Source organism: Vibrio kyushuensis (assembly GCF_050337325.1).
GTDB classification, from domain to species: Bacteria; Pseudomonadota; Gammaproteobacteria; order Enterobacterales; family Vibrionaceae; genus Vibrio; species Vibrio kyushuensis.
Map to the genome: position 1 here is coordinate 1,211,102 of NZ_JAKJSV010000002.1, position 230,686 is coordinate 1,441,787.

Annotated in this window: 193 protein-coding genes, 1 tRNA gene and 6 pseudogenes (1 of these 200 only partly in view); 81 read left to right on the plus strand and 119 right to left on the minus strand. The window is 42.3% G+C overall.

Going from position 1 to position 230,686, the window contains the following annotated elements:
- From L4D20_RS05330 to L4D20_RS05405, 16 genes are all read right to left on the minus strand, one after another.
- Positions 1-1,007: the 5' portion of a phage tail tape measure protein gene (locus tag L4D20_RS05330; RefSeq protein WP_428800504.1), read on the minus strand. Its footprint begins 763 nt before the window's first position; the window shows 1,007 of its 1,770 coding nt (coding positions 1-1,007); the start codon lies at positions 1,005-1,007; its stop codon lies off the left edge, out of view.
- Between the two features lie 12 nt (positions 1,008-1,019).
- Complete coding sequence (locus L4D20_RS05335) at positions 1,020-1,175, minus strand: DUF6890 family protein (RefSeq protein ID WP_428800765.1); 156 nt, start codon at positions 1,173-1,175, stop codon at positions 1,020-1,022.
- A gap of 32 nt (positions 1,176-1,207) precedes the next feature.
- Positions 1,208-1,489, minus strand: coding sequence for a putative phage tail assembly chaperone (locus tag L4D20_RS05340; protein ID WP_428800505.1), 282 nt, complete (start codon positions 1,487-1,489; stop codon positions 1,208-1,210).
- Positions 1,482-1,691 carry an Rz1-like lysis system protein LysC gene (gene lysC / locus L4D20_RS05345; RefSeq protein ID WP_428800506.1) on the minus strand — a complete coding sequence of 70 codons (210 nt, stop codon included), beginning with the start codon at positions 1,689-1,691 and terminating at the stop codon, positions 1,482-1,484. Before lysC ends, L4D20_RS05340 begins: the two co-directional genes overlap by 8 nt.
- A gap of 16 nt (positions 1,692-1,707) precedes the next feature.
- On the minus strand, positions 1,708-2,079 hold the full coding sequence (locus L4D20_RS05350; protein ID WP_428800507.1) for a hypothetical protein: 372 nt from the start codon (positions 2,077-2,079) through the stop codon (positions 1,708-1,710).
- Positions 2,054-2,638, minus strand: a complete 585-nt coding sequence (locus L4D20_RS05355) for a lysozyme (RefSeq protein WP_428800508.1) — start codon at positions 2,636-2,638, stop codon at positions 2,054-2,056. Before L4D20_RS05355 ends, L4D20_RS05350 begins: the two co-directional genes overlap by 26 nt.
- Positions 2,625-2,837, minus strand: coding sequence for a hypothetical protein (locus L4D20_RS05360; protein ID WP_428800509.1), 213 nt, complete (start codon positions 2,835-2,837; stop codon positions 2,625-2,627). Before L4D20_RS05360 ends, L4D20_RS05355 begins: the two co-directional genes overlap by 14 nt.
- Complete coding sequence (locus tag L4D20_RS05365) at positions 2,834-3,061, minus strand: TraR/DksA C4-type zinc finger protein (protein ID WP_428800510.1); 228 nt, start codon at positions 3,059-3,061, stop codon at positions 2,834-2,836. Before L4D20_RS05365 ends, L4D20_RS05360 begins: the two co-directional genes overlap by 4 nt.
- Positions 3,062-3,116: 55 nt before the next feature.
- Entirely contained in the window at positions 3,117-3,575 is a 459-nt protein-coding gene (locus L4D20_RS05370) for a phage protein (RefSeq protein WP_428800511.1), read from the minus strand.
- Positions 3,575-4,687, minus strand: a complete 1,113-nt coding sequence (locus L4D20_RS05375; RefSeq protein WP_428800512.1) for a DUF2586 domain-containing protein — start codon at positions 4,685-4,687, stop codon at positions 3,575-3,577. The genes L4D20_RS05370 and L4D20_RS05375 overlap by 1 nt, the downstream gene beginning before the upstream one ends.
- A gap of 25 nt (positions 4,688-4,712) precedes the next feature.
- On the minus strand, positions 4,713-5,369 hold the full coding sequence (locus tag L4D20_RS05380; protein WP_428800513.1) for a phage virion morphogenesis protein: 657 nt from the start codon (positions 5,367-5,369) through the stop codon (positions 4,713-4,715).
- Positions 5,356-5,889: a phage tail protein gene (locus tag L4D20_RS05385; RefSeq protein WP_428800514.1), complete on the minus strand. Its 534-nt coding sequence runs from the start codon at positions 5,887-5,889 to the stop codon at positions 5,356-5,358. Before L4D20_RS05385 ends, L4D20_RS05380 begins: the two co-directional genes overlap by 14 nt.
- Positions 5,886-6,347 carry a head completion/stabilization protein gene (locus L4D20_RS05390; RefSeq protein WP_428800515.1) on the minus strand — a complete coding sequence of 154 codons (462 nt, stop codon included), beginning with the start codon at positions 6,345-6,347 and terminating at the stop codon, positions 5,886-5,888. The genes L4D20_RS05385 and L4D20_RS05390 overlap by 4 nt, the downstream gene beginning before the upstream one ends.
- Positions 6,348-6,484: 137 nt before the next feature.
- Positions 6,485-7,222, minus strand: coding sequence for a phage terminase small subunit (gene gpM / locus L4D20_RS05395; protein WP_428800516.1), 738 nt, complete (start codon positions 7,220-7,222; stop codon positions 6,485-6,487).
- A gap of 9 nt (positions 7,223-7,231) precedes the next feature.
- Positions 7,232-8,236, minus strand: a complete 1,005-nt coding sequence (locus L4D20_RS05400) for a phage major capsid protein, P2 family (RefSeq protein ID WP_428800517.1) — start codon at positions 8,234-8,236, stop codon at positions 7,232-7,234.
- Positions 8,237-9,115, minus strand: coding sequence for a GPO family capsid scaffolding protein (locus L4D20_RS05405; protein ID WP_428800518.1), 879 nt, complete (start codon positions 9,113-9,115; stop codon positions 8,237-8,239).
- A gap of 192 nt (positions 9,116-9,307) precedes the next feature.
- Here L4D20_RS05405 and L4D20_RS05410 point away from each other — a divergent pair, with 192 nt between their 5' ends.
- The 3 genes from L4D20_RS05410 to L4D20_RS05420 all read left to right on the plus strand — a co-directional run bounded on the left by L4D20_RS05410 (position 9,308) and on the right by L4D20_RS05420 (position 14,306).
- On the plus strand, positions 9,308-11,104 hold the full coding sequence (locus L4D20_RS05410; RefSeq protein WP_428800519.1) for a terminase large subunit domain-containing protein: 1,797 nt from the start codon (positions 9,308-9,310) through the stop codon (positions 11,102-11,104).
- A gap of 37 nt (positions 11,105-11,141) precedes the next feature.
- Positions 11,142-12,200, plus strand: coding sequence for a phage portal protein (locus L4D20_RS05415; RefSeq protein ID WP_428800766.1), 1,059 nt, complete (start codon positions 11,142-11,144; stop codon positions 12,198-12,200).
- 171 nt (positions 12,201-12,371) lie between these two features.
- Positions 12,372-14,306, plus strand: coding sequence for an acyltransferase family protein (locus L4D20_RS05420; protein ID WP_428800520.1), 1,935 nt, complete (start codon positions 12,372-12,374; stop codon positions 14,304-14,306).
- A gap of 118 nt (positions 14,307-14,424) precedes the next feature.
- On the opposite strand, the gene L4D20_RS05425 is transcribed toward L4D20_RS05420, so the two are convergent.
- Positions 14,425-14,646: a hypothetical protein gene (locus L4D20_RS05425; RefSeq protein WP_428800521.1), complete on the minus strand. Its 222-nt coding sequence runs from the start codon at positions 14,644-14,646 to the stop codon at positions 14,425-14,427.
- A 219-nt stretch (positions 14,647-14,865) separates the two neighbouring features.
- Between L4D20_RS05425 and L4D20_RS05430 the strand changes: the two genes are divergently transcribed.
- The 3 genes from L4D20_RS05430 (at position 14,866) to L4D20_RS05440 (ending at position 16,177) form a co-directional block, all read left to right on the plus strand.
- A complete protein-coding gene (locus L4D20_RS05430; RefSeq protein WP_428800522.1) occupies positions 14,866-15,117 on the plus strand; it encodes an Ogr/Delta-like zinc finger protein in 252 nt (83 codons plus the stop codon).
- 414 nt (positions 15,118-15,531) lie between these two features.
- Positions 15,532-15,687 (plus strand): hypothetical protein, encoded by a 156-nt coding sequence (locus L4D20_RS05435; protein ID WP_428800523.1) that lies wholly within the window; start codon positions 15,532-15,534, stop codon positions 15,685-15,687.
- Positions 15,665-16,177, plus strand: coding sequence for a type II toxin-antitoxin system YafO family toxin (locus tag L4D20_RS05440; protein ID WP_428800524.1), 513 nt, complete (start codon positions 15,665-15,667; stop codon positions 16,175-16,177). Before L4D20_RS05435 ends, L4D20_RS05440 begins: the two co-directional genes overlap by 23 nt.
- Positions 16,178-16,236: 59 nt before the next feature.
- Here L4D20_RS05440 and L4D20_RS05445 read toward each other — a convergent pair whose 3' ends face one another.
- On the minus strand, positions 16,237-18,858 hold the full coding sequence (locus tag L4D20_RS05445; protein WP_428800525.1) for a replication endonuclease: 2,622 nt from the start codon (positions 18,856-18,858) through the stop codon (positions 16,237-16,239).
- Positions 18,859-18,891: 33 nt separating this feature from the next.
- Between L4D20_RS05445 and L4D20_RS05450 the strand changes: the two genes are divergently transcribed.
- A complete protein-coding gene (locus tag L4D20_RS05450) occupies positions 18,892-19,173 on the plus strand; it encodes a hypothetical protein (protein ID WP_428800526.1) in 282 nt (93 codons plus the stop codon).
- 213 nt (positions 19,174-19,386) lie between these two features.
- Here L4D20_RS05450 and L4D20_RS05455 read toward each other — a convergent pair whose 3' ends face one another.
- The 5 genes from L4D20_RS05455 to L4D20_RS05475 form a co-directional block, all read right to left on the minus strand.
- A complete protein-coding gene (locus tag L4D20_RS05455; RefSeq protein WP_428800527.1) occupies positions 19,387-19,611 on the minus strand; it encodes a hypothetical protein in 225 nt (74 codons plus the stop codon).
- On the minus strand, positions 19,608-19,997 hold the full coding sequence (locus L4D20_RS05460) for a hypothetical protein (protein ID WP_428800528.1): 390 nt from the start codon (positions 19,995-19,997) through the stop codon (positions 19,608-19,610). The genes L4D20_RS05455 and L4D20_RS05460 overlap by 4 nt, the downstream gene beginning before the upstream one ends.
- A 96-nt stretch (positions 19,998-20,093) precedes the next feature.
- Positions 20,094-20,360 (minus strand): hypothetical protein, encoded by a 267-nt coding sequence (locus L4D20_RS05465; protein ID WP_428800529.1) that lies wholly within the window; start codon positions 20,358-20,360, stop codon positions 20,094-20,096.
- Between the two features lie 22 nt (positions 20,361-20,382).
- Positions 20,383-20,922, minus strand: a complete 540-nt coding sequence (locus L4D20_RS05470; protein WP_428800530.1) for a phage regulatory CII family protein — start codon at positions 20,920-20,922, stop codon at positions 20,383-20,385.
- Positions 20,923-21,031: 109 nt separating this feature from the next.
- Positions 21,032-21,244: a hypothetical protein gene (locus L4D20_RS05475; protein WP_428800531.1), complete on the minus strand. Its 213-nt coding sequence runs from the start codon at positions 21,242-21,244 to the stop codon at positions 21,032-21,034.
- A gap of 146 nt (positions 21,245-21,390) precedes the next feature.
- Between L4D20_RS05475 and L4D20_RS05480 the strand changes: the two genes are divergently transcribed.
- From L4D20_RS05480 to L4D20_RS05505, 6 genes are all read left to right on the plus strand, one after another.
- The gene (locus L4D20_RS05480; protein ID WP_428800532.1) at positions 21,391-22,056 is read left to right on the plus strand and encodes a phage repressor protein CI; all 666 of its coding nucleotides are present in this window, start codon (positions 21,391-21,393) and stop codon (positions 22,054-22,056) included.
- A 9-nt stretch (positions 22,057-22,065) separates the two neighbouring features.
- Entirely contained in the window at positions 22,066-23,223 is a 1,158-nt protein-coding gene (locus L4D20_RS05485) for a hypothetical protein (RefSeq protein WP_428800533.1), read from the plus strand.
- On the plus strand, positions 23,210-23,563 hold the full coding sequence (locus L4D20_RS05490) for an STAS-like domain-containing protein (protein ID WP_428800534.1): 354 nt from the start codon (positions 23,210-23,212) through the stop codon (positions 23,561-23,563). Before L4D20_RS05485 ends, L4D20_RS05490 begins: the two co-directional genes overlap by 14 nt.
- Positions 23,556-24,104 carry a hypothetical protein gene (locus tag L4D20_RS05495; RefSeq protein ID WP_428800535.1) on the plus strand — a complete coding sequence of 183 codons (549 nt, stop codon included), beginning with the start codon at positions 23,556-23,558 and terminating at the stop codon, positions 24,102-24,104. Before L4D20_RS05490 ends, L4D20_RS05495 begins: the two co-directional genes overlap by 8 nt.
- Positions 24,105-24,314: 210 nt before the next feature.
- Positions 24,315-25,229 carry a hypothetical protein gene (locus L4D20_RS05500; protein ID WP_428800536.1) on the plus strand — a complete coding sequence of 305 codons (915 nt, stop codon included), beginning with the start codon at positions 24,315-24,317 and terminating at the stop codon, positions 25,227-25,229.
- 145 nt (positions 25,230-25,374) lie between these two features.
- Positions 25,375-26,415, plus strand: coding sequence for a phage integrase (locus L4D20_RS05505; RefSeq protein WP_428800537.1), 1,041 nt, complete (start codon positions 25,375-25,377; stop codon positions 26,413-26,415).
- A 110-nt stretch (positions 26,416-26,525) separates the two neighbouring features.
- Here the strand turns inward: L4D20_RS05505 and L4D20_RS05510 are convergent, their stop codons facing one another.
- On the minus strand, positions 26,526-26,726 hold the full coding sequence (locus L4D20_RS05510) for a restriction endonuclease subunit S (RefSeq protein WP_428800538.1): 201 nt from the start codon (positions 26,724-26,726) through the stop codon (positions 26,526-26,528).
- 367 nt (positions 26,727-27,093) lie between these two features.
- On the opposite strand from L4D20_RS05510, the gene L4D20_RS05515 reads away from it, so the two are divergent.
- Genes L4D20_RS05515 through L4D20_RS05540 form a run of 6 tightly spaced genes read left to right on the plus strand, consistent with a single transcriptional unit; the run spans position 27,094 to position 33,939 of the window.
- Positions 27,094-28,050: an AAA family ATPase gene (locus L4D20_RS05515; RefSeq protein ID WP_428800539.1), complete on the plus strand. Its 957-nt coding sequence runs from the start codon at positions 27,094-27,096 to the stop codon at positions 28,048-28,050.
- A 14-nt stretch (positions 28,051-28,064) separates the two neighbouring features.
- Entirely contained in the window at positions 28,065-29,003 is a 939-nt protein-coding gene (locus L4D20_RS05520; RefSeq protein ID WP_428800540.1) for a DUF58 domain-containing protein, read from the plus strand.
- Complete coding sequence (locus L4D20_RS05525) at positions 29,004-29,483, plus strand: DUF4381 domain-containing protein (protein WP_428800541.1); 480 nt, start codon at positions 29,004-29,006, stop codon at positions 29,481-29,483.
- Complete coding sequence (locus tag L4D20_RS05530) at positions 29,476-30,444, plus strand: vWA domain-containing protein (protein WP_428800542.1); 969 nt, start codon at positions 29,476-29,478, stop codon at positions 30,442-30,444. Before L4D20_RS05525 ends, L4D20_RS05530 begins: the two co-directional genes overlap by 8 nt.
- Positions 30,437-32,278 carry a VWA domain-containing protein gene (locus L4D20_RS05535; RefSeq protein ID WP_428800543.1) on the plus strand — a complete coding sequence of 614 codons (1,842 nt, stop codon included), beginning with the start codon at positions 30,437-30,439 and terminating at the stop codon, positions 32,276-32,278. The genes L4D20_RS05530 and L4D20_RS05535 overlap by 8 nt, the downstream gene beginning before the upstream one ends.
- Positions 32,279-32,280: 2 nt before the next feature.
- The gene (locus tag L4D20_RS05540) at positions 32,281-33,939 is read left to right on the plus strand and encodes a BatD family protein (protein ID WP_428800544.1); all 1,659 of its coding nucleotides are present in this window, start codon (positions 32,281-32,283) and stop codon (positions 33,937-33,939) included.
- 32 nt (positions 33,940-33,971) lie between these two features.
- On the opposite strand, the gene L4D20_RS05545 is transcribed toward L4D20_RS05540, so the two are convergent.
- From L4D20_RS05545 to L4D20_RS05560, 4 genes are all read right to left on the minus strand, one after another.
- Positions 33,972-34,340, minus strand: coding sequence for a DUF3465 domain-containing protein (locus L4D20_RS05545; protein WP_428800767.1), 369 nt, complete (start codon positions 34,338-34,340; stop codon positions 33,972-33,974).
- 63 nt (positions 34,341-34,403) lie between these two features.
- On the minus strand, positions 34,404-34,955 hold the full coding sequence (locus L4D20_RS05550; protein ID WP_428800545.1) for a GNAT family N-acetyltransferase: 552 nt from the start codon (positions 34,953-34,955) through the stop codon (positions 34,404-34,406).
- Between the two features lie 42 nt (positions 34,956-34,997).
- Entirely contained in the window at positions 34,998-35,471 is a 474-nt protein-coding gene (locus tag L4D20_RS05555) for a GNAT family N-acetyltransferase (RefSeq protein WP_428800546.1), read from the minus strand.
- Between the two features lie 173 nt (positions 35,472-35,644).
- The gene (locus L4D20_RS05560) at positions 35,645-37,765 is read right to left on the minus strand and encodes a diguanylate cyclase domain-containing protein (RefSeq protein WP_428800547.1); all 2,121 of its coding nucleotides are present in this window, start codon (positions 37,763-37,765) and stop codon (positions 35,645-35,647) included.
- A 297-nt stretch (positions 37,766-38,062) separates the two neighbouring features.
- Between L4D20_RS05560 and L4D20_RS05565 the strand changes: the two genes are divergently transcribed.
- Complete coding sequence (locus L4D20_RS05565) at positions 38,063-38,590, plus strand: L,D-transpeptidase family protein (protein WP_428800548.1); 528 nt, start codon at positions 38,063-38,065, stop codon at positions 38,588-38,590.
- A 61-nt stretch (positions 38,591-38,651) separates the two neighbouring features.
- On the opposite strand, the gene L4D20_RS05570 is transcribed toward L4D20_RS05565, so the two are convergent.
- The gene (locus L4D20_RS05570; protein ID WP_428800549.1) at positions 38,652-41,012 is read right to left on the minus strand and encodes a Lon protease family protein; all 2,361 of its coding nucleotides are present in this window, start codon (positions 41,010-41,012) and stop codon (positions 38,652-38,654) included.
- Between the two features lie 232 nt (positions 41,013-41,244).
- Here L4D20_RS05570 and L4D20_RS05575 point away from each other — a divergent pair, with 232 nt between their 5' ends.
- Both L4D20_RS05575 and L4D20_RS05580 read left to right on the plus strand, forming a co-directional pair.
- Positions 41,245-41,739 (plus strand): hypothetical protein, encoded by a 495-nt coding sequence (locus L4D20_RS05575; RefSeq protein WP_428800550.1) that lies wholly within the window; start codon positions 41,245-41,247, stop codon positions 41,737-41,739.
- A gap of 350 nt (positions 41,740-42,089) precedes the next feature.
- The gene (locus L4D20_RS05580; protein WP_428800551.1) at positions 42,090-43,805 is read left to right on the plus strand and encodes an RluA family pseudouridine synthase; all 1,716 of its coding nucleotides are present in this window, start codon (positions 42,090-42,092) and stop codon (positions 43,803-43,805) included.
- Positions 43,806-43,988: 183 nt separating this feature from the next.
- On the opposite strand, the gene L4D20_RS05585 is transcribed toward L4D20_RS05580, so the two are convergent.
- The 14 genes from L4D20_RS05585 to rpiB all read right to left on the minus strand — a co-directional run bounded on the left by L4D20_RS05585 (position 43,989) and on the right by rpiB (position 58,008).
- Complete coding sequence (locus L4D20_RS05585) at positions 43,989-44,666, minus strand: hypothetical protein (RefSeq protein ID WP_428800552.1); 678 nt, start codon at positions 44,664-44,666, stop codon at positions 43,989-43,991.
- Positions 44,667-44,921: 255 nt separating this feature from the next.
- A complete protein-coding gene (locus L4D20_RS05590; RefSeq protein ID WP_428800553.1) occupies positions 44,922-45,257 on the minus strand; it encodes a hypothetical protein in 336 nt (111 codons plus the stop codon).
- Between the two features lie 512 nt (positions 45,258-45,769).
- Entirely contained in the window at positions 45,770-47,032 is a 1,263-nt protein-coding gene (locus L4D20_RS05595; RefSeq protein WP_428800554.1) for a Rid family hydrolase, read from the minus strand.
- 456 nt (positions 47,033-47,488) lie between these two features.
- On the minus strand, positions 47,489-48,718 hold the full coding sequence (locus L4D20_RS05600; RefSeq protein ID WP_428800555.1) for a M20/M25/M40 family metallo-hydrolase: 1,230 nt from the start codon (positions 48,716-48,718) through the stop codon (positions 47,489-47,491).
- Positions 48,719-48,960: 242 nt separating this feature from the next.
- Positions 48,961-50,070 carry a bifunctional 3,4-dihydroxy-2-butanone-4-phosphate synthase/GTP cyclohydrolase II gene (gene ribBA / locus L4D20_RS05605; protein ID WP_428800556.1) on the minus strand — a complete coding sequence of 370 codons (1,110 nt, stop codon included), beginning with the start codon at positions 50,068-50,070 and terminating at the stop codon, positions 48,961-48,963.
- A gap of 82 nt (positions 50,071-50,152) precedes the next feature.
- On the minus strand, positions 50,153-50,998 hold the full coding sequence (locus L4D20_RS05610) for a sugar phosphate isomerase/epimerase family protein (RefSeq protein WP_428800557.1): 846 nt from the start codon (positions 50,996-50,998) through the stop codon (positions 50,153-50,155).
- Positions 50,999-51,129: 131 nt separating this feature from the next.
- Positions 51,130-51,906, minus strand: coding sequence for a triose-phosphate isomerase (locus L4D20_RS05615; RefSeq protein ID WP_428800558.1), 777 nt, complete (start codon positions 51,904-51,906; stop codon positions 51,130-51,132).
- Positions 51,903-52,535 carry a dihydroxyacetone kinase subunit DhaL gene (dhaL, locus tag L4D20_RS05620; protein WP_428800559.1) on the minus strand — a complete coding sequence of 211 codons (633 nt, stop codon included), beginning with the start codon at positions 52,533-52,535 and terminating at the stop codon, positions 51,903-51,905. The genes L4D20_RS05615 and dhaL overlap by 4 nt, the downstream gene beginning before the upstream one ends.
- Before the next feature lie 2 nt (positions 52,536-52,537).
- On the minus strand, positions 52,538-53,539 hold the full coding sequence (locus tag L4D20_RS05625; protein WP_428800560.1) for a dihydroxyacetone kinase subunit DhaK: 1,002 nt from the start codon (positions 53,537-53,539) through the stop codon (positions 52,538-52,540).
- Positions 53,540-53,574: 35 nt separating this feature from the next.
- Positions 53,575-54,582 (minus strand): 4-hydroxythreonine-4-phosphate dehydrogenase PdxA, encoded by a 1,008-nt coding sequence (locus L4D20_RS05630; RefSeq protein WP_428800561.1) that lies wholly within the window; start codon positions 54,580-54,582, stop codon positions 53,575-53,577.
- Positions 54,583-54,600: 18 nt separating this feature from the next.
- Positions 54,601-55,884, minus strand: a complete 1,284-nt coding sequence (locus L4D20_RS05635) for a TRAP transporter large permease (RefSeq protein WP_428800562.1) — start codon at positions 55,882-55,884, stop codon at positions 54,601-54,603.
- Positions 55,881-56,456, minus strand: coding sequence for a TRAP transporter small permease (locus L4D20_RS05640; RefSeq protein WP_428800563.1), 576 nt, complete (start codon positions 56,454-56,456; stop codon positions 55,881-55,883). The genes L4D20_RS05635 and L4D20_RS05640 overlap by 4 nt, the downstream gene beginning before the upstream one ends.
- 66 nt (positions 56,457-56,522) lie before the next feature.
- Complete coding sequence (locus L4D20_RS05645; RefSeq protein WP_428800564.1) at positions 56,523-57,506, minus strand: TRAP transporter substrate-binding protein; 984 nt, start codon at positions 57,504-57,506, stop codon at positions 56,523-56,525.
- 55 nt (positions 57,507-57,561) lie between these two features.
- A complete protein-coding gene (gene rpiB / locus L4D20_RS05650; protein ID WP_428800565.1) occupies positions 57,562-58,008 on the minus strand; it encodes a ribose 5-phosphate isomerase B in 447 nt (148 codons plus the stop codon).
- A 591-nt stretch (positions 58,009-58,599) separates the two neighbouring features.
- Between rpiB and L4D20_RS05655 the strand changes: the two genes are divergently transcribed.
- A complete protein-coding gene (locus L4D20_RS05655) occupies positions 58,600-59,574 on the plus strand; it encodes a sugar-binding transcriptional regulator (RefSeq protein ID WP_428800566.1) in 975 nt (324 codons plus the stop codon).
- A gap of 100 nt (positions 59,575-59,674) precedes the next feature.
- Here L4D20_RS05655 and L4D20_RS05660 read toward each other — a convergent pair whose 3' ends face one another.
- On the minus strand, positions 59,675-59,833 hold the full coding sequence (locus L4D20_RS05660; RefSeq protein WP_428800567.1) for a hypothetical protein: 159 nt from the start codon (positions 59,831-59,833) through the stop codon (positions 59,675-59,677).
- Positions 59,834-60,151: 318 nt separating this feature from the next.
- Between L4D20_RS05660 and L4D20_RS05665 the strand changes: the two genes are divergently transcribed.
- Positions 60,152-60,922 (plus strand): YMGG-like glycine zipper-containing protein, encoded by a 771-nt coding sequence (locus tag L4D20_RS05665; RefSeq protein WP_428800568.1) that lies wholly within the window; start codon positions 60,152-60,154, stop codon positions 60,920-60,922.
- A 225-nt stretch (positions 60,923-61,147) separates the two neighbouring features.
- Positions 61,148-61,783: an esterase/lipase family protein gene (locus tag L4D20_RS05670; RefSeq protein ID WP_428800569.1), complete on the plus strand. Its 636-nt coding sequence runs from the start codon at positions 61,148-61,150 to the stop codon at positions 61,781-61,783.
- A gap of 36 nt (positions 61,784-61,819) precedes the next feature.
- On the opposite strand, the gene L4D20_RS05675 is transcribed toward L4D20_RS05670, so the two are convergent.
- The 5 genes from L4D20_RS05675 to L4D20_RS05695 form a co-directional block, all read right to left on the minus strand.
- Positions 61,820-62,092 carry a hypothetical protein gene (locus L4D20_RS05675; protein ID WP_428800570.1) on the minus strand — a complete coding sequence of 91 codons (273 nt, stop codon included), beginning with the start codon at positions 62,090-62,092 and terminating at the stop codon, positions 61,820-61,822.
- A 738-nt stretch (positions 62,093-62,830) separates the two neighbouring features.
- Positions 62,831-63,715, minus strand: coding sequence for a mechanosensitive ion channel family protein (locus L4D20_RS05680; RefSeq protein ID WP_428800571.1), 885 nt, complete (start codon positions 63,713-63,715; stop codon positions 62,831-62,833).
- A gap of 90 nt (positions 63,716-63,805) precedes the next feature.
- Complete coding sequence (locus L4D20_RS05685; protein WP_428800572.1) at positions 63,806-64,708, minus strand: OmpA family protein; 903 nt, start codon at positions 64,706-64,708, stop codon at positions 63,806-63,808.
- A 12-nt stretch (positions 64,709-64,720) separates the two neighbouring features.
- The gene (locus L4D20_RS05690; protein WP_428800768.1) at positions 64,721-68,203 is read right to left on the minus strand and encodes a hypothetical protein; all 3,483 of its coding nucleotides are present in this window, start codon (positions 68,201-68,203) and stop codon (positions 64,721-64,723) included.
- Positions 68,204-68,271: 68 nt separating this feature from the next.
- Positions 68,272-78,690 carry a DUF11 domain-containing protein gene (locus tag L4D20_RS05695; RefSeq protein WP_428800769.1) on the minus strand — a complete coding sequence of 3,473 codons (10,419 nt, stop codon included), beginning with the start codon at positions 78,688-78,690 and terminating at the stop codon, positions 68,272-68,274.
- A gap of 1,300 nt (positions 78,691-79,990) precedes the next feature.
- Between L4D20_RS05695 and L4D20_RS05700 the strand changes: the two genes are divergently transcribed.
- From L4D20_RS05700 to L4D20_RS05730, 7 genes are all read left to right on the plus strand, one after another.
- Positions 79,991-80,893, plus strand: a complete 903-nt coding sequence (locus tag L4D20_RS05700) for a hypothetical protein (protein WP_428800770.1) — start codon at positions 79,991-79,993, stop codon at positions 80,891-80,893.
- Positions 80,894-81,483: 590 nt separating this feature from the next.
- Positions 81,484-82,257: a response regulator gene (locus L4D20_RS05705; RefSeq protein ID WP_428800573.1), complete on the plus strand. Its 774-nt coding sequence runs from the start codon at positions 81,484-81,486 to the stop codon at positions 82,255-82,257.
- 90 nt (positions 82,258-82,347) lie between these two features.
- Entirely contained in the window at positions 82,348-83,754 is a 1,407-nt protein-coding gene (locus tag L4D20_RS05710; protein ID WP_428800574.1) for an ATP-binding protein, read from the plus strand.
- A gap of 158 nt (positions 83,755-83,912) precedes the next feature.
- Positions 83,913-85,169, plus strand: coding sequence for an ABC transporter substrate-binding protein (locus L4D20_RS05715; protein WP_428800575.1), 1,257 nt, complete (start codon positions 83,913-83,915; stop codon positions 85,167-85,169).
- 66 nt (positions 85,170-85,235) lie between these two features.
- On the plus strand, positions 85,236-86,159 hold the full coding sequence (locus L4D20_RS05720) for a carbohydrate ABC transporter permease (protein ID WP_428800576.1): 924 nt from the start codon (positions 85,236-85,238) through the stop codon (positions 86,157-86,159).
- Complete coding sequence (locus L4D20_RS05725; protein WP_428800577.1) at positions 86,156-87,004, plus strand: carbohydrate ABC transporter permease; 849 nt, start codon at positions 86,156-86,158, stop codon at positions 87,002-87,004. The genes L4D20_RS05720 and L4D20_RS05725 overlap by 4 nt, the downstream gene beginning before the upstream one ends.
- 4 nt (positions 87,005-87,008) lie before the next feature.
- A complete protein-coding gene (locus L4D20_RS05730) occupies positions 87,009-88,112 on the plus strand; it encodes an ABC transporter ATP-binding protein (protein WP_428800578.1) in 1,104 nt (367 codons plus the stop codon).
- A gap of 234 nt (positions 88,113-88,346) precedes the next feature.
- Here the strand turns inward: L4D20_RS05730 and L4D20_RS05735 are convergent, their stop codons facing one another.
- Together L4D20_RS05735 and L4D20_RS05740 are read right to left on the minus strand one after the other, a co-directional pair.
- Entirely contained in the window at positions 88,347-91,355 is a 3,009-nt protein-coding gene (locus tag L4D20_RS05735) for an efflux RND transporter permease subunit (RefSeq protein WP_428800579.1), read from the minus strand.
- Between the two features lie 10 nt (positions 91,356-91,365).
- The gene (locus L4D20_RS05740; RefSeq protein ID WP_428800580.1) at positions 91,366-92,130 is read right to left on the minus strand and encodes an efflux RND transporter periplasmic adaptor subunit; all 765 of its coding nucleotides are present in this window, start codon (positions 92,128-92,130) and stop codon (positions 91,366-91,368) included.
- 186 nt (positions 92,131-92,316) lie between these two features.
- On the opposite strand from L4D20_RS05740, the gene L4D20_RS05745 reads away from it, so the two are divergent.
- From L4D20_RS05745 to L4D20_RS05755, 3 genes are all read left to right on the plus strand, one after another.
- Complete coding sequence (locus L4D20_RS05745; protein ID WP_428800581.1) at positions 92,317-92,997, plus strand: response regulator transcription factor; 681 nt, start codon at positions 92,317-92,319, stop codon at positions 92,995-92,997.
- Positions 92,997-94,262 carry a histidine kinase dimerization/phospho-acceptor domain-containing protein gene (locus L4D20_RS05750; RefSeq protein WP_428800582.1) on the plus strand — a complete coding sequence of 422 codons (1,266 nt, stop codon included), beginning with the start codon at positions 92,997-92,999 and terminating at the stop codon, positions 94,260-94,262. Before L4D20_RS05745 ends, L4D20_RS05750 begins: the two co-directional genes overlap by 1 nt.
- A 185-nt stretch (positions 94,263-94,447) precedes the next feature.
- Positions 94,448-95,431, plus strand: a complete 984-nt coding sequence (locus tag L4D20_RS05755) for a DUF2860 domain-containing protein (RefSeq protein ID WP_428800583.1) — start codon at positions 94,448-94,450, stop codon at positions 95,429-95,431.
- 284 nt (positions 95,432-95,715) lie between these two features.
- Here the strand turns inward: L4D20_RS05755 and L4D20_RS05760 are convergent.
- The 4 genes and pseudogenes from L4D20_RS05760 to L4D20_RS05775 form a co-directional block, all read right to left on the minus strand.
- Positions 95,716-95,850, minus strand: a pseudogene (locus L4D20_RS05760) (L-threonine 3-dehydrogenase); the annotation flags it as partial.
- 123 nt (positions 95,851-95,973) lie between these two features.
- Positions 95,974-96,135: pseudogene (tdh, locus tag L4D20_RS05765) on the minus strand (L-threonine 3-dehydrogenase); the annotation flags it as partial.
- A gap of 776 nt (positions 96,136-96,911) precedes the next feature.
- Positions 96,912-97,916: a hypothetical protein gene (locus L4D20_RS05770; protein ID WP_428800584.1), complete on the minus strand. Its 1,005-nt coding sequence runs from the start codon at positions 97,914-97,916 to the stop codon at positions 96,912-96,914.
- Between the two features lie 168 nt (positions 97,917-98,084).
- On the minus strand, positions 98,085-99,068 hold the full coding sequence (locus L4D20_RS05775) for a hypothetical protein (protein WP_428800585.1): 984 nt from the start codon (positions 99,066-99,068) through the stop codon (positions 98,085-98,087).
- 206 nt (positions 99,069-99,274) lie between these two features.
- On the opposite strand from L4D20_RS05775, the gene L4D20_RS05780 reads away from it, so the two are divergent.
- Positions 99,275-101,131, plus strand: a complete 1,857-nt coding sequence (locus L4D20_RS05780; RefSeq protein WP_428800586.1) for a hypothetical protein — start codon at positions 99,275-99,277, stop codon at positions 101,129-101,131.
- Between the two features lie 179 nt (positions 101,132-101,310).
- Here L4D20_RS05780 and L4D20_RS05785 read toward each other — a convergent pair whose 3' ends face one another.
- A complete protein-coding gene (locus L4D20_RS05785; RefSeq protein WP_428800587.1) occupies positions 101,311-102,402 on the minus strand; it encodes a hypothetical protein in 1,092 nt (363 codons plus the stop codon).
- A 1,785-nt stretch (positions 102,403-104,187) separates the two neighbouring features.
- Between L4D20_RS05785 and L4D20_RS05790 the strand changes: the two genes are divergently transcribed.
- Positions 104,188-104,532, plus strand: a complete 345-nt coding sequence (locus tag L4D20_RS05790) for a hypothetical protein (protein WP_428800588.1) — start codon at positions 104,188-104,190, stop codon at positions 104,530-104,532.
- Here L4D20_RS05790 and L4D20_RS05795 read toward each other — a convergent pair.
- Positions 104,511-105,006: pseudogene (locus tag L4D20_RS05795) on the minus strand (recombinase family protein). The gene L4D20_RS05790 and the pseudogene L4D20_RS05795 overlap by 22 nt on opposite strands.
- A 267-nt stretch (positions 105,007-105,273) precedes the next feature.
- On the opposite strand from L4D20_RS05795, the gene L4D20_RS05800 reads away from it, so the two are divergent.
- Both L4D20_RS05800 and L4D20_RS05805 read left to right on the plus strand, forming a co-directional pair.
- A complete protein-coding gene (locus L4D20_RS05800; RefSeq protein WP_428800589.1) occupies positions 105,274-105,498 on the plus strand; it encodes a hypothetical protein in 225 nt (74 codons plus the stop codon).
- Between the two features lie 147 nt (positions 105,499-105,645).
- Positions 105,646-105,750, plus strand: a pseudogene (locus L4D20_RS05805) (single-stranded DNA-binding protein); the annotation flags it as partial.
- 352 nt (positions 105,751-106,102) lie between these two features.
- Here the strand turns inward: L4D20_RS05805 and L4D20_RS05810 are convergent.
- Positions 106,103-106,379: pseudogene (locus tag L4D20_RS05810) on the minus strand (recombinase family protein); the annotation flags it as partial.
- Between the two features lie 341 nt (positions 106,380-106,720).
- Between L4D20_RS05810 and L4D20_RS05815 the strand changes: the two are divergent.
- Positions 106,721-107,641 carry an IS5 family transposase gene (locus tag L4D20_RS05815; protein WP_428800590.1) on the plus strand — a complete coding sequence of 307 codons (921 nt, stop codon included), beginning with the start codon at positions 106,721-106,723 and terminating at the stop codon, positions 107,639-107,641.
- Positions 107,642-107,744: 103 nt separating this feature from the next.
- On the opposite strand, the gene L4D20_RS05820 is transcribed toward L4D20_RS05815, so the two are convergent.
- The 6 genes and pseudogenes from L4D20_RS05820 to L4D20_RS05845 all read right to left on the minus strand — a co-directional run bounded on the left by L4D20_RS05820 (position 107,745) and on the right by L4D20_RS05845 (position 118,728).
- Positions 107,745-107,915 (minus strand): hypothetical protein, encoded by a 171-nt coding sequence (locus L4D20_RS05820; protein ID WP_428800591.1) that lies wholly within the window; start codon positions 107,913-107,915, stop codon positions 107,745-107,747.
- A gap of 74 nt (positions 107,916-107,989) precedes the next feature.
- Positions 107,990-108,199 (minus strand): hypothetical protein, encoded by a 210-nt coding sequence (locus L4D20_RS05825; protein ID WP_428800592.1) that lies wholly within the window; start codon positions 108,197-108,199, stop codon positions 107,990-107,992.
- A complete protein-coding gene (locus L4D20_RS05830) occupies positions 108,192-115,664 on the minus strand; it encodes a two-partner secretion domain-containing protein (RefSeq protein WP_428800593.1) in 7,473 nt (2,490 codons plus the stop codon). The genes L4D20_RS05825 and L4D20_RS05830 overlap by 8 nt, the downstream gene beginning before the upstream one ends.
- A 10-nt stretch (positions 115,665-115,674) precedes the next feature.
- The gene (locus L4D20_RS05835) at positions 115,675-117,363 is read right to left on the minus strand and encodes a ShlB/FhaC/HecB family hemolysin secretion/activation protein (protein ID WP_428800594.1); all 1,689 of its coding nucleotides are present in this window, start codon (positions 117,361-117,363) and stop codon (positions 115,675-115,677) included.
- Positions 117,364-117,628: 265 nt separating this feature from the next.
- A pseudogene (locus L4D20_RS05840) lies at positions 117,629-117,772 on the minus strand (integrase); the annotation flags it as partial.
- A 179-nt stretch (positions 117,773-117,951) separates the two neighbouring features.
- Positions 117,952-118,728, minus strand: coding sequence for a carbon-nitrogen hydrolase family protein (locus L4D20_RS05845; RefSeq protein ID WP_428800595.1), 777 nt, complete (start codon positions 118,726-118,728; stop codon positions 117,952-117,954).
- 487 nt (positions 118,729-119,215) lie between these two features.
- Between L4D20_RS05845 and L4D20_RS05850 the strand changes: the two genes are divergently transcribed.
- On the plus strand, positions 119,216-119,440 hold the full coding sequence (locus tag L4D20_RS05850) for a DUF3892 domain-containing protein (RefSeq protein ID WP_428800596.1): 225 nt from the start codon (positions 119,216-119,218) through the stop codon (positions 119,438-119,440).
- A 60-nt stretch (positions 119,441-119,500) separates the two neighbouring features.
- Here the strand turns inward: L4D20_RS05850 and L4D20_RS05855 are convergent, their stop codons facing one another.
- Together L4D20_RS05855 and L4D20_RS05860 are read right to left on the minus strand one after the other, a co-directional pair.
- Positions 119,501-120,325 (minus strand): DUF6602 domain-containing protein, encoded by an 825-nt coding sequence (locus L4D20_RS05855; RefSeq protein WP_428800597.1) that lies wholly within the window; start codon positions 120,323-120,325, stop codon positions 119,501-119,503.
- Positions 120,326-120,521: 196 nt separating this feature from the next.
- Positions 120,522-121,958, minus strand: coding sequence for an ATP-binding protein (locus L4D20_RS05860; protein WP_428800598.1), 1,437 nt, complete (start codon positions 121,956-121,958; stop codon positions 120,522-120,524).
- Between the two features lie 765 nt (positions 121,959-122,723).
- Between L4D20_RS05860 and L4D20_RS05865 the strand changes: the two genes are divergently transcribed.
- Complete coding sequence (locus L4D20_RS05865) at positions 122,724-123,941, plus strand: site-specific integrase (protein ID WP_428800599.1); 1,218 nt, start codon at positions 122,724-122,726, stop codon at positions 123,939-123,941.
- 297 nt (positions 123,942-124,238) lie between these two features.
- Here L4D20_RS05865 and tdh (L4D20_RS05870) read toward each other — a convergent pair whose 3' ends face one another.
- Both tdh (L4D20_RS05870) and L4D20_RS05875 read right to left on the minus strand, forming a co-directional pair.
- Positions 124,239-125,270, minus strand: coding sequence for an L-threonine 3-dehydrogenase (gene tdh, locus L4D20_RS05870; RefSeq protein WP_428800600.1), 1,032 nt, complete (start codon positions 125,268-125,270; stop codon positions 124,239-124,241).
- Positions 125,271-125,289: 19 nt separating this feature from the next.
- Positions 125,290-126,486, minus strand: a complete 1,197-nt coding sequence (locus L4D20_RS05875) for a glycine C-acetyltransferase (protein ID WP_428800601.1) — start codon at positions 126,484-126,486, stop codon at positions 125,290-125,292.
- A 361-nt stretch (positions 126,487-126,847) separates the two neighbouring features.
- Here L4D20_RS05875 and L4D20_RS05880 point away from each other — a divergent pair, with 361 nt between their 5' ends.
- Positions 126,848-128,479 carry a methyl-accepting chemotaxis protein gene (locus tag L4D20_RS05880; protein ID WP_428800602.1) on the plus strand — a complete coding sequence of 544 codons (1,632 nt, stop codon included), beginning with the start codon at positions 126,848-126,850 and terminating at the stop codon, positions 128,477-128,479.
- Between the two features lie 181 nt (positions 128,480-128,660).
- Positions 128,661-129,593, plus strand: coding sequence for a LysR family transcriptional regulator (locus L4D20_RS05885; protein ID WP_428800603.1), 933 nt, complete (start codon positions 128,661-128,663; stop codon positions 129,591-129,593).
- A 55-nt stretch (positions 129,594-129,648) separates the two neighbouring features.
- On the opposite strand, the gene L4D20_RS05890 is transcribed toward L4D20_RS05885, so the two are convergent.
- From L4D20_RS05890 to L4D20_RS05900, 3 genes are all read right to left on the minus strand, one after another.
- Entirely contained in the window at positions 129,649-130,035 is a 387-nt protein-coding gene (locus tag L4D20_RS05890) for a cytochrome b562 (RefSeq protein WP_428800604.1), read from the minus strand.
- A gap of 94 nt (positions 130,036-130,129) precedes the next feature.
- A complete protein-coding gene (locus L4D20_RS05895) occupies positions 130,130-130,873 on the minus strand; it encodes a phosphatase (RefSeq protein WP_428800605.1) in 744 nt (247 codons plus the stop codon).
- 194 nt (positions 130,874-131,067) lie between these two features.
- Positions 131,068-131,511 (minus strand): SRPBCC family protein, encoded by a 444-nt coding sequence (locus L4D20_RS05900; RefSeq protein ID WP_428800606.1) that lies wholly within the window; start codon positions 131,509-131,511, stop codon positions 131,068-131,070.
- Positions 131,512-131,736: 225 nt separating this feature from the next.
- Here L4D20_RS05900 and L4D20_RS05905 point away from each other — a divergent pair, with 225 nt between their 5' ends.
- Complete coding sequence (locus tag L4D20_RS05905; protein WP_428800607.1) at positions 131,737-134,613, plus strand: HD domain-containing phosphohydrolase; 2,877 nt, start codon at positions 131,737-131,739, stop codon at positions 134,611-134,613.
- A gap of 43 nt (positions 134,614-134,656) precedes the next feature.
- Here L4D20_RS05905 and L4D20_RS05910 read toward each other — a convergent pair whose 3' ends face one another.
- From L4D20_RS05910 to L4D20_RS05920, 3 genes are all read right to left on the minus strand, one after another.
- Positions 134,657-135,355: a hypothetical protein gene (locus tag L4D20_RS05910; protein WP_428800608.1), complete on the minus strand. Its 699-nt coding sequence runs from the start codon at positions 135,353-135,355 to the stop codon at positions 134,657-134,659.
- A gap of 547 nt (positions 135,356-135,902) precedes the next feature.
- A complete protein-coding gene (locus tag L4D20_RS05915) occupies positions 135,903-136,343 on the minus strand; it encodes a YtoQ family protein (protein WP_428800609.1) in 441 nt (146 codons plus the stop codon).
- Between the two features lie 20 nt (positions 136,344-136,363).
- Positions 136,364-136,666, minus strand: a complete 303-nt coding sequence (locus tag L4D20_RS05920; RefSeq protein ID WP_428800610.1) for a putative quinol monooxygenase — start codon at positions 136,664-136,666, stop codon at positions 136,364-136,366.
- 132 nt (positions 136,667-136,798) lie between these two features.
- Here L4D20_RS05920 and L4D20_RS05925 point away from each other — a divergent pair, with 132 nt between their 5' ends.
- Positions 136,799-137,200, plus strand: coding sequence for a VOC family protein (locus L4D20_RS05925; protein WP_428800611.1), 402 nt, complete (start codon positions 136,799-136,801; stop codon positions 137,198-137,200).
- 167 nt (positions 137,201-137,367) lie between these two features.
- The gene (locus L4D20_RS05930; protein WP_428800612.1) at positions 137,368-137,505 is read left to right on the plus strand and encodes a hypothetical protein; all 138 of its coding nucleotides are present in this window, start codon (positions 137,368-137,370) and stop codon (positions 137,503-137,505) included.
- 131 nt (positions 137,506-137,636) lie between these two features.
- On the opposite strand, the gene L4D20_RS05935 is transcribed toward L4D20_RS05930, so the two are convergent.
- From L4D20_RS05935 to L4D20_RS05965, 7 genes are all read right to left on the minus strand, one after another.
- Positions 137,637-138,665, minus strand: coding sequence for a LacI family DNA-binding transcriptional regulator (locus tag L4D20_RS05935; RefSeq protein WP_428800613.1), 1,029 nt, complete (start codon positions 138,663-138,665; stop codon positions 137,637-137,639).
- 96 nt (positions 138,666-138,761) lie between these two features.
- Entirely contained in the window at positions 138,762-139,568 is an 807-nt protein-coding gene (chbG, locus tag L4D20_RS05940; RefSeq protein WP_428800614.1) for a chitin disaccharide deacetylase, read from the minus strand.
- A 44-nt stretch (positions 139,569-139,612) separates the two neighbouring features.
- The gene (locus L4D20_RS05945; RefSeq protein WP_428800615.1) at positions 139,613-140,941 is read right to left on the minus strand and encodes a 6-phospho-beta-glucosidase; all 1,329 of its coding nucleotides are present in this window, start codon (positions 140,939-140,941) and stop codon (positions 139,613-139,615) included.
- A gap of 5 nt (positions 140,942-140,946) precedes the next feature.
- The gene (locus L4D20_RS05950) at positions 140,947-141,261 is read right to left on the minus strand and encodes a PTS lactose/cellobiose transporter subunit IIA (RefSeq protein ID WP_428800616.1); all 315 of its coding nucleotides are present in this window, start codon (positions 141,259-141,261) and stop codon (positions 140,947-140,949) included.
- A gap of 104 nt (positions 141,262-141,365) precedes the next feature.
- Complete coding sequence (locus L4D20_RS05955; protein ID WP_428800617.1) at positions 141,366-142,700, minus strand: PTS sugar transporter subunit IIC; 1,335 nt, start codon at positions 142,698-142,700, stop codon at positions 141,366-141,368.
- Positions 142,701-142,791: 91 nt separating this feature from the next.
- The gene (locus L4D20_RS05960) at positions 142,792-143,097 is read right to left on the minus strand and encodes a PTS sugar transporter subunit IIB (protein WP_428800618.1); all 306 of its coding nucleotides are present in this window, start codon (positions 143,095-143,097) and stop codon (positions 142,792-142,794) included.
- 282 nt (positions 143,098-143,379) lie between these two features.
- The gene (locus L4D20_RS05965; RefSeq protein ID WP_428800619.1) at positions 143,380-145,155 is read right to left on the minus strand and encodes a sigma-54-dependent Fis family transcriptional regulator; all 1,776 of its coding nucleotides are present in this window, start codon (positions 145,153-145,155) and stop codon (positions 143,380-143,382) included.
- A 407-nt stretch (positions 145,156-145,562) separates the two neighbouring features.
- Here L4D20_RS05965 and exaC point away from each other — a divergent pair, with 407 nt between their 5' ends.
- Positions 145,563-147,083: an acetaldehyde dehydrogenase ExaC gene (exaC, locus tag L4D20_RS05970; protein ID WP_428800620.1), complete on the plus strand. Its 1,521-nt coding sequence runs from the start codon at positions 145,563-145,565 to the stop codon at positions 147,081-147,083.
- Positions 147,084-147,189: 106 nt separating this feature from the next.
- Here the strand turns inward: exaC and L4D20_RS05975 are convergent, their stop codons facing one another.
- A complete protein-coding gene (locus tag L4D20_RS05975; RefSeq protein WP_428800621.1) occupies positions 147,190-149,226 on the minus strand; it encodes a DEAD/DEAH box helicase in 2,037 nt (678 codons plus the stop codon).
- A gap of 369 nt (positions 149,227-149,595) precedes the next feature.
- Between L4D20_RS05975 and rnb the strand changes: the two genes are divergently transcribed.
- Positions 149,596-151,608, plus strand: a complete 2,013-nt coding sequence (gene rnb / locus L4D20_RS05980; protein ID WP_428800622.1) for an exoribonuclease II — start codon at positions 149,596-149,598, stop codon at positions 151,606-151,608.
- A 99-nt stretch (positions 151,609-151,707) separates the two neighbouring features.
- Here the strand turns inward: rnb and L4D20_RS05985 are convergent, their stop codons facing one another.
- Positions 151,708-152,055, minus strand: coding sequence for a DUF3024 domain-containing protein (locus L4D20_RS05985; RefSeq protein WP_428800623.1), 348 nt, complete (start codon positions 152,053-152,055; stop codon positions 151,708-151,710).
- Between the two features lie 162 nt (positions 152,056-152,217).
- Between L4D20_RS05985 and L4D20_RS05990 the strand changes: the two genes are divergently transcribed.
- Positions 152,218-153,033: a phosphate ABC transporter substrate-binding protein gene (locus L4D20_RS05990; protein WP_428800624.1), complete on the plus strand. Its 816-nt coding sequence runs from the start codon at positions 152,218-152,220 to the stop codon at positions 153,031-153,033.
- A gap of 72 nt (positions 153,034-153,105) precedes the next feature.
- On the opposite strand, the gene L4D20_RS05995 is transcribed toward L4D20_RS05990, so the two are convergent.
- Positions 153,106-153,798: a MaoC family dehydratase gene (locus L4D20_RS05995; RefSeq protein ID WP_428800625.1), complete on the minus strand. Its 693-nt coding sequence runs from the start codon at positions 153,796-153,798 to the stop codon at positions 153,106-153,108.
- A gap of 316 nt (positions 153,799-154,114) precedes the next feature.
- Here L4D20_RS05995 and L4D20_RS06000 point away from each other — a divergent pair.
- Positions 154,115-154,205 (plus strand) — tRNA-Ser (locus tag L4D20_RS06000).
- Between the two features lie 382 nt (positions 154,206-154,587).
- Positions 154,588-155,586 carry a transporter gene (locus L4D20_RS06005; protein WP_428800626.1) on the plus strand — a complete coding sequence of 333 codons (999 nt, stop codon included), beginning with the start codon at positions 154,588-154,590 and terminating at the stop codon, positions 155,584-155,586.
- A 210-nt stretch (positions 155,587-155,796) separates the two neighbouring features.
- On the opposite strand, the gene L4D20_RS06010 is transcribed toward L4D20_RS06005, so the two are convergent.
- From L4D20_RS06010 to L4D20_RS06025, 4 genes are read right to left on the minus strand one after another with little or no spacing between them, the layout of a single operon-like run.
- Positions 155,797-156,396: a hypothetical protein gene (locus L4D20_RS06010; protein ID WP_428800627.1), complete on the minus strand. Its 600-nt coding sequence runs from the start codon at positions 156,394-156,396 to the stop codon at positions 155,797-155,799.
- A 22-nt stretch (positions 156,397-156,418) separates the two neighbouring features.
- Positions 156,419-157,096: a C39 family peptidase gene (locus L4D20_RS06015; protein WP_428800628.1), complete on the minus strand. Its 678-nt coding sequence runs from the start codon at positions 157,094-157,096 to the stop codon at positions 156,419-156,421.
- A gap of 1 nt (position 157,097) precedes the next feature.
- Positions 157,098-157,424: a carbon storage regulator gene (locus L4D20_RS06020; protein ID WP_428800629.1), complete on the minus strand. Its 327-nt coding sequence runs from the start codon at positions 157,422-157,424 to the stop codon at positions 157,098-157,100.
- 16 nt (positions 157,425-157,440) lie between these two features.
- Complete coding sequence (locus L4D20_RS06025; protein ID WP_428800630.1) at positions 157,441-158,130, minus strand: hypothetical protein; 690 nt, start codon at positions 158,128-158,130, stop codon at positions 157,441-157,443.
- A gap of 542 nt (positions 158,131-158,672) precedes the next feature.
- On the opposite strand from L4D20_RS06025, the gene L4D20_RS06030 reads away from it, so the two are divergent.
- Positions 158,673-159,338 carry a helix-turn-helix transcriptional regulator gene (locus tag L4D20_RS06030; protein ID WP_428800631.1) on the plus strand — a complete coding sequence of 222 codons (666 nt, stop codon included), beginning with the start codon at positions 158,673-158,675 and terminating at the stop codon, positions 159,336-159,338.
- A gap of 133 nt (positions 159,339-159,471) precedes the next feature.
- Positions 159,472-160,167, plus strand: a complete 696-nt coding sequence (locus L4D20_RS06035) for a ferric reductase-like transmembrane domain-containing protein (protein ID WP_428800632.1) — start codon at positions 159,472-159,474, stop codon at positions 160,165-160,167.
- A 16-nt stretch (positions 160,168-160,183) separates the two neighbouring features.
- Here the strand turns inward: L4D20_RS06035 and L4D20_RS06040 are convergent, their stop codons facing one another.
- From L4D20_RS06040 to L4D20_RS06065, 6 genes are all read right to left on the minus strand, one after another.
- Positions 160,184-161,914: an EAL domain-containing protein gene (locus L4D20_RS06040; RefSeq protein ID WP_428800633.1), complete on the minus strand. Its 1,731-nt coding sequence runs from the start codon at positions 161,912-161,914 to the stop codon at positions 160,184-160,186.
- Positions 161,901-162,377, minus strand: coding sequence for a response regulator (locus tag L4D20_RS06045; RefSeq protein WP_428800634.1), 477 nt, complete (start codon positions 162,375-162,377; stop codon positions 161,901-161,903). The genes L4D20_RS06040 and L4D20_RS06045 overlap by 14 nt, the downstream gene beginning before the upstream one ends.
- Positions 162,346-163,971, minus strand: a complete 1,626-nt coding sequence (locus L4D20_RS06050) for a sensor histidine kinase (RefSeq protein WP_428800635.1) — start codon at positions 163,969-163,971, stop codon at positions 162,346-162,348. The genes L4D20_RS06045 and L4D20_RS06050 overlap by 32 nt, the downstream gene beginning before the upstream one ends.
- A 12-nt stretch (positions 163,972-163,983) precedes the next feature.
- Complete coding sequence (locus tag L4D20_RS06055) at positions 163,984-164,973, minus strand: ABC transporter substrate-binding protein (protein ID WP_428800636.1); 990 nt, start codon at positions 164,971-164,973, stop codon at positions 163,984-163,986.
- Between the two features lie 253 nt (positions 164,974-165,226).
- Complete coding sequence (locus L4D20_RS06060) at positions 165,227-166,264, minus strand: substrate-binding domain-containing protein (RefSeq protein WP_428800637.1); 1,038 nt, start codon at positions 166,262-166,264, stop codon at positions 165,227-165,229.
- 234 nt (positions 166,265-166,498) lie between these two features.
- Positions 166,499-168,130, minus strand: coding sequence for a cellulase family glycosylhydrolase (locus L4D20_RS06065; protein ID WP_428800638.1), 1,632 nt, complete (start codon positions 168,128-168,130; stop codon positions 166,499-166,501).
- 375 nt (positions 168,131-168,505) lie between these two features.
- On the opposite strand from L4D20_RS06065, the gene yghU reads away from it, so the two are divergent.
- Entirely contained in the window at positions 168,506-169,363 is an 858-nt protein-coding gene (gene yghU / locus L4D20_RS06070) for a glutathione-dependent disulfide-bond oxidoreductase (RefSeq protein WP_428800639.1), read from the plus strand.
- Positions 169,364-169,511: 148 nt separating this feature from the next.
- Positions 169,512-169,751, plus strand: a complete 240-nt coding sequence (locus L4D20_RS06075) for an RNA recognition motif domain-containing protein (protein ID WP_428800640.1) — start codon at positions 169,512-169,514, stop codon at positions 169,749-169,751.
- Positions 169,752-169,906: 155 nt separating this feature from the next.
- On the opposite strand, the gene L4D20_RS06080 is transcribed toward L4D20_RS06075, so the two are convergent.
- Positions 169,907-171,583: an ABC transporter substrate-binding protein gene (locus L4D20_RS06080; protein ID WP_428800641.1), complete on the minus strand. Its 1,677-nt coding sequence runs from the start codon at positions 171,581-171,583 to the stop codon at positions 169,907-169,909.
- A 564-nt stretch (positions 171,584-172,147) separates the two neighbouring features.
- On the opposite strand from L4D20_RS06080, the gene L4D20_RS06085 reads away from it, so the two are divergent.
- The 3 genes from L4D20_RS06085 (at position 172,148) to L4D20_RS06095 (ending at position 175,448) form a co-directional block, all read left to right on the plus strand.
- Positions 172,148-173,137: an ABC transporter substrate-binding protein gene (locus tag L4D20_RS06085; protein ID WP_428800771.1), complete on the plus strand. Its 990-nt coding sequence runs from the start codon at positions 172,148-172,150 to the stop codon at positions 173,135-173,137.
- Positions 173,138-173,305: 168 nt separating this feature from the next.
- Positions 173,306-174,205, plus strand: a complete 900-nt coding sequence (locus tag L4D20_RS06090; protein ID WP_428800642.1) for an ABC transporter permease — start codon at positions 173,306-173,308, stop codon at positions 174,203-174,205.
- Positions 174,198-175,448 (plus strand): quaternary amine ABC transporter ATP-binding protein, encoded by a 1,251-nt coding sequence (locus L4D20_RS06095; RefSeq protein ID WP_428800643.1) that lies wholly within the window; start codon positions 174,198-174,200, stop codon positions 175,446-175,448. Before L4D20_RS06090 ends, L4D20_RS06095 begins: the two co-directional genes overlap by 8 nt.
- 40 nt (positions 175,449-175,488) lie before the next feature.
- Here the strand turns inward: L4D20_RS06095 and L4D20_RS06100 are convergent, their stop codons facing one another.
- Positions 175,489-176,262, minus strand: a complete 774-nt coding sequence (locus tag L4D20_RS06100; protein ID WP_428800644.1) for an aminoglycoside phosphotransferase family protein — start codon at positions 176,260-176,262, stop codon at positions 175,489-175,491.
- Positions 176,263-176,292: 30 nt separating this feature from the next.
- Positions 176,293-177,231 (minus strand): LysR family transcriptional regulator, encoded by a 939-nt coding sequence (locus L4D20_RS06105; protein ID WP_428800645.1) that lies wholly within the window; start codon positions 177,229-177,231, stop codon positions 176,293-176,295.
- Between the two features lie 267 nt (positions 177,232-177,498).
- Between L4D20_RS06105 and L4D20_RS06110 the strand changes: the two genes are divergently transcribed.
- The 4 genes from L4D20_RS06110 (at position 177,499) to L4D20_RS06125 (ending at position 183,833) form a co-directional block, all read left to right on the plus strand.
- Complete coding sequence (locus tag L4D20_RS06110; RefSeq protein WP_428800646.1) at positions 177,499-179,151, plus strand: MFS transporter; 1,653 nt, start codon at positions 177,499-177,501, stop codon at positions 179,149-179,151.
- A 178-nt stretch (positions 179,152-179,329) separates the two neighbouring features.
- Positions 179,330-181,003: an amidohydrolase gene (locus L4D20_RS06115; RefSeq protein ID WP_428800647.1), complete on the plus strand. Its 1,674-nt coding sequence runs from the start codon at positions 179,330-179,332 to the stop codon at positions 181,001-181,003.
- A 210-nt stretch (positions 181,004-181,213) separates the two neighbouring features.
- Positions 181,214-182,014 (plus strand): hypothetical protein, encoded by an 801-nt coding sequence (locus tag L4D20_RS06120; RefSeq protein WP_428800648.1) that lies wholly within the window; start codon positions 181,214-181,216, stop codon positions 182,012-182,014.
- 124 nt (positions 182,015-182,138) lie between these two features.
- A complete protein-coding gene (locus L4D20_RS06125) occupies positions 182,139-183,833 on the plus strand; it encodes an MFS transporter (protein WP_428800649.1) in 1,695 nt (564 codons plus the stop codon).
- Between the two features lie 121 nt (positions 183,834-183,954).
- Here the strand turns inward: L4D20_RS06125 and L4D20_RS06130 are convergent, their stop codons facing one another.
- The gene (locus tag L4D20_RS06130; RefSeq protein WP_428800650.1) at positions 183,955-184,386 is read right to left on the minus strand and encodes a VOC family protein; all 432 of its coding nucleotides are present in this window, start codon (positions 184,384-184,386) and stop codon (positions 183,955-183,957) included.
- Positions 184,387-184,476: 90 nt separating this feature from the next.
- Positions 184,477-185,139 carry an SH3 domain-containing protein gene (locus tag L4D20_RS06135; protein WP_428800651.1) on the minus strand — a complete coding sequence of 221 codons (663 nt, stop codon included), beginning with the start codon at positions 185,137-185,139 and terminating at the stop codon, positions 184,477-184,479.
- A gap of 110 nt (positions 185,140-185,249) precedes the next feature.
- Between L4D20_RS06135 and L4D20_RS06140 the strand changes: the two genes are divergently transcribed.
- Positions 185,250-185,840 (plus strand): hypothetical protein, encoded by a 591-nt coding sequence (locus L4D20_RS06140; RefSeq protein WP_428800652.1) that lies wholly within the window; start codon positions 185,250-185,252, stop codon positions 185,838-185,840.
- 78 nt (positions 185,841-185,918) lie between these two features.
- Here the strand turns inward: L4D20_RS06140 and L4D20_RS06145 are convergent, their stop codons facing one another.
- Both L4D20_RS06145 and phhA read right to left on the minus strand, forming a co-directional pair.
- Positions 185,919-186,254 carry a 4a-hydroxytetrahydrobiopterin dehydratase gene (locus L4D20_RS06145; RefSeq protein WP_428800653.1) on the minus strand — a complete coding sequence of 112 codons (336 nt, stop codon included), beginning with the start codon at positions 186,252-186,254 and terminating at the stop codon, positions 185,919-185,921.
- Complete coding sequence (phhA, locus tag L4D20_RS06150; protein ID WP_428800654.1) at positions 186,244-187,038, minus strand: phenylalanine 4-monooxygenase; 795 nt, start codon at positions 187,036-187,038, stop codon at positions 186,244-186,246. The genes L4D20_RS06145 and phhA overlap by 11 nt, the downstream gene beginning before the upstream one ends.
- 221 nt (positions 187,039-187,259) lie before the next feature.
- Between phhA and L4D20_RS06155 the strand changes: the two genes are divergently transcribed.
- Entirely contained in the window at positions 187,260-189,236 is a 1,977-nt protein-coding gene (locus L4D20_RS06155; RefSeq protein ID WP_428800655.1) for an acetoacetate--CoA ligase, read from the plus strand.
- A gap of 72 nt (positions 189,237-189,308) precedes the next feature.
- Here the strand turns inward: L4D20_RS06155 and L4D20_RS06160 are convergent, their stop codons facing one another.
- Positions 189,309-189,890: a class I SAM-dependent DNA methyltransferase gene (locus L4D20_RS06160; RefSeq protein WP_428800772.1), complete on the minus strand. Its 582-nt coding sequence runs from the start codon at positions 189,888-189,890 to the stop codon at positions 189,309-189,311.
- A gap of 137 nt (positions 189,891-190,027) precedes the next feature.
- Here L4D20_RS06160 and L4D20_RS06165 point away from each other — a divergent pair, with 137 nt between their 5' ends.
- Positions 190,028-190,906, plus strand: coding sequence for a LysR family transcriptional regulator (locus tag L4D20_RS06165; RefSeq protein ID WP_428800656.1), 879 nt, complete (start codon positions 190,028-190,030; stop codon positions 190,904-190,906).
- A 198-nt stretch (positions 190,907-191,104) separates the two neighbouring features.
- Positions 191,105-192,004 carry a cation diffusion facilitator family transporter gene (locus L4D20_RS06170; protein WP_428800657.1) on the plus strand — a complete coding sequence of 300 codons (900 nt, stop codon included), beginning with the start codon at positions 191,105-191,107 and terminating at the stop codon, positions 192,002-192,004.
- A 38-nt stretch (positions 192,005-192,042) separates the two neighbouring features.
- Here L4D20_RS06170 and yddG read toward each other — a convergent pair whose 3' ends face one another.
- Positions 192,043-192,927, minus strand: a complete 885-nt coding sequence (yddG, locus tag L4D20_RS06175; protein WP_428800658.1) for an aromatic amino acid DMT transporter YddG — start codon at positions 192,925-192,927, stop codon at positions 192,043-192,045.
- Between the two features lie 138 nt (positions 192,928-193,065).
- Between yddG and L4D20_RS06180 the strand changes: the two genes are divergently transcribed.
- Both L4D20_RS06180 and nagE read left to right on the plus strand, forming a co-directional pair.
- A complete protein-coding gene (locus L4D20_RS06180; protein WP_428800659.1) occupies positions 193,066-193,692 on the plus strand; it encodes a DUF1294 domain-containing protein in 627 nt (208 codons plus the stop codon).
- Between the two features lie 163 nt (positions 193,693-193,855).
- Positions 193,856-195,337: an N-acetylglucosamine-specific PTS transporter subunit IIBC gene (gene nagE, locus L4D20_RS06185; RefSeq protein WP_428800660.1), complete on the plus strand. Its 1,482-nt coding sequence runs from the start codon at positions 193,856-193,858 to the stop codon at positions 195,335-195,337.
- A gap of 81 nt (positions 195,338-195,418) precedes the next feature.
- Here the strand turns inward: nagE and L4D20_RS06190 are convergent, their stop codons facing one another.
- The 5 genes from L4D20_RS06190 to L4D20_RS06210 form a co-directional block, all read right to left on the minus strand.
- Positions 195,419-196,711, minus strand: coding sequence for a sensor histidine kinase (locus L4D20_RS06190; protein WP_428800661.1), 1,293 nt, complete (start codon positions 196,709-196,711; stop codon positions 195,419-195,421).
- Entirely contained in the window at positions 196,695-197,369 is a 675-nt protein-coding gene (locus L4D20_RS06195; protein ID WP_428800662.1) for a response regulator transcription factor, read from the minus strand. The genes L4D20_RS06190 and L4D20_RS06195 overlap by 17 nt, the downstream gene beginning before the upstream one ends.
- Before the next feature lie 240 nt (positions 197,370-197,609).
- Positions 197,610-198,635 carry a S1 family peptidase gene (locus tag L4D20_RS06200; RefSeq protein WP_428800663.1) on the minus strand — a complete coding sequence of 342 codons (1,026 nt, stop codon included), beginning with the start codon at positions 198,633-198,635 and terminating at the stop codon, positions 197,610-197,612.
- 121 nt (positions 198,636-198,756) lie between these two features.
- Positions 198,757-199,890 carry a glycine cleavage system aminomethyltransferase GcvT gene (gene gcvT, locus L4D20_RS06205; protein ID WP_428800664.1) on the minus strand — a complete coding sequence of 378 codons (1,134 nt, stop codon included), beginning with the start codon at positions 199,888-199,890 and terminating at the stop codon, positions 198,757-198,759.
- Positions 199,891-200,361: 471 nt separating this feature from the next.
- Positions 200,362-200,985 (minus strand): helix-turn-helix domain-containing protein, encoded by a 624-nt coding sequence (locus tag L4D20_RS06210; protein ID WP_428800665.1) that lies wholly within the window; start codon positions 200,983-200,985, stop codon positions 200,362-200,364.
- Positions 200,986-201,418: 433 nt separating this feature from the next.
- Here L4D20_RS06210 and L4D20_RS06215 point away from each other — a divergent pair, with 433 nt between their 5' ends.
- The 3 genes from L4D20_RS06215 to gcvP all read left to right on the plus strand — a co-directional run bounded on the left by L4D20_RS06215 (position 201,419) and on the right by gcvP (position 206,148).
- On the plus strand, positions 201,419-202,714 hold the full coding sequence (locus L4D20_RS06215) for a serine hydroxymethyltransferase (protein ID WP_428800666.1): 1,296 nt from the start codon (positions 201,419-201,421) through the stop codon (positions 202,712-202,714).
- A 48-nt stretch (positions 202,715-202,762) separates the two neighbouring features.
- On the plus strand, positions 202,763-203,143 hold the full coding sequence (gene gcvH, locus L4D20_RS06220; RefSeq protein ID WP_428800667.1) for a glycine cleavage system protein GcvH: 381 nt from the start codon (positions 202,763-202,765) through the stop codon (positions 203,141-203,143).
- Positions 203,144-203,271: 128 nt separating this feature from the next.
- On the plus strand, positions 203,272-206,148 hold the full coding sequence (gene gcvP, locus L4D20_RS06225; RefSeq protein WP_428800668.1) for an aminomethyl-transferring glycine dehydrogenase: 2,877 nt from the start codon (positions 203,272-203,274) through the stop codon (positions 206,146-206,148).
- A gap of 146 nt (positions 206,149-206,294) precedes the next feature.
- Here gcvP and L4D20_RS06230 read toward each other — a convergent pair whose 3' ends face one another.
- Both L4D20_RS06230 and L4D20_RS06235 read right to left on the minus strand, forming a co-directional pair.
- Complete coding sequence (locus tag L4D20_RS06230) at positions 206,295-206,654, minus strand: group I truncated hemoglobin (protein WP_428800669.1); 360 nt, start codon at positions 206,652-206,654, stop codon at positions 206,295-206,297.
- A gap of 11 nt (positions 206,655-206,665) precedes the next feature.
- Entirely contained in the window at positions 206,666-207,202 is a 537-nt protein-coding gene (locus tag L4D20_RS06235; protein ID WP_428800670.1) for a hypothetical protein, read from the minus strand.
- Between the two features lie 143 nt (positions 207,203-207,345).
- Here L4D20_RS06235 and L4D20_RS06240 point away from each other — a divergent pair, with 143 nt between their 5' ends.
- Complete coding sequence (locus L4D20_RS06240) at positions 207,346-209,262, plus strand: winged helix-turn-helix domain-containing protein (protein WP_428800671.1); 1,917 nt, start codon at positions 207,346-207,348, stop codon at positions 209,260-209,262.
- 192 nt (positions 209,263-209,454) lie between these two features.
- Here L4D20_RS06240 and L4D20_RS06245 read toward each other — a convergent pair whose 3' ends face one another.
- The 4 genes from L4D20_RS06245 to L4D20_RS06260 all read right to left on the minus strand — a co-directional run bounded on the left by L4D20_RS06245 (position 209,455) and on the right by L4D20_RS06260 (position 212,858).
- On the minus strand, positions 209,455-210,708 hold the full coding sequence (locus L4D20_RS06245; RefSeq protein ID WP_428800672.1) for a peptidoglycan DD-metalloendopeptidase family protein: 1,254 nt from the start codon (positions 210,706-210,708) through the stop codon (positions 209,455-209,457).
- Positions 210,709-210,744: 36 nt separating this feature from the next.
- Positions 210,745-211,749, minus strand: a complete 1,005-nt coding sequence (locus L4D20_RS06250) for a CobW family GTP-binding protein (protein WP_428800673.1) — start codon at positions 211,747-211,749, stop codon at positions 210,745-210,747.
- Between the two features lie 188 nt (positions 211,750-211,937).
- The gene (locus L4D20_RS06255; RefSeq protein WP_428800773.1) at positions 211,938-212,375 is read right to left on the minus strand and encodes a bifunctional diaminohydroxyphosphoribosylaminopyrimidine deaminase/5-amino-6-(5-phosphoribosylamino)uracil reductase RibD; all 438 of its coding nucleotides are present in this window, start codon (positions 212,373-212,375) and stop codon (positions 211,938-211,940) included.
- Positions 212,376-212,378: 3 nt separating this feature from the next.
- Positions 212,379-212,858, minus strand: coding sequence for a peptide-methionine (S)-S-oxide reductase (locus L4D20_RS06260; RefSeq protein ID WP_428800674.1), 480 nt, complete (start codon positions 212,856-212,858; stop codon positions 212,379-212,381).
- Between the two features lie 241 nt (positions 212,859-213,099).
- Between L4D20_RS06260 and L4D20_RS06265 the strand changes: the two genes are divergently transcribed.
- Complete coding sequence (locus L4D20_RS06265) at positions 213,100-213,723, plus strand: hypothetical protein (RefSeq protein ID WP_428800675.1); 624 nt, start codon at positions 213,100-213,102, stop codon at positions 213,721-213,723.
- A gap of 68 nt (positions 213,724-213,791) precedes the next feature.
- Here L4D20_RS06265 and L4D20_RS06270 read toward each other — a convergent pair whose 3' ends face one another.
- From L4D20_RS06270 to L4D20_RS06280, 3 genes are all read right to left on the minus strand, one after another.
- Positions 213,792-215,021: an ABC transporter substrate-binding protein gene (locus L4D20_RS06270; protein WP_428800676.1), complete on the minus strand. Its 1,230-nt coding sequence runs from the start codon at positions 215,019-215,021 to the stop codon at positions 213,792-213,794.
- Positions 215,022-215,059: 38 nt separating this feature from the next.
- Positions 215,060-217,030 carry a methyl-accepting chemotaxis protein gene (locus tag L4D20_RS06275; protein WP_428800677.1) on the minus strand — a complete coding sequence of 657 codons (1,971 nt, stop codon included), beginning with the start codon at positions 217,028-217,030 and terminating at the stop codon, positions 215,060-215,062.
- A 241-nt stretch (positions 217,031-217,271) separates the two neighbouring features.
- Positions 217,272-218,444 carry a benzoate/H(+) symporter BenE family transporter gene (locus L4D20_RS06280; RefSeq protein WP_428800678.1) on the minus strand — a complete coding sequence of 391 codons (1,173 nt, stop codon included), beginning with the start codon at positions 218,442-218,444 and terminating at the stop codon, positions 217,272-217,274.
- A 149-nt stretch (positions 218,445-218,593) separates the two neighbouring features.
- Here L4D20_RS06280 and L4D20_RS06285 point away from each other — a divergent pair, with 149 nt between their 5' ends.
- From L4D20_RS06285 to L4D20_RS06295, 3 genes are all read left to right on the plus strand, one after another.
- Positions 218,594-219,160, plus strand: coding sequence for a helix-turn-helix domain-containing protein (locus tag L4D20_RS06285; protein WP_428800679.1), 567 nt, complete (start codon positions 218,594-218,596; stop codon positions 219,158-219,160).
- A 108-nt stretch (positions 219,161-219,268) separates the two neighbouring features.
- Positions 219,269-220,162 (plus strand): PA4780 family RIO1-like protein kinase, encoded by an 894-nt coding sequence (locus L4D20_RS06290; RefSeq protein WP_428800680.1) that lies wholly within the window; start codon positions 219,269-219,271, stop codon positions 220,160-220,162.
- Between the two features lie 351 nt (positions 220,163-220,513).
- A complete protein-coding gene (locus L4D20_RS06295; protein WP_428800681.1) occupies positions 220,514-222,628 on the plus strand; it encodes a methyl-accepting chemotaxis protein in 2,115 nt (704 codons plus the stop codon).
- A 102-nt stretch (positions 222,629-222,730) separates the two neighbouring features.
- Here L4D20_RS06295 and L4D20_RS06300 read toward each other — a convergent pair whose 3' ends face one another.
- Positions 222,731-225,289 carry a DUF294 nucleotidyltransferase-like domain-containing protein gene (locus L4D20_RS06300; protein WP_428800682.1) on the minus strand — a complete coding sequence of 853 codons (2,559 nt, stop codon included), beginning with the start codon at positions 225,287-225,289 and terminating at the stop codon, positions 222,731-222,733.
- Positions 225,290-225,657: 368 nt separating this feature from the next.
- Between L4D20_RS06300 and L4D20_RS06305 the strand changes: the two genes are divergently transcribed.
- The 4 genes from L4D20_RS06305 (at position 225,658) to L4D20_RS06320 (ending at position 229,590) form a co-directional block, all read left to right on the plus strand.
- Positions 225,658-227,118: a DUF3360 family protein gene (locus L4D20_RS06305; RefSeq protein WP_428800683.1), complete on the plus strand. Its 1,461-nt coding sequence runs from the start codon at positions 225,658-225,660 to the stop codon at positions 227,116-227,118.
- Positions 227,119-227,323: 205 nt separating this feature from the next.
- A complete protein-coding gene (locus tag L4D20_RS06310) occupies positions 227,324-227,998 on the plus strand; it encodes a PEBP family protein (RefSeq protein WP_428800684.1) in 675 nt (224 codons plus the stop codon).
- A gap of 21 nt (positions 227,999-228,019) precedes the next feature.
- A complete protein-coding gene (locus tag L4D20_RS06315; protein ID WP_428800685.1) occupies positions 228,020-229,051 on the plus strand; it encodes a YHYH protein in 1,032 nt (343 codons plus the stop codon).
- Positions 229,048-229,590 carry a hypothetical protein gene (locus L4D20_RS06320; RefSeq protein WP_428800686.1) on the plus strand — a complete coding sequence of 181 codons (543 nt, stop codon included), beginning with the start codon at positions 229,048-229,050 and terminating at the stop codon, positions 229,588-229,590. The genes L4D20_RS06315 and L4D20_RS06320 overlap by 4 nt, the downstream gene beginning before the upstream one ends.
- A 47-nt stretch (positions 229,591-229,637) precedes the next feature.
- On the opposite strand, the gene L4D20_RS06325 is transcribed toward L4D20_RS06320, so the two are convergent.
- A complete protein-coding gene (locus tag L4D20_RS06325; protein WP_428800687.1) occupies positions 229,638-230,558 on the minus strand; it encodes a LysR family transcriptional regulator in 921 nt (306 codons plus the stop codon).
- Between the last annotated feature and the right edge of the window lie 128 nt (positions 230,559-230,686).

Sequence of the window (230,686 nt, forward strand, 5' to 3'; positions counted from 1 at the left end):
CAAGAAGATTCAAGTCGCTCCCATTGGTCGGTCATTTTGGCGGCCATCATTTCGGCATGCCCAATGCCTTCTATGTCTCCAAGCTGGTCAATCTGACTGCCCAACTCGCCAGTTTTATCTTTTAGGTTTTGAATTAACTTAACGGCTTCCCCTGAACCAAACGCATCTTTCAGAACTTTGAATTGTTGGTCATCACTCAAGTGACCTACTTGTTCATCTAATGTGTCGAGAATATCCACCATTGGCAGCATTTGACCTGCGCTATCAAAGAACGATACGCCTAGTTTGTCTTGTGCTTTAACCGCGCCAGATAAGAAAGCTGTATATTTCGTGGCGGCTTCTCCACCTTCCATACTTGCCCCAAGTGAGCCAAGAATTGCCATTTGTTCTTTCATGTCTACGCCAAATGCCGTAGCTGACGAACCCAGACGGCTAAACGCTTGTGACATTTTGTTGCCGTCTGTTTTGAACATTTCAACAGATTTGGCCGTCATTCCTGCCACTTGCGCAGCCCAATCAGATTTGCCCATATTGTCGGCTTGAGTCTGGAAAATGCCGTACATGGTGCCCATATAATTGGTGATGGTTGACGTATCTGCTTTTGTTGCGGCTGCTAGAATGGCTGAACTCTTAGTAATTCCCGATAAATCCTCACCAGAGAGATCACCCATAGCTGATTTAATATCGTAAGAAGCGTTAACAAAATCCGTTGCTGATTTCCCATACTTGGCTGAAAAGCCTAACGCCGTTGCAGCGAGTTGGTCTAAGTCTTCTTGAACAACCCCAAGCGAAGCCACCTCACCCAACTTTCTATCCATTTCAATGGCTGGCATTAATGCGTTTTGAACGGCAAAGCCTGCGGCAACAATACCTGCTGTACCTGTTGCCACGTTCTGCAAGCCTTGTTTGCCCAAATCGGTGGCGGCCGTCATCTCTTTGGTGATACCACGAAGCGGTTTCGTCACCTGATCAACTAGGCTCATTTGCATTAATAGCTTTTCATTCATTGAAACGCTCGCTTATTTGCTACTGAATAGATTGCCCACTGCGTTTTGCACGGCCACTTCCATTCGTTTCTGTTCTCGTTTGTCTAGCCAAACGGCTCTGGCTAGGTTTTGTAAATCATCATCTTCAAGGGGCAAGTAATATCGTCGCAGGGTGAACGCTTGCTCAATGCCGTTTTGGTCAAGTCGTTCAACCCGCTCGGTTAGTTTTTTAGCGTAATGGTGATGTCACCTTTGGCTTTATTGCTGACCGTTTGGTATAGCTCCATGATCAAACCCGGAACTGAATCTAACAGCAGAGCGAGGTTGTCTTTGTTTTCTGCATCGACACTTCGCATTAAGTAAGTTCGGGCAGGCACCACTTTGTTTTCCATCGTCATTTCGTTGATATAGTTATTGGCCGCCATCACATCAGGCGTGAAGGTGAAATCAATGCCTGCGATTTCAGCTTTTACAGGTTCGGCAGTGAACAGTGGTTTACTCATGGTCTTGTCCTTTTGTGTTTGTTGGCTTACTTGCTTCATGCTGAGCGCGCCATTGAAAATATTCTTCTGGTTGAGCTGCGCATTCACTCAGCGCGGCTTTTAATTTGGGTATGTCTTCAGTAACCACTTCGGGCCAAGTGCCAAGAACGGTGGGTTTGTCACACGGAACGATTAACCCCGCAGGCGGCAGTTTCACGATCACGTGGGTTTCCACTGCGTCAATACCGTTGCTGCAACCGCTCAGTAACATCAATGGGAATATCACATTCAATGTTTTCCATTTGTTGTTCCAGCAGCTGAATTTCATCGCGTAACACCTTCTTAGCTATTAAACTTTTCCGCTTGCGGTCTATCAGCAAACGGTTGATGTATTCGTTATCAGCGGTAAGCGCATCAATGGTGGCTTGACTGACTTGATTGGCGTTGAGTGCGTTAGCCAGTTCTTGCTTGGCTGTTTCAAGCTTCGACTCTGCACTTTCTCGCTTTGCTTCTGCGGTGATCATTAATAGCCACAAGGCGAAAAACGCGACAGCAATCAGAGCGAACGCGCCCCACTTCACCCACTTAATCGATTTGAAGGCAGCGATCATGTTCAAGCCCTCGTCTGGTGATGAGTCCGGGCAGCTTCACGCCTCCGCCATACACCCACCTTGGCAATTGGTCACACGCGCTTTGAAAGTCACCGGCTAGAATATGACGATAAATTTTGGTGCTCGTGTGGTTTGGGTTTCGTCTAAATCGGGTGCAGCCCGTATTGAAGGCGAACGAGGTGAACGCATCAAACTGCCCTTGATTCATGCTTTTACCAGAAGTTAGTTCTGCTTTGGTAATACACCGTTCTGCGCTTTGAATATTGGCAACCCAATCCATGGCAACCTGTTCTAGCGTTGCGGTTTCTTCTGGCGAAAAATGGGTGTTGCCAATGCCGTTAGTCACCAAACCTGCAGGGCAAACATAGGGGCTTAATCGGCACCCTTCTGCATTGCCAATAATCTCTAGGGCGATTGGGCTAACACGTAACGTTGTCACTACACTGTGATTGATTTCCACTTCGCCAATTGGCTGAGTGCTTTGGCTTAAGGTTGTCCCGCCAGTAACTAGGCCAATGACCGCAGCAACAGAACAAACAATTTTTTTAGTCCGTTTCATTGATGGTCACTCCTTTCTCGGCAGCAATCTTTTGCATTTGGCGTTTGTGCCAAACGTTCAGTGCAAGGGCAATCACACCGATCAGCAATGAGAGAATGAAATACCACTGCTCAAACGTGAGGTTGCTCATGGTCATGCCAAGCAAGCTCATGCAGTAGGCAATGGCGTTGGTAAGTTTGTCGAACCAATCTCTAATCATAAAAGCCCCTTATCTGCCAATACTTGGCAATCAATGCAGTATTGGCAGCCTTGGCTTGCTTCTCTTCGTGCTTTGGGGATTTGCTCGCCACACTCAAGGCAATCTTGGGCGCTCTCTTTGGCTCTCCCTTTGCCATAGGGATTTGCTTTGGCGAGCTGGGTATCCAGTGCTACTTTTGTGAACTTGGCTTCTAATCCGCTAGCGTGGTCGAGTAAATCTGGCATCGTCTTTCCTTATCTTTGCCTATCTGCTTTTTTAACGCTTAAAGCGCTAAGTCCGTTAAAGCAGATGGCGTGTATCGGTTGCACTGAGTACGGGTACACCGTTGATCTTCACAAACAGTGGGCTTGTCACTAAGCCTTTGAGTTTCACCATGGATTTGTCGGTGCTTGATGGGTCAATGTTGAGTAAGTCTTCAACCAGCCACTTCACACCAAAGAATTCGCACTTCTGCTCTTCGTCTCCTGTGTTGGCGTAACACATCAGATCATCCAGTGGTAAATCGCTGTAACTGCCTGCTTTTTTGGCGGCATCGTGAACCACACGGTTAAACGTTTTTACATCAATTTCCGCTTCCACTTCACAGCTCATCGAACCTTGCGTGTATCCATCGGGCACACCACCTGACGTTGCAACTTCACTGCTGTTAGTGATGTTTGCCGTCAGCGTTCCAACGTGTACGAAGGCACCGAGTAAATTTGTATCAAAGCTGCGGCCTGAAATTCTTCGAGTGCTCATTATGCGTACTCCCCTTGTTTAAGGCTGATGGCAATCGTGATCTTCACTGGGCATTCATAAGGCTGAACGCTCATGTAAATCTCGACTTCTTCACTGGTCACCCACTTAATGGAAATGGAATCTTCATCTGGCGGATAGATTTCACCTGGCGTGCCTGTTAGTGCCATGCGTCTAAGGTCTTGAGAAAAGAAACTTTTGGCAGCCTCGGTTGATGCAGGCGTGGAATTGAAAGTGCGATCACCAATTCGGGCGATACCGCGAACACGAACAAAGCGAGCGGCTTTCATGGCCACGCGAATATGGCGAACATCGTGATAGTCGCTCCCCGGAACTGACAATGTGTTACCTGTTGTCCAGTACTGCCCCGGATAATCTGGGTAATCCATTGGGCATGAGAATCGTGAAGCTTCGAGGGCTTTTAATTGGGATAGTTGTAGCGTATTGCCTACTTTGTCAGTCATGAATGCGCTTCTTCCAAGCACACTGCCTGATTTTACTCGTGCAGGGGAATCGGCAATGCTCACTTCACCATTGGCAAGGCGGCCTGCGTATTTGCCAAGAGTATCGAGTTCTTCATGAACGTTAGGCACCACGGTGATGTATTCACTGGCAATGTCAGTAACAATGGCAACACAGGCCGCCACGTATTCGTCCCACGTTTGCCCTGCTGATGGGTCGTTGTTGATTTTCGGTACGGCCATCATCACGAAGGTTTCGCGGCCAAGTACGTTCTTCAACTCATGACGCAGCGCAATAGCGTCTTCTAACATGGCTTTGTCAGTGGCATCGTTGTTGATCACCATGCCTTCAAAGCTTGCTACCTCGTTGGCTTTTTTCACCGCGTCTTGCCAGTTGTCGCCTTGGTCTAAAATGAGTACGCCTGCCGTCCAATTTTGTTTGGCATTTAGCTGCGCAGCTTCACACACAGCAAGGTATTGAGGGGCAGCTTTATCGAGTACTTCATCGAGCTTGGTGGTTGAATCGACTAGGTAAAGTGGGCGGTTTTCACCTGTGACCGTTCCATAACCGACAAACAGGAAGCGATTGTCTATCGTAGGAAGCGGCCCATTCATAAGGTCTTCAATTTTTATGGTAACGGTTGGCCATGCCATGGTTACTACTCCTGTTTGGGTTTACTTATTTCTTATTTCGTTTCAGTTCGCGCTTAATCATCATTGCCACTCGTTTGGGGCTAATGCCGATCAACTGTCGTTCTGGTCTTCCTACTTGCCAATCACGTGCTGGGCTTTTGTTTTCCAGCGCTTGAATCCTTTTTGCCGCTTCGCCAAGGGTCATATGTTCGGTTACCCATTTGAGCGTTGGCTTTCTGCCTCGTTTCTGTCGCCCTTCTGGCTCTAACCTAAACCCAAGATCACGCAGCTGTTTGGCTTGGTCACGGGTCGCTTTGTCATCTTTACTTGGCTCTTTGTCTCGTTTGGCTTGACGCTTTCGCTTACTCAAACCACTTTTTTCGGCAATGCCTCTGTGATGCTGAGCAGCAACAATGCCCCTTTCGCTTGGCCAACCAACGAACAAATCACGGTTGCTGTTTCGTTGAAAATGTTTGACCTTTCTGGTGAACCCTAGAAGTATTTTCTTACGACCTTTTTTTCGTTTTTTCCAAGCTGTTCCGTCTGGGTTCTTTTGCGCTCGAATGTTCTTTTTGGTCTGCTTGCTGATGGCAGCGCCTAATTTCTTCAGCAGGCGAAAACGGGTTTTCTTGTCGAGCATCAGCAAATCAATTTGCTCTTTGGATCTTAGAAAGCTGCGTTCGTCAGCGTTAACTTGGAGCATGGCCAATCACTTTGTCTTTTAAGATCACAACGTCACGCAGTTTGGTTGCTGTCCATATGTCGTATTCTTCAATTCGGTACTGTTTGCCACGCCAGTGAATTGGCCCTTGTGGGTCTTCAATCACTTTAACGGGTTCTTCAAAGACGATTTCAATCAACACTTCTGCGCTGTCGCTATCACTGATATTCACATCGGTTTCAGGATCACCCAGGTCGCTTAGCTGCTCATCGCGGTCTTGGTCGTTATCCATTAACCAAGCGGCTACATTGGCGAACAAAATTGCAGGGCTGTATTGCTGAAAGGGCAAGCGTTCTATGTAAAGTTCTGCGGTGTAGCGCTGAATCATCAACTGCATGCATTGGTTGCCCATGTTTTTGGGCGTGAGTATCAACTGCACGTTGGTCATTTCTGCCGTCAGCCGCTTAGAAATCCGCTCACCTAATCGCGCTTTCAAAAATTCAGTTAGGTCACGCAACTTGTAGCCTTCTTCGTATTGGGTGATTTCATCTTGCTGGCTCATATAAGCGCCACGCTTGAACGGCCTTTGCCGTACATGTTGCGAATAATACGAGTACATTCAGAAAGCAGTTCTTCTTTGGTTTCTGGGGCACGTTCGGCTAGGTTGTCACCCTCTTTGCGTGTGGTGACGGTTGAGAAATCTGGCAGTAAGTCGGCTTTGGCTCTGGCGAATACAGCGGCTTCGTATTGAATGACGACTTGGTTTTTCAAATCGATCATTGGATAAGCCGGTATGTCTGCGGCTTTATCATGCCCAAGGTCGATGTATTTTTGTTTGAGGTCTTCTAAATCGATGTTGCACGATGAAATGGCGTTCGCTAGGGCAATGGCAATGCGTTCTTGGTCTTGGGCAGGCGGTGTGCCGCGTCTGCGTTCGAAATCACCCGCGTTCATATCAGGCCAAAACCCATCATTGGTAATGACGGTGTCTTGATAGTCTTTGGTTCCACCTGTGAACATTGCCGTTTCCTTATGCTTGAATAAAAAGCCTCTAGCCACTGGGTCGATGGGTTAACAACTTGCTTTCTCTTAGAAAAGTTAAAAAGCGGTTGCACCCTCGCCAGCCGAGGCCGACGGCGTAGGAGTCAGTAAAACTCTTAGAGGTTTGTCCCCTCTTCCAAAGCGCGAATACGGGCTTTGATATCTTTTAATTTGGTGCCAACACCCGCTTTCGGGTTTTTGTTTTCAGCTTTAATCAGCAGGGCTTGTGCTTTTTGAAGTGTTTCTACTTCACCCACATGACTGGCTTTCACATCACCCTCTTCATTGGTGATCAGTGCGTAGCCTGCGAACTTTAGCCATTTGGCGTGCAGCTTTTCATTCACTACCCATGTGCTTTCAATCTTCTCAAGCACATCAGAGAAATACGGTTCAACGCTGTTGCCTGACGATTGGGTTTGCTCTGCCCATTCCAAAACGGCATCAGCACACACTTCTGGCCACTTGCGTTTGAAGTTGTCTGGGGTTGGTATGCCTTTTTCGATGGCGGTTACACACCAATCAATGGCAAGTCCAAGTTCTTCTACATCAAACAACCAAACAATCAGATCACTGAACATTGGGTTTTGATACGTTTCGTCGGCTTCCAAATAGGCTTCAACCATTGGCTGATACTTGGGAATAAGTACCGAGCGTTTGTGTTCTATTTTCTGAGCTCTAGAATCAAACTCTTTGAGTGCCAGTTTGTCTTGTTCAAACTCCACTAGTGCTATGTGTAAGCTGTCGGCAGAAGCCGCAAGCACAGGGCTTGCAGCATCTGATTGGTCAGCCGTGGGTTCATTGCGAGCCACTCGAAGTAAGATGGCATCACGTTGTCGTTTCAGTGGGCTTCCCATGACTTACTCCTAAGGTGTTGGCTCAATGACGGTGACCGTTTCAATGGCTGCGAACTTCTTCAAGTTCCCCACCGCATAGCCTTCCATACGAATGTGGTTTTGAACAAAACGAAGTTCGTCATCATCATTTTTTTGGCGACGTTGCTGAGTACCTTGCTGGGTCAGAATTTGCAGGTTCTTTAAGGTAGTTACCCACAATTGCGTGCCTTTGAAAAACGGTGGCGTATACGCTTTACGGCCTGCAATGGTTTTAGCCAAAGACTGAGCCGCTTTGTGCTCGGTTGGTTTGTCTGCAGATTCAAGCAAGCGATGCTGCTCAGCAGACACAAGATCATGGCCGACAAGCACAACAAGGTCAGAGTCATTGACGTGTTCAGGAGCGATGGTGGTGTTAATCAAGTCTTGAACTAACGAGTCTAAGTTCTTGTATGAGTTAGCTGTCACACCCGAAGGATCGAGATCTGCAGATGCTAATACTTGAGCTGCTGCTTTCTCTTTAACAATGGTTAACCATCCCTTGTTAACGTCTTGCCCTAATGGATTAGCAATGGGGTTTGTGGTTGCGGCGATTGATGTACCGTTAAAACCAACTCGCAGCATATCGAGAGCAAACCGACGAGAAATGGCATTTTGCATCATTTTTAGCCATTCGCCTTTGCCACCTGAGTTCGCCCACTGGGTCATGGTTTCCCATAAGATGTGCGCACCCGAATCTGTTTTGGTGAGTTCGTAAGTATTTCCACTTTGTCCCATTTCGGTACTGAAGCGCCCCGTTGCCGCTCGACCAGTGGAAAGCGCATCGTCACCCACATCGACCACTTGACCTTTGATTTGCAGAACAGGCAGCAACGAGACCATGCCAAGGAACGCATGCGAATGCATGATTGCTTGGCGCAGCTTGGTTTCCATTGGTGGCGTAATATTGAAGGCTTTAGCGCCAGCCGTTGCACCTGCTGCTTCTACAGTTGCCGTGCAAAACTCTTGAAGGTATTTGGTAGAAATTGCATTTAACATTTAAAATACCCCTTTGCTTGAGAATGTTTCGCTATTGCCCGATGCGTCTGGGCGTTGGTCTGGTGCTTCACCGTTCGCGAGGGCATTGAATTTAGTTTCAAGCTCTGCCAGTTTTTCGGTTACAGACGTTAACTGCTCGGTTAGTTCAGCAGAGAACTGTTCAACCGTTGCGCCTTCTGGTTTCACTTCTGGCGATGTCGATTCACCACGTTCTTGCTGAGAGAACTCTTGTTTAAGTTCGTCCGTCAGCTCTTGTTTTAGCTCGCCTTTGAAAACGCTAAACTGCGCTTGCAAGGCTGCCTTGAGTTGCTCTTCGGTCACATCGGTGTCCTCTGCTATTGATGGAGTTTCTGGCTCTTCATCGCCAGAAGAGAAAAAGTCGTTGAAGGCCGCGAAAAAACGGTCTTTACGGGTAAAGCATTCATCTAGGTCTAATTCTTCTAAATGACTGCATTCGAGTTTTGTGGTGTTGCCTTCTTGGCTTGAAAATTCGAGGATTGAAGTACCAGAAGAAGCTGGGGAGTCAGTCACAGCTAGGCCCTTCAAGTAACATCGCCCCTCGCCCCGATAGTCGAGAATGAGTTCAACAGAAGTGAATAACTTCTGACCGAGTTTATTTGCATCCAGTAAAAATTGGTTTGGCTGTAGCTTAGCGAGCAAGCGCTTTTTGCCATCTATATCTTCAGCTTTTAGCTCAACGACTCGCCCCCAGTTATCTCCGAAACCACCGAAACGTCGGTGTTCAGGCCAAATCATTGCGATTCGTTCCTTTTCGGAATAGTTTCCCGCTGCCTGCTCTAGCCACTCACCTTCAATCTTTCGCCCATCAATCGTTGGCCCTTCGGTAGCAATAATCTTCCAATCACTGATTTTTGGCATTGGGATACCTATCCTTTACCTTTCGCATTAAAGCTAAATTGCTATTCAAATCGTTCGTGTAAAGCAAACATACGCTTATAAATGGTGCGTTTCACTGGGTTTTGTTCGGGTCAATTCGGATATAAGTCAAAACCGAATTGGTCAGAACTTTTCCTTGTGAATGAGTGTGTTATCAGAGCGTATAGTGCGTTTATGGCATATTCAGAACTCACTATAGAGGGCGCGAAACAGCTTTATGTTCGCGGTGTTCCTCCTAAAGAAATTGCACAGCAGCTTGAGATAAACAGCGAGCGCATTATTTACACTTGGGCGAAAAAGCACGGGTGGGCGCTGTTGCTTGATGAGCTTTCGATTGAACAGATGGTTAACCGTCGATTGGCGGTGTTGATTGATAAGGATGAGAAAACCGATCAGCAGTTAAAGGAACTCGACAGGCTTGTTGATCACCATGTTCGTTTGCTTAAAGCCAATGCTGAAGCCAAAGCCAAGGTTGAACGAACTGCCCAACGCGATTTTGATGAGCCAAGCAGTCAAAACAATAGCCGTGAAGGCAATAAAGGCCGTAACCGTTCTGGCAATAAGCGCAAAAGTAATAAGAAGATAAAGAACAACATCAACGAGCTCACGGAGGAGAGCTTTGCTGATTGGCACAATTCGCTTTATGCCTTCCAAAAGGTAATGCGCGAAAACCTTCATCAGCGTATTCGTAATATTTTAAAGTCTCGCCAAATTGGTGCGACTTACTATTTTTCAGGTGAAGCATTAGAGAACGCGATCCTAACTGGTGACGATCAGCTGTTTCTTTCGGCTTCTCGCGCTCAAGCTGAGGTTTTCCGCACTTACATTATTAAGATCGCCAAAGAGTTTTGGGACATTGAATTAACAGGTAACCCAATCGTTCTTTCAAATGGCGCTCACCTTCGCTTCCTTTCTACCAATGGCAAAACGGCCCAATCGTATTCTGGCCACCTTTATACTGATGAATATTTCTGGATAGGCAATTTTGCAGAAGTTAAGAAAGTCTCTTCTGCTATTGCCACGCACAGCAAATGGCGCAGAACGTACTTTTCCACCCCATCGAGTAAAACCCACCCGGCTTACACGTTTTGGACGGGCGACGAGTGGAAGAACGGTAAAGAGACTCGTAAGAATATTGAGTTTCCAACCTTCGATGAATTTCGAGATGGCGGCAGAGTTTGCCCTGATAAGCAATGGCGTTACGTCGTCACGATGGAAGATGCGGTCAAACTTGGGTTTGATTTAGCGAATATTGAAGATCTTCGCGATGAGTACAGCGAAGCAGATTTCAAAAACTTGTTTATGTGCATCTTTGTTGATGGCGCAAATTCTATCTTCGCCTTTAACAAGGTCACCAAGTGCATGGTGGAATCGGCACATTGGCAAGATTTCAAACCGAAATCGAAACGTCCTTTTGGCAACCGTGAAGTGTGGCTGGGCTATGACCCATCACGAACCCGTGATAATGCGTGTTTGGTTGTGGTTGCTCCGCCCGCTTTACCCGGTGAAAAATTCCGTGTGCTTGAAAAGCATTATTGGAAGGGGCTGAACTTTCAGTATCAAGCCAAGCAAATTGGTGAAGTGTTCAAGCGTTACAACGTGAGTTACTTAGGCGTTGATGTCACGGGCATTGGTAAAGGTGTGTTTGATTTATTGAAGAAGCAGCACCCACGTGAAGCGGTTGATATTCATTATTCTCTGGAAAATAAAAACCGCCTGGTTATGAAGATGATTGATGTGATCGACGATGGCCGTTTGCAGTTTGATGCCGAACACAACGATATGGCCATGGCGTTTATGGCCATTAAGCGAGTAGCGACAAATTCAGGCAACAGCATGACATTCAAAGCAGACCGCAGTGAATTGGTGGGTCATGCTGATGCGTTTTGGGCGTTGTCTCATGCACTTTTGAATGAACCTTTAGATCACGCAAACCCGACGAAATCAAAATACGTTTTTGGCTCTCACTAATTGAGTGCGAATAAGCGCAATAACAATGGACAGCAAGATGACTGAATTAACGACAACAGATGAGCACAAACAGACGGAAAGCAGCGAAAGCAAATCGACGTGCTTTTCGTTTGATAACCCACAGGTGATTGATTCGTCGTCTTGGCTGACGAATTATTGTGAACTGTTTTATAACGATATGGATGATTACTGGGAACCCCCTATTTCGTTAAAGGGACTTGCTGATATTTCCAACGCGAATGGGCACCATGGTTCGCTGTTAAAAGCGCGTTCTAATTATGTGTCTGGTCGGTTTGTTCAAGGTGGCGGCATGTCACCTGATCAGGTTAACCGCGCCAGTTGGGATTATTTCGGCTTTGGTCATTTTGGTTTTCTTAAAATTCGCAACCGGCTCGGTACGGTGATTGGTTTAGCGCCCTTGCCAATGATGCACATGCGAAAGCGTAAGAACGGTGACTTTGTGCAGCTGCTTCGTGATAACGAGCAAAAGGTGTTTAAAGCGAATGATGTGATTTTTGCAGGCCAGTATGACCCGCAACAGCAAATTTATGGTTTGCCTGATTATTTGGGCAGTTTACAAAGTGCTTTGCTCAATCAAGATGCCACCTTGTTTCGTCGCGCTTATTACAAGAATGGCGCCCATATGGGTTACATCTTCTACACCACAGACCCGAACTTGAGTGATGAAGACGATGAACGCATGCAACAGGCGCTGAAAGGCGCCAAAGGCCCCGGTAATTTCCGTTCGATGTACATTAATATTCCCGGTGGTAAAGAGAAAGGCGTTCAGATCATTCCTGTGGGGGACATTGCCACCAAAGATGACTTTGAACGGGTGAAGAACATCACCACACAAGACGTGTTTGCTGGGCATCGTTTTCCTGCAGGCATGGGGGGCATGATGCCACAAGTGGGTGCTAACATGCCCGACCCCATTAAGGTCAGCACGGTTTACGATAAATATGAAGTTGTGCCCGTGTGTGAGGTTTTCATGCGAGCCGTGAACAATGACGCTGAAATACCCAAACACCTGCATTTGGAGTTTGATACGGTGGTTGGGTATGGGGGGGGTAGCGAACCTATTATGGATTACTGACTCAGATTTGGGTAAATAGATCTATAATTATTAATTAAAACAAGTTTTGGATCACAAACCCCGTACTATTTAGCATTATAGGAATAATTAATCACCTAATACCCTTACTATTATTGTCATATATCTCCTTGTAAGTACAATGTCCCCAACTCAATTGCAAATGTGAAATATATGTTGTCCTATCGTAAAGAGCTTGACGGTCTTCGAGCGCTAGCTGTAATAGCTGTAATTATCTATCATGCCAACTTGGATCTTTTTGGGGTCCAAATATTCAAGGGCGGATTTTTCGGTGTTGATGTTTTCTTCGTTATTTCGGGGTATTTGATTACAGGGATAATACGTAATCAAATGGATAACGGTAGATTCTCTTTTAGAGACTTTTACTGGAGAAGAGCAAAGAGAATCGTACCAGTTTACTTTTTTGTATTGATTGTAACCTTGTTGGGAGCTTATCTCCTTTACGACACTACTTCTTGGAACGAATTCTCTGCTAGTTTAAGAAGTTCATTATTTTTTGTGTCTAATGAATACTTTTCAAATCAAGATGGGTATTTTTCCAATAATGACCGGGAAGTTTTACTGCACACATGGAGTTTATCTGTTGAGTGGCAGTTCTACTTAATATTCCCAATAATATTTTACATAACAAATAAGATACTCCCAAAATACACATTCAGTATTATATTAGCAACATCTTTAATTAGCTTTATATTTTCATACTCAATGATATTTATTTTTGGTAACGTTGATTTCGCTTTTTATTCATTATCTACCAGGTGGTGGGAAATGTCTGTAGGGTCATTGCTAGCATATAGCAACAGAGGGGTCATTCAGGAAAAACTTGAAAACTCCAATATAGCAGAAAGTATTATGATGCTTTCAATGTGCATGTTAATGTTTGCAATGGTTTTCATAGATTCAAATATTCCCCACCCTAATTTCTATGCTTTATTGGTCGTAATTTCAACTGGATCTTATATTGTATTTTCAAAAGAGGGTGAGCTTGTTACTGACATATTTAGCTTAAAACCAATAGTATTCTTGGGAACTATATCCTATGGAATGTACCTCTGGCACCAACCTATATATGTATTTTTTCGAACATTAAAATATGATCAGATGCGTAATGAGCAATTCTTGTTACTATTGGCAATTACGATCTCACTTTCATACCTAACATTTAAATTAATAGAATCCCCATTTAGGAAAGCTCTAAATAGAAAAACCACTATAACAAGTATCTTATTAACTTTCATCTTAATTTATAGTGCTACTTACTTAAAGAAAGAAAGCCCAATTCATTATAACGATGTTTCTTTTGGTGGTCACATAGCTAAACATAAGAATGGAAGTAGTTGCCATTCTTTGATCTCTACAGGATTATATTGCCACTTTAACCAAGGGGCGAAAAACACTATAGTTACATTAGGCGATAGCCACTTAGGTGCTTTGCTTGGTAGTTTAAAAACTTATATCGATAAAAATAAAAACGTAGCTTGGATTGATTTATCATCAGGAGGATTATACCCTTTTTATGTATTCTGGCCTGAAGACCGTAACGATTATAAGAGCTATAGCTCAACATCGTCCAATATTATTAACACATTGAATGGTCTCAACTTGGATAATACAACCATCTTATATGGACAGTATATGGTTGGCCAGTTACACCTTTCAAAATCGACCGGCATGAATAAATCACAGACAAAAGAGATGATAATTGATGATTTACAGGATCTACAAAGACGCGCAGACAAGTTAATTCTTGTTTATCAAACTCCAGACTTCCCTATTTTCAGTAAAGATTTGGCAATGAGGGAAGTAAGAAAAGAATGGACACCTTGGCAAAAAGAAAATGTGTATTTAAACTTAGAAAACAAAATAAATCGTCAGGAATTCATTGAATTTGCAATGGAAAGTTATGAAGTTTTAGATAGCATTAAAGGAGAGAACGTCATTCGTATTTACCCTGAAGAGGCCCTGTGTGACAAGGATTATTGTTATGCAAAAAGAAAAGGTGACCGCATTGATGTGTATGATAGTTCTCATGCGTCCATCCACGGGGCTAAAAAGGTATTTAGTCTTATACAACCACATTTGCCATAAACTTTTTTGTATGCATTATGACAGTAATATTGGTTAACAAAAGGCTGTAATAACAGCCTTTTCTTTATCCTATAAATCTATTTTACTGAAGATCTTTGGGACAAAACACGGCTTTTTGTTAGGTCATAAATACCGTGGGTTCGGCTTCTGCGGCCATTTCGATGATGGAGTGAATGGCCTGCCGCTGTGAGGTGTTGATTTCACCTTCGTAGTTCGCGATCACCATATTCATTAGCTTCAAACCAATGGCTTTTTGCCTAGCGGTAGCTTCGCTTTGGGCCATTCCATCGATAATAATCCCTAACGCTTGCTGTAATTCATTCTCATTTTTCAACAACATAACACCCCCAAACCAAATAACCCCACAAGACTACTGTATGTGCATACAGTGATCCACAGGTATTTTACTGGGTAATGAATGCTGAGAGGTAACTCACTAACTTGTGAGATTGCTAATGAAGCGTGCCATGTTGGATACATTGCCAGTTCGATAACTGTACAAATATACAGTTATTTTGTATTCTGGAAGGGTCAGTCGTTTACAGCTAGGTTTATAATTATGCGCATAATTTGCAATGAATGTGGGGCAAAAGCCCGTATTCAAAAGACGAACCGTATCTCCCCTTCTCATTCCGATTCTTACTGCTCATGCACCGACCCAGAATGTGGCCATACTTTTGTTATGAACATCAGTTATAGCCATACTTTAAGCCCCTCGGCCAAAACAACTTCGCAAATGGCGTTGTTGTTGGTCAAAGCGTTGCCGCCAGAACAGCGAGCCGAACTGAAACAGCAGCTTTCTATGGTTTGAGTTCTCTTACTCAAAAAATGCACTCTTTGAATGGCACTGAGCGCAGAATTTGTTCACCTACTCGCTGCACTTTATTTATCGCCTTTAGGCTGAATAGAGAGGTCATAGGCGAACGTGTCGAATAGTGGGCAAGTTGAACAGTCCCAATTGGAATGATAGTAGCTGGTGTTTATGTACCTTGGAAAAAATAGGTCTCAATCCCGGCAATGGATTTTGCTGGGCACAGATAGGTTAGCTGATGTGATCTATAATAGTAAATTGACGAGAAGAGCCGATGAAAGGCGATATTTGAGGATATTTAGGTGTGTAATTAATTGACGAGGGCGTCATAATGAACGAGAATTGTACTTAACTGGTACGCAGAGCGTACAACTATATACAAAAAGAAGCAGCTTTGCTGCAAGGAAATGCCAAATGAAAACCGTAAGTAAATCGCCAAGACATATTGTCTTCACGGATGCTGAACGTATGCTGGCTTTCAACACATTAGAGCAATCTCGCGCACGCCGTGAGAAATCACCTCGAAAGAAAAGGGATGTAAAATCAAATGAAGCTCAAGGTTGTCGTTGATAAAGACTTAACACCACTAAATCAGCACCAAACACTACTTAGAGACGAATTTGAGACTTATAAGCAAATAAGCTTAGAGCGAGCTTCCAATAACTTCATTACTCCATCTGTTGGTGAACAGATGGCTATGCCTTCAGATCACCCTTCTTTTGGTCGAGACACTGAATTTGAAAGACCAGAGCAACTTATTAACGACATTCATAGATATCGTCTGACAAAAGTTCACGTTGATACGAGGAAAGCTTGGACACTGCATAAAAAGCAATGGAATTGTACAAGCAATGAAAGTATTGTTTATTCTGGCTTTATTACACCGAATAATACTTACATATTCGTTATTATCGAATTTCTCATCTCCGTCAATGCAGCTGGCCCTAACACTTATGATGCACATGAAAGTTATACAGCTCAAGATGTTGATGATTATTTAGACATTGCAGCTGAGAACGAAGAAGAAATTCTAGCAGATTCAGCATCAAAAACTGACTAATTGACCGCCAACATTGGTAAATTTTCATTATCAATACATTTTCCAATTCACACCAACGTCTAGTCATCCACATATCCAAACACCGAAAGCTCAGGCTGTTGGTAATTATCCTGTGCTAACGGCTGGTAATGACTCCCCACTACTGGAATGGGCACAATCTCCCCCAACCAACTCAAATCGGGTTTGTGTTTGGTGTGATAAACAAGGTTATCTGGCGTTCTATCGGTTTCACCTTGCCGCAGCTTGATGGATTTCTCTTTTGAAAGTGAAATCCAATGGCCTTTGAAGAGATCTTCTCTAAAGCTATCGTCTAATTCGTACTCATCAATTAACCGACTTATCTCATTTTCAATGAGCGGGCTTAACTCCCGACCTGGTACGGATTTTTCAGGCTCCGTACAGTTATTGACAGAACTCCGAGAGGCATCAGAGATGCCATGTAGATCAAGAGCACTCCCTTCGACTTCGGTACGCGGTACAAAGGTTGTCACTCTCTTCTTGAATTTCCATGTTGAAGGGCAAGAGCCTTGCTTGTCGAACTCGTAAGTCACCTGCTTTTCAGTGTCGTCTTTTTGAGGCTTCTTCTTACCAATCGTCCATGTTTTAGTTCTTGTCTTCACTAGTACGCCAGACGCGTCAAAGCCTTCTAACTTACGAACATCTTCACCATGCGGAGAGGCAAACGGCAGCACTTCATAGCTGTTTCTAATCAGCAGTTCTTCACGCGCTACAAATGGGCCACCCTGCCCCATTATGTAGCCTTGCCAATCTCCGTGATCAGCTGCTTTTAGAGTGTCGGTGATGCTGCCATCGTCTGATTTGAAACGAGCTTGGTAGTTATTACCGATCACTTCCATCAGCTCTAGGTTAGTTAGGTTCTTTGCGGGTTTAACGGGGCCAATCAGTTGGCAATGAATTATGTCATAAAGGCAGATGAGATCAGCACGCGTTTGCATGAACACGTATTCCATAAACGCTTTCTTGTTCTGGTTGGCGAACCTGCGTAGTTCACGGTAAGTCGTAACCGGTGCGCCACCAAAGAACTGAAACTGGCGAATGGCCCATCGTGACTTCCATGCACTTACGTTCTTGGCCATCTCGCTTACGGGCTTGCATGTTTCATCCGACACTTCACCGTCCATGGCGTAGCCATCAATGTTCTTTGAAATGTATTTTGCGATGTACCCTGTTGCTGTCCCTTTCTCTTTATCGATGTAACCAAAGTCACAACGGGCGCGGTAATCTAACGGGCCCACATAAGGGGCTTTACGAAATGGTTTCTGCTTCTCTTTCTCAAACTCTGGGTGCAGTTCGGCTCTGTCTTCTTTCGTGGCGTATGAGATAAAGATTTCACGCACTGCATTTACCTCTTCAGGCTTTACCCAAATCAGTAGATGCCAGTGCGGTGTGCCATCGTGATGTGGCTCGGCAACACGAACACCAAACCAACGAATACCATCACGGCCTAATTTAGAACGAATCCTTTTCCATACATCGTTGAGGTAAGCCTGCGCTTCTCTAGGGCTTGAACCATTCCAGTGATTAATGAAACCGCCCTTTTTATAGCTGTTGTGATAAGCCGCTGGCGTGGTGAGAGTGAGAAACAAACCTTGCAAGCCCAGCTCGTTTCCGATGTCTTCGCAGCCACGACAGCGAACCATTAATTCATGGCGACGAATGGCTGGGTTCGACACGCTTTTCAACACCATGTCTTGCAGTTCCGCTTCTTCTCCCGTCTCTTCATCGGTCAGCAACATATTTTGAATCGCTTCCCAGTTTCGTTTCTGCTGCTCTTTGTGTTCGCGGATGCAATCCCAACTGGCATAAGCAGACGCTTTTGAACTGACTTGCCCAACGGCAATGGCTAAATGTTCACGCATGATTTTTCGGCAACGAACCAAACGGCCAAGCCACCACTTTTCATCAATCATTCGGGATACATCCTGCGCAGAAGAAAGTGGCGTTTGCTTCTTATATTTACGTGGAGCTTTTATGCCAAAGGTGGACGTTATGAATACGGCAATATCTTCATAAGTGAGTAGCATGCTCTCGTCTATCTCATCGTCTGTCTCTGCTTGGTACTTCATTCCGCACACTTTCAAACGGTATTCATTCACCAAATCAGCGATTTTAGATGCCATGAGTTTGAGTTCATCTTGCTCTAGCTCTGCGAGTAACCGGTTCGTGACTGGCTTGCGGGTTTTCTCGGCTTGTTCGAAGTTGAACGATTGCTGCTTGTTTGGGTTAGCGTATTCAAAGTCGTTTTGGTCAGTGCCGTGCTTTTCGTCAACATAAGCTTCACTGAGCAAAGCGACCTTTTGAGTCGTGGGAAGTGTTTTGTATTTGGCGAGAACCCTGCGAACGCGATCAACGGCAGGCTGCATTTTTTCACGAAGGTAGATATTCGCTTTGGCGTAACCCTGCTTTTCACCTATGGTGATGTATCGCTTAGCAAAGTATTTACCAAGATAGATAGGCAAGTTGGCAAAGAACTTCTTTCGCCATTCGTGATCACGTGGGTTTGCATCAAGCAGATCACGTTCAAGGAAGTTAACGTTATCGGGTTCGATGCTGGCAGGCATATAACCATGAGGAATACACGCAAAATGAGAATCAATTGGCTGCGTGTATCCCCATTTTCTATTTACGGGTATATAGTAGTTATGAATCAAATTGCTCATTTATATAATTCACTATTAGAGGTTACTGTTCTTATGAAGACAAAACTAATAAACCCTGACAACAAACTACCAATTGATGACCAGATCGCCCATTGGCTGAAGTACAATGAAGATGAAATAGATGGTCCTGAATACCGTGCAGCAATTGTAGGCGCAAACAAGAAAACAGAATATAGAACTATCTCTGTTGGCGGCTTGGGACAGCTAGTTAAGCTAACTAATGCCCTTGGCAAGTTTGATTTATATGACCTACTCAAAGAGAGTGGCCCAGTGAAAGGATTTGATTCTGTTTTCGCTCTAAAAGAAAAAGCTTAAGATCGTTGTAAAACCTCTCTTCATCTCCAGTTTCAATAGATCGGACTGCAGCCTTTAAAACATAGGGTTCTATCTCGCTAGGAATCCTATGTTTTCCTATTTTAACTGTGAACTTTTGGGCCAAATTTAACACATCATTATTGAAATGTTGGGCTTCTCCTATTTCACCGATTAAGTTATACGTAACTGTTCGACTGCCTTTAATTGCTTCACTCATAACTGGGCAAACTCCTGTGCATCTACCACCATGAAACCGCCAGTGTTGTTGCCTTTTAAAATCACTCCGTTGATGGAGTGTTGGCAGTTCAATTTCTCACAAGCATTGTCTATGGCGAGCTGCTGAGTCTCGTGCTCACCAAGTTCTAGGTTCATCACTTCGCCGTTGTCGTTTTTTACTACGCCACCGCCACTGTTTAGATACGCTGCTATGAATCTCATGCGCTTGCCTCCAAATCAGTTTCAGCTGCTTCACGGGCTTCGATGATCAATTCAGTAAGTTGAGATTCAATAGCAAGAAGTTGTTCCAGTGCATCTTCGTCTTCTAGGCCTATTGTCGTTCTTGGTAGGCAACCATCTGGCCTATTAGGATCTTGATAGTTTGTTTCTACATGATCAGCGGAAAAACTGATGTTATTAACGTGACCAGAAAAATGAGTGAAGATATAAATCACATCCGTATTCGCCATCGCCAGTACATTTATCTCATTCACTATTGCTAAGACTTCACTGCTTGGGGTAACACCGCTGAGTAACTGCTGTTTTTGGGTAAGGGCTGCCGCGGGTAACGTTTGATGGTTATTGGTAGTAGTGGTTAAAACTTCCATATTTAGTTCTCCTACTGTTGGAAGAGTGAGCGAAAAAAAGCCCCTATTCGATTAGGAATACAGCAGGGGCAAACTATCGCTGGCTAAGGGATGGCGTTACGACCAACGCTCGCTAATACGAATGGCCTTGGCGTCGATGTCGTCTATCTGTTTTTGAAGCAATACGGCTTCACGTGGTGTTTGGGTAATCTTGATTTTGTTGGAAAGCGTTTGGCGCTCAGTTCGTAAGTGTTTCAGCTGAGACTCTTTCAAATTCGCTTTCACATTTGCAAGGCGTGTTAGCCCTTCGCTTTTCTGCTGTGCGTTCAAACTAAAGTGCGGTAAATCTGGGCATGGTGCGTGAATAATGGCGGCAACTGACATGGTGCGTTCCTTCTTATTAGGCTTATAAACCGGGTAGTGACATACCGCTTCCCAACACGTCGGTGCCAATTTGTATTAATGGCTGCAGTGCGGTGTTGCGGTTTTCGAGCTCTGAAACTAAAAGCACTAGGTTGCCGATCGCCAATTGAGCCAAGGCGATGGTTCTGCGCTTTTTGCTGCGTGGGGCGCGTGGTTGTTTACTCAGCTCTAAGGCTTTTTCGCTCATCTTCCCTGCGAGAATGTTGTTTTCTAGAACGCGCTCTATGGTGGTTATGTTGCAATCGCCCGTTGGTATTTGCGCAATCACTACGCCTGCATCGCCAACGAGGGTATTTAAAATGGTGTAGTCGTTTGAAGCCTTGCACAGCAGCGCCATGTCTAAGGCACTTAAAATGTGTGGCTGCTCTGGGTTGAGCTTGTTACGCAGCATCGTCCCGCTTTTTATTCCTACCTCTTTTGCTAACGCTTCCATGTTGTGGTTGATTGCGAAATCGCAACATACAGCGTTGAAAGATTGCTGTTTGCGTTCACGTAGTTCGCACATGGCGATTTGATCACCCATGTTTGATACTCCTATAGCAATGGAGGAACGATAATGACGACTAAGGCAAACAAATGTAGCCAAAGTGGGCAGTACGTTTTGGTTGGAATAAAAGAAGACAAGCGCATGATTAACCTAGAACTTCTAGCGCTTCACGAGCTGCAATTTCATTCATTGCCACCATGTTGATCATTGGCTTTTCACGAGGTTTGTCTTTCTTTTTGATGATGACTTTGCCGGAATCGACCTGATCACGAAGGGTTGTGTACTTAATGCCTGTTAGCTCCATGTACTTGTCGTACGTAACAAAAGGCGCTTCTGACGGTTGGGAATGAATTAACATAGTGGTATCCTTTCATATGTTGTGCGTACTGGCTTTGGTCGGCATCGTTCGCACTTCGTTTACTTGATAACCAGATAATAGATCGTTAATTGACTTTCGTAAATAGTCAATTAACTATTTATGTGAACTTTGCGTGGTTTTTATATATGAAAAATAAGGTCATAAAGTCATACGACTACCTTAAAGGGTCTGATTTTACTAAGAAATTAAAGGCTGTAACTGGAAGCGATGATTTTCTCGATCTCGGAAAGTTACTTGACGTCCCAAAGACCACGTTCAGTACTTGGAACACCCACGATAGAACGTCACACGAGTTGATGGTGCGCCTGCATCTGCGTTTAGGCATCCCCATTGCTGAACTGGCTTTGAGTGAAGAAGAGCGTCAAAACCTCCCCAATACACCTACGCCCCAAGCGGCTGATGTTGCGGTTAATGAGTTTTTGTCAGACCTAACGGACGAGAACCCGCAGCACCAAACGGTGATTCTGAACAGTTTCTGTTTAACCAATGGCAAGTTGATTGATACAGGTAAAGTGCCCTACGCACTTCGCCGTATGAACAGCTTCAACTTAAAGGTTGAGCACACAATAGAAGTAGAAACCAACGAAGCGGTTTACCTATTAGATAAGAGCACCACCGACGCAGTGAGTGGCGACTATTTGATTGATGTAGATGGCAGGCTTTCTATAAACCAAATTCAGCGGTTACCAGGTAGAAAACTGGCCGTGGCATTTGGCGACAGCACGCTAGAAGTAGCAGAGCACGATATCAAGGTTATTGGCCGCGTGGCCGTGACTTCAAGGAAAGGTTAGTCATACGCAATGAAAAAAATGCTGCAAGACTTCGATAGAATACATACTAAAAAGGCAGTCAAAAGATCCATAAGAAAAACAATTGTCTTTGAAGGTTCAGGTGACGCTACTTTTGGCCATAGATCATTTCAAACTCTATTTGGAAAACCAATATTAGATGTACCAATCACGCTGGATTTTGTTAAAACCAGGATGGATGACCGATTAACTGAATTTTTAGGAGATTTAGAATTCCTGTTTAGCCACTACCCTCATATCTATCTATCCTTTGAGCGGACAAAAGAAGTCAGACTACCTATGTTACTGACTATTTATGCCATTCAGGATAAGTATAATGGGAAGATATCTACAATTTGGTCTAAAGAATCTAAATTTGTAAACTGGTCCATTATCGACTCTGGTTCATTTGCTCCGGCTAAGCTTCGCACAGCAACTTTGTTTGACAATGAACATTCATTTATTCCGGTTATTAGCGGTAGTAATGAACAGTTTTTAGACTTATCAGATGATCTAGTTGATGCTATCCGTGATAAATATTACAAAGGCTGTATGCCAGCAAATATCGAATCACGTATCTCACAGGCTATTATCGAAACCTTAGAAAATGTTGGCAGACACGCATATCCAGATGAACCACTAGACGAAAATCAAAAATGGTGGCTAATTTGTTCTCTATCTGCACCAGGCAAAGATGACGAACGCTTAATGTATTTAGCAATTTATGATTCAGGAAGAGGAATCCCATTATCCTTTCCTGATAGTAAAGTTTTTCAAAATCGAGTAAAGATTAACTATCCTGAAGAATTTGATCAGCTGGTGCACGGTGAACAAGTTGATCAGTCAAAGAGTGGTACGATAACTAAGCTTGTAAGAAATATGAAAACTCTTATCACACCTTTACGTGATACTATAGGTGATTCTGGTTTAATTCATGCCTCGATGATGCACGATATGACTCGCCTCGATGACGATAATCATGGCCAAGGAAGTGTATCGATTAAAGATGTTGTAACTGATGACCCTCACAGTAACCTCATCATTTTAAGCAATAAAGGGTGCTACCAATATAATAAAGGTAGCGAGAAAGAGCATATGAGGTTTGAATTACAGAATGAACTCTCAGGCACATTAGTACAATGGAGTATTAAATTAGATGAACTCTGTTAAAACCATATTAGTCACTACTGATTTTCACCCTAGACCAAAAGGGCGATACAAGGATGACGCTCCCGGTTGTGAACTCACAGCTGGAGAAGTTTTTCGAGAAAATGTACTCGTAAAAGCACTAAATGAAAATGACACTGTTATCGTCGATTTAACAGGATATAACCGCTATGGTCGATCGTTTTTAGATGAAGCGTTTGGTGGGCTTATCTCTCGCGGAAAATTCACGAAAGCACAGTTAGACGATAAACTAACAGTCAAACATGATACGGTTCAGAACTTTGTTAACACTATCAACGAGCGTATTCTAGCTGCTGAGAAGAAGCGTACTGCCAATGGGTAATGGATTTGTTTTTGAGTGGGTATTCATCAGTTGGATTCTCACTCTTTTCATTCACCACCACAATATTAAACGAACATCCATTACCACTATTAAAGATGATTTGGTTAACTTATTAACTGAGCTTTCTGAATTCAAATGGCTAGACATCAGTGACACGCCGCACTATCAGCAAGAGCGCTATAACGCAAAATTTTCCAGAGTATCTTGGAAGCTTAAGCAATTAAACAAGTTAGCCTCGAAGGAACTACTGGATGAGGCGAAGCTGAACCCTCTTTACGACTTTGATATTGAATCATATACAGACAAACCTACCAGTAATATCAATAAGTTGACTAGCAAGAAAAACAAAGCAGCTTTAAAACATGAGCTACAGGAAAGCTGTGATCAGATTATCGATGAACTAGAACAAAACCACTTTAAGAAGATAATGTCTTCAAAGCTCTATATTTTTTGGTCAGCCCGCCACTCTATGTTTGGCATCTTCATCGGCTTTTCCGTAGTCTACATGTTTATCGAAATCATGAGCTTTTATTATAGCTAGTAACAACCTCCCCTCTAACACTTGTGATGATATGATTTCTAACGCCTATATTGGCACTCTCGCTACTCACAATATTTTCTAACCTAAGCTCTCATAAGTCGTTCACTTTACTTGAGTTACGCCTATCGCTCTAGCAGGATAGTGATGCATAGTTGAAATACTCTAGTAGTCACTATGCCAATTTTATATTTGCTACCTGAGGAGTAATGTATGAAGTTTTCTGGGAAGTCGGTTAGGTCATTAACCAAGCTTATCCAAATAGCAGGCTCTGCCGTTAAGGTTAGGCTTGCAATCAATCTATCAAATATTCCAACAGATCTCTTATGCCAGTTGGGTTTCGATGAAACCCCTAATGTTGGTGACTATTTAATCCCTTCTGTATTGGGGAAATTTACACATTTTAACGTTAATGGCGAAATTAAAATAAGAAAAGACCTACCTTTAGAACCGGAATCAATTATGTTTTACGGTTCATCAAGAGACTGGCACGGTGGCATTCATTCTGGGATTAGAACTAGAACGATGAAGAAGTACCCGCGAGAAAACATTCCAGCGCCTTCTGAAACTTTCGAGATAATTGAAATGAATGGGGAGTCATTTTTATCTACAGCTGAATTAAAATTAGACAACGGTGATGACTCACGAAGTATCCATATTACCAATATGATGCTTGAATGCTTTTCCGAGTTTGAAATATATGATGTAGATAAAGGCGAAGTAATTGGTCCAAAATTAAAACGATTACAGTGGGATATTTTACCTCCAGGCGAAAGCCCATGGGCTCAAGCTATGCCGATAATCTTAAAAAGAACTGAACATCTTGAAGAAAAAGATAGGAAAGTTATAGAGTATAGAATGAAAACTATCTCGAGAAAGAATCCCGATTTTTTAGCTACAGGTCGTGCAGGATTTAATGGTTATTTTGTATATGGATTTAAAGACCAAGATGTTTATGTTTTAGAAAGTATGGAGCTAGATAATGCTACTTACGTATTTAACAGTGAATGGGAAAAAATATCACAATTAACTAAGAGCGCTATAATTAATAGTGATTTGCCACATAAGCGAATAATTCATAATAAAAGATGGAATTTTTCAGTAGGCCAAGCAATCTCTGGAATATAAATACATTACTTGTATTAAGTATATAAACAGTTAACAAAAGCACTGAACATCGGTGCTTTTTTGTTCCCAAAACACAACTTCAAACATTGCTCGTAGTTTTCACTCAACTTATACTGTTTTTATATCCAGTATAAGTTGAATATTTATGTCTATTCGCAACCTAAAAGACGGAACTAAGAAACCATGGCTTTGTGAGTGTTACCCACAAGGCCGCGGTGGTAAGCGCGTTCGTAAACGCTTCGCCACAAAGGGGGAAGCCACCACCTACGAGAAGTTTCTGTTTAAGGAGTTAGACGACAAACCTTGGCTTGGTGAAAAATCTGATCACCGTAGGTTAAGCGAACTGATTAATTTGTGGTTCACACTGTATGGCAATTCACTCGTTAGGGGCGGAGAAATGCTTAGCCGCTTTTCACATATTGTTGACTCACTCGGCAACCCACTAGCCGTCAACTTAACTGCTAAAGATTATTCTGCTTATCGCGCCAAGCGTCTTTCAGGTGAAATCAAATACAAATCAGGAATGAACACTATTCGTGAAAAAGTGGGCCATGCTACGGTTAATTCTGAGCTTTCCCGATTAAAGGGGGTATTTAACAAACTTAAGGAGTTTGGTGAATGGCCCCACCCTAACCCGCTTGAATCTGTTAAGCCGCTAAAAACAGGCGAAAGTGAAATGGGTTTCCTGACCAGCGAACAAATGGAACAATTGCTAATCGATGTGGCTGCAAACAAAAACCCAGACATGCTAAAGATTGTGCGGTTGTGTTTGTCTACTGGCGCTCGTTGGGGTGAAGCTGAAGGCCTTCGCGGTGCAAACTTGTCTAAGTTTAAAGTGACGTTCGTGAATACGAAAACAGGCAAGAACCGTTCTGTTCCAATCACTGAGGCGCTTTATGAAGAAATCTACAAGCCTACCTCAGGCCCACTGTTTAAGCCTTGCTATAGAGCGTTTATGCGCCAAATTAAGCAACGTGCGCCAATTGAAGTTCCAAAGGGGCAAGCCTCGCATGTGCTTCGCCATACCTTCGCTAGCCACTTTATGATGAATGGCGGCAATATTCTTGTTCTACGCGACATTTTAGGCCATGCCGATATCAAGATGACAATGCGTTATGCCCACTTCACACCAGAACATTTGACCGAGGCGCTTTCAAAAAACCCTATCGCCACTTTAAAAAAGTAACGCAAGTGCCGCCACTTTGTCGCCATTCGCATTCTACAGGCAATAAAAAAGGTTGGAATAACCAACCTTAATGCATTTAATAACAATAACTTAAGTTATCAAGCAATACTTTAGTGAACTGGCGCATCACTCTTCGCGTAAAACTGGCCAAAATGAGCTTCAAGGATCTCTGGCGTTAGCTTACCTTCTTCTTCTAATTTCTTAAGCTCAGCAACCACGGCTTTTTGCTCATCAAGTGAAGGTAATGTTACTTCAGGCTCGTCTGCCGATTGCTGAGACATTTGCTCCAGCTCTTTTTCAAAATCACTCATTATATCTACCTACCAATTTTTCTTACAAAACAGTTCATACCAAAAATACGGTTTAAACCAAAATTAGAATCTCTGTTGAGGAGTGTAACGATTTCACTCATTTTATTCTAGCCTCAACAATAACTCGTGCTCAAACTGACTATTTTCTCATCAATAGCATTCATCAATCATCATTTTTGGAATATGGCGCCGATTTTTCGTTGCACAAGCTCTTGGAACGCGCTCAATCACCCCCATAATGTAATCATCTGATTGTTAACAACTTCTCATCGGTTATTTTTACGTCAAATATGGCTGATCAGAGCAATGTTAATGGAACTAATTCTATTTTTGGCTCACTAATTGAAAAATTAGGAGAAATATACCGATGACTATATTAGCCGTACAACAACTTCAAACCTACCTTGAGAGCCAAGTTATTGGTCAATCTAACCTAGTAAAACAGTTGTTAGTTGCGCTCTTAGCCGATGGACATATCTTAGTTGAAGGCCCTCCTGGTCTTGCTAAAACCCGAGCAGTTAAATCACTGGCTGATTGTATCGAAGGCGACTTTCATCGTATCCAGTTCACTCCTGATCTATTACCCGCTGATTTAACGGGCACCGATATCTTTAGGCAGGAAACCGGAGAGTTTAGCTTCCAACCGGGCCCTATTTTCAATTCATTATTATTGGCGGATGAGATTAACCGTGCCCCCGCTAAGGTCCAAGCTGCCATGCTTGAGGCAATGGCAGAGAAACAAATCACGGCCGGTAAGAACACATATAAATTACCAGATCTTTTTTTGGTGATGGCAACACAAAACCCTATCGAACAAGAGGGTACATACCCTCTACCTGAAGCTCAACTCGATCGTTTTTTACTTCACCTAGATGTTAGCTACCCTGATGCTGAAAGCGAGTTAGAAATATTAAGACTCAACCGTGGTGAAGCGAAAGGCGAGCAACCTGTTACACCACCAACTTTATCTCAGTCAGATATCTTTGCCGCTCGACAAGAAGTGCTTAATATCCACATGGCTGACAGTATTGAGCAATACATCATTCGTCTTATCATGGCGACACGTAAAGCAAGCGAATACGATCAAAAACTCGCACAATGGATTGAGTTAGGGGTTAGCCCACGAGCAACAATCGCACTAGACCGATGCGCTCGAGCACACGCTTGGCTAGCCGGTCGTGACTTTGTATCGCCTGAAGATGTCCAAGCAATGGCCTTTCCAGTACTTCGTCACCGTTTACTTCTTTCTTACCAAGCACAGGCAGAGGGCGTTCATCCTAATCAAGTCGTCAACCACCTCCTTTCTTTGGTCGGCAGCGCTTAAACGGTTAGGTGATTATGGACACTCTCTCATCATTACCACCTCATTGTAATGGGGTCACACTGTCGCTTGATGAACTGCTTTATTACAAGCAGCACAGTATTCACTGGTTACCACCAGCGAAAAGCTTATGGACTCAAATATCTGGGCAGCATCAAAGCCGTAAATTAGGCCGAGGGATGGATTTTGCCGAAGTGCGTCAATATCAAGCCGGTGATGATATTCGCAGTATCGATTGGCGCGTAACTGCACGGACAGGCAAAGCACACACCAAACTCTTTACAGAAGAGTGTGAAAAGCCAGTCGTGCTTTACATTGATCTTAGTTCTAGTATGTTTTTTGGCTCGACACTACAGCTAAAATCGGTACAAATGGCGCACATGGCGAGCCTTCTTAGTTGGCTTTGTATTGCCAATAATGATCGTATCGGCGCCATAATCGATACCGGCACAGAGCTTATCGATATTAAGCCAACAGCACGTGACCGTGGTCCGCTCATGTTGCTTCAGCAGATCATTCAGCGTCACAATACCGCGCTCAACGAGGCGACAACCACACCTAAGGAAACGAATCACTCTATGCAAAAAGGGTTTCAAGCTCTACATCGCTTGTGCCCCAAAGGGAGTGAAATAATTCTATTAAGTGATTTCGTTCGTTTAGAAGACCCAAGTGATCCATTGATTAAACGTTTACGTCAGCACAACTTAGTTCGGATGGTTCACTTTTCTGACCCATTAGAATATGGGGACACAAATTTCCGTGGAACTGAACAAGTTTCAAGTCAACACAAATCGCAGTGGGTTGACTTCTCCTCTCGTAAAACACGCGCAAGCATTGAACGAGAATACAATCACCACCTGAACGCAATAAAACAAAGCTGCCAGTCTCTAGGGATTTCATTTACTTCTATCTCTAGTAATCAACCATTATTACAACAACTATCTGGACAACACTAAATGAAGGATTCATCTAGCTCAGCCCTACTGGCTCTTAACGATTTAAAACTGCCATCACTACCTTCATGGTTTCCATTGGCGTGGGGATGGTGGGCGTCGGCTCTCGCTGTTATTTTTACATTGGTTCTGATCGTTGCACTTTTCAAGTGGAATAAAAGACGCTTAGCGCCTAAACAAACCGCCTTGAAATTACTAAAGCAAGGGCAAACAGTTGAGACGCCTTCTGCGGCTATTGAGCTTGTCCGTCAAGCGGCACTTTGTTACTTCCCTCGTGAGCATATCGCCCACCTCACTGGGCGTGATTGGTACGTGTTCTTAGACTCTCAGTTAGATAATCCGATGTTCTTACATCACTCTAAACAGTGGCAAAAAGCACTCTACCAAAAAGATGCAGTGGAAGAGCCTCATCTATTGGTCGAACAATGCTATCAATGGGTAGATGAAGCGTTGCCTCCAAAACGAGGACGCAAGCTTGGCTAATATCGAGTTTGTGTGGTGGTGGGCAGTATTCCTATTACCACTTCCTTTGATCATTTATCGATTGCTTCCACCGGTAAAGGTGGCAGCGCCGATACACTTGCCTTTTTTACCCAATTCACTAGGGAAAAACGCACCAAAGAAAACACTGCTGCGTGTACTCGCCATAATAACTTGGGTATTACTTGTCATCGCGCTAACTCGTCCAGTTTGGTATGGGGAACCTATCACTCACCAACCGGAACATCGTGACTTAATGCTGGTGGTCGATCTTTCTGGCTCCATGACGCAGAAAGACATGAAACAAGGCGATGAATATATTGACCGTTTAACTGCGGTAAAAAATGTACTGACTGAATTTATTGAAAAACGAGCGGGAGACCGCGTTGGATTGGTTGTCTACGCAGACCACGCTTATCTACAGACTCCGTTAACACTCGACAGGCACACGGTATCCGAGCAACTTAATCAAACCGTTCTTGGGCTCATTGGTTCTCAAACGGCGATTGGTGATGGGATTGCTGTGGCAACCAAAACCTTTGTCGATAGTGATGCACCTCAACGTGTCATGATATTGCTCAGTGATGGCGGAAATAATGCAGGTGTGCTTGACCCTATGGAAGCCGCTGAGATTGCAAAGAAGTTCGATACTACTATCTATACCGTGGGAGTTGGTGCGGGAGAAATGGTCGTTAAAGAATTTTTTATGACTCGTAAAGTGAACACGGCGCATGATCTTGATGAAGCAACATTGCAAAACATTGCCAATCTTACCGGTGGCGAATATTTCCGAGCGCGAGACAGCCATGACCTAGCGGCAATTTACGATACGATCAATAAACTAGAGCCGATTAGTGAAGCAGTTCAAACGTGGCGACCTCAAACGGAATGGTTTGATTTACCACTCGCGATAGCCCTATTGCTTTCCAGCATAATTATTATGCTAAGGAGAGGTTTTGTCTGATTTCACATTCCTATATCCATTTTGGCTGATAGCAATAATTCCAACCATCGGGTTGATTATATGGCTTAAAAAAAGTACTCACCAAGCTTCACTTATCGCTCCGCATTTGGCCAAAGCAATTGGCCTTGATGCAAAGCCTCGCAAGCGCAGTGTTATCTACTTCATTGGCATTGGTCAAATTTGCACGATCATTGCTTTAGCAGGGCCAAGTTTTTATTCTTCAGAGAGACCGGTTTACAGTAATTCCGGTGGTCGAATTGTCGTGATGGATATGTCTTTGTCGATGTACGCTACCGATATTAAGCCCAATCGCCTAACTCAAGCTCGTTACAAAGTGACGGATTTGCTCAATTTATGGAATGAAGGTAGCACAGGCTTAGTCGCTTATGCAGGCGATGCATATACGGTGAGTCCAATGACAACCGATAGCCAAACACTGCTTAATCTATTACCCAACTTGTCTCCTGATATTATGCCCTACCCTGGGGCCGATGCCGCCGCTGGAGTCGCGTTAGCAATTGAAATGATGCAGAACGCAGGGTTAGATCAGGGCGACATCATTCTCGTTGCCGATGATATTGATAACGATGAAAAGCAAGCAATAAGCAAGATGCTAAGAGACACTCAATGGAAGCTCAGCATCTTATCTGTCGCGACTCCCTCAGGATCACCTATACGTCTAAATGATGGTGCTCTACTAAGAGATGACAATGGTACGACCGTTATCGCTCAATCCAACTTCTCAAATATGAAAGCACTGATACGCAGTGTCGATGGGGTATTTACTTCTATTCATGCAGACAGCCGCGATATAGATGCAATTAATACGTTCACAAGCCGAGTGGAGGCAAGCTCTTCACTACAAAATCAGCAACTTGAAGAGCGTGTAAACAGTGGTTACTGGTTACTTCCGTTACTTATTGTTCCTATAAGCCTGCTATTTAGGCGTGGCGTCATCTTTAGTATCGCAGTATTAGGGCTCTCTTTGGTTCAGCCAAATGTTGTTCATGCAAGCCCATGGAAAACATCAGACCAACAAGCAATAGATCTCTATGAAGCCAAAGAGTACCAACAGGCGGCCGAAACCTTTTCCGATGGAGAATGGAAAGGCGTTGCACAGTATAAAGCAGGTGAATTTGAAGGAGCTATTAACAGCTTTAAAATGCTAGAAGGCGACCAAGCTCTGTACAATTTAGCCAATGCTCAAGCTCAAAATGGCGACTTTGAACAAGCGATTGATAACTATAATCAACTCATCAATAATGGTAAGTTCGTTGACGAAGCGCGTGAAAATATCGAAGTAGTCAAACGGGCTCAACAGCAACAAAAACAAGACCAGCAGGACCAATCAAATTCGGATGAAGATAGCCAATCAGACAAGAGCGACTCAAGCTCAAACGATGGGTCTGATTCAAGCCAACCTTCGCAGCCCAACACGGATCCTGAGAATAGCGGTGAGCAGTCTGACAATCAGCAAAACAACGATTCTGAAGGTAATAACTCAGACAGTAGCGATGGCGAAAACAACAGTGACGGTCAAGACACACCAGAGCAGAACAATGCAAAAGCGAATGATGACAACGAACAGAACGATCAATCTTCTCAAGCTAACAGCCCTGAGACATCTAAGGAAAATAACGACCAGAATGAACAACAGGCTAATCCCTCTGAAGCAACAGCTGCTCACCAAGACAATCAACAACAAGTTGACCCTGACATTCGTAAGTTAGAACAGGTTGAAAGCGCGCGCGATCCAAGCCGACTGCTTCAAGCGCAAATGATATTACAAGCTAAGCAAAAGCAACCTCCTCAAAATTCTGGTAAAAAGTGGTGAAGATGCAATCTATCCTATCTCGTTACTCATCAATATTGGCAGTGCTCTTACTGCTTTTCGTTAGCTCATACAGCTTTGCTGCAAACAATCCAGCAGGTGCTTCTGCCAGTGTCAGTAAAAATAGGGTCGCTAAAAGCGAAGTCTTCCAACTTAGGATCGTTGTTAATCAAAAAGTATCACAAGATGACATTGACCTAAGCGTCCTTGAGAAAGACTTTTTCATGAGCCGCCCTAGTTTTGGTACATCGATTAACATCATCAATGGTGATCGCAATAATCGGAGCGAATGGAACGTATCATTAGCTTCTCAAAAATTGGGTACCCTTACGATTCCCAGTTTCACTGTGGCAGGTGTAAAAACGCAACCCATCAGCATTAATGTCCGTATGGATGAAAACCAACCCAAAGCTTCAGACTTGGTTGAGTTAAGATCTCGGTTATCAACAACATCTCTCTACCCTAAAGAGAGTGCAATATTGGATTTTCGTCTTATCATCAAGGCAGATCCAAGACGCTTGCAAAATGCCCAAATCGTTCAGCCAATCATTGAAGGGATGAGCATTGAGCTCGAAGGAGAACCTAACCAATATCAAACGATTAAAGATGGTGTTGAAGTGACTATCGTTGATCAAAAGTATCGTATCGATGCGCTGAAAAGTGGAGAATTCACACTCACCGCACCTGCGTTTACTGGCACTGTTATTTATGGTGACAATCGATATGGAACAACAAGTATGATCACCGCAGACACAGCAGCTGAGCAGTTTAAACTGACGGTTCATCCTAAACCTGCAAACTACTCAGGTACTTGGCTTCCAACCAAGAACTTGGCCTTCAATCAGCAGTGGTTAAATCAAGACGGTCAGCCTGTCAGCGATGCAAATTCACATAATATGCAAGTGGGCGATGCACTCACTCGAATTGTTACATTGCAGATTGAAGGTTTAAATCCAAATCAACTCCCCAATCTTGCCATTAACTATCCTACTGCGTTTAGAGTCTATGATGAGAAGCCGCAATTTTCTCAAAACAATAATGGCGACACCATCATGACATTGAAGCAAGTTCTGATACCTCAGCAAGTCGGTGAACAAACACTATCTGAAGTGAGCATCAACTGGTGGGATAGCCGTAATAAACAACAGAAAACGTCGTTATTGAAAGGGCTAGATGTTGTTGTTACTGAAGCCACTGGAATGAACAACACTCAAATCATTTCTCCTATCGCTCCTCCAACTCAAACCGTCAATGTCGTCTATGACCGAGGTATTTGGCCTTACTTAACCGCTCTATTTGCAGCGCTATGGTTAATATCGACGATGTACATAGTACGCTCTAGGCACGCTTTGAAAAATAGAGTGCATGAGAATAGCGCCGAGCCCCAAGAAGACAGCTCTACCCTCACAAAGCTTAAGGTGGCACTCAAACAGCAAGATGTTATTAAGAGTCAGCTTTACCTGTCAATGTGGCAAACCGAGCACGCCCCTCTATCAGAACAAGAAGAGAAGCTAATTCAGCAATACAATGAGAAGCTTGGTTCTAAATACAATACAACCAGCGGGGCTACTCCCTCAAAAAGCGATGATAAAGAACTTTTAAAGCTGATGAAAAACGTAGAAAAAAGAAAGCCATCAACTGATGACATTCTAAACAAGCTGTAATCTTCAGCCACAAACCTGATTCAAATAATGATTTATTGGTATGTTCGGCCGTTATGCTTTAGCCAACCATGAGCATGACGGCCGTTCGGATCTCGGTGAGTCCAATGGATGACACCACCTTTGTTATTCCATTCATACTCGCCAAAGAACTTAACCGTATCACCACGCCTTAGATTTTTTATTTTCGGCGCTAGATCGATATTATGGGCAACCAAAATCGTTTGCCCGCTATTCAATTTCAAAATGAATTTTTGGTGCCGTGACCCTTCATTATCATCTGGTAATAATCGAATAACATCACCACTTCCCTGAACCTGTAAATCACTTTGATTTATCTCGTAAGCTTTCGCTAATAGTGCATCATCTCCTTTCGTTGGAAATGTAATAAGCAAAAGAATCATAGATAACGCTACGAATATCCTTTTCATACTTGTCCTTACCAATCTGGTTTTGAAGCACTCACGTTACTTACAGAGTTTTAGCCACTCCGCTCTGGTCATTCTATACAAACAATGGCGCTCGAGTTCATGCCCGTCAGGTAGCTTGGGGTGGTTAAAGTCAGTATTTACGTTTGTCATCCCTACTTTAGACATAACCCGTTGTGATGGCACATTGGTAAGCGTAGTAAAAGCATACACTGAAGCTTCATTTAACGTTTCAAATGCATACTCCAATGCTTGCCGTGCCGCCTCAGGTGCATAGCCTTTACCCCAATGATCCGAAGATAATCTCCAACCAATCTCAACAAAGGGTGCGTGCGGTATTCCGCTGTTTTCATCTTGACTATGTAAACCGACAAACCCAATAAATTCACCTGAAGACTTCAATTCAACTGCCCAAAAACCCCAGCCTCTTTCAGTAATCAAACCTCGTATCCGATCGGCTTGCTCATCACTCTCTTGCTTTGAGAGCACAGAAGGAAAATACTTCATGACACGTGAATCCGCATTTAATTGTGCATAATGTTGAAAGTCCTCTTCATGCCACTGACGAAGAATCAATCTTTCAGTTTCCATATAACTCCCTAATTACCGGTCAAATAATGCCTTACTCACAAGCTACAAATTTAGCTCATAACACTGTTCGGTAAGATCTACGCCCCATAATAAGTGCGTACGCTCTTGGGTCAGTTCAAATCCATGATTCAAATATAGATGCCTAGCGGAATCTAGCCCCTTTGCTGTCCACAGCACGATTTTCGTGTATTCACTCTCTCGACAAAACTGCAGCGCTAAACCTATCAATTCACGACCAAGTCCTTTTCCTTGCGCTCTTGGTTGTACCATAAACCACCGCAGCTGTGCTCGCTCTTGAGTAAGCTCGCAAATGCATATTATTCCGACAATACCTTGCTCGTCTTCCACGATCCAAATCTTCTCTCGAGAGCTATCTCTTAAACTAAATTGAGCAAGAGGCTCTGCAACATACGCTTCAAAAGTATGATCATAGCCATCTCGAACTGAATAGAATTCACTGTGCATCAGTATTATTCGGCCTAAGTCCGTTGGCTTTAGCTGATTCCTAATAATCATTCATCTGTACTCTTGAAAAGGTGTTTTTTTATCCTACATGGCCCACTAGTAATTTTCAGTACCTTTATCAATTCATTGAATAATATAGCCTCATTTCCGATCACTCTTCTTCGTCCATAAAAAATGCCAATCAAATACATTGATTGGCATAGCGGTATCTAAATCACGTCAACCTACGCTGGTGTTTGTTGATCCATCGTCCCTACGACACAGTTTCGGCCCTTCTCCTTGGCTTGATATAAGGCTTTATCTGACTCGCCATAGAGAATGTCAAAATTGAACCTATCAGAATCAAACTCCTTCACGGTATAACCAATCGAAACAGTTAACATTTCTTGAGTTGGGCTGGGTATATGGCCAATGCTTTCAGCTTCTATATCTGCTCGAATTTTCTCTGCCAAATCGCATACGTTTTTCTCACTTTTATTCGAAACCAACAGAACAAACTCCTCTCCCCCAATTCGGCAGAAAACCTCATCTTCCAATTGAGTATGGCGTTTTAATATATTGCCGACCCTCATTAGAGCGATATCACCTTCAAGGTGGCCGTAGTGATTGTTGAAAAGACCGAAGTGATCAATATCGAGCAAGATCAATCCATAAAGAGTCTTTGCCCTTTTTTCAGAGATGCATTTACTCTCTAATAAATGCTCTAACATTCGACGGTTACCCAACCGTGTTAAAGGGTCCATTTTTGAAAGAAGATCCAGTTTTTCATTGGCCTCTTCTAGCTGTTTTGTTCGGCTTTTGACTTGCTGTTCAAGACTATCATTAAGCTCATGTATTGCTTGCTGAGCGCGAGTTCTAAGTAATACCTCTGTGAGGTTTGAAGCAAACATTTTGACCACTTCACGAAGCTGTGAGGTTAATGGCGTACGTTTTAGTAAGTTATCTGCTGCTATGAAGGCTATTGGCTCGCCACTATTACTTGTCAGCATGGTCATCGCTGTCCAACCAAAACCGACAATATTAAAGTCATGATAGATGGGAACCGATTCTTCAAAGACCACTTCGTTGGGGCTTGCTTGAGCTAGATTGACGATGGATCGGTCTTGAGTCTCTGAGCGATAGTAAGACTCATCTACGATGTTTCCTTGTATATCAGTTCCCCACGTTCCTTGCATATAGCTGCAATTGGCATCGGTTAGAAACACCGCTAACCTATCAATACCTAATCTATTAATGGCAAACATGACTGCAGATTTACACACTTCACTGGTCTTCATACAACGTGATAGTTCCACCATGCTGGCGTGAAGCATACGAACGTTTTGTTCTTGGCGTTTACGAATATAGATTTGAGATAGGTGCGAGCCAAACGCCTCTAGAGCCTGTTTTTGATAAGTGGTGATGGGCATGCGATTAATATAATTATCGATGGCAATCCAACCAATCGTCTCTGTCCCATCACGTAGTACAAGCATGCCATTCCAACCCTGCCCTACTACTTTCCCTGCGGTGTATAATGGCGCATCTTGAACCAACACAACCGTACGATCCTCATCAAAAAGAACTTCAATATACTCATCTTCTAGCTGATGAAGATCATATTGAGTATGGTGCTCACTGACGGTTTCACCTTTTTCATTAGTACCGTAAGTACCACTAAAACAACGCTTCTTCATATCAAGAAGCATAAATACAGCACGGTCAAAACCCAGATCATTTCTGACGGCTTCAACGGAAAATTTGTAAAGTTCGTCTAAGGTTTCTGGCGTCGACATGTTCATTGCGACTTTCTGAACCAGTTTCATATTGTCGATGAAAGTTTCACGTTGTTTAAGCTCATCAATGTATTTGGCTTCTTTAATATCGCGCAGTTTAAACTCTTGTGAAGCGTCACGCTCTGCACGAAGACATTGCCAACGAGACGCAAGTATTACGAGACAATCAAACTGACTTTGATGATCAAGACCCGTAAATACTGAACCATCGACTCCCTCGACCACAATATAGGTGCGTGTCGAGGGATGACTATCCAGCATAAAGATATAGGATTCACCGCCCATCAGCGTGACTGGGTCCCAGTTGCATGTATTGATGGCTAAAGGTAGGAAACTATCGGAGGTATCAAACTGTGCTGCCCAAGCCCAGAAGCTGCTTGGGTATTGCGAAAAATCAAGGCCTTGATTGTGTGAATGTAACGCTTCTGCCTGTTTCCCAGGTACGGGTTCGTTAACGATGGTCATTGCTTGGGGCTGAAGAATATCATCTAAATATGTGAATAGAATATGTGCCAGATAACGGTGGTTTCTCGCCGACGAAATCTGTTTTAACTGCGCTCTCTGGAACATAATCTAAGCCTTATTTTTTATTTATGCTCCTATTTTCTCGATGTACAACTATGCAATCAATCCAGCATAACCTTCAATGTTAAGTCAGCCGCAAAACGTCAAAATCAACTTATACATTCATGAGACAAACGACATTTATATGATCCTGTTTCCAATGTTTTCATCAGCGCTATTTGCATTTCCAATTATTTTGAGAACTAAATAAATTCAGCGAATAGAAAAGCCTAATATTGAGTCAGTTAAAAGAGGTGTTTTTGGTTATAATTCACAACACGATTTTATTCATTGATGGTCATAATGCCTCTCTATCTTTCTAGAGTTTCACTATTCATTAGCTTATTGCTTCTAAGCACAGCGTCTTCGTGTTTTGCGAATCAAATAAGCGAGCTTAACGTTGAGAACAGCATTGATTTGGTTAAAGTCGATAAATCGAAGAGACGTATGTACCTAATAAAGCATGACGTTATTGTGCATGAATTTCGAATTGCGCTGGGTGCAAGGCCAAAAGGACACAAACTTTGGGAAGGCGATCAAAGAACGCCTGAAGGAACTTACCTACTCGACTTTGTTATTGATGAGTCGGCTTTTTATCGCTCTATCCACATAGATTACCCAAACCAAACGGACATAAACTGGGCTCAGCATAAAGGGATAGATCCTGGTGGCGATATTAAAATTCATGGATTGAAAAATGGTGACCAACGCAGGCCAGAGTACATTCAAAGCTTTGATTGGACCAATGGCTGCATTGCTATTACTAATGACGAAATGGATATATTGCTAAGCATAGTCAAAGCAGGCACACCAATACTAATTGAGTGGTAAAAGAAAGGCTGCCTGGAGTGGCAGCCATTCTACATGGTCCAAATAGAACAATGATTAACTGTTATTTACGTAAAGCGTTGAGCTTTGCCTGAGCAATACCATAAACGGTGTCAATCGGGTAACTCCCTTCATCACTCGCAGTACCCGCTACCTTGCCTGTAAATATCTCAATCGCTTCGGTGACATGATCGATGGCCCAGATATGGAATTCACCTTTATCGACCGCTTTCACGATGTCAGGCCTTAGCATCAAGTTATGCATATTTGAACGTGGAATAATGACCCCTTGTTCATTCGTTCGCCCTTTAATTTTACAGACATCAAAGAACCCTTCGATTTTCTCGTTAACGCCACCGATAGGTTGAGATTCACCAAACTGGTTCATCGAGCCTGTGATTGCGATATCTTGTCGGTTAGGTTGCTTTGAAAACGCTGAAACGACGGCACAAAACTCAGCCATACTCGCACTGTCTCCATCAACACCCCCATACGATTGTTCAAACGTAATGTTGGTCGTTAAGGGGACTTTGGCCGTTTTACCAAAGACCGAAGATAGATACGCAGTTAATATCATCACCCCCTTAGAGTGAATGCTGCCACCAAGGTCAACACTTCTTTCAATATCAATGACTTCGCCTTCACCGTACGCGGTCGTTGCCGTGATGCGATTTGGCGCGCCAAACATATGATCACTGGTACTCAGCACAGATAGCGCATTAACCTGCCCTACTGCTACACCATCAGTACGAATGAGGGTTGTGCCGTTGATAAAGCTTTCCATGACGCCATCTTGAAGACGACTGACCCGCATGACTTGGTTACTTAGCGCTTCTTCTACATGGCTTGCACGAATCATATTTGAGTTCGCTTGACGCGAAACATAGTTAGACTCTCGAATGAGATTGGCAATACTTGCAGAGTGAAGAGACAACTTAGTTTGATCACCCGCTAATCGAGAACTGTGTTCTATGATTCTTGCAATCGCTTTACGATCACAGTGAAGTAAGTTGTTGTCATGAATGATACTTGAAATAAACCGAGCGTAATGAAGCTCAGCATCTTCCGTTCTTGTCATTTCGTCTTCAAAATCTGCAGTTACTCGAAACAGTTCGCTAAATTCCGGATCGTAATGCTGCAGCAGTTGATACGTTCGATGATCCCCAAAAAGAATGATTTTAACATCCAATGGAATAGGCTCAGGATCAAGAGAGACAGCACCAGTGAGGGTGACCTCTTTTTCAAGCGACGTTAAGCTCAATTGTCTAGCGCGTAATGCACGTTTAAGCCCATCCCACACATAAGATTGCTCTAGAACCTTTTGCGCATCCATTAATAGCACGCCGCCATTGGCCTTGTGCAAACTCCCCGGTCTGATCAATGAAAAGTCAGTAAACACTGTGCCTTTGAATGTCGCGGTTTCAATATAGCCAAACAGCGAGTGATAGTTAGGGTTCTCTTCGACAACGATTGGAAAGTCATCATCATTGCGACTAACAAGAACGTTTACTTTGTATCGTCTAGGGAGCTTTTTATCCAAAGATGCAGTTGCAATTTCACCCTGTTCCATTGCTTCATCTAAGAATATGTCTGCATTCTCAACGATATCTTTTTGTAACTCAGTTAAATACGATTTGATCATCGAATAACTGCTGTAATCGTGTTTTAGCTGTTTAATGAAGTGGGTAATGACATCTAATGTTACGTCATCGTTCAGCTTCTTAATCTTTTCGCTGTACGATTCTTCCCATTCCGTTAACTGACGAACCATCGAGCGTAACTCAATTTCAAGTTCATCAATCGCATCTCCAAAGTCATCCTGTTCTTTCTGGCTCAACTCTTCAAATGACTCTTCGCTGTGTAGCTCTTCGCCATCCATTGCGACAAACTGATAATCACCTTGAGTGGTCAGCGTAAGGCTAATCCCTTTTTCTTTCGCCCTAGCGCCTATTTTATCAAGTTCTATCTGCTGCTTATCAGCCAGTTGATTCTTTAATTTTTCAGCTCTTGAAATGTACATTTCATTGTCAAAGGCAAGAGGCATTGCATTGACCAGTTTGGTCATTAGCTTTTCAATATCTTGCTTTAGCTTAGCGCCAACACCAGATGGCAACTTAAGTACCTTTGGCGTACGAATATCTTCAAAGTTAGCAACGTAACACCAATCAAACATGGCATCTGCATCGTGCTTATGACGATTTAGATAACGCAGTATCATTGTGCGTTTACCTAGCCCATTTTGTCCAATAGCGTAGATGTTATAACCTTTCTCCTTTATGGACATGGCAAACTCTACCGCTTTTTGTGCTCTCTTCTGACCAACGATCTCATCAATGGGAGCCAGTTCTTTGGTCGATTTACAAGGCAACTGCTCTAATAAAGCCGTGTTATAGAGTTGCTCAGAGTTCAATCTTTGAATCGCCATCACTACCTCCTTGGTTGTTATTATTCTGCTATCAAATTCAGTTTAGATGCATTTAATTGAATTTTTAGTGACTTACGCCCAAATCACGTTCAACTGAACAAATATCCATCAATCTCAGTCAATTAGGTCATCATTAAAGAAAAGTTGGAGCGAAAACTTCCGCATTGACCCTCTTGCAATTGGTAATGAATATCATTTACACTAAATCAAGAGCAATTAAAAAGGGAACGGGATGGACATTCAACACTGCTGGCGAGCCTATCAAAAAGCGGAATTGCTATTAGCCCAAGGGCATTGGCCAGAAGCGTATCATTTGTTTGATAACGTACTTCACTACATGCCGTCCCACATTAATGCCTCTATTTATCAAGATAATATGGAACCATGTCAATTTGTCGCTCTTATCTCTACACTTCGAGATTCTGCCATTGCGCAATCTAAAGTCTTAACGAAAATGGGCCGACATCAATGTGCATTTCATGTTCTTAACCAATGCTATTGCCAGTTGCAGTTCATTTCTATTGAGGAGTGCCCTTTGGTCATTAAGACGCTCAGCATCATTAATAAATATGGTGAAGACTTGGTATCTCATATCAGTCAGTTTTGCGCATCACAGCGTAATGCACAGTGGATGCTTGAACTCGACACACTACAACGATCACATCACTATTTTAGTCAGATTAAAATGGCTTCAGGCAAACAGACCATAAGTCAGTCTATTAATTAATATGCAAGATTGAACATATACTCCTACACTTAGAAAGTGTTACCGATTTTCGGTTTGGCCGCCGGAGTAAAAACGCCGCAAGGACGCGGCGTTTTTTTCTTTAATCACTGCTATTACAAACCGCTTAACTGCTCCCTCACTCTGCATGATCCAAAAGATCTTTTTTCGATCTATTTACAATGTAAACTGCTGTGCTCCTGTGCTCTGATGTCTAATTACGATACTTGTATTTCGGTTATAGAGAAATACCACGGTGCGTTAGAAATCTGTACACTCCTAGTTTCCGCAGTTAAAATGCAATTCTATGAAATAGCTGTCCATAATTTGTCTATAAATGACTAAACTCTAAGATGATGCAATCAATGAATAAGCGCTCAAAGCTAACCCCCTTCTCTGCAGATATAGATCACTTAGAACTGCCTACACGCTTTACCTTTCCATATTATTATTCACCTCACCCGCTTGCTTTGGCAGCAATTGAGGAGCTTCAACAGTACTTAGAAACACAAAATGACTGGCAACATGATTTCTCATGCGAAGGGAAAATGTTTGCAGTTCTAGTCGTACAAACGGAACAAGGCGAGCTTGGCTATCTATCATCATTTGCTGGTTATCTATCTAATGCCAAAACCGCCGCAAGTACTCCAGATTCTTTTGTTAATAACATTTGTCATCATACGAATTTAAACTCTGAGATATCACTCAAAGAAGCCGAGATAAAAGATAAAAAATTCCACATCAAAACCTTAGAAAACAAGAAGGAATTCAAAACTTTAAAGTTAAGCCTACTAACATCCAATAAGCAGGCCGATGTTGAAATTAGTCGTTTTCAAGCCCAAATAACACAAAACAAAGAAAATCGAAAACAGCTACGGAATCAAGCTGAATCCAAGCTAGCCTCTAATTTAATTTCAGAAATTGAACGCCAGGAACTAAATCAGAGAATTAAAGATCTTGGCAATCAATCTAGTCATGAAAAAAGAGCTTTTAAGTCACTAAAACAGAAATGGAAGCAAACAGTTATCGACATCTCAAACCAAGTCGATACACATTTGGCAGTGATCAGTGCTCAGAAAGTTGCTTGTGACCTTTTATCTAAATCTCTAGAAACCCATAAACAGAAGTCTTGTCGATTCTTAAATCAGCTCGGTCAGTCAAAAAGCTTACATGACCTATTTAATTCACAAGACTCTGATAAAGCACAAATACCTATAGCGCAGTCGAGCGAAGAGAACTTAACTAAGCTATTACAATCAGCGTTTCAATTTGGTTATACACCTTTAGCGCTCGGCGAATTTTGGTGGGGCGCATCACCATACGATCAAATCCGTCAGCATAAAAACCTCTACCCTGTTTGCCAAAGTAAGTGCTTTGAGATCATCGAGTACATGCTACAAGGAATAGATACAGATAAAAGTCCGCTTGAGCAAACTCCTTCATTAGATAAAGAATTAGAGTTTGTATATGAAGACGATGCTCTTGTCGTCGTGAATAAGCCCGCTGAATTCCTATCGGTCTCAGGTAAATACATCAGTGATTCTGTTCTTGCACGCATTCAAAAGCGTTACCCAAACGCAACAGGTCCATTGCTTGTGCATCGTCTAGACATGTCGACATCTGGCCTACTTGTTTTCACCTTGACCGCTGAGACGAATAAACATGTCCAACGACAGTTTATTGAACGCACTGTTGAGAAACGTTACACCGCCTTGCTTGAAGGGAATGTTGAACATGAGATGGGAGTGATAAAACTCCCTCTACAAGGTGATATGGAAGATAGACCAAGGCAAATGGTCCACCATAAAAACGGGCGATCAGCAGAAACTCGCTATCAGGTGATCTCAACAGAAAATAGCCGCACCAGAGTGCATTTATACCCTAAAACAGGCCGAACCCATCAGCTAAGGGTTCACTGTGCTCATCAAGCCGGTTTAAACACGCCAATTGTTGGCGATGATTTGTATGGTTTTAAAGACGATCGATTGCATTTACATGCGGGTTATTTGAAACTCCTCCACCCAGTGACCAATCAAGAAATAGAGTTTGAAGTGCCTGCAGAGTTTTGATTAACTGTATGGCTATAAATCTGAGCACATCAACGTGTATAAGTGCCAAGAGTGGCGTTGTGAGAAGAAGTTTCATCATACTTAATGAGACTTCTTCTGATTACTTTGTTCGTTACTTGTCTTCTTCTAGGACAAGCAATGTTGAAATACCATCAACTCATTATCAGCGAATCGCATACACTTCTATTGCGGGGTAAAACTCTCTGTCGCAGAGTTATTTACATCACGAAGCATATAAATACCAAGCAAAACAAACCATGCAATTTGTCCTAATCCAAAAATTGCACCTAAGTCAGTGAAGGCGGGAATGATAGTTAATAGACCCGCACAACCAACGACTAAACCAACGTAATTCACTGCTTTAGATAATACTGAATGCCTTATCGCAACCCAGCTAATTAGTAGAACCCAAATACCTCCAACAACTTCTACACCACCACCAATCGCATCTTGTAATATTCCTAACACTTCCCATATATAGAGCGCTTGCTTAGGGTCTGCTTCAAGAATTTGAGCTACATTACCTAGGCCAATACTCGCAATCATCCCACTAGAAATAACCATGCCTGACCAGATAAATGCAAGAACAGAGGCAATATTAATCGTAGAAGGTGAATGTGATTTCAAATGCTCATGTAACGCAGTTGCGAGAACCACGAGGACAATTCCAAAAACCACATATATAAACAAGTACCACAATTGCAGTATTAAAAGATTTTCCACCTCAAAAGTTAATCTCTCAATGCGTGACATCGTCGCCGCGTCTTCCGGAGACAAGAAGGTAATTAGCACAGCAAAACCTACAATGTAGGCCAATGCTTCGATTAACGCGGCTATTCCGCCTAATTTTTGAAGTTTCACTTGTTGCTCCTAGAGTATCTAAAAAAGAAACTAGCGCTTTGTAGCACATTTCCGTCTATTAGTTAGTCACATCGTGGAAGCTAGAAATCAGGAAATCAAGTGAAGTAAGCAAGTTATGAGGGTTTGGTGACCGAATTACATATCAATACTTAGGTCGAGGTATCGCATCTACGCCTTACAAACTAGTTTATAGACCAAAATTTCTTTCACCCGCCTTTCGCAATAGCTCATTTGTTTAGGTCCACACAACCGCAATTAACTCAGTAACGGTTTTCGATAGCAAACAACCATAATTAGAAGACAGGGAATTAATACGACCAAGCTGTAATGGAAATAGAATGCATACGCTACCGATGTGCATGCAAACACACTCGGAACAATCAGTTTATGGAATGTCGTTAACCGAACCGCCATATATAGACCAAGCGCAGAGTTCAGCCCTAACCAAGCTAAAGAAATCCACCCACTAACAGAAAGCTGAGTAAGAAATGGAACACGTATTAAAGCATGCCCGCGAATAGCTGATGCCATATCCATTGCTAAGTATATGCTTACTCCGATACACAACCCTGCCACGATGGGCTTAGTCACATTTGACTTGATGAGCAATAGCATTGTAGGAATAAGCAAACTGTGTGTGATAATTGATCGATGGCTTGATATGCCTATCCATTCTAAACTTAACTTTGGTATATGCAGACCTAGATAAGTAAAAAGCAAAAATATAGGGATAAGAAGAAAGTGACTCATAGAAGAACCCGACTAGATTATGAATAAGATAGCGTTGGTATTGTATAGAAAACTACAATGGGGAACATTTATAGTTGAAGTTAACATTCTTATGTCAAAATCAGATAAATAATTAGTTTCTCTCAGATCGTACAGATACCTAACGTCGAGGATCAATGGTGACTTAAGTCTAATGTTCACTCCTACGCTCATTAATCGAAATACATCTAGTAGACTAATTTAATGATGAAATAAAAAGAACCGCAACAAAGCGGCTCTATATTATTAATAAATTAACATTATTTACATCTTATAACATAAATAATAAATCACACTAACGTCACAGTGTCGTAGTTATTAACTTGTTATCATTTTCACTTCGGTGGCGTACCTTCAGCATTGGAAATAATAGCATCGATTTGTAACAAAGCATTCATCGGTATATCAGACACACCGATAACTGTTCTTGCTGGTAGTTTATTATTAAAATACGTCGTGTAAATATCATTTACAGCGCCAATATCTGTGATATCTCTAAGCTGAATATTTATTTTTACTGTGTCATCCATAACATGACCAACACTTTCCACAATCGCTTTAATATTTTCTAAACATTGTCTAGTTTGTTCATTTATTCCACCTTCGACAAGTTCATTAGTGGCTGGTTTTACTGGCAACTGAGCGGCGATGTGATTGTAATGGGAAAAAGCGACAGTTTGTGTGTGTAACGGATTAATTGGGGCGTTATCTGTATTATTCGCTCGGATAACAATACCATGTCTATCTTCAACCGCTTGAGGTGGTGTCCCATCACCGTGTGAAACAACAGCGTCAATTTGCACTAACGCATTCATCGGAAGATCTGACACGACAGCCGTGGTTCGAGCAGGCATATATCCTACTGTTCTAGCAATAGCTGAATCAGGGAAGAATGTAGTATAAGCTTTGTTTACAGCTTCAATATCAGTAAGATCTTTAACGTAAACATTAAGTTTAACGATATCATCAAACGGAACGTCAATACTTTCCAAAATTGCTTTGGTGTTTGTTAAGCACTGTTTCGTTTGCTTCTCGATTCCACCTTCTACAATCGCATTAGTTTTTGGGTCGATAGGCAGTTGAGCAGAAATATTGTTATAGTGAGAGAAGGCAACTGAGTGTGTTGACATTGCATTCAACGGTGCATTTTCTGTATTTTTTGATAGTTTAATTAAGTCACAAGGCGCTTGTGGTGTCGTGCCTTCGCCATTCGAAATCACTGCATCAATTTGGACTAGTGCGTCGCTCATAGGCAACGCAGCGATCGCCACGATTGTTCGCGTAGGTAAGTGATTTGGGAAGAATGATGCGTATACTTCCTCAACCGTATCTATGTCTGAGATACTCTTAAGGAAAACATTAATTTTGACCACATCGTCCATAACATGATCGACACTTTCGACAATTGCTTTAATATTGGTTAAGCACTGATCTATCTGCTTTTTTAACCCACCAACAACGATTTGGCCACTTTTCGGGTCTATAGGAAGTTGGGCCGAAATATTATTATAATGAGAAAATGCAACTGACTGTGTAGAGAGCAAGCATATTGGCGCATTCTCCGTATTTCTTGAGTTCTTAATTATAACGCTACTCATATCGACACTATCCTTTTATATTGTATAGAAATACGCACTAATTAAAGAGCATATTATATTTTAAAGAATGATTAAATCAGCGTCATAATAAGTTAATTATTTTCTATCAAGTGTGATGCGCATCGTAATATCATTTCACTAAAGACACCCTAAGAACAGGATAAATAGTCACATAGAGATTAATTATCCAACCTTTTCGGTAAATCAAAGCTTAATTTGATACTTGATTTACAAATAATTCTTTTATAGTGAATATAATCCCAACGAATAATATTGATACATAGACTAATTTATCTCTATATTGATACTCGCTTCACAATATTCTAGCGTAAAGTCTCTATGCAGCGATATTGACTCGCTATTTATGCTGATTTGAGTGCATAAATTATTTATATAGATAAAAAAGAGTGCCTATGAAGGGCACTCTTGGTGTGTAACAAATGTTTGTAAGCTAGATTACAGGTTATCTAGTCGGATATGACTATTTTTAAGATCATCTTGTGTCATTCCTGTGCCATTGTTTAGTTCGTCGAAATGACGCAACAATTCCGTAATACCTTCGATTGACGCTAATAGATCACCGGTATGCGCCGATTCAGATGAAGTATGCATATTACGAATAGGATAACCAATAGTAATAGCTGCACTATCAACCCCAGCAAGAGCTGCCGCCATCCCATCGGTTCCCATATCACGACCAGAAAAGTCGAGTTGATACGGGATATCCTTCTCTCGACACACGTTTTCTAGTGTTTGAACTAAAAACTCAGAGGCAACTGAACCGCGACCAATCGTAAAGCCGTTACCCATCTTCAAAGGGTTCATGTTACGGCTTCCAATTCCAGGGGCCGCTTCATAGTCATGATTAACGTCTGTTGCAATCAGAACATCAGGCTTTAGCTCTCCGACCAACTGTGTTGAACCAAAACGGCCAATCTCTTCATGGGTTGCAATGGTATACAACACTCGAACATTTTCTAAATTTTCGTTGGCTAACGTACGGGCTATTTCAGTTACAGAGAAACAACCTAAACCATTATCAAGATAGGCACCGTAGAAAGTATCTGCCGCTACGCCACGCTTAATTGGGCGATCCAGTAAGATAGGATCGCCAGCACGCAAGCCAAGAGCTTCAACTTGGGCTTTACGGTCATCACCATGCATGTGCAGCTCTAGATAAATAGATTCAGGTTTGATGCCCTCTTTACCCGTTCGCTGAGAAGGGCTTGAGAAATGAATGGCACCTAACGCTTCAACCGTACAGCCATCAATAACCTTATACGATCCGACTTTATTTGGGTCTTGGCAAAAGACTTTAACTTCATGCCCAATCAAAGTGGTTGGTAAAAAAGAGTCCGTGTTGATCCACACTTTTCCATCGCTATCTATTTTACGTACTTGCATGCGGATTTTATCGGCATGACCAACAATCATTACGCTGGTAAGATCGTCACGACCCGGGTGAGAATCAAATACTAGACTTGCGTTGGCTTTAAACTGGTGGATACCCCAGCTTTTTGGCATGAAAGATTCGAACTCAGGCTTTATGACTCCATAGCTCATCGCCGCTTCAAATCCGATTGGTGAAGGCGATGCCAATACCGTTGACATAAACTCAAATTGATCTTGAGGCATTGGTGAATTCCAAACCTGATCTAGCTGGCTGCTACTGCTTTCTGTGCTCATTGGCTACTCTACAATCCATTTTCAACTTCTACTGAGCTAATGACTGCGCCCAATAACTTCAGCCCGTTATCATAGAGTAATTTGAGCTACAACAATTTGATATGAAACCGTTAATTCAATCATCGTGTGAATTTATTGTGGCGTAATAAGCGTTGAATTGATCCTATTTGATTAGAACCAACCAAAATAAAAAGAGCCGCATAATGCAGCCCTTTTTGAGTTTAAACGTCATGTATTAGTTACTAGTTTTCAATATAATCGACCACTTCCAAACCAAATCCAGAAAGAGCGTGGTACTTTTTGCTAGCCGATGAAAGTAGGTTCATCTTCCTTACTCCCAAGTCAGCTAAGATCTGAGAACCAACTCCAACTTGACGAGAAGTGTGCAGCTTCTTCTTCGGTGAAGTGCTTTGGCCGTTATCTAGCGCTTCAAAATATTTCACACGATTGATAACCGAATCGCTCTTCTCTTCATGACCTAGAATCACTAGCACTCCGTTATCACTGGCGATTTTTTCCATCGCAGATTGAAGTGACCATGAGGGCGATTGCTCACGTTGAGAATGCAAAATATCAGTGAAAGTATCTTGCAAGTGAACACGGACATTCGTTGGACCTGTTGAAACATCACCTTTTTGCAGAGCATAGTGTATTTGGTTATCCACCGTATCGCGATAGGTCACCATGTTAAACTCACCAAATTCAGTCGGTAGCTTACACTGCGCAATACGTTCAATCGTTGTTTCAGTATTGTTTCTATACTCGATAAGATCAGCAATCGTACCCAGTTTAATTCCATGCTTTTCAGCAAAGACTTCCAATTGTGGACGACGCGCCATTGTGCCATCTTCATTTAGAATCTCTACGATGACCGAAGCCGGTTCAAACCCTGCAAGGCGGGCCAAATCACAACCCGCTTCCGTATGTCCTGCGCGTACTAACACCCCGCCATCTTTTGCTGCTAATGGAAATATATGTCCCGGCTGCACCAAATCTAATGGCGTCGCTTGCTTTGCGACGGCTGCTTGAACTGTCACGGCGCGATCTTCCGCTGATATACCAGTAGTGACACCTTCTGCGGCTTCAATTGAAACCGTAAATGCTGTTGCCCAAGGTTCTGTTGGATTTTGTACCATAGGGAAAAGTTGTAGATCGTTACAACGCTGCTTGGTCATGGTCAAACAAATCAACCCGCGACCGTGTGTTGCCATAAAGTTGATATCTTGCGCAGTGACATGTTCCGCTGCCATCATGATATCGCCTTCATTTTCACGATCTTCATCGTCCATCAAGATAACCATCTTACCTTGTCGGTAATCTTCAATAACTTCTTTAATATTGCTAATTGCCATGATTCTTTTACCTATTCTTTTCGGTGACTAAAGCCCAAACACCGTCTTATTTAACCGTGATTAGTACTCTTTAAACAGGCGATTAAGCGCCTTCAGCCAGTTGTTCGATGAATGCGATACTTTGAGTGAGAACCGCTGAAATGTCTTGAATGCTTTCTGGTGAACGACCACGGATCGGAAATGAATCTTTACGGCGATACATACGAAGTGGCTTCTCTATACTAAAAGAAATATCTCTTTGATTAAGTGACGAAACTATTCCTTTGAAGTTAACAATGCCCTCTCCTAGCGCTGGAAAAGTAAACTTATCGTCATGAACTTGCACATCTTTCACATGAAAGTGCTGACAAAATGGCATGGCGATTTTCGCTTCTTCGCTTGGGCTTAAATTGGGGACGAGCGACACGGAGTTACCCGGATCAAAATTGAGTGCCAAGGCTGGGTGTGCGACTTCAGACAAAATACGGATACCATCATCAGCACTCGCAAATGCGTTGAAATTGTGGTCTCCACCATTTTCAATACAGATAACACAACCATGCACTTCTGCATAAGGCGCTAATACCTTCAAATTGTTCACGATTGTTTGGCGCTCAGCAATTGAGCCTGTACACGTGTTTAGATACTTCACCCCCAACTTTTGCGCAAAACTAATACGCATTTTGAACTCTTCAAGTGCGTCAGGTGAAGCCAGGTTCATCGTGCAACCAAGGGCGTCTGAGTGTAAACCTTCTTTTTCCATCAGTGCGTAGAGATATTGCGCGTGATTGGCTGAAAACATATCACTGTCAAGCTGGCCGACGTAGCCCTGATTGAATGCAAACTCGACCTTGTTAACACCCAATGATTTGATAATTTTTAGAGACGTTTTTAATTCGTGACCGTCAAATATTGCGGTATTGATCGCCAATCTATCTAAAATACTCATCGCTAAAATCCTTAATAAGCGGTATCTATCTCGAAATACTTTTATATGTAAATAATTGAAATACAAATTGGTATCGAATAAAAAAAGCCAATCACACTCTGTTTTCACAGGTCGTGTGATTGACGACAGGACTAACTGTTAAATTTACTATTCGCTATTTCAAGTAACTGAACATAACCCGATGCGTTCCAAGCGGTTCGACCAACGAACACACCATCAATGTTGGGTTGGTCCAGCAGGTTAGATGCATTATCTAAGTTAACGCTTCCGCCATACAAAAGCGTGATAGCATCTGCCAAATCAGCACCATACAATTCTCTGAGTTCACGTCGAATCGCAAAATGCATCGATTCGGCTTCTTGGGAGGTGGCCGGAATACCATTTTCTCCAATCGCCCAGATCGGCTCATAAGCGATGATGACTTGAGGAACTTGATGGTCAGGCACTTCGTATAACGCTATCTTAACCTGCTTTAAGACCGCTTCACGAGAGACGCCCCAACGCTTCTCTTTTCCACTGTCGCCCACACACACTAAAGGCGTTAAACCGTGCCTTAATGCAGAATGAACCTTAAGATTAACGGTTTCATCGGTTTCGCCGAATTGAGCTCTACGTTCTGAGTGACCAATCTCAACAATACTCGCCCCACAGTCTTTGAGCATGAGTGGTGATATTTCTCCGGTGAAAGCCCCCTCATCTTGCCAGCACATGTTCTGTGCCCCCACTTTCATGACACTGGCATCTAAAGCACTACTCACCGCAGAGATATACGGGAATGGTGGAATAACAAATGGTTGAAGTTGGGGATGAAGCTTGTTTACTCTCGGTAAAACTGCGCTTGCCCAAGCCTGCGCAGATTCACTGTCTTTATTCATCTTCCAACTGGTGCCTACCCAGAGTTTTTTCATGCGGCTACCTGCTCAGTCGCAAATTCACACATAAACTCAAGGATAAACGCCATGGATACCGCACCTGGATCTGGGTGACCTAATGAACGCTCGCCCAACGTTTTCGCTTTACCTGTTGTTGCAATCATATCTTTGGTCGCTTCAACGCCTTGGTGCGCGGCTTTAACGATGGCAGGCAATGTATCGCTAAGATCACCAGTGTGCTTCTCAGACTCTTTAACCGCTGCAACAAGTGCATCAATCATGGTCTTGTCACCCGGTTTGGCACCACCACGCTCATAAACAGCGTGCAGACCTGCTGCTAAGAAAGTCGCCAATGTAGGTGTGTCTAGAACCGTAGCGCCTTTAATCGCCTTTGCACCAGAACGAAACAGCGTACCGAAGATAGCGCCTGAAGCACCGCCCATCGTAGCCATCATGGTTGAACCTATTTTCAGCAATAATTTACTTACGTCTTGCGGCTCATAATCACTTTCCAATAACTCGGCTACGGCCTTGAAACCACGCTCCATGCCAATGCCGTGATCGCCATCGCCAATTGTTTGGTCAAATTTGGTTAATACCGGCTCACTTGCCACCATTTTATGGGCTACATGAGTCATCATATTTTTTGCTGTTAATGCGTCCATTTCTATTTCCTTAATGCAAGTGATTCACACGGTAAGTCGTACAATTCTTTTAGCTCGTCATCAAGCTTGAGAAGCGTTAATGAGTAACCAGACATCTCTTGAGAGGTGCAGTAATTTCCGACAAGAGTGTCGTGAATTTTAATGCCTTTCTCAGCCAGTAATTTGTGAGCTTGACGCGTCGCTATTAGCAGTTCCATATACGTTGAAGCGCCAAGGTTATTCACCAGCAAACACACTTCATCATTCGCTTGATACGGTAAATCTAGACACAATTGCTCCACCAACTTCTCGACAACGGCATCAGCAGATTGCATTTTCTCTCTAGATACGCCCGGTTCGCCGTGAAGACCCATTCCGATTTCAAGTTCGTCATCAGGCAGCTCAAAGTTGAAGGTATTAGTTTGAGGTACAGACCCAGCAGAAAGGGCAACACCCATTGAGCGAGTGTAATCACGTGCACGCTCTGTCACCTCGACGATTTTGTCGAAGTCGTCGTATTTTTCTGAAGCAGCACCCGCTATTTTAAGGACATATAGGTCGCCTGCTGTACCACGTCGCTCTTGAATCTTCTCGATAGGCGCAGAAGCAACATCATCCCAAACACGAATGGTGTGCGTTTTGATATCGTCATCATCGGCAAGCTCAGCCGCAATATCGAAGTTCATGTTATCGCCAGCGTAGTTACCGTAGATATAGATAACGCCTTTATCGTTATTGACCGCTTCAGTCGTTTGTAAAATAACGTTCGGGGGCGGCGCAGCAAATATATCGCCTAACGCGGCAGCATCAGCCAAACCTTTACCGACATAACCTGCGAACAATGGTTCGTGACCACTGCCACCGCCCGTTAATATCGCTACCTTGTTACTTGGGTAATCGGTACGAATGGCAGCAGTAATGCCCGGTAGACCTTCCAGTTTTCCGCTCATTGCCGCTAGCATGCCTTCAAATTGCTCTTTCGCGACATTCATTGGATCATTAATTAACTTCTTAGGCTTTCTCATTGCGTTCACCATTAATATCTCGTCTATTCAGTTAGTTAAGCGTTCTTCTGATAGCTATTCGCCATCTTAACGGTCAGTTTCAGTGCATTTTCCATTGCCGGAATAGAAGCGATATTTTTCCCGTAGATATCAAATGCTGATCCATGGTTCGCTGTTGCGATAGGAATTGGAATACCGCCTTGCACCGTAACACCGCGGTCAAAGCCCATCATTTTTAAAGCAATGGCGCCTTGATCGTGATACATAGAAACAATCGCGTTTAAGTTCTGTTTTTCAACCGCCCACATAGTCGTGTCACCAGGGAATGGACCACACGCTTGAATCCCTTTTTGCTTAGCTTTTTCAATTGCAGGAGAAATAGTTACGATCTCTTCGTCACCAAACAAGCCGCCTTCACCGCCGTGTGGGTTAAGTGCTTGAACGGCAATTTTAGGCTCTTCAAACCCAGCAGATTTCAATGTATTGTTCATCAGCTCAATGGTTTCTAATACCGTATTAACGGTTAGATTATCGACCACGTTTTTAAATGGGATATGAGACGTTACACGCCCAGCCCAAATGTCATCAACAACGTTGATTTCACAACCGAACCCTTTAAAGCCTGTCAGTTCTGCAAACCATGAAAGCTCGTCACGGTGTTGAAGCCCAGCTATATGCATCGCTTGCTTATTCAATGGTGCAAAGCAAATACCGTGTGTTTTGTGCGCTAGAGTTAAGTCGACGGCGATCTTTAAAGTTTCAAGTACGTACGTTCCACCCTGCTCTGTTGCCACGCCATATTCGATAGGGGTCGTATGAGAGCTTGTGAACTTCAGCAGTACTGGCTTGCCTGACTCAAAATTCGCGTCTTCAAATCGCTCTACCACATCGTATTCAAACGATACCTGTGCGATGTCCATCCCTTTTCGTAGCTCGCACTCATCAGCAATGATCAGAATATTGCTAAGTTCACGACTCGACTGTTGATTTAGTACTTTTGCTGCAACCTCTGGGCCGATGCCTGAAGGGTCGCCTAATACGAGAGCAATAGTTGGTTTAGTCATTATTAAAATCCTTGTACGTTAGTTGTATACATAATCTACGAATCCAACAGACAGCGCTGGAACATATGTCGCTAGTAGAAGTACTACGAACAACACACCAATAAAGAGAACATTGACTTTGGTTACTTGCCAGATATCACGTTTCGCAATAGAACATGCCGTGATTAATACACTCGCTACTGGCGGTGTTTGTTGACCAATAGAGATGTTAAGCGCCAGCATGATGCCAAAGTGAATCGGGTCGATGCCTAGCTCATGAATAAGTGGAAGAACAATAGGTACCGTTAAGATGATTGCTGCTGCGCCGTGTAGGAAGATACCGACAATAAGTAGCATGATGTTTAGCATCATCAGTACAACGTATTTGTTTTCAGAAATACTTAAGATACCTGCTGCCATCGCCTGCGGTACTTCTTGCTCGGTAAGGAACAAACCCAGTACTGCAGAAGTCGCGACAAGTAACATAACAACCGATGTACCCGTAACACCTTCAAGTGCTGCTTTGTAGAACAGCTTCAGATCCATTTCTCGGTAAATGAAGACACTGATAACCAGCGCTAGAAGAACTGCGATACCCGCCGCTTCTGTTGCCGTCATAAAGCCAGACATGATGCCGCCAAGAATCGCAACTGGAAGTGTCAGAGCCCAAAAAGCGTCTTTAAAAGAAGACCATAATTTACGTAAGCTAAACGACTCTTCACGGGGTAGATCGTATTTCACCGCGTAGTAGTAACACACGCCAAACATACCTGCTGCGCCTAACAATCCAGACAAAATACCTGCAACAAAGAGTTGAGAAATAGAAACATCGGCCATCGCACCGTAAATAATTAGAGGCAAAGAAGGAGGAATGATGACGGCAAGGGATGCAGATGACGACGTTACCGCAGCAGAAAAGCTACCTGAATAACCACGTTTTTTCATCGCAGGAATCAAGATTGAGCCTAGCGCCGCAACATCCGCAACCGCAGAGCCTGAAATCTCAGCAAAGATCATTGAAACGCCGACGTTAACCATAGACAGGCCACCGCGTACGAAACCAACAATCGAGTTTACGAAATTGATAAGGCGAAGCGAAATACCACCCGTATTCATTAATGCACCCGCAAAAACAAACAGTGGAATCGACAATAGAGTAAATTTAGACCCGCCTTCAAACATGGCTAAGGCCGCGTTGTAGATAGCATCCATGTCTGAAGTAAGTACCATTCCGACAACGGCGACAGCACCAATAGCAACACCGATTGGTACATTGATCATCACCAATCCGATCAAACAAGCTAAAACGATTAATGCACTCATTTCACAGCCTCCATAACTTCTTTCATCTCTTCCTTGGCATCACGTATCGCTTCTTCAATCTCTTCTTCTTCACGAGTCGAACCTTTACAGACCAAAGCCCAAGCTTGAGGGAGCGAACACAACTGCGCGATCACAAATAAAACAGCACCAATCGGGAGTGCAGATTGAGCAAATGCTAATGTAATAAAATCAAGACTGGTGAGGGTTTCATCACCAAAGATTTGAAGGATGTAATAGCTAGCCCATGCAATCACAACAAAGAAACCAATAACGATGACTTCGCTGAGTATGAAAATAGATTTTCTAGCCACTGGGGTCATTTTTGCGACTAAGCCGCCAAAGCCCATATGTGCACGCTTTAACGCACACAACGCCGAACCGTAGAAGGTTAGCCAAGCCAATAGAATTGCAGAAACTTCATCATACCAATACAATGAAGCCCCGCTAAAACGGGAAAAAACCGCCACAATAATGATGGCGCTAAGAGAAAGCAGTATCGTCATAGATATAGCGATAAGGACTTTTTCTAACATATTTGAAATGGTATTTATGCCAGCAAGAAAAGACATCATAACCCCTCGCAAAATTACAGAAAAAATCACAGCTTGCTCTGTCTAGCAAGCTGTGAGGACGATGGTTTACTCAGCAGTTTCCATCGCGATGGTTAGCATGGCTAAACCATTATTTACGTTCTCTACAAAGTCATCGTAGATAGGTTGGCTTGCATCAACGAACGCTTTACGGTCAGCAACGTTCAGTTCCATACCACCTGCAACTAACTTATCTCTAAGCTCGCCTTCCAGTCTTGACGCTTCTTTGTAACCCCATTGCTGAGCATTTTTTGAAGCATCTTCAATGATTGTGCGAACTTCTTGTGGTAGTTTTCCGTAATGGCGAGAGCCGGCAGTTAGGTATGCTGGTGTGTACACGTGGTTTGTTACACTGACATAGCCTTGTACTTCATGAAGCTTCGCTGCATAGATGTTGGTGTACGGGTTTTCTTGACCGTCGATAACACCTGTTTGCAGACCAATGAAAACTTCACTAAAGCTCATTGGCGTTGGGTTAGCACCCCAGTTCTTAAACATTTTCACGCGCCATGAACTGTTTGGCGTACGAATTTTCAGGCCTTGTAGATCTTCAGGAGTATTGATTGGGCGTTTAGCATTTGTGATGTTACGGAAACCATTTTCCCAGAAACCAATGACTTGGTAGCCTTTCTTTTCAGCCGCAGGAGCAATGTATGGCCAAAATACTTTCTCTTCGATTTTAGCTACGTGCTCACGGTCAGAGACTAAGAACGGCAGTTCAAAAAGCGCCATTTCTGAAACGTGTGTCGGCAATGTCGATGTTAACAACGCCAAATCAACGGTGCCTAACTTCAGTTTCTGTTGAACGTCTTTATCTTTACCTAGTTGCGCAGCACCAAAGAATTTCATGCTGTAGTCGATACCAGCTTTCTTAAACTCTTCGTTTGCGTATTCAGTGAAGTACTGAGTAGTGTTGTATTGAAGTGATCCAAGTTGTGCGCTAGTCGCCACTTTTAAATCTTTCGCTAAAACAGCAGACGACATCAGCGAGGTTAATGCGATTGTTGTATATGTAATTGTTTTATTTTTCATTGTTTTATCCACGTTATTCCATTAATCAGTTTGTTATTGGGGGTAATAATCCACGTTATGCAATAAACTCTTTCTCTATCTCCTTGATTCTATTTACCTTCGGGGTTGATGGTCCATCGGTGAACTCGGCGTCTAACCACGTATCAAGAATGGTTTTAGCTAACTCTTGACCTATTACGCGAGATCCCATCGTAATGATTTGTGCATCATTACTTTTTCTTGCTCGTTCCGCTGAAAAGGTGTCGTGACAAAGCGCCGCGCGAATACCTGGTACCTTATTGGCCACAATCGACACACCTATTCCAGTGCCGCATAAAATAATGCCTCTAGCGTGCTTCCCTTCTGCTACCGCTACACTGACTGTTTTTGCGATGTCAGGGTAAAGCTCGGCTTTTTCTGGGTTCACGCCATAATCAACGTACTCAATTCCTTTTGCAGTTAAATGCTCTTTTAAGCACTCTTTTAAATCTACTGCTGCATCATCACATCCAATCGCTATCATATCTTCTTCCAACGTTCATTTGAGCACTACAAGTTACAAATGATATTGCACTTATTCTTTTGAACATGACATATTCTCATTACACAAATGAGATTTCGATCACTTGAATTTAGCAAAATATTAACATTTACGTGATCAGATCTGCTTTATATATAAAGTTATCAAGAAGAGCGCACAAGTAAGGTGCGAATCAAACACAAAGAGCACAACTCCAATAAAAACGCATAACAACAACGAGTTACACGACAATAACAACCACATTAACACTTGGTTACATATTTACTATGTCTTTCATTGGTAAGTGTTTCGCTAGTATGTCTAGATTATGAAATAACATATAATCAAATGGACTTGTCATAATCTGATAGAGGATTCATATAGAAACACTACGTTCAAATGTTTCAACCAGTGAACATAAGAACAGTTAGTTAAGTTTTTGCGCAGAATTATGGGAAAATCCTTAATCACTCGGTATAAATGTAATTAATGCGAAAGGCGATCTACGGAGAGAATGAAATCAATGCCTTTATCGCTTAATATACTCAACGATTTAAAACCAATACCAATGACCAATGACTCTTTAGGATATGTATGGAAGTAACGAACATAGAGCAAACGGAAGAAACCAACCTATTGACTGAGATATCAGTGGCCTACTACCAAGATGGCGCAACTCAAGAAGAGATATCTAAAAGGTTTGGTTTGTCTCGCGTAAAGATTGGTCGACTGCTAAAGCGAGCAAGAGACAAAGGCATCGTCGAAATCAAAGTGAAGTATCACCCTGTATTTGGTGCGAAACTCGAAGAGCAACTTAAAGAAAAGTTTGGTCTTAAGCGAGCGCTCATTGCCCTTGATCAACCGACAGAAGATGAACAACGTGTTCTATTGGCCGGTGTTGTGTCGACCTATCTATCCTCTACCTTAAAAGACGGGATGATCATTTCTATTGGTCAAGGACGTAACGTTTCTGCTGTTTCTGAGCATATCGGCGTGGTAAATCCAAAGAAGTGTACCTTTGTTTCCAGTATTGGCGGTATTCACCCTCGTGGAGGCATGCTTAACGCAGACCATATCTCTCGTCGTTTCGCTAAGACATTCGGTGGTGTGAGCGAAACACTCTATGCCCCTGCTCACATTCGCAACCCTGAGCTTCGTGCCGCTATTTTAGAAGATGAAACCGTTCAACAAACTATGGACATGGCCAAGAAGTCAGATGTTGCTTTAGTCGGTATCGGTGATCTTAATGAAAGTACCTATATGGTTAACTTAGGTTGGTTCTCAGTACAAGAGATGGTAGAAGCGCGTATTCAGCAAGGTGTTGTTGGAGAAGTGGGTGGTTATGATTTCTATGATATTAAAGGCGAAGTCCAAGATACTAAGATGAGTAATCGTGTCGTGGGGTTAACGATCAGTGATTATCAAAAAATCCCTCAGGTTATTGCTATAGCCTCTGAGAGCAGTAAACCACTCGCCATTCTTGGCGCACTTCGAACAGGAGCAATCGACGTTCTCGCAACCAGCGTTGCGAATGCTATTACCATTTTGAATCTAGAAGCTCAAAAGTAACGGCATTTATCGAGCATTGATGATTGGTTAAATTACAATAGATATAATAAAGGCGCTATCATCAGCGCCTTTATTTTGTCTTAATCGTTAGCGTCTTCATTTATACGGCCCAGGTTAGGCTTGTTGCTAACACGATTAGTGCAGTAACTGAGTACATTCCAACAATGGCAAGAACCTCTTTTACCTGACGACTCAGTACTTTACTAACCTGTTCTTTGCTATCAAGTACGTTTGTTTCTAATACTAGTGAGTTATTCATAAAATTCTCTCTCTGTTTATTCATCAATTCAATTAACTGGTTACATTATGCACTTAATCTCAAATGAGATCCAGATCACACTGTAATTAAATTACATTTTATGCAGATTATTTAAGCGTAAATATGCTATTCAGCCCGTCCCCTTCTGATTTTTATTCAATTTTCGTTTTAAAATTACACAAAATCGAGCGTTCACACTTTGTTACCTGATAACTGGTGATTATCAGCGATATAACTAGAACTGTTAAACCGGGGATGTATAATCCAAACCAAGTTAAAAAACACCGTTTTATTAGAAAGATTACTTGAGAGTCAACCATGAAAACTTTATTAAAAACTTCTTTAATCGCTGCTTTGTCTTTACCTCTTCTTACTGGTTGTGTAACTCCTGGTGAAGATGATCCAAATGCGGCAACTAAACAAGGCGCTGCGGGTGGAGCGCTACTCGGTTTAACTCTGGGTGCACTAACTGGCGAACCAGAACTGGCTGTTAAAGGCGCAATTGCAGGCGGTGTTGCAGGTGGGGTTGCAGGTTCAGCGGCTGATATGCAGAACAACCGTGAAAATATTCGCCATGACAGCCGTGATGAAGCAATTGCAAACATTGCTGCAGGAAACGGCAACCAAGGCACTACGCAAAACCAGAACTGGGATGAGCTAAACAACTTCGTTGGTGATTGGAATGTAGCGGTTCGTAACCATGTTACTGAAGCACAAGCTTTCGCTCCAATCTCAGCAACAGGAAAACTGGTTAAAACAACACAAGCTGATGTAGCTCTAACAAATGATGAAGGTGTCGACCTTATCGCTCAATTCTCATACTCACAAGAGCAAGGCTACCAGTTTGATTTCACAAACAATGCTAAACAAGTAACGGTTAACTTTGCAGGAGAGTTCCAACCTCAAGCAAACCGCTACCAGTTCTACCCTACTAATGTAAACGATGTGATTTACGAAGGTGTTGAGACTGGTGATATCCGCATCGAACTTGGTTTTGCAGGTACTAACGTTTGGATCATCGATACATACGCATACATCGACGGCAACGAAAAGAAGGTTCAAACTTTCCGTTTTAACAAAGTAAACTAAATCGAATTAGTTACCCACACGAATAGTTAAAAATGCGACCTTTAAATAAGGTCGCATTTTTTTCATCTAAAATCACACCCCTACTCCGTAACGATTTGAACTCAGTACACTATTTGCCCATTCAATAGCAAAATTGCTACGCACCGCATCTCGTTCTTTGATAAATTAGAATAGCTCTAAGCCTCTAATTTTTCTTAGAGGGATCATTAGCGTAAGGAGTTATCTATGAAGATTATTTTCCTGCATGGTCTCTACATGCATGGTGTTGCACTGCTCCCTTTGAGCCAGCGCCTCGATAAACTGGGTTACCACACTGACGTACTCAGCTATAACACTGTAAACATCAATTCAGAACACGTTTTCAAACAGATTGACACGCTATTAGACCCTTTCGAAACCAATGTGTTAGTTGGTCATAGCCTTGGTGGATTGATGATCAAACACTATCTTGCTAGCCGAACGCCCTGTAAAGCAAAAATATCTCATGTAATTGCGATTGGCTCTCCGATTCAAGGAGCGTCCATAGCTGAAAAGCTAACCGATCTAGGCTTTGGTGCGTTTTTGGGAAATTCAACCGAGCATGGTCTTGAGAAACATGAAGACAAATGGGAGTTTCCACAGAAACTGGGCTGCATTGCAGGAACACTTTCAATTGGTTTAAGGCCAATATTACTGGGAGGAGAGATGTTATCGGATGGAACAGTGACAGTCGAGGAGACAAAAATAGTGGGTATGGCAGATCATTTAACGATGAACAGCAACCATACCAGCTTGCTATACAGTAATTTTATACCGAATCAGATTGACCACTTTATTCAGTTCAACTGCTTTAAACAATCAGATAAAGCTAATGTAAGTTAAACTGGCAGTTATTAAAGGGGATATAAGAGCTAGTCATTACAACTTATCAATGTATTCAGCGCTATAGAAACCATCTTTCAAATCCACTTTCTTAATCGCAGAAGGTGATAGCTCATCGTTGTAGACAAACAAAACCCCTTTACTAACGACATAACAGTCACCTTTCGCATACTGGTTTGTCGAGCACTCTTCAAAGCCATAAGCAACCTTAGGAGGCGTCACTCCAAATGCCTGCTGAAGCACATGGGTAGTTTGTGCCACCGCTGAGAAAGAGACCAATAGATAAGCTGAAACAATAATTTTTTTCATTTTTCCCCTCTATTGCATATATATATGCAACAACGACAACAGTAAGGTAACGTATTTTGATAATAGATCTATATTTTCGAATCGTATTATAGATATATGCAATGCCATTACAAGCGATTGATTTCGGTTATCTTATACGTAGCACACGAATACAAAACGTTATCGGTGAACGACAGAAAGAATCTTGTGAATGAATGGGATAACCATAAAGAACGTCACTACAGATTTATCCAAGTAAGATGCTCCAAAATTAGCTGAATAAAAGCAGCAAAAACGGATGTGATCAGCGTTGTAACCAGTAACAGAGAAATGATGTTCATTTGCTTCTCACGACATAGATTAAATAGAATAGGAAAACCCGCCTTGCATGGACACAAGACGGTAAAACCCTAAGCGCCAACTTACTAACTCATCCATGAATCAGCCGGTTTTCATGAAGTACCTTGTTATCAATATAAGGTAATTCTGAAAACCCCTACCCTTAGATAGAAGGCCGCATTAAACGATTTGCTCCGACGTTGAACACATATCGTTAAGACTGTGCGCTTTGTATATCTCTCACAACCCTAGTGTATTCAATTATTTTGTATCTATTAAATTCCCACACCAATATACAGAATGGCAGACTGTATTGTTATAATGTTTGCTACACCTTTTACAAGCACCAATACGATAAAGGCTGCCTAAAGGCAGCCTTTTATATCCGTTCTGAGTTTTCAGATCGTATTTAAGTACTTATCAACTCTCTATCTTGCTCTGTGTTGGTTCTATGCCTTCGATTTTTGGTTCATCTTTAAAGCGAGCATGATATTCAATCATGAAGTCTTCACGGATCTGCTGCTCTAAATGCGAAGCTTGCTCGGTTGGGCAAAAAATCATGTAGTGCACAGACTGCTCGCCTGTTGGCAAACTGGTAATGTGGATGTGCGGCTCAGAACCAGGTAAATCCACACCAGCATGTTTTTCTATCACTATGTTGTAACGACGAGCGACTTCAATAAACTCTTCACAGTGTTTATCAATCTTCAGGATTAACCCATCGAGCATTGGGTAGAGGTTAACAAAGTCTTTCACCACGATTTCAAAGCTGTGATAAACGTAACGCTTCATGAAGTTGAGGTTCTTTACTGGATAGGTAAAGAACATGCTGTTGGGGAGTGTGGCGGTCTTTCCAGTGTAGTGGTATTGACCATGGTACAAATCAATCTCTTGAATGACCGTCGCCATTAGGTTGTGCTCTATGACTTCACCGCTGATCTTACCCACTTCAATCCAGTCGCCAATTCGAAAAGAGCGTGAACTTGCCCGTTGGATTGAACCTGTAAAACAGAGGATGATCTCTTTGGAAGCAACAACAATAGCCACCGCAATCGCCGTTACTGAAAGTGCAAACTCGGCAATCTCAGATTGCCACAGCATAAAAATGGAGATAACCAGAATGCCAAACGCTCCGTTCTTAGTGCGCGACATCCACTTTCGTTGGTCTTCTGTCAGAAATAGCTCTTCACCGCGAATGCCCGACAAGACAAGCCTTCGGATCATAATAATAGTCAAGAAGATCAAAGCACTGGTTAAGCCCTTGTGCTCTGCTAAAAATTCAATTACGAGGTACAACTGCTCCACCCACTACTCCTTATCAAGCAATTTATAAATGACAAAAAGCAGAGTATCATTACTCTGCTTTCAATTTACCTACCACTGCATAATTCTTACTTATTCGGAGGGTAGATCACCTTGTTTGAATACAACAAGTGCACGACGGTTTAATGCGTTCGCTTCTAATGTTTGTTCTTGTGTGACTAAGTTAAGCTCACCAAATGCCTTCACTTCCCAGACAAACTGGCTTGGGTCTAACTGAGTTTGGAGGTATTCTAATACAGCTTGGGCACGTTTCTCTGCTAGTTTTTCGTTATAACTCAATGAACCTTGCGCATCCGTATGCCCTGCGACCAAAATTCGACCATTCAAGTCTGTTAGGTTACCTACGAACTCATCTAAAGACGTTTTGTCTGTCTCTTTTAACTCATATTTGTCAAAGTCAAAGTGCGAGGTCATCGCGATAAAGACTTTACGCTCTGGTTCTGGAGGCGCACAGAAAGCATTTTCTTCTTGGGTTTGAGTCTGTTCAAATACAATATAAGCACGTCTATTTTGTGCATTAGCTTCCAGTGTCTGACCTTCTGCTATCGGCTTGTTTTCGCCGTAGTGTTTTAGCTCCCAATCGTAGCGCGTGCCATCCAATTTCGTTTGCATATACGACTGAACCGCTTCTGCTCGGCGCATTGAGAGCTTTTCATTGTAATCAGTACTGCCTTGATAATCGGTATGCGCGACAATAGCGATTTGCCCATGAAGGTGCTTAATGCTGCCGATCAACTGATCAATCGCTGCGTGGTCTTCTTGTTTAAACTCAGACTTATCAAAATCAAAATGCTCTGCAATCGCGATACGAATATCTCGTTCAGGGACAATACATTCACGGATCAAGAATTTCTCGACGTTCGGATCGCCAAACTTGTTCATATTCTCCTTGCTCACGTAGGTATCGCTCGAACAACCTGAAGCCAAAACAATAGCCGCAACACTTAGTCCTAGAAATATCGGTTTTATACTCATTACATTATGTCCTTATATCTTGCCGACTAAGTTTAAGAAGAAGCCTGTCGCGTCATAATCGTCATCGTTCGCTAAATTGCTATCAAAGCCTGAGAAGTTATAACCAACGCCGACTTTAAAGTTATCAGATAGGTGTTTATTGAATGATAGTAGTGCGCCGTGCTCCATCTCATCGTTCAAGGTGTCTGTTTTCCAGTGATACTCACCGGTCACATCCCACTCTTTCATGATATGATAAGACGCGCTTAGACCGTAAAGGTTGATATTGCTTTTAACCAATTCGTAAGCGCCTGACGCTCGTTCAAACGCTTCCGTTTTATCTTTATGAGCGTACTTAGCCCCGACATCCCAGTGTGCGTCAATGGAGTAAATGCCTTCAGCTTCAATGATGTGGCTCTGCTCATCAGAGTATTCAACATCACGATCCAATTGGTCATAGTCGACGATATAGGTGTAACGAGTTAATAGGTTGAGTCTGTCGTTATAGATAGGTCGATATGCCATACCGACTGACGCTTCAATAAATCTAGCCAGTGTTTCCGAAGTCTCTTTATTCTGTGATTTGGAGTAATTGTACTTACCAAACAGCGTGTACTCTTCCGTCAAATGCTGATTATAACGGTTAGTGGTAACGATTTGGTCGATACGTTTCTTATCGGTATCGACGTTTTCATTGCCTTTATCGACACGGTATTCAATTTTATGTTTTAGGCTTATATCGTCAATGTCGATGCCTGTATTAAATGATACAGATCGACGATAAGTAATCTCTTTAATTGCTGGATTTTCATCACTTGGCTGTTCTATTTCGCCCTGTTGGTAGCCGATACCGAAATCAACATCGTCGGTCATATCGTAACCAAAGCCAAACGAGTCGATGCGCCCTTTACCGTTATTCTCATCCACAAACTGATTTTCTTGATAGAAATCGACACTTGACGTTAAGTCAGCGCGTTGACCAACGATGACGTTGTTTTTGCCTTCATAGTTATCATCAAGGTACGTCACATAGGTGGAATAATCGTCTGTCACGTCATAGGTTGCTGTCGCTTCAGCAGCGGTTCCGCGATCGCCAGAGGTGTATTCCGCGCCCAGTTTGAAGTCTTCCAATACACGAACTTCACCACCGACACTTACACTGTCGTTATCATCATACTCTTGGGTTTGATCGACTGTGGTTTGCCCTTTGATGTACACATTGGTGTCATTGTCCCAGACATAATCAGCCCGCAGACCGAATAGTGAACCTTTACCTTTTTCATCTTCATTATTAAGTTCTTCAACCTGTTTACCTGCAGCTGAGAGCTTAATATTTTCAGTGAGTTTAAACTGCCCTTCCAGTTCAATTTGTTCACTATCAGTTTGCACTTCGCCATCAGTATCTTGTTCAAACATTGAGGTATAGCGCGTGGCAATACTCACTCGGTCAGTCGCTTGTAAACGTAGTTCTGTACCATACGACTCCTGCTCTAAATTGTCGCTTTGGCTTGCATAGCTATAGCCTGCATCTTTATTTTTATACCAAGCTTTTACATCGTTGCCGACAACAGAAAAGATATTTGGTGCAAGATCGTAGAGGTTCGCGACCGCTTTAACTTGAACTGAATCACCTTCCCGCTCTTCATTTGGCCCTGAACCAATTGGATCAAACGTTAAACCACCATCAAAGGAGACAAAATTGGAATCGGTTTGCTGACCTTTACTGGTCGCAAACTCGGCCTTGATGTAAGTGCCTTCGGTAGCACGAAGCGTAATGTCAGTACCATACGCTTCGTAGTCTTGATTGTCTTTCTCTTCAGTGGTGTAAGATGCACCAATACCAATGTAATCGTTCGCCCAACCTTTGACTCGTCCACCGTAAGCGAGTGCATCTCGTGCGTCTTTCCCTTGAGGGACGTATTCGTAATCTACCGCTAAAAAGTTGTCGTAGCCGTCACTTGGTGAGTCATCGATGACACTACCAAAGTTGTCTGAAATGATATTATTGAGCGGCTTGGTTAAGATAATGCGGCCTTGATAAGGATCGATCTCATAGTCACGCCCAGATTGCAGAGGTACTTCTTTTTCTACAATACCACTGTTCTTATTGCGAACGCTGATAAAGACCTTGTCACTACCGGGAACGACTTCACCATGGCGTAAGAAGTAAAGTGAACCACCTGTACCTAGAAACTCATCATGGGAATATAAGGTGTCAGCTTCTGAGGTGAATCCAACAATATTTAGACGATCTTCACCGTATTTAGTTGTTGCTCGGGTGCGGTAATCGGCTTTAAATCCGTAAAGGCTTCGGTTGTAATCGTTGTTATCTGTTCCTGTCAGCCCAGTATTGTAGTTCCCCCACAATACTTGAGACTTGTCGTATTCCAGATCGAAGTAAACTTTACCCTTGGTGTTCACCTCTTTGTGTATGTTCGCGCCATCGCCATAATCGCCATAGTAAAGCTCATCATCATCCTCGACGATATCAAATACTGTCGAACTGTCTGATGCAAATGGGTGTTTAAAGAGATCTTTTACTTGGCCCTCTTTACTATCAAAGTGAGTCGTTACTCTTAGTTTATCGCCAAATTTACCTTGCCCAAAATAAGCAATACGCCCTTGGTTATAGATATCTTCATGGTACTGATCATCAACGCCTAAAGCCCCTGTATTACCAGTGACTCGATTTTTACCCACGTAGAAATCGGCTAAGCCAGCTTGGGCATAGTAAGTGTCAGGAATTCGTACGTAAAGCTGGTAACGACGCTCATCGCCATTGTCAAAAATAACTTTGGTTGGGAAAAGGTAGGCATCCGCAGGTAAGAACTGTTCGGCGTACAACTCGCCATCTTCGATATCGAACTCATCTTCACCAATAATAACTTTATCGACGCCTTTAAGCCCAGTTCCCATGAACTTTGCCAGACCCGAATCGGTCGGAATATTATGACGCATTAACTGGGCGCGACCTAGGTGTCTGCCCTGTTCTTCTTCACCAACGTTTTTATCAATGCTCACTTCAGAATCAGCTCGCACAAGGTCCATAACACCAACCGTTGTGACGTCTAGGTTTCCATCTTTGTCCCAAACCTTTAAGCGAAACTGCAATTGCTGACCAACATTAAATTCATAATTCACATTGGTTTCACCATCCCAACTGACATCGAAATCATTTGCCAGCTCTTCACCCTCTAATACAGCAAGTGGCTCTGAGAGGCTTCGATCTTGACCTCGGAAAACTTCAATCTGGTATTTCGAAATGTAATAGCTGTAGTTGGTAGTGATGGTAAAGCTTACTTCATCAAGCAGCTTTCCTTCTTCCACTTCCAGTTCGTCACCAATGCTGACATCGAGCACTGGATTAAAACGAGTGATATCACGGCTTGCCCAAATAGCACCCTCTTCAAGATAGATACGTGAGCTATCTTCTTGCTCGTGAGCCACGACCTCTATCTCCATAGAGTCTGAGTCGATGACTTCTAAACCACTGGTGTCCTTAGCCGTAACAAGCATAGGAATCGCACTAAGAATACACAGAGCGATGTGACTCTTTTTAATCGACGTCTTCTTAGTTAGAATCATCATTGCTCCTCATCCTTGTGCTCAGTGTGAATACTGAAATTAAACTTAGTCAGTGCATTTGGTGAAACACGTTTAACTAATGGATTTTCACTGATGACCTTCATGCCTGTTGGCAACGAATCCGTGTCGACTTTCACTAAGAATTGCTTCCCTTTTTTATTCAATACCCACTGATCCGGAACATGATAACGACCATATTGATCGGTTTCGATGATAATACCTTCAACGGTTAATAATCGAACGCCCGGAATACCATCTTCATAGAGACCTTTATTCTCAATCAAGATTTCCCATAGATATGCATCGCCATCTTTAAAGAGATTTCTTGTGACATCCAAGTTCTCAGCAGACAGACCCTTAGCTTTATCTGATGTATTGTGCGTAACGATATTGCCTTCAGTGTCAAACTCAATGAACGTCCCTTCATCGGTTTCGACCGTGAAAGAAATACCTGCTTTAGTCTTAGTCTGGAATTGGATAGAAACGGTATTGCCTTCTGGTAACGTTCGGTTGTTTGAAACACCAAACAATTTCGATATTTCAATACCTTCGGTCAATTTCGACGCTTTAACATCGGTTGGTTTTCTTGATATTTTGCTCGTTCGCGAATCTTTACTCTTATCGCCAATTCCCGGCATGTACTGATAGTTATCTTTGTCTTGGTCATAATGCCCATAAACAGCTACCTCTACATGATGAGTAACATCAGATACCGACTTTTCTTCTTTTTGGGTAACCGTTGTTGTACCCGCAATATAGTTATCGTCATCAATATTAGCGATTACTTTTATGTCATAAGCCGTAGCGTCTGCTTGGAAACCATCTTCATTGTGATCTTCAAAAACCTTACCGATGATAGAAGCTGTATCGAAGACTTTATCTGGTGTTATTTCAACAATGGCACTCGCCGTTGCCGAGCGTACTTGTAGTACTCCGGTGCTTTCCCCTTCTGGAGGAGACTTAGCCACGGCGGTATTCACATACTTGCCAAATGTTGCCCCCACGCTCACTCGAAGCAAGTATCGAATACGTACTTGCTCTTGGACGATCTGCTCGCCTGTAACGTCAACCAACATGTCGCCCACATTGAATACTAAGTCGTTGGTAACAGCAGGATCTTCAGTCGATACTACATCACTAGGATCGAACTCACCATCAACTCCACTTTTCGTCATTTCTGTAGAGCCTTCAACGTATTCAAAGCCTGCAGGATAACGATCGACGAGCTTGACACCTTTAAATTCGGACTCATTATTGTTTTGAATAATGACCTCGTACTCAATCACATCACCCACTTTCGCTTCTTCTTTTAACGCTTGCTTGGTGACAATCAGATCTCCTTCGTTATCAGAAAATTTCTTCACATGAATGGTGACGTCATCAGACGCTGACTGACCAGTTGTTGGATCAGTTACTGTGAAGGTATTAGTGATGTCATCATCTAGCCCTTTGTTTAGCTTACCGTTGATGGTGATTTCATAACGATTTCCTAGGTACGGTTGCAAGTCTAACGACAAGCCTGAATCAGGTAGTAAAAGATCTTTATTCGAATATTCAGCTCGAACAATGTTGCCCGGGAACTCTCTGATTTCGACCGACCACTCAGTGAATAGCATGTTTCCATTAGCACCCGTTAGCTTGGTGATTTCATCCACCATGCTGACCCCTGAAATCAGTGCTGAACCTTCGTTACCTACATTAAGTATGTACGTTAGTTCTTCATCATCGTTGGTGTATTGCGCATTCTCACCTTTGGATGTGGTCTTATCAATATTGAACATAACCGCTTCTGGGACAATCATCGCACTGACGGCTTCTACAGACGCCCCTTGTGGTGATGCACTTGAGGTTGATTTAGCTTTGTTTGTTGAAGGGCTTGCATTACTTTGTTTAGCTACTTCATCAAATTTATAGGCTGTATTAACAATCTCACCCATAGCACGGGGATCAACGACACCAGTAATGATCAGCTCTGCAGTATCATTTGGTGCGATATCAACGCCAACTTCAACATCCTGATTAGCGCCATAGCTGTGTGCGTCCATCTGAGTTCGTGGGTCGCCGCTTTTAGCTTCTACGGTCCAACTAGTAAAGGCTTGAATTACTTCACGTTCGCCAGAAATATCGTTTGGTCTAGTCGGTACTTTGATTTGCGACATGACGTCTTTCACGACGATATCATTCGCAAAGCCCTTGCTGTCGTTAAACAGTTTGATTCTAAAGGTAGCCTCTTCACCAGCGACATAGATTGGGCTATCGGCAGTTTTGGTGATCACGACGTTATCAGGTTCAGGCAATAGGCTTGCCGTTGCGGTTACGTGTTGCGAGCGAGTGTTTACCGTCATGCTGGCTTTATTATCAATTTGCCCGTTAGCGTACTCATTAACCATACCTGTAATAACAAGCTCTAGAGTGTCATTCGGAGCGAGATTTACAATCGCATCAACGTCTTTGTTTAGGCCACTTGGGTCAGGAGTCACCGTTGTTAAGCTGTTTCCCTTATTAACCTTTATCTCCCAAGCACTGAACGCCTTCTCTTGAGTACCATTCACCGTGGTGACCTTCAGCCCTGAGACAATGTCTTTTAGCGCAATACCACCAACAAACGACTCATTTTGGTTTTTCAGGACCACTCTGTAAGTAGCAGGCTTACCGGGTTCGTACATCATTTCAGTATCAGTGCCGCTCTCGCCAACAAACTTCTCTAGGGTTAATGAGACGGGCTTGTTCTTAATGATCGCATCTGCAACTAGCTCTGGTTGAGTGCCATAACCCACCGTCACTTTGTTATAAATATCGCTGCTTGCTAAAGGTTGTACTCTGCCCTCGATTAGAAATTCAACCGTACTGTGTGGCGCGAGATCCACAAGTGTATCAATATCTGGGTTTGTGCCAGATGGCAGCGTGGCTATCGAGCTTAGAGGATCGGACGGAGTAGTAGTCACTCGCCACTGTTCAAACGCTGTCACTCGTGGGCCGTCGACCAATTCTACCTGCATATCATTAAGCAGATCTTTCACCGCCATATCGTTTGCAAATCCATCGCCATCATTACTAACGGTAACAGTAAAGATTGCAACATCGCCAGCTTGATAAAAGTCTCGGTCAGCGTCTTTGGTGACACTAATGTCTGGGGCACTTGGTTTAAGTACCGCATTGCTCTCTTTGTCACGCCCATCAAAACTTACGGTAGCGATGTTCTCTATCTCACCGATAGCCAGTGGGTTGAGGCGACCTTCCACTACAAACCTCACCTTACTGTGAGGCGCTAAATCGATATTTGTATCGATGTCTTTGTTATGAGTCAGCTTCGGCGCATCAACCACCGTTAATTTATCATTAGCTTTGTAAGCAACAGACCAAGTAGAAAAAGCTTTATCGGAAGCCGCTTCTGTTGTTTCTACCATCAATGCCGAAATCGCATCTTGTAATCGAATGTTGTTAGCAAATGCGCCACTTTGGTTGCTGACTGTTATGGTATAACCCGCAGGTCTACCTAGTTTGTAATACTCTTCAATGTAGTTTTTGGTGATCTCTATTTTTGGAATAACGGCAACACTGACCGCTTCAGCTTCTATGGGTTTGCCATCAAACTCTAGCGTCGCTTTATTGATAACGTCGCCAATGATCTCTGCTTTTAACTTACCAGAGATAGTCACGGTGATGACATCCTCTGGTGCAACTTGAATCAGCGAATCTATATTATCACCAACAGAAGTTGGAAGAATCGACTTACCGGTTGAAGATGATGCCGTGATATCAATAGAGCCTGATTCAAACACTGTAATGGTTGAGCCAGAGATTGATTCTGCTTCTATTTGCGACACAAAATCTTGAACATGCACATCAGACGCCCAAGCACGTGTTGTATTGGCAATGGTCAGGGTGTACGTCAGCGTATCACCAGCATTGTACTCGGTGATATCAACCACTTTAGAAAGCGTTACATCGGCATCAATTGGATCGTATATCGCATTAGCTGTTAGCTTTTCATTATTTGTCGCTTCAACCGTGGCGGTATTAACAATTGTTCCTATCACATTAGAAGCAACAGTACCTTCAAGGTGTACCTTAACACTGCTGTTTGGTGCAATAGTGTAAGTCCCCACAAAACCATCCATTGCACCTACAGGTGTTTCCTCGATCATTACCGTTTGGCTAGAGCCGGAATCGACAATAGAAACGTTGCTATTAGCCCCATCCCAATGTTCGAATACTTGCCCTGTTCCACCTTCTATCACCTCGGCATAAATCTCTTTAGCAATATCGGAAATTGTGACGTTTTGAACGTAGCCTAACCCTTCATTTTTCACTTCAATGTCAAACCCAATCACATCACCCGGAGCATAGGTATTTGGTGATAGCGATGCTGACTTAGTAAGCGTAAGTTTTCCCTGTTCTGGGTAGATAAAATGCTCTTTAAGGTCGAACTGCTTCTTATCGACATACATGGTATTGCCAAACTTACCAACAGCATCTGAGCGCACTTTACCAACAATCAATATCTCCAATACCGTAGGCTCCGCTTCAGCGGCACCAATACCTACGATTGCATTAATATCACCCGTTGTTTGAATGGCACTAGCGTCATTATGTGTTGCACCGGCATTTCTCACAAACGTCGGCGTTGCCGTCCAGCTTTCCAACGCAGTTTGCATTGAGCCATCTGCGGTTTCTACCATGAACTTAGAGATTTCATCTTCAATCAATACATCAGCATTCGAGTCTGATTTATTGGCAATATACAGGGTATAGTGAACCTCTCCACCTGGAACATAGGTTGGCGTATCTGTTGTCTTAGCGGCCAGAATACCCGCATCACCTTGGCCTAATATAACTTCATTGGACTGCTGTTCAGTCGCGTCTTTGAGCTTCAATTTAGCAACATTAGTGATTGTTCCTGCCGCATCCCCATTGACCGTTCCGCTTAGTTGGAACAGTACTTCGTCATTGGGCATCAAATCAAAAGTCGCATCGAGCGGTTTCGTTCCTTGATAGTTACCTGATATTGAAAAACGATCTGACGGTGGCTGCTGTAAAATAGACGTGGTATTTGAGGTAAATGCACGTTCACCGTTAGACGTGTTTATACTGGTGAGTTTATCGACAATGTTTGCATCATTCGCAATGCCTTCACCGGTATTTTTTACCAAAATAGTATAAGTCACCTCTCCATTAGGATTGTACTGGCAACCATTACCATTCGATGATGGGAATCGACACTTACTACTGTCTGCTGTGGTATTAGTGACCCACTTTTCAAACACTAAGTTAGGAGCCACTGGCGGAATCGTATCCGTATCAACATTGTGGCTACCGCCCGTCGCTCGGTTTGCAGAGATTGTACCTAATGCATCTGGTCGAATTTGTCCTTTAATGGTAAAAACAATCTTCGCTTTTGGCGCGATATCAACACTGATGTTAAGGTCACCTGAAGGTCTAAAACTAGGAATATAAGTAACAAAATCAGAGCCTAAACCGCCAGAAACATCGTAGGTAATATCAGTAGAAGTAAATGCTGGCTCAGACCCACCACCAAGTACTTCTACACGAATATTTGAGAGTTTGTCAGTGATTGAGGCATTGTCATACCAAACAGGCTCAGTGTTGTTAACCGTAAGTCTATAAATAACCTCTTCACCTGGCTTGTATGTATCACCAGGTGAGTAAGCTCGCCCACCTATCGAAACAATCTCTTTGGTAACCTCTAACTTTGACGGTTCTATTTCAATCTTGGCTACCCTGTTCTGGGTAATTGACCCTTCATAATGTGCCTTAGAATTGATTTTCTCTAAGCTGTCATTACGTATTTCTGTATCAACGGTCAGCTCAATCCAACCACCAGCTGCAATAGATAACTCTGGAATATTGATATCAGTATTAATACCTCCGGTGAATCCGCCTACCAGAGTAACAAGTTCACTAGATTTAGTTACTGCTATATTCCAAGTTTTTGGCTCGTAAACAGCTGCTTTATTACTATCAGAATCGCCCAAGGCTTGCTGCGCGAGTTTCACTTTTAACTTCGATAATTCATCAGTCAACGACGCTGAATACTCTGTCCCCATACCTTTGTTATCAATGCGAATTCGATAAACAACGGGTTGTTCGCTTGGCGTATGATTATAAGACGATTTAATATCGGTTTTCAGTGCATTCGTGTATGCATGGTGTGAGAACTTTATCTCAGGTAAGAGCATACGTGAACGTTCTGACACTAAGGTATGGCGATCATTCACCAAGGCCGTATTCTTAATTTCACCAACCGCTTGCTCAGCTACTTTCGCTTTAATGATGTAGCGAACGTAGGCATTGCCATCGGTTGTGAACGATGGTGCAGATAGATCAAATTCAGTATTTATCCTCCTATTTGGCTTTACTGTACCGGCATCACTGTAGCCACTACTATCGGTCTGGGTCTCAATGGTCCACACTGAAAATGCGGTACCGACTGTGCCATCAAAGTATTCCGTTTTAATTTCATCAATCGCATCAACAATCCGTACATCTTTAAGGTGAACATTGTTCTTATTGACCAGATCAATTTGATACTCAATGTAGCCGCCCGGTGTATAGCCGCCTGTCAGTTCAGTGATTCCATCTTGGTCGAAATAGCGTGTTACGTGCTTTTCAAAAGTGAATTTTTCGGTATTTGGCTTCGACTCGGCACTGACCGTATTGCCATCAACCAGTAGTAGGTTAGTAATGTTACCTACCGCTTGCGGATTAACATTGCCCGTTACGGTATAAACAATCGTCTCTTTACCCGGTATAGAGAAGTGAGTATTGATGTCTTTATTGTCTGCGAGTGTGCCATCAAGGTCCACCACTGCCGCAGCACTTCCACCAACAACTTCCGTTGCAATCATCCAACCAGTATCAAACGCAGGACCATCAGGTCCATCGATAAGCTCTACCATTATTTTCGATAACTCATCAAAAATTGGAATATTGTAGGCGTTACCTTTAGCATCATTTTTAATGGTGAGCTTATAGGTCAATGGCTGACCCGGCTCATAGTTTTTCTGATCGACGGTTTTTGTGAACGTTAGGTGATAATCAAACGGCTTCACAACAATACCACCAATGTTAATATCGCCTACGGCATCATCTCTAACGACACCTTCAACGGCATAAAGAACGTAATCGCCGCCGGCAACATCAATGGTCGTATTGATGTTTTCATTATCTGTTACAACGCCATCTAATATGCCATCTGTTGTTCCATCACCACCATAGTCATCCTCTTTCACGACATCGACGGTAAATGTATCATCGAATGGGTTTGCAGTAGTTCCATCCATCAAAAGAACACTGATACCCTTAATGTTTTCAGATACAGCGTGGTTATTGAAATACCCGACTTGAGAGGAGACTTTAACGGTATATTTTAACGTATCGCCCGGTGCATATTTTTGTGACTCAGTACCGTTTACATACAGCTTTCTAACGACAGATGCACCAGAACCAACTCGCTCCATTTCATGATGAGAAACATGGTCTTCTTGGGTTGCCAGACCTTTATCGCGATAGACATAAGCATCGTTCGCTAAGATATGTGAAACAACATTGTCTTTGATCTTGGCTTTGATCTTAAAGGTGCGTTCTTCATTGGGCTCTAAACTAAACGAACCACCGGCCCTCGCTAACGGAAATACAAAGTCCTTACCATTGCCGTCATGCCAATTACCATCTCCATAATCGAACTGCCAACTTTCAAACGGAGATTGATCCGGGTAATCAGCAAAGTGGTTATCTTTTTGGTTAGCCAAAGTGGCGTCAATTTCATTGAGCGGATCAAATACATTCAAGCTGTCTGCTCTTACTGAACTATTGTTCAATAGAGTAATGAAATAAGTGACTTCATCGCCCGGTGTAAAACGAGTTCTGTCGGCTGTTTTTAAGATAGATACGTTTAATTTCGAACCGCTACTATCACCAATCTCAGCCGTCGAGGATTGATCAAGGTTGTTTACGGGATCATGGATCTCAACGGTATTTGAGATCTCAGATTTTTCATAGTCACTACGAACTAAACCATGAATGGTATACCCAACAAAACCCAGGCCATCACTCGTTTTAGGGTCAATATCTATTTTGGTGCTGATGTTGCCGTTATCAGGGTAATTTGATTTAGACCCCGCATAGCTACCTGTTTTATAAGTAGTATTGTTATCATCCGTTTTTGAGGTTACTTGCCAGCGTTCAAACACATTCATACCAATAATGTCATCATCAACCTTAACTTCATTGGCATAACCAGCCCCACGGTTATAAACCATAATGTCAAAGGTTACCCATTCACCCGGTACAAATTTGTCCTCTTGGGAGGTTTTCACTACGACAACATTCGGATCCTTCGGTGTAACAGTAACGCTGTCTGTCGCTGAGGTTTGGCTGTCTGAATCTGGGGTCTGTACATCTACAGTATTGGTAAATGAGTTATAGAGTATTTCATTACTCACTGAACGATCTAATTGGCCGACAATGGTATAAACAACCTTCACATTCGGAGGAATTTGAGCCGTGGTATCTAAGTCGGCATTATCACTAAACGTACCTACATCTGTAAATTTGTCGTTACCATTGAGATCTGGGTTATCCGAAACAATCTCGGCAGTTATGGTCCACGAACTGAATACACGCTTTGATTTGTTGTTTGGCTCTAACAGATCGGCTTCAATTGATGCAATTTCATCTTTAATGTGAACATTGGTTGCGTAACCATTACCCGCTCGATTAACCACATTGATTTGATACATGACGCTATCGTCTAACTTCGAGTAACGGCTGCCGTCATGATGGAAGCTACCCGAGGATCCAACTTTAACTTGTTTATCTAATTCAATATCAAAGTCATACGGGTCGGAGCCTGTGTCTGCGTACACGGTATCATCTACAGTGACGCTATTTTTGATATGCCCATTAGCAAGTGGGTTTGTTTGCGCCACTATGGTGTATATAAGGTAAGAATGCGGGGCGATGGTTGCTTTCACATCGAGAATGTCTGGGCTACTAATTGAACCGGAGATACCCGTGTTAGAAGCAGTTGAAACACTACCATCATCTTGCTTTGCTACAGCTGTTATTTCCCAGCTACTGAAGGCGTCAACTTCTTTCCCGCTCACACCTTGCGTCTTTACAGTTTTTAAATCATCTAATACTGAAACTTGATCGGCAAAACCGTCACCATCGTTATTAATTTGGATCGTATAAGTGAGGGTTTGGCCGGAAGAGTAGTAACGTGAATCAACTATCTTACTTGCTCTTAAGTTATCTTCTGGCATTTGAACGCCAGAGCCGTCTTCGCCAATATCATCATTACAAGATGGGCGGTTATCGACAATCAAGCCAACGCTGGATTCATTCACTTGTGCCGTTAATTTGTAGTGCACCTCTTTACCCGGCGCAACATCAGGTGACAACGTCACCGCTGAGGTCATCCAATTATTGTAATTAAACAGTCCTGGATCAGTACCTTGATCATCCTCACCACTAACTACTTCCAATTTCCACTGTGAAAACGCTTGCCCAAGCCCTGCTCCTGCCGCTTGCTCGGTTTGAACACAGGTTAAATCGTCAATAATCTGCAAGTTATTGGCAAAATACTTTGCTGAACTATTCTTAACTTTGATGTCATATTCAACCGTTTGACCAGGGATGAACTCAGAGGCTTTGGTTGTTTTAGTGACTTTTATATTTGGATCAGGAAAATAGAGCACTTGTTCTGCAATCAACGACTCACTGATTTGCGCGTCGACCACCACGCTTCCTGATACATCTTCTATGGCAGCATTAAAACCATTCAAACCGCCAATAGTGATAGGAGAAAATGTAGCGGTTATTTCATAGGTTATCGATTCGCCCGGATAAATTGAGACACCATCATTAACATCAACGTCAGCTTGCTCACCAAGATCTCTATATTGTGATAATGAGTTAGTTCCTATTGAACTAACTTTCACTTTCCATGTGCTAAATGGTTGCCCAGATAGATCGCTGTGATCAAAGTGAGCTTGCAAGTCATTCGCTAGGCCGTTATTTGTGATTAGCTGTGCAATGTTCTGTTTTACGTGATAATCATGGGCAATACCTTGACCACTATTACTAGCGACAACCGTAAATACGCGATCTTGATTAACAAGGTATGGGTCGCTTGAATTAATTTTGTGCGTGATCTCTAAATGCGGCTTGGCCGGAGGTGTTGTCAGCTCGGCACTGGATACATCACCCTCTTTCGTACTTGATGTTGCCTGCGTAACAATATCACCCACTAGGCCATCAGATACTTTAGCAACAATCGTATAGGTAACTGAGCCACTCTCGCCAATTGTTGCGTCGATAACTTGGAGATCCCCTGATGGCGAGTAACTACCAGCGTCACTTCCCGCGCCTAACGTACTATCAGATATCGCCACTGAACTGAATGCATTGATCGAGCTTCCAGAAATACTTTGAGCTTTTAATGAAGCAAAGGGCTGCTCAATATTTAAGTGCTGAACCTTATGGTTCCCGGTATTAGTGAGTTTTAACGTATAGGTTAGAGTTTTATTAATTAGATACTCTGATTTATCAACACTCAATTCTAAATCGTATTGATAAGGTACTGGTTTGAAGGTAGCCCCAGTTACAGGAGTGAATACTTCGTTAGTACCGTCGATTGATGCCTCAACGATCGTTTTTCCGGTCTCGATATCACCAACAATGTCGTCAGCAACCGTTGCTTCAACGTGATAGGTAAGTCTCCCTAAAGGGAATAATTTGGCATCGCTAACGACCAAATTACTGTTATTGCTTGTGTAGCTGCCAGCATTCGATCCCCACGAATGAGAATCGGTAATGCTAACTTGAGTGAACGCTTTACTCGTACCACTTAGAGTTGTACTAACCGTATCCCAAACTGCTTCTTGAATTGAAACCGCGCTAATGGTCTTTCTAGTCGTGTTTTTGACTTTGATGTCATAGGAGATCGTCTGGCCATTTTCATATTCACCTGACAGTGGCGAAACGGTAACATCGATATCATGACTAGCGGCTAGAGCTTGAAAAGAGAGAGCACTAAAAAGAAGAAAAATGAATGCCGAAAGATGATTTCTAATTGAGTTCATTAACAATATAACCTTAACTATCCAACTAAATTGAACTAAAACATGTAATAGATTCACAGTGATGGGGCGCTTTAGTTTGAAGAAACACCCGTGATCACTCGTAGAACAGAATCAAAACGCGCCATTATCCTCTCCACCCTCATTCCAATGTCACAGGTGTGTCAAAACATTTCAACATGTAAAGCAACATTAAATTATCACGCAGAACATAACTACAACCAATAGAATGCAGATAATAATTTGCAAATCATAACGCCAAATCAATTATTTAACAGCTGTATCACTTACTTTTTGCAACAAAGATAACAACAAACCCCAGTGTCAAGCGAACAGTTCCCTTAAGTGCTGTCACTTTAATCAAATCATCCGACTTTAGTGCGGTAGATTCTCATTCTTAGAACAAACCACTTATCAATTGAGCTAATTCATAATTATTACAAATACTGTTACACTTAACGATATAGGTGGTTGTTAACAGGGTTGTTACTTGCTGTCCACGAATCAAAATCTGATACTATTCATTGCTCTAATCAGCTCTCTATTTTCTTCTAGTTTACGTAGCGAAGACTCACACTCGTCTGTAAAAAATGGCGCCACACCTATTGAAGAAATCACTCAAGCCTCTGAAGCTGTTGAAACTACGGTAGAAAGCACAGTATCTTCCACATGTAATAGCAATCAAAACAGCCCCCTAATACTCGATCGAACCTTCGACTATCTCAACACAAAGTTATGCCAACCTGCTGTGTGGTTCGATAATTTCTTTGTCGATGAGCGTATAGATGGGGATGCAAGAGCAGGAACCATTGTACGTTGGTACAACGATTTCTCGTGGGTTGAAAATGAGGGTTACCAATTTAAAACTCGTTTTAAAGCACGACTACACCTGCCTCAAGTAACGCATCGATTGAAACTTGTCTTCGAAACTGACGAAGAAGGTGATGTATTTGAACTATTTCCAAATACAAAGGAAGATGCCGAAAGTACACTAGGTCTACGATACGACTGGATACAAAAGACGAGGCAGAGCTTTAATATCAAACTTACAGCAAAACCAGGAATAGAAGCCCGCTTTCGTTACACATACCCTATAACGACTGATACCACCGCAACACTAACTCAGCGGATTTATCAAAAAAAACGTATCACTGGCGAAAAAACCGAGATTGATATTGACCATTCAATAAGCAAAAAATATCTATTTCGTTGGTCAAATTTTGCTATTTATGAAGATGATATAAAAGGATGGGAGCTTGGCAGTGGCGTAACGCTATACCAATTTATCTCCGATGATCAAGCGATGAGCTATCAAGCTAGTACGACCGGAACGAACCGACCTTATCACTACATTAGCAACACTCACCTGTCAGCCACATATCGACAGAGCTTTTTGCGGCCATGGCTGTTCTACGAGTTGAAACCCGAATATAATTGGTTCAAAGAAGAAGATATTGAACGCTACGAAGAAGCAAAATTCACCCTGCGTTTAGAGGTTCTTTTTCAAAATATCTAGCTACCTATGGGCATTAAGAGTTTCTAAATATGATCTGTATCGGTAAGACAGTTATCCGTATATGAAATTGAAAATGGCGAAGAAATATTCGCCATTTTTGGAACAGGAACGATTCAGCCTTGGTTTTTAATCGAAGTTGGACAATAAATTCCCTGCAGTGATCTCGCCAACACAAAGCAAATCACTTTCGTGCCATATAGTACCGACCGCAACAGTTCTAGAGAAAACGAGTTTTAGCCGATGGATAGATTTCAGTTAACGTTTGCTACTGAGAAATAGTTAAGCTCCCTAAAAACTATGGTCCGCTATTCTAAGTCACACGACGTATTAGATAATTCCAGAGGATTTAAAAATTTTTTGATTATATCTATTGCCAATTAATACAGCAACGTGGCGAAACTTGCCTCGACTAATTCTCAAAGATGCAATTACGTTGTTTTTTAATGTACGACTAAAGTAGAAATGTGTTGTGCTTCAATGATAAGTAACGCAATGAATTTTAGACTCACTCAACATTGGAAATTGCTTTGTTAGGAATTGGACAACTCATTTCTTAAAGCATAAAAAAAGTTGTACAAGGGACAGTCGCTATGGAAAGCAAAAATCACACAATTGTTGTCGTCGATGATGATGCTGACATTCGCGGGCTATTAACTGATTATCTAGGTGATAATGGCTACAACGTTAAAACAGCGGAAGATTCGACAGAGCTTGATCAAATCCTTCAATATCAAGCAATTGACTTGGTCATCCTCGACCTAATGTTACCTGGAGAAGATGGTTTTTCGATTTGTCGCAGGTTAACGGTGAATAGTGATATTCCAATTTTGATGCTCACAGCAACAGGTGATGACATTAATCGAATCATCGGTTTAGAAATGGGGGCTGATGATTACGTATCCAAACCGTTTAACCCACGAGAACTCCTCGCAAGAATTAAAGCCATTTTGCGTCGTTACAATAAAACAGCGCAAGCAAACCATACGGAACAAAACCTACCTCTACCATCAACACTGTACGCCTTGAAATTCGGAAATTGGATACTCGATCAGGAAGCTCGAGAGTTGGTTGATGAGCTAGGCACAGTGCATCCGATGACAAGTTACGATTTCACGCTACTTTCCATGTTTCTAAAATACCCAAACGCAGAGTTATCTAGAGATGTCTTATATGATGCGACGAAAGGTCGCGAGCATTCACCTTTAGATAGAAGCCTTGATGTCCATATCTCCAGATTAAGAAATCGGATTGAGCCTAACCCTAAAAACCCTATCTACATAAAAACAATTCGAGGTGTCGGGTATATATTTACGGCAAATGTAGAGCCTGGAGCACGAGAATTTTTGCTCTCAACCATGAGTTAACATTGAATGATTCTCTTCACTCGCTTTAGGCGTATACACTTTTTTCAATCACATCAGAGCAAAATATTATTAACTCTGATCGTTGGCATTATGTTTACTCAGGCCACCAGTTATCTGGTTTGGAAATCTCAAGAAAATCAAGATCACATTCAACTCATTGATAAAGTGTCTAAAAACATTGCGTACCAGATGGTTTCGACAGCAAGGTTTTTTGTCTCCTTGCCCAAAGGGTATCGACATATTGTATTAGACCAACTGCGTGACATGGGCGGTACACGGTTCTACGTAAGTCTGAACCGAGAGTTTATTGAACAAAATATAACAGAAGAAAATGCTGATAAGCGTGTCGCAGAGGTAAACTTCAGTTCCGTATTGAATCGTGAACTACCCAATTACGACACTCAAATCCAATTTTCTAGACCTAGTGACCTAAAAGTACACACACAAGATACGTTATTATCAGACTTGCCAAAACGATGGTCTGGGCGGCTATTGATGGAGCCGCTTTCTCCCCCCGTGGTCATCGCTCAAATTCACTTAAACCAGCATGAATGGCTCTACATCGCTACGAACCTGCCTGTAGCGAACTTCATGCAAGAGCGGCCATTTCTAAGTACCCACGAGATCACTTACCTGTCTATGATGTTACTGGGCGTTATTGTCATTGGCTACTTTGTCGTTCGGCAACAAACCCTTCCGCTCAAATATCTCAAACAAGCAGCATTAGGGTTAAGCCAAGATATGCATCACTCCCCTATTCCAATCAAAGGCTCATTGGAATTTAAGGCAACCGCCACCGCTTTCAATAGTATGCAAGAAAAAATACAAGAGCATATTGATGAACGCGAGCAACTTGTAAGGGCTCTTTCACATGATCTAAAAACCCCAATTACCCGATTAAAACTACGTTCAGAAATGCTCAGTGAAGAACATCATAAGCACCGTTTATTCAAAGACATTGAAGCGATTGAACAGATGGTTCTACACTCAATCGAAGCGCTAAAAAAAGGAAACAATCACGAACCCGTCCAGTGTGTCGATTTGCAATTGTTATTGAAAGATATTTGTAGTGATTTACAACAACCGGAAGATTTCATTCAACTTAACGCCGTCAGTGTGGCCATAGATACTCGCCCTCTTACTCTCAAAAGAGCGTTATCAAACATCGTCGAAAACGCTCTTTTTTATGGGAAAAGATGTGAAATATCGATAAAGGATACTGTTGATGCGGTCATTATCAGCGTTAGAGATTTTGGCCAAGGCATACCCGATCATCAGATAGAGAGAGTTTTTACCGCATTTGTACGCTTAGAAACCTCTCGCAACAACAATACAGGTGGAACAGGTTTAGGGTTAGGGATTGCGCGAAATGCCATTAGAAGTTTGGGTGGGGAGCTAAGATTGCGAAACCATGAAGAACAAGGTTTAGTGGCCACAATCTACCTCGACAAGAAAGCCATTCAAAACCGACTGCAACCAATTGTTAAGGAAAGTTAAGAAAACGTTACTTTATTTAACATGACTATTGAGTAATTAGACACCAAAGTAGAGGTGAAACAAAAGGAACCTACACGAAGGGATACCCGCTGACAGTTGTTCTATTGTGTTGTTACACAATCTATAGTCTCAGCTTTCCCATAATAAGGAGAAAAGCCGTGTCTAAAATAAAGAAAAATGTAATAAAACTCACCCTACTCTCTACGCTTTGTTCGACTGCCTATGCCGGTAACGTCGAAGTCCTGCACTATTGGACATCTGGTGGTGAAGCCGCTGCATTAAAAGTCCTCCAAGAAATGATGGACGAAGAAGGACACTCTTGGACTGATTTTGCGGTTGCAGGTGGTGGTGGTGAAACAGCAATGACCGTACTCAAGTCTAGAGCGATTTCAGGTAACCCTCCAACGTCTTCCATGATTGCTGGTCCAGAAATTCAGCAATGGGGTGAACTTGATGTATTGGAGAATATGGACTCTGTTGCCAAAGCAGAAAATTGGGACAACTTGCTACCAAAAAATGTCGCAGACATTCATAAATACAATGGCCATTATGTTGCTGCACCAGTCAATGTTCACCGAATTAACTGGATGTGGATCAACAAGAGCATTCTAGACGAAGTCAATAAAGGCGAAGTGCCAACCAATTGGGATGATTTCATCGCATTTCTAGATAATGCTAGTAGCGCAGGATACATTGGGTTCTCGCACGGTGGCCAAGACTGGCAAGACGCAACGGTATTTGAACAAATCGCGTTAGGAACAGGAGGGGCCAAATGGTATAAGAAAGCCTTTGTCGAACTTGATGATTCTGCAATCAACTCTCCTGAAATGACCAAGACATTTGAACGTTTCCGTCAGCTAAAGTCCTACATGGACAAAGGCATGCCAGGCCGTGATTGGAATCTGGCAACAGCTCAAATAATTGAAGGAAAAGCCGCTGTTCAAATCATGGGAGACTGGGCGAAAGGCGAATTTACCGCTGCAGGAAAACAGCCGGGTAAAGATTACATTTGCGCAGCGGTGCCAGGAACTGTCGATTCTTTCACCTTTAACGTTGATGCATTTATGATGTTCAACAACCAAAATCCAAAAAACAGTGAAGCTCAAAAAACCCTCTCAAAGCTGCTTGTTTCAAAAACATTCCAAGAGGAGTTTAACCTCAAAAAAGGGTCAATCCCTGTTCGCCCTGATGTCAATATTGAACGCTTTGATAGCTGTGCAAAACTATCGATGAAGGACTTTAAAGACTCGTCAAGTTCAGGAAGCTTAGTCCCAAGTTTTGCCCACGCAATGGCGATGACCCCTGATGTTAGCGGCGCCGTTTATGATGTCGTCACGCGTTTCTTCAATGAGGATAGTATGTCTGCCAAACAGGCGACTACCAAGCTTGCAAGTGCAATTAAATCCGCACCATAGAAACACAAGCTAGATATGGGTGTAAGAGCCCATATCTAACTACCTCTCTTTAGTTCTGGAGCAAACATGGACGCTTTTTCCAATCAAGCGGTGTCGTCTCGTGAAAACTTAAAACCTTCATTTACAGACAAACTGCAGATTCTTTTACCCAAGCTGCTACTCGCACCTTCCGTTTTACTCACCGTTGTATTTGTTTATGGCTTTATCATTTGGACAGCCGTGCTGTCATTTACAAAGTCAAAGATGTTACCACGGTATGACTTTGTCGGTTTCGATAACTATGAAAAACTATTTGGGCTAGACCGGTGGCAAACGGCCTATCAAAACCTCATCATTTTTGGTGTCATGTTTATCGTAATCGCCATCGTTGTCGGCACGCTGCTGGCTATCTTTCTCGACCAAAAAATCAGAATGGAAGGGGTATTGAGAACCATCTACCTGTACCCGATGGCGTTATCTTTAATCGTGACAGGTACGGCTTGGAAGTGGATATTGAACCCAGAGGTTGGTATTGAATCGATCGTACAATCACTCGGATTCACCAGTTTTGAGTTTAGTTGGCTTACCAACCCAGATTTGGTGATTTATACCGTCGTCATTGCTGCGGTCTGGCAATCAGCAGGGTTTGTTATGGCGCTTATGCTTGCTGGGCTTAGAAGTGTCGATAGTTCCATTATCAAGGCCGCTCAAATAGATGGAGCAAATCTACCCACGATATATTGGAAGATCATTATGCCGTTAATGCGCCCAATTTTTTTTAGTAGCTTTATTATTCTTTCGCACCTAGCCATTAAGAGCTTTGATTTAGTGATGGCACTGACGTCTGGCGGCCCCGGCTATTCAAGCGACTTACCTGCCACATTCATGTACACCTACACATTCGCACGCAGCCAAATTGGTGTCGGTACGGCGAGTGCCATTATTACTCTAATGGGTTTTTTAGCTTTGTTAATTCCATATCTCTACAGTGAGCTAAGGAGTAAAAAATGAAACAATTTCATCGAGTCGTTATATATTCAGTGCTTGTTTTGTTTGCCGTCTATTTCTTACTTCCACTGATCGTCATGCTGTTTTCATCTTTCAAGGACCTTGGTGAGATACGCTCAGGTAACTTAATCATGCCACCCGAGTCACCAACGATTGAACCTTGGATAAAAGCATGGGGGGAAGCATGTACCGGATTAAACTGTGAGGGAGTAAAAAGTTATTTCATCAACTCGTTTTTAATCACCGTTCCCGCCGTGTTCTTGGCGTCGGCAATTGGTGCAATCAACGGTTATATTTTAGCGAAATGGCGATTTAGAGGCAGTGAGGTTTTCTTTGCTTTCATGCTACTGGGCTGTTTTATCCCCTTTCAGGCCGTACTATTACCGATGGCGCAAACATTGGGATTTTTAGGGCTGGCTAACTCTTTACCGGGATTAATACTAGTACACACTGTTTATGGCGTACCTTTCACCACCCTGTTCTATAGAAACTACTACGTTGGTATTCCAACAGAGCTGATCTCAGCCGCTAAGCTGGATGGCGCAGGTTTTTTTCAAACTTTTTATAGAATTGTTCTGCCTATTTCGGCTCCAATAATTATTGTCACGGTCATTTGGGAGTTCACGAATATTTGGAATGACTTTTTGTTCGGCGTTATTTATTCCGGACCCACTTCTCAACCCATCACGGTTGCATTGAACAACTTGGTAAACACGAGTACAGGAGTGAAGGAATACAATGTAGACATGGCAGCCGCCATGATCGCCGCGTTACCCACAATCATTGTCTATATCGTCTCAGGAAAATACTTTTTACGCGGCTTAGTCGCGGGCGCAGTTAAGGGATAAACACATGTCTGAATTACACATCAATGGCGTTTCAAAAAATTACGGCAGCTTTCAGGCCTTGCAAGATATCAACATTAAAATAAACAGCGGTGAGTTTCTCGTTCTAATTGGTCCATCGGGTTGTGGCAAATCGACTTTGATGAACAGTATCGCTGGGCTTGACGACATTTCTCAAGGGCATATTGAAATAGGAGGTCGGGATGTCACTAACCTACCGCCAAAAGATCGCGATATAGCCATGGTTTTCCAATCTTACGCTCTATATCCAAGCATGACGGTATATCAAAACATTGCGTTTGCCTTGGAAATTCGAAAGGTGCCAAAACAACAAATAAACAAAGAAGTCCACCGTGTATCAAACATGTTAAAAATAGAGCACCTGTTAGACAGAAAACCAGCTGCACTTTCAGGCGGTCAACGTCAACGTGTTGCGATGGGGCGTGCTTTAGCTCGTGAACCCAAAATATTTTTGTTTGACGAACCATTGAGCAACCTTGATGCCAAATTACGAGTTCAAATGAGAACTGAAATTAAAAAGCTCCATCAACGAGTCAATAGTACGATTGTTTATGTCACTCATGATCAAATTGAAGCAATGACATTGGCAGACCGAATTGCAGTGATCAAAGATGGAAAACTTCTACAATTAGGTTCTCCCGATGAAATTTACAATAATCCTGTGAATCTTTTTGTCGCCGGGTTTATGGGCTCGCCAGCCATGAACTTTCTACGTTGTACTTTAATCCGTAAAGACACATTGGAGTATGGACTGGAAGTCCAAACCAATGCTGGACAGACGTACGTATTACCAATGAAAGACGAAAGTAATCTAAGCAAATATCTCAACAAAACGGTTGTTCTGGGTTTACGTCCAGAGCAAATCACTCTGGCTGACTCCAATGACAGCTCACTCATTTTGAAATCTAGAATAGAGGTGGTTGAACCAACAGGAGCTGATACATTGATTTTAACCAATTGGAACGAAAAGGAAGTGACGGCAAGAGTTCACCCAAACAACACACTTTCTCATGGCGATGTCGTTTCATTAAGTGTTGACCTGAGTAAAGCGATTCTGTTTGACCCTGAGACGGAAGAAAGGATCATTTAGGCGCTATCTTTTGATGAATGGAACCTGCTCTGTTTGGTACATACGTGATATTTCGTGTGGTGTACCTATATGCTACTGGTTACGATGAGGTTCGGGGTGTTCACCATGATTGTTACATGGTTTAGCACCCTTTCTCAACACGTTACTGGACTGGTTTGAGTCACAAAACCCTCAGCTAACCGAGGGTTTTGGATAAGTTCTCCTAACTAAAATCAACCACTAAGATCACAAACCTCACTTTGTAGCTTTTTGACCAAAGCAAAGGATATACAGGCAAGGAATGACGATTAGCACGACAGGCAGTGAGAACAACAGTCCGTAACCTAATGTTAGAGACATTGGCCCCATGTACACGTCAGTACCGCAAACTCCATAGGCGAGCGGTAACAGCCCAACAACCGTGGTGATTGACGTTAACAGTATTGGTCTTAGTCGGCTGATGGCGGCTTTAATCACTGCGTCCATCACCTCTAAACCTTCAGCTCTAAGCTCGTTAATTCGATTTATCAATACCAAGGAGTTATTGACCACAACCCCTGTCATGCCTAGCACACCAATCAGAGCAAACAAGGATAATGGCTGCATGTGAACGAACAGTGCCATCAGCGCTGCAACCACTGCAAATGGTATTACAGCCATGATTAGAAGTGGCTGTAGTAAAGAGCTAAACATAATCGCGAGCACAAAATAGATACCAACCATCGCCGCAGGGAAAGCGACAAGAAATCCAGACATGGTATCACTTGTGTTCTCGGCTTCACCACCAATGTCTAGTTGCACACTTTTACCAACTCGCTGTGCCAATGCATCTGAAAGTTGCTGACTTAACTCACCTGAACCCATAGCTTCGTCAACTATTTGTGCACTCACCAACACTTGACGGTCACCGTTGTAGTGTAATAGTTCACGTGGAGCCTGTACCTCTTGAACTTTTGCAAGGCGGTTCAGAGGTACTTTAACCCCATTTGGTGTTGTGATCTTCGTCGTTTTCAGACGTTCAATATTGCGATATTCCTCATCTAATAAAACTCGTAAGTTCACTTCTTGATCTCCAATCCAAGTTGAAGAGACACTCTCACCATCGAAAGCAATACGCAGCGTTGTCGCAAGATCTTGAACCGTTAGATTGTAACGTGCGAGCCATTCATATTGTGGCAAGATTTGTAGTTGAGGATCAGTCAGTTGTTCATTATTCGTCACTTTATCTAAGCTTGGCTGCTCTTTCATCCAAGCCATGACGAGAGCAACTGCATGATTTCGCTCTGTTTCGTTGTTACTGATCACACGAATCTCAATAGGCTCGCCCGGAGGGGGACCACCAGCGTCGACCGTGAATTTCACAAAATTAATCGCGGGAACGTCTTTCAATTTCTCGTTTAAACTGTCGGCTATCTGATTGGCCGTTCTATCACGCTGCTCAAAGTTGGTTAGCGTTAATAAGCCGTTACTTGCAGGGCTGCCATAAGTCATACTGTAGGAAACCAGTTCACTCTCACCTAGCTGTGCAATTGTCTCTTCAAACACTGAATGCGCTTTGCGAACCTGTTTTAGCGATGCCCCCGGCGCAACCTCTGTGTATATTTCAATGTATTTAGCCGTTTCGCTTGGGAAGATATCCAGCTTAAGTGTCGTCAATAGTGCGCCACTCCCCACAAGCGCGATCACAGCGACTATCAGTACAGACTTTTCCCATGCCAAACAACGAGACAATAGAGACTGGTATTGTTTGATCACACCGCTGAAGCGCTCTTCTTTTTGCTTTTTCTTCTCACCTTTCTTTAACGAATTTGCAAGGTGTGCAGGTAACGTAAAAGTACATTCAATCAACGAGAACAGAAGAGCCGCGATAACCGTAATTGGAATCACCATGATTGCCTTCCCCATTGTTCCCGGGATAAAGAACATTGGGATGAACACCAACGCAGTGGTGGTTAAGCTCGCAATAATAGGACGAATAACGTTCTGCACACCCGATTTTGCAGCGTCTAACGGAGCTTTTCCATTTTCACGCTCTTGGTAAATACTCTCGGCGACGATGACCGAATCATCGACAATAATACCGATCACCAATAGCATTGCCGCAAGTGTAATGCTGTCTAAATTCATACCAAGCGCAGGCAGTACCGCCATTACGCCAAGTACACAAAATGGGATAGAAACAGCAACCCAAAAAGCGACCGCGCGTTTTAGAATCATGCTTAATACGATAAGAACAAGAATAAGACCTACACCACCATTGGTAGTGACGATAGAAAACTTATCACTCATATCATCCGCAAGGTTCAAAGAGATAGGAAAAGAGAATTGGCCGTTAAGGCGCTGATTTTCTTTTTCAAGCAACGCTTTTACTCTGTCGATGGTCGAGATGATATCGGCGTTAGCGCTCTTCGCCACGGTAAACACAATAGCCCTTTCGCCATTCACCATGCCTAACTCCGTCGCTTTTTCAAACGAGTCAGAAACGTACGCCACATCGCCTAAACGAACGGTTTCCCCAGTAGGAAGCACCTTAATGATGGTGTTTGATAACTCTTCAACAGAATGAATTTGAGTGAGCGTTACAATGCGTTGTTCGCTGTTCCAAGACTCGACCACACCGCCAGAGAGTGAAAGATTACGTGTGTTGATCGCTGATGTAACATCGGCCAAAGCCAGTTGATAGCGAGATATTTTGGACGGATCAACTTCAATCCAAAATTCACGCTCGGTGAAACCAGACATTGATACCGTGCCAACGCCTGCAACACTGCGGACTTTCTTCTCTAAATCACGAACGTAGTTTTGAAGCTCTGAATTATCAAGCGCTGTTGTTACACCAAACGTCATCACTTCGAACGAAGAGGTGCTCTTTTGCGCCACTAGCGGTGGATTTGATATGTCTTTAGGTAGTCCTTGCACCCTTTCAACGGCCTGTTGTATATCACGGACGGTTTGCTGAATATCGTACCCTTCGTCCAATTCAATATTGATGTAAGATTGACCGTCAAATGATTGAGAGTTGTACTTTATTAGCCCTTGTACCGACTTCAGTTCTTTTTCAATTCGATTAGTAATGTTCAACTCAATATCCTGCGCCGATGCACCAGGATATTGGGTTGTAATTTCGACTTCAGCAAAAGCTATATCAGGCAATTCTTGAAGCTTTAGTATACTCATCGAACCAACGCCAATCAGCAGCACCATGATGGTGATAATGCGAGCCAAAAAACTACGTTCTGCGAAGTAAGCAAGAAAGTTATTCATAGTTTATGCCCTATTTATCTGTCGTTGCGTGAATGGACATACCCGGTTTGAAAAGGTGTTGCTCATTGTTGATTTCGACATCAACAAAATAAGCAAAAGTTGTAGGGTCTAGTTCGACAGCAATACGATTAATTTCTGCGTGATTACGTTGAGCTGGCTGTGCCTCTGACCAAACTTGAATCGGTTGACCCACGGATAGGTCTTGAAGATCAAACTCGCTTGCGAGTAAGCGAACGTTCAGTTGATCAATATTAGTGAGTTTGTACAGCAAGTCTCCTTGATTGACCCAAGCGCCATCATCAACTGAACGCTCTACTACATATCCATCTATCGCCACATCCACCTGAGTATTGGCAAGATCTAACTGCGCTTTTTCCAACTCTATTTGGGCCAATGACAAGTTCGCTTTTGCAGCTGAGAAGTCAGCTTTTGCTATATCAAGCTCGTTCTGTGACAGACTTTTTTTCGAGCGAAGTTCTTGATAGCGAGTGTAAACCGACTGTTTAATATCCAAATCAGCTTTGACTAAAGCAAGGTTGGCTTTTTGCTTGCGCACCTCTAGTTTGAAATCTTGATCTTTAATCGTGGCGAGCTTTTCACCTTGAGTGACCATATCTCCGGTTTGCCAATTAACGTGTTCGATAACGCCACTGACTTCAGATACAACGTTTAAAGGGGCTTTACTGGTTGTTTTACCAATAAGGTCAACGGCATTGCTATAGGGTGCAAATACCATTGCGCTAATCAGATAGGGTAATAATTGTTTGTTCATCATGGCTTTCTCAATATGTAGTTCCCAAAATGTAATAGGGGTACCCTAAAGTCATGAATGTCGAGTTTTTGTGAAAGTGGGTTTTACTTAGCTAGCCAAACGCGCGCAATTTCACATAATTTCGACATAAAATAGATATGATGGTAACCCTATATTTAGACACATAATTTAGTAGCGAGAGAACACGCCATGCTTGAGAACAGTCGAATTCTAGTCGTCGAAGACAATGAAGAGCTACAAGGGATTTTAGCCGACTTCTTAGAAGTAAAAGGCGCAGAGACTGATTTCGCTGACAACGGAGAGCTTGGACTAAAACTGGCCTTAGAAAGTGAATTTGACGCCATCATTCTCGATGTCATGATGCCTAAAAAAGATGGTATGCAGGTTGCGAAGGAACTAAGAGAAAATGGATGTACGACGCCCATCCTTATGCTGACAGCATTAAATGGTCAGGAAGACCTAATTAATGGCTTCGATAATGGTGTCGATGATTTTGTGAGTAAACCTTTCCAATTTCCCGAACTAGAAGTTCGTTTGTCTGCCTTGATTAAACGGTTTCGAGGTCAGGTTGCTCCTGCGACTCTATCGTTTGGTTCATTAGAAATTGATGAGAAAACGAAGATTATTAAACGTGAAGGGCACAATCTGGCGACGACACCTGTTATGTACCAAATACTGGTTGAACTCGTTAAAGCACAAGGTGAGCTTGTAACCCGAGAGGCTCTAATCCATCAACTTTGGGGCGATGATGTTCCAGATAAAGATGTTCTTCGCAGCCATATTTATTTGCTGCGTAACACACTTGATAAGCCGTTTAAAAAAGCGATGCTAAAAACCGTGCCTAAATTTGGCTTTCGTTTGGAGAAGTGATGTTTTTTACAAAGTCGAAAACCGCTGAAAACAATATTGAGAACGTAAAAAAGCGCCTGATCCGTCGGTTTGCAATCATCGCTATTTCAACATCTTTTGTTGTTTTCTTAACTTTTTCATTAAAGCTAGTGAAGGAAGAAGACAACCAAATCGCACGCTATTTAAACTCGTTTCAGGGGTTCGCTCAGCAATATTATCAACGTGCCCCCAACAGTAGTATCGCTGTTAGTCCGAATATTACTGCGTATTACGACTCCGCGTTTTTACCCGACAATATCAAATTAGAAATGCCATACGCTAAGGATGAAGTGACAAGAGTTCGTTCTTACTCTGAGGATGGCTTCATGGTTTACCACTCTACCTTTTTGTCGAATGGGCAGGAGATACCAATGTATCTCACGATAGACACTAGATCGCTCGATTTTGGCGATGATAATTGGGATATATTATTGAGTATATCCACTTTATTGATGCTATTTCTTGTTGGGATATTAAGCGTGTCAACTAAGCGAATGTTTGATGAACTCATGTCACCGGTTGTCGAGTTGAGCCAACAGCTAAAAGACGAGAAGCGATCGAAGTTTACCGTATCGGAAAGTACGATTGATGAAATAAAGCAGCTGACCAATCATCTCAATAGCTATACACAAATGAAAGAAAGAGTGGTGAAACAAGAAATGATGTTCGCAAAATACGCGAGCCATGAATTGAAAACGCCAATAGCGATTATTTCAGGAGCGGCAAACTTACAAGCCATGAAAGAAGAAGACGTAGAATTTCAGGCTAAGCAGCGCCATAGAATTATTGATGCAGTTGATAATATGCAATCGACCGTTGAAATTTTGCTTAATATTGTGAAACAAGAAAATACAGCGACCAGCGATGAAGTATGGGCCGTCAGTGAAAAGGATATTCCTATTTCGGAGCTCAGTAAAAAGGCAAAACTCGGTGTTGAAATCGAGCTAGTTTTTGCACCGGATACAACGCTGAATTTCCCATTGCCTGTACTTAAAATGATTCTGAAAAACATCGTCAACAATTCAATTCGATTTACAGAAAAAGGCTCAATTACCATTCACGTTGCCACTGACCATATTTCCGTTCAAGACACGGGGACAGGGTTGTCCGATAAAAATGAAACCGAGCATGGTTTAGGGCTTCTAATCGTAAGGCGCTTATGTAATGTATATGGGTGGTCCTTCGAGTTGAAAGACAATATAAATACCAACGGGTGCATAGCGAGTTTGATTAAGAAAAACAGATAGCTAAAACCTCATGGTGACAATGCTCAGTCCTGAAATGTTCTAATGCAATTCAGGTCTCGCATACGCAATAAACAAGGCTCGACTACTCTTCTCACAAGAATAATTCACGATCTTATTTTAAATAGACATTTCTTCGACATCGAACCCCGTAAAGTCTGAGTCCTAATTAATCAGAGATGTTTATCATGAATAAAACCATTCTTTCACTTTCTATTCTAACCTGTTTTGTGAGCTATTCTTCAGTTGCTGAGCTAGCGCCAGAAGCCGGATTTGGTGGTGAAATCTCTCTCAATACTGGCTATATGTCTCAATCGTCTAACTTCAATACAGATGTTAAAGATCCAATATCGGACCTCAATTCTGAAGGCGACTCCAATGGGGAAATGCTTGTCGCGCCACTAGGACAAATCAACTATACGTTCGGACAGCAGTTAGACAAACAGGTATACATCGGTACTGCGCGTGAAGATATCGCCGTTGGTGATTTCGCTTTTGAGATTGGCTATAAACAAGAGCTAGAGTCGGGAATGGTGATTGACGCGTCATTTCTTCCAACCGTGGTATCAGGAGAAACATGGAGCGACCCATACGCGACTAACTCCACTAGAGAAGTCACTGACGAAACAGGTAACGCATACCGATTAAAGCTTGAATCTATCGCTGGTAGCGATTTCACACTTGATATGGCTTACGCGAACATCGATGTCAAAGATGAGGCATCAGGCTCCGAATTGAGCTCTACTGAACAAGACACATTACAACGTGATGGCAGTGTTATCTTCGTTAAAGGTGAGTATAAATACATGCTCAATCAAACGTCAGGCTTTATTCCATCTTTAAGCTATAAAGTCCGTTCTGCTGATGGTGAATCGATGGCATACAAAGCCTATGGAACGGACATTACCTACTTCAAAGTTTTAGACCGTCATCAGTTTGCGCTAACGGCTGGCTACGAAACTCGCAGCTACGATGGAACAAACCCTATGTTTAACGAGACTCGCAGCGATAATGAAATGAGCCTGTTCGGAGCATATGAGTATGACCAATTGATGGGCTGGGAAGACGTCTCGTTTATCTCGTTCGCAGGTTACAGTAGCAGTTCATCAAATATTGATTTCTACAATGAGTCAGAATACCTGCTTTCAGCTGGTGTGAATTACAAATTTTAATTTGATCACTTGGCCTGATTTCGTATCAGGCCAAGATCTGCAACAGCCTATTAATAATTTATGTATGATTAAATAGGTTGGACTTTTCAATGTTATTTCTAATGAAGTTCTTCTCACAATCATACTGAGATAGCCTGGGGACCATCCCATTAAAATCAATAAGTTACTCATCACCGCGATAGGTTAGAATGCTCTACGAAGCATAGTTCCTAGATGGGCTGAATTCAGATGAGTTATAGTAGGGAAAAACACCACAAAAAGTCCTCTAGCTTTCCCCTTTTTACCTATTCCCAATCAAGGATAACCTTGCCAGAAAGCCCGCTACGCATAGCGTCGAAGCCAGCTTGGAAGTCATCAACCTTGAAATGGTGTGTAATAATTGGCGTTAGATCTAGGCCAGATCGAATCAAACTTGCCATTGTATTCACCGACCAAAAAATCATCTTACTTTCAAATATTTAAGAAAAACCAATGGCGAAAATGGCGACAAAAAAGGCAACAGTTTTACCTGTTGCCTTCTAATAATCAAAACCGGAAGTAATCTATTCCCAGTCTAGAATTACCTTACCTGACATGCCAGATCGCATCATGTCGAAACCTTTCTGGAAATCGTCCACTTTGTAGTGGTGAGTAATAATCGGTGTAAGGTCCAAACCAGATTGAATCAGTGAAGCCATCTTGTACCACGTTTCGAACATCTCGCGCGCACTCGGTTAAACCCACTTAATATCAATGGGTTATTTACGCAGTCAGTAAACTTGGGGCTATTTTGGGGCTATAAATATCCAGCTTCATTTTTCGCAAAAATGTCTGTCTATTCACCATCACTCAACTTTAAAACTCATAGATTAAATGCGTATATTACATTCATCAGGTACTTGATATTTATTCCACTTCTCTTTGTCATCAACCGAGTAACAAGCTACGAATTAATACATAGCGCATATACTCTTGGCAAAACTTTCAACTTGCTTTTTCTCATACTAACATTTATTTATGTAGAAATTGTTCTATTCAAAACTCCAGCATTATACAATCACATCAAGTGCAATGACATTCATACTATACTTAAAGGAATCACATAAAGTGGTGACCATATGAGTATCATAGATGAGTTAATTTTCATTCTGTACATTGCTTTACTAATAGTTATGTCAGTGAACATAGTTATTTATTTAATTCGACGCTACCGGTGCTATAGGGCAGTAAAATCAACCAAAAAGAGTTTGGCTAAAGATATTTTACCTACCGAAGAAGAAATCGAAGAACTATGGAAATCAAAAAAGTAATACCCGCTAAACAGCCTGCATTAGTTGATGCTTCGGTACACTATTTCGGAACATACGATTCTGGATAATACGCCGAATAGCCAGATTAGCAGCAATTACCTCGGTACAAACCCACTCCAGCAAAATCCGGAAGCGTTGGAGCGCTTGGCTGAACAAGCTAAACATTCTGGTTACGAGCCGAGCTAACTCACTTAATTAGGCACATGAATACTACGGCTTGGATCGTACTCTTCTGGATAATGCGCCATCAAATACGCCCACACTCGCTTATTGTGGGCATCATCCACTAAAAAGCGCGCATCCAATTGATGTGCGCTTTTTAATTGACGGATCAAGCTCTCTTTCACGATCATCATCGGAGGAAGAGGATGCTCTGTTCGAAATAGCTCAAGCAACGCTTGGTGTACTTCGCTTATGGAACCGTAAATATTCTGGTTGATTTTCTTAAAATACCAGTTACTGTGATACCAAAAGACATCACGTGTTTTTACGCCTTTTAGAGCATAACTACGACGCAATGATTGATTTTCAATAAATGGGTGAATCCCACGTACTTTTGCCGCTAAATACACCCCGAGTACATCAGCCATGACCTCACTGTAATGACGCATCAATGTAAATTCTAGTAATTGTTGAATGGATGCGCTCTTTATGGCTTTATGATCGGGAAAACTTGTAGCCAAATCGTTTAGAAGTTGATTTAATTCGTGTTGGTGTTTTTCTGTAAATTCACGCATTAATACGAACAATTCGACTCTGTGGCGTGAAGCGATACAGTGGCCTAATTCATGAGACAGGGTTTTTAAACGACTTGATTGAGGGATCCCTTTATAGAGTTCAACGAAACAGACCTGTGCGAATAATTTACTATCAAATATAGAAGCAGCTGTACTACTAAGAAACTTATATTCAAAATTAAAATTATGTCGATTGTCCTTACGTTCTTTTTGAGTTACAAACAACGTTGGGTACATAACAAATGATTGTTCAGTTTCTTTATACATAAGGTCAATGAGGGATCGTTCGTCATCGCTAATAGCCAAGGTGTTAACACGTGCACGGTCTTTTTCGATGAGCGAGGCGTTTTGAAACTCACGAACTACTTCTGGACGTTTTAGTACTGCATACGTCAGGGTAAAGGTCAAAACGGGCAAGCAGAGCAAAAATGCCGTTGAACTGAATAAGCGTTTGATCATAGTAGGCCTTATTGTCGGATCCGGTATTAACTATAGCAAGGCCATCAATCCGATTTCGGTGCCAACTCTTTAAAGTCAATAAATCTTGAACACTGTCGATGTTTATATGCAACTAGCTGAAATTGCATGTGCCTAAAGATGTTTCACTTATATTGCCGATATAGCGTACTATTTTAGAACGTACTCTTCGGGATAATGCGCCATCAAATACGCCCACACTTGTTTATTGTGGGCGTCATCCACTAAAAATCGTGCATCCAATTGATGTGCGTTTTTTAATTGACGGATCAAGCTTTCTTTCACGATCATCATTGGAGGAAGGGGGTACTCCTTTCGAAACTGTCTTAGTAGCGCCAGGTGTACCTCCTTTATTGAGGAGAAAGTCTGCTGACTGATTTTCTGAAAATACCAGTTACTGTGATACCAAAACCCATCACGCTCCTTTCCACCTTTTAGTGCATAATTGCGGCGTACGAACTGATTTTGTAGAGACGGGTGAATACGTTGCACTTTGGCTGCCAAATAGACCCCAAGTACGTCTGCTAAGACTTCTTCGTAATGGCGCATCATGGTGTCTTTGATGATTTGATCGGTATTTAAGTTCTGGACGAAATCATTATTTAGAAAGGCATTTTTTAAGCTAGTTGTAAACTCTTCTATTTCGGTTGAATATTGATCATCAAATTCACGGATGAGAGCGTAAATAGTTACGTTTTGTCGAGAGGCAACACAGTGGCCTAATTCATGAGCCAAAGATTTTAATCGATTTTCATAAGGCATGCCTGAATACAACTCAATGAAACAAATTTGGGAAAACAATTTATTATAAGACTTAGCTGAGGCAACTGAAGAGTGATCTTCAAAGGGCACATTGAGTGTTCTGTGGTTTGTTATGCGATCTTTTCGCGTAACAAATAGCGTAGGGTAAATGACAAACGCTTGATCTGTTTCTTGATACACAAGATCAATCAACGCACGCTCTTGCTCAGTATAGGCCAGAGCGTCTAAACGCGCACGGTCTTTTTCGATGAGCGAGGCGTTTTGAAGCTCACGAACTGCGTCTGGCCTTTTTAGGTACCCATAAGTGAGGGTAAAGGTCAGCACGGGCAAGCAGAGTAAAAATGCCGTTGAACTGAATAAGCGTTTGATCATAGTAGGCCTTATTGTCGGATCCGGTATTAACTATAGCAAGGCCATCAATCCGATTTCGGTGCCAACTCTATAAAGTCAATAAACCTTGAACACTGTCGATGTTTATATGAACACAGTGCAATAACCATCATCGATATGGATACTATATAAATAGCGTTCTCAATTTTTTCACTTAACAATGCTAGCCTTTCATTATTGTCGCCAATATGAAATTAGTTGCTATTATTGGTTTATATTCACTGATTTCTGGCCGCGTATTAATGAATCAATCAAGAACCTGGATGAAAATACTTCTTTGCATCGATATTGCGTATTTGATTGCTGAGCTAGGCTTTAATGCCGCTTTGTTAAATGTAACAGGCTACCTTGTTACGACGGATTCTGCGTTGGACTCTATTGAAACCACCGGTCGAACACTCAGCGGGATCGGGCTCGGTTTATTGATTGTCAATTTTCTCGCTCTCAAACAACGCTCTATTTCGGCGCGCTTGCTGATCATGTTTTCCATCACCAGTGTCACGGTTCCATTTATGTTTTGGGCACAATCCACCCTTATTGATAATGTTATTATTGCCAACGCCTCCGATGAACAACGTGCTAAAGCCACCAAGTCGGTCTTCTTTCAAGAACTCTTAGCGGTGGCCGAATTGGCCGATGAAGGTCGGTTCCCATACAGCACCGCCAACCCCGATAGTCCCATGTCACTCACTTTTGTGTCAGCGTTTCCTATTTTATTTAAAGATACGCCTCAATTTGAGTCTATCCTCACCAATGAGTTGGATTACTTAGTTTCCACCTGGGCCGACGGTCAGGCGAAACTCCAAGGACGTAATGCACATCAACGTTACCTTGAATTGTATGACGACATGATGACCGGGTTTAACGAAACCAATCAAGCAGTGAAGGCGTTCAATAAAAAAACCACTGACCATGCCAATACAGCGCAACGTGAGGTGGATTCGCATTGGAGTCAAATCATCACCAACGCGAGATCGCTCCAAACGGCGTCCTTGGACCGTGCGATGACGAAAATGGATCAATACATACGCAAGGAAATTTATCCTGGTAGACAGCTGTATTCGTGGCTTCACCATTATTTCAATGAGTGCAAGGCAGATTGGTGCTTCAAGCATTACCATGACTATGTGACCAGCCACCTTATTGAGACGTTTGAGCCCATCGGCCTGGTTGATGCGCCGATCAAGCATTGGTGCCGCAAAGGCAATTGTCCTGTTGATCGCGAGACAATTAAAGGCATGATACGAGACTACGTCATCAACAATGGCAGTTTTTATAAAAAAGCTGGGTTTGGTCCGCTTGGTAAGACGCCTGATGATCAATTTATCGTCTCGGTCGCTAAAAAGGCGGTCTATGATAAAAAACGCATCTACATCGATGAGTTCGATGGAACACGTTCTGGACTGAAAAAGGCCGTGTATGATGCGGTATTTGAGCAAGCGGATCAGTATCGACCACATCAGTTACCAGAGCAACCGTTAAGTTTAAAAGCCTTTATCAACCGCCATGATGAGTTGTCGAAAAAACCGTACCTTTGGCTTAAGAAGCACTCCATCATCGAATTGGCTAAAATCGAATCTGGCTATAATGCTGGGCCCATCATGGCAAAACGAAAACGCATTCTATCCACCATGCCTGCCTCTATGGGCCCAAACGAAGAAGGCTACGAACTCGGCAATGATTCACTGAAGCGGTTGATTGTTCCACCCGTGGCTTTATTTTTGAGCCTCGCGTTTGGCTGTCTTGCTCTTATTCGTATTCCAATGAAGTTTATGGAATTACGACGAGCTACAGATAAGCCACGCCATTACTGGCACACGGCCATGCAGCGCTCCATTATCGCGGTCGCGCTGGTGTCTCCATTTTGGCTGATGCCGAACATAATGACGGCGGAAAAATCGGTTGCTTATTTTGCTACTTTAAATGCCAAACCCAGCCCATTAATGGTTTGGTACCTCAACACGCAACCCATTATTTATCCGGTGGGGCAATTCATCCTAGATATCTCAAATTATGACAACCGAGACCCGTATTGGGCTAAATAGTTCAAACGATAGTCTCACTCTTACGAAATGAAAACTAAGAGTGAATATGTTCAGCACATGACACTTTTGGCATACATGATCCAAACTTTAAACTGTAAGTATTTCCCACATAATGATTAGTTCAAATACTATGTCTATGCCAATTTGATATATATAAACAAGATTCAGATATCAAGTTACTATTTCTCTGCAAGCTTATTTTTGTACGATAAATAATTAGCTTCAACTACCAATTCATCGGCAAACTCACTACCTAATGTAATCGCATACTTACTACCATTGTAAAAAATATAATCAGGATGCAGCTTACCGTTACCATACACGCTCATTGGATCGTTATAATAGATTGAACTTAAGTCGCGCCCTATATGGGTAAAGCCCATATGCTTTACTTTACCGAAAACCTTTTCTCCGTCTTCACTCACACCTAGAATTGGCTCTCCTAATTCATCAAAATTCGCAGGCTCATAAAAATTAGCGAAGCTCGAATTATAGCCATTAGTTTGCCAATCAATTTGTTCACCCATAATCGAGTGTAGTGCCGACTCAGAATCCACTCTAACGGTTTCCTGAATCAACACATAAAGGTATAACTCCTTTGGGGTATACAAATAGCTATGTGATATACCATCCCAATTAATGTTCTTGAAGCGGATAAGCATTTTATTGGGCTTACAAGGCTCTAAACACTCATAGTCAACATTTAAAAGGTCAGCGATAGCTTCCACGCGTGATAAATGAAATTGATGAACATAATTATTGGCAGCTTCTTGAGTATCAATATTTGCTGAGGTTGGAATAAATGTTCGGGAAATGTAATCCGCCCGATCTTGGGTAAAAGCATCGATTAGAATAGTGCCAACCAAAACCGACGCGCCAACACTCTGCCCTAACGAAGATCCTACCTGTCCCACCGCAATATCTGTTGCGACCATGCTTGTACCCGTAAGATTTGCACTTGTCCATTGTGCATACTCTTCACTACTGGCTACCGCTGTTGCAATGGTATTTCGTTTTTTATTGCCAAATAGGTTTATCCCTAAATAGGATACCTTCCGGACCTCCCAGGATGTTTCATCTAAGGGTTTGAGTTCAGGTGTTCGTAGCCGCTCTTTTTGAATTGGGTCATTTGAAACCAAAGCACAGGCTGTTACCTGAAAGATATAAAAAATAATGGCTGCCAACTTCCAATAAGTTCTCATGTTAATTCCTTTTTTTATCCATTTATTTTTTATTGACGGCCCTAGAGCACCATAAGAGCCTTCATTCATATCAGTGTAGTAATCGTTAATGAGAATTACATTATAAAATCATAGAAATCCAAATTTACCCTCTATTTTATATTGAGGTACTACCTTAAGCCTACTGACAGTCAATCAATTTTCTTACCTTAGTGCCGTTCGACAATTGCGCCTCTCTATAAAGCTAAGACATTTATTAGGGCCTAATTTCCACTGTCTCATTGGGATCTTCCCCTAATTCACTGATAATACTAATCATGACAAAAAATTTTCAGCAAATGCCCAGATAAGCGGACAGAAATCGCGCCCTTAGTTTCTCTGCGGTCCACAGGCAGTGGCGCTCGCCATCGGCAATCATGGGTTCAAATTGTGTTTCAAGCCCGTCCACAGGCACGCAGAGGCACAAAAAGCGGGCTATTAGCGAGTGCTAGCAGGAGAATAAATAGAAACCATTGTGACCATGATTCGCCCACTTCATCACCGGCCACCGAACAGTGGCGTGCGCCTTGCCGCAAACTCTGCGACTGACGCTCGATTCCATTTCTTGTCGATTTAAGTTCACTTCGTCTCGGCTCAAGCTCGCCCTGACCAAGTGTGACGCCTCGATCTCGTTGCTGGTGATTTTATCTTTCCATTGGCGTAACCCGTCACAGGCTCAAGGACCGCAAGGCCAGGCACACTCTCTTTCGGTGATTGTTTCAGATTGGTGGTTTTATGCACTTTGCTCTCAAGGCCGAGAGACCATGGGAAATGTTGCTTTCGTTGGTGGGTACTATAGCTAATCCGTACCCATCTCAGTCGTAGGTGGATTCCACTTGTAGATTTTTTCGGTTTTTTTGGGGTATTTTCGTTGCCCAATACCTATAACATCTCATTCATGCTTCTCAACATCATACACAAATGCATATAACGTATTGTTTTATCAGAACATGACTTTTTACATATATTTTTAGAGCTTCTAGATTGTATTGGCGGATCCCTATAACAACCTATTCATGCTCTTCAAAATCATACACAAATGCATATAACATCTTGTTTTCTCAGAACATGACTTTCTTCTCAATTTTTAAGAGCTCACAAATTTGGATTGACGGATTCCTATAACAACTCATTCATACTCTTCAACACCACTCATAAACTCATATAACGTCTTGTTTTCTAAGAGCATGACTTTTTTCCTATTTATTTAGAGCTCATAACATGGATTGACGGATTCCTATAACAGTCGACTCAACGCCTTACCCACTTAAAGACCGCCCTGTAACTCTTTGTTGTTTCCACGTTTTTCAAAAACCCTCCGACGACCCTATTTTATGCACTGTTTATTCATTTTCCATACCAGATTAAGTGTTTATTATTTCAATTCAATAACTTAATGCATAATTTCGAGCTTTAATAACCTCAACATAATATCCATAACCACCTTAGTTCCTTGTTTCAACCCTTTTCACTCTCCATCTACTCCCTTCTCACTCCTTGCTCACTCGCTATGCACTCCCTTATCAGGTCAACTGACTAAGGCCACTTAAACTCCTCTCCCTGTTTACACACTATTCATTCCATTTTAACTCTCTATTCAATCCCTGTTTACACCCTATCCTCTCCCCCTATAGTGTTTAATGAGCGAAAACTGTCCGCTTATCTGCCACTTTAAAGTCTCAAGTTTTGCATAATCAGTGCTTATTCACTCAATTCAATGTTACGCACTAGGAGCAGTTATGTATCGCAGTTCAGAAAGCAATCCCGCCGAGGCCGTCGATGATGGCTTTGGTAAAATCCATCGAATGATGAAACGCCAGTAGTGAGGTTAGGAGTATGAAATGTGATGTTATTGATATTCATAATGTACGATTCAACAAATCTGACTTCAGTGCCACTGACTTAAAATCTCTGCGACATGAATTACGTGACGCACTTTATCACGCTGTACTATTAGAGCCAGAAGAGAGAGATAGGTTAGAAATCTTGTTTTTTGACCAGCAATTGCGCTGTGACGACAGCATACGATTAAAAATCTATCGTCATTATGAACGCCTACATTTAGAAGTTGGCATGAACACTTCTAAGACAGGATTTGTTAATCGTTTATTGCGAATTCACTGCGCTATATGTTACCGAAGAAGGGAAGGTTTGATGGTTTACGAATTTAAAACTCTATAAACCGTCGTGCGACTGCATCCTAGCTCTTTACTGATCGCATGTTTGTTCATACCTTGTTCGGCAAGTTCATTAATACGTTGGTGAAGCCTCTTATCAGGAAATCGGCCAAGGTGCCTCCCTTCGGCTTTAGCGCGCTCCCTACCCTCGTTACAACGCTGCAAAATGCGTTTTCTTTCCATCTCAGCGAAAGCTGAAATAGTAGTATAGATAACACGTCCAACATCGCTGTTATTATCCAGCTCACCAAGATCATGAAAAACCAGTCCTGCTCCTTTTTCATTGAGCTTGTCGGCGATTTGAAGTGCATCAATGGTGTTACGTGTAATACGGTCAACTTTGGTGACATGAACAATATCTCCGGAGCGTGAAAATTCTATCAACTTTGATAGCTCCTCACGATCTGCTGATTTGCTGCTGAACTTGAAAACCTAGTGTTTGATCGTTAGTGCTGACTCGAGCATAACCAATAATCATAGAAGCCCCCATTTATGAACACTAAGTTACTACTATACCAGTGCACATGTTCAGAATTGCCAATTACGACTAAAAGTACATTCAAGCCAACACTAGATGGGTGTCCAGATAGCTACACCTTTGTGAACATCGTTAGACTTTGTGAGGAGTAACCCAAAAAACTTAAAACCAGAATGGTTAATGAGTTAGTAGTGTTATTCTATTCTTGCCAATCCATCCATGGCGATTGATCTTTTGGCTAAGTCCTCATTATTGGAGAATTACATAATGAGAAGACTAACCAAACTGTTTAAACACATTCAACATGTGACTATTTTGAAAGATTTACTAAAGGACGGTGCACTAGACGACAAACAATCAAAAGCGCTGAGGTACATTCTACTTCTAGCTCGAATTCAAACCTTTCTCACTTCGACCTTGCTATTGCTATTGAACTACTCTGAGCAGGTAATTATGTATTGGGAATGGATGTCAAACTCAACATTGCTCTAGGAGATGTATTTGATTAGCTTACATTTTATATCAATCAACAATTAACAGAAATCAATCTAAGAGGATGAACCATTAGTTCTCCTTAAATGTTTAACTTCACCTAGCAGTTCGGTGAAGATGGATGGAGACAGACAGTAGTTAGATACGATGGCATCACGCGGAGTAAACAAAGTAATAATAATGGGTAACCTAGGTCAAGATCCTGAAGTACGTTATACAGCTTCAGCGATGAATTGCGCCTCTATAACAGTAATAGAACCCTATGACTATTGCTATTACCCTAATTTTTATTACGGAAAGAACATTTCAGGAACTTCAAAATTATCTGAATCAATGATTCTTTATTTAAGCCAGATAGAAAAAAAATGGCTATTTCTTACCCGTGCTAGCGTGAATAAGCAAATTGAACAACAGAACCGAAGCATCGTTCAATATGCAACAATGTCTGTTTGGTGGAAGATACTGCATACTCTTCGTAAGTTGGGACGGCAACCTCCGCGCTAATGAATTTAAATAATAACTTTCCATTATCTCTTTCTAAACTTTGATTCTTCCTTTATTAAAAACTCCCCAATGTACTCGCAAGCTCATCGATCAGTTTTTAAGTGGGCCTGATCCCAAACCCCATCGCTAGATACTTTTCAATCTGATCACATTCTACATCGATCTTAAGTGTGGTAGCCTGCTTTTGACCAACCTAGAGCGACGCCATTTTTCTTTCGATCAACTAATGCTTCTTTCGTTTTCATTGATATAAACTCGCGTTCTATTTCTTCTACTCAGCCCAGAACGGTTACTGTTATACGAGCTTGTATTGGACCATCGATATGCATGTTTTTTGAGATATAAACGTTGATGCCTTTTTCGATAGGCACTTCTAGAGCTTAAGGAATTGAACGAGCAATAGAACTGACTTCAGCACATTGGATGCATACTGTATTCAACGTTACACAGTAACCCTTAACCGCCTACCAGCACTGCTCTTCACTGGAGATTAAAGGTTACCGTCATTTTGGAGGGAATCTATTGGTGAGTTATTGGCACAGGCCTTTCTAACTAACGCATCTGTAGGTTAGAAAGACCTATCATAATACCCATGCATACATCGAGGATTGCAGTGCCTTAGCGCTCTAACTACCTACCCGGCTTTGTTTCCTAAATCAGGGAACTAACTCATTAACCGACGATCTGATCAGCTAAGTTCACTCAAATACTTAGATCAATGGCCAAGCCTCGCTACAAAACAACTAACTGGAAGCAATATAACCAAGCTTTAATCAATCGTGGTTCATTGACGTTTTGGATTGATGAAGAGACAATCCAACACTGGAAACAGGTCAAGCAAGGTAACCGTGGAAGACCTCGTTTGTTTAGTGACTTAGCCATTACGACGGCTCTTATGGTCAAACAGGTATTTTCAATGCCGTTGAGAGGCCTGCAAGGATTCATCAATTCTGTTTTCAAGCTTGCTCAACTGCCATTGTCATGCCCTCATTATTCATGCATTAGCAAGCGAGCCAAAACGATCAACGTCGCGTTCAAGCCAAAAACTAAAGGAGCTATCCAGCATTTAGCCATTGATGCGACTGGTCTGAAGGTCTACGGCGAAGGCGAATGGAAAGTCAAAAAGCATGGCACTAATGGGAAGCGTCGAGTCTGGAGAAAGCTACATTTAGCGGTCGATACAAACACGCATGAAATCATTGCCGCTGAATTAAGTTTATCGAATGTAAGCGACGGAGAAGCACTTCCAAACTTACTCAAACAGACTCGCCGAAGAATCAATGAGATATCTGGCGATGGTGCTTACGACACAAGGTTGTGCTACGAAGCTATTCGTGTCAAAAATGCTGTTCCGCTTATTCCTCCGAGGGAAGGCGCAGCCTTCTGGGAGCAAGGTCATCCCCGCAATCTAGCGGTCGGCTGTCAGAAACTATATGGTTCAAATAAGCATTGGAAAAAGAAGTACGGCTACCATAAACGTTCGCTCTCAGAGACGGCGATATTCCGTGTGAAGAAACTGCTCAGCGGTACATTAAGTTTAAGAAGTTACAATGCGCAGGTTGGTGAGACTTACGCCATGATAAAAGCGTTAAATAAGCTGACAGGGTTAGGTATGCCTAAAACAGTAGTAATAGCCTAACAACTAGTCATTTTAGGCGCGTTTTTAACTAAAACCGAGTAAGGAAACAAAGCCTTATGTAGCTCTAAGATCAGATCAGGTATTGCCCAATCAGGATCATTTATTAATTTATTTTGGTTCCATTGCTAATGAACCAGAAGTGTTCGTCTACAGATTCATCCATATTGTCAACCTCGAAACGACAATGAATAGAAGAGTACTCCGTTGGAGTACTCTTCATCATCATTCCAGCTAAACAATCCAATATTTCTATTTTTCTGGTTACATTATTCACTTTAACCTCTTTAGAAAACGGCTTGCTCAGGCTTATTATTGCTCTATGGACGTCAATTCATCTAGCTAGAACCATCAGTGAATGCTAAAAAAATAATCTTTCATTAACTTATGAAACTCTTCAGAGTCATCAATTGATGATATATGTTCACCTAGCCAAAAATACAATTCCTTTAACTGATATTTTTCAATAAAGCCTTCAAACTCTTTAACTTTATCAGGGTGCTGATTTCGTAGATATGCACGGATATTTTCTATGCATTTCTGAGCTGGAAAATTAGTCACTACGTAGCTCCGTTATATTTTCTGGACTAACCTGTATTGGTCTGTCGGTAATTGCTTGAGTACCACCACCTTTTCCCCAATCCGGAAAAGTTTCTGTAATTGGTTCAGGCACACTATTCGTATTCCATTTTCCATCAGGAATACGAAGGTCATCTAGAAGCTGTATAGTATCAAACTCTACAACATGAGTAGGTGCATGTGGCGTCTGAAGCAAATCCTGAGCTTGATTAGGAGTTAATTGAGTCACATCATCAAAGGTTATATAAGTGGGTTCTCTTGATGCAATCGTTCCGGTATTTAACTCGTCTATATTAGCATTACCACCAGTGATTCTATATCCAGAGCCTGGAATAACATCACCATCAGGTCTCACATAAAAATCTGTCTTTGATTCACTATGACTCGGAGGCCCGTTTGGTGAGTTTGCGATAGTATCAGGATTAGCTCCACTAGGGCCTGCATTATTGATTTCCGGTTTATATTCTAATAATTTCGGCTCATCTTTTAGTCCCTTTTGTGCTTGAGCTAACAAATCTTGGGCGAGCCCCACATCCCCAGCATCAAATGCTTTTCCTGCTTGTTTAACTAAATCACCTAAAGCCGGAACAAGACCTACAGTCGCAAGCAGATACTCAAAACCTGTATTTGCTTCATAGAAGCCTTTTGCATCCCCCACACCTGGCATAAAGTCAATCATTCCACTTATAACGGCGTTAACAGTCTCAGCTTGTTGCCCAGTAGGATCATTCGATATTTTATCGGCCTTATAGAAATGTTCCTGTAAATCATTCGGCATTTGATACGTTAGAATGTCGGAATCCTTTAGCAAGTCTAATGTCGCATCCACATAGGACTGACGATTATCTTTTGCTAACAGGGTTAGATTATTACATAGTGCTGAATTTCCACCATTACACGCAGTGAGTAACTCTACGTCTCTTTTGCTGTCTAGTTGTTTTAACTCACTGGCACGATCACAAGCTTCGTTACCATTTTGACATTGGCGTTCGGCTTCCATTAGCTCTTGGGCCTCATCATGATTTAAGTGATTAAACCGATGAACAATCCCCCCAGCATTTTGTCCTGTGTACGCACCTTCAGCATCGCCCGTTGCTGCAACGCCCGCAGCAGCGCCTATTAACCCTGCCACATCAACTTGTGTTTTTTCTTCAAGGCCTGAGTTTCCTAGCGTGCTTCCTGCAAGCTCGGTGGCCACACCCGCGGCGGCACCTGCTATGAATTCACCTCCGGCAAGCTCGGCGACAGCGCCTTGACTGACACCATGAAGCAGCGACTTAGTGAAACCGCCTTCGGCTAACCCATGAGTGACACCCCAATCTCCAATTTGATTGGCAGCAATCGCGCCAACGTTATTGGCCAGACCGCCACGTAGGCTATTCACAAACCCATCAGAGAAGTCAGTGCCATTAATCGCGCTGTCTACACCGGCCTGAATACCTGAGCGCCCAACTTGCTGTAAAATAGCGTCAGGACTTAAGCTCTGCCACGGCGTACTAATGTTGGGGTTCCCTGACGCTAGCTTAGTGGCATCGACACTGGAGTAATTAGGCAAACCCGTATCAACATTGATGGTACCATCGGTCACGCCAATTGCCGCATCAAACCCAGCTAATGCGCCTGCCGTGAGCATGGCCGTCGCAAGCAGCTTTACTTTATCTGAGCTACCGAGGTCTTCAAGTGTTGCCCCTAAGTCGCCCCCATTATTAATCAATGACAAAGAGGTTTGAGTTATCAGTGTCGAGGTGGCGGCTGCGCCCATAGCAGCTACAGTTGAGCCCGCTGCGGTTCCGGCAGCGCCAACTGAGCCTGCTATTGCTGCTCCAGCACCTGCAGCCGCACCAGCGGTCACCACGGTTAACGCGATGGCTATAATCGCCGCTGCAGGACCCCCTAAATTCGACTCTTCATAATCCCAACTATCAAACGCCTCGTTGACCTGATTCCAATCTACATTAGGGTTGCCTTTTAACGCTGCCATCCACGCGTATTCTTCACCCGCAGGCAATTCATTTAACGCTCTTGCAAGTTGACCGTCTGTTGAAACGTAATCCACCTGAATACCAAGCGCACCCGCTAACGAGACTTTACCCCCACTTTTTATGCGGGTGATTTTCTGCGTGCTTGAGGTTTCCCCTTCGCCTGCCATGGTCACCATAAAACCACTGTCGACCGTCTCATGGCGATAAGAGCGACTTTCTTCAGCGGCAACCAAAGCTAGGCTGCCTTGTGTGGATTCCAGAGTGACATCACCACTGGCGGCAATATCGGAGGCTTGGTGTATTTGGTCTCCTTGGCTAGTGAGGTTTATCGAGCCACCGGCTTTAAACGCCGTGCCTTTAACGGTATTGGTTTGAATTTCTGTATCACTGGATGAGTCTCCCCAAACACTGCTGGTTTCAATGAAATCTCTCGAATAAGCGGTTTCTGTTGCGGCGATAGCGGCTAACTGCCCCTCCACATCAAAGGTCAAGTCATTCGCCGCGTTAACATTGGCCGCCACAAGCGTTGCGTCACCGCCGGTTGACACGGTCAGATTGTTACCTGCGCTGAGCGTCACGCCCTCTTGACCTGTGGTGGTTCGAATGGTTTTTAATCTTGCCGCGTCGTAGCTATCATGCTGCAAAGTTTCATTGGTTAAGAAGGTTAAATCACCCGCGATGTCGAGCGCTGCGTTATCGGCTGCTTTTATCTGGCCACCTGTAGCGGTTAAATCACCGCCAGTAATTATGTTGAGTGAGCCCCCTGAGGCAATATTGGAGTCTTGATAGCCAACGGTCGACTTTTCCGTTGTCGCGCCGTTCTGTTTATAAGTCAGGTAGTCTTTGTCTTCCACACTGCTGAGATTGATGTCGTTGCTGGCGATGAGGGTTAAGGTGCTTCCTGAGGATAATTCACCTCCGATATTAGTAATGGAGTCACCTGCCTGTATGACGAGCTCATTGCTTGCTTTAATGCCTGCTGTTTGCCCTATATAGGTGTCGGTGTATTCAATCCCGGCAGCATCGGCATCTTTGATATTGCCATCTTTGTCAACGTTAAGTTGGTCTGTCAGAGTTTCATTAATCACACTACCAGATTGACTCACTAGCGCGACATTCTCACCGCTTATCTGCCCACTTCGGTTGATGATGTCACCGTCAGCTTGAACAATTAAATCGCCGCCTGCTGCAATAGTTCCTGTGTCATTCAATAAGGTGCCGTCACTTTTTAGCGTGAGTGATGAGTCTGAGCTCAATGTTCCGCTGTTGTTAATATCGCCAGCGTTAATCTCTAAGCCTCCACCGGCAATGACGGCCCCGCCTGTAAAGTCTCGCTCACTCACTTGCGCTAGGTAGAGTTTAGGGGCGAGCACTTCTTGTCCGTTCACTTCAATGGTTTCATACCACACCATATCTTGCGTGAGACTCGCTACTTGCTCAGCGGACAAGGCGATGCCCACGTCTAAATCCAGTGCTTGTTTTTGGCCCGCCGCCGCATCAATCAACTGCTTCATTTGAGTGAAGTCATTCCCCACCGATTGATTGAGATAACGTTGCCCCGTCTGCTCAAAAATCGCTTGGGTGATGGTGCGCGTGTCGTAAAACGCATCCCCTAAAAAGGTGATGTCTTGCTCTGGCGAAAACCCAACGCTGTCTTGGAAATAGTCCGAGCCTAAGAAGTTACCCAAATTGGTTAAGGCTGGATTGGTTTCAATAAGGTAACCACTGCTCGGTCCATCACTGAAGATAAACAGACCATTAGGGCTACTAGGCAGGCGAAATTCTGGAAAAGGAATGCTGTTAATCGCAGGAAAAGAGATAGAAACGTTATCGATGCTATCGACGCCTGTAACAATCACGCCTGCTGGGCCAGCAACATTTGCGCTGCCCGTTGATTTGGTGTTTTTATTACTCCCTGAAGCTGTCACCTTTGAAGCGTTGGATTGAATAGTCGAGTTATTGACCTGATTGGCCACATTAAGCGTGACACGATTGGTCGCTGTAATCGAGGAATTAAGCGCACTGCTTGAGCCTGTTTTGACGCGGCGAGTATCAACGAGGTTGTAATCAACTCCCCTATAGCCCTTAGTATTATGCCTATATACTCTATCCGGTAACTCATACTCATAATAGGTCGTGTATTCATCAAACTGATAACCCGTATTTTCAAGTGAACTGGCCAAAATCTGAACGTTTTTCCCGGCGATTTGGCTCGCATTGTTTTTTAGTGTCGTCGCTTGAATACTGATTGCGTCATTAGCAATAATTCGAGAAGCACTCGTCGCCTTTTTTAAGACTTGTTTTTCAATGATGACCGGAATAGATAGAGCACTGTCTGTCAATAATGTGTAGTGATAAACCCTGCGATTGTTATTGTCACTCGAGTTTGAAAGGTGCTCTTCCCTAATGTCATACTCTGGTGCATATTGAGTCCCTGCACCGTGCAACACTGTGCCATATTTACTCGACTCATCTTTGCTGGATGCATAGTCGATGACAAGCTCTGTTCTTTTGTTCGTTAACGCTCCTGTATAAATACTGATATCCCCACCCAGTGACTCAATAGTTGCAGAGCTATTAAGAAGGCTGGTACTTTTTTGCAGGCTCGCATTAGTTGCAATGGTCAGGTCATTGCCCACCAAGATATCACTGTAGTTATTGAGGCGGTTATTGTACAAGTTCGCGTTATTGCCTGCGTAAATTAGTCCGTTATTGGTCAGGGTGCCTGAAAGCTGTGTGGTGAGATTAGTCAGTGCGATTAACGCCCCAGAGTTACTTAACGAGCTCGCGGTTAGGTTTAAGCTTTCTAGTGCCTGAAGGGTGCCTGCATTCGATACGCTGCTTGCATTAATGTCTGTATTCAATCCTGAAATCACGCCACTGGATTGATTGGTGAGCCCTTGGGTTGTTGTTAGGGTGGTTTGGTTCCCCGCGTTAATGTCTGCGGTGTTCACCAGAGAATGAGCAGACAAAGACATATCGTTACCCGCCAGTAAGTCCCCTTGGTTGCTCAGTGCGCTATTCACCACCAGGGTTAGGTTTTGATTCGCTTCGATTGACCCTTGCTGGGTCATGGTTTGCGTGTCAATGGAGGTGGATTGACCCGATTGAATTTGCCCCTTATGAATGATGTTATTACTGGTGATGACCGTATCATTCCCACTAAGCATGGCGCCTTGATGATTTAATGTCGCAGCCTCCAGTGTTAACGCTTGCTCCGCTTCGAGTTTGCTGCCTGCTGCTGTGGTGAGTGAGTCGCTTGTATTTATGGAGAGTGACTTTGCGGTTTTTAATTCCCCGCTTAACGTGAGATTATCGGCCGTGAGTGTGGTATCACCAGCCGCCAACACTTGACCCGTCACAGCTAAAGTGGACGTCTCGATAGTGAGAGTGCCCCCAACCGATGTGTTGCCTTCTAGGGTTGTGTCGGTCGCGGTCAAAGAGAGGTCAGCGCCGCTGGTGAGCTCGCCGCTTTGATGCAGTGTTTTGGTGTTAATGGTCAACGCATCACCCGAAGCTACCTCTCCTGACAGCGTTGCCCTGTCGGTTTGAGTGAGTGTGAGCTCACCACCGGCCGCAAGCTGTCCTTCTTGCGTTAAAGTCTTGCTGCTGACGGTGACATCACCTTGCGCTTGATGTGTCCCATCTAATGTGATGTCCTGAGCGTTAACACTCGTGCTTCCATTGCTGTGACTCTCTCCAGATAGGTTAATAGACTTCGCGTTTAGGTGAATTGCCTTTCCGGCTAGCACACTGCCTTGGCCAGTTTGCGTCAATGTGTTATCAGCACCAATCGTCAGCTCTGAGCCCGCTTTTAAGGTGTCGGATAAGGTGACATCGGTAGCCTGAATGTTGAGGTTGTTGCCAGCGCTGGCCTGAGCCTCAAGCGCCACTTCACCCGTTGTAATAGAAAGGTTATTCGTGGCGGCTAGGTCGCCTTTTTGAGTGAGCGCTTGCGACTCAATAGTAATATCAGTAGCAAGCAAGCTGCCTGTCACAGTCATGCCTTCTTGTACGGTCGCCGTGACCGATTGCCCAGACTGAATCTGCCCTTCTAACACGAGGGTCTTCGCATTGAGCTGCACGTCTTTTGTTGAGGACAACGAGCCTTCATTGCTTATCGTGAGCGTATTGTCGATATCCAACGTCGCCTGAGTGCTCAACAAGGCAGTGTCTATTGAGACAGAGCTGGCGCTCATCTCTAGTTGCGCGGTTTGAAGTTTACCTTGCCCAGTTAGGCTTATACCGTCACCCGACAAAAAGGCCGATTGTGACGCGCTGATGTCCCCGTCATTAGTTAAGGTTGTCAGATGGCCCAGGTTCAATGCTTCGGTACTGATAAGGCTAGCATCATCAAGGCTAACGTTATCGATGACCGCGTTGAGTGCTTTTGCTTCAATGCTGGCACCGCTGAGCACTAACGTATCACTGCGCATTGTGACGTCCTCACCGACGACAATCTCAGACAGAACGGACGTATTATCGGCTTGTACATCCAGATGTCGCTCGGCACTGAGAGTCCCTTGTATTTCGATATCTTGGTTTGAGGCCAGTGCAATATCTTGGGTCGCGCTCGCATCACCCAAGACTATCTTTCCATCCGCACTGATGGTGATATCACCTTGTGAAGCAGCAAGACGGCCGACATTCACGCCAACGCCATTTTCGGTCGCTACCAGTGCAATTCGGCCCGCGTACATACCGCCAAGCAGCGAGGAATCAATTGCCATGTCAGATGCCGGGGTTTTAGCTGTATTTGTTTTGGTGACTTCATTACTTTGATAGGCCACTTCGTTATTGCCCGTCACTATTGTCAGCGCATTAGCATGAATATCCGCATTGATTTTCGCCGTTCGACTGATGATATCGAAGTAGGTTTGATTGGTCCCATCTAAACCCAACCCTTCAATGGTGACGCTACCCTGGCTCACATCAAAACCCTCTAGCTCGCCATTTATTATGTTTGGCGTGCCGGTTGAGAGCGTGACTCTTGGCGTATTAATAAAACCACAACCATTACAGGTAATGCCATAAGGGTTGGTTAATATCACAGGGGCAGCGCTGCCAAATACCTCGGTATACCCGTTGAGTTGACTTCGGCTTGTGCCGGTCACTTCATTGAGAATGACACTGGCTGCGCCATTGTTAAGGTTGGGGTTGTTTTGTAGATAACCGCCCAGTTGCGATTTGGCTAATTGCTCGGCCGAGTTGTTGAGTATCAGCCCGTTTTTATCCACGTTGAATTGTTGATACTTATTGTGTGATAAGCCTTTACCATTTGGCGTAGCAATGTTCACCACTTCAACACCATTACCCGCCGTGATAGTATGCGTGTTTCCGCCACTGACGACGACATTGGCCAGCACGGGCTGAACATTAATCAATGTACACACCAAGTACGTGAGATGACGCTGCCAGGATTTAACAGGCTTATCTAATGATGCTCTTTTATTAGATTGGGTCATGATGGCCTCACTATATTTTCACATTGAGTTGGTAATAAATGACGTAATCATCCGCGTTTAATCGACTGGGTGACGAGAGTGGAAGTCCCACTGTTACGCTGCTGGATCCGTATTGATGTTGCGTACGTACGGCCAAACTGGTGCCTGTTAACGTGCCTCGCTCATACAAGTCATCCCCATCTTTGGCGATGGTGCCAGTATCAAGCGCGAGTTGTGTTGAAACGTGCCCAATAAAAGGGAGGGTGGCCAGTGGGTAATTTAACTCGTTTCGCCAGTAGTACCCTTCATCGCCAGAGAGCGCGACATTTTTAAAGCCGCGAATCGAATACTCTCCGCCAATGCTCAATCGTTCACTGCCATAGAGCGTGTGATTCGTCCACTGTCCAAACAGTGTCGTGGTGTAGGTCAGCGACGGGAGAATTGAGTAGGTGTAACTGGTGGTGAGCGTACCTTTGTAAAACTGAGCTTTGGGGTCCGCGTGGCGCTTCCCATCATCGGATTCCCCGCCAAACCAGTCACTCCCGAGTGCAAAGCTCGGAGAGAATGTCCAGTACCCCTGACCCAGACGACGACTGTGATTTAGCGTCAACCCGAGGGAGGAAAGGTTACGAGAGCCACTGTCAAGCAAACTGCCCAATAGGTAATTTCGCTCTCGTCGATGAGTGATCCCCAAATCAAGGCTGGTTTTGCCGATGGCATTACGATGCGCAAGCCACTTAATATCTAAAAAATGACTGTTATTTTTGCCTGATGAATCAAAGGTGAAATCGTTACTGGTGAAGGTACTTTTGTAAGTACTGTAAGAGGTACGAAAATTAACATTCCAGTACCCATAGGGCACATCAACACTCAAGTACAGACTTTCAGAGCCTCGGCTATCAACAAACTCTGCCGAGGTACTGCCCGACAAAGACCAAGAGTCTAGCATCCCAAACACATTGCCGGCTGATGCATTCATTGAAATCAGCTCTTCACCGGTGGAAGGTTGTCCACCATTACCAAAACCGAGCCCGAAAGAGCCGGCAGAGCCCTCACCTGTTTGGATATCGACAACGCTATAACCTTGCCGCTGACTGGGTAAGAGCTTTATCTGCGAATTATAGCGGCTGAGTCTATTTATTTGGTCGAGACCTTGTTCAATGTCTCTAAGATTAAGAGCTTTCCCAACCAGATTCGGAAAAGCATGTTCAAGAAAAGGCTCTGAAACCCCATTGAGCAATACCCCTTCCAGTTTTCCTTCCATAATCACGATTTCAAGCTGCCCTAACGACAAATCTTGCGGTACTAAGAAGGCGCGAGAGGTGACGTAACCGGATTCTACATAAAGGTTGGTGATCCGCCGTAGATACTCATTAATCTCAGACAAGCCAAGGCAGCCAGGGGAAAACTCAATACTTTCTAACAGCGAAGCATCAACAAACACGGTATTCCCGCTAAAGACAATCTGAACAACGTCAAAGCACCTCTCACCTTCCTCGATAGGTAACTCAGGCAAAGGCGCAACACGCTCTATTTGCTCAACCGATTGTTTGGCTTGTTCAATTTGCTCTAATCGCAGCGCTTGCTCTTGCTCAATTTGAGTACGTGTCGCGGGAGATACGAGAGGCAGAGTCTGGCTCAATACCATAGAAGAAGGTACTGACCCCATCAAGAAAAGTGACACTATAAGGCTGATGTCCTTTCGCCTTTGGTTAATCATGACTGCACCTATTCACCTAACGCTATTTCGCAATGATGATGTAATTAATCTCATTGATAAGATACATACGATAAATACATAAATATAATTTGCAAATAATTACATATAAACTAATAGGGAAAGGCTTTCATTATTGTCAATACAATGGCGACGTCGCACTTTTGCCTGGTGATAAATCAATCAATTACATTTGATTTTGGAAGGAATATTCTCTTATCCTACCGATTAACCACCGAAACAAGCCCACTGCTTTTTCCAACCATGCATCAATGTTTTCCGACAGCTTGAGTGCATCATCCATTTCGATACCCAAATACCGAACCGTATTATCAAGCTTCGCATGCCCAAGCAATAACTGGACAGCGCGAATGTTCTTCGTTTTAGCGTAAATGAGTGTGGTTTTGGTTCGATGCGGTGGCTGGGCTATCGAGAATTGAATGGTTCAGAATAGTTATGCAAAGAGAGTAAAGATGTTGCTATTAGATTAAGTTGGTCTAAATGACAAAGAAAGAACACCACTGATTTTATGGCTGAATGATTTTGGGGCAAAGACGTGGCACAGTCATTTGTATAGTTAACAACCAATTGTTATATGCCTAGCAACTCATTTGAATATTTCCTAAGCCCTTGAGCACCAAAGCCTTCCTCTGGTTTTTCATAGTCATAGTAAGTTATCGACTTACTGTTTCGATCAGCTTGAACAATGAATTTACCGTGTTGGTCAACTACAGCAGTTGGGGCTGTTTGCTCTAAGGTCGATGAGTTTACAGAGATCAACGTAACCACATTTTCAATAGCACGAGAGACTAGATGAGACTTAATAATTGAACGTCGGTTGTCATCTGCTTCGCATTGAATGTCGCATAAACTTACGATAACAACATCAACCTTTTCCTTATACAGCTCTCGAAAATATTCAGGAAATCGAATTTCAAAACAAATTCGAATACCTATCCTAACCCCCTGAATATCAACAATCCCATTAAAATCACTATCTACAGTGAAGTTATCAGCGTCCCATCCCCACAACGCCCTTTTATCATAAAACTGCACCTCACCTGTTGGTGCAATGACAGCGATGGAGTTCGCAGCTTTCATCGCTCTCTTACGAATAAGGCCAAGAAGTAGGTAAATTTGCTTTTCCTTTACAAGTTCAATGATTTCATTGAAAACACTATCTTGTTGCGCAAAATCGATATCGGAAACAGAGTCAATTTCCACAGGTGGATAGCCAGACAAAGCACACTCTTGAGTGACCAAAACCTGAGCATCATTATTTGCAGCCTCATAAATAGCTTCCTTTATCGCTTTGTAATTACACGTCGGATCTTGGCTAATTGGAAACTGAAATAATGCAAACTTCATCGACTAATCTCCTATTTTCGACATTGGCATATAATGCTAATTAGACGGCGAATAGCCGCCTGTAACTCTCATATAATGTCATCTTTCAGTTACTGGCTCAATTAACAATCAATAGCTTATCAACGAAGCTAGGATACTAGGCTGCATCAAACGTGCATAATTCCTAGTTGAGCAGAGCTTGCATTACTTGTTGTAGTGGACACTCACATTAACACTATGCGAATGAGTATTTACTCTAAGTGGTTTTGGGGCATTTTCGTGTTTCATGCCCCGTCAGCACACCTCTGGACATAAACGATTTAGGCGTATTCCGCCAAGCCGCTTATATCAGATTAAGAAAAGTATCTTGAAACCTTAAACGCTTGTTTATGTCGCGGCCCAAATGTAATCGTTTGCTTCAATGAGTTAGATCGATTAAAATGTAACCTCTACAGGAAGTTATAATCAATCAAGGATGTAAACCTACATATAAACTGAAGGATACATCATGACTAAGAAAATTATCGACGCTAAGCAAGACAGTAAAGGCAATATCACACAAGTACGATTTGACGGCAATTCTGGTTTCACCTCGTTAGATACAGCAATGAGAATGGCAGAGCGTGGGCAAATCGAAAATGCTCACACTGTACATGCTAAAGACAAAAAGCCCCACCTCAGAACTAACCCTGACAGAAAAAAAGGCAATAACCTAGACGAAATGGCTAAATAGCTAAGCCATCAAGCTAAGACTTGAAATTTCGTTTTCTCTCTTAGCTATATTAACGCCTTGTTAGAGCTGTGGAACCTCAGCTCTTCTAAAAATATTTTCACCATTTACTTGATTAAGTTCCTGCATCGGTACGTTCCCGATACCAAACTTAAAGGCTTGATGTTGTAAGAAATAAAGTTTATCAAAATCCCCGGCGAATATAGTATTGATCGTTTCAGCAGTATGTATGCCTGCTTTGAGCTCACACTGCTTCATAATGCAAAATAGGAATTGAGTTAATATTGCTTCTTCCTTACATTCCACATCGTCATTGCACGTTGTAACATACAGTCCAAATGGCTTTGCAACAGGCTCAAGCATCAAATCAAGGATGAAACTATCAAGTGCCATTATTTTATGGGGGTAGTTTAAAAAATGGTCATCCATTTCTTGGGATTTACACCACGCTGCAAGAGTATCTAGATTTTTAGTACTACTGCGAAAACACAGTGCGAATAAGTTAAAACCATGAGGGTTTGATTTGCGGTACTGGATTGATTTCTTAACGATGTCATCAAATGAAGATTTGTTCAGTACCGTTTTGACTTCGATAGCGCTCACGACAGCGTTCGGCACAACTACAGCAAAATCCCCATCTTGGAACAGGTAAGCTGACGGTATATTTTCATCAATAATTAGAATATCTATTTGTGGACTAACCTCCTGCGTTTTAGGATTGTAGACAAAGCCAGTTTTAACCGAGTAGCGCTTAGAAAGAAAGTTGGACAGATAGTTAGCTATCAAGTTTTCATGATATGTTCCAATTGACGGAGCATGTTTCACTAGTTCATTTAAGCGACCTAGTTTGCTCATAATCTCTTTGGCATAGTTTTGATAAAGTATCATTATTTCCCTATTTCTTGAGCAGCTCTAACGCCTTACTAGAGATCCAATCTGGTTTAAAGGTAAGAGCTTCGACACTTATACCAGAGGGGAGTAGAGCAATACTAAGATAAAAAATAAGCAAATATTTAAAGAGCCGGACATATAAGAATCTGGCTCTTTAAATACGCAAGCGTTGACTAATAACTAGGCAAGTTTATTAGTCAACCTCTTCTTGACGTTTGAGTTTTCGAATCTCTTTCGCTGCGATAAGAACGTCATCGTCTTCATCTTCAAACGGGTCTAAATCATCATTTGATAGAGTAGTAGAGTCGCTACTAGAAATACTCGTTGTTCTAGGAGTATCTTGGTAAGTACCAACTAAAGAATTGAAGGTTTGATTCAATAACTGTTGGCGTTCTACATCAGACAGTTTCTTCTTAGATGAGTTCGTATCTTGACTTTCCATGATGAGAAATTGAGCGAAAGTTTTGTAGAATGGATCAGAGAAGCTGTAATTATGAGAGTCTTCATCAAACTTTAATAATTCACCGAACTCTTCTGTACAGAGTTGATCTAATGCCTTAGATAGTTGTGGTTTTTTGAGTGCATACTCGTTTAGCACAGACGCATCAACTATTTTGCTAATGTCCGAATCATAGCTCTCCATTTTCGCCATAATGTACAGAACTTCCTGTGAGTTCTTGACCTTAAATGCGTTGTCGAAAGCGCGTTTTATAGTATCGGATTCAATCTCTAGATACTCACGCTGTGCGTACTTTAAATGAGAATAATCTAAAACATAGTCATCTTGACGCCCTAGGGTGTTAGTTTCAGTTAAGTCTTCAGATTCACACATTAGTTGGCAAAGTTGATGGCAAATTGAGGCTACGCCATTCGAGTGACTCCATACTTCGTCGTATATGTCAGGCTCAACTGTTATGTTTAAGAGGTCACAGCCTTGTTCTATTATTTTATGGATCTCTTTTTCATTCATCAATGGAACTTTAAGCTCTGATACTCGGCGTCGCATTTCAGAGTCATACTGAACAACTTGTCTAGCAGTATTCACAGCCCCAACAGCTATGATCTTTAGGTCAGGGTAAACATCAGAATGGTCCATAAAAACTTTCATCAATTGAGACAATTTTTCTTTATCCGAATCTTGAATCTTATGAAAATCTTCTAATACCCAACATAGCCCAGCTTCACCGATCATTTTAGCTAGATTCGAACCAGTAAGTTGAGGTGGCAAAGTACGCTTCGTTTTAGCTTGAGTTGAAGAGCCTTTGCTACCACCAATTTGAACTTTGATTAGCTTAATATTTGCTACAATGGCACCCTTCACCGTGTTTTTATCAATCTGAACGGTTTCATCTAGATAGTATGGACAGAGTTGGTCGAAAGCATCTAACATCACATTTTCGAATGTCATACCTTTCATGCAGTTAGTTTTGATATGTGAACTATAGACTTGTTTTAGTTTGTTCTCGATTAGAGATGTCTTTCCTGAACCGGAATGGCCATAAATTACGACTTGTTTACCTTTGGTTTGCAGAGCTCTAACTATTCTAGTGTTGATTTGTTTACGTTCTATGAAGTTGACTTTTGCAGGAGAAGCAGGTGTAAAAACGTCGTTTACCTGATAATTTTTCATTATAAATAACACATACTATAAATTGATATTTTGCATCATAATGCTCAATCATATAGCTATGCAACGAGTTGGCCTTGTGAGTGTGATCTTATTCATAGTGAACCATTGATAATTAAAGGCTATGTATTCAATTGGTGGTTATTAATGTTATGAGTACAAATAACTTATAGTAGGGCAAACTCATATTAACAACGTATGAATGGGTAAAAGGTCTAACGCGAAAAGGGGCAAAAATGAGTCAGTGACTAACCGGTTTAACCTGCTAGTAACCTTTCTCGGCTCTTCAATCGAAGCTAAAGTGGGCCCTTCATATCGTTCTTTGCCTAGTGATAGACAATTTACACCTCATATAATTATTGACTTCACATCGATCAATCCTACTTTTCACCCGCATTATAATACCCATAAAATCACATCAATTTCGTAAATAAAGTTCATGTAGCGATTGTTGGTTTCTTATCTCCAATTTTCTACAAAAAAATGTCTTAGCATTATATTTATCAGCAAGTTAACGCAAGAAGTTACGATGACATATGACATTTAACTCTTCCTATGTTCAAGCTGAGTAATGTTCCTATTTAAAACTGAGACGCTAATTATGAATTATGAAGAATCAAGTGTACTCCCACTAAAAATCGCGAGTGAAATCGTTGGTTACAGACCAGATACACTAAGAAAAAAAGCTCGAGCCGGAGTTTATCCAACAAGCGTAATTTGGAAAAACAGTTGTGGTTCTTGGTTGGTAGATACTAATGAGTGGCAAAGATGGCAAAGAAGCCACCAATAATTGCGCCACCTGGCGTTGAAGTTCATGGTAACTCAATTCGTATTTCCTTCACTTATAAGGGAGTTCGTTACCGTGAGACATTAGGCCTGAAATCCAACAAACAAAACCTTATGTTTGCAACTCGCAAACGTGAGGCAATTCTCTACGAGATTAAGATCGGCACTTTTGATTACGCGACACACTTTCCTGAATCGAAACATGCTTTAGATACATCAACAAATGACCCGCTGAATAAATTAGTAACCACCTATCTAGAATCTCGAAAGAGAGATGTACGTTACGCAACCTTCATTCGATATCAACTGGCACTAATTAATTTTCTAAATGCATATGGGAAAACAAGAGGATGCAATACTCTCTCACCTAGAACATTAATAAAAATAAAAATGCAATTCATCGACGGTAGGGCTGCTCGAACTGTAAACAGAGAGCTCGTTACAGTAAATGCGTTCCTGAAATGGCTACATAAAATGGAATACATTCAAAAAGATCTTTCAGACGTTCTAACTCGCCTCAAAGAAACCGAAGTCCAAATCAACCCACTTTCGGTAGATGAAATCAATGCCGTAGTATCCCAATGTAATCACCTACAACATAAAAATGCCATTCTACTACTTGTATACACAGGGTTGAGAATTGGAGAATTATGCGCTCTAGCCTGGGAGGATGTTGATTTTGATAACGAGAGAATTCTTGTAAGAAGGTCTGCTGATAATGAACGATTGCTAAAAACAACCAAAACAGACACAGAGCGCTACATAGATTTACTACCTCCTGCACTGGAAGCGCTAAAAGCTCAAAAGCTTGTGACTGATGAGTTACCCGCTAAAAAATACGAAATTGAATTGGCTGACAAAAGCCACAGAACAGATACCATTCATTTTGTCTTCAATCCGAAAGCGGTGAGAAGAAGCAAAAATGGCTACGACTTTTGTGGAAAAAGGACATTTCCTAAAGTATGGGAGAGAGCATGCCGGGATGCGAAAATTTCATATAGAAACATTCACCAATTAAGACATACATATGCCTGTTGGCTGATTACTCATGCTAACGTTAACCTCCACTATCTAGCCAAGCAGATGGGGCACGCCAATATCAATACAATAATTAAGGTCTATGGAAAGTGGCTTGAGCAATCAAACAAAAAAGAATCACGTAGAGTATGGAATGAGTTAAGAAAAGTATTTCAAGTATGAAGTCATCGAGATAAAAGTAGCCTATGCGTCCACTTCCGTCCCTAAAAGCTAGCCCACGTCACTCAATAAACCCATTTGAAAACACATCAAACTTCCAGATAATAAATTGAAAAATATAAATAAAAAAACATTTTTGCCCCAACGTTCTTTGGGGCAATTCATAAAGCATGCTTGGGGCAAAATTGGGGCAATTTGAATACTAAACTATGACAATTTTAGCTTAAAATTACCACTTTAGGCCTGAGGGAAAATCTCGTGTACACGATATTTCACCTAGGCCTATATCGGCTAAATCACCTATTCCCAATCAAGGATAACTTTGCCAGAAAGCCCGCTACGCATAGCGTCGAAGCCTGCTTGGAAGTCATCAACCTTGAAGTGGTGAGTAATGATTGGCGTGAGATCTAGGCCAGATTGAATCAGTGAAGCCATCTTGTACCAAGTTTCGAACATCTCACGACCGTAGATACCTTTGATGACCAAACCTTTGAAGATTACTTGGTTCCAATCTACTGCCATATCTGAAGGTGGAATACCTAGCAGAGAAATCTTGCCGCCGTGGTTCATGTTCGTCAGCATGCTGTTAAACGCTGAAGGTACACCAGACATCTCTAAACCAACGTCGAAACCTTCAGTCATGCCTAGGTCGGCCATAACGTCTTCAAGTTTCTCTTCCATTACGTTTACAGCGCGTGTTACGCCCATTTTCTTAGCAAGATCCAAGCGGTATTCGTTCACATCTGTAATAACAACGTGGCGAGCGCCTACGTGTTTAGCTACTGCAGCAGCCATGATGCCGATTGGGCCAGCGCCTGTGATCAGAACATCTTCACCAACTAAGTCGAACGACAAAGCTGTATGTACTGCGTTACCAAACGGGTCGAAGATTGAAGCCAAATCATCAGAGATTTCAGCTGGGATCTTAAACGCATTAAATGCAGGAATAACTAGGTATTCAGAGAACGCACCAGTGCGGTTAACGCCAACACCAGTTGTATTACGACAAAGGTGCGTACGGCCGCCACGACAGTTGCGACAGTGGCCACATGTAATATGGCCTTCGCCAGATACGCGATCACCGATAGTGAAACCACGAACTTCTTGGCCAATACCAACAACTTCACCTACGTATTCATGACCAACAACCATTGGTACAGGAATCGTGTTTTGTGACCACTCATCCCAGTTGTAAATGTGCACGTCTGTGCCACAAATAGCGGTTTTCTTAATCTTGATGAGAAGATCGTTATGACCCATTTCCGGCTTTTCAACCTCGGTCATCCAGATGCCTTCTTCAGGCTTTAGCTTTGATAATGCTTTAATTTTCATAATTATTCCTCTCGCCTGATTAAGCGATGATCTCCATCTCTTTACCAACAGCGATGAACGCATCAATAGCACGATCTAGTTGGTCACGGCTATGCGCTGCTGACATTTGAGTACGGATACGTGCTTGACCTTTTGGTACAACAGGGAAAGAGAAAGCAACAACATAAATGCCTTTTTCTAAAGCACGCTCAGCAAACTCAGCGGCTACTTTTGCATCACCAAGCATAATTGGGATGATTGCGTGATCCGCACCACCCATTGTGAAACCTGCGTCTTCCATACGTGTACGGAAATGAGCTGCATTTTCCCAAAGATTAGTACGTAGATCACCAGACTCTTTAAGAAGATCAATAACACGGATTGAAGCAGAAACAATCGCTGGAGCCACAGAGTTTGAGAACAGGTATGGACGAGAACGCTGACGTAACCAGTCGATCACTTCTTTCTTACCTGATGTGTAACCGCCTGAAGCGCCACCCATTGCTTTACCAAGCGTACCAGTAATGAAATCAATACGGTCAATAACGTCATGATACTCATGAGTACCCGCGCCATTTTCGCCCATAAAGCCAACCGCGTGTGAATCATCAACCATCACAAGTGCTTCGTATTTATCAGCCAAGTCACAAATAGCAGGAAGATTTGCAACCACACCGTCCATTGAGAAAACACCGTCGGTTACGATAAGCGTATGACGAGCACCCGCTTCTTTTGCTTCGATAAGGCGCTGTTCTAGTTGCTCCATATCGTTGTTTGCATAGCGGTAACGCATCGCTTTACATAGACGCACACCATCAATAATTGAAGCGTGGTTTAGCGTGTCTGAAATGATTGCATCTTCTTTGCTTAGAATCGTCTCAAACAAACCCGTGTTAGCATCGAAACATGATGTGTAAAGAATCGTGTCTTCTTTGCCTAAGAATGTTGATAATTTTTGCTCTAGCTCTTTGTGTGAATCTTGAGTACCACAAATGAAGCGAACTGATGCCATACCAAAGCCATGTTCATCCATACCAGACTTCGCTGCATCAATAAGTGCAGGGTGATTTGCAAGACCTAAATAGTTGTTTGCACAGAAGTTTAGAACCTCTTCTCCAGTCGAAATAGAGACTGAAGCTTTCTGAGCTGAAGTGATAATACGCTCAGACTTATACAGCCCTTCTTCTTTTACTTCTTCAAGTTGGTTTTGGATTTGTTGGTAAAATGACGATGACATCAGCAATGTTCCTTACTAGTTATTATCGTTAAACAAACTAGCTGTTATTTTCGTTAAAATAAGCTTAGTTGTTTATTGTAGGGGTTTGACATGGAGGCCACATCAAATTCGATCTAATAGCAGTGTAAACTAACTCACCAAATAGCATTATCCCATCACATGGAAAAACATTAGTGAATTTCAGGCACGATTAGTAAGTCCCTCTCTTAACCGCGTATTTTATGACGGCCCCTTTACCGTGACGACAAAAAATAGCTATGAAAATCAACACTCTTTGATGGTGAATGTTCTCTTTTGCAACTATAATCAATTCAAATAGATTCTTATCCCCCTCAACACGCACTATTAACGGACTAAGCTCATGAATCGTCTCTCTATATCACAAAAGATCAGCATTCCTTTATTTGCCATTTTGGCAGTTTTTGTCGCTTCGACACTGCTTTCCGTCATTCAAGCCAACAAACAAGACGATCTCAATACGCTTCTCAGTCAACAGGTTCAGCCGGCAATGGTTAGCCTCGAAAACGCTTACAGAGATTTGTATCAAGTTACCGTTGCTATTCAAGGCATCGCTAGAGCTACGTCAGATGCCGAAAACAAGCATCATAGTTTTGAGTTCAAGGATAATGCCTATCTGGCAATACCAAGAATGAAGGAGGTCCAGAGTTTGATTGACATTGGTTTTTTGCCTAAGTCAAGTCAAACTGAGCTAAACAAATTGGTTAGCTCTACAGAGAAATGGTTGAAGCTAAATGAACAAGTGGCAAATCAACCGCAAAACGCTGGTGAAACACTGACAAACAATCAATCGCTTATTGATAGTGAGTTTAAAGCAATGCGTAGTAGTTTAAAGGCGCTCAGTAGTGGGATTGAGTCTAAGCAGCAGAGTTTGCAGGAAAATGTTAGTGGCTCAATTCGCGCAAACAAACTTACGGTCGAGATCGGTCTTGTTATCGCTCTTGTAACCGGTGCTATTGCGTTTTGGATGATAAAACAATTCGTGCTTAAGCCAATTAAGAACATAGAAAGTGCAATGGCGGCGATTGCGCAAGGCGACGGTGATTTATCTAAGCGTATGGAAGTCACTAGTAAAGATGAACTTGGCCGCGTAGCTGAATCTTTTAATCAGTTTGTTGGTAAAATTCACATCACCGTAGAAGAGGTCATTATCTCATCTAACGCCGTACGTGCTGATATGGAAAACATTAAGTCACTCACTCAAAGCATTGCATCATTTAGCTCTAACCAACAGCAAGAGAGTGAACTGGTTGCAACTGCAGTTCATGAAATGCAAGTCACTAGTTCAACCGTTAGTGATAATGCAAACGAAGCTGCACAAGCGAGTGGCAGCGCCAACAATGAAGCCGACCAAACGAGTGCAATTTTGGGCCAGACTGTTGAATCGATTCAGAACTTGTCTGGTGACATTGATAACGCAAGTCAGGTCATTCATGCGCTTGACAACGATGTAGGTAACATTGTTTCCATTCTCGATGTTATTCGTGGCATCGCCGATCAAACTAACTTGCTTGCTCTTAACGCCGCGATCGAAGCAGCACGAGCTGGCGAACAAGGCCGAGGTTTCGCTGTGGTTGCTGACGAGGTTCGCTCACTAGCAAGTCGCACTCAAGAAAGTACAGGCGAGATTCAAGCCATGATAGAGAAACTGCAAGAAGGCGCAAAACAAGCCGTTACGGTTATGGAAGCAAGCAAAAATAGCAGCAACGCTACAATAGACACAGCAGGTTCTGCTGCAGCATCGCTGGATAAAATTCGCAGCTCCATCGGGCAAATGAACGACATGAATACTCAGATTGCGTCTGCGGCGAGCCAACAATCTAATGTTAGCCATGAGGTAAACGTTAACGTTCAACGTATCGCTGATAACAGCTACCAAATGGTAGAGATGGTTAACAGTGCAGATAACGCCTGTATCAGTTTATCGGAGCAATGCCAAAAACTGGATGATTTAGTTGCAGAGTTCGAAGTTTAATATTCGTACCACCGTTCTAATACATCTTAAATAAATGGTTAAAGCCACATCATAACGCACAGTTAAGTTGTGGCTTTTTTATGATGAGTTGGGCACCAGTTAATGACGAGCACACTATTTTCAGCAATAATGTTACTCACAATGTCTATGATGCAGTAATTCCTAAGGCCCTATTAACCCTATGCTTAACCCTAAACTGATCTCATTGCTGCCCGATTTAGCGTCTTTTATTTTGGTCGTTAATGAAGGAAGCTTTACTGCAGCAGCAAAAACACTCAATGTCACGCCATCTGCGCTGAGTAAATTGATCACACGTTTAGAAAATGCACTGAGTGTAAAGTTATTTGAGCGAACAACCCGTAAATTGGTCATCACTCAAGCGGGACAAAAAATCTACGATCAAGCCGTTGTGATGGTTAATGCCGCCCAACAAGCAATTGAAGTCTCGACAGCGGATCACAGCGAGCCATCTGGTATTTTGACCGTCGCCGCTCCTGAAGCGTTTCTTAATTCGGTGTTGCAGCCATTCGTCATCCCTTTTCTTCAGCAATATCCACTCATCCAACTTAAATTGCGCGCCGTTGATGGTGAAATAGACGTATTTAAGCATGGCATTGATATAGCGTTTAAACTGACAGATAAACCTGATGAAAAGTTAGTTTTAAAAGAAATTGGTCAAACTGATTTAGTTTTGTGTGCGAGCCCTGGCTATATACAAACGCGTGGCATGCCAAGTCACCCAACCGAACTCATTGAGCATGACTGCCTATACCTTGCTGAAACTGAGCAAGACAACGTATGGGACTTCTTAAAAGATGATGAATTCCATACCGTCACTATTTCAGGTAGGTATGCCGTGAATCACTCTCAAATGCGATTGAATGGTGTAAAAAGTGGACTAGGGATTGGAATTTTCCATGACTTTGTAGTGAAGGATGCCATAGAGCAGCAGCAAGTCATTGCGGTGCTACCAAGCTGGACAATTAAGAGTAGCTACCACGGTGAGATTGCTATGCAATACGCTCAAACTAAGTACATGCCCGCAAGGCTGCGAGTGTTTATCGATTTTGTAATGGCGAACTTAACCAATAAGCTCTCTATTGATACCAATTAAGCATAATAAAGGGCAGTCCTAAATCGGTACTGCCCTCTTGTATCATTTTCGAAATCTAGCCGAATATGCGCTTCCAGATGCTTGGATTACGTCTATCATGGAACTCTACACGTAGATCATCAACTTCGCGCAAAGCTTCTTGAGCTAACTCTAATTCACCGTTATCAAGATGCTCTTCAACATTCTCTATAGCAATGCGTAGTTTTGTAAAGCCTTCAGCGTACAGTTCACTTTTCTCTTCAGGATGTTCCGCTTTCTTTAAATCTTGAATCAATACAGACAAATTGGTAATCGGTGTTTGCATAGACTCAATGCTTTCAGCTTTCGCTGCTTGTCTAAACTCCAGACCCATCTTCTTCATTGTTTGCGTCATATCGAAATCTGTTGCTGCTACATTAAATGAGACAGCCAAGCCTAGAGCTAAAGGTAATATTTTTTTCATTGTTTTAAAGTTTCTTTAGAAAAATTAACAAGAGTGTAATGGAAAACACCCAAAGGATTGAAGTAGAAAAATGTATCAATTTGCATGAAAGAGTTTATAAATGACTAAACTCTTCAATAGCATCGCGGCCTCTAAGCTCTAGGAAATCTAGAAACTGACGAGGCGTATGAGTAACTACTTTTAATGGATCAGCTTCAATGCTTTCTAGAAGCTTATCAACCAATTCAAGCTTACCGATGTATTGGCAAAAATGGGCGTCCGATCCAGTCGTTATGTAAGCGCCATATTGCTTTGCAAGGCGAGCGATTTCATAGCATCGTTCAACGCTCCCCACTCGGCTTTTCCCTGTAAGTGAAGTGTTGTTGATCTCAATAGCTACATTGTATTCAGCGGCACATTTAATAACCTGATCAAAATCAAAGTCAAAATTTGGGTTACCAAGGTGACCTAACGCGTCAACTCGTCCACCCTTGATTACATTGATCAACGCTTCAGTATGTGCATCTTTATCTTGAGGCTTAAAGACAGGTTCATGAAAGCTAGCTAATACCCAATCTAAATACGGATAGACAGTTGCAGGAAGATCAAGATCACCCTCAGTATTCAGAATATTTACTTCTACGCCACGCAACACTCCAACGCCTTCAAGAAAACGAGGCAAAATATGCTGATTAGAAAAGAACCAATAATGGGGCGCGCCCGGCATCGACTCGGCGTGATCAGTGGTACAAAATAGGGTTAAGCCATTTTCTTTTGCAGATTTAGCATTTTCAATTAAGGTGCTGTACGCATGACCACTCGCGTACGTATGAGTATGAGTATCGACACAAAGTTTCATCACTTGCTCTTATAGGTAAAATAATCTGCGATGAGTTTAGCAACATACCCAAGCTTAGTCTCGCTAGAATTACCGAGTATTGATATCAGGATTTATAACAATTACCCACTCATTATCACGTTGAATCAATCGGTCACTGCTCTTACTTTTTTAGAGTGGAAAGTAATAACAACCACCTTTCTTCCCAGATAAATCTAGGCCTCTTCACACAGCTCTTTGATCATAGGCAGCGCTTTTTCCCATCCATTATTAAACATAGAGATGAAATCCGGATGTGTTTTTACCGTCACTTGCAGCACAACAGTCTTCTCTAAGGGATCGATATGAAAAGACTCCGAAGAACCAATCCATTTATCCGCCACATCACTGTCAATGTCTTTAAGATGTTCTGGGAAAAAAATCGCTATGTGGTGATACTCAATCGCTTCGTTAATCGATATTTTGTCGATTCTTGCTCGTGTCCCGCCTAAACTTGGGTCGAAGAAAAGCATGTCTTCTCCCTCAATCCAATGACCTTCAAATTGAGATTGAGGTGAAAAAGCTTGTGCCCACCTCTGATAGTTATTCAGTTCGGTAAGCACTTTCCAAACCGTTTTTGGGTCCGACTTAATTTCAATTCCATAGTTAAGCGTTAACATGAGCAATCCCTAATAAAATATTCTATTTACATGTATAGAAGAGTTTGCTTTCAATTTGATTAAAAAATCATCTTTTTGCGACGTTAAACTCATGTTCTAACTGTTTTTAGACCAATTTCACAAAAATTCAAGCCACTAAATTCAAGCTTATAAATTTAAAGAAAGTTTTTGCATCATTGAGTGTTTAGACAATACTTAGGAGAGCTATTTGCAATGGAATTGTCGATGAGAAAACGCCGCTACTCCCTGAGTATCCACATTACTAGTCTATTTCTGGTTCTCACTACATTAGTAGGGGCGGTTCTGATTGCGATAAGCTATAACCACTCGCAAGCGTTATTGGCCGCTAGTGCAAAGGAGGTCAGCAGGGAAAATACACGTAAATTAGAGACGGCCTTCAAACAAAGCACAGGACCTATACTTACCACTTTAGATTTTTTGGCATACAGCCCGATCGTTGAACAAAAAGCGTCTCCAATAAAGAATGAACGATGGATAGCGTCAATTGAATTGATTTTCCAGCGCAACAAAAGCTTAATCGCCATCTATTACGCGAGTGAAGATGGTACGTTCACGTTACTAAGTCCACTTAGAACCAACCTTGAAAGAGAACGATATCAGTCCCCTGCTAAAGCGAGCCTAATGATTAATATTACAAAATTATCAGGTTCAAACGAATATATCTTTCTTGATGGTAACCATAATAAAGTGGGCTATAGAAAAACTGACGATAACGAATTTGACCCTAGAGTTCGCCCTTGGTTTACCAATGCAGATATTGATGGTGAGATCCGTTTAACAGAGCCCTATCTTTTTTATACATTACAAAAAAATGGGGTGACACTTTCACGTCGGTCGATGAATGGACAGGCTGTTATTGGAGCGGATTTCACGTTAGATTCAATGTCAGAACAGATCAGCGAAATTGGATTCTCAAGCAACTCAAAAATATTGCTATTTGATAATAACTTCCAAGTGTTAGCTCATCACCAATCAGGTATTAACCTTAATCAACCGATTGAACAACTTAACCTTTCAATCAAAGACAGTGTATTTGAATCTATTTTAAACCGAAGTAGCAGCCAAACATTGTACGAACAAGTTTCGTTCGATCAGCTCCTATGGTCAATCACCCTAACGCCAGTAACCCTCAATAATCATGTCCGATTACTGTTGGCAGAAGCAACGCCCCAAGATGACTTGATCAGTAATTTAGTCTCAATGAGAAACAAGCAAATTACTGTGGCACTTTCCATGTTAGCGGTCAGTTTTTTAATCGTTTGGATTATTGCTCGTAGACTGGCTAACCCACTACAGAATCTAGTACAACTCACCGATAATATTGCTCGCTTCGACTTTAAAAAAACACGATACCCAAAGAGTGTGATTAAAGAAGTCACGAACCTCACTCAGTCGATCGAATTAATGGAACATACGCTACATGACTTACTTCGCTTGCTAAGGGAAACAGCATCAAATCAAGACTTTAATGTACTGGCGAAGACAATAACTCATCAAAGTTACCTAGTGACACGTGCTGAGACAATCATTTTATTTGTTAATTCTGAACAAGAAGACCAATTTGTTACCGCAGCAAATCACGCCATCATCCCGTTTAAGATTGAAATAAATTCGTTCTTAAGTGAAACGCCTTGGATGCTCACTGATTTGAAAAAAGGGGAAATTATTCATCTAAACCAACATGATAATGCGTTGAGTAAGCACAAAGAGTACCTCTATAACTCTGATATATATTTCTTCCCACTGCTCAATCGAGAAAGGCAACTAGTTGGTGTGTTAACTCTTGGCTACGAACGAGAAATCACTCAGCAACAGAGCGATAAACACGCCTTCCTTCGTGAATTGCTAAGCTTCGCCGAGATAGCAAAAGATAATATTGACCAGATGGAACAACAAAAGGAGATGCTGAATGCATTTATCGAGCTCATCGCTTCAGCTATTGATACAAAATCCCCTTACACTGGAAGCCATTGTCAGCGTGTACCTGAACTCACTGAAATGCTAATTAAAGCAGTAGAAGACGATGATAAGTACTTCCCGCGCTTCGCGATAAGTCCAAAACAGAGAGAAGAGATTCACCTTGCCGCTTGGTTGCACGATTGCGGCAAAGTCACCACGCCCGAGTATGTTGTCGACAAAGCCACAAAGCTGGAAACAATCTATGACCGTATACACGAAGTTAGGATGCGCTTTGAATTGATTAAGACTCAAGCAGAAGTCGACTACTGGAAAGAAGTACATCAAGGCGGAGATGCCGTTACACTCGAAAAAGAACTCTCGCGATTGCATCTAAAATTAGATGAAGAATTTGCCTTTGTTGCTTCGGCCAACATTGGCGGTGAATCAATGACTGATGAAGATTTAGCAAAGCTTCAAACGATCAGCCAACGACAATGGCGACGAACGCTTGACGACCAATTAGGTGTATCTTGGATTGAGCAAAAAAGATCACCTGAATATGTTTCTCTTCCTGTGATGGAGTCACTACTAGCGGATAAAATCGTTCATGAAATTCACTGGGAAGAAGGCTGTAAACCACAAGATGTTTGGCAAGAAGCGTTTATATTAGAGCCCGGCGAACTTAAATATAATCGTGGTGAGCTATATAACCTGTCAATACCAAGGGGAACACTCACTAACGAAGAGCGCTATATCATTAATGACCATATCATCCAGACAATATCGATGCTTAAGCGTCTGCCATACCCTGAACACCTAAAGAATATTCCTGATATTGCCGGTGGGCATCATGAAAGAGTAGATGGGAAAGGTTACCCACGCGGCCTAAATGAAGAAGAACTCTCTATCCCAGCTAGAGTGATGGCTATTGCCGATGTACTTGAGGCACTAACATCCAGTGATCGCCCTTACAAGAGAGGCAAGAGACTCAGTGAATCTATCTCGATAATGACTGATATGGCGACATCAGGTCACATTGACCCTAAACTTTACATACTATTTTTGGAAAACAATCTGGATCAAACCTACGCTGATGCGTTTTTAGAAGAAAAACAATGTGATGAGTTTGACAGAGAGTTCCAAATTCAACAGGTGAAAGAGTATTTAAAAACGCTGTTTTAGAAGGGTAAACCAACGTCAAACAAAACATCCGCTATTTGACTGCCTATTGCGCCCAATGAGGTTCAAGCTGAGTAACCAATTGGGTGCAACTCAAGTTGACCCAAACATGGAACCGTTCCGTCGAAAGTGCGGTGTCTGAGAATTGAAGTTCTTGTAAGTCATAACCATGATCAATCGCTATAAACTGACCGCTGTACTTATCAGAAAAGACCAAATCAATTCGATTTTTGACTAATAAATCGAAGCCTTGCTCTAATGAATCAATCGCGTAAACATCCAAGGCATTGGCATACATTAAACCGCTCAGACCTTTTTTAGAATATGAACTTAACAGCCCTACAGAATGCCCTTTCAGTTCGGACAAGCTACCCCAAGTAAACTCACCATCTTGTTTTACACGGTAGAAACCGAGCTTGACCTCTTCTTTCGATATTTCCCATTTCTTAAATTGACCGCCTTTTTGATCTCTTGGTGGGTAAAAACTCATGCACCAATCACGCAACAGTAAACGTTTACCAATTCGAGTAGGCGGCGTAAATTTTGCGGTTACTTCTATTTCAGACATTGCAGGATGAGCACGAAGTTTCTCGAAAGCAATTCCATCGGTCTCGAGTTTAGATGTCGTATAGGGCGGAAACTCAATCGCAAGAACTTCTACACTGATTTTCGGTGATGTTTTAGGTGCAGCTGTAGCTGAAAATACACCTATCCCAATCAGTACTGATAAATTCAATAATTTCATCAACCATCCATTTCGTTTAAAACCCAACAAGCCATAAACTGGCCTATCAATTCATATGACTATTTCTTCTTAAAGAAGTGCTATTTGGGTTGTCTATCATTATAAATAGTAGATTGGTTATGCCTGAATGCTATCTGAAATGCGAAATTATGAGTCAATTATAGGAATCAATTAACACTATCTGATGTAAGTGCAAATGAGAGTCTTATCTATGATGTGACAATATTGCGCAGTATCCGCCTAATATTACGCAATATTGCAAAAAGGTTATTAGGGTCTGTTGATCGTTCGAGCTGACTTTTGCAGCAGTTTGTGGGTTGTTTATACAAGGCAGAGGGTTTGAGGGTTTGAGGTGTTGTGGATTACATGAGAAGCCGATAACGAGGTAGAAATAAGCCACAAACGCTGCCCGAAGGGTTCGGCTAAAATCGTTTTATGCTTTGTTAATGAGTATTTGCTTAGAATGACTAGGCTACAAACTCATTGCCGCGCCTAAAACGATTTTATCTCGAACAAAATTTAACCGCGAAAGATCAACAGACCCTAGTTAAGCTTTGGTGACGTAACTTAATATCTCAACAATCTGTGATGGTGATTCTGCCCACGCCATTGCAGCCGCATCAACTTCTTTGAGTGGGTGTATCAATGCTTCATCATGCAGTGTGATGAATGGCTTATCTAACGCGGATAGTACGCCCGCATCAAACGCTGCATTCCACTGTTTATATTGATCACCGAAGCGAACAATTCCAATATCACATTGCTTAATCAGAGTCTTAACGCGCACTGAATTCACTTTTGATGATTGATGATCGCGCCAAAACTGTTGAGAATTGTCTCTTAGATGATCACCTGCAGCATCACTGGATTCGTGATCAGTCTTGGCTGAGTAGAACTCAACGTTCAAACCAAGTTCTTTACTTCCATTGATGATTTGTTCGCGCCAATCAGTATGAATTTCGCCACTTAAATAAACGTTCCATTTCATTGCTTGTACCTCACATTTCTCTAATTATTGTCTGATTTCATCACCACATCAGCTCGGATCACCGACTGCTCTATAACCATATCACCTAATTGTTTTCGGCTATCTAAATAATGCGGTGTTTGTTTGTGTAGCTGTAATGCTTCTGTATTGCTGTATATTTCGTACAGATAAAAGGTATCTGGGGTTTCTTTATCTTGAATAATATCAAACTGATAGCAACCCTCTTCATTTCTAACTGATGCTTGCGCATTTTCCGTCATTATAGATTTATAGCGCTGTTCATTTTCAGGTTTAACTCGATTTTTAACTATGATGCAATACATATTCAAGCCTACTTCTCGTTGTTAGTAATGACGATCCACTCTTTGCTACTGGATACCCACACACTCTATTATTGCGGATCCTACACTAAATTGTATACAATAAAAACAAGGATGTAATACAAGGAATTTACAATGACAAATAGACCCGCTCCATTTTCTGGTATGAGGCATATCGCATTAAGCGTGCAGAAGTTTGAAGAGTGTGAACACTTTTACACCCATATTATGGGGATGGAAATACTTAGACGTGCAAATGATAACTTAGTGTACCTAAGCTCAGGCAGTGACAACCTATCTCTTGGGCGAGCCCAATCAAAGCGTGTAAGTTCAGGTATTAGCGTCGATCACTTTGGTTTTATCGTCGCAAGTAAACAAGACCTCCAACAATGGTTCGAATTTATGCAGGCAGAAGGCGTGACGCTATTAGATGAACCCCATGATCACAGTGATGGTGCTCGTAGTTTCCACTGCCTGGACCCCGAAGGTCACGTCGTTCAGCCTCTGTACCACCCGGCAATTTCATCAATCAGCTAAATAATTGGGGCTTATAGTCCCCTTTCAGATACGCCTAATACCCTTCGAATTTTCTATACAACTTCGCTCATACCACTTTCTACGCCTACACTTTAATTGTCATGGAGGATGTGACTTAGATCTTAATCCTTTACTTTGCCACTTAGATTTTAATTTGAGGTTTGAAGATGACTATCAACAAGTACTTTGTATTGGTTCCGCAAGATGCGAATAACGAAGCGCACAAGGAACAGAACAATCAGTCAGAAAAAGAAACTCAACGTCAGGCAATAGTGAAAGCAGCGCAGGAAGAAGGCGGATTATAATCATCGCCCTTTTATCTTTCATAATTTGGTAAGAGACCAAAATTTAAATCAGGCTTAGTTAAAAAAAGCACGCTGCTCAACTCTTGTTGTTTGACTGCGTGCTTTTTGCTGTTTTGAAGTCGAGGCTTTATTTAAGCCTTAACGTCCGTTGTTAGGGCGACAGTTATCGGGGTTGTATCAGCATTGCGCAACCTAAGCTCAGCATGAAACTGCCTGTCCTCTTCGATGGCTGTTTTGTTAACCAAACCCACTAATCTCTGAACGGCTGTTCTCGCCATTTGGCTAATAGGGAAATGTACTGCCGAGACTTTTGGATATAAAGCCTCGCAGAGGTCGACACTGTCAAAGCTCATCAAGGAGACTTGTTCAGGAACGGCGATAGAATGTTCATGAAAATACTGAAGTGCGCCGACTGTCATCTCTTCACTACACGAGAACAGTGCCGTCAGATTCTTATTTTGATTAATAAGACGTTCTGCCGCCTGGTAACCACTCTTTCGCCCATAGTTCCCTTCTTCAATAAACGAATCCATGACAGGCAAGCCTGCTTTTTGCATAGTGTCGATATAGCCCTGCTTTCGTTGCACACTGTTATAACGAGAGTTTGGACCTGAAATACAACCAACCTTTTGGTGGCCTAAATCGATCAACCGCTGTACAGCCAGTGAGCTTGCAAAGTGATGATCGAAGGTAACACACCTGTCTTCTAGACCTTCTACCTCTCTGTCTAATAGTACAAATGGAGTGGGCTGCTTGGCGAGGTCTCGAAGTTCATCGTCTGATAAATAACGGCTATGTAGGACATATCCATCGCAACGAAGATCATGAAAACGGCGAATAGCCTCTCTTTCACCCTCCGCAGTATTATGCCCTTGAGCAGTAATTAGAAATTTATTGTGCATGTCCAATTCACCTTGAACTTGCTCCATCATCTCTCCAAAGAATCCACCTGTATAATAGGTAACCAGCAATCCCATCATGTTGCTCGATGATGTTGCTAAAGAGCGTGCAATGGCACTTGGGCGATAGTTTAGCTCTGCCATCGCTTGCTCAACTTTGATTTTTGTTTCTTCGCGAAACTTCCCTTCCCCATTAATAATCCGCGACACGGTCGAGCGGTTTACACCCGCAAGCTCTGCGACATCTTTAATTCTTGCCATAGTTGGGATTCATTCTCATAACATATAAATTAAACATAAAAGTGACCACCAGTACGCGAAAGGTAAATATAGGGGGTTCGCTACTGGCAGTCGTAATCATACACAGTCTATCTTGCGCATAACATCTAACACTGAGTAATCCGTGACCTCAATACCATGAAGGTCCAATCTTTGTTTTAACCTAGGATCGGTAAGAACATTCAGCTCCGCAACCCTTTGAGTACAATAGCTACTTAGTGACTCTAAATGGGCATCAACATAAGCCGGATGGCACATAACCTCAACGATATCGTAACCACTTTTTAGGCTAACTAAGTGACTAACTAATAGCTCCAAATCTACGTTTTTATCGTAAAACTCATCAGTAAACAAATACCTGAGTGCCAAATCGCCGTTAGCATCTACACCCAATCCTCTAAGAGGGACCTGATACTGCTTAGCAACCTTCTCAACGACTGGGCCTATTTGTGGGTGTGTATGAGCGTGATGATGGCTATCAATATGACTCAGCTTAATGCCTAAGTTTAAAAAGTGTTCAACTTGAGCAACCACTTCTTCATACACGGCAAGAGGATCGTAATCTCGCTTTTCCCAAAACTCCGTTTGATTTGGAAACTGACCATTTCGTCCATGCACTTTGCCTGAATTGGTTTTGTTATTTTCCTCTGCAGGTTTAGCTTGCAAACAAGAGTGTAAAGTCAAAGGAGAACCCGTTGTGAATCTCAAGTGAAGCCCGACTTTTAAGTTAGGCAACCCCTTCGACAACATAACAGCATGCTCTTCCTTACAAGAGCCAACCATAAGCGTAGTAGAAAGCACTACCCCCTCTTTATGAGATTGAACGATTCCATTGTTCACACCTTGAGTTAAACCAAAATCATCTGCGTTAAATATGACTTTCATAGCACTCCTTAGCCCAATTCCGTTTTATTTCAGCCATCGGTAATCTACTTCATAACCGTATCATGCTTAAATTGAGGAAGATAATCTGAATTTTCACGTAAAATGTCGTTCAAAATCGCTTTTGCACGTGTGATATCAGGAACCAATGGATTCGTTGCAAGTGCCATAAGTGCGTGGTTCGTATCACCGTGCACTGCAGCTTCTATAGCCAATTGCTCATACGCTTTCACTTGATGCAATAAACCGCTAATTTTCGGGGACAAGTCGCCCACAGCTAGAGGTTTCGCGCCCCAGCTTCCCACGACAGCACTGCACTCAATGACAGCATCATTCGGCAACGCTCTAATTGCACCATTATTTAGAACGTTGACCACGTGAATACTGTTTCGATTGTTATATATTGCATCAACAAGATTCAGCGATGCATCAGAATAATACGCACCACCACGCTCCTCGAGCTGTTTTGGTTTTTCCGCTAAGTTCTCATCTTGATAGAGTTCAAATAGCGCCCGTTCGGTTTCCATCACTTGCTCAGCTCTTGTGCCTTGATCTTTAGCGCTCTCTTTTTCTTCTGCAAGCATCGCATCTGTTTGATAGAAGTAACGATGATAAGGGCATGGAATTGCGCCTAATGCAGCAAGAAATTCGGGGTCCCACGGCTCTTCAAAGATGTTATTCATACTGAAGTTTGCACCGTCACCCACTTTTTGCAGTACCTTCTCAGTGATATCTTCGCCTTGCAACCACGCTTTGTTTACCCAAACTAGATGATTTAAGCCAGAGAACTCCAGTTGAAGTTCATCAGGCTGGCAGTCCATCATTTCTGCAATCATCATTTGCATAGACACTGGAACATTACATAAGCCGATACTTTTTACTTTGCTGTATTTGGCTATGGCTTCAGTAACAAGGCCTGCAGGGTTAGTAAAATTAAGCATCCACGCGTTAGGCGCTAGTTCTTCAATATCTTTGCAAATATCCAAAATAACAGGAATAGTTCGCAATGCTTTGGCAAAACCACCCGGCCCCGTTGTCTCTTGACCAATCACATCGTATTTCAGCGGGATACGTTCATCACTCGCTCTAGCGTATAAGCCCCCTACTCGAAACTGGGTCATGACAAAATCTGCGCCTTTGATTGCTTCGCGGCGGTCAAATCCAGCCTTTACTTCAATTTCAGCATTGGCTTTCGCAATCATTCTTTTTGATAAGGCTTCAATAATTTTAAGCTTCTCTTTACCGGATTCAATATCAACAAAATGAATCTCTTTAATAGGTAAATATTCGAGCCGCTTTAATACACCTTCAACCAACTCTGGAGTGTAGCTGCTACCACCACCAATAATGGCGAGTTTCAAAGATTTTTTTGCCATGGCTTTTACCCCTTATGTGAAATTTGCTTATGCAATGCAACCATTTCAGTCGCCATCTCTTGCGCCAAAATTGTGGTCATTAGATGATCTTGAGCGTGTACCATCACTAGGGTCATGGATACCTTCCCTTCCCCCTGATCTTCTTCAATTAACTGAGTTTGGGTTAAGTGCGCTTTGTTTAAACACTCCTTAGCTTGACTCAATGTTTGCTCAGCGCCATCAAAGTCTTTTTCTCTAGATTGGCGTAGCGCTTGATAACACAGACTTCTTGCTTCACCTGCATTACAGATAATTTCCATTACAACTAATTCTTGATCCACGTCTCTCTCCTTAAAATTTATAGGGGCTGCCCGCATCAACGCATTACTGCTATGAAAAAGAGAAACTCTTCCAATGATGATGGTTAGGCAGCCAATGGCCGTTTTTACGCTGTGACGCCAGAGCCAACCGGAGCCGAAGACTCCTTACTTTCTGATGCCGTCTCTTTCTCATCTTCTAAAATCTGTTTCTCAAACATTTTGAAAAATGGCAGATAAATAAATAGATCTAGAATCAGCAATCCAATGACCAATAGTACCGGTGAGAGTGTCCAACCTGACCCCCACGACGCACCAATAATTGCAGGTGTTGTCCAAGGTGTTGTTGCTACGCCCATGCCGACAAATCCTAAATGAACAGCAAAGTACGCAATGGTTGCATTAATAATTGGAGCAAAGACAAAAGGTAGGAACAAGATAGGGTTCATCACTATTGGGCTACCGAAAATCACAGGTTCATTGATTTGGAATAATCCAGGTACCGCACTCATTCGACCTATGCTTTTCAAGTGGGCTGAGCGGCTAAATGACATCAAGAGAACAAGCGCTAGTGTTGCGCCAGAGCCACCGATAAATATATAGAAGTCCCAGAAAGGTTGTGTGAAGATGTTCTCGACCGGTTGGTCATTAACGAAGGCATCAATGTTTGCACTAATATTGGTTAGGAAGATTGGTGATAACAAACCAACCACGATCGCTGCACCGTGAATACCCGCAAACCATAACAACTGACACACTAGTAGTGCACCAATAATGGCAGGAAGAGTATTTGAAGCGCTAATCAAGGGCTTAAACATTGCCATTACTGCGTCAGGGATGAGCATGTCAAATTGCAACTGCACAAAAAGACTTAATGGATACAATGTGACAAAGATAGCCAATACCGGTAGTAAAACTTCAAATGAACGCGCTATCGCTGGTGGAACCTGTTCAGGCATGCGAATCGTAATGTTGTGCTTTTTCATAAAGCGATATAGCTCTACAGAGAAAAATGCACACATTACTGCAGTGAAAATACCCGTCCCCCCCATATGAGACATAGCTAATGCCCCATCTTTTGCAGGGGCTGCAACCAATAAGAAACTCATTAATGACAACACAGCGCTTGTGATCCCATCCATCTTATAGGCTTTAGCTAAACTGTATGCCACACCAAGGGAAACAAATATCGTCATAATGCCCATCGACATATTAAACGGCATCATAATCACATCGAAGTTCTGTGTTGCGAAGTCTAGCCAAATTCGACCAAATGTATTTTGGGTGTCTTCTCCAAAAGGAGGGAAGGCAAATATTAATATAAAGCTCCCTACTATAATAAATGGCATTGCCACAATAAACCCATCACGCATTGCTCTTACGTGTGGCTGATTTCCTACCTTAGCGGCTAATGGCGCGATATGTTTTTCAACAAAACCTATTATCGCATCGTAAAGCTTCATAGCTTACATCCTTATATTTTATTTAAGACGAACGAGTCCGAACTATATTTGTTAATATAATGTCACTGTGCACGTGTTATTTGTTTTGTATTTAGTTAATTAAGCTCAGCGCCTGATTTAATACTTCATCGCCTTTCATCATTCCATAATCCTGAGCAGATATGGCTGCAATATTTTTCCCATGTTCAGCCGCTGTTTTACTCAATTCATCTAGCTGAAATCTTACTTGCGGCCCAAGCAGACATACATCGTAATCTGCAATTACATCTTCAAAAGCATTAACCGCCATCGCCTCAATTTCGCACTCTATTCCACGTTTCTCGGCAGCTTGCTCCATTTTCTTAACTAACATACTTGTAGACATCCCTGCACTACAACATAATAAAATCTTCTTCATTTTTCGCTCCCTATTGATCACTTATCAGCTTATACAAACTGTATCAAAATAAACCAACGCACAAAAGCGCAACCGGTTGCGTTAAGCGTGAACAATCTCTCACTTCTGTAATCGAATGATGTAAAAACCTTACAAATAAAATCTATCTATTCGTTTAAATGATCTAGCTCAATATAATTTGATGGTGGCGTTTGGAAATAGAAATGAGATATTAATTATCTATTACAGAGTGGACCTAGTTCTTTAGGATGAACTAGGCGTTATATTCTTGCTCAATATTCGCTATTTATTCAATAGTCCTAACATTTTTAATTTTCGATATATTGTGTTTCGGCTAACACCCAGTAAACGAGATGTTTTACTGACGTTCCCTTGGGTCGATTGAAATGTTTCAACGAGAGTATGCTCAAGTGTGGCCTTAAGATCTTTTGTCACAACCTCATCGTTTTTATATTTACTATCAACCTGTAGCCTCTGCTCCATTTGGCCCATCAAATGAGTTGGCAAGTGCTCGATTGATAGAGTGTCTTCATCACTCGCGAGTAAAGTGGTCACTTTAAGTAGATTATCGAGTTCTCTGATATTGCCTGTCCAATGGTGATTCAAAAGCATCTTCATTAGCGGTTCTGATATCGTTTGAGGGGCTTGCGTGTACTTTTTATGTATAGACATGATCAATGCCTTTTTGTCCTGCCTGTGACGTAATGCTGGCAGTGCTAGGGTTAAACCATTAATCCGATAATAGAGATCATGGCGAAAATCACCCTGTTCGACCAGTTGCTCCATATTCTTATGAGTAGCGGCTATAACCCGAATATCGACATGATGACTTTGTGTTGAACCGACAGGCACAACCACTTTCTCTTGAAGTACGTGCAGCAAACGACATTGAGCATCTAGGGGCATGTCAGCAATTTCATCTAAAAATAATATTCCTTTATCTGCTTGTCTGATTTTTCCTACAAAACCTTTACTGTTTGCACCAGTAAACGCACCTGAAACATGGCCAAACAGCTCGGATTCAATTAGGTCTTTTGGTAAAGCACCACAATTTACCGTAACAAGCGGCCCTCGACTGCGAGAACTACGTTTATGTAAAGATTTAACAAACTCACTTTTCCCGACGCCTGTTTCACCTAAAATCAATAGGCTAATATCCTTATCGATCACTTTAGTTGCCTGTTGCCAAACTTGCTCAATGTGAGTATCCCCATGATGTAAATCGCAAGATGCAGAGACCGTTCGCGTGCGCCGTTTAGAACTATTCAAACGTTGTTTTTCAAACACTAAGCCAGGGATTGGATGAGGAGAATCAAGCAAACTATCAAGCGAGTGCCCGATGACCGATTGCTGTGCTAAAAGCTGTAAAGCGACTTGATTATTAGCCACTACCTGTCCATTTTCATCTGCAATGATGATGCCTTGCCAGCCACTATTAAGCAGTGATTTCTCACACGCGAGATCAATTTTGATCGACCCCTTCGGGATATGACTGAGTAAATAGTTTTCGACTAACTGAACCATGTTTTGAACCAGTACCTGAGTCGATACATCATGCTCTTGTTGTTCACTTGTAATGTCTAAAACGCCAACCATATTACCGGTGTGATCAAATAGTGGGCTTGCTGAACAGCTAATAAACTGATGCTGTTTAATAAAATGCTGATCTCCAATTACTGAAATCGGCTTTGATTCGATAATGGCTGTTCCAATTGCATTAGTCCCTTTTAGGCGCTCTTGCCAGCACGCTCCACTTCCTAGAGCGATTGCCGTTAGCTTTTCTTTAAACCTTTGCTGGCCCCAACTCGCAATAATTACCCCTTCAGTATCCGTCAGTATCAGTCGGCTATCAGTACGAGCAAACATTTGATTGAAAAGTGGTAAAGCACGCTTCTCTACCACTTCGATAATGGTTTTTGTTTCTCGACGGCGCTCTTTCAACATAATAGATGATAAACGCGTATCTTCTGGTAAACGACGTTGTTTTAAACCCGCGTCGCTACTTCGGCTCCAAGAGGAGCTAAGCCAGCTCGGCATTTCGTTAATTTGAAGTCGCATACCCATCTATCCTTTTTTGCCTTAAATTGAGCGTTCAACTCAAATTTACCGTTTACCCAAATAATCAATCAAATCTAGGCACATCGTTTTCGCCATAAATACATGAGTATTCAAACGTTCATAACCATCTAAAATTCTTAACGATCTTAAAAAACTGTTCCAACTTAAAACAACCAAAGTGTTCCAATACTGAACAGTTGAACAAAACCACCGTTATGTATTTTCTTTCCAGCCAGTAATCTTATTTACGATTACTTTTTTGCAATCATAGTTTTACATTTATTTAACATCAAATATTTCATTGTTGGCGTGTGATTTGCGTTGACCTAAGGGAACAGAAAACTCGTTACTCGCGTGTTTTAAACACAAACCATGAACAACTTAGCGTTTAAAAGAAGGATCGAATTATGATTTACGCACAGCCTGGAAACCAAGGATCAGTCGTCAACTTTAACTCTCACTACAACAACTATATTGGTGGAGAGTGGGTTGCCCCTGTTGAAGGGCAGTATTTTGATAATAGCTCCCCTGTCAATGGTGAGAACTTTTGTAAAGTCGCTCGCTCAGGAGAAAAAGATATCAATCTCGCTTTAGACGCTGCACACGCTGCTCGCGCTACTTGGGCTGCAACAAGTGTTACCGAACGTTCGAATATACTGCTTAAAATTGCAGACCGAATTGAAGAGAACTTGGAAGAACTAGCCGTTGCTGAAACATGGGAAAATGGGAAACCAGTACGAGAAACACTGGCGGCTGATTTACCACTCATCGTCGATCATTTTCGTTATTTTTCTGGGTGTATTCGCGCCCAAGAAGGCAGTGCCGCTGAGCTTGATGTCAACACAGCCAGCTATCACTTTCCTGAACCTATCGGCGTGGTTGGGCAAATCATTCCGTGGAACTTCCCAATGTTAATGGCTGCTTGGAAGCTTGCACCTGCGCTTGCAGCAGGCTGTTGCGTGGTACTCAAACCTGCCGAGCAAACGCCTATTTCTATTTTGGTCCTTATGGAAAAAATTGGTGACTTAATTCCAGCTGGCGTCATTAACGTAGTTAACGGTTTTGGTAGTGAAGCAGGTCAGGCGCTTGCCACCAGTGATCGTATTGCCAAACTCGCGTTTACGGGCTCTACAGCAATCGGTCACCACATTCTTAAATGTGCCGCTGAAAGCTTGATTCCATCAACTGTTGAATTAGGTGGTAAATCTCCAAACATCTACTTCTCTGACATTTTTGATCATGAGGATAGCTACCTAGATAAGTGTATTGAAGGGATTCTATTGGGTTTCTTCAACCAAGGTGAGGTATGTACTTGTCCTTCGCGTGTTCTCATCCATGAGTCTGTTTATGACAAGTTCATTGCTAAGGTCGTTGATCGTGCTCAGACGATTAAGCAAGGCAACCCACTCGACACTGATACTCAAGTGGGGGCTCAAGCTTCAAAAGAGCAATTTGATAAGATTCTAAGCTACCTAGAGATCGGTAAACAGGAAGGGGCACAAGTTCTTGTAGGTGGTGAGGTGGCTAAGCAGCAAGACGACCTAGGCAATGGCTACTACATTCAGCCAACGTTACTTAAAGGCAACAACAAGATGCGAGTGTTCCAAGAAGAGATTTTTGGTCCTGTTATCGCCATTACGACGTTCAAAGATGAAGCTGAAGCGCTAGAGATAGCCAATGACACTGAATATGGCCTTGGAGCGGGTGTATGGACTCGAGACGCCAACCTAGCGTACAGAATGGGTCGTAATATTGAAGCTGGGCGTATCTGGGTGAACTGTTACCATGCCTACCCTGCTCATGCTGCCTTTGGTGGCTATAAAAAATCTGGCATCGGACGTGAAACACATAAGATGATGCTGGACCACTACCAAAATACTAAGAACCTGCTTATTAGCTATGATACGAACCCATTAGGTTTCTTCTAACCTTAAGATAACAAAAACGATAAAAGGGTTTCTTTCCCCAAAAAACAAAAATCCCCACTATTTCTAGTGGGGATTTTTTTAATCTATTTTCACGATATTAGCGTGATTATGATTCGCTGCTTGGAGTGCGACGACCATGACCACGTTCGCCACGGTGATTGCCACGATTGTCGCCACCACGGTTGCGGTCAAAACGACGTTCGCCATCACGGTTGCCACCTTCACGGTTTCCATCACGAGCACCGTCACGGTTGCCACGGTAACCGCCGCCATTGCTGTTGCCGCCAGTACCTGAACCAGCACCATCACGGCTACCACGTTGACCACGGTGACCTTCACCACCACGACCACGGTTGCCTTCACCACCACGGCCACCTTCACGGTTTCCACGGTAGCCATTGCCGCCGCCGTTTCCACGACGTTCGCCACCACGACCGCCACGAGACTCACGGAAGTCATCAAAGTCACACACTACTGCGCCAACTTCTTTTTGACGAATGCGTAGTTTGCTTAGCTTACCAGTCGTTTCAGAGTTCATTGCTTTTGGAAGCTGAACGTAAGTTTGGCCTTGAGCTAGTTTGATAGCACCGATAGAGCCTTTAACTAGACCTAGTTCGTTCGCTAGTGCGCCAACGATGTCTTTAACTTGAACGCCTTGGTCACGACCAACTTGTAGTTGGTATGTATCCCAATCTTGAGTGTTGAAGCTACGACCGCCTTCACGACCACCTTCACGAGGATTGTCACGACGCTCTTTACGACGAGCTTTGTCACGTTCAACAGCAGCGATCATTGGGTCAGCACCAACGTAGAATAATGGACGCTTACCTTGTTGACGCTTAAGAAGGATTGCCGCTAGCGTTGCTGCGTCAATTTCTAGAGTCTCTTGAAGCTTCTCTACAAGCTCAGCAAATTTCTCTACTGCTTTATGTTCTTTCTCTTCAGCTAGCTCAGCACCAAGCTTAACTAGACGAGCTTCAGCAACTTTATCACGCTCAGGCAGTTGAATTTCTGACATGGTTGATTTAGTTACACGTTCGATAGTGCGTAGCATGCGGATTTGGTTAGGGCGAACTAATAGAATCGCTTTACCTTTACGTCCAGCACGACCAGTACGACCGATACGGTGAATGTATGATTCAACATCGAATGGGATGTCGTAGTTAAATACGTGTGTAATACGCGGAACATCAAGACCACGAGCAACAACGTCAGTCGCTACTAGAATGTCGATAACACCTTGCTTGATGTTGTCTACAGTGCGCTCACGCTGTGATTGTGGGATGTCACCGTGTAGTGCAGCAGCTTTAAAGCCACGTGCTAGCAACCAATCAGCTAGACGCTCAGTATCTTGACGAGTACGAACGAATACGATTGATGCATCAGTTTCTTCAGTTTCAAGTAGACGAGACATTGCTTCGTCTTTCTCGATACCTTTAACAACCCAGTATTGTTGCTCTACTTTGTCAACCGTGTGGTTTTTACCAGCAACGTCAACGTGCTCTGGATTACGTAGGAAACGTTGTACAATGTTTCTTAGCATTGGAGGCATAGTTGCAGAGAACAGTACGCGTTGCGCTGTTTCTGGAGACTTTTCCATGATCCAAGTTACGTCATCAACAAAACCCATGTTCAGCATTTCATCTGCTTCATCAAGAACAAAAGTTTGAACTTCGTCTAGGTGTAGACGGTCACGGTTGATAAGGTCTTGAACACGGCCTGGAGTACCAACAACAATGTGCGTACCATTTTTAAGAGCACGCATTTGATCAACGATAGATGCACCACCGTAGATTTCTAATACTTTAAGGCCCTTGATGTTTTTACCAAGGTTCTTCACTTCTGCTGCTACTTGAATCGCTAGCTCACGTGTTGGTGCAAGAATGATTGCTTGTGGCTTGCGTTGGTCAAGGTTTAACTTGCTTAGCAGAGGAAGAGAGAATGCAGCTGTTTTACCAGTACCTGTTTGCGCTTTACCTAGCAAATCTCTACCGTCTAAAAGGTGAGGAATTGCTGCAGCTTGAATAGGAGTTGGTGAAACAAAGCCCATTCCGTCTAGTGCAGAAAGGGTAGCTTCGCTCAGTTTTAAATCAGTGAATTTTACTTGAACTTCTTGGTCTTTTACTTGGTCTTGGTCTTGCATGTGGATCCCACTATATTAATTATTAAAAGGTCCCACGAGCTCTACCAATTCCAAATCCAATCCAGTTTTGAGCTGATTCCATTCAGATGCAGATAAGCTTTAAAATGCATCAAGCCGCTAGGGACGACAACTTAAGGGACGCGGATTATTCACTAAACTCACAAAAAAATCCAGAAAAAATTGAAATACATCACAATTTTCTCTCATTTTAGGTCGCCACGGTCACATAAGCGTCACTTTATTGCTTTAACGTCTTTTAATTAACCAATTTGGGTTCGCCCCACGAGTCATGAAAGCAACTCTTTCTTATAGCCATACTCTCATTCAATGATTATAGTGTGCCCAATCAAACTCCTAAGAAGTGAAAAAATGCTCCAAGATAACCCACTACTCGCTCAACTAAAGCAGCAGATTCAAGAGAACCTTCCAAAAAAAGAAGGCACAATCAAATCAACAGACAAAGGCTACGGCTTTTTAGAAGTTGATAACAAGACTCGCTTTTTTATCCCACCGCCGTATATGAAGAAATGTTTACACGGTGACAAAGTAGTTGCGATTATCCGCACAGAAAAAGAGAAAGAAGTTGCTGAACCTCAAGAGCTCGTTGAGCAAGGGTTAACTCGCTTCATTGGTCGAGTAAAACTGTATAAAGGCAAACTGAATGTTACGCCTGATCACCCACAGTTAAAAAAGCAGTCGTTTAAAGCGAAAGTTAAGAAAGGTCTTAATCCAGAACATTTTGCGGAAGGCGACTGGGTTGTGGCTCATCTGATCCGTCACCCTCTTGCTGGAGAGAATGGCTTTTTTGTTGAAATTTCCAAAAAAATCACCGATGCCGACGACAAGATCGCTCCTTGGTGGGTAACGCTGGCTAAAAATGACTTACCTAATAGTGAGCCTGCTGGTATTGAAAATTGGGAACTTAAAGACGATGCCGATCTAGAACGTATCGACATGACTCACGTTCCTTTCGTCACTATTGATGGCGCGTCAACCAAAGATATGGATGATGCACTTTTTGCTAAAAAGAAAGAAAATGGCGATTTTGAACTCACCATTGCTATCGCTGACCCAACGGCTTACATCACACCTGATGACGAAATGGACAAAGTCGCGCGTGAGCGTGGTTTCACTATCTATATGCCTGGTCGTAACATTCCAATGCTACCACGCGATCTTGCCGATGAACTTTGTTCTCTGATTGAAAATGAACAGCGCCCTGCTCTTTGCTGTACTGTTACTGTTAATAAAGATGGCGTCATTGGCGAAGATATTAAGTTTTATGCTGCTAATATTAAATCTCATGCTCGTTTGGTCTACGACCACGTATCTGATTGGCTTGAGACGGGCCATAGCGACGCTTGGCAACCAAGTGATGAAATTGCAACGATCGTCCGCGACCTGTTTGAGTTTTCACAAGCTCGTGCAAATTGGCGTGCAACAAATGCCGTTGTATTCCCAGACCGACCAGACTACCGCTTTGAACTTAGCGAAACTAATGATGTAGTAGCAATTCATGCTGATTTACGTCGTAGTGCAAACCGTCTTGTTGAAGAGTCGATGATTACTGCAAATATTTGTGCGGGTAAAACGCTGCAAGCAAGCTTTAACACTGGTGTCTTTAATACCCATGCCGGTTTTAAACCTGAAAAAGTAGCCGACGTAATTAAACTCGTTAACCCTGAAGGTGAACTCCCATATTCAGTCGAAAGTGTTGAAACTTTGGAAGGCTTCTCGGCTCTACGCCGTTGGTTAGCCGAGCAAGACACGAGTTACTTAGATAACCGGATTCGCAAATCTCAAGCGTACAGTGAGATGGGTAACCAGCCCCTACCACACTACGCAATGGGGCTCGACATATACGCAACCTGGACCTCTCCAATCCGTAAATATGGCGATATGATTAACCACCGTATGCTTAAAGCTCACGTACTTGGTAAAGATCCTGTTCAAACACCAGATGAGACGGTTGGCGAAGAGATGGCACTTCACCGTAAGTATCATAAGATGGCTGAGCGCAATGTTGCTGACTGGCTATACGCTCGAACATTGATTGATGAGCCAAAGAAGGAAACCAAGTTCATTGGTGAGATCTTTGATATTAATCGAGCTGGTATGCGTATCCGTTTACTAGAAAATGGGGCGGCTGCGTTTATTCCTGGTTCGCTTATCGTTGATAATAAAGATCGCATTGAATGCAATTCTGAAAATGGCACATTATCTGTAGATAAAAACCTTGTGTACCGATTAGGTGACACGCTAGAGGTGGTTCTCGCGGAAGTTAACTTAGAAAATCGCAATATCGTTGCTAGGCCTACTCAAGACTTTCCTTTAGAGGTTGTTGAAGCAGAAACTAAAGAAGAGAGCAAATTAGAGAAGTAATTCAACGAGTCTCTTCTACATCCTCCGTTTTAGAGCAATCATATAGACCAAAGGCGCTTTAATAGCGCCTTTTTTATTACTCAATTTTATGTGTTGGCGCTACTGCCAAATATAGGACTTAGGATCCTTCTCTACTTCACGTGTCAGTGCTGTTAAATCCGAACTTTTAAATAGATACGGATACGGAATCCACAATTCACCATCTTCATTCGGAATCGTTAGCTCCCACGTTTCGTTTCCTGAATTCCACAATATTCGAGCTACGCAACTGGAGTAATCGCAGTGACTTGAATCTAACAAGTAGTGCTGCTTAATAAATTGAACCCCATTACCCATAGGTTCATAACCTGATTTACCTAGCTCAACAGGTAGACTTCGATTTCGATTTTGACAAACAGCTTGGGCACGAGTCTCTATCTGTTTTTGTAATAGATTGATTAAGCTCATTCAACCTCCCTAACCTCTTTTTATTATTTTAGCTCATAGCCATCAACTTTCGCCAATACCATAGTAGACATAAGTTAAATTTCCATCTTGGCTGACTTTCACAAAACTGTCATCAATTCGACATAAGATACTTTAATTATCGAATTTGCTACGGAGTCCACTATGTTTCGAGTTGCGCTTGCCACTCTTTTATCGTTCACACTATTACCCAGTCATATTCTTGCCGATGAGGTGCATATTTCAGGTTCAACATCCGTTGCTCGTGTTATGGATGTTCTTGCAGAAGAGTATAACGCTCAACACCCTGATAGCTTTATTGCGGTTCAAGGCGTTGGTTCAACCGCAGGGCTTACTCTTCTTGAAAAAGGGGTTGTTGAAATAGGAATGAGTTCTCGTTATCTAACTGAACGTGAACAAGATGAACATCTCACTGTTACCCCCATTGCGTTCGATGGCCTAGCCGTGGTGGTTAACAATGCGAATGGCGTTTCAAACATTAGCCGTGACCAACTGTACGATATCTACAAAGGTAAAATTACCAACTGGAAAGAGATAGGTGGTGCAGATCAAAAGATAGCTGTTGTTACTCGTGAAGTATCATCAGGCAGCCGCTACAGCTTTGAGAGCTTGCTTGGGCTGACCAGAATAGTGAACAATCGCTTAGTGTCTGACATTAGCACTGATAACATTGTCGTGAACAGCAATAGCATGGTTAAAACGATTGTTAACCATAACAAACAAGCGATTGGATTTATCTCAAAAGGCTCAGTCGACAAATCTATTCGTGCACTAACATTTGAAGGCGTAGAAGCCACCAGTAACAATATCTCTTCTGGTAAGTATTCATTATACCGCCCATTCTTGATGGTCTATCACCAAGAAACGCTAACTGACGATGCGCAAGGTTTTCTTACTTACATCAACAGCCAGAGCGCCAAAAATCTAATTAGAGAATATGGTTACACACCTATCAAATAATTAGAACGTAGATATAAAAAAGCAAAAAGGAGAGCATTAGCTCTCCTTTTTTTAATTCTATTGGATGTCAGATTAGAAGTGAACCTGTATCACTGAAGTAACCACACAACCCGGTCGGCGGATACCTTCAATTTCCACTCTAACTTCTCGCTCAATCTCTAGACCCTTTTTAATTGGGGTCACTTTAGCAAGTCGACTTACTGCTCGTACATTATTTCCTGATTTAACCGGATAAGGGAAACGTACCTGATTTAAGCCTAGGTTTACCACTAGCTTAGCGGTTGGGAAAAGTGAGTTACTTTCATCAACGCTATCGGTTAATCGAGGTAGCAGTGCAAGAGTCAGAAAACCATGTGCGATAGTCGTCTTAAATGGAGACTCTTCTTGAGCACGCTGTGGATCAGTATGAATCCACTGCATATCTTCAGTAACTTGACCAAATTGATCAATTCTTTGCTGATCAACAAGAAGCCAGTTACCAGTATGGATGACTTCACCAATTTTTTGCTGAAGCTCTTCATAAACGTCTTTTGCTTCTGGCATTAAGACATCTTGTTTTAATACAGAAGCGTCTTCTGTTGAAGCATCTTCATTAACTGCTGGATGATGAAAGTCTTTAAACCTTGCAAAAAGCTGGCTGCTATTAGTCTTCGTCAACAGGTCTTCCCAGTACGTACGCACTGTAGGAGACATCCATTGCTTCAACTCTGCATGGTGCTTCGACATAGACTCACCACGATGCTTAAAAAGATTCGCGACTTTCATAAAAACCTCAAAGATTAATCAAGATACTCAACAACGTTGTATATTTTGAAGCACTTCACACTTACGTGCAAATACTTTTGGGCGTACATCTGTATGCCAACAACCACTAAATTATATAAAATCATAAACTTACAAATAAAACATTATTTTATTGAGCTCTTAAATACCTGTTTCATATCGCTCAAAATGACATAGATAAGTATGAGCTACATCACCATCAGAAAATAGGTATTGACGATAAGTTGACCAAACAAACTAATCTAGTGCAATTTATGCTTTACAACATTCATGCCAATACCTATTATAAGCGCCGTACGGAGAGATGGCTGAGTGGTCGAAAGCACCGGTCTTGAAAACCGGCAAGGGTTTGTAGCCCTTCTAGGGTTCAAATCCCTATCTCTCCGCCACATTCAGGAAAGCCCGCTAAGAAATTAGCGGGCTTTTTCGTTTCGGGATATATAGTGAATTCATCCCAACCCATACTTTTTACTGCATAACGTATGACAATAAAGCTAGATTCAATAACTACTATCAATCAAAAGACTTAGGTTATTGAACCTTTCGCTGGTTAATTACCCGCTACTTTCTTGATTAATTCCCCGATAAATATTAGTAAACAAATTGATTCAAGGACTTACGAACTAAACAATGTCTAGTGCTTAAACCTTTCTAATTCTATTTGTCTCATATTCGCTACTTACACTGCTATCAACTTTCGTTCATAGCACATTTACGTTCTTCCTCGTAACTTGAATAAACGTTAACTGATCAAGTTCAAGGGACCGTTTAATGACACGTATTTATCGAATTGCTTCATCCATCATCTTACTTCCCGTTGCTTTTAATCTAGTCGCCGCGGAAGATGAAAATACTCAGGCGAAGAAACCCCAGACGGTCCAAGATGTACTTGAGCAGCCAAGCGTACTAACACCGAAGGGAGCGTTCCAGGTGGAGACTTCGTTAAGTTACACACAGAACTCTTCCAATAAAGTTTCGGTCGTGGGCTATACAATTCTTCCTACGTTAATTGTAGGCCGAATTGAAGTCAGTGATTCTGACAGAACAACAATCACCGCAGGGTTAAGTGGCCGATACGGTATTTCGAACCATACAGAACTAGAAGTTCGTATGCCGTATGTTTACAGGAGCGACCAAATATCTACTCGGCCGATTCAAGATGGAGCGGCCGACGAAACCATTAATACCAATTTAGACGGAGGTGGGCTTGGTGACATAGAAGTGGCTCTGCGCCATCAGTTTAACGTCGATTCTACCCCCTATTGGGTCGGAGGTATCCGTGTAAAAACAGACACAGGGAAATCACCCTACGATGTCGATATAGACTCCGACACTAACAGCTATAGTGAAGTACCTACTGGTTCCGGGTTTTGGAGTATAGAGCCAAGTATTTCAATGATCTACCCGTCAGATCCAGCCGTTCTATTCGCTAACTTTGGTTACACTTATAACTTTAAAGACGAAGTCTCTATTGGAGACAGTCAAGTTGAAGTTGATCTAGGGGACACTCTTTCACTCGCCGCAGGGCTTGGGTTTGCGGTCAATCAAGATCTGTCATTCTCACTAGGGATTAGCCATAAGACGATTTTGAAGAGTAAGATTAATGGGATTGAAGATGATTCAGCAAAACTGCTACAACTAGATTCAATAAACTTTGGAGTCAATATCGCATTATCACCCTCAACATCCTTCAACATCAACGCACAAGCAGGGCTCACAGAGGATACTCCCGACTTCCAACTAACTATGAGAGTCCCTTTCAGCTTCTAAATACTTAACACTTTTTACTTTAATCAATCACTGCTTTGATTATTGCCCGTTATTTAGAACGACAGCACCAATACTTAATAATCAAATAGACAAAAGCCCTGTTTACAAGCTAACAGGGCTTTTAGTGTGTTCTACCTAACTCCAAGTGCCGTTTCCCTTTGTTTTCACGCTTCGTACGAGAGTCAGAGTTACGTTGTACTATTTTCTCACTCAATGTTGTATCAATGAACTCATTAATAAGGCATCTTTTAAACGAACATTGTTCTGTGCATTTTTAATCAAATGACTGACTTGAGCGTCCACATCAACAATGGTATTCATACCTATGACGCTGTTATTCAGTGAATTCTGTACAATGTTTGTCAATGCACCCACGTCTGTTTGCACTAACAGTGAACTACTGCTCTGTATTGAACTGCTTTCTTGTGTAAGTGGACTAGAAATCGTATTAGCTACATAGCTTGGTGTTATATCACCAGATGAATTTCCGTCTCCGACTTGCGTGACATTAACCACTCCGATATTAGCCTTCAAGGACTCGCTAGTGGGTAATGCTTTAATGTGTCCATTTTCAATAACTAGGTTGGCTATTTGGGTATTAAACATCTGTTGACCATTTATGGCAGTGGTTATGCTAAGCCCTATATTCACAACGTAATTATCTTTAAGCTGAAATCCTCCTCTATAGCTTGCTAATTGCTGGTATGTTAGCGGTGTAGCCTTGATCATCGGGTTACTCAACGGCTCTGCGCATGCTAGTGATGCGACAAATAGGCAACCCACGCCAAGCAATCTAAACCCTTTATCCATGACCTTACCCTTTATCTATGTTTCAGTATTCGCCAGCCTCAGGCAATGTAATTGAAAACGTGCTTAGTGAGTCCCTTACAATACCCTCTCCGACTGGTGATGAATGTCTGACAGCGTAACTGTCATCGTGAATAAATGTCGATTTTCCTATTTCTGCTTTATTCCTAATAAGCAATACAATGCCTTGATAATAATTAGAAAACTCGTCATGAGTCATTAACAATGTACCTCGTGAAGGATCACCAATAATCACCGATTTTTGGTTTATTCCTTTAAGAACAACGAAGTGCATATACCCATCGAAATTAACCAAGGTAATACCAGGGACACCAATATTTTTAAGTTTAGGCAATTCCAGCTGGAATCCATCAGAGCTGAACCCTTGCGTAGTTAAATACTGTTTCATATCTAACAATGAGAAGCCTTGTTCGTGAATAAGTTCTTTATCACCATTTTCATACATCAACTTGAATATATCTTCCTCAGAAGAAGGGGTTTGATAATGAAATTCTAATAAAGAAGCTAAAGCCGCAGAGCCACAACTAAAATCGTATTGCTGTCGTAATACCTCACCAAAAGTAATTTCCTGATAACTTTTAACCGGTACATTAAAGTGCCCTCGACTTGGAAAGAAGTCTAAGGCAAAAGGGGGAGCTGAATATATCAGCGCCACCCCTATAATTAACTGACAGATTTTCATATTACTCCAACGATAGATTAACTATTGTTGCATTTTGAATTAGTACGTTATTGCCGCTATTTTGAATCACATTGGTTATACCAGAGCTATCTAATAACGCTCCAGATGCAATAATATTGCTACCCGTGGTACTGTAGTCAGCACTATTTCCTGAACTTATTCCATGAATATCTGAAGATGCCACAACACTGTCAATATCAACGTAATATTGTCCTCCACGCGAATCACTTAATTCAGTACTCGACAGTGTTGCATCGGTTAATAAAAGTTCGTCTGCTGTGGCGGGTAGCAATGTTATCGTGCAAATGACGAAAAGTGCTAAACGCATGATCGAAACTCCCTGTTTAATCAGTAAATACAGAAGCGTTAACAGCAACAGATTGTTGTACTAATGAGTTACCACCTGAGTTTTGCGCAACCGTTGTAATACCTGCCGCACTACCAAAGCCATTCATGGTATTCATATTATCCACACTTACCTGGCCATGATTACCACCAGCGCCATAAACCACCGTTGCACCAGCTACAGAACCCAATGTCGTAGCATTGGCGATAACGGTATCTGACTCAATAGTAATCTCATAACTCTCATTATTTGAGAGTCTGTTATTACTATTATTCCAAGTACTATCGTTATCATTTTCGGTGTTAGTCAGAACGTTGCCACTGTCGTCAACATTACCGCTGTCATTTGTACTGTTGTCTGTTGCTGTTAAGGTATTTCCACTATCCTCTACATCAAGATTGCCACTGTCATTGGTACTGTTGTCTGTCGCCGTTAATGTATTGCCGCTATCCTCTACATCAAGGTTACCGCTATCATTTGTACTGTTATCTGTCGCCGTTAGAGTGTTACCGCTATCATCAAGATTACCGTTGCCACTGTCATTAACACTGTTATTTTGGTTACTGTTAAGATTGTTTCCGCTCAAAATATCATCGCTGCCATTTGAATCATTCGAGTCTGCAAATACCCCTCCTGATGCCAATAACACTGAAATAGCAATAGCCAACCCTGTTTTAGATAGATTCATAATGTTTGCTCCATTAATTTTTTATTCATACCATTTGAATTACATCATTCTGTCACCCATTTACTTGGGCAAAATGATTATAACCATTTAAACAATTACGAACGTTTCAATAATGAGAACAGTTATTCAACCCAACAAAGTTAACATATACACATCAATAATATTTTATTTTAATTCATATAAAACAATAAATTAAACAAAGATAAAACATCATTAACTAGTATTTTATTAAAGTTAGTATAGATAAGTCATTATCCTAGTATTACTGGCAATTAGTCATTAAACATTAACTATATGATTTAATCGCATATTTGATAATTAGGTAAACTATTGAGAAACACCACTAAACAAAGAGATAGAAACAACATCAATATTAAAGCACTGCTTATGGATCAGAATTAATAATAACATTCATGTAGATATTCAATTTCACTCTAATGAATTGGCATTAGATTTGTTATTCGCAGGAAAATCACAAATGGGATTAGTAAAACCATCAACTAAAATACAAAAGTTTTCCCGTTAAAATAAGGCAAGTTATTATGAGCACGACTCGTATTACACATCTAGCAGAGATCAACAGTCTAGAGTCTCAACTGCTCGAAATGAAATTGACTCAAATCCCGAATACCTCACTTAAACATTGTAGCGCAGAGCAATTTTCTGATGCCAAAAACCTAAATAAAACGGATTTAGCTATCATCGATTATCAATACATGAAAAAACTCATTGAGGCCGATACCTTACCCAATTTCGACTTATTGCAGATTCAGTTTCTCGTTCTCAACGTACCAGATCAGGTCAACGACACCCAATTTTTACAATTTAATATGCTCAGTGGGTTGCTAACTCGCTCCTGCCGTATTGAGCACCTAGCAAAAAGCATCGAATACATTTTATCTGGCGGTCTGTGGTTTCCTCGACACTTTTTAGAACTGTTGATTTTTAACAGTCGAAATCCAAATAGTAACACTCAAATCAGCTTTGATTCGCTGACACTACGAGAGCGTCAGGTGCTTAATCTTTTAACTAGAGATGTTTCTAATCTGAACATCGCCGAACAGCTTTTCCTATCAGAGTACACCGTTAAGACTCACGTATATAATTTGTTCAAGAAACTGAATGTTCATACAAGAAGTGAAGCTAAAAAAGTTGCTCGCCAAATACAGTTAAATGGTCATGACTCAAAATCAAACAACGACCGTTGATAGCTGGTGGTGATGAAGGAAATTGACCATGCAGAAGATGAATAGATCGGTTAACTCAATATGAATGGAGATTTAAGCGCTCATTAATACGTATTGTTCATAATAGTCGTTATATTCACCAAGAGAATTCATTATGAGCAAGCTATTCACCGCGACGACACTGCTATTCATTACCTTATTTGGGCTGTATACAGCGTCAATTTGGCCTGTGTCTATCAATAGTACTTTCCTAGAGCATCAAGTGACTCAACTTACAGGCATGCTCACTCTTGGCTACTTATCCATTGTTATGCTGTTATCCATCAAGCCCAAATGGTTAGTCAGCCGACTTTTTAAGGTCGGTGATATGTACAAAGCACATAAGGAGTTCGGTATAGCGAGCTGCATTTCTTTGGTTTTACACTGGTTATTGGCAAACGATGTCACCTTATCAAGCTGGCTATTTGACGGGTGGATGCAGGATTTTGGTGAGGATCTAGGTGAAGTTGTTTTATATCTACTCTTACCTTTTGTGGCACTAAGTCTTAGTCGGCTGTTTAAGCTACGATGGTTCAAGAAGGTGCATCATGTGGGGGGTATCATTTTCGTAGTCGCCGCGACTCACTCTATCTTGTTGCTTGAGAGTGGCTCAAATCAGTTCCTATTTTCGAGTAGCGTTTTGGTATTTAGCTTAATCGGTATTGTATGTGCGTATATAACCCTATCAAAACATACAAAGCCGCTAGTAAGGGCGTTACGCCAAAAAGGGGAAGAAATGATTAAACACTTAGCTAATGCTGATTGGAAGGTATTTCACTTACTCCGATTATTCCCAACAAAGAGTAAGTAAGGTTAAGCCAAGTCAGCTATTTACTTCCAACCTGATTAACTCGCTCACGTTTACTGTTGGTTAATAGACCCAAAAACTCCTGATTGGATATCGATTTGGAAAAAAGCTCACCTTGTAGCCGATTGCAACCAAAGTGAATAACTTGCTCTTTCTGTTCAGATGTTTGAACCCCCTCAGCAAGAACGCTTTTATTTAGCTCTTTTGCTAAGGCTATAATCGATCTCACCATCGTTCGGCTTTGATTATCAAATGGTAATCCTTGAATTAAAGAATAGTGGATTTTTATGGTTTCAAAAGGTAATTCTGTTAATTGATGGAGCGACATGTAGCCTTTGCCAAAAGCATCAATAGACAAGGAAACGTTCAGGTCTGATAACTTTTCAAACACTTTGTTGCCCAAGCTGCCTAATTCATACAGGCATTTTTCTGTTATTTCAAACCTTAAACACCTTGGAGGGAACTGCGTTTGTTCCAGTACTTTTTCAACAGTAGTAATGAAACTTTTGTCTTCAATTTGCTTAGCAGAAAGATTGATACAAAGAACAAATTCACTATCAACAATGCCCTCTTTATGCCATTGACTAACCACACGACAAGACTCTTCAAGTGTCCACTTTCCACAAGGTATCGTATAACCTATGTCATCAAGAAAAGGCAAAAATGACTCAGCATAGAGATCGCCAATCGCTGGAAGGTTCCATTTGGGAAATGTTTCAACCGCAACAACTTGGCCTTGATCGTTCACAATCGGTTGGAACTCCAATAGCAACTCTTCATCGAGATTTTGGCTAATTTTATCCTTCACCTGATGTCGGCACGCAAGTAGCTCTTCAAGCTGATTATCATAATAGTGAACACTATTACTTGGCTCACGCTTAGCTTTGTACATTGCGATATCAGCTTGTTTAAGTGCTTCCTCTGTTGAGATAGGCTGATCGGAAACAACAGTAATCCCAATACTCACCGATATGTATACCAAGCCTTCATCAAGCTGAAAGGGTTCTTGCATTAATCCAAACAGTTTCTGTGTTACCACCTCGGTACTTTCCATGGAGTTCATTGACTCCATTAAAATGGCAAACTCGTCCCCAGCTAATCTCGCAACGCAATCTTGTTTACGAACACTCGCTTTAAATCGACCAGTAATTTGCCGTAATAGTTCGTCTCCAGCGGAGTGACCTAACGTATCATTAACCTGTTTAAATTTGTCCATATCAATAAAGAATACGGCCATTGTGTTCATACTTCGCTTAGAACGCTCTAACGCCTCACTAACTCTAGACAAAAACGAACTGCGATTGAGTAAGCCTGTCAATGCGTCGTATTGAGCCAGATAACTTAGTCGGTCTTTGATTTTTTTTCGCTCTAATGCGTAACGAATGCTTTTGTGCAAAATGTAACTATCAAACTTGCCTTTGACGATATAATCTTGTGCACCACTTTTCAGTGCCTCTAATGCCGTCCCTTCATCATCCAATGAGCTCACTACAACAACAGCAATCGCAGGATCATGCTTGAGCACCGCATATACCGCCTCTAAACCACTAGCATCAGGAAGAGATAAATCGAGCAAAACCACATCAAACGGTTCTTCTGTTAATTTACTTAACGCACCAGATAACGTCTCAACTTGTTTAAGGTCAACATCCGACGCATTCTCTCGATAAAGATATTCATACAATAGCCGCGAATCGCCCGGGTTATCTTCTACCTGCAGTGTCCTAATGCGTTGATTAGCACTTGGCATATTGCTCTCCATTGTATGCCCCTGACGGTAATTGGACCGCTGAAAACCAAAAACAATCAATCGCTTTCACAAACTCAGTAAATTTTGAAAAATCGACCGGCTTAGTTATGTAGCAATTGGCGTAATGGCTATAAGCACGGTTAATATCTTGAGGTAAGTCGGAAGATGAAAGAACAGCGACAGGAATGCTTCTTAAGCGCTCATCAGATTTAATATAGTCGAGGAGTTCCCAGCCACTGACTTTAGGTAAATTGAGGTCCAGCAATATGAAATCAGGGTATGTGCCCTCTCCAAACTGTCCGTATTCATCCGTATGAGTAAGGTAATGAAGCGCTATCTCACCATCTTCAAGATGAATCACTTCTACATTATTTGCCATGTTTTGGTTACTCATTGCTTCAAGTGTTAATCGAGCATCGCCAAGATTATCTTCAACTAGCAATATTTTGATATATTTCTGCATCTGAGTTCTCCTTTTCTATTGCAAGCAATGATTTTTTTTCAATGGTGAAATGAAAGGTACTTCCTTGTCCAAAAATGGAATCAACCCATATTTTTCCACCTAACCTTTCCGCAATACTATGGCAGATAGACAGACCCATTCCATTCCCTTCATACTCAGTACGGCTATGTAATCGCTGAAACACTTTGAAGATTCTAGCTTGAAATTCTTCTTTAATACCTATTCCGTTATCCGTCACTGATACATGCCAATGGTCTGAATTAGATAACACTTTTACAGTGATTATTGCGGGGCTGTCCTTTTGAAACTTCAGTCCATTCGCGATTAAATTTTGGAGCAATAACATGAGTAGAGATTCATCAGTAACTACCTCTATCTCATTAATCTCTTCAGAAAACTGAATTTCACCTGAAGACTGCGCCAGTAAAAAGGTGAGATTCCTCTCAATACATTCAAGCGTTTGTCCTATATTGACAGCCGATAGATCCAGCTCTTTTCTGTTTACTCTAGAGTACTCAAGCAAATCCTTAATGAGCTTTTGCATTCGAACCGCACCCTCAACAGCAAAGCCAATAAATTCCTTGCCATCTTGGTCTAGCTTCTCAGCATATCGCTGTTCGATTAATTGAGTATAGCTCGCAACCATTCTTAATGGTTCTTGTAGGTCATGCGAAGCAACATAAGCAAACTGAGCAAGATCTCGATTACTTCGTTCAAGTTCGACCATTTTGATCTGTAGTGTTTCTTCCGCGTCTTTTCTCTGAGCAACTTCAAGCTCAAGCTCCGCAGTTCGTGTGTCCACCATACTTTCTAATTCAACATTAAAATTATGAACACTTTTAGACATTGAGTTAAAAGAGCGGAAGAGAGATCCAATCTCATCATTAGCTTTAGAAGATATGCCTATATCGTAATTACCCTCTTCCATTCTTTTCGTTGCATTTTTAAGCTCGATTAACGGTTTGGTCACAATGATTCGAGAGATAAAGTAAGCTGAGCCAATTAAAATTAGATTCATTAAAATAAAAATAGAGAACAGTGTGGTTTGACTCTTTTGTGATGATTTTAATTCGGCTAGAAAAGCGTGATTTAAATTGTACATATTACCAATCAAATCAGTGTGTAATGAATTGATATGTTGTTCTTTAATTCGCCATTGATTAAACGTATTTTCTATCAATAACTCATTTCCACCTATGACACTTGAAATGAACCGGTCAGACAAGGCTACCAAATTTCCTCGATGACTAAGGTAGGTATCAATATCATAGTTAATCAGGTATGAGTGACTAAAGGTTTTTAGCTTATCTAAGGTTCCAAGGATATTAACCCTTTCTTTCTTTATTGATTTGATGATTTCAGCGTCTTTAGAAACATAAAACTCAAATAACAACGAACGTAAATTATTCTCCCTCTGACTTAAGGTAAAACTAAGCAACTCTATATTGCTAACAGCATTAGTTTTCTCTTCGATGGACTGTTTAATCACCGACAAGTCATATAGCAAATACGAAAACTGAAGAACCGCGAGAGCCCCCATTAGAACAAGGGGTGCGGTTAATTTAACACTAACACTGTGACTTTTATTTTTCATATCGGCACTGCGCTATAAAATAGTCACAGCTTTAGGGTTCACTGACTTAATAAACTTGGTATCAATCAGAGCTCTAAAATTCGGTAATTCATTAGATAGTTTTCTTTGTTTAATAATCCACTGAGCCTCCTGCTCTAGTACAGTAACCAATACGTTATTCAATTTCACAGCTCTTTGATAGTCACCCCACGTGCCTTCAATACTTTCTCTAGAGTGGAGGTTTAAAACTGAAATAACCAGTTCCTTCGCCTCTTCAGGTGATTCCAGCAAATATTGCTCGGCGCGTATTAGCGCCCTAACAACAGCGGCTACTTGAGTATTCTTCGCGGCAACAATTTCATCTCGCCCGACCAACACTGAAAATTCGGTATAGGCGTTAGAGTAGAAGCTGGTAGAGTTTTCAGAGCCAATAGTCGTTTTAAGTTTGTATAAGTGAGGATTCCAAATCGCTGCCGCATCAGCATTATTGTTTGCGAGCGTATCTTGAAGATTTTCAGGCCTAACATCGATCATTTCGACCGAATCAATTGGGATGCCTTCACTGGCTAGATACATAGTTAAGAAAAAATCAGCGTTAGTATTCTGAGGAACGGCAATGGTTTTTCCGATTAAGTCACTGGGTTCTTCAATACCTGAAGACTTCAGCGCTAACATAGCCGTATTTTTATTTGAAAAATGTAGAGATGAGATAACTTTTAAACTCTCACCCGCAAGGGTTTGTAGTACCACTGGCGTTTCATAAGTAGTGGCTAAATCTGCATTACCTTCGACCGCATCTTGAAGTGCATCACGACCCGATGTGAACGAACGAAAAGTGACATTCAAACCTTCATCTTCAAAATAGCCTTTCTCTTTAGCAATATAGAGCAATGAGAAAACAGGTTGCGATGCTTCTGCAATGACAAAGTCTGTTAATTCTTCTTGTTCTACGTTATTCATCATAAAATAAACGACAAGTAGTAAAACAGCGATCGGTAAGCCTATCCATTTTTTTACTGACATTATTATCACCATTATTATAATTTGTGGTGTTACTAATAATTAATTCTACGCATTACTTTTACATGCATTAACGAAGTATGATACAGAACACTTATTATGCAAGGTCACTATAAATATACCGGAACAATGTCAGAAATCGTATTGAGCTTTATCCTCTTAGATAATAAGTAAATAATTCAGATACTTATTAAAGTATGAATATTATACTCATAGTTAACATATTTAATTTCCACTCAATAAGTTATTAATATTATTATACTTTAACTAATTCTATCGACTTTTCATTACAGGACTCTCTCTCAACGACGGATAAGAAGTCTTCTCCCCATAGCGAGTTCTCTTTTGAGGTACATATTCCTAGTCGTTCCGCCATTTTTTCAGCGGCCAAAACACCGTAATATCTCGACGGTTGGCTAACAGTGGTGAGCGGTGGATTAAAAGCACTTGATACTTCATGATCATCAAAACCGACCACTGATACTTGCTCTGGTACTTTAATCCCAGCATTTCTTAACGCTTTAATTGCACCAAATGCCATTTGATCGTTTGCAGTAAAAATCGCACTAAACTCGACCCCTTGTGACAAAAGCGTTTCAACTGCTTTCTCACCACTGCTCACTTCGAAATTACCGCCAACAATGAGCTCTTGCAACGTTGCTAAACCGGCTTTTTCTAGCGCTTCCATATACCCTAACATTCTCTGTTTGGCATCAGGATGGAACATTATCCCAGAAATATGGGCAATTTTTTTATGACCCAAACGCAATAAGTGATTGGTCGCTAAGTACCCCCCGACAAAATTATTCGTACAAATACTAGAGACTTGTTCATTTTCAACGTCATAACTGCCAACGGTGACTAAAGGAAGATCCAATGCTAAATCTTTCAGCTGCATGTTGGTTAAGCTTCCTCCTATAACAACTACACCATCAACGCCTTGCTTTAAGAGAACTCTAAAGCGAGAAAGCTCCGTTTCATTGATCCACTTCCCTATTGTGACTATGGGGATAAGATTAAATTCCGCCAGTTTCTCTTCAAGTCCCGACAAAATTGCGTTGGAATGCGGACACAACGCATAAGGAACAATGACACCGATTAAATGGCTGCGATCACCCTGTGTGACGATGCTTTTCGTTCGTGGATGATAGTTAAACTGTGCCATCGATTCTTGTATCCGTTTTTGCTTGTCACGACTGACATAACCTCTGCGATGAAGGTAGCGAGATAGAGTCGAAACAGATACGGATGCACTGATGGCGATATCATTCAATGTGGGCTTTTTCTGACTCATAATTGACCTATCTGCATGTGATTCTAAAAATGAATATATATCGAAAGTAAACGCTCTTCTAGACTCTAGAATTGAGCGCTAACATGGTAAATTTACTCACGTTCTTATTACAGGTGATAAAATTATATTGATCACTTTTGAAGGGAATATCAAAAAAAATCAGGCCAACGTGATACAAACGTTAGCCTGGTTCATTAAGACGTTATTGACGTATAACTATTGTCACTTATAACGTTACTGACAACTGCCAACCAACGTCCACGATGCATCACTTCCTGGAGTAGAGCTTGTGTACCAGTTTGCTTGGTATTTATTCCCTTGGTACTGCATCTCTTCACCTTCCAGTAGGTGGGTGTTTGGGCCACCTTCATAATCAGCATGTAACCAATTTGGGTATTCAGTCACACCATTACAGCCTTCAGAAGGAGGAGGTGTGATATCACCACCGTCTGATGGTGTCATTTCAAACCAATTCAGATTCCAGCCTCCTGTTTTTACAGACAGTGCGATGGTTTGAGTTCCAGCTTGAGGGATAGATACCGAATGAGTGATGTCCTGCCAATTTTGCCATCCACCCGTGCCACTAACACTGATCTCACCAAAGACTACATCACCACCCGCTTGCTCGATTTGAATCACACCCGCTTGTGCATGGTCAGAAGCAACACGGTAAGTCAAATCATAGTCACCGGCTTGAGGGGCATTGATCTCAAACGTTATCCAATCACCATCATCAGTCCAGCCGAGGCTCTGACCACCTCCGACATCTGTTGTATCCTCAAATTCAAGCCCACTAGAGTGACAAAAGCTCGATACATCTACACGGGCCGGTAGCGTATTGGTTTGACAAGGCCCCGTAAGGTCCGAATCACCACCGTTATCACCACCATTGTCACCGCCGCCGCTAGTCGGCCAATTTGAAATGATATCTTTTACAAATGAACCTGACTCTGTGTAACTACCCCAAGAAGCTCCCGGAGTAAACATTGAAGAACCTTCTGCTTTGTTATTTAATGCCCAGTTTGCGTGGCTAATATTGTTCTGTTTAAATAGCTCCATCCAAGCATTCGTTTCGCCGTAATTTACCGCACCATCACCATTGGCATTAACTGTTCCCCACTCCGTGGCCATTAAAGCAATACCGTTGTTTAATGCTACTTGAACCTTATCCCTCAACGATTGCCCATGAGTGCCAGCATAGAAGTGTATGGTATAAGCGATATTCGGGCGGTTAATCGGGTCATATGAAGCTGCATCAACATCTTGTGACCAAGATGGCGTACCCACGACAATGACACCCGTCGGATCAATTGAGCGTATCTTATCAATGATAAATTCGGCATACGGTTTAATGTCGTTTCTCCAGCTTACTTGCAATGGCTCGTTGTAAATCTCATAGATTACGTTGTCATGATGACCATATTTTGTGGCTACATGAGTAAAAAATGCTTCTGCTTTTGACCAGTCTTCATGAGCGTGATGACTGTGAAAGTCCACTATTACATACATATCTTCAGCAATAGCAGCTTCAATAACAGTTTCAAGGCGTGAAATATTTCCGTTCCAATCGTCCTCTACTCCCCCTTGTGCACTAGAACCAATTGCCGCTCGTATTAACGTCGCGCCCAATTCCGTTTTTGCCTTTCGAACATCATTAGCAGTGTAAAAGTTTTCCCCGCCCCAACCTGTATTACTCCAAAAAAGGCTTGGCCCAGCAAAGCTTTTAGCTTCACCTCCAGCCAATACTTGGTTGCCTGAAACAGTCAATGGCGCTACCGCCATTGCAAACTGTGTAGAGGCAGCAAGAAGCGTTAGTGAAAAGAGCGAGTTCTTAATGAATCGCTGTGATTTTGTTTTTTTAATCATGCTGTTATATCCCTATAATATTCATGTTATTGGAAACTAGAACAAAATTAACAGTATGAATTTGGCGTCAGCAAACGATTTTGTTATCAATATGCTGCATACCTGTTACCTTCGTGATGTACACTCCGAGTATCGTTCAACCTAAGACCAAATCGATGAACTTTTTATAGGTGTAAAGTTGAAGACGATCACATCGCCAATTCTTCACTGTTTTGCAGAAAAATGTGGTGCCATATGCAAGTTTCATGAGATTTAGACGTTGATCAAACGTATAGAAACTGGGCAATTTGTAAGAATGAGAACAGTGATCGATTTTTATGGTGAATGAACACATAATCTAACGTTCACTATGCATCAGCTAGATAGGACAACGAGATGACAAAAGAATATACCCCGCCGAAAGTTTGGCAAGAAGATACAAACGGTGGCAACAAGTGGGCAAACATCAATAGTCCAACCTCTGGGGCTAGAGTGGAGAAAGCGTTACCCGTGGGAGAGCATTCTCTTCAATTACACTCTCTTGGTACGCCCAACGGGCAGAAAGTTACAATAATGCTTGAAGAGTTGCTTGCATTGGGTGTTAAAGAAGCTGAATACGATGCCTATCTAATCAACATTGGAGAATCAGATCAATTCACTTCAGGATTCGTCGGTATTAATCCAAACTCTAAAATTCCCGCTTTAGTCGACAAGTCAGGCGAGCAGGACGTTAATGTCTTCGAGTCAGCATCGATTCTGGTCCACCTTGCCGAGAAGTTTGGACACTTCTTACCTAAAAGCGGTGCAGAACGATCTCAAACGTTTAACTGGCTATTTTGGGTTCAAGGATCAGCTCCGTTCTTAGGTGGTGGTTTTGGACACTTTTACTCATACGCCGATGAAAAGCAGGAATACCCTATCAACCGTTTTGCTATGGAAGCAAAACGTCAACTAGACGTTCTTGATAAGCAACTAGCGAACAATACTTATGTAGCAGGTGAGGAGTATTCCATTGCCGATATGGCTATATGGCCTTGGTATGGAAATTTGGTTCTTGGGAACCTCTATGACGCCGCTGAGTTCTTACAAGTTGAAACTTATACTCACGTATTACGTTGGGCAAAAATGCTTGAAAGCAGAGAGGGCGTTCAACGTGGACGAGTTATAAACCGGTCTTGGGGTGAAGAGTGGGAACAGGTAGTAGAGCGTCACAGTGCCGACGATGTTGATCAAGTACTAAAACTTAAGCCGTAGGCAGTATCGCGACCGATTCAGTTGACAGGGGCACTCGCGTCCCCGATAACATTTAAGTCCAAATGACAAACCAAGTTAGATTTACCTTGGTTTGTCTGGTTTAACCTGCGACAATCTAGCCCGTTCTTTCAATACCAAACGGTTTACTATGAAACTTTTAGTTCGCAACCTAGCGCGCACAACAACAGAACATGAACTTCGTGTTTTATTTCAAGCTCACGGCGACGTAGGCGAATGTACTCTTGTATTAGATCAGGAAACGGGTCAATCAAAAGGGTTTGCATTTGTTGAAATGTCCAATGATGCTGAAGCTAAAGCCGCTATCTCTGGTCTTAATTTATCAGAAGTTGCCAAAAGTAAGATTCGCGTAAAAAGAGCCAATAACTAAGAGGTACTTCTCTTAGCAATATTCTCTTTTTCGAAAAAAAGCCAGCCTAACTAGTGTGTCTGTTAGGGCTGGCTTTTTACTTTCTATCATGTAGTGACGGTTTGTTAATTAACCAATATGTACTTAACTTATTGGCCTAAGATCCATTTCTCGGTTTAAGATCTGCTTCTTGGCTTTAGATCTAAGACATGCAATAGACGCTCAGGTGTCCCTTCCCAAATCATTGGACGACCTTTCGGGTTTTCTGCATTCCACCAACCCGTAAAGCGCTTGGTGTTGTATTGATAGAAGTTAGGGCCAGATAAAACAGGCACTGTGATCTGATTCTCAGCAATATGCGCTTGGATCTGATGAGCAATGCTTCTCTGTTCCGTGCTGTCTGCCGTTTCATAAAAGCCATCTAGCAGTGAGTCTAACTCATCGCTTTGCCAGTGGTGCATAGCAAACCTTGGCATTCCCTCAGAAGCTTGTAGTCGTGAATGATAACCACTGTCCCAATAACGATGTGGGGTAGCCCCATGGAAGTAATTGGTGTAAGCCACATCATACTCAGCATTGGCCATCGCTTGGTTGTACACCGAAAAGTCAGGCGTTCTAGCTCTTACTTTAATTCCTATCTCATTAAGCTGCTCAACCGCTAGCATCACGGTATTGTTAAAGTCAGTCCAACCTTGAGGGGACTGAATCGCCAGTTCAAATGGTACACCTGACAGACTTTCAACATAACCATCGCCATTGGTATCTTTATATCCAGATTCCTTAAGCAACTTGCGCGCAACGTCTGGTGAATACGTCATATAAGGTTGGTACTGCTTATGTGTCTCTTCATTGGACCACGCTTCAAAGGCGTAGCCTAAGCCCGATGCAAAGTCATTTACCACTCCATTACCGTAATTAGCCACATCAATTAGTACCTGCCTATTGAGTGCCATTGAGAATGCTCTACGGAAATTAACATCATTCATCACTTCATGCTTAACCGTGTCTTTCGACTTGTAATTAAACATAAACGCTTGCGTACCTGCAGGTGGGTACCAGTAACCGTGCTCGCTAGATGCTTTTAAATAAGTTTGGTCGATATCTGGTACAAACGACCCTGCCCAGTCAATTCTTGAATTCATCAACTCACCAAGAACCTGATCATTGTGATTCATCTGAGGCACTCTCAAGCAATCTACATCTAAGTTTTTGCTATCCCAGTAATGTGGATTCTGACATTGAACAAACAGCGTAGCCGTAAATTGGGGGAGTTCAGTAAAAGGCCCTGTTCCAATAGGATTTGGATTTAAGAATGTCAATGGATCACTCTCACTCATCCACTGATGCTTCGGAACAACAGGCACTTGCACGAGTTCATAAGGAGCATTTGTGTTGACTTCATTTAAATGAAAGCGAATTTGATGGTCATTTATCTTTTCGATGGACTTAATATTGCTGCTTACACCTCGATCATCGAATGCTGGATATTTACCAATCAGCTCAAAGGTATAGAGAACATCATCAGCACTAAATACTTCACCGTCAGACCACAGAACGTCTTCTCTTAAATCAAACCTGACACTCAATAAGTCTTCACTTAATTCATAATTGGTTGCCAATCGAAATTCTGGCACATTCCCTTTTAGTTCATTAAAGATAACGAGCGGTTCAAAGATAAAATCTCTTGCTGTATGCATGCGCGAAACCGAGAATGGATTAAAATTTCGAATCAGTGACGCATTGTGATTTGGAATAATTGTTAACTGAGATTTGTCTGATAAGTCCGCCGCATTAGTCACCGGAGAAAGTGCTAATACGGTGGAAAACGTACCGAGTAACCAAGTTTTATTCATAAGTCATATCCTTGTGTTTATTTACAGGCAACGTAGCGACAAACACATCTATATACAAGTGACTAAAAAACCTAATATCCACAAAATATCTGCAACTGATAACGCTGTAAGTTACATTGGTACAACATACTGTTTTTATTACTAATAACGCCTTGATATATTGAGGTGTCACTCGAAAAAACATACTACTTTCTAGTAACTTTACTACACCGCCGTATATGTGTAACAAACTGTGATATTTTCCATTTTGCGAGCGGGGATAAACTGCGATTCTATTTCGCATTTTAGACATTTATTACCGCTAATATCCCTTGTTGAACTACACATCATTATTTACTGACTGACCAGAAATTTTCAAAAATAAAAAACAATGTTTCATAGCTAGACCATCAAAATAATTGATCGATGAAAATTAGATGCTCAGTGAATAATATGAGTAATTTCGCCAATTATAATTAATAATGTGTTAAATTATGTCTTCACTTTATGTGATTCATCATTATGAGAACAAACGGTTGTGTTTTTTTGACAACCTAATAAAAAGAGAAAGGAACCTCTATGAATATGAAACTGGCAACGCTGTTGTTATTAGCTACTTCTGCTGCTTCGACTACTGCAAATGCTGACGAGTGTGGTTCGGTCACGATCGCCGATATGAACTGGTCTTCAGCAAGCCTAATCGCAAACATTGATAAATTCATTCTTGAGCACGGTTACGATTGTGATGCCGATTTAATCCCTGGCGACACAATGCCTACCGGCACTTCCATGATCGAAAAAGGCCAACCAGATATCGCTCCGGAATTTTGGAGTAATTCAATGAAAGATGCGCTTGATAAAGGTGTTGAAGAAGGTCGTCTACGCTACGCAGGCAAATCACTTGTTAACGGTGGTGAAGAAGGTTTCTGGGTACCTAACTATTTAGTTGAGCAGTACCCTGAAATGGCAACAATTGAAGGTGTTATCAAACACGCAAAACTGTTTAAGCACCCTGAAAGCAAAGATGTTTCTGCATTCTACAGCTGCCCAGCTGGCTGGAACTGTCAAATCAGTGCTAACAATCTTTTCATCGCAATGAACCTTGAAGATGCTGGCTTTGAAATTGTTGACCCAGGCTCAAGTGCTGGTCTTTCTGGTTCTATCGCAAAAGCTTATGAGCGTGAGCAAGCATGGTTTGGTTACTACTGGGCACCAACTGCGGTACTTGGTAAATACAATATGACTAAAGTTGACTTTGGCAGTGGCGTAGACTTGGAAGAGTTCGTTAACTGTACAACTCATGAAGAGTGTGAGTCACCAAAGGCAACAATGTACCCACCATCACCTGTACATACTATGACAACAGAAGCATTTGCAGTTCGTGCTCCTGAAGCCTATGCCTACTTAGGCTCTCGTGGCTTCACGAACGCGAAAATGAATGAGCTTCTAGCATGGATGGAAGACAACCAAGCTGATGGCGAAGAAGGTTCATTCCATTTTCTAAGCGAATATCCTGAAATTTGGCACGAATGGGTTTCAGCTGACATCGCGAAGAAAGTTGAACAAGCACTATAATTAGTCAGTGCGAAGAAAAGTTTAAGATGATTACGTTAACAAGTACTGCAACGTTAAAAGTGTACTACTTGTAGTAACGACGTAGGACACGTCGTATTAAGTTGAAAACCAAGGCAAGTTTTTAGGTTCTGTTAACCTTGCTTGCCTTGGAATTAAAAGGACAAAAAAATGGCTGACAGTAATTGGCTGAACAGTTTCCCAGAAATGGATCGCTCTGATCTTCGACTCATCCGTAAAACCCTTGATGGCGCCTACCGAGACTTCTCTCGTGAATACGGCGACATGATCGAATCTTTCTTCGATCCTCTACTCTCTTTTTTAGTCTGGTTTGAAAAGCTACTTTTATCTACACCTTGGCTTATCGTACTTGTACTCACAACCGGACTCGTTTACGCCGCAAGCCGCTCATGGAAGCTGGCTCTCGGTGGATTGCTTTCATTCATAATGATCGGCTATTTCGGCATGTGGGATGACACTATGCGAACGCTCAGTATCATTACGGTCTGTACCCTACTCGCCATATTCTTGGGTATTCCTATAGGGATCTCGATGGCCCGCTCGAACAGAGTGCAGTCCATTGTCACGCCAATGCTTGATGTAATGCAAACCATGCCTGCTTTCGTCTACCTCATTCCTGTGGTTATGCTTCTGGGTATTGGTAAAATCCCAGGTCTTATTGCCGTTGTCATCTATGCAATTCCACCAGTAATTCGATTGACTAACCTAGGTATTCGATTAGTGGATAAAGAAGTCCTTGAAGCCGCGACAGCATTTGGTGCCAACAGTAAGCAGCGTTTATTCGGTGTTCAACTTCCTCTAGCAATGCCAACCATTATGGCGGGGATTAACCAGACGATAATGATGGCTCTATCTATGGTTGTTATTGCTTCAATGATTGGTGTTAAAGGTTTGGGTCAGCCCGTTCTTAAATCAATCACTAACCAGTATTTCACACTAGGCCTTCTCAATGGTTTCGCCATTGTTGCTCTTGCTATCCTATTTGACCGAGCATCTCAAGCGTACGCAAAACGCACTCAAGCACACCTTGGAGATCTGAAACATGACTAAACCACTTATTGAAATCCGTGGCTTATACAAAGTTTTCGGGCCTAAGCCGCATAGTGTGATTGATCGCGTTAAAGCAGGTGTTAGTAAAGATCAAATACTAGAAGAAACAGGACATACAGTTGGTTTGAAGGATATTAACCTTAGCATTAATAAAGGTGAAATCTTCGTCATTATGGGGCTATCTGGCTCTGGTAAATCAACGCTTATTCGTCACTTCAATCGACTTATAGACCCTACACTTGGTCAAATTGATGTTGAAGGCACTGATGTCATGACCTTAGCTCAGAAAGATCTTGAAGAGTTCCGTCGTCACAAGATGTCGATGGTTTTCCAACGCTTTGGCCTTATGCCTCACCGTAAAGTTCTCGATAACGTTGCTTATGGTCTTGAAATTCAAGGTATACCAAAAGAGCAACGCATAGCGAAAGCCAATGAGTGGATCGAAACTGTTGGATTGAAAGGTTACGGCGACCAATACCCTTCTCAACTTTCTGGTGGCCAACAGCAACGTGTTGGTTTGGCACGTGCTTTGAGTACCGATGCCGAAATTCTATTGATGGATGAAGCTTTCTCTGCGTTAGATCCTTTGATCCGTAGTGAAATGCAAGATCAGTTAATCGATCTACAGCAAAAGCTACATAAAACCATCATATTCATCACACATGATCTTGATGAAGCACTTCGATTGGGCGATCGTATAGCTATCCTAAAAGATGGTGAACTAGTTCAACAAGGTACGCCTGACGATATTCTATTGAATCCTGCTGATGAATATGTGGAAGCGTTTGTTAAAGACGTAAACCGTGCGCGAGCGTTAACGGTTGAAACGGTAATGCAGCCACCAGCGTATCGTATTACTGCAGAAACGATTGAAGAAGCGTTGACTCTAATGAAGAAGAGTAAACATGACTATGCTTACCATGTTACCGAGGATGGTTATCAAGGCGTACTTACTCAAGAAGGTTTACAAGACGCGTCTGATGACGATTCAGTGAGCGAGTTCTGTGAGGACATCTACGAGGAAGTCCCTGCTGTCTCTCCTGATGATGCGATTGAAACCGTTCTTCCTGATACGATGGCGTACGATTACTCTCTGCCAGTGGTTGATGAAGACGGTAACCTTAAAGGTGAACTAGAACGAAGCGCTGTGGCTGAGATTTTTGTCGACAATACAGCCGATCTCGATGAGAAAGCTGAAGACACTGAAAAAAAAACTGAAAGCAAAATAAAGGAAGCGGTGTAACCTCCTTGTTTAAATGCTGAAGCTACTAATTGATAACACGCTACCTTATAAGGTAGCGTGTTATTTTAGGTTTGTACTGTTTCAAAAACTCAATGTCATTACGGTATGCCAAGTGATGGCCGTCCAATATGTTTTTTTGAAAATGAACATCGCCGTTATTCGCTTGCTCTGCCATATAGTTCACTAGCGATTGAATTCGCTCTATCATCACATCCACAACTTTTTCCCTGTCACTCATTTCTAGTCCGTAACAGTCGCAAAACAGCTTGGCCCGTATAAGCTGATCATCAAATGTCCCAAGGCTATCAACTGAATCTGTTTTGAATGGTGCCCAGCAGTATATCGAAAAAGCCACATCCCAAACTCTTGGTGCTGGATGCGCAGTATCAAAATCAAATACGCCCGTAACTTCATCGCAGCTTAAAGCCACGTTATACGGAGTAAAGTCACCGTGACAAATCACCTCTACAGGTGACTTTATAGGTAACATCCAAGGCAAGTCATCGATATTATTCTGATCAACAAAGCTGAGTGAAGCGTCATGTAGTTTCTTTAATAACTGAGCCGCCGTCTGTAGAGCGGTAGTCGAAGCTATAGGTCCCATTAAAGGGTAATTATAGGTATCCCCTTCAACGTAACTCAGAACTTCACTCTCACTCGTCACTTTTATTACCGTCGGGCACTCTGTTAGCCCTTGGGAGTGAAAATGTTCAAGCAGACGATGGATGGTTGTAGTCCAAGGGTTAAAAGGTCTAATAACAGTTTCGCTATCACGAAACACGCTATTTTCTCGACCACCTTTTAACTGTTCCATAGAGACTCCATCTCAAATCAAGTTTAGGACTTACTTATGAGCAATGAATAACGGCTCGTCAGAAAAGTAACGTGTGTTCACTAACTCGTAGAGGTTGTTACGAATCCAAGTGTGAGTCGGGTCCCTATGCATTTTGGGGTGCCAATATAGGTAGATATTCACCTTGAACGATAGATCACAATCGATTGGATAAATATCGTTACCAACCGAATAAAGCTCAGGAAGAAAGGCGATCAAATCTTGGTGCTTAACCGCATCGACGATACCACTGAAACTATGAGCTTGAAAGGCGACCTTACGTTCCATTCCAATTTGACTAAATTGTTCTGTCGCGAGAATCTCACCCTGCCCATTCCCCGATAAACTAGCAAAAAAGCATTGAGCAATCTCTTCAGCAGTGTGATGTTTTTTCTCCAATACTGGGTTTTCGATGCTATCAAAAAGACGGTATTTTATTTCGCCGAGCTTTCGGCTATACAGATAACCGGGGGCATCAGGTAAGTTCCCAATAGCAAGATCAATATTCCCCTCTTCAATGTCGATATAGATATGTTCACTTCGAGGTTTAACTGATAATAAAACCCTAGGATCTTGCGCCTGTGCCCAATTAAGCAGTGCTTTTGTTGCAATACCATAAACATCATTCACTGAGAGCGTAAACTTAATGTTCTTTTCTTCGGGCTTAACTTCAGTCAAATCATGCAAAAAATCAATCGATTCAACAATCTTTTCTAAAGCGGGTAGCATCTGTTCGGCAATGGGGGTTAACAACATTTTGTTGCCTTGCCTGACCAATATATCGTTATCAAACACTGTACGTATCTTAGACAAATACTGACTCATAGCAGATTGGCTAATATCGAGTTTTTCAGCTGCACGCGTCACATGCTTCTCTTGAAGTAACGCATAAAGTGGTATTAGCAAACTCATGTCGTTACGCATACAGTTTTGCAGCCTTTTCTCATTCATAGTTAGCCCCTTGATTGATATTTTTAATAGTAACATTTAGTAATGGTTATTCAATCCAGTGATTTTCTTCAAAAATATATTTGCCGTTATCAATGTTTCTAATTTGATTTAGCTCAAGACGCAAACGTTTGCACCGCGTAAATAATGGGTTATTAGAATTGCTAATACCCGGTCATTAGCTAGCCACCATTCCTAAATACACGCCATACATTAAGATCTCCGAAACTTTATTGATCCAATAAATATTACTTCAGGAGTACACATACTATGAATCAACACACTGACACGAACACTAAGGGACTTGCCAAATGGCTAGTGTTGTTTGTGCTCTGTGCCGCTCAAGTAGGGACAAGCGGTGATAATTCAATCATCGGAATTGCAGCAGCAGAATTAGTTAACACCTTTGGCGCATCAATGAGTGATGTCCAAATGGCAAACGCGACTTATTCACTGATGACTGGCGCATTTATGATCGCTGGTGGTTTAATGGGTATGGTTTTTGGTTGGGTGAGATGTTTTCGTCTTGGTCTAATACTACTTATAACCGCTGAAATTGTGGGTGCTTTTGCTCCAACTATTGAAGTCTTTATTTGGGGAGCCCGAGTCTTAGCCGGTATTGGTGCTAGCCTGAGTATTCCAGCCGTTCTTGGTATCATCGCTGGAACCTACAAAGGTAAAGATCAAGCCATTGCTTTTGGTGGTGTCGCAGCCGCGTCAGGTATTGCTTCCGCAGTCATGCCGGTTCTTGCTGCTCTTCTTATCGATAATTTTGGCCTAAGCGCAGCAATGCTCGCAATCGCGGTCTATTTTGTTGGTGTACTTGTTGCTTCATTCAAACTAAAAGAGCTAGCTAAGCCTGAGCGCACTCCACGTATTGACGGCATTGGTATCCTGCTTTGTGCTATTGGTTTGGTCCTATTTATTGTTGGTGCACTTAAGGTTCCTGAATTGGGTGTTTGGCAACCGATTACTGATGCCAATATTCTAGGTATCAGCCCTGCTCCGCTTATGATTATCCTTGGTATTGTTGTACTTTGTGGCTTCTATGTATGGGAAGGTAAAGTCGAAGATACTTACGGTAACTGTCTGCTTCCTCGTGCAATTATTACCAATAAACAGGTCATTGCAGGCCTCATGATTGGCGGTGCATTCTGGATTGGTTTTGCTTCTCCTGCTGTTATCATCATTCCACACATGCAAATTGCAGGCAGCGCTAGTGCCCTTTCAGCTTCTGTTATTGGTATTGCTCTTGCGGTAGGAACGGTTATTACGTCAATCATCGTTCCTGCAAAGTTCAGCTCGTTAAAAGTAAGAACAGCAAGTTACTTGGGCTTAGGATTAGCTTCTGTTGCCGCACTACTATTTGCACTTTCATTTAGCACGACAGGTATCAACATGGCTATTGCTGCGCTCGCGGCAACCGTACTTGGTGTCGGCTGTGGCTTAATGGCAACACAATGTTCAATCATTGTTACTGATGCACTAGACGAAGCAAACGCACAGCAATCAGGTGGTATCCAAGCTGCGGCTCGAAACGTAGGCTACGCTATCGGTATCGCTTTCATGGGTGTTGTAATGCTGTTGACCATGTCAAGCAGCTTCAAATCAAGTGTAGAGAATTCAGCAACGATCAGTGCAACAACCAAACAAGAAATTGCTCAGTTACCTAGTATTGGTTTCTTAGGTGATACCGCATTCTTGGCATCGATGTCAGAAACATCGGTATTAAAGCAAGATATTGAAGAGCTCACTAAGGTAAACCAAGAGACTCGTTTAACCGCTAGCCAATCGGGTATGTACTCGGTCGCGTTTAGCTTTATTTTACTAGCATGGTTTATTCGCTATCTTCCTCATCGCTCTCTCATGGTTGCGAAATCAGAACCTAGTAAAGAAGATGAATTAGAGCAAGCAAAAGCGTAAAACAGAACGACAATTATACCCAATAAAATCAACCCACTAAGTCTTCTTAGTGGGTTTTTTACGTCTCTAGTTCAGGCCATTATTATCAGTAATAGTGCCTATTAGCTAGGCGCTATTTCGGTTGTTTTCATTGGTTAATAAAATATGTCCATACTAACCAAATAATAGAGAGAACATCATGAAGCTATATACCGCTAGGAAAGTATTCACAGCCGATAAAGATTTCACTGTTTCTAATGCATTCGTTGTAGACGCACATCAAATTGTTAAAGTCGGTGAGTTCGAGCATTTAAAAGAAGAATTCCCTACAGCCGAAGTGATTGCAGACTATCAAGACCAATACATCTACCCTGGGTTCATCGAACCCCACATGCACTTTATTACTTCAGCCGTTATGTTTAGCGCAGTAACACCACTTGGCTACAATGACTGGCCAATGGGCGAGACATTGTACAAAGGCGTTCGTACCTCACATGAATACCGTAATGCTTTGGTAGAGCTCATCGAAAACCAAAAAGAGTCTGAACTGATCATAGCGTGGGGTCACTATCAACCTCTACATGGCTCGCTTGATAAAGAGTACTTGGACTCAATTTGCCCAGATACTCCTTTAGTTATTTGGGGCGCTTCTTGTCACAAAATGAACTTAAACAGCGCTGCTATCAAAGCGTTTAACGTTCAAGATATCCCTGCTGACACATTCGGTATGTACGTTGATGAAAATGGCCAAGCGACCGGCATCGTTGCAGAGCAAGCCATGATGATTCTGGCTACTCAACACCTTCTTCCAAAAAAGGTAACACCTCAAGGTATCTTCAAGTCATTAAGCGACATTCTAATGATGGGTCGAACCAAAGGGGTTACAACAGCAATGGATCTGGGTCTTGGTTTAACGGGTGTTGACCGTGAGTTAGCGATGCTACAAGCGGCCGATGGTATCCCAGGAATGCCTCGCTGTCGTAAAGGTTATATGTGGCATTGGCAAAGTATCTACATGCACAGCGACAAATGTTTAGACAAGTCATTTGATTTTATCAATAGCCACTATCTCGACAACAATGGAATTTCTCTAACATTCCCGCTTAAATCGGTTAAGTTTTTCGCAGACGGTGCAATGTCTGACTACGAAGTGATCAGCAAGCACACATTTACCGATGGAAGTAGCAACAATGGTTGGATGCATACGTTTGCTGACCGTTCAATGGACACCATTCGTGAAGATATGCAGCTTTATTGGGACCACGATTACAACATCTGTATCCACACCCAAGGCGACTTAGCACACGATACTATCTTAGATACTATGTACGAGCTGCATGAGAATAAGCCAGGCCGCGACGGACAGATGTTCATTCAACACTTTGGTCTGACTGATGATAACTTCTTCAAACGTGTTATCGACGGCCCTGTAAAACCGTCAGCGAGTATCACGCCATACTACAGCTACCAATTTAACTCTTCTTGGAAAAAAGAGAACGTATTGACTGAACCGTTCTACGAGATGCTGCAGCGTGGACGCTCTGCAATCGATGCTGGAATGATGATCAGTGCAAATACTGACGTTCCATTAATGCCAACAAACCCAATGTTAGCGTCTTACATTCTGATGACTCGCGCAGATATCGACGGTGAACTTGTTCTTGAACAAGAAGCGATTTCTCGAGAAGAGGGATTACGCTCAATCACATCAGTTGCCGCTCAACAGCACTTACTAGGTGACAACATTGGTTCACTTGAAGTAGGCAAGCTAGCTGACTTTACAGTTCTAGATTTTGATTGGCTAGAAGGCGACCTTGAAGAGTTAAAAGTGCTAGACGCTACAGCTGTATTTATCGGTGGTGAGCCAGCGTAATAATTTATATTAAAACACGGATAGAGTTTCACTTATATGGATATAGGACTGTATATAGCCTTGTCAGCAAGGCTATATAAAACGTAGATATACAAATAACATCAAACCTAAATAGATTCAAATTATAAATAATCGTAAAGAAAAAGCAGTGGTTGCCTTTATTAATGATTATTTACCGTTGATTCTATCTTCTATATTAAAGAGAAAACCATGAACAAAGTAATCATCCCTTTAGCATTAACAATGATGGCCCCTTATGCACTTGCTGAAGAAGCGACTGACGCACCAGATCCAGGCGATCACACTAAAGTAAGCACGATGGTTGGCGCAACTTACGGTGTCGCAAGCCTTAGTGAAGAAAATGACAACTTCTTCCGCCTTAACGCTCAGATGTCAGGTGCAAAAAACAATGGCAACCTTTTTCTTGGGCAATTGCAATTCGATGGTCGTGAAGATCAACAATTTGATGATAGCTTTGATCTCACCCAAGTCCGTGCTCGCTACTTTGAAGTGAAGCGAACAGGCTATGAAAGTGTCTCAGTTGCCGGTGTGTCACTTGACTATATTGAATCTAGCTTTGTTGATACAAACCCAACAGACCGACTTCTAGCCGTTGGTGGGATAGTTCGTGTCGCGACTCCTTTTGCCAACTGGCTAGCATTTCCAATTCTTGCTGGTGTCTATGCACAAAATGATAAAGCATTTTCTGACGCTAGTGTTGTAGATAAAAACGCTTGGGGTGTTCAGGTTAATATGATGAACTCAGTTTACTTACACGAAAACGGGACACACCTACAATTTAACCCCCAATATTCTATGGTTGATATGGGCGGGATGCTAGGTACTGTCAATTCATTGCAGCTGGATACTGCATTACAGTTTCCTATGACAGATAACCGTAAGCACTGGGGAAAGATCACTTACATTGAACGATTCAGCGATGCTACTCAATCATTTGGCCATGTAGATACTGGTCGTGAGTTACTATTTAGCTACAACTACTACTTATAATAAATATTCTTAAAATAACACACAATATACAGTCACCCTTCCCCAGGGACTATTAAGTCGTGACTAAGAGCTAATGAAATACTTTCAGCATGGAAGAGAGTATTTCAACAAATGAAGCTTACTTATGAGTGAAACAAATAACGTACAATTTGAACGAACATCTAATGATTTAATTAACGAAAAAATTGAAACTAAAATCAATAAAAAATCAGAATCATTTATTAGTAAGTGGACTGTGTTAATTATATCAATATTAGCTCAAACGATTGTTGTTTTTGATAACGGTACGCTAATGATAGCGGCAGATTCCCTTACGGATACCTTATCAATGTCACTGTCAGAGTTACAACAAGCCAATACTATCTACCCTATGGTCGGTGCAATTTTCATGATTGCGGGGGGAATGCTAGGAATGATCATTGGTTGGCGCTTACAACTTCAGCTTGGAATCGCATTATTAGTTTTCAGCTCTATCGCAGCCGCACTTGCGCCTAATGCGAGCGTGTTCATATTCGGAGCAAGAGTGCTTGCTGGCTTAGGCGGCGGAATGATGGTCCCCGCGATTTTTGGTTATTGTACCGCGCACTACAAGGGTAAAGATCAAGCTCTCGCTTTTGGATTTCTCGCTGGCAGCGTCGGGCTAACAGGTATGCTAGCTCCTCTCTTTCTTGGCTACATCATTGATTCATTTAGCTATAGAGCCTCTTACTATTTAGTTGCAATATACTGTCTACTCGTCCTTATTTTCTCATTTACTCTAACGAATAAAAAAACCAACAACACCAACCTAAAGTTCGATTTTGGTGGCATGCTTCTTATCGGCACAGGTCTGCTTCTAATCATTGTTAGTGCTTTATATATCTCCAAGTGGGGGCTTATCTCACCTCTAACTCAATTCTCCATCGGCGGTTACGCACCAACAATCCCTATCTTTCTTTTAGGCGCTTTATTTGTCGTTCTCTTTATCAAATGGGAAGAGCGCATGGAACAGCACGAGCGAGATGTTATCTTTCCTAGAGCGTTGCGTCATAACAAACAAGTTTTGATAGGTATGTTTTACTGTGCAATGACTTACCTGCTCTATCCAACTATGATTTTTATTACGATTACCTACTTGCAACTTACAGGCATTTTTACCGCCACCGAATCGGGTCTCATTATTGGGCTAAATGCGTTTGGCATGGTTACAACGTCGATACTGACTCCAAGTAAGCTGTCACACTTTTCATCTAGAAAGCTTATTCTTCTGGCGAGTAGCTTCTGTGCGGTAGGCGTCACACTCATGTGGCTTGCTTACAACAACCAAGAGACAAGCTTCCTTATCTACGTTGCTCAATTTGTGTTTGGTTTAGGCTGCGGTATTTATGCTTCCCATGCACCCTACATTATTACGTCTTCTGTCAGTCAAAAGAACGCTGAGCAGTCGTCAGGGCTACAAACAACCTCACGTAACTTTGGGAAAGCATTAGGCGTCGCCATACTCGGTACTATTCTGGCGGTCAGTTATTCAAATTCATTCAAATCATACGCAGAGCAATCTCACGAGCTTTCATCAGATACTCATTCGTTGATTCGCAGTCAAATGGTTATTCCATTCTCAAGCGACATTGAACTAGCCAATATGATGACTTCTGCTCAAATCAGTAAAAACGAACAAACTATTATTTTGGATTTGGTCGAAGTAAGTCGATTGGAAGGACTGCGGTGTGCGTTTGGTGGGTTTTTCTTGTTACTTCTAATCAGTGTCACAGTGAGTAGAGGGCTTCGTAAGAATATACCTGACTCAAACAAGGGTGAACTAAGCTCAGTAAGCACCTAGGAAAAAACTCTCCGCTAAGTGTCATCTGACTTGATTAAATTGATTGAATAGGTGCGTTTAATTTTCGTTAAACCATTCTATTCAATCGTTAATTCTAAACCGCAACGATTCGACAATATCGCTACTCAATGACTAAGCTACCATCATCTTTAAATTGCCAGAAATCAGCGTAAGCAACTTCCCACAAATACCCATCAGGGTCAGAAAAGTAGCCGCTATAGCCACCCCAGAAGACATCCTGAGCGGGTTTCTCTAATTTTGCCCCCGCTTCAACCGCTGTTTGAAGAATTTCGTCAACTTCTTCTTTGCGTCGAGTATTGTGCGCCAGTGTGATCCCAGAAAAGCTCCCTGCATTGCGAGCAGCAAATTTGTCTGATACATCTTTTGCTAGCTCTTGCAGTGGATACAGCGCTAAGCAAACGCCTTGACTCTTAAAAAAGACAATACCCTCTTCTGGTGATTTGGAGCTTTCAAATCCCAAAGCAGTATAGAACTGATATGAACGCGCCAAATCTTGTACGCCTAATGTGATAATGCTAACTCTTGGTTCCATCTAATCATCCTTAATATAAACACTGACAGGCGCTTAATCGAAGCGAAGCCCTTAATCGTAAGCCCTATTTATAACGCTTATTTATAACACTTATTTATAGAACACAGCACCGCTATTCACATCCAAATAAATCTTGTCGGCCTGCTTCATACCACCACAGTAGACAAAATAAACGTCTCTTTCACTGTAGCGAATAGAGCGAACCCAACCACCTAGTTCTTCAAAATCAACCGGGCTGCAAGTCTCTTCTTTTAGTAACTCATCTGTTGTTTTCAAAAACTTAACTTCATGAACTTTAAAATCGTCAGACTTATCGATATAACTCATTAATGTATCGTGACGCTCTTCTTTCGTGATCACTGGTGGATCTTCAACTAGCGCTTCCATAGGGATCCATTCCGCGATCTCTTCTCCCCCCTCTTCATAGACGTAGTAAACCGAAATCCGCCCCCAACCGTCACGCTCTTCCAAAATAGTGACATCGTCACCTCTATATAAAACACTCTCGATATAAGCGGCGTGATCTGGTCGCTCTCTAACACCAAGCTTCGGTGTGTTTACGTAGAAGTCCGTCACTTTTGGCGGTATTACGATTGGTTTATCAACTGTCGGCTCTGGGGCTTCTTCTTCTTCCTCTGTCATTGGAGGCGCAGAATTAGCCTCTTGCATCGGTAGCCAGTAGAACAAGTAAAAACCTGCACCTGCGCCGCCGAGTCCAGCCACTAATAAGAGGATCATTATTATCTTTTTCATCAATCAAACTGACCTAATTAGAGAGTTCACTATTTTTCAATCGCTCATAAATTTTATATCATTAATTTGCTTCCTATAATCAATATAGGTTCAACAATTATTAAGCGTGTATGCGTCATCATTTGGTATTCATCATTATAACGGCGGTTTTGCTAATCTCTTTACCCACAAAGGTAAAAAGCCAGCATTGCGTTGAAGCACGATGGAACCAAGCTCTAAAAGAACAAACAGAAATTGAACATTGGTACAACCAAAGAGCACGCCGCTTTAACCTCCTTTATGAGGAATACCAACAACAAATATTACTCAACAAAGAGTTTAGTTTAAATGAGCTTGTACAATTTTGGCGACCGGACACAACTGACTTTCACCAAAAGATGACACAACAAATAGCCTTGTCACTTCGGTATGCAACGCTAGTCGAATATGAGAGAGAGGCATTAAATGTCGGGATACCTAGCGTAAAAACGATACAAGAAAATTGGAAAAACTTTATCAATCACTGTCAAGATATGGATCTCAATGTAAATGCGCTTTCTAGCTATCAATACTATGTTTCTAATGATGAGTTACTTCGAGAAATCGAGCTATTAAGCGCCAAGCTTAGTTATATGCAAAAGCAGTATGCCGACGAAGCACAAGCACTGTCAAAGGCTCGTGATGTAGCGAATGAGAAGTATCAATCTGAAGATATGAACTAGAAATTCCGACACCCCATGCACTACTCGAATACATTCATGTGACAGAGCTTTGAACCTAAGCTCTGTCTTGCTAATTGACTAACTTAGATTCAGATCATCGCATTTCGCTGCACAAATGAAATCATTTTTATGTAAACCACGTATAGAATGACTCCACCAAGTTACGGTCACTTTTCCCCACTCAAGTAAAATTGCAGGGTGATGACCTTCCACCTCAGCCAATTCTGAAATTCTATTTGAAAATACCCAAGCCAGTTTATAGTTCTTAAAAGAGTAGGACTTAACGAGCTGTGGAATCGTATCGTGTTGCTTTAACTTCCAGTCGATCAATTGACGTAGTAAATCTTGTTGTTCTGCTTCTGTTAATGCGATTGATTCAAGGCCACAAGCTTCACATTGCATGTTATTTAACATTTGAGACTTCCTTTGGTTCAAATAACGGAGGAAATAGGTCGAGGTTCATAGCGGAGTGAACTTCGCTAGTCAGGTCATGTTGACTTAAATGATAGAGTTGTTTTAGGTCTTTTAAAACATAGTAAATTGGCTGCATGATGTCTATTCGATAAGGCGTTCTCAACACTTTGCTAATATCAAAATCAACTCTTTTGGGCTTATTATCATCCAATGCATACTTCGTTTCCCCAGGGGATGACAAAATTCCACCACCGTAAATCTTAGTTTCCCCTTGCTCAATGACCAACCCAAATTCTACCGTAAACCAATAAAGCCTTGCTAAATAGACTCGCTGTTTATGATTCGCATGTTTGCCCAACTGACCGTATGCATGAGTAAAGTGTGCAAAGTCTAAATTAGTTAGCATGGCACAATGACCAAAGACTTCGTGGAAAAAGTCGGGTTCTTGCAGGTAATCAAACTCCTCTCTTGTTCTTAAAAAAGTCGCTACTGGAAATTGCTTGTTGGCCAGTAATTCAAAAAATCGGTCAAAACTAATAAGTGCAGCGACTGGCGCTAATTGCCATCCTGTTTGCTGTATCAAGACTTGGTTAATGTCGCTAAGTTGGGGAACATGATCAACTGGAAGGTTTAATAGAGATAACCCCTCTATATACGCATTGCACGCCCGGCTTTCGACCAAAGGAAGCTGTCTCGAATAGAGTTCACTCCAGATTTCATCTTCGGTTTTGTCCCATTCAACATATCCATTGTTGTTTACTGGCTTAGACTGATATTTAGTCATCAGACATCCCTTGATTGCCCTATTACTTTAAGCCTATTTGCGATTCTAAGGCCATGCCAATAAACCGCGACAAATCCAACAGAATTCAATGTAACAATTTATTTACATCGTCAAGTTTTGTTTTATTATTCAGTCTCATGCTAACACCAACATTTGACACATTGCCGATCGCCATCAACACTTAACTTAGTCAATATTGGACGCAAAATAACGAGAATCGAATGTCAAACAACGCCCCTATCTGGACACCAAGCCAGCAGCGGATTGAAGAGTCAAATCTTCACCAGTTTATCCAGCACATTAACATGCAGGGTGAAGCCATTGAAGACTATGCGTCGCTACACGATTGGTCAGTCAATGACACCAAACAGTTCTGGCTAGAGATATGGCAATTTTGCGATGTCATCGGTTACAAAGGGGAATGTATTTTTGGCGAAGGTATCGCTAAATGGGGCGACTTCTACGCTGCTAGAGATACGATTTGGTTCCCACAAGCGCAGCTCAACTATGCTGAAAACCTACTCTCATTTGCATTTCAACAACCAAACGAAGTCGCCATTTGGTTCGCTAATGAACAAGAGTCGGTGAAGCAGTTATCGTGGCAGGAATTGTGTGATCAAGTATCCATTGTGCAGCAGTGGCTAAAACAGAATGGGGTTGAAAAAGGAGATGTGGTCGCCGGGTACTTACCCTATATTCCAGAAGCCGTCATCGCAATGCTCGCGACAACAAGCCTAGGTGCTATATGGACATCAACGTCGCCCGATTTTGGCAGTGATAGCGTGATTGAACGCTTTGGTCAGGTAAAGCCAAAAGTACTGTTTTGCTGCGATGGCTACCAGTTCAATGGAAAAACCTACTCCCTGCATGATAAGAACAATGACATTGTAAAGGCATTAAGTAGTATTGAGAGTGTTTGTGGCATCGACTACGCACGTACACAAGATAATCACTATGAATACCACCATCACTATTCTGATTGGGATTCGGTCATAGCGAACTACCTGCCAAGAGGCCTGCGTTATCAGCGCGTCGCTTTTAATGACCCGCTCTTTATTCTTTACTCTTCAGGAACAACGGGCAAACCAAAATGCATCGTTCATTCTGTTGGTGGTACGGTACTTAACCACCAAAAAGAGCATCAATTGCACTGTGATATTCAGCCTCTTGACCGAGTATTTTATTATACGACCTGTGGGTGGATGATGTGGAATTGGCATGTCTCTACTCTTGCCAGTGGCGCAACGCTAGTCATATACGATGGTAGCCCGATGTTCCCTGCCGCTGACTCGTTATGGAAACTTGCTGAAGAGGCAAAAGTGTCACTATTTGGAACATCAGCTAAATACCTACAAGCGTTAGAAAAAAGTACATTGGTCCCTCACGAGAAGTTTGATCTTGATGCATTAAAAACACTCTGCTCAACAGGCTCGGTTTTGTACCCAACCCAATTTGATTTCGTATACCGAAGCATTAAGGCAGATCTTCATTTGGCCTCTATTTCTGGTGGAACTGATATTTGTGGCTGCTTTGTACTTGGGAGCCCTATCTCCCCTGTCTATCGTGGTGAGTGCCAAGTTAAAGGCTTAGGACTCGATGTTGCAGTATTTAACTCGCAAGGCGAATCAATAACCCAGCAACGAGGTGAGCTCGTGTGTTGTAACAGCTTTCCTAATCAACCGGCTGGTTTTTGGCAGGACGGAGGACAAAAATATCATGCAGCCTACTGGGATCGTTATCCCAATACATGGCACCACGGTGACGACGTGAGTCTTAGCGACAGTCAAGGCATGACGTTCTATGGTCGAAGCGATGCAACTTTGAATCCGGGAGGTGTACGCATTGGCACTGGCGAGATCTATCAGCAGGTAAATCAGCTCGATTACATACAAGATTCATTAGCAGTAGGGCAATCGATAGAGGATGACGAGCGCATTTTGTTGTTTGTCCAAATGACGAACAATCAAACGCTTAATGATGCGTTATGTAATGATATTAAACAGCTATTGAAATTAAAGTGTTCGCCTCGACATGTTCCATGGGCGATATTTGCCATTTCAGACATACCGAGAACAAAATCTGGAAAGTTAGTAGAATTGGCTGTCAAACAGGTAGTCAATGGACAAGAGGTGTTGAATAGAGAAGCGATCGCTAACCCAGAACGACTTGATGACATCGCACAGCTAATTCGCACCTAGCGTTAAGCCAGTTCATCGCGTAATTGCTTTGCAACGTCACCATTTGTTCTAGAGGGATATGGAAAAGTCTGGTTAACTTTTCTTACCAACTCCCATCAACACTGAACGCTTACCGTGTTTAGTGTCCATTTCAAACGCGATGGAAACACTAACAGCATCAAAACCAACACTGGTTAACACTTGCTCTACTTTGGTTTGACTTAGGCCAAAGTCAGCGTTTTCCTCAGCGAGCCAATCCCAATGGACGAAAATACCATCGTTGTCCAAAATAGAGTAAATAACATTGGCTGTTTCTGCAAAGCTAGGTAAAAAACCACAAACTGATGAAGCAACAACAACATCAAACTGATTTCTAAAAGCAGGATGTTGTGCAACAAGCCCACGAGTTAGTTCGTCAACAACAGGCTCTACGTTGGGTAGCTCTTTCATATCGAGCTGCTCAATCATCGCTTCAGACGAATCCAGTGCGACGATATCTTTGGCTGTAGATACCATTTTTTGGCTCAGAAGGCCGGTGCCACATCCAAAATCAAGAACATGCTTGCCTTTCAAGCTAGTCTGCTGTGTTAGCTGTTCAAATACGTGAGATGCAAACTCAGAAGTTGCTTGTTCCGTTTCCCAAGTTTTCGCGTATTCGTCCCATTCGTTCGCCATCATGATCTCCCTGTAAAATCTTTCATTTGGCAATAGGCTCAAGAGTAAACCAAAATGAAGCGCGAAGGTATCTCTTCGACAGACAAATTAACAATATTTGTATATGATTCATGGACTCGATCCAGATTGTACAACAAATGAACTTATCTCAAATTGAAGCTTTTTGCCTAGTCGCAGATACAGGCTCTGTCTCAGAAGCCGCCCGACAACTTGAATGTAACCGTACAAAATTAAGTATGGCGATTAAAGCTTTGGAGAAAGAGCTAGCTACTGAGCTTTTTGTTCGTAGTGGTAACAATGTTGCATTATCAGAAGCGGGTAAGGCCATATATAAAGACTGTGAAAACTTAATCGTGACCGCTTCTCGCATCAAGCAAACGTGTTTGCATGCCTCTGGGGAGTTTAATGCTGAGGTCTGGATCGCTCGAGACGACTCTCTTCCTGACGATATTTGGCAAGATCTCGCTCACACGATGAACAAACGTTTTCCAGCGACCTCTTTTAATATAGTCCTAGCGTCGAGTGGTGATTTATCCAATCTTGTTGAAACTCAGCAAGTTGACTTCGCTTTTGGTGTTGATTATGAGCGCACCGATGATCCACGAATTACCTATCAGCCGTTGGGTAAAATACGAATGATGTCGGTCTGTAAAAGTGATCATTCACTCAGTAAACTTGGCCGAGTCTCTGACGAAGTATTGAGAAATTCAATGCAAGCGATCATGGTTTACCTTAATGAGAAAGATAATCCAGAACTACAACCGTTCTCTCTTCGTCATATCGGCTTCTCTAGCTTTGACTATATGCTTGCCACAATTCTAACGGAAAATGCTTGGGGCGTGCTTCCTGAGCCCCTAATTCGACACCACCTAAGGCAGCAAAAGCTCTCTGTCATCAAGCATACGTATGGTTTAACCCAAGAGGATTATTGTATGTTTACTGCAGCAGGCATGTCTGAACACCCAGGGATGGTATGGCTTGCGGATAAGCTCAGCGATTACCTATTTGATTTTTGATTACATTTAATAGATGCATCATTTGGTGACAAATCAGCCAGCGTCAATTTTACTGACAGATAAATATAATGCTAACCCATTGAAATATAACAATTAAGAACCACCCCTCACCTTTCACGAAAGTTAACAAATTATTAACCGTTGCTATATTTCCCTCTCAGGCCAAGAATGAAGAGGTGTTTATGACGAGTAATATTTATGTGCGCCAGAACAAACCAGAATGAAAAACAAGTACTTAGCTTCTCAGCCCTATTAGCATTGGCATTTGCTTTAGGTGGACTAACGCTTGGTTGGTTTGTCGGTTCCTTGGTCATCATGTTCGATGGTGTCTATTCTCTCGTCAGTCTACTGTTAACTTTATTGTCACTCGCCGCTTCCCGTTACATTCAATCACCGTCAAAAGCTACTTTTCCTCTAGGAAAAGCGATACTTGAACCCGTGGTGATTTCTATAAAAGCCATCACAATTCTAATTATTGTTGGTTACTCTGTCTATTCAGCTGGCTTAGCGATGCTTAGTGGTGGCCGAGAGGTCGATACATCAATTGCAACAGCATTTGGGGTTATTAATGTTCTGGGTTGTGGATACGCTTGGTGGTACATCGCCAATAAAAGTAAACGCTTCTCTTCTGGGCTAATCAAAGCAGAATCAAAGCAGTGGCAAATGGACACTCTACTCAGTGTCGCCGTGACTTTAGGCTTTGTGACTGCATGGTTGATCACGCTCACTGAGTTATCTCACTATGCTGTTTATGCTGACCCTATGATGATGCTACTGATGTCGTTCTATTTCATTAAAGTGCCGTTTGATATGCTAAAAGACGCAATGAAAGAGCTGTTAACCATGGCGCCAAACCAAGACATTTGCTCTACCGTTGATAATGATGTGAACGCTGTTGATAAAGAGATGAAACAGGATTTGGATATAGAACTAGCTGCCGTTACAAAAGTGGGCAACGAACTGCGAGTTAGTGTTGATGTTCATTCACATAGCGATCAAATCAACACTAACGAGCTTGAAAAAACGCGTCATGCACTAACCAAGCGTTTATCAAAATTACCACTAGACCTTCAGTTAACAATGAACCTTGCCAGCTAATAGCGATATTCGATACCCACCCCGTAGAATTAGATTTGCTAATGTTCTCGGGTATACCACCAGCATATTAACGAGCCAGCGGTCACCATTGCTACACCTTGCCAAAAAGTAGACGTAAGGCTCACGTTCAAAATATAAGAAGCGATTAGGGTCGACATTACGGGGGTGAAATAAGACAAAGATGCTAAAAGCACCATGTTGCCTTTTAATATCGCAAAGTTCCATAGCGCGTACCCGCCACCAATTACCATACCCGCAAGCAGTAAATTAAATGACGCTGGAACGGTAAATTCCATACCCTGCTCATCACTGACAAAGTACTGAATCCATAGCGTCACGGCCGTTAGTATAAAAAATATTACAATGGCATTTTGGCCGTTCGCCAATCGCTTAGTGACATTGCAATAAATAGCCCAAATAAAAGCACCGATAAATGCCATGCTATACGTTGCTGGATTGGTTGCCACATTACTCATGAGTTGTGCAACGGTGAAATCCCCATCACCGATCACGGCCCAAACCACACCAAAAAGAGCAATAAAAATTCCGGGATACACCAAACCATGAGTTTTTTTCTTACTCACGACGACGGCCAACAACACTGTTAAGGCGGGCCAAAGGTAGTTAATCACCGCCATTTCTAACGCTTGATGTCGGTCATTTGCCATTCCCAAAGCCAAAGCAAGGCAGATTTCGTAGCTGACAAATAGAACCGATCCTATCAAAACATAACGAGGTGAAAACCGCCCCAACTTAGGCACACCCATAACGAGAACGAGAAATAGCGAAGCAACGGTGTAAAGAAGCGCAGCACCGCCTATAGGTCCAAAATCTTCTGCAACAGTACGAGCAAGCCCAATGAGGCAGCTCCATAGGAAAATCGCAGCTATTCCACACATTGTATATCTATGATTATTCAACAAGTTTTAGTCTTCTAGCACATTTAGTTGACTGCAGAATAACACAACCATTTGATTAACCTAGATTAAAAATAACATCATCGTTTGAGTGTTCTATACTAATTAATGTCGCAGGTTTTCTAGTTTTTCCGGGTCAACATAATGATAATTAAAGGTAAGATTTCAGAGCGTTACGATAATCAAAACTATGGGTATATAACCCCAGATTTGAGTTCGTTGCGTATCAAGTTTTACTTTGATGATATTAAAGGCGACCCCTCTCTATTACTCGTTCATGATCGTGTCGTATTCAAGTTATCAAAAGATAAAGCAGGCCAAAGTATAGCGACGAAAATTGAACGGCTTAGGCACTTACACCCACTTCTCATCGTTGCTGTCTGGTTCTTCGCAAGCTTAACGGGTTGTGTGTGGTACTTTGGCTACCCTATTGATGTCTTAAACTATTACACCTTTATTAATCTTCTGGTCATTTTCATCGTTTGGCTTGATAAGCGTGCAATTAAATTAAATAAACCCACAACGGGCGAAGCAAGTTATTTATTCTTCGCGCTAATTGGCGGTTGGATATGCAGCCTCATTTTTCACTATGTTTGGCACCTTAAACAGAAATCATTCTTCTATCAGGTGTTCTTGTTCCTCATAATCACTGGGCACGTCGCCTTTTTTGGCTGGACGCTGACCGCCTATGGAACCTTTTGGCTTGAACAACAATTAATAGCTTTAAAACCGCTGGTAACAAGCCTTCGAGAAATGCTGTCACGGTATTAAGCTCTATAATGAACTGGTCAATAACGGCTGACTAACCTTTTGATAAATCACTCCTTAATTGTTTTATTTCCTCCAAGATTAAGAATAATTAATGAAAGCACAACCGCTCCTTAATCCTCACTTATTTATCCTAGAGAAATAATCAATATAAAAAGGATAAGAGATGAACATACTTGGATATTTACAAAAAATCGGTAAGGCGCTGATGGTGCCCATAGCCGTACTCCCTGCAGGCGGTCTGATGTTAGGTTTAGGCTATGCTTTGGACCCTACTGGTTGGGGTGAAAATAGTGCTATTGCAACCATCTTAGTTTACGGAGGCAAAGGCATTATGGATAACCAAGCATGGTTATTCGCAGTCGGTGTTGCTTACGGTCTTGCTAAAGATAACAACGGTGCAGCTGCCCTTTCAGGTCTTCTTGGATTACTCATCATTGAAATGATCGTAGGAAACGTAGCCGTCATATCCCAAATTACCGGTGTTCCGGTCAGTCAAATGACCAGCTCTGAGCTAATTGCATCTGAGGCTTCCGTCAGTGCGTTTACGGGCATCATGATGGGTATTGTTGCAGCGACACTGTACAACCGCTTCCACACTATCAAGCTCCCTGCGGCTTTAGGCTTTTTTGGCGGTCGACGCTTCATTCCAATCGTAACTTCACTCGCTGCAATCACCATCAGTTTAGCAATGGTCTACATATGGCCTGTCGTTTATGGTGCATTAGTTGATTTTGGTATTGCGATTTCAGAACTAGGCGCAGCCGGCGCTGGGCTGTATGGCTTCTTCAACCGTCTTCTTATTCCTGTTGGCCTTCACCACGCGTTAAACCAAGTGTTCATTTTTGATTTAGTCGGTATTAATGACATTTCAAAACTTTGGTCAGGCACTGGAGAACTCGGTGTAACGGGTATTTACCAAGGTGGTTTATTCCCTGTGATGGGCTATGGCTTACCAGCAGCGTGTTTAGCAATGTACCATTGTGCGAAGCCTGAAAACAAAAAGAAAGTAGGTGGCATTTTAGGTGCATCAGCATTAACAGCAATTCTTACGGGTGTAACCGAGCCAATTGAATTTGCCTTTATGTTTGTCGCTCCTGTTCTCTTCGTAATTCATGCTCTGCTCACGGCATTATCACTGTATATCGCAGCTAGCATGCAATGGATTGCCGGTTTTACTTTCAGTGCAGGACTTATTGATTTCGTATTGTCATTCAACCTACCGCTTGCAATGAAACCTTATATGCTAATCGTACAAGGAATCTGTTTTGCGGCGATTTACTACTGTGTATTCCGCTTCGCAATCATCAAATTTGACCTTAAAACACCAGGTCGTGAAGATGATGAAACAGTAGAAGTGGCAACAGTAAGCTCTAACGAGAAAGCTTCTCTTTATCTAAAAGCATTAGGCGGACACCAAAACCTTGAGACCATTGACTCATGTATCACACGCTTGCGATTGACATTAAAAGATATCTCAGTCGCTGACGAGAAAGCTTTAAAAGCCATTGGGGCAATGGGTGTCGTGAAGATTGGTGGCAATAATCTACAAGTTATCATCGGTACGGAAGCTGAAGAAATTGCGCATGCAATGAAGCAGATTCCTGCTAGCCAAGACTTAACCGGGCTATCAATACCAGCTCAATAGCGCCCGAAGATAGTATTTTAAGTACAATAAAGCCAAAGCATACGCTTTGGCTTTTTCTTGATTAGACTAAGCACTTTACTTCTAGTGATCGAAATAAATTCTCGCTCTTAGCCCTGGGTTGTTGTCTCTCAAAATCAAACGGGCATTATGCCGGTTGACCACGGCATCAACTAATGAAAGACCTAATCCATTGCCATGCTCACTTCTACTTTTATCAGCTCGGTACATAGGTCGGCACACATTTAGTTTATCAGCATCCGAAATCCCTATACCGGAATCAGTCACAACGACACCAAAATGATCAACGATCACCTCAACACGACCGCCTTCAGGCGTATATTTAACTGCGTTTTCAATGAGGTTAAATACTGCACGAAAGAGTAACGACCGGTCTCCTATCACTGAGCAAGGGTGGTCTTCACGAAGAGTCATTGACTGTAATTTCAACTCGGCCAAAGGTGAAATAAACTCCATTGCATCTTTCGCTATCAACCCCAAGTCAACACGTTCGGTTTGAACCATTAGCTGACCACTGTTCAACTTGGCTATTTCCAACATGCTATTAAACAGGGAAAGAATCAGCTCTAACTCATCGTGGCATATCGATAGTTGCTCTTGCTGCCCCTCGGGTAAATCTGATTGTGACAACATATCTTCGAGTCGTAACTTGAGGCGAGCCATTGGCGTTCGCATATCATGCGCCATCCCAACCGTTAGAGACTTAAGTGACGATTCGTTTTGCGCCATTTGTTCAATCATAAAATTAAGATGGATCGCTATGACATCGAATTCATCATCTTGCTTTGAAACAGGAATTTTTACATTTCGCTCGCCACAGAGCACTCGGTTCATCGATTTATTGATAAGCTCTATTTTTTTTAGCATTACAACGGTAAAAAACAATGCAGCAACTAACATGACAGCAATCGGAAATACGACTCCCGATAGCACAATAGGGATCAGTGATTTACGAAACGCATCAACACTTGCGGGGTCAATACCAATTTCCAATTGATGGTCTGTGCCAATTCGAATATAAGTCTTATTATTGACGGACAAAGAACTTACAGGGTAATAGTGAGCACTATAAACTGGCTCTTCATACTCAGAGAGTTTATAAAAGAAAGGGGTTTTGCTCACTTGCTTAGTCCGTAGAAAGGTCTCTACTTGTTCTTTCCCTTGTTTTGCCACAAAAGTAAACTCGAGAATTTCATCGTTGAGCTGCTTAGTAAGTTGTTGTTGATGAAAAGCGTCGGAATCTAAATATACTTTTCGTATTACTACGATATTTACAATCGTCACTAAAATAAACAAGGTAATAAGTGTCTTAAAAATCGATGACCGTGTCAGTGTATAATCATCGACGAAGGACATAGCCAGCCCCTCTCACTGTATGGAGTAAATCCCTACAATCTGCGTCCTCAAGTTTTCGCCTTAAATTGGCCACATGAACATCAATCACATTTGTTTTTGGATCAAAGTGGTAGCTCCAAATACTTTCAAATAAACGCATACGCGAGACCACTTGCTCACTGTGCTCAATAAAATACTGGAGTAATTGAAACTCTTTAGGTTGCAAGTTAAGTTCTTGATGATTACACATCACACGATGTGCTTTTAAATTCAGCTCAAGACAGTCATAGCTGAGTATGTTTTGAAACGGTGTCTGCCTTTGAGTTCGATTAATGATGATATCGACTCTAGCGATCAACTCTGCCAACGCGAAAGGCTTTATCAAATAATCATCGCTGCCCGCTTGTAGACCATCAACTCTGTCTTCCACGCTGTCCATTGCGCTCAATATCAAGACGGGTAGATCTTCTTGGGTTGCCTTTATAGCAGATAGCACTTTCATTCCATCTAGATATGGCAACATTCGATCAAGAACAACCAACTGGTACTCACTACTGAGTGCCATCATAAGGCCTTGCTTGCCGTCTTCTGCTTGGTCGACAGAATAGCCGTGCTCCTGCAAACCTTTAGCAACGAACTCTCTGGTCGTCATATCGTCTTCGATGATGAGTATTTTCACAACATCTCCTCACTTTGGGGGCTTTAAGGGTATCGTATTCATAAAGGGAGTGGTATAAAAATGGCTCGCGTGACTAATGCGAGCCATAACGGTTTAGGGGGTAAACCGCGTATTCTTATTCGTCTTTAAGGACTAAGTCAGTATGACTTATCTTATATTTAGTTCTGATGGATAGAACATTAAAGATTCTTAATGCAGAACATGATTAAAGGTCTTGACCGTACAAAACAATTAATAAATTCAACTTGTCAGTACACTTTTGTTTCGACGCCTAACAAGTGTTAGTAGCGGCATCATCAGTAATGCAAACCAGCCTATAGAACCACCACCAGAGTCACCACCTGTATCGGTTGTAACACCGTCAGTGTCAACTACACTAGAATCCTCATTACGTATTAAGCTACGTATACCATTGGTTGTGACAACATAATACTTTGGATCTTCTTGACCATTGATAACTTGGCTAATCCAAGATTGATAATCATAGACCTCAGTGAAAGCAGATGAATAAGGAGCAGATGAATCTCCGCATGTTTTGGGTCCAAAGCTAGTGATCCCTATTTGTTGCCCTCCCCAAAATAGCGGCCCTCCTGAATCACCATTACAGGTAGAGTTTTTATACCCGCTTCCACCAACAGCACTAGTAAAACAAATCTGCTTATTTGACATTCGGCTATCGCAGGTTGCATTATTTTCTTGAGTTAACGTTGTCTCGAGTAAAAGATTACCACCATCCACGTTACCCTCAATCAAACCATGACCGATGGTGGTCGAGTTACCCGTATACTCCAACGTAGAGCCCGTATAATTCGTCGTTGTATTAAGCAAAGCGTAGAAGTTACCAACGTTAAGTGCCGTTTCTAATTTAAGAATAGCGATATCATTCGCGTATAAGTCGCTATCACTGTCAGAATAATCTGTAGGGTAATAGTATTTTTCGACTCTCGCTTTATCGACCCCGCCATTCAAATAATCAGACTCATCTTCAAGCCCCGGGGCGACATAAAAATTCAACATCCCATCAAAATCATCATAAATGCAATGGGCAGCTGTCAAGATATACTGCGAATTGATCACCGTCGCCCCACAGTAGTTACCATAAGATGAGCCGTTGTCATAAAAAAGACTGGCAAAGCTAGGGTAATTGGCTATATCTGCGCTACTACCATTAACAATATATGCACTTACATCAGAAGCAAGTACATTGAAACTCAGTGAAGCACAGCCTAAAAGCAGGCCACTAACGCGCATACAACTTTTGTTCATCAAGTAATCCTTCTTAACTGAACATTGATTAGGTGAATATATCCATATAGTACCTAAGTGCCAACAACAAAAAAACCCTCGGAAAGAGGGCTTTTACTTCATTCCTTAGTACTAGTATAAGCTACCCACGGAAATAACGCTGAGGAACAAACGGCATTTTTTCTACTGTCATTGGAAGCTTTTTACCACGTACTTCAGCAAACAGCTCTGTACCAACAGCCATAAGATCAGCTCTTACATAAGCCATTGATACTGGCTTGCCAGCATTTGGTCCAGCTGTACCACTTGTTACGATGCCTACTTTGTTATCTTCTGCATCAAAAAGCTCTGTACCTTCACGTACTGGTGCTTTCGTTTGACCAATCAAACCAACACGTTTACGCGTTACGTCTTTAGTGATGATTTGATTTAGGATGATATCTGAACCAGGGAAACCACCGGCACGTTCACCATCTGTACGACGTACTTTTTGAATACCCCATAAAAGGCTAGCTTCTACTGGCGTTGTTGTCGTATCAAGGTCGTGACCGTACAAACATAGACCACACTCTAAACGCAGCGAATCACGTGCGCCTAAACCAATCCACTCTACTTCTTCAAACGACGTTAACTTACGGCCCAAAGTTTCCGCATGCTCAGATGGCACTGAAATCTCGTAGCCATCTTCACCCGTGTAACCACTACGGCTCACGATACATTCAACGCCATCGATATCTAAAGTTCTTACATCCATGAAGACCATGTCTGCAACTTCTGGTTGAATCTGAGACAATACCGTGACTGCTTTTGGTCCTTGAAGTGCAAGTAGTGCGCGATCTTCAATAATTTCAAGTTCAACACCTGAAGGTAGATGTGCCTGTAGGTGAGTAATGTCTTGCTCTTTACATGCAGCATTAACAACGACAAATAGATGATCGCCTAGGTTCGCAACCATAAGGTCATCCATGATACCGCCTTGCTCATTGGTAAAGAACGCATAACGTTGATTGCCTTGTGGAAGGTCGATGATATCAACAGGAACCAATGACTCTAAGAATGCAGCCGCCCCTTCACCGTGTAGGCGTAGTTGCCCCATATGAGACACATCAAACAGACCAGCAGCGTCACGAGTATGAAGATGCTCTTTTTTAACGCCAAGTGGATACTGAACTGGCATGTCGTATCCTGCGAACGGTACCATCTTTGCGCCTACTTCAACGTGTAGGGTATGCAGCGGGGTCTTCAAAAGTTCTTGATTCGTTAGTTCTTGAGACATTTTCTTCTCCGGTAGGTCAGACACAGCGTATCTATTTATTTAACTGGTTCGATTATTTAAGTAATTCGACATAGTTAATGGATGCATTGGGTGATTAACCGCTTTTCACAACTAATAGCTTTTAACTACTTATTGCTTTAGCTAACCATAGCTTTAGCGACTAATCACATGAGCGACTGTTAATGTGACAATGTTTTAGTGAGCTTTCCACTTTCTATATTTACTTAGGTGGAAATCTTGTTTCCTATAATAAACAAGCATGACGACTTTTCCACCTTTAACAAGTTCCCCACCGCTCAAAGTGTGACATTTAACATACTAATTACAATAATCAGCCCAAATAAAAAGCGCCCATTCGATTCATTCCAAATCAAACAGGCGCTTTTCAATCGATTTACTTAAAAACGAAAACGGTTGCTTTCACTATAAGAAATTTGTATCTCTTATTTTTAACATCACGATTTGTCGTATTTACTTCGCAGTCACCCACAAAATGTGCGCGTCTTCCTCACTGGTAGAGATCAACATATGGCCCATATTCGCGTCATAATAAACACTATCACCTTCGCTCATTGACACTGGTTCGTAAAACTCAGAATAGAACAATACTTCACCAGAAAGAATCAATAAGAACTCTTCGCCATCGTGTCTTACCCAATCCCCATACTCTTCAAACTTACGCGCATGAATACGACTTTTGAACGGCATCATCTTTTTATTAGAAAGCTGAGTGGCAAGCAATTCATGCTCATAAGTTGGCGTTGGATGTGCTTTACCTTCACCAGATCGGGATATATCACGACGCCCCGTTGCAACTTTTTTCCTAGGTGGCTCAAAGAGTTGAGGCATATTTATCTGCAAACCAAGCGCCAATTTCTGCATTGCTTGAAACGTTGGTGAAATCTGTTCATTTTCTATTTTACTTAACGTAGAGCGAGCTAGCCCTGTTCGTTGGCTAGCCTCTTCTAACGTAATACCAAGCTTAGCTCGAATGTCTTTGATTCGCTCTCCAAGCTTTAATGGCTCTATGTTTTGATCCGTTGATTCTTTGGCCAACGTTAAAGATGGGTACTCGTCATAGATGTCTTCTGACATGCTTTTCCCTCTACTATTGTTACTTCCTGTCTGTGAGTATTCATTGTTGCATGAAGCGACTAATTGATTAAAGACCACACACCAAAATAAAGCGTGCTCTCGGTAACAGAAATGGAAACTAGGTTTCCTATAGGAAATTTTTGATTGATTGTTTTTGTGGCTGGGGGTATGTTACCGACTTGTTAGATGAAGAGATGCAGTTTTTGGTTTGACCTAAGTTCGTTTTATTGAGCATTTGGTTGAATCGCTTTTACCCATTTTAGGGACTTATTCGCGCTGTATTGCTGTTAGAAATCAATTGTTGTTAGATGCAAGTTGTTCCACCTAAACCATGCAGACAACACCACCTATAACGGCATTACAGTTATAAACGAAAGATTTAGCAGGCAACAACAATAATGCAAGCTTGCTATTAAATTGGAAGACCTCTGCCATGAACAAAGCTTACTCGAACCACAGCCTAGACAGTTTTTTCACCACCAACCTTGGTGCTACTGACGATGCCGTATTTGCAGGCATCCAAGCTGAGAACACGCGTCAAAACGAACAAATCGAATTAATCGCCTCAGAAAACATTGTTTCTAAAGCGGTTATGCAAGCGCAAGGTACATGCCTAACCAACAAATATGCGGAAGGCTACCCTGGTCGTCGCTACTACGGTGGTTGTGAGCATGTTGATACAGTAGAAGCGATTGCTATTGAGCGCGCTAAAAAACTGTTTAACTGTGGCTATGTGAATGTTCAGCCTCACTCTGGTGCTCAAGCGAACGGTGCGGTCAAACTAGCTCTTCTTCAGCCGGGCGACACAATTCTAGGCATGTCTCTAGACGCTGGTGGTCACCTAACTCACGGTGCACGCCCAGCAATGTCAGGAAAGTGGTTCAATGCTGTTCAATATGGCGTTGATCGCGACACACTAGAAATCGATTACGATGCCGTATTAGAGCTAGCTAAAGAACATAAACCAAAGATGATCATCGCGGGCGGTTCAGCTATTCCACGCACTATCGATTTTGCTAAATTCCGCGCAATCGCTGATGAAGTCGATGCAATCCTAATGGTTGATATGGCTCACATCGCAGGCCTTATTGCAACAGGTGCTCACCCTAGCCCACTTCCTCACGCTCACGTTGTGACAACAACAACGCATAAAACATTGCGTGGCCCTCGTGGCGGCATGATTCTAACAAACGACGAAGCGATCAATAAGAAGATCAACTCAGCAGTATTCCCTGGTCTTCAAGGCGGTCCACTGATGCACGTTATCGCAGCTAAAGCGGTCGCATTTGGTGAGGCACTTGGTCCTGAGTTTTCTACTTACATTGATTCTGTAATCAACAACGCGAAAGTTCTTGCTGAAGTCCTGCAAGCTCGCGGCTGTGACATCGTTACTGGTGGGACAGATACACACCTAATGCTAGTCGACCTACGTCCTAAAGGACTAAAGGGTAATAAAGCAGAAGAAGCATTAGAACGTGCAGGGATCACATGTAACAAAAATGGCATTCCATTTGATACAGAAAAACCTATGATTACATCGGGTATCCGTTTGGGTACACCAGCAGGAACCACACGTGGTTTCGGCAGTGAAGAATTTAAGCTCGTCGGTGAGTGGATTGGTGACGTACTAGACGGTCTTGTTGAAAGCCCTGAAGGTAACCCAGAAGTTGAACAGCGTGTTCGCAAGCAAGTGAAAACGCTGTGTGCTCGCTTCCCACTGTACCAATAAGAATTGAACAACATTTTAAAAACTAATAGTTATTTTTGGAGATAAGCAATGGATAACACACTAAAGTTTGCAGAGAGCCACGAATGGGTTAAAGACAATGGTGACGGCACTGTAACCATCGGAATTTCAGCTCACGCACAAGAAATGCTTGGCGATGTCGTATTTGTCGACCTACCTGAAGTTGAAGACGAAATCGAAGCGGGCGAAAGCTTCTCTTTGGTTGAATCTGTTAAAGCAGCGTCTGACATTTATGCTCCTGTAACTGGTGAGATTGTTGAAATCAATGAAGAGCTTGAAGATAGCCCTGAGCTGATTAATGAAGAGTCTTACGAAGGTGGCTGGATAGTAAAAGTTAAGCTTTCTGACCCATCAGAGCTTGATAATCTAAAAAATGCTGAAGAATACCTAAACTCTATCGAAGATGAGTAATTAGGAAGACAAATTAAAGCTGCCTTGTTACCCCAACATTGGCAGCTTTTTTTCAAGATGAACATTAAGCGCATCATCTCGTAATGAATTGCGATTGATTTCCATCTGTTAAAGAAGGTAAAGGAACAATGACTGAATTACTTCAAAGCCCGTTACTAGCCGATCTGGGCACACAAAACGAATTCGTTGCACGTCACAACGGTCCAAATAAAGCGGATCAACAAAAGATGCTAGAAGCGATTAACGCCGCTAGCCTTGAATCTCTTATTGATGAAACGGTTCCAGCACAGATTCGCGTTGAACAGCCAATGACGCTTGCCGCGCCAAAAAGCGAAACGGACATGCTGGTTGCGATGAAAGAATTCGCTAATAAAAACCAAGTTAAGCGTACCTTTATCGGACAAGGTTATTACAACACCTTCACTCCTAACGTTATCTTACGTAACGTACTAGAAAACCCAGGTTGGTACACAGCGTACACGCCTTATCAGCCTGAAATCTCACAAGGCCGATTAGAAGCACTACTGAATTTCCAACAAATGGTGATGGATTTAACGGCGATGGATATTGCCAACGCATCACTGCTTGATGAAGCAACAGCCGCTGGCGAAGCGATGACGCTTTGTAAACGCGCTGGAAAAAGCAAAAGCAAAGTCTTCTTTGTTGCAGACGATGTACACCCTCAGACGCTAGAAGTTGTTAAAACTCGCGCAGAGTACATCGGTTTTGAAGTGTTAGTTGGCGCTTTCGAAACATTGCCACAGCAAGACGTGTTTGGCGCTCTGGTTCAATACCCAAGCACAACAGGTCAAGTACAAGACCTCACTGACGTAATCGCAGCAGCACAAGCAAACAAAACATTGGTCACTGTAGTTACTGATCTGCTTGCTTCTACTCTATTAAAGCCGGCTGGTGAAATGGGCGCTGACGTTGTCATCGGTTCATCACAACGCTTCGGTGTTCCAATGGGTTACGGCGGTCCTCACGCTGCATTCATGGCAACACGTGACAAACACAAACGTACCATGCCAGGTCGTATCATTGGTGTCTCTGTAGACTCAAATGGTAACCAAGCATTGCGTATGGCTATGCAAACTCGTGAGCAACACATCCGCCGCGAGAAAGCGACATCAAACATCTGTACCGCTCAAGCTCTGCTTGCAAACATGGCGTCATTCTTTGCTGTGTACCACGGCGCTGAAGGCTTACGCACTATCGCTCGTCGCACGCACCACATGACAGCAATTTTAGCGGCTGGTTTAACGAAGTCTGGTTTTGAGCTTGCTCACAATAGCTTCTTTGACACAATCACGCTAAACACAGGCGATCAAACAGCCGCGCTTTATGCCAAAGCACAAGCAGCTGATATCAACCTGCGTAAACTGCCAAATCAACTCGGTGTTAGCCTTGATGAAACAACAACAACATCTGATATCGAAGCGCTATTCGCTATCTTCAATGTTGCTGAAGATTTCAATGCACTATCAACTGAAATTGCTTCGAACGAGTTTGCTGCGATTCCTGAAAGCTGCCGTCGTGAGTCTAAATTCCTGACTCATCCTGTTTTCAATACGCACCACAGTGAAACGCAAATGATGCGTTACCTAAAACAGCTTGAGAATAAAGATTTCTCGCTGACACACGGTATGATCCCGCTAGGTAGCTGTACGATGAAGCTTAATGCAGTAGCGGAAATGATCCCGGTCACTTGGCCTGAGTTTGGTGAAATGCACCCATTTGCTCCACTAGAGCAAGCTGCGGGCTACACTGCGCTAGCAAAAGATCTGAAAGAGAAACTGTGTGAAATCACTGGCTACGATGATTTCTCACTACAACCTAACTCTGGCGCTTCAGGTGAATACGCAGGTTTGATTGCGATTCAACGTTACCATGCTAGCCGCGGTGAAGGTCACCGTAATGTGTGTCTGATCCCAAGTTCGGCGCACGGTACTAACCCTGCGACAGCATCAATGGTTTCTATGAAGGTCGTGGTTGTTAAGTGTGATGAAGATGGCAACATCGACATGGCTGACCTAGCAGCGAAGATCGAAAAGCACCACGACAACCTTTCAAGCATCATGATCACTTACCCTTCAACGCACGGTGTGTACGAAGAACAAGTGAAAGAAGTATGTGAAATGGTTCATGCTGCAGGCGGTCAAGTTTACCTAGACGGCGCTAATATGAACGCACAGGTTGGTCTTACGTCTCCAGGCTTTATCGGCTCTGACGTCTCTCACCTAAACTTACACAAAACGTTCTGTATTCCACACGGTGGTGGTGGTCCGGGTATGGGTCCTATCGGCGTTAAATCGCACCTAGCACCTTTCCTACCAGGACACATCGAAAATGGTTCACAAGGTACAGATTACGCGGTTTCTGCTGCGGATCTAGGTAGTGCATCTATCTTGCCTATCTCTTGGGCTTACATTGCCATGATGGGTGAACCTGGCCTGACTGAAGCGACTAAAGTTGCGATTCTAAATGCAAACTACGTGATGGAAATGCTTCGTCCTCACTACCCTGTTCTTTACCGTGGTACGAATGGTCGCGTAGCACACGAATGTATTATTGATATTCGTCCGCTAAAAGAAGAGACAGGCATAAGTGAAGAAGATATCGCTAAGCGTCTAATGGACTACGGTTTCCACGCACCAACTATGTCATTCCCAGTTGCAGGCACATTAATGGTAGAGCCAACTGAATCTGAAGATTTGGAAGAGCTTGACCGTTTCTGTGAAGCGATGATCGCGATTCGTCATGAAATGACAGCAGTAAAAGAAGGCGCTTGGCCACTAGATAACAACCCACTTGTTAATGCTCCACATACACAAGTAGACCTATCTAGCGAAGAGTGGAACCGCCCTTATTCACGCGAACTGGCATGTTTCCCGACATGGTCAACTAAGCAGTCTAAGTATTGGCCTACAGTAAACCGCGTTGATAACGTACACGGTGACCGTAACCTGATTTGTTCTTGCCCAAGCATTGATCATTACCAGTAAGGTTTTAATTCTCCCGTTGGAGTTTAGAACGACCTAAAATGAAAATGGACAAACTTCGGTTTGTCCATTTTTTCTATACAGCCCAACCTATTACTGAAAAGTACCGTGGCAAACAACATCAATCCCTCATGGGGCAATTAACTCAACTAAACAAGAATCACATCGTTACGCATACTGTATAATACGAACAACACCTCTTCTTGCTCACGCTGAGCAATACCATTTTTTTGTAACGCCTCTAACGCATCATCTAATACCGCGACAAACTCAATCGCTGAAATATTCATCCCCTGATGGACAGAACGCATATCACCACCTTGGTATAAATTTGGTCCGCCCGTTCCAGTGATAAAGAACTCTGAGACAGTCTTTTTTAATTTATTCATATCCGATTTAGCAAAACGATTAGAAATCGTCTTATTGTCCATATGTAAATCGACGATATCGCTTGAGATCTTGGTGATTTTTTCCGTACCGCCAAGTCTTTCATATAAAGAAGCACTCATAATTTTATTCCTTATTTCTGCTCAGGTTTATTTCCAATCGGAACCATAATGTGTGCGTAAGGTGTATCTTTCCACATCACATACGGGCCTCCGTTAAACGGATCGTCACTGACGCCCTCTAACAATTCATGAGGGACTACAATCATCAAGTGTGGTCCCTCTTTTACCCATACATCTCCGTTATTTGGATCCGTTGCTGCGGGATTTGAGTTACTGACATAAGCATCCCCCTGCATCATGTATGAGATGCCTATTCGGTCCGTTGTAAAAGGTTTTCCCTCGGCAGCGGCTTTAAGTAGCTTAGACCACACTTCGTCATTGCACATTGGGTGTTTATCTCCCGGAATAACCGGAACCCCGGGGACACAGTGCCAGTGTGGGCTTCCCTCCCTTAAAACACTGCCGTCAGTGTCGAGAACAGTCGCTATGCTACTAAGATCTTCATGAGCCGCACTTTCTGCTCGTTCAATTTTAGTCACCTCGGCTTGAGCAGTGAACCCAATCAAACTTAGTAAGCCGACAATAGAAAGTAAGTGAATTAATTTCATATCTCCTCCATCACATTACGAATTTACATTAGTAAACATAGGTGCAAAGGGGACTTTCAATAATGAGGATTTGATGAGAATTGCATCAGGTACTAAGCATCTAAACTAAGATTAATCACATAACCAATTTTCAAGGTTTGATCGTGAATGAATTTATAAAGGTATCCCGAGCAGCGGAGCTTAGATTTCTAGAACAAACACTGAGTACTGAAGGGCCCGATGTCGTTGGCCTATACGGTATCGCAGGGGTGGGAAAGAGTACATTAACTAACTATTTTTTTGAGCACAATAAAGAAAGTTGCATATCTATCGACTGCCAAACAGTAGAGCCTACACCCAAAGCTTTTATTGAAAAGTTAAGAACGTTGATCGATTGTAATTCAGATGAGTTAACCGTATTAAGAAGCGCATTTCAGAAAGGAACGGTGCTTATCTTAGATCAATTTGAGTCCTTCAATTTAATCGAGTCATGGGTCAGAACTGAATTTGTTCCTGCAATGCTCGGACAGTTAAAGCTCATTATTTCCGGACGTCTTCACCCTGATAACCAGTGGATAATCAACTCACCAGTAAATCTACAATATTGCCGCCTAAAATTAGAATGCCTTCCGTTAACACATTCCGTTCAATTTCTTCAATCTTGTGGACTTTCCAAAGTTCAGGCAACGGGAGTTAATCAATTTGCGCATGGGCATCCAGTCGCTTTGAAGCTTGCAAGTGCCGCGTTACTTGAACAACCAGATCGTCAACTTCACGAGCTGCCTTCAAGCGATGTCACTAAGGCTCTAGTCCAGTTTTTTGTTGAAGATATCAAACAAGAGGAATTACGCGCAGCACTTGAAGCAGCGTCAGTCGTTCGAAGGGTAAGTGAGTCAAATTTAGCGGCAATGCTAGGCATAGATCCAATCGCATCTGCTCGTCTATATAGCGGGTTGGAAGAGCTTGAATTAATCGAATCAAGAGAAGATGGGTTAACACCTCACGAAATACTTAGAACTGTATTATCGTCGAGTTTGAAAGCTCGCACGCCAGTTAGATATACAGAATATCGAAGACGTGCAAGCCAAGCGCTGCTGACGGAGATTAAACAAGCCTCTTCAAGTCAATTGTGGCGCTACACAGCGGACATTCTTTATCTTGTCGATAATGGCGTGATCCGAAATGCTTTTTTTCCTCCGGACGATCAAAGGGAGTATAGCGTTCTACCAGCTAGTACTAACGACCAACAAGCTGTGATGAATATAATCAGTGAACACGAACCAAAGTCTGCTCTAGCTATCTATGTCCGCTGGTGGAGTCGACACTTAGAGACATTTCACTGCGTTAAGAATTCTGCCGATGAAATTGTGGGATTTTATTGCTTGATAAAGCCCACTAATGTTTCTGAGGAATTGTTACAAGCGGACCCTATGACCAACTTATGGCACTCCCACAGTCAGCAAAATAGAGTTACAGGTCAGAGCATATTCATTCGACGTTGGTTATCGAAAGACCTCGGTGAAAATCTATGTGGTATTCAAGCGGCGTGCTGGCTGGATATAAAGCGTACCTACCTTGAGATGCGACCACAGCTCAGACAGGTCTATCTAACACTGAATAACCTACAGCCTTATGCTTCTGTCGCTACAGAGTTAGGGTTTCAAGTACTAGAAAATAGTGTTGATATAGACGATAAAATCTATTATTCCGCCATGCTTGATATGGGACCAGAGTCAGTGGATGGTTGGATCTCTTCTCGGTTAATACAAGAGATAAAACTAGAATCTGCGCATCAAATATTTCCTGAGTGGTTTAACACTCAAGCTAAGCAACTTTGTCTCAATAACCAGTCTGTAGATCTCACTCCTCTTGAGTTTGGAACACTAGAATTACTCATTAAAAATAAAGGCGTTGCTATTCCAAGGAAAGAACTACTTAAGGAAGTCTGGGGAATAGAATATGAGGGAGCGAGTAACGTTGTCGACACGATCGTTCTCTCTCTCAGAAAAAAATTAAAAGAAAGATCCACCGTCATTCACTCTGTCAGAGGAACCGGATACAAATATAATGATGACCTCTGAGTGTGATGAATAGATCCAAATTAAGAATGGCTAGACTCTCCCCCAAATCGTGAATCCCCTTAGAGTGACTGCAACAGATAAAGGGCTGAATCACTAGATAACACCTACTTGTTATCTAGTAAACATAAAGACAACCCTTACTGACATGAACTGCATCTGAGCTCTATATAATCAACTCGATCGTTTAGAATTCTATGTGCTTTGCTTTACAAAAACCAGTTCATCAAACACAGACACCCGAGCCATAAATGACTCCCTTTCACTGCTCGAAATCGATGTTGCCAAAGGAAGATCGGCGGTCATGGGGTCTACCGCTCGGTTTCTTACCAACACTTCAAAATGTAGATGTGGCCCAGTTATTCTCCCAGTCGCCCCCGCTAAGGCTATTTTTTGACCGCGTTTAACAGTTTGTCCACGCTTGACTAAGAAACGGTCGAGATGGAGGTATCGAGTTTTATAGACGCTATTATGCTCAATCACCAAGTACTTACCCGCATAGGGGTGGTTTCGTACCGCAATCACTTTGCCGTCTCCCGTAGAATATACAGGTGCTCCGACTGGAGTGGCAAAATCAGTCCCGTTATGTGGCGTCACTCGCCCAGTAACTGGGTGTTTTCGTTTCGGGTTAAAAGGCGATGTCACTCGACGAAACTTCTTATCTATTGGGTAACGATCAAATGCCTGCTCTAAGCTGTTGCCTTGCCTATCGTAAAACCGACCATCTTTCGCCAAAAATGCTGAAATATCTTTCCCACGTACATTTATCGAAATACCTTGAATCTCATTATTCCCAGTTAAATGATTACCAACGTATTGCTGCGTTATAAGCACGTTAAAGGTATCCCCTGCCCTTAACTCCCTTGAGAAGTTCACTTTATCGCGCAGAACTCTCGTAATATTGGCAATTTGAGCGGTTGTTAAACCCAACTTATAAGCCGATGAAGAAAAGCTTCCGTTAATGGTTCCCGATACTAATTTATCTTTCCACTCTCCAGATTCTTCTACAAATTCATAAACGTAGCCTTCGTTTTTCACTTTCTTATATATCGCACGTTCCACGAGGGTTTCATGGTAAACCATCTTAACTAGCTCTTTGGAATCGCTATCAAGGAAGAGTTCTATATGATCCCCTGGTTTAATGGTATCGAGCTTAAGCGACTCAAGATCTGATTCTAGAATCCTCTGTGTTGTCTCATACGGTATACCCCATGATGAAAAGATCGTACTAAGAGAGTCACCTACTTTTACAAAGTAATGAACTCGAGCTAGATTCTGCTCACTTTTGTAGTGCGGGCTTTCTAGAGTGTTTTCGGCCTCTGGGTTTTGATATGAAGTGACCTTTATTTCGCTCACTTCATCTTTTGGTTGAGAGTTAAAAGTAAGTAAGGCTGCAAAAGAGAAAGCGAAAACCGCTATGGCAATTAATGTGTATCGGAAAAATTTCATAAAATAATAAGTGTTAAAATGGTGAAAGTTAATGTTTTAAGCGACGAGACACGCCATCAAATGTTCTTCAAACGATTCATCGATGGTGCCTGATATCAATTCAATACGGCTTTCCATGCAATCGTCTAACTCAACCTCCGTTAACTCGTCAGGGGTGAGGTTGTAGCCAAACACACCAGTGTCAGTGATAAATACCGCTTTCATTCGTTCCGCTTTAAGACTCACTAACAACGAAGAGAGCTTTGTTCGGCTAAAGACTTTCGTAGGTTCAAACCGCCAACCGATACTTTGGAAACCGTCCTCTTCATTTTCTGCTTTGATAAAACCGCACTCTGGAATTGGAAGCTCTGAGACTAATGGCTTTGAATGCCCATGGTGATGGTGGTCATGCGAAGCCACAGTACTAAACACGGTCGGCCCACTTAGCTCTGAAAAATCAAACTGCCCTTGTTGAGCGAATAGAACTTTGGTGCCTCGTTGCCCATGTTTCGCCACATAATCCAGCAATACCTCTTTATCGGCACCTTGATAAAGATCCAGTTTATTACCAACAATCGTGTCGGCGATTGATATCTGCTGGTTAAACGTATCGTGATTGGTATATCGAACATTAGACAATTTTCTAGCGTCAACCAACGTTAGTGTTTTTTGTAGGGAGATAACCTCTCGATAGTACTCAGATAACAGAACCTGCAGTACCTCTTTTGGATGGCCTAGCCCTGTAGGTTCAATCAATAGTCGGTCTGGTTTTGCTTCCGCTAACAACTGACTTAAAGCAATTTGCATCGGTAAGCCGGCAGCGCAACACATGCAGCCACCTGGAACCTCACGAATGAAGACCCTCTGCTCTTCATCGTACTGCCCTTTCATCAGGCTGCCATCAACACCAATCTCACCGAATTCATTAACTAAAATAGCCCAACGCTCACCTTCAGGTTTATGTTTCATCAAACTCAATATGGCGGATGTTTTTCCTACACCCAAAAAGCCAGTGATGATATTAGTGGGTACTGCGCGGATTGGATCAGGTTTGGAACTCATCTGTTGTTCTCATTACGACAATCGGAATAATTAAAATGTTATAACATAACAACAAGTAAAAACAAATCTAAGTAAAGCCCATACTTTCCTAGTTTGTTGGTTCAAATAGCTTGTGTTCAGGGGTTAAGCACAGGGAGCGCTATGTGGCATATTACAAATCATTGAAAGGACTTTAAGGCAAAGAAGGATTATGACAAGCCTAAATAAGGTGAAAGGAACTCACTGACTTCATCACTTGCGATGCCAACGATAACTTCAATACCACGACGTTCAAGCAAGCTAATACCCTGACCATTATTTCTTGGGTCTGGATCTAGCATAGCTACCACCACTCTTTGAATTCCAGATTGCACTAAAGTTTCAGCACATGCGGGTGTTCGACCAACAAATGAACAAGGCTCTAGAGTTACGTATGCCGTTACCCCAACCATCGAACCTGAATAGGCTTTCAGTGCCGTCACCTCAGCATGATCACCGCCGATCGATTGTGTAAATCCTTCTGCGACGATGTTCTCGCCGATAGCCAATACGCACCCAACTGGTGGGTTAGGTTGGCAATCCGGCAATGCTCGCTTAGATACCTCTAACGCTCGGAGCATTAGTTTCTTTTCAACACCTAGGTTCATCAATCAGTTTGAACCTCTGTATTTATGTAAGAGATCCTGTGGAATATGGCAGTAGTCGTTTGGACGTAGCGTTAATCTGTCCTGATGCTCATCATCACTTTTTACATAATTTGAAAGTGGAAGTACCTCAATTGCTATTCGATCTGAGTCAGACTGCGCTTGAATAAAGCTAGCTGCCAGTTTCAAATGCTCTGAGTTGGTGCTGTAAACACCCGTTCGATACTTCTCGCCAATGTCTTCCCCTTGTTGATTGACGCTAAAAGGATCGATGATTTCAAAAAGGTAAGCCATCAATTGGTCAACGGACACTATAGTCGGTTCAAACTGAGTTTTTACACACTCCGCATAGCCGTCGTATTCACCTTCTGTTGTAGTCGACGTTCCATTCGCTCGACCAGCTTCAGTAGAGACAACCCCAGGCAGATGTTTCATAAACTCCTGAACACCCCACAGGCAACCGCCAGCAAACACTATCTCTTCCATTAATATTCTCCATACCGCACCAATCATATGATGAGCTTAAGTTTACACAGGAAATGCTGAGCACTACAGGTTTTCATTTCTCACTCATATCATATTCGTTCATAACCAAAATGCGACCCATCACAATCAAATCCTCATACGCCTCACGATTCATATGCTATATTTTTCATAGTTGACGGATATTAAACCGACATCGATGTCCGTAAATCAGTTGTCTGCCACCATTTGAAAGGAACTCAATATGCTTAAAACATTACAATGGACTGTGCTGCTAATCGCTGGATTGAACCTAATCGGCTGTGCAAAACTACTCACCGTCGAAGAATCAGCGCCAGAAGTTAATATTTCGTCTGAAATTGGAGCAGTTTCTATCGCGGTATTAGATCAAAGACCCTATGTATTAGATAAAGATAAACCAGCTGCGTTTGAGGGGATAATTCGAAGTTCACTTGGTATTCCATACAGTTACAACACCGCGACTCAAGAGCCTATGGCAACATTTATTGGTACCAGAATCGAACACGGCTTTAAGGATAGAGGCATCGATGCGACATTACATCTCACAGAACTTGAGACTCAACTTCCCGACCTGATCGATGAATTAGGACAAGATGGCAAGAAGTCACTAGTAATCTCGTTAAATGAGTGGAAGTATGATTTTCATGCGTTTTCTGATTCATCTTGGTATGACGTTGATATCATCATCTTAGACCCAGCAGGTAAAAAGCTGGTATCGAAGAATTTTACTGGTGAAAATGACATCCCAGATAGCGGAGCTATCATGAATGAGATGCAGCTGATTTACAAAGCTCGTTTTGAAGAGGTTTTCTCATCGCCAGACATTGTGGATGCTCTTACACATTAAACTGATGATAAGAGTGGAGATCCGATCTCCACTCTTATTGCTGCTTGTTTAGCTATACAAAACACATGCTATGGCTTGTACCACCCTTCCAAACCCGACTGCAAACGATTTGCAGCATCAGCAGGCATCATTGAACCATTGATAACACCCACACTGGTTTCCCAAATTTCCATTTCTAGACTTGGAGTACCTCGGTTTAAAATTTGATATGAATTTCGAATCGTCGAGTCACATTCGTCTCGCCAAGCGATCATCGCTTTCGCGGTTGGATCAACAACATCAATGAAGTGATTGGATAGAGAGAAAAAACCCGGCAATGCGTTGGTAAAAATACCTGCAAACTCTTCACTTGCCATCCAATTTATAAAAATTAATGCTTCTTCCTGATTTGAGCCCTTAGCATTAACACCAATTCCGATGTCCGTGTGATCACTGATAAAGCAATCGTCACCTGTATTTGCTACTGGCGGTCTAAATACCCCTAAATCAATCTTGCTATTAAAGGCTGATATGTCCCAAGAACCCGCGGGATAAACTGCTGCTTTGCCCCCTCCAAACATCTCTATGGCATCACCGTAACCACGAGTTTGATAGCCCTCGCCCATATAGCCGCCCCAACGACCAAGTTGCTCAAAAACAGCGGTATACTCTGGCGCTGACAATTTACCTTCACCAGAAATGATCGCGAAACGTCCATCTTCGCCATGCCAGTAGTTTGGTCCGACATTTTGAAAGCCCATAGTCGCTGCTTCCCACTTGTCGTTGGTTCCCATAGCTAAGGGGACATACTTACCATCCGCTTTCACTTTTTCCAATGCTGCAAAAAACTCTTCAACCGTACTCGGCTCTTTTAACCCTAACTCAGAAAATATCGTTTTATTGTAAAAGAACCCATGAATAACCGACGCCAAAGGAAGACAAAAAGTGGAAGCTCCGTCATCGGTTTGCCAAGCTGATTGCGCAAATGAAGGGAAGTTTTCCATTCCATCTTCGTCTGTCAAATCAACCAGATTCCCTGCTTCAAATAACTTCAGAGAATCATCGAACGGACGGCAGGTGATAATATCGCCAGCCGTTCCGTCAGCAAGTCGACCGTTTAATTGGTCGTTATAATCAGTGGCGATCGTATGTTTGTATTCGACTTTGATTCCCGGATGTTTGGCATTGAACGCTGGAATAATTTTGTCATTCCAGATTTTTCCATCTTCGCGCCAGCTCTCAATTACTAAGGTTCCACTCTGCCCTACGGCTGAAAAGCACACCGCAAAAAATAGGCTCAACTTTATAAAATATCTCATAACACTCCCTACCTTTTGATTCACCAACGAACGCTCAACTACAGCTTAAATTTATGGACCAGTGTCCGTTGTTGTTGTGCGAGCTGAGCCAATACATCACTTACTGACGATGCTCCTCTCGCCTCTGTTTCTGTTTCTGTTGCTACTTCAGAAATTTCATTAATGGTTTTCGCTATATCTTTACTTACCGCAATTTGCTCTTCTGATGCATGAGCAACTTGCATACTCATTTCATTGATGGCTTCCATACGCTCTGCGACAGACTTCAGTGTTTCGTCAGTGACTCGGCTTTGGCTAACACACTCTTTGGTTTTATCCTGACTGGTATTCATAACTGCCACCACTTGCTCAGAGCTCTCTTGCAAGCGCTCGATCATGGCTTGAATTTCTACGGTCGACTGCTGCGTTCGCGTTGCTAACGTTCTGACTTCATCAGCAACTACAGCAAAACCCCTTCCGTGCTCCCCTGCTCGAGCCGCTTCAATTGCCGCATTTAGTGCCAGCAAATTAGTTTGTTCTGCAATACCACGAATAACATCCAAGATACTGCCGATGTTGTTACTAAACTCTTCCAGCTTATGGGCAATATCTACCGCAGAATTGATAGACTCAAACAGCTCTTCAACTAAAATGAGGCTACTTGCCACTTGCTCTCGACTTACTTGAGTACTCGCGTTAGCGCTTTCTACCTCATTTTGAGATTGTTCTGTTGAACGAAACACCTCAGAAACACTCACTTCCATCTCAGAGATAGCGGCAGCAACCAACTCAATTTGCTGTTTCTGAGTAGAGACACGAGACATGGTTGTTTCGCTAATATTAGAGGCATTTTGTGCTTCTTCCGCCAAGCTATCCGTTCCGGTATTAATCTGAGAGAGGACGTTTTTCATTTCAGAAACCAGCTTATCAATCGATTGGGACAACTCACCAAACTCACAGCTCGATTGATAGTTTACATAATGGGTCATGTCGCCTTGTGTCATCTTGCGTAATACTCGGTTGATAAGCGACAAAGGATTGTGAATGGCTTTGGAGGTTAAGTAACCGATTATGGCCGCAACAAATGCCGAAGCCATCGTCAATGAAATGATCATTACTTTTGCAGCGCCTACGGATTGAGACGTGACAAAGCTGGTAGAATCCACCTCTTCTAACGCTAAGGTTGCTAACTGATCCACTTCATTTTCAACCAAGCGAGTATTTCGTTGAGATTGTTCGATTAAACTTCGTATCTCAGCTTGTAATTGCCTTTGCTGAATCATTAATGGCAACATACCTTGCTCAGACACACCCGCTTCTTCTAACTTCACGACTGTCTTTTCAAATCTAGCAATCACACCCGCACTGACTTTGATGCTGCTAATCCCTTCTTTTGCTCTACTAACATTACTGGTGAAGGTCTTAACCAATTTTTGCAAATCCATTTCAGGGTTTGCAGCTCGTAGTGTTCTCAAGTCTCGCTTAATTCCGCTGGTAAGACGGTCAACTTTATTGCTTTGCGAGCGACTGCCACTCACCTTATCAAGAAGTAATAACGTCACTTTTTGAAACGAATCTTCGTATTTCACAAACACTTCACGAGCGCTGTTTAGTTTGAGGTTAAGTTCAATAGATTTTCGATGACGATCCATTATCTGATCGGCGACTGAAAAATAGGATTGCGATGCATCACCTATAGCACTGGTCTGCTCAACCCCAGAGGCAGAAGATCGGATTTTTTCTAATATCGATAAAAACTCCCCCTTCTGTTCATTAAATAAAGAGATAATTGGAGGCAGGTACTCTGCATCCGTGTAGGTAATATACTCAAGAAGACTTCTTTGGCTTTTAAGAACTGATATTTGCAGCTGAGATGTGTCAACTAGCAGCGGAGTCGCTTCATTGGTGACTTGCACAACATGGTCATTTACCGTGGCTAGTTTGAGAAAACTGCTTCCTCCGAGCAATGCCAATAGAAGAAACATGATGAAATAACCACCAACAATTCTCTGGACAATACTGAACTTCATGAGCCTTCACCTAATACGAACACTATCAATAAACGTAGTAGATATATCGACCTTGATCACAAAAAGATCATGCTATGGCGTTAATTTTTAGGGCGAAATTTTATCGAAGATTTAACTGTTCCATCGGCTAGACTATGTAAAACTCCGACAAGACACTGAATTTATGCAGTTTGGGCATTCATGGCCTATATATCCGTCCATTACATTAACGACTTTCTGAACATAAAAATTGCTAACAATATTAAGCCGTTTTCAACCTTTCTTTACGAACGCTATTCAAACGATGACAAGCTAGCCCCAAACATAGTCCCCAAAACGTACTACCGATACCTAACACTGTAATGCCTGAAGCAGTCATTAAAAACGTCAACAGCGCCGCCTCTCGTTGCTCACTCTCCTCCATTGCACTCGTTAAACAATTCATCAATGTGGGCATCACAGCGAGCCCCGCAATGGTCATCACCACGGCTGCTGGCACCGCTTGAAATAGTGAAACAAATGACATTCCTAATACGCCCGCTAGCAGATAAAACACACCCATAGAGATTGCGGCCATATATCGAGTTTTCGGGTTTTCGTCAGCATTGGGGCCCATACAAATCGCCCCGGTAATCGCAGCTAGATTAAAAGCAAAGCCGCCAAATGGAGCCAGTATTAATCCTGTAAACCCTGTGGCCGTGATGATCTTTGAAGATTCAACTTTATAACCATTCGCTTTCAATACAGCAAAGCCCGGTAGATTTTGCGAGGCCATAGTAACGATGAACAGCGGAATCCCAACACTGATTAATGCGGAAAGGTTAAAGTCAGGCATGATAAAGACAGGTTGAGTCACTGTAAGTGTTACAGCCGTTAAATCCAGTTTCCCCATCCCGATAGATAATGCCAAAGCCACCGAAAAAATAACCGGAATCAACAAGTTTTTGAGCCAAGCTTTCATCAAGATGAACAGGGTTAACATCACAAAAACAATCTGGACTTCTTCCAGAAGTGATGAAAATACCCCGATTCCAAACTGCAATAAAACACCGGCTAACATAGCCGCGGCAATGGACGTTGGTATCTGTTTCAATAGCTTTTCAAACACACCCGCTGCACCGACTAAAGTAATCAATAGTGAACTAAAGAGAAATGCCGCCACGGCCTCGTTCATTGTTAGCCCCTCAAGAGAGGTAATGAGCAGAGCCGCCCCCGGAGTTGACCATGCTGTTACGATAGGTTTTTTATAACGAAACGACAACAAAATGGTGGAAGCACCCATTCCTATTCCTAATGCCCAAAACCAAGAAGCCACTTGTGATTCACTCGCACCTGCACTCATTGCTGCTTGGAAAATAATGGCGGCTGCACTCGCGTAGCCGATGAAAACAGCTATGAATCCCGCGCTTATGTGGGAAAACTTTAGTTTCGTCATATTAATTGCCTGCTAGTCATCTGATATAGCTCATTAGTTATGTTATTCAGCCCTTAGGTATGTTCTTTAAAGGCGATGTGCGTTATAACGTCCATAGAGACAACCTACACTTGTGCGCTATAACGCACAAGTATTTTTGTAGAGTAATTATGCAAACAGAGATAAAAGTCAGTGACAACTTAAAGCGCCTTCGTAAAGAAAAGAGCTGGAGTCTAGACAAAGCCGCAAAGGCGACAGGCGTGAGCAAAGCCATGCTAGGTCAAATTGAACGAGGTGAATCGAGCCCTACTATCGCTAAACTATGGGAAATTGCCTCAGGGTTTGATGTTTCTATTTCAGACCTAATATCAGTGAGCTCCAATAATGAAATAACGAGCCTGTTTCGAGATGCTAATGAACTTAGACGGGAAGAGTATAACGTTGGATTTCTTGTCAGTTTATTATTTCCGTTCGAACCAGCGTTAGGCTTTGAGATATTCGAGCTAACGCTAACACCTGATTATCAACACCACTCCGACGCCCATAACCTTGGGGTGACAGAGCACATAATATGTACGTCTGGTGAGATGTTGGTTCTTTTCGACGACGAGTGGCACGAACTTAAAGAAGGCCAAGCTGTTCGTTTTAACGCCAATCAACCGCATGGTTATAAAAATATAAGCAAGAAGAATGCGGTGTTTCATAACGTTATCCATTACGCTCATAGCCATAGGTAACGGAATGTCAGTGCAACGTCACGGAAAATTATCGTGAAGATGACGAAAATTCGCGTTATTTAGTCGCTTAACATTACATATTGGCGCCAAGTAAGGTATAACGTCGCTATGAAAATACCGAAAAGAATACAACCTTTAGTTGACGATGGTTTAGTCGACGAGGTAACAAGCCAGCTGATGAGTGGCAAAGAAGCCGATGTGTACATTGTACGCTGCGGTGAAGAGATCCGTTGTGCCAAAGTGTACAAGGAAGCCACGCAGCGCAGCTTTAAAAAAGCCGTCGCCTACCGAGAAGGCCGCAAGGTCCGAAACAGCCGCCGTGCGCGTGCGATGGAAAAAGGCTCAGGTTTTGGCCGAGACCAACAAGAGAAAGTTTGGCAGAGCGCCGAAGTGGATGCTTTATTCAAACTGGCTGCTGCAGGCGTAAGAGTTCCTGAACCTTACGGTTGCTATGACGGCGTATTATTGATGGAACTGGTCACCGATGACGAAGGTTACGTAGCACCAAGGCTCAACGACGTCATGATGCCTGCAGATCAAGCACTCGAAGATCATGCAGTGATGATGACTTACGTCGTCAAAATGCTCTGCGTCGGTTTAATCCATGGTGACTTGTCTGAATTCAACGTGTTGGTTGATGAGTATGGTCCTGTGATCATCGATTTACCGCAAGCCGTTGATGCTGCTGCCAATAATAATGCAGAGTGGATGCTAACGCGTGATATTAATAATATCCGTGATTACTACAGCCAATTTGCACCAGAATTAAAAGAGACCGACTACGCCAAAGAAATTTGGGCGATCTTTGAAAAAGGCGATTTGAAGCCTGATACCGAGCTAACCGGTCAATTTACCGAACAAGACATCGACGCTGACCTAGCTTCTATCATGCAAGAGATTGACGACGCTCGACGTGCAGAACAGTTCCGACGCGAACGTATCAAAGAAGCAAAAGAAGGTGTTGACGAAAGTAAGTTCAATTGGGCTGACGCGGACTCATAGAGCTGTTACGACACTATTATTCTTAAGAAAAAGGTAGAGATGATTCTCTACCTTTTTTTCATTTTACGGGGCGTAATGTATACCTCATACCCCACACAACCCCTTAATGAGTAACATCATTCTTTCCTCTTTTAAATTAAATTCTAGAGTCCCAATATTATTTTCTAAGTTGCTGACCGAATGTGACAATCATTGTAGTTCGGTTAATCAAAAACATGATGGTGAGTATTCCAATAACACTCTGTTATTAGAACCCAAAGACTGTCTTTAGCCTCCAACTTGTAACTGCCTTAGTAACTGCTAGTTTTATTAATAAATACCAAATATTTATTTAGATCTAAGGCCCATTCCATGAAGCATTTATCGATTAGCACTAAGTTGCTTTGGATTACATCGACGCTATTCCTATCAATAGTTCTGCTTCTCTCTCTTTCATTATGGTGGACGCTCAACGAAAAGAACGCAGAAATGGCCGAGCAGGTTCAGCAAGGCATTCATTTCGAGATCAAGTCAAAACTGTCTTCCACGGCTGGTATGTATGGTGAAAAGATCGCAGGATTCATTAATAGTGCTTATCAAATTCCCTATTCAATCGCTGCTTCTATAGCCAAAACATCTGGTTCTTCTCTCAACTCTCGCGACGCTGTCGAGGGAAACCTAGACGCTACTTTAAATAACAGCCCTCAGCTGTCCGCGATTTACGCACAGTTCGAACCAAACGGATTTGATGGTAATGATGAAGAGAATACTCAAGGGACAACCCATAGTGTTCCCGATGTGGGTAGCTTAGAGCTCTATTTTTATCGCGAAAGCGATGGGAGTGTCGTACAAGAGCAGGTCGAAGATGCCGATGAGAAATACGCTAATGAACTTGATGAGTTTGGGCTAAGAGAAGCGGAATGGTACTTATGTTCTAAAGATAATCTTAAACCCTGCATCATGGAACCCTATCTTGAAGAGGTGAATAGTCAGGAAGTCATGATGAGCTCTCTGGTGGCTCCGGTTATTAAACAGGGTCAATTCTCAGGCGTTGTTGGGGTCGATATTCACCTTCCCATTTTTCAACAATTGATCGATGAGTTATCTCAAAGCCTCTATGGCGGTGAAGCGAAAGTCACTCTTCTCAGTGCAAAAGGGCTAATCGTCGCAGCCAGTCATTACGAACAAAAAGGACGACCTTTAAAAGAAGCGATACCTTCAGAGCTAGCCCAAACATTAAGCTCTCTTCACCAAAATAACGGCTACTTTGAAAACGACATCGAAATCGCCGTCGCTTACAGCATTGATATCCCATTAGCTAAAAACAGTTGGTCATTGATCATCGAGGTTCCGAATCAGCAAGCATTCAGCACTGCTAACATACTCAGCGACTCAATGCAGGAGATGGCAAATTCACTTGGCCGTCTACAGATGATACTGGGTATCGTTGTCTCAATCATCTCCATCATCAGCATTGCTATCGTGATTAAAGGCATTGTCGCCCCTATTAAAACTATTCAGACTCGAGTAGAAAATTTGGCCAGCTCTGAAGGTGATCTTACACAATCGATTTCGATTGAATCACATGCTGAACTTATTGCTCTAAGCCGCGGTTTCAATCTCTTTATCGATAAACTAAAGAGACTGATTATCGAACTTAAAGGACTTGCAGATCAGTCTCAAAATGTCAGCTCTTCCACTGCAACGATTGCTCAACAAACGCGGGATAGCCTTAATGATCAAAACCGTGAAATCGAAAATGTAGTAACAGCTATGAACCAAATGAGTGCCACCGCATCTGAAGTGGCGAACTCTTCAGAACAGACAGCCAGTGAAACTGAACATATGTCTAATAACCTCAAATCTTGCGAAAATAGCTTGGTTCTAGCAATGGATCACGTAGATACGATGTCGAAGGAATCACTGCATGCAAAAGAGGCTGTGAGCAAGGTAGCCGAGAGCAGTAACAATATTAGCTCCATCGTTGAAGTCATTCGTTCAATCGCAGACCAAACCAACTTATTAGCGCTAAATGCGGCCATCGAAGCCGCCAGAGCTGGCGAACAAGGGCGAGGCTTCGCTGTCGTGGCTGATGAGGTACGTTCACTTGCTTCTAAAACACAAAGCTCTACTGATGACATTACTCAACTCATCAACGCACTTCAAATCGAAGTAGATAGCGCCTCAAAGGTTATCGAGTCTGGCACAGAAAAAGCTGAACTTGCCGTATCCCAGACTAACGAGGCCTTGTCATCAATCAGTGCGATAGTCGGCCAAATTGATACTGTTTCAAGCCAGATTACTCATATTGCCACCGCAGCTGAAGAGCAAAGTGCAGTGACCGAAGAGATAAACAGAAACATCACCGGTATATCCGACTCAACAGCGCAGTTAGCGCGATTGGCAGATCAGTCATTTGATAGTAGCAATCACTTATCTGAACTTGTTCGTGCTCAATACGAGCAGCTTGATAGGCTAAAAACTTAGAGGCTTAGATAGCGGGTTAGTAAAAATGAAAACAGAGGTGAATGATTGTGTTCACCTCTTTTTATTCGTGTGCCCTATCTTGCTTGATTCGCTTTGAATGAATCAAAAAAAGTCTCGCATCACTTTATCATGGAAAATCGAAATTCTGCTCACGACATTCTTAAGGTTTTTTTGTTCTAGATAAGTAAGATCATTGATGGCTAGTACATCGTTCACTTTACGCAAATCTGTGTATTCGATGATCTGATTCATAAAGCGAAGATGCCAAATATGGTCAAAAATATACACCATTTCTCTAAAGGCTTTCGCGTCAATTTCTTCTTCGGCTAACAGCCCTTTAAGCCTCGCCATTGTATTGATCTCTCGAATGTCATGCTTAAGCGCATAGAGTCGACAGAAAATCTCCATAGGTCTTAAACAGTCCTTTAAATTCAACGATTCTCTACCATCATGCTTTTCAGTTTTGATTTCATCAGCGGTATTAAGTGGAACTTCATAAGATAAGCAGTTCTGTGCATAAGTGGGGAAAAACTCTGGGTGCTGACGAAGTAAAAGTTGAATGTGTGATTGAATAGCGTCTACTAGGCGCGCTTCCCCATAGGTAGATCTAATATCAAAAAACACATTGAGTTCAAGTATCGAATCTGGAGAGGCTTTGTCTATCCAGTCACTAAAGTTGGCTTGCCACTCTTTCTGACTCAAGCACCATTGATGATTTGACGCCATGATCAGCCCATCACAATAACTGTACCCGGCTTGGTTTAGCATGGCGCAGACCTTTTCTGCCAAATGTAGGAAGTAGCGTCGAATAGACTTAAGGTCAGCGTCGTCTGGCGTTTCAAAGACAATCGCATTATCTTGATCAGAGAACAGCGTCATGTCATGACGAGCATTACTACCAAATGAGATAAAGGAGAATGGCACCGGTGGTTCACCAATATCATCAATTGTTAACTCAATAAAACGGCAAATGGCCGCATCATAAGTGCTACCAATGAGGCGACGAAGGTAGTCTGGACGTGAGCCTGTCTCTATCATTTCTCGGATCAGATCTGGTAGTTGATTAAGCGACTCCACCACTTGCCCATGACTCTGTCCGTTTTCAATTTCAGTCACAATGACACTGCTAAGTTTTTGGTAATTGCTCACTTGGTTCACTGAACCAAAGCGACCACCGTAAATCTTGCGCACAATCGGACGAAACGAGATCACATGGCCTAACTTTTCAGATAAAAATATCTTAGAGGTACTAAGAATGATATCAATCTGTTTCCCACTTTTAGTTTTTAACTGAGCTTCAAACTCTCCTGGTTCACTTTCATTATTAAACAGTTGCAACAGATGTTGAATGACGTCTCTGTTTTGTGGGCTATCGGCAAACAGCTCTTTCCAAATAGAATGATTTTTTAACTCGCTATCAGTATATCCGAGGAGTTGATGTAAACGGCTATTAGAAAAGATAATCTTGCCATCAGCTTCTAAAATAAAACCTTCATTGGAAGACTCAACCAGAGCACGATAGCGGTCTTTCGCTTCATGTAGCGCCATTTCAGCACGTTTTTTACGAATTTCAGATGCTTTCGATTGTGAAAGCACATAGCCCATCACCCCGATTAAGCCTAATGTAATAATAAAAAACACTCGATATAATGTTGCTTCTAGACGATCAATCCCTTGCTGTACATCTTGAAAATAGACCCCGGTGCCAATGATCCATTGCCACTCTTCAATGCCTTGAACATAAGTCATTTTGGGTGCAGTAATGTTTGGATCGTCTTTCCACTGCCACTGGTACTCTAAAAATCCATGCTGTTTAGCTTTAACTAGCTTAGTGATTTCAGCAAACACTGGAAAACCAGTGGTATTTTCGCTGTCTCTATAATTGGTAAGATCTTGCCCGGTTAAATCACGTCGATATGGGTGCATTATCATTTTCGGCTGCATATCAGTTATAAAGAAATAGTCTTTATTTTCAGCGCCGTAACGCATAGCTTTAATTTCTAAAGCTGCTTTGGCCTTTGCTTCCTCAGTGGTCATCAAACCGCTCTGCTCTTGAGCAACATAACTGTCAACAATACTTACCGCAGTGGAAGTCAGCTCTTTTATCATCTGCCTTTTTTGCCCGCGCATTGAGTCCTCAACAAGAGGGACAATCACATAAATGATGGAGGTGACAAAAAGTACAATCGCAATAATCGTTGGCAACACAATTCGGAAACTGAAATTATTGATAGAAGATTGATTCTCTTGGCTAGAGTGATGTAGGCCACTAAAGTAATCCTCCAGCTCACCCGCATCAAGTACCTCACGAATCTCTTCAGCATGCGCTGCGTCGTGGTATTTAGCTGTAAACGTACCGTTTTCAAAGTCAGCTCTTAAAGGCAGGTAACCCGCATAGTCGTCGCGAACATGGGTTTCAAAAATATCTTTGATTTGCTGGTTGGTATATTTATCGCCAAACTCTTTTACCGCTTCACTAAGGGCCTCTTTACAGTGGCGAAAACGGCGATGATCGTAGGGATCATAGTCCATATTGCTGGACATTCTTAACGAGTGATCAGTGCCATTGTGATCAAAAAAGCCATCAATCCATTTGTGGATTTCTTCGGCTCGAATACCAAACAGTTGCTCGGTACGGTTAGCATGTTCTGAGATTTTCATTCTGTTTTACCGGCTCAACAGTGACAATTGATAATTCACTCAAAAGTGTGCAGTGTGCTGCAATTTTATTAAAAGTAGTAGCCCTCTTCACCTGAACTCTAGCTATTAATTAACCCAAATCAATAAGTCCTGCAAATGTATTTTTTAGACTCAAGGTGAAGTCGTAGTTCGTATTTCATACGGGAGCAGAGGTTCCCGTTTATTCAACATCGAGTAACTGCAGTTCTTCGAATCTCCTCTTTATTGAAACAATAGAGGTGCATGGTAGCGTCTGGGATGTCGCCCCGTACTGATCGAAGGTCAGTATACCAAGAGTAAGCGAGATTGAACGAAATGGGTTGACTCGAAATCCTATAAGGAAAGAGTAGATGTCTAGGAAAAGCAAGACTTTTTATAGAGATATGCGTCGTAAGGCGCAAGAGTTTGAAAGTCGTGAAGAGTTTCTTAATCACGATCTAAAAATCATGAGTTTTCGCCGCTGGGGTATTCACTTACCTTCGCGTGACTACAGTGTCGAACTTGAAGACCTAGTACCGGCACTTGCTGCAACCATTGGTAAAGTCGTGATGGTAACCGCTATGGTTGCCGTATTTGCTGCGCAGTTTGGGCTGTCTCCGGAGTTTGTCGCTGAGAACGTTCGCTATGAGCTACTCATTGCCGGTGGTCTATTTGTTATTTTATTCTCAGCAATTTTAAACCCTAACGCAAACCTAGCCGGTACCCATGGCCCGATGATTCCGCTAATACCGTTGATAGCCGCGGCCGGTGGACACCCACTGGCACTCGGTATCATGGTGTGTGTGTTTGGTCTTGTACTCGCTTATACCAAAGGGGGTTCTAAACTGATGACCCTCACCGGAGTTGGTGTACGGGGCGGTTTACTTATTTACCTTGGTGCGGTGGGTTTGATCGGTCAGATCAACAAAACCGAAGCATGGGCAGCGAGCACTGATCAGGGCTACATTTCCTTTGCTGTAATTGGCGTAACTCTCGCTGTTTACGCTTACTTAGCAAAAATAAATAAACGCTGGCTGGCAATCCCGCTATGTTCTTTGATTGCGGGTATTGTCGCTTATGCAATGGGGGCAGAATTTGCCTTCTCAACCGAGCCAGGCCTACCGCACTTTAGCCCATTTTACTGGTGGGGTGAAGACACAGGCTGGCAACTGGGCTGGCCGAACCTAGCTCACTTTGTTGCGGTAACGCCATTTGCACTGTTGGCAGTTGCGATGTGGTCTCCGGACTACCTAGGGCACCGTGTATTCCAAGAGCTTAACTACCCTAAAGATGCAAAAGGCGTTTTGATGGATGTAGATGACACCATGATGGTTGCTTCTATCCGTCAGGGTATTGGTTCTTTCCTAGGTGGTGGTAACCTAGCTTCATCTTGGGGAACATACATGATCCCAGCGGCTATAGCCAAGCGCCCTATCCCTGGTGGTGCACTGCTAACAGGTGTGATGTGTATTGCTGCCGCAGTTATCGGCTACCCTATGGATCTGGCAATGTGGGAACCTGTTCTGCGCGTTGCATTGATCGTAGGTGTTTTTCTACCGCTACTTGAAGCCGGTATGCAGATGATCCACAAGCATAAAGACTCACTAAGTGCCGGTATTTGTATCTTCGCTTGCGCGTTTGTAAACCCTGTTTTTGGTTGGGCAACCACGATGCTACTCGACAATATGGGCCTTATTGGTGACCACGAGCGAGCAAAAGAGCTTTCAAACAAAGACAAGTACCTCATCCCAGGGGCTGCGTTTGTTATCTGTGTTGGTTCACTAGCCGCAGTTGGTCAGCTTCCGGGTATACCAGCTATTATTGGTAATTAATTTGTCACGACTTCACTGATTCTTTATCAATAACTACTTATTATCACAATGTTTAGGCGCAGATATTCTCTGCGCCTTTTTATTTCTCCAATTCGGTACTGCGGGCACATTACGAACACTGATCAAAGTTTCTACACGACTAAACTCGCGGCACTCGATATATTGACTAAGATAATTAAATGCTTACAAACACTTGATTGATAAAATGAAACTAGAATCTAAGTTAAACGCTATTGATGCACGACTCCTCGTTCTAATGTGCCTCTCGTTTGCCCCGCACGCAGAAAGTAATGCCACACAAGTTCGTGCCGATATTTGGTCTGATAATTGGTTTGCAATGTACCTCGGTAATACGCTGATTAAACAAGATTCAGTATCGATAAACACCGAACGCTCTTTTAATGCTGAATCATTTACTTTCGAAATTACCCTTCCCGCTGAAATTGGTTTCGTAATAAAAGATTTCAAACAAAATGACACAGGCCTTGAATACATAGGAAGCCGTAAGCAGCAGATGGGCGACGGAGGCTTTATTGCTCAATTTAAGCAAGCTTCAAATGGATCACTATTATTGGTCTCGGATAGTAATTGGAGATGCTTGCCTATCCACGTAGCACCGCTTAATAAGCACTGTGAGAAATCTCGTAACCCTGACCAAGATTGTAAGAGCAGCATAATCCCCGAACCCTATGACTGGAAAGCCCAAGGTTTTGATGACAACCAGTGGCCAAGTGCCGTCATATTTGCCAAATCAAAAGTAAGACCAAAAGGTGGTTATGACCGGATAAAGTGGGACAGAAGTGCTCAATTCATTTGGACCTCAGATATAGAAGCCGACAACACGATCTTGTGTCGTGTCACTTTAAGTTCTGGCAAGTAACAAGCTAAGGAATCGTCGACAATGAAGACCTCATTTGTACTTCTTATCATCTTGGTAGCATTATTTGGCTTATCGACTAACTCTGTTTTTGCTAAGAATGATTCTAGAGGAAAGAAGCCTCCACCAAGGGGGGGTAAACAAAACCAAGCAATCACACTACCTAGTAGCCATACTGAAAGCCTTGAATGCTCTCGAATTAAAGCATCTATTCTCGATGCAGGATTTAGTAATGTCGCCATTATATGTGACAAAAATTACGCCTACATCCAGTCAGATACTTATCCCGAACATCAAGTAATGACAGGTATAACTGGAACTAACGAACAGATCCCAGTACCTGCTTTGGGTTATATTGCGCCGATCAAATTAACACCCAAGATAGCAAGCGATAAAACGACCATTGACGCCTCATTAGGAATTGCTGTAAACGGTGTTCCTATCTACGACTACTCCTCTCAGGGAGAACTCGATATCGGACGCTATAACCCAAGTAAAGACACTATTTTACTTGGCCAACTCGACCAATGTGGCGGCCATGCAGGGCGTGGTGACGACTATCACTATCATGCTAAACCAACTTGTATGATCAATGTTATGGATAGCTATCATGATGCCTCTATTATTGGTTGGGGTTATGATGGCTTTCCACTTTATACTGACAACAACCCTGATGGTTCTGTCGTTTCTAGTGGTGATCTAGATGTATGTAACGGGCAAGCCGACGCAACCTACGGCTATCGTTACCACACTTCGGAAAAGCCTCCGTATATATTTCAATGTCTCGTCGGTGAAGTCGACACTGGTATCCTGCCAAGAGTGGCACCTTTGAGAGGGGCGAACGCTCGATCTGATTTAAAACCACCTAAAGACGGAGTGAAGAACCTGAAGCATATTGAGTTGGAAGACGGTACTCGCTCTATGACCTATATCTATCAAGGGGTGGAGTATTATTCCCGATACAAGCCATCCTCTAGCAAAGATAACTGCTACGATTTTGAGCAAAAAACCATTAGTAATAATGGCAAGGTTGAGTCTGGAACGTATTGCCGATGAAACGATTACTCGAAAAAAATCAAATAACACGAAACATCCAGCTTTTCATCACTGTGCTCTTTACCATGGCGGGAGTCTTCTTTTCCAATCCCGCTTTTTCACACACTTTAAAGCAAACATCTGCCCAAATTACTCTTCGAGATGGGCAAGTTGAACTTAGACTCTATATCAATCGAGACTTATGGCTTACTCAACTTCAAGACCATCAAGCTTGGTTAACGGGATTAAATTCAGTGCTACTTCTAGAAGATGACCTCTCTTCAACTGACTTAGCAGGCAAGTTAATGTCGGTCATCTTAACTGAAACAACCATTCGCCTTGATGGCTATACGGTTGAACTAGCCACGATCAAATCAGATTCAAATCCCCTTTCTGATCACCTTTTAGAATTTCGATTTTCAGCATCTCATACGCTCCAAAATCCAAGTCTCATTGAAACAACGTTTGCTCAGTCTCTAGGAGATGTACACCTGTCAGTCACAAGACCAATTTACAGAAATCTCGCTCAGGGGAGTACCGTGTCTTTGTCCCTTGAGTAAAACAGAGATGGAGTACTCTTTTTCTCTTTTTCTCTGGGGTGATACGCTCAATCAGCTTCTTTTAATTGCTCTAAGATGAAGTCGACACACTGTTTAACTTTGGGAATCTGATATTTCGCTTGCTGATACAAAATATATATATCTAGGTTAACACCCCTTGTACTCGATATAGGGCGCTCAGTAGGCACTTCCACCAACTCCCCAGACGCTAAATAGTCCTTAATCCACCAAGTCGGATAAAGAGCTAACCCTTCATCTCGTAAAGCCGCATTCATCAATGTTTCGGCACTATTGCAACGCATAAGCGGGGTGATGTCGACTTTCTCCCAAACTTCATCCCTTAACGCCCACCACAACAGATCTCCGTGGTTACCTCTATATTGCAATGTCGGGCACTTTTCTAGATCTTTAATATTTAGCACCGAACGGCCATAACGCTCAGTTAAGCTGCTAACTAACGCTGGGCTCGCAACTAATTTAAATTCAGCACTAGAGATCCGTTTTGCGATCACTCGCTCTTCAGGTGCGTGCCCTGCCCGTATCGCTATGTCCACGGCATCTTGGCCAAAGACGACCTTTTCATCAGAAAAATCTAAGTCGAGAGTAATCAAAGGGTACTTTTTACGGAATTTTTGCAAAATGGGGGAAAGAACCTTCTCACCATAACTTGTGGTAGAACTAATTCTTAGCTTTCCTTCCATGGCATCCATTCTCTGCGAGATAAGCTCGTCTGCATCATCAATTTTTTTTAGGGCATCTGAAATCAAATTATAATAAACGCTGCCTAGTTCTGTTGTGCTGACATGGCGCGTTGATCGCTTTATTAACTCCACGCCAAGGTCATTTTCAAGATCTTTGATTCGACGTGAAATTGATGAAGCAGGAACATCAAACTCTAGTGCCGCTAGACTAAAACTATTGACCTCAGAAACCTGTTTGAAATAGCGTAATGCTCTCAATTTATCCACAATAATCACAATATCCTTATAAAACCTGCTCCAAACTAACTCTTTATTGTCAGAAAGACAAAACTGATTTGCCCCTTGTCATCTATTTCGGTCCAAGTTCACCCTGTATTGTCTCTTTAACGAGATTC

What these genes read in the sequence shown, in the direction of transcription:
- exaC (WP_428800620.1), top strand. Translation starts at nt 145,563, where the DNA reads ATGATTTACGCACAGCCTGGAAACCAAGGATCAGTCGTCAACTTTAAC.
- L4D20_RS05415 (WP_428800766.1), top strand. Translation starts at nt 11,142, where the DNA reads ATGACTGAATTAACGACAACAGATGAGCACAAACAGACGGAAAGCAGC.
- L4D20_RS05720 (WP_428800576.1), top strand. Translation starts at nt 85,236, where the DNA reads ATGGACGCTTTTTCCAATCAAGCGGTGTCGTCTCGTGAAAACTTAAAA.
- L4D20_RS05550 (WP_428800545.1), bottom strand. Translation starts at nt 34,955, where the DNA reads ATGGAAACTGAAAGATTGATTCTTCGTCAGTGGCATGAAGAGGACTTT.
- L4D20_RS06040 (WP_428800633.1), bottom strand. Translation starts at nt 161,914, where the DNA reads ATGCCAAGTGCTAATCAACGCATTAGGACACTGCAGGTAGAAGATAAC.
- L4D20_RS05465 (WP_428800529.1), bottom strand. Translation starts at nt 20,360, where the DNA reads ATGTCAGTTGCCGCCATTATTCACGCACCATGCCCAGATTTACCGCAC.
- L4D20_RS05575 (WP_428800550.1), top strand. Translation starts at nt 41,245, where the DNA reads ATGGACATTCAACACTGCTGGCGAGCCTATCAAAAAGCGGAATTGCTA.
- L4D20_RS05740 (WP_428800580.1), bottom strand. Translation starts at nt 92,130, where the DNA reads ATGATGAACAAACAATTATTACCCTATCTGATTAGCGCAATGGTATTT.
- L4D20_RS06090 (WP_428800642.1), top strand. Translation starts at nt 173,306, where the DNA reads ATGGCTGACAGTAATTGGCTGAACAGTTTCCCAGAAATGGATCGCTCT.
- L4D20_RS06265 (WP_428800675.1), top strand. Translation starts at nt 213,100, where the DNA reads ATGCTTAAAACATTACAATGGACTGTGCTGCTAATCGCTGGATTGAAC.
- L4D20_RS05800 (WP_428800589.1), top strand. Translation starts at nt 105,274, where the DNA reads ATGAGAAGACTAACCAAACTGTTTAAACACATTCAACATGTGACTATT.
- L4D20_RS06130 (WP_428800650.1), bottom strand. Translation starts at nt 184,386, where the DNA reads ATGGAACCAAGAGTTAGCATTATCACATTAGGCGTACAAGATTTGGCG.
- L4D20_RS06255 (WP_428800773.1), bottom strand. Translation starts at nt 212,375, where the DNA reads ATGAACCTAGGTGTTGAAAAGAAACTAATGCTCCGAGCGTTAGAGGTA.
- L4D20_RS05880 (WP_428800602.1), top strand. Translation starts at nt 126,848, where the DNA reads ATGAATCGTCTCTCTATATCACAAAAGATCAGCATTCCTTTATTTGCC.
- L4D20_RS05855 (WP_428800597.1), bottom strand. Translation starts at nt 120,325, where the DNA reads ATGATACTTTATCAAAACTATGCCAAAGAGATTATGAGCAAACTAGGT.
- L4D20_RS06065 (WP_428800638.1), bottom strand. Translation starts at nt 168,130, where the DNA reads ATGATTAAAAAAACAAAATCACAGCGATTCATTAAGAACTCGCTCTTT.
- L4D20_RS06235 (WP_428800670.1), bottom strand. Translation starts at nt 207,202, where the DNA reads ATGAAATTAATTCACTTACTTTCTATTGTCGGCTTACTAAGTTTGATT.
- L4D20_RS05480 (WP_428800532.1), top strand. Translation starts at nt 21,391, where the DNA reads ATGAAAAATAAGGTCATAAAGTCATACGACTACCTTAAAGGGTCTGAT.
- L4D20_RS05925 (WP_428800611.1), top strand. Translation starts at nt 136,799, where the DNA reads ATGACAAATAGACCCGCTCCATTTTCTGGTATGAGGCATATCGCATTA.
- L4D20_RS05365 (WP_428800510.1), bottom strand. Translation starts at nt 3,061, where the DNA reads ATGCCAGATTTACTCGACCACGCTAGCGGATTAGAAGCCAAGTTCACA.
- L4D20_RS05860 (WP_428800598.1), bottom strand. Translation starts at nt 121,958, where the DNA reads ATGAAAAATTATCAGGTAAACGACGTTTTTACACCTGCTTCTCCTGCA.
- L4D20_RS05640 (WP_428800563.1), bottom strand. Translation starts at nt 56,456, where the DNA reads ATGATGTCTTTTCTTGCTGGCATAAATACCATTTCAAATATGTTAGAA.
- L4D20_RS06030 (WP_428800631.1), top strand. Translation starts at nt 158,673, where the DNA reads ATGAGCACGACTCGTATTACACATCTAGCAGAGATCAACAGTCTAGAG.
- L4D20_RS05385 (WP_428800514.1), bottom strand. Translation starts at nt 5,889, where the DNA reads ATGAGCCAGCAAGATGAAATCACCCAATACGAAGAAGGCTACAAGTTG.
- L4D20_RS05435 (WP_428800523.1), top strand. Translation starts at nt 15,532, where the DNA reads ATGAAAACCGTAAGTAAATCGCCAAGACATATTGTCTTCACGGATGCT.
- L4D20_RS05730 (WP_428800578.1), top strand. Translation starts at nt 87,009, where the DNA reads ATGTCTGAATTACACATCAATGGCGTTTCAAAAAATTACGGCAGCTTT.
- L4D20_RS06125 (WP_428800649.1), top strand. Translation starts at nt 182,139, where the DNA reads ATGAGTGAAACAAATAACGTACAATTTGAACGAACATCTAATGATTTA.
- L4D20_RS06055 (WP_428800636.1), bottom strand. Translation starts at nt 164,973, where the DNA reads ATGTCAGTAAAAAAATGGATAGGCTTACCGATCGCTGTTTTACTACTT.
- L4D20_RS05460 (WP_428800528.1), bottom strand. Translation starts at nt 19,997, where the DNA reads ATGGAAGTTTTAACCACTACTACCAATAACCATCAAACGTTACCCGCG.
- L4D20_RS06110 (WP_428800646.1), top strand. Translation starts at nt 177,499, where the DNA reads ATGAATCAACACACTGACACGAACACTAAGGGACTTGCCAAATGGCTA.
- L4D20_RS06095 (WP_428800643.1), top strand. Translation starts at nt 174,198, where the DNA reads ATGACTAAACCACTTATTGAAATCCGTGGCTTATACAAAGTTTTCGGG.
- L4D20_RS06080 (WP_428800641.1), bottom strand. Translation starts at nt 171,583, where the DNA reads ATGAATAAAACTTGGTTACTCGGTACGTTTTCCACCGTATTAGCACTT.
- L4D20_RS05865 (WP_428800599.1), top strand. Translation starts at nt 122,724, where the DNA reads ATGGCAAAGAAGCCACCAATAATTGCGCCACCTGGCGTTGAAGTTCAT.
- L4D20_RS05430 (WP_428800522.1), top strand. Translation starts at nt 14,866, where the DNA reads ATGCGCATAATTTGCAATGAATGTGGGGCAAAAGCCCGTATTCAAAAG.
- L4D20_RS06140 (WP_428800652.1), top strand. Translation starts at nt 185,250, where the DNA reads ATGCGTCATCATTTGGTATTCATCATTATAACGGCGGTTTTGCTAATC.
- L4D20_RS05580 (WP_428800551.1), top strand. Translation starts at nt 42,090, where the DNA reads ATGATGCAATCAATGAATAAGCGCTCAAAGCTAACCCCCTTCTCTGCA.
- L4D20_RS05360 (WP_428800509.1), bottom strand. Translation starts at nt 2,837, where the DNA reads ATGATTAGAGATTGGTTCGACAAACTTACCAACGCCATTGCCTACTGC.
- L4D20_RS06115 (WP_428800647.1), top strand. Translation starts at nt 179,330, where the DNA reads ATGAAGCTATATACCGCTAGGAAAGTATTCACAGCCGATAAAGATTTC.
- L4D20_RS05485 (WP_428800533.1), top strand. Translation starts at nt 22,066, where the DNA reads ATGAAAAAAATGCTGCAAGACTTCGATAGAATACATACTAAAAAGGCA.
- L4D20_RS05975 (WP_428800621.1), bottom strand. Translation starts at nt 149,226, where the DNA reads ATGCAAGACCAAGACCAAGTAAAAGACCAAGAAGTTCAAGTAAAATTC.
- L4D20_RS06145 (WP_428800653.1), bottom strand. Translation starts at nt 186,254, where the DNA reads ATGTTAAATAACATGCAATGTGAAGCTTGTGGCCTTGAATCAATCGCA.
- L4D20_RS05425 (WP_428800521.1), bottom strand. Translation starts at nt 14,646, where the DNA reads ATGTTGTTGAAAAATGAGAATGAATTACAGCAAGCGTTAGGGATTATT.
- L4D20_RS05745 (WP_428800581.1), top strand. Translation starts at nt 92,317, where the DNA reads ATGCTTGAGAACAGTCGAATTCTAGTCGTCGAAGACAATGAAGAGCTA.
- L4D20_RS05935 (WP_428800613.1), bottom strand. Translation starts at nt 138,665, where the DNA reads ATGGCAAGAATTAAAGATGTCGCAGAGCTTGCGGGTGTAAACCGCTCG.
- L4D20_RS05595 (WP_428800554.1), bottom strand. Translation starts at nt 47,032, where the DNA reads ATGAGTAGCGTTATAATTAAGAACTCAAGAAATACGGAGAATGCGCCA.
- L4D20_RS06135 (WP_428800651.1), bottom strand. Translation starts at nt 185,139, where the DNA reads ATGAAAAAGATAATAATGATCCTCTTATTAGTGGCTGGACTCGGCGGC.
- L4D20_RS05985 (WP_428800623.1), bottom strand. Translation starts at nt 152,055, where the DNA reads ATGAGCTTAATCAATCTATTACAAAAACAGATAGAGACTCGTGCCCAA.
- L4D20_RS06010 (WP_428800627.1), bottom strand. Translation starts at nt 156,396, where the DNA reads ATGGATAAAGGGTTTAGATTGCTTGGCGTGGGTTGCCTATTTGTCGCA.
- L4D20_RS05375 (WP_428800512.1), bottom strand. Translation starts at nt 4,687, where the DNA reads ATGGCATGGCCAACCGTTACCATAAAAATTGAAGACCTTATGAATGGG.
- L4D20_RS05490 (WP_428800534.1), top strand. Translation starts at nt 23,210, where the DNA reads ATGAACTCTGTTAAAACCATATTAGTCACTACTGATTTTCACCCTAGA.
- L4D20_RS06180 (WP_428800659.1), top strand. Translation starts at nt 193,066, where the DNA reads ATGATAATTAAAGGTAAGATTTCAGAGCGTTACGATAATCAAAACTAT.
- L4D20_RS05670 (WP_428800569.1), top strand. Translation starts at nt 61,148, where the DNA reads ATGAAGATTATTTTCCTGCATGGTCTCTACATGCATGGTGTTGCACTG.
- L4D20_RS05915 (WP_428800609.1), bottom strand. Translation starts at nt 136,343, where the DNA reads ATGAAATGGAACGTTTATTTAAGTGGCGAAATTCATACTGATTGGCGC.
- L4D20_RS05505 (WP_428800537.1), top strand. Translation starts at nt 25,375, where the DNA reads ATGTCTATTCGCAACCTAAAAGACGGAACTAAGAAACCATGGCTTTGT.
- rnb (WP_428800622.1), top strand. Translation starts at nt 149,596, where the DNA reads ATGCTCCAAGATAACCCACTACTCGCTCAACTAAAGCAGCAGATTCAA.
- L4D20_RS05475 (WP_428800531.1), bottom strand. Translation starts at nt 21,244, where the DNA reads ATGTTAATTCATTCCCAACCGTCAGAAGCGCCTTTTGTTACGTACGAC.
- L4D20_RS05770 (WP_428800584.1), bottom strand. Translation starts at nt 97,916, where the DNA reads ATGATCAAACGCTTATTCAGTTCAACGGCATTTTTGCTCTGCTTGCCC.
- L4D20_RS06025 (WP_428800630.1), bottom strand. Translation starts at nt 158,130, where the DNA reads ATGAATCTATCTAAAACAGGGTTGGCTATTGCTATTTCAGTGTTATTG.
- L4D20_RS06120 (WP_428800648.1), top strand. Translation starts at nt 181,214, where the DNA reads ATGAACAAAGTAATCATCCCTTTAGCATTAACAATGATGGCCCCTTAT.
- tdh (WP_428800600.1), bottom strand. Translation starts at nt 125,270, where the DNA reads ATGAAAATTAAAGCATTATCAAAGCTAAAGCCTGAAGAAGGCATCTGG.
- L4D20_RS05675 (WP_428800570.1), bottom strand. Translation starts at nt 62,092, where the DNA reads ATGAAAAAAATTATTGTTTCAGCTTATCTATTGGTCTCTTTCTCAGCG.
- L4D20_RS05440 (WP_428800524.1), top strand. Translation starts at nt 15,665, where the DNA reads ATGAAGCTCAAGGTTGTCGTTGATAAAGACTTAACACCACTAAATCAG.
- L4D20_RS05725 (WP_428800577.1), top strand. Translation starts at nt 86,156, where the DNA reads ATGAAACAATTTCATCGAGTCGTTATATATTCAGTGCTTGTTTTGTTT.
- L4D20_RS06290 (WP_428800680.1), top strand. Translation starts at nt 219,269, where the DNA reads ATGAAAATACCGAAAAGAATACAACCTTTAGTTGACGATGGTTTAGTC.
- L4D20_RS05370 (WP_428800511.1), bottom strand. Translation starts at nt 3,575, where the DNA reads ATGAGCACTCGAAGAATTTCAGGCCGCAGCTTTGATACAAATTTACTC.
- L4D20_RS05905 (WP_428800607.1), top strand. Translation starts at nt 131,737, where the DNA reads ATGAGAAAACGCCGCTACTCCCTGAGTATCCACATTACTAGTCTATTT.
- L4D20_RS05850 (WP_428800596.1), top strand. Translation starts at nt 119,216, where the DNA reads ATGACTAAGAAAATTATCGACGCTAAGCAAGACAGTAAAGGCAATATC.
- L4D20_RS05835 (WP_428800594.1), bottom strand. Translation starts at nt 117,363, where the DNA reads ATGATTAACCAAAGGCGAAAGGACATCAGCCTTATAGTGTCACTTTTC.
- ribBA (WP_428800556.1), bottom strand. Translation starts at nt 50,070, where the DNA reads ATGGCAATTAGCAATATTAAAGAAGTTATTGAAGATTACCGACAAGGT.
- L4D20_RS05560 (WP_428800547.1), bottom strand. Translation starts at nt 37,765, where the DNA reads ATGTTCCAGAGAGCGCAGTTAAAACAGATTTCGTCGGCGAGAAACCAC.
- L4D20_RS06170 (WP_428800657.1), top strand. Translation starts at nt 191,105, where the DNA reads ATGTGCGCCAGAACAAACCAGAATGAAAAACAAGTACTTAGCTTCTCA.
- gcvH (WP_428800667.1), top strand. Translation starts at nt 202,763, where the DNA reads ATGGATAACACACTAAAGTTTGCAGAGAGCCACGAATGGGTTAAAGAC.
- L4D20_RS05420 (WP_428800520.1), top strand. Translation starts at nt 12,372, where the DNA reads ATGTTGTCCTATCGTAAAGAGCTTGACGGTCTTCGAGCGCTAGCTGTA.
- L4D20_RS05355 (WP_428800508.1), bottom strand. Translation starts at nt 2,638, where the DNA reads ATGAAACGGACTAAAAAAATTGTTTGTTCTGTTGCTGCGGTCATTGGC.
- L4D20_RS06300 (WP_428800682.1), bottom strand. Translation starts at nt 225,289, where the DNA reads ATGAAAATCTCAGAACATGCTAACCGTACCGAGCAACTGTTTGGTATT.
- L4D20_RS05410 (WP_428800519.1), top strand. Translation starts at nt 9,308, where the DNA reads ATGGCATATTCAGAACTCACTATAGAGGGCGCGAAACAGCTTTATGTT.
- L4D20_RS05645 (WP_428800564.1), bottom strand. Translation starts at nt 57,506, where the DNA reads ATGAAAAATAAAACAATTACATATACAACAATCGCATTAACCTCGCTG.
- chbG (WP_428800614.1), bottom strand. Translation starts at nt 139,568, where the DNA reads ATGAAAGTCATATTTAACGCAGATGATTTTGGTTTAACTCAAGGTGTG.
- L4D20_RS05995 (WP_428800625.1), bottom strand. Translation starts at nt 153,798, where the DNA reads ATGAAAGTCGCGAATCTTTTTAAGCATCGTGGTGAGTCTATGTCGAAG.
- nagE (WP_428800660.1), top strand. Translation starts at nt 193,856, where the DNA reads ATGAACATACTTGGATATTTACAAAAAATCGGTAAGGCGCTGATGGTG.
- L4D20_RS05830 (WP_428800593.1), bottom strand. Translation starts at nt 115,664, where the DNA reads ATGACCCAATCTAATAAAAGAGCATCATTAGATAAGCCTGTTAAATCC.
- L4D20_RS06165 (WP_428800656.1), top strand. Translation starts at nt 190,028, where the DNA reads ATGAACTTATCTCAAATTGAAGCTTTTTGCCTAGTCGCAGATACAGGC.
- L4D20_RS05400 (WP_428800517.1), bottom strand. Translation starts at nt 8,236, where the DNA reads ATGTTAAATGCAATTTCTACCAAATACCTTCAAGAGTTTTGCACGGCA.
- L4D20_RS05470 (WP_428800530.1), bottom strand. Translation starts at nt 20,922, where the DNA reads ATGGGTGATCAAATCGCCATGTGCGAACTACGTGAACGCAAACAGCAA.
- L4D20_RS05930 (WP_428800612.1), top strand. Translation starts at nt 137,368, where the DNA reads ATGACTATCAACAAGTACTTTGTATTGGTTCCGCAAGATGCGAATAAC.
- L4D20_RS06245 (WP_428800672.1), bottom strand. Translation starts at nt 210,708, where the DNA reads ATGAAATTTTTCCGATACACATTAATTGCCATAGCGGTTTTCGCTTTC.
- gcvP (WP_428800668.1), top strand. Translation starts at nt 203,272, where the DNA reads ATGACTGAATTACTTCAAAGCCCGTTACTAGCCGATCTGGGCACACAA.
- L4D20_RS06100 (WP_428800644.1), bottom strand. Translation starts at nt 176,262, where the DNA reads ATGGAACAGTTAAAAGGTGGTCGAGAAAATAGCGTGTTTCGTGATAGC.
- L4D20_RS06045 (WP_428800634.1), bottom strand. Translation starts at nt 162,377, where the DNA reads ATGCAGAAATATATCAAAATATTGCTAGTTGAAGATAATCTTGGCGAT.
- L4D20_RS05885 (WP_428800603.1), top strand. Translation starts at nt 128,661, where the DNA reads ATGCTTAACCCTAAACTGATCTCATTGCTGCCCGATTTAGCGTCTTTT.
- L4D20_RS05910 (WP_428800608.1), bottom strand. Translation starts at nt 135,355, where the DNA reads ATGAAATTATTGAATTTATCAGTACTGATTGGGATAGGTGTATTTTCA.
- L4D20_RS05540 (WP_428800544.1), top strand. Translation starts at nt 32,281, where the DNA reads ATGCAATCTATCCTATCTCGTTACTCATCAATATTGGCAGTGCTCTTA.
- L4D20_RS05390 (WP_428800515.1), bottom strand. Translation starts at nt 6,347, where the DNA reads ATGTTCACAGGTGGAACCAAAGACTATCAAGACACCGTCATTACCAAT.
- L4D20_RS06230 (WP_428800669.1), bottom strand. Translation starts at nt 206,654, where the DNA reads ATGAGTGCTTCTTTATATGAAAGACTTGGCGGTACGGAAAAAATCACC.
- L4D20_RS06015 (WP_428800628.1), bottom strand. Translation starts at nt 157,096, where the DNA reads ATGAAAATCTGTCAGTTAATTATAGGGGTGGCGCTGATATATTCAGCT.
- L4D20_RS06250 (WP_428800673.1), bottom strand. Translation starts at nt 211,749, where the DNA reads ATGAGTTCCAAACCTGATCCAATCCGCGCAGTACCCACTAATATCATC.
- L4D20_RS05635 (WP_428800562.1), bottom strand. Translation starts at nt 55,884, where the DNA reads ATGAGTGCATTAATCGTTTTAGCTTGTTTGATCGGATTGGTGATGATC.
- L4D20_RS05665 (WP_428800568.1), top strand. Translation starts at nt 60,152, where the DNA reads ATGAAAACTTTATTAAAAACTTCTTTAATCGCTGCTTTGTCTTTACCT.
- L4D20_RS06280 (WP_428800678.1), bottom strand. Translation starts at nt 218,444, where the DNA reads ATGACGAAACTAAAGTTTTCCCACATAAGCGCGGGATTCATAGCTGTT.
- L4D20_RS06060 (WP_428800637.1), bottom strand. Translation starts at nt 166,264, where the DNA reads ATGAGTCAGAAAAAGCCCACATTGAATGATATCGCCATCAGTGCATCC.
- L4D20_RS05920 (WP_428800610.1), bottom strand. Translation starts at nt 136,666, where the DNA reads ATGTATTGCATCATAGTTAAAAATCGAGTTAAACCTGAAAATGAACAG.
- gpM (WP_428800516.1), bottom strand. Translation starts at nt 7,222, where the DNA reads ATGGGAAGCCCACTGAAACGACAACGTGATGCCATCTTACTTCGAGTG.
- L4D20_RS05755 (WP_428800583.1), top strand. Translation starts at nt 94,448, where the DNA reads ATGAATAAAACCATTCTTTCACTTTCTATTCTAACCTGTTTTGTGAGC.
- L4D20_RS05610 (WP_428800557.1), bottom strand. Translation starts at nt 50,998, where the DNA reads ATGAGTATTTTAGATAGATTGGCGATCAATACCGCAATATTTGACGGT.
- L4D20_RS05965 (WP_428800619.1), bottom strand. Translation starts at nt 145,155, where the DNA reads ATGCGACTTCAAATTAACGAAATGCCGAGCTGGCTTAGCTCCTCTTGG.
- L4D20_RS05890 (WP_428800604.1), bottom strand. Translation starts at nt 130,035, where the DNA reads ATGAAAAAAATATTACCTTTAGCTCTAGGCTTGGCTGTCTCATTTAAT.
- L4D20_RS06105 (WP_428800645.1), bottom strand. Translation starts at nt 177,231, where the DNA reads ATGAATGAGAAAAGGCTGCAAAACTGTATGCGTAACGACATGAGTTTG.
- L4D20_RS05690 (WP_428800768.1), bottom strand. Translation starts at nt 68,203, where the DNA reads ATGCTTGTTACGGCTAAGGACACCAGTGGTTTAGAAGTCATCGACTCA.
- L4D20_RS05350 (WP_428800507.1), bottom strand. Translation starts at nt 2,079, where the DNA reads ATGATCGCTGCCTTCAAATCGATTAAGTGGGTGAAGTGGGGCGCGTTC.
- L4D20_RS05380 (WP_428800513.1), bottom strand. Translation starts at nt 5,369, where the DNA reads ATGCTCCAAGTTAACGCTGACGAACGCAGCTTTCTAAGATCCAAAGAG.
- L4D20_RS05960 (WP_428800618.1), bottom strand. Translation starts at nt 143,097, where the DNA reads ATGAAGAAGATTTTATTATGTTGTAGTGCAGGGATGTCTACAAGTATG.
- L4D20_RS06210 (WP_428800665.1), bottom strand. Translation starts at nt 200,985, where the DNA reads ATGTCAGAAGACATCTATGACGAGTACCCATCTTTAACGTTGGCCAAA.
- L4D20_RS05500 (WP_428800536.1), top strand. Translation starts at nt 24,315, where the DNA reads ATGAAGTTTTCTGGGAAGTCGGTTAGGTCATTAACCAAGCTTATCCAA.
- L4D20_RS06075 (WP_428800640.1), top strand. Translation starts at nt 169,512, where the DNA reads ATGAAACTTTTAGTTCGCAACCTAGCGCGCACAACAACAGAACATGAA.
- L4D20_RS05845 (WP_428800595.1), bottom strand. Translation starts at nt 118,728, where the DNA reads ATGAAGTTTGCATTATTTCAGTTTCCAATTAGCCAAGATCCGACGTGT.
- L4D20_RS05545 (WP_428800767.1), bottom strand. Translation starts at nt 34,340, where the DNA reads ATGATTCTTTTGCTTATTACATTTCCAACGAAAGGAGATGATGCACTA.
- L4D20_RS05705 (WP_428800573.1), top strand. Translation starts at nt 81,484, where the DNA reads ATGGAAAGCAAAAATCACACAATTGTTGTCGTCGATGATGATGCTGAC.
- L4D20_RS05340 (WP_428800505.1), bottom strand. Translation starts at nt 1,489, where the DNA reads ATGAGTAAACCACTGTTCACTGCCGAACCTGTAAAAGCTGAAATCGCA.
- L4D20_RS05815 (WP_428800590.1), top strand. Translation starts at nt 106,721, where the DNA reads ATGGCCAAGCCTCGCTACAAAACAACTAACTGGAAGCAATATAACCAA.
- L4D20_RS05655 (WP_428800566.1), top strand. Translation starts at nt 58,600, where the DNA reads ATGGAAGTAACGAACATAGAGCAAACGGAAGAAACCAACCTATTGACT.
- L4D20_RS06200 (WP_428800663.1), bottom strand. Translation starts at nt 198,635, where the DNA reads ATGAACAAAAGTTGTATGCGCGTTAGTGGCCTGCTTTTAGGCTGTGCT.
- L4D20_RS06295 (WP_428800681.1), top strand. Translation starts at nt 220,514, where the DNA reads ATGAAGCATTTATCGATTAGCACTAAGTTGCTTTGGATTACATCGACG.
- phhA (WP_428800654.1), bottom strand. Translation starts at nt 187,038, where the DNA reads ATGACTAAATATCAGTCTAAGCCAGTAAACAACAATGGATATGTTGAA.
- L4D20_RS05515 (WP_428800539.1), top strand. Translation starts at nt 27,094, where the DNA reads ATGACTATATTAGCCGTACAACAACTTCAAACCTACCTTGAGAGCCAA.
- L4D20_RS06270 (WP_428800676.1), bottom strand. Translation starts at nt 215,021, where the DNA reads ATGAGATATTTTATAAAGTTGAGCCTATTTTTTGCGGTGTGCTTTTCA.
- L4D20_RS06305 (WP_428800683.1), top strand. Translation starts at nt 225,658, where the DNA reads ATGTCTAGGAAAAGCAAGACTTTTTATAGAGATATGCGTCGTAAGGCG.
- L4D20_RS05570 (WP_428800549.1), bottom strand. Translation starts at nt 41,012, where the DNA reads ATGGCGATTCAAAGATTGAACTCTGAGCAACTCTATAACACGGCTTTA.
- L4D20_RS05990 (WP_428800624.1), top strand. Translation starts at nt 152,218, where the DNA reads ATGTTTCGAGTTGCGCTTGCCACTCTTTTATCGTTCACACTATTACCC.
- L4D20_RS05525 (WP_428800541.1), top strand. Translation starts at nt 29,004, where the DNA reads ATGAAGGATTCATCTAGCTCAGCCCTACTGGCTCTTAACGATTTAAAA.
- L4D20_RS06020 (WP_428800629.1), bottom strand. Translation starts at nt 157,424, where the DNA reads ATGCGTTTAGCACTTTTCGTCATTTGCACGATAACATTGCTACCCGCC.
- L4D20_RS05875 (WP_428800601.1), bottom strand. Translation starts at nt 126,486, where the DNA reads ATGTCATCGTCATTTTACCAACAAATCCAAAACCAACTTGAAGAAGTA.
- L4D20_RS05450 (WP_428800526.1), top strand. Translation starts at nt 18,892, where the DNA reads ATGAAGACAAAACTAATAAACCCTGACAACAAACTACCAATTGATGAC.
- L4D20_RS05630 (WP_428800561.1), bottom strand. Translation starts at nt 54,582, where the DNA reads ATGACTAAACCAACTATTGCTCTCGTATTAGGCGACCCTTCAGGCATC.
- L4D20_RS06035 (WP_428800632.1), top strand. Translation starts at nt 159,472, where the DNA reads ATGAGCAAGCTATTCACCGCGACGACACTGCTATTCATTACCTTATTT.
- L4D20_RS06050 (WP_428800635.1), bottom strand. Translation starts at nt 163,971, where the DNA reads ATGAAAAATAAAAGTCACAGTGTTAGTGTTAAATTAACCGCACCCCTT.
- L4D20_RS05660 (WP_428800567.1), bottom strand. Translation starts at nt 59,833, where the DNA reads ATGAATAACTCACTAGTATTAGAAACAAACGTACTTGATAGCAAAGAA.
- L4D20_RS05520 (WP_428800540.1), top strand. Translation starts at nt 28,065, where the DNA reads ATGGACACTCTCTCATCATTACCACCTCATTGTAATGGGGTCACACTG.
- L4D20_RS05735 (WP_428800579.1), bottom strand. Translation starts at nt 91,355, where the DNA reads ATGAATAACTTTCTTGCTTACTTCGCAGAACGTAGTTTTTTGGCTCGC.
- L4D20_RS05510 (WP_428800538.1), bottom strand. Translation starts at nt 26,726, where the DNA reads ATGAGTGATTTTGAAAAAGAGCTGGAGCAAATGTCTCAGCAATCGGCA.
- L4D20_RS05945 (WP_428800615.1), bottom strand. Translation starts at nt 140,941, where the DNA reads ATGGCAAAAAAATCTTTGAAACTCGCCATTATTGGTGGTGGTAGCAGC.
- L4D20_RS05955 (WP_428800617.1), bottom strand. Translation starts at nt 142,700, where the DNA reads ATGAAGCTTTACGATGCGATAATAGGTTTTGTTGAAAAACATATCGCG.
- L4D20_RS05600 (WP_428800555.1), bottom strand. Translation starts at nt 48,718, where the DNA reads ATGAGCACAGAAAGCAGTAGCAGCCAGCTAGATCAGGTTTGGAATTCA.
- gcvT (WP_428800664.1), bottom strand. Translation starts at nt 199,890, where the DNA reads ATGTCTCAAGAACTAACGAATCAAGAACTTTTGAAGACCCCGCTGCAT.
- L4D20_RS05780 (WP_428800586.1), top strand. Translation starts at nt 99,275, where the DNA reads ATGAAATTAGTTGCTATTATTGGTTTATATTCACTGATTTCTGGCCGC.
- L4D20_RS06085 (WP_428800771.1), top strand. Translation starts at nt 172,148, where the DNA reads ATGAAACTGGCAACGCTGTTGTTATTAGCTACTTCTGCTGCTTCGACT.
- L4D20_RS05775 (WP_428800585.1), bottom strand. Translation starts at nt 99,068, where the DNA reads ATGATCAAACGCTTATTCAGTTCAACGGCATTTTTACTCTGCTTGCCC.
- L4D20_RS05625 (WP_428800560.1), bottom strand. Translation starts at nt 53,539, where the DNA reads ATGAGAAAGCCTAAGAAGTTAATTAATGATCCAATGAATGTCGCGAAA.
- L4D20_RS06315 (WP_428800685.1), top strand. Translation starts at nt 228,020, where the DNA reads ATGAAGACCTCATTTGTACTTCTTATCATCTTGGTAGCATTATTTGGC.
- L4D20_RS05785 (WP_428800587.1), bottom strand. Translation starts at nt 102,402, where the DNA reads ATGAATGAAGGCTCTTATGGTGCTCTAGGGCCGTCAATAAAAAATAAA.
- L4D20_RS05900 (WP_428800606.1), bottom strand. Translation starts at nt 131,511, where the DNA reads ATGTTAACGCTTAACTATGGAATTGAAATTAAGTCGGACCCAAAAACG.
- L4D20_RS06155 (WP_428800655.1), top strand. Translation starts at nt 187,260, where the DNA reads ATGTCAAACAACGCCCCTATCTGGACACCAAGCCAGCAGCGGATTGAA.
- L4D20_RS05455 (WP_428800527.1), bottom strand. Translation starts at nt 19,611, where the DNA reads ATGAGATTCATAGCAGCGTATCTAAACAGTGGCGGTGGCGTAGTAAAA.
- L4D20_RS06160 (WP_428800772.1), bottom strand. Translation starts at nt 189,890, where the DNA reads ATGGCGAACGAATGGGACGAATACGCGAAAACTTGGGAAACGGAACAA.
- L4D20_RS05790 (WP_428800588.1), top strand. Translation starts at nt 104,188, where the DNA reads ATGAAATGTGATGTTATTGATATTCATAATGTACGATTCAACAAATCT.
- yghU (WP_428800639.1), top strand. Translation starts at nt 168,506, where the DNA reads ATGACAAAAGAATATACCCCGCCGAAAGTTTGGCAAGAAGATACAAAC.
- dhaL (WP_428800559.1), bottom strand. Translation starts at nt 52,535, where the DNA reads ATGGACGCATTAACAGCAAAAAATATGATGACTCATGTAGCCCATAAA.
- L4D20_RS06005 (WP_428800626.1), top strand. Translation starts at nt 154,588, where the DNA reads ATGACACGTATTTATCGAATTGCTTCATCCATCATCTTACTTCCCGTT.
- L4D20_RS06285 (WP_428800679.1), top strand. Translation starts at nt 218,594, where the DNA reads ATGCAAACAGAGATAAAAGTCAGTGACAACTTAAAGCGCCTTCGTAAA.
- L4D20_RS05495 (WP_428800535.1), top strand. Translation starts at nt 23,556, where the DNA reads ATGGGTAATGGATTTGTTTTTGAGTGGGTATTCATCAGTTGGATTCTC.
- L4D20_RS05565 (WP_428800548.1), top strand. Translation starts at nt 38,063, where the DNA reads ATGCCTCTCTATCTTTCTAGAGTTTCACTATTCATTAGCTTATTGCTT.
- L4D20_RS05555 (WP_428800546.1), bottom strand. Translation starts at nt 35,471, where the DNA reads ATGATTATTAGGAATCAGCTAAAGCCAACGGACTTAGGCCGAATAATA.
- L4D20_RS05405 (WP_428800518.1), bottom strand. Translation starts at nt 9,115, where the DNA reads ATGCCAAAAATCAGTGATTGGAAGATTATTGCTACCGAAGGGCCAACG.
- L4D20_RS05445 (WP_428800525.1), bottom strand. Translation starts at nt 18,858, where the DNA reads ATGAGCAATTTGATTCATAACTACTATATACCCGTAAATAGAAAATGG.
- L4D20_RS05615 (WP_428800558.1), bottom strand. Translation starts at nt 51,906, where the DNA reads ATGAAAAAACTCTGGGTAGGCACCAGTTGGAAGATGAATAAAGACAGT.
- L4D20_RS06320 (WP_428800686.1), top strand. Translation starts at nt 229,048, where the DNA reads ATGAAACGATTACTCGAAAAAAATCAAATAACACGAAACATCCAGCTT.
- L4D20_RS06275 (WP_428800677.1), bottom strand. Translation starts at nt 217,030, where the DNA reads ATGAAGTTCAGTATTGTCCAGAGAATTGTTGGTGGTTATTTCATCATG.
- L4D20_RS05710 (WP_428800574.1), top strand. Translation starts at nt 82,348, where the DNA reads ATGTTTACTCAGGCCACCAGTTATCTGGTTTGGAAATCTCAAGAAAAT.
- L4D20_RS06190 (WP_428800661.1), bottom strand. Translation starts at nt 196,711, where the DNA reads ATGTCCTTCGTCGATGATTATACACTGACACGGTCATCGATTTTTAAG.
- L4D20_RS06260 (WP_428800674.1), bottom strand. Translation starts at nt 212,858, where the DNA reads ATGGAAGAGATAGTGTTTGCTGGCGGTTGCCTGTGGGGTGTTCAGGAG.
- L4D20_RS05750 (WP_428800582.1), top strand. Translation starts at nt 92,997, where the DNA reads ATGTTTTTTACAAAGTCGAAAACCGCTGAAAACAATATTGAGAACGTA.
- L4D20_RS05895 (WP_428800605.1), bottom strand. Translation starts at nt 130,873, where the DNA reads ATGAAACTTTGTGTCGATACTCATACTCATACGTACGCGAGTGGTCAT.
- L4D20_RS05685 (WP_428800572.1), bottom strand. Translation starts at nt 64,708, where the DNA reads ATGAGTATAAAACCGATATTTCTAGGACTAAGTGTTGCGGCTATTGTT.
- L4D20_RS06310 (WP_428800684.1), top strand. Translation starts at nt 227,324, where the DNA reads ATGAAACTAGAATCTAAGTTAAACGCTATTGATGCACGACTCCTCGTT.
- L4D20_RS06215 (WP_428800666.1), top strand. Translation starts at nt 201,419, where the DNA reads ATGAACAAAGCTTACTCGAACCACAGCCTAGACAGTTTTTTCACCACC.
- rpiB (WP_428800565.1), bottom strand. Translation starts at nt 58,008, where the DNA reads ATGATAGCGATTGGATGTGATGATGCAGCAGTAGATTTAAAAGAGTGC.